204 protein-coding genes, 14 tRNA genes, 3 rRNA genes, 1 other RNA gene, 6 pseudogenes and 1 riboswitch (1 of these 229 cut by a window edge) are annotated in these 230,686 nt (G+C 40.5%); of the genes and pseudogenes, 78 read left to right on the top strand and 150 right to left on the bottom strand.

The features are described from left to right. From truD to PTRA_RS03460, 6 genes are all read right to left on the bottom strand, one after another. Positions 1-994, bottom strand: partial view of a tRNA pseudouridine(13) synthase TruD gene (truD, locus tag PTRA_RS03485; protein WP_058372704.1) — the 5' portion only. 56 nt of this gene lie to the left of the window's left edge; 994 of the gene's 1,050 nt are visible here — the first part of the coding sequence; it begins with the start codon at positions 992-994; the stop codon falls past the left edge of the window. Further along, positions 991-1,488: a 2-C-methyl-D-erythritol 2,4-cyclodiphosphate synthase gene (gene ispF / locus PTRA_RS03480; RefSeq protein ID WP_011327382.1), complete on the bottom strand. Its 498-nt coding sequence runs from the start codon at positions 1,486-1,488 to the stop codon at positions 991-993. Before ispF ends, truD begins: the two co-directional genes overlap by 4 nt. Continuing rightward, entirely contained in the window at positions 1,485-2,186 is a 702-nt protein-coding gene (gene ispD / locus PTRA_RS03475) for a 2-C-methyl-D-erythritol 4-phosphate cytidylyltransferase (protein ID WP_058372703.1), read from the bottom strand. The genes ispF and ispD overlap by 4 nt, the downstream gene beginning before the upstream one ends. A 1-nt stretch (position 2,187) precedes the next feature. After that, the gene (gene ftsB, locus PTRA_RS03470; RefSeq protein WP_058372702.1) at positions 2,188-2,466 is read right to left on the bottom strand and encodes a cell division protein FtsB; all 279 of its coding nucleotides are present in this window, start codon (positions 2,464-2,466) and stop codon (positions 2,188-2,190) included. A 49-nt stretch (positions 2,467-2,515) separates the two neighbouring features. Next, on the bottom strand, positions 2,516-3,148 hold the full coding sequence (locus tag PTRA_RS03465; protein ID WP_058372701.1) for a hypothetical protein: 633 nt from the start codon (positions 3,146-3,148) through the stop codon (positions 2,516-2,518). Between the two features lie 75 nt (positions 3,149-3,223). Next, complete coding sequence (locus PTRA_RS03460; RefSeq protein WP_058372700.1) at positions 3,224-3,703, bottom strand: DUF2947 domain-containing protein; 480 nt, start codon at positions 3,701-3,703, stop codon at positions 3,224-3,226. Positions 3,704-3,763: 60 nt separating this feature from the next. On the opposite strand from PTRA_RS03460, the gene PTRA_RS03455 reads away from it, so the two are divergent. Genes PTRA_RS03455 through PTRA_RS03445 form a run of 3 tightly spaced genes read left to right on the top strand, consistent with a single transcriptional unit; the run spans position 3,764 to position 6,100 of the window. Beyond that, positions 3,764-4,003, top strand: a complete 240-nt coding sequence (locus tag PTRA_RS03455) for a DUF1653 domain-containing protein (RefSeq protein ID WP_058372699.1) — start codon at positions 3,764-3,766, stop codon at positions 4,001-4,003. A 59-nt stretch (positions 4,004-4,062) separates the two neighbouring features. Then, on the top strand, positions 4,063-4,911 hold the full coding sequence (locus tag PTRA_RS03450) for an AAA family ATPase (RefSeq protein ID WP_058372698.1): 849 nt from the start codon (positions 4,063-4,065) through the stop codon (positions 4,909-4,911). A gap of 1 nt (position 4,912) precedes the next feature. Then, on the top strand, positions 4,913-6,100 hold the full coding sequence (locus tag PTRA_RS03445) for a vWA domain-containing protein (RefSeq protein ID WP_058372697.1): 1,188 nt from the start codon (positions 4,913-4,915) through the stop codon (positions 6,098-6,100). A gap of 204 nt (positions 6,101-6,304) precedes the next feature. Here PTRA_RS03445 and PTRA_RS03440 read toward each other — a convergent pair whose 3' ends face one another. The 4 genes from PTRA_RS03440 to ppnP all read right to left on the bottom strand — a co-directional run bounded on the left by PTRA_RS03440 (position 6,305) and on the right by ppnP (position 9,500). Further along, entirely contained in the window at positions 6,305-6,886 is a 582-nt protein-coding gene (locus tag PTRA_RS03440; protein ID WP_058372696.1) for an outer membrane beta-barrel protein, read from the bottom strand. A gap of 356 nt (positions 6,887-7,242) precedes the next feature. Next, positions 7,243-8,415: an NRAMP family divalent metal transporter gene (locus PTRA_RS03435; protein ID WP_418055005.1), complete on the bottom strand. Its 1,173-nt coding sequence runs from the start codon at positions 8,413-8,415 to the stop codon at positions 7,243-7,245. A gap of 212 nt (positions 8,416-8,627) precedes the next feature. Beyond that, on the bottom strand, positions 8,628-8,984 hold the full coding sequence (gene hpf / locus PTRA_RS03430) for a ribosome hibernation-promoting factor, HPF/YfiA family (RefSeq protein ID WP_011327370.1): 357 nt from the start codon (positions 8,982-8,984) through the stop codon (positions 8,628-8,630). 201 nt (positions 8,985-9,185) lie between these two features. Then, complete coding sequence (ppnP, locus tag PTRA_RS03425; RefSeq protein ID WP_011327369.1) at positions 9,186-9,500, bottom strand: pyrimidine/purine nucleoside phosphorylase; 315 nt, start codon at positions 9,498-9,500, stop codon at positions 9,186-9,188. 226 nt (positions 9,501-9,726) lie between these two features. Here ppnP and PTRA_RS03420 point away from each other — a divergent pair, with 226 nt between their 5' ends. Further along, a complete protein-coding gene (locus PTRA_RS03420; protein ID WP_058372694.1) occupies positions 9,727-11,058 on the top strand; it encodes an IS4 family transposase in 1,332 nt (443 codons plus the stop codon). Positions 11,059-11,120: 62 nt separating this feature from the next. Here PTRA_RS03420 and tkt read toward each other — a convergent pair whose 3' ends face one another. Further along, entirely contained in the window at positions 11,121-13,112 is a 1,992-nt protein-coding gene (gene tkt, locus PTRA_RS03415; RefSeq protein WP_058372693.1) for a transketolase, read from the bottom strand. 303 nt (positions 13,113-13,415) lie between these two features. Between tkt and metK the strand changes: the two genes are divergently transcribed. From metK to serA, 5 genes are all read left to right on the top strand, one after another. After that, positions 13,416-14,567, top strand: coding sequence for a methionine adenosyltransferase (metK, locus tag PTRA_RS03410; protein ID WP_011327367.1), 1,152 nt, complete (start codon positions 13,416-13,418; stop codon positions 14,565-14,567). 152 nt (positions 14,568-14,719) lie between these two features. After that, a complete protein-coding gene (locus PTRA_RS03405; RefSeq protein ID WP_058372692.1) occupies positions 14,720-15,271 on the top strand; it encodes a hypothetical protein in 552 nt (183 codons plus the stop codon). 20 nt (positions 15,272-15,291) lie between these two features. Further along, positions 15,292-15,888 carry a 5-formyltetrahydrofolate cyclo-ligase gene (locus PTRA_RS03400; protein ID WP_058372691.1) on the top strand — a complete coding sequence of 199 codons (597 nt, stop codon included), beginning with the start codon at positions 15,292-15,294 and terminating at the stop codon, positions 15,886-15,888. A gap of 52 nt (positions 15,889-15,940) precedes the next feature. Continuing rightward, positions 15,941-16,594 carry a ribose-5-phosphate isomerase RpiA gene (rpiA, locus tag PTRA_RS03395; protein ID WP_058374511.1) on the top strand — a complete coding sequence of 218 codons (654 nt, stop codon included), beginning with the start codon at positions 15,941-15,943 and terminating at the stop codon, positions 16,592-16,594. 9 nt (positions 16,595-16,603) lie between these two features. Then, a complete protein-coding gene (gene serA / locus PTRA_RS03390) occupies positions 16,604-17,833 on the top strand; it encodes a phosphoglycerate dehydrogenase (RefSeq protein WP_058372690.1) in 1,230 nt (409 codons plus the stop codon). Positions 17,834-18,002: 169 nt separating this feature from the next. Here serA and PTRA_RS03385 read toward each other — a convergent pair whose 3' ends face one another. Next, positions 18,003-18,935, bottom strand: coding sequence for a hypothetical protein (locus tag PTRA_RS03385; protein WP_058372689.1), 933 nt, complete (start codon positions 18,933-18,935; stop codon positions 18,003-18,005). 81 nt (positions 18,936-19,016) lie between these two features. Continuing rightward, a complete protein-coding gene (radA, locus tag PTRA_RS03380) occupies positions 19,017-20,402 on the bottom strand; it encodes a DNA repair protein RadA (RefSeq protein WP_058372688.1) in 1,386 nt (461 codons plus the stop codon). 366 nt (positions 20,403-20,768) lie between these two features. On the opposite strand from radA, the gene PTRA_RS03375 reads away from it, so the two are divergent. Continuing rightward, positions 20,769-23,246, top strand: a complete 2,478-nt coding sequence (locus tag PTRA_RS03375) for a PilZ domain-containing protein (protein ID WP_058372687.1) — start codon at positions 20,769-20,771, stop codon at positions 23,244-23,246. Here PTRA_RS03375 and serB read toward each other — a convergent pair. Continuing rightward, a complete protein-coding gene (serB, locus tag PTRA_RS03370; RefSeq protein WP_058372686.1) occupies positions 23,243-24,271 on the bottom strand; it encodes a phosphoserine phosphatase SerB in 1,029 nt (342 codons plus the stop codon). The two genes, PTRA_RS03375 and serB, sit on opposite strands and share 4 nt — an antisense overlap. Positions 24,272-24,444: 173 nt before the next feature. Here serB and PTRA_RS03365 point away from each other — a divergent pair, with 173 nt between their 5' ends. After that, a complete protein-coding gene (locus tag PTRA_RS03365) occupies positions 24,445-25,065 on the top strand; it encodes an AhpA/YtjB family protein (RefSeq protein WP_058372685.1) in 621 nt (206 codons plus the stop codon). Here PTRA_RS03365 and PTRA_RS03360 read toward each other — a convergent pair. The 4 genes from PTRA_RS03360 to prfC form a co-directional block, all read right to left on the bottom strand. Then, the gene (locus PTRA_RS03360) at positions 25,032-25,799 is read right to left on the bottom strand and encodes a TatD family hydrolase (RefSeq protein WP_058372684.1); all 768 of its coding nucleotides are present in this window, start codon (positions 25,797-25,799) and stop codon (positions 25,032-25,034) included. The genes PTRA_RS03365 and PTRA_RS03360 overlap by 34 nt on opposite strands. 42 nt (positions 25,800-25,841) lie before the next feature. Then, positions 25,842-26,480 (bottom strand): pyridoxamine 5'-phosphate oxidase, encoded by a 639-nt coding sequence (gene pdxH / locus PTRA_RS03355; RefSeq protein WP_058372683.1) that lies wholly within the window; start codon positions 26,478-26,480, stop codon positions 25,842-25,844. Positions 26,481-26,977: 497 nt separating this feature from the next. Then, entirely contained in the window at positions 26,978-28,735 is a 1,758-nt protein-coding gene (argS, locus tag PTRA_RS03350) for an arginine--tRNA ligase (protein ID WP_058372682.1), read from the bottom strand. 56 nt (positions 28,736-28,791) lie between these two features. Continuing rightward, complete coding sequence (prfC, locus tag PTRA_RS03345; protein WP_058372681.1) at positions 28,792-30,381, bottom strand: peptide chain release factor 3; 1,590 nt, start codon at positions 30,379-30,381, stop codon at positions 28,792-28,794. A 366-nt stretch (positions 30,382-30,747) separates the two neighbouring features. Here prfC and PTRA_RS03340 point away from each other — a divergent pair, with 366 nt between their 5' ends. Continuing rightward, entirely contained in the window at positions 30,748-33,414 is a 2,667-nt protein-coding gene (locus PTRA_RS03340; protein ID WP_058372680.1) for an ATP-binding protein, read from the top strand. A 38-nt stretch (positions 33,415-33,452) separates the two neighbouring features. Here the strand turns inward: PTRA_RS03340 and rimI are convergent, their stop codons facing one another. The 5 genes from rimI to guaB form a co-directional block, all read right to left on the bottom strand. Next, positions 33,453-33,917, bottom strand: a complete 465-nt coding sequence (gene rimI, locus PTRA_RS03335) for a ribosomal protein S18-alanine N-acetyltransferase (protein WP_058372679.1) — start codon at positions 33,915-33,917, stop codon at positions 33,453-33,455. Beyond that, positions 33,904-34,284, bottom strand: coding sequence for a hypothetical protein (locus PTRA_RS03330; RefSeq protein WP_058372678.1), 381 nt, complete (start codon positions 34,282-34,284; stop codon positions 33,904-33,906). Before PTRA_RS03330 ends, rimI begins: the two co-directional genes overlap by 14 nt. 65 nt (positions 34,285-34,349) lie before the next feature. Then, a tRNA-Trp gene (locus PTRA_RS03325) sits at positions 34,350-34,426 on the bottom strand. Positions 34,427-34,587: 161 nt separating this feature from the next. Beyond that, complete coding sequence (gene guaA, locus PTRA_RS03320; protein ID WP_058372677.1) at positions 34,588-36,165, bottom strand: glutamine-hydrolyzing GMP synthase; 1,578 nt, start codon at positions 36,163-36,165, stop codon at positions 34,588-34,590. Between the two features lie 106 nt (positions 36,166-36,271). Further along, positions 36,272-37,741 (bottom strand): IMP dehydrogenase, encoded by a 1,470-nt coding sequence (guaB, locus tag PTRA_RS03315; protein WP_011327346.1) that lies wholly within the window; start codon positions 37,739-37,741, stop codon positions 36,272-36,274. A 136-nt stretch (positions 37,742-37,877) separates the two neighbouring features. On the opposite strand from guaB, the gene xseA reads away from it, so the two are divergent. Beyond that, positions 37,878-39,212 carry an exodeoxyribonuclease VII large subunit gene (gene xseA, locus PTRA_RS03310; RefSeq protein WP_058372676.1) on the top strand — a complete coding sequence of 445 codons (1,335 nt, stop codon included), beginning with the start codon at positions 37,878-37,880 and terminating at the stop codon, positions 39,210-39,212. A 7-nt stretch (positions 39,213-39,219) separates the two neighbouring features. On the opposite strand, the gene PTRA_RS03305 is transcribed toward xseA, so the two are convergent. The 4 genes from PTRA_RS03305 to PTRA_RS03290 all read right to left on the bottom strand — a co-directional run bounded on the left by PTRA_RS03305 (position 39,220) and on the right by PTRA_RS03290 (position 44,565). Then, entirely contained in the window at positions 39,220-39,867 is a 648-nt protein-coding gene (locus PTRA_RS03305) for a hypothetical protein (RefSeq protein ID WP_058372675.1), read from the bottom strand. A gap of 18 nt (positions 39,868-39,885) precedes the next feature. Further along, positions 39,886-40,704, bottom strand: coding sequence for a serine O-acetyltransferase (gene cysE, locus PTRA_RS03300; protein ID WP_011327343.1), 819 nt, complete (start codon positions 40,702-40,704; stop codon positions 39,886-39,888). Between the two features lie 85 nt (positions 40,705-40,789). Beyond that, positions 40,790-41,569 carry a hypothetical protein gene (locus PTRA_RS03295; RefSeq protein ID WP_058372674.1) on the bottom strand — a complete coding sequence of 260 codons (780 nt, stop codon included), beginning with the start codon at positions 41,567-41,569 and terminating at the stop codon, positions 40,790-40,792. 116 nt (positions 41,570-41,685) lie between these two features. Beyond that, positions 41,686-44,565 carry a M16 family metallopeptidase gene (locus PTRA_RS03290; protein WP_058372673.1) on the bottom strand — a complete coding sequence of 960 codons (2,880 nt, stop codon included), beginning with the start codon at positions 44,563-44,565 and terminating at the stop codon, positions 41,686-41,688. A gap of 270 nt (positions 44,566-44,835) precedes the next feature. Here PTRA_RS03290 and PTRA_RS03285 point away from each other — a divergent pair, with 270 nt between their 5' ends. Continuing rightward, the gene (locus PTRA_RS03285; protein WP_058372672.1) at positions 44,836-45,792 is read left to right on the top strand and encodes a methylenetetrahydrofolate reductase; all 957 of its coding nucleotides are present in this window, start codon (positions 44,836-44,838) and stop codon (positions 45,790-45,792) included. A 158-nt stretch (positions 45,793-45,950) separates the two neighbouring features. Here PTRA_RS03285 and PTRA_RS03280 read toward each other — a convergent pair whose 3' ends face one another. The 3 genes from PTRA_RS03280 to PTRA_RS03270 form a co-directional block, all read right to left on the bottom strand. Beyond that, the gene (locus tag PTRA_RS03280) at positions 45,951-46,277 is read right to left on the bottom strand and encodes a hypothetical protein (protein ID WP_058372671.1); all 327 of its coding nucleotides are present in this window, start codon (positions 46,275-46,277) and stop codon (positions 45,951-45,953) included. Positions 46,278-46,512: 235 nt separating this feature from the next. Continuing rightward, a complete protein-coding gene (locus PTRA_RS03275; protein WP_058372670.1) occupies positions 46,513-47,760 on the bottom strand; it encodes a DEAD/DEAH box helicase in 1,248 nt (415 codons plus the stop codon). Positions 47,761-47,917: 157 nt separating this feature from the next. Further along, positions 47,918-48,619: a DUF3581 domain-containing protein gene (locus tag PTRA_RS03270; protein WP_011327338.1), complete on the bottom strand. Its 702-nt coding sequence runs from the start codon at positions 48,617-48,619 to the stop codon at positions 47,918-47,920. A gap of 113 nt (positions 48,620-48,732) precedes the next feature. On the opposite strand from PTRA_RS03270, the gene PTRA_RS03265 reads away from it, so the two are divergent. Together PTRA_RS03265 and PTRA_RS03260 are read left to right on the top strand one after the other, a co-directional pair. Further along, positions 48,733-49,602, top strand: a complete 870-nt coding sequence (locus PTRA_RS03265; protein ID WP_058372669.1) for a CPBP family intramembrane glutamic endopeptidase — start codon at positions 48,733-48,735, stop codon at positions 49,600-49,602. Between the two features lie 113 nt (positions 49,603-49,715). Then, the gene (locus PTRA_RS03260; RefSeq protein WP_058372668.1) at positions 49,716-50,108 is read left to right on the top strand and encodes a hypothetical protein; all 393 of its coding nucleotides are present in this window, start codon (positions 49,716-49,718) and stop codon (positions 50,106-50,108) included. Positions 50,109-50,116: 8 nt separating this feature from the next. Here the strand turns inward: PTRA_RS03260 and PTRA_RS03255 are convergent, their stop codons facing one another. From PTRA_RS03255 to proB, 4 genes are all read right to left on the bottom strand, one after another. Further along, on the bottom strand, positions 50,117-50,416 hold the full coding sequence (locus tag PTRA_RS03255) for a hypothetical protein (RefSeq protein WP_058372667.1): 300 nt from the start codon (positions 50,414-50,416) through the stop codon (positions 50,117-50,119). Between the two features lie 183 nt (positions 50,417-50,599). Then, positions 50,600-52,084 (bottom strand): glutamate--tRNA ligase, encoded by a 1,485-nt coding sequence (gene gltX / locus PTRA_RS03250; protein ID WP_058372666.1) that lies wholly within the window; start codon positions 52,082-52,084, stop codon positions 50,600-50,602. A gap of 38 nt (positions 52,085-52,122) precedes the next feature. Then, the gene (locus PTRA_RS03245) at positions 52,123-52,482 is read right to left on the bottom strand and encodes a glutaredoxin family protein (RefSeq protein WP_011327332.1); all 360 of its coding nucleotides are present in this window, start codon (positions 52,480-52,482) and stop codon (positions 52,123-52,125) included. 176 nt (positions 52,483-52,658) lie between these two features. Continuing rightward, entirely contained in the window at positions 52,659-53,762 is a 1,104-nt protein-coding gene (gene proB / locus PTRA_RS03240) for a glutamate 5-kinase (RefSeq protein ID WP_058372665.1), read from the bottom strand. A gap of 118 nt (positions 53,763-53,880) precedes the next feature. On the opposite strand from proB, the gene PTRA_RS03235 reads away from it, so the two are divergent. Then, on the top strand, positions 53,881-54,870 hold the full coding sequence (locus PTRA_RS03235) for a DMT family transporter (protein WP_058372664.1): 990 nt from the start codon (positions 53,881-53,883) through the stop codon (positions 54,868-54,870). Here the strand turns inward: PTRA_RS03235 and PTRA_RS19210 are convergent. The 3 genes and pseudogenes from PTRA_RS19210 to pdsO all read right to left on the bottom strand — a co-directional run. Continuing rightward, positions 54,870-55,292, bottom strand: a pseudogene (locus tag PTRA_RS19210) (class GN sortase); the annotation flags it as partial. The gene PTRA_RS03235 and the pseudogene PTRA_RS19210 sit on opposite strands and share 1 nt — an antisense overlap. 62 nt (positions 55,293-55,354) lie before the next feature. Continuing rightward, on the bottom strand, positions 55,355-57,349 hold the full coding sequence (locus PTRA_RS03230; protein ID WP_058372663.1) for a marine proteobacterial sortase target protein: 1,995 nt from the start codon (positions 57,347-57,349) through the stop codon (positions 55,355-55,357). Positions 57,350-57,375: 26 nt separating this feature from the next. Further along, on the bottom strand, positions 57,376-58,110 hold the full coding sequence (pdsO, locus tag PTRA_RS03225) for a sortase-associated OmpA-like protein PdsO (protein ID WP_058372662.1): 735 nt from the start codon (positions 58,108-58,110) through the stop codon (positions 57,376-57,378). A 202-nt stretch (positions 58,111-58,312) separates the two neighbouring features. Here pdsO and pdsR point away from each other — a divergent pair, with 202 nt between their 5' ends. The 3 genes from pdsR to PTRA_RS19115 all read left to right on the top strand — a co-directional run bounded on the left by pdsR (position 58,313) and on the right by PTRA_RS19115 (position 61,452). After that, positions 58,313-59,002 carry a proteobacterial dedicated sortase system response regulator gene (gene pdsR / locus PTRA_RS03220; protein ID WP_058372661.1) on the top strand — a complete coding sequence of 230 codons (690 nt, stop codon included), beginning with the start codon at positions 58,313-58,315 and terminating at the stop codon, positions 59,000-59,002. After that, positions 59,002-61,137 (top strand): proteobacterial dedicated sortase system histidine kinase, encoded by a 2,136-nt coding sequence (gene pdsS, locus PTRA_RS03215; RefSeq protein WP_058372660.1) that lies wholly within the window; start codon positions 59,002-59,004, stop codon positions 61,135-61,137. The genes pdsR and pdsS overlap by 1 nt, the downstream gene beginning before the upstream one ends. A 150-nt stretch (positions 61,138-61,287) precedes the next feature. After that, entirely contained in the window at positions 61,288-61,452 is a 165-nt protein-coding gene (locus PTRA_RS19115) for a hypothetical protein (RefSeq protein ID WP_167653567.1), read from the top strand. Between the two features lie 17 nt (positions 61,453-61,469). Here PTRA_RS19115 and PTRA_RS03210 read toward each other — a convergent pair whose 3' ends face one another. Next, entirely contained in the window at positions 61,470-62,720 is a 1,251-nt protein-coding gene (locus PTRA_RS03210) for a multifunctional CCA addition/repair protein (RefSeq protein ID WP_058372659.1), read from the bottom strand. A gap of 141 nt (positions 62,721-62,861) precedes the next feature. Here PTRA_RS03210 and PTRA_RS03205 point away from each other — a divergent pair, with 141 nt between their 5' ends. Next, positions 62,862-63,089, top strand: a complete 228-nt coding sequence (locus PTRA_RS03205; RefSeq protein WP_058372658.1) for a hypothetical protein — start codon at positions 62,862-62,864, stop codon at positions 63,087-63,089. Positions 63,090-63,104: 15 nt separating this feature from the next. Here the strand turns inward: PTRA_RS03205 and PTRA_RS03200 are convergent, their stop codons facing one another. From PTRA_RS03200 to PTRA_RS03185, 4 genes are read right to left on the bottom strand one after another with little or no spacing between them, the layout of a single operon-like run. After that, positions 63,105-63,605, bottom strand: coding sequence for a DUF1543 domain-containing protein (locus tag PTRA_RS03200; RefSeq protein WP_058372657.1), 501 nt, complete (start codon positions 63,603-63,605; stop codon positions 63,105-63,107). A gap of 24 nt (positions 63,606-63,629) precedes the next feature. Further along, positions 63,630-64,979 (bottom strand): sigma 54-interacting transcriptional regulator, encoded by a 1,350-nt coding sequence (locus tag PTRA_RS03195; protein ID WP_058372656.1) that lies wholly within the window; start codon positions 64,977-64,979, stop codon positions 63,630-63,632. 2 nt (positions 64,980-64,981) lie between these two features. Further along, complete coding sequence (locus tag PTRA_RS03190; protein ID WP_058372655.1) at positions 64,982-65,524, bottom strand: hypothetical protein; 543 nt, start codon at positions 65,522-65,524, stop codon at positions 64,982-64,984. Position 65,525: 1 nt separating this feature from the next. Next, positions 65,526-66,983 (bottom strand): HAMP domain-containing sensor histidine kinase, encoded by a 1,458-nt coding sequence (locus PTRA_RS03185; protein WP_058372654.1) that lies wholly within the window; start codon positions 66,981-66,983, stop codon positions 65,526-65,528. Positions 66,984-67,294: 311 nt separating this feature from the next. Here PTRA_RS03185 and PTRA_RS03180 point away from each other — a divergent pair, with 311 nt between their 5' ends. The 5 genes from PTRA_RS03180 to PTRA_RS03160 all read left to right on the top strand — a co-directional run bounded on the left by PTRA_RS03180 (position 67,295) and on the right by PTRA_RS03160 (position 70,216). Next, positions 67,295-67,528 carry an EF-hand domain-containing protein gene (locus tag PTRA_RS03180; RefSeq protein ID WP_011327316.1) on the top strand — a complete coding sequence of 78 codons (234 nt, stop codon included), beginning with the start codon at positions 67,295-67,297 and terminating at the stop codon, positions 67,526-67,528. A gap of 27 nt (positions 67,529-67,555) precedes the next feature. Next, positions 67,556-67,783, top strand: a complete 228-nt coding sequence (locus PTRA_RS03175) for a hypothetical protein (protein WP_058372653.1) — start codon at positions 67,556-67,558, stop codon at positions 67,781-67,783. A 155-nt stretch (positions 67,784-67,938) separates the two neighbouring features. Further along, positions 67,939-68,175 carry an EF-hand domain-containing protein gene (locus tag PTRA_RS03170; protein WP_011327314.1) on the top strand — a complete coding sequence of 79 codons (237 nt, stop codon included), beginning with the start codon at positions 67,939-67,941 and terminating at the stop codon, positions 68,173-68,175. A gap of 7 nt (positions 68,176-68,182) precedes the next feature. Continuing rightward, positions 68,183-68,419: an EF-hand domain-containing protein gene (locus tag PTRA_RS03165; RefSeq protein ID WP_058372652.1), complete on the top strand. Its 237-nt coding sequence runs from the start codon at positions 68,183-68,185 to the stop codon at positions 68,417-68,419. Between the two features lie 123 nt (positions 68,420-68,542). Beyond that, a complete protein-coding gene (locus PTRA_RS03160) occupies positions 68,543-70,216 on the top strand; it encodes an amidohydrolase (RefSeq protein ID WP_058372651.1) in 1,674 nt (557 codons plus the stop codon). A 55-nt stretch (positions 70,217-70,271) separates the two neighbouring features. Here the strand turns inward: PTRA_RS03160 and PTRA_RS03155 are convergent, their stop codons facing one another. Next, positions 70,272-70,508: a YgjV family protein gene (locus tag PTRA_RS03155; RefSeq protein WP_058372650.1), complete on the bottom strand. Its 237-nt coding sequence runs from the start codon at positions 70,506-70,508 to the stop codon at positions 70,272-70,274. Positions 70,509-70,778: 270 nt separating this feature from the next. Between PTRA_RS03155 and PTRA_RS03150 the strand changes: the two genes are divergently transcribed. Further along, entirely contained in the window at positions 70,779-71,435 is a 657-nt protein-coding gene (locus PTRA_RS03150; RefSeq protein WP_058372649.1) for a Crp/Fnr family transcriptional regulator, read from the top strand. 106 nt (positions 71,436-71,541) lie between these two features. Here PTRA_RS03150 and PTRA_RS03145 read toward each other — a convergent pair whose 3' ends face one another. The 3 genes from PTRA_RS03145 to pepB all read right to left on the bottom strand — a co-directional run bounded on the left by PTRA_RS03145 (position 71,542) and on the right by pepB (position 74,968). Beyond that, positions 71,542-72,768 carry an RNA-guided endonuclease InsQ/TnpB family protein gene (locus PTRA_RS03145; RefSeq protein ID WP_058372505.1) on the bottom strand — a complete coding sequence of 409 codons (1,227 nt, stop codon included), beginning with the start codon at positions 72,766-72,768 and terminating at the stop codon, positions 71,542-71,544. A 151-nt stretch (positions 72,769-72,919) separates the two neighbouring features. After that, positions 72,920-73,486 (bottom strand): phosphoribosyltransferase, encoded by a 567-nt coding sequence (locus PTRA_RS03140; protein ID WP_011327308.1) that lies wholly within the window; start codon positions 73,484-73,486, stop codon positions 72,920-72,922. Positions 73,487-73,672: 186 nt separating this feature from the next. Next, complete coding sequence (gene pepB, locus PTRA_RS03135) at positions 73,673-74,968, bottom strand: aminopeptidase PepB (RefSeq protein WP_058372648.1); 1,296 nt, start codon at positions 74,966-74,968, stop codon at positions 73,673-73,675. Positions 74,969-75,072: 104 nt separating this feature from the next. Between pepB and sfsA the strand changes: the two genes are divergently transcribed. The 8 genes from sfsA to PTRA_RS03095 all read left to right on the top strand — a co-directional run bounded on the left by sfsA (position 75,073) and on the right by PTRA_RS03095 (position 81,511). Continuing rightward, entirely contained in the window at positions 75,073-75,789 is a 717-nt protein-coding gene (gene sfsA / locus PTRA_RS03130; protein WP_058372647.1) for a DNA/RNA nuclease SfsA, read from the top strand. A 315-nt stretch (positions 75,790-76,104) separates the two neighbouring features. After that, positions 76,105-76,548 (top strand): RNA polymerase-binding protein DksA, encoded by a 444-nt coding sequence (gene dksA / locus PTRA_RS03125; RefSeq protein WP_058372646.1) that lies wholly within the window; start codon positions 76,105-76,107, stop codon positions 76,546-76,548. A gap of 20 nt (positions 76,549-76,568) precedes the next feature. Continuing rightward, a complete protein-coding gene (gene gluQRS / locus PTRA_RS03120) occupies positions 76,569-77,465 on the top strand; it encodes a tRNA glutamyl-Q(34) synthetase GluQRS (protein ID WP_058372645.1) in 897 nt (298 codons plus the stop codon). A gap of 193 nt (positions 77,466-77,658) precedes the next feature. Continuing rightward, positions 77,659-79,080: a polynucleotide adenylyltransferase PcnB gene (gene pcnB, locus PTRA_RS03115; RefSeq protein ID WP_080516806.1), complete on the top strand. Its 1,422-nt coding sequence runs from the start codon at positions 77,659-77,661 to the stop codon at positions 79,078-79,080. Positions 79,081-79,085: 5 nt separating this feature from the next. Further along, positions 79,086-79,571 (top strand): 2-amino-4-hydroxy-6-hydroxymethyldihydropteridine diphosphokinase, encoded by a 486-nt coding sequence (gene folK, locus PTRA_RS03110; RefSeq protein ID WP_058372644.1) that lies wholly within the window; start codon positions 79,086-79,088, stop codon positions 79,569-79,571. Between the two features lie 30 nt (positions 79,572-79,601). Next, the gene (panB, locus tag PTRA_RS03105) at positions 79,602-80,396 is read left to right on the top strand and encodes a 3-methyl-2-oxobutanoate hydroxymethyltransferase (RefSeq protein ID WP_058372643.1); all 795 of its coding nucleotides are present in this window, start codon (positions 79,602-79,604) and stop codon (positions 80,394-80,396) included. Next, entirely contained in the window at positions 80,396-81,244 is an 849-nt protein-coding gene (gene panC, locus PTRA_RS03100) for a pantoate--beta-alanine ligase (protein ID WP_058372642.1), read from the top strand. Before panB ends, panC begins: the two co-directional genes overlap by 1 nt. A 30-nt stretch (positions 81,245-81,274) precedes the next feature. Beyond that, positions 81,275-81,511 (top strand): hypothetical protein, encoded by a 237-nt coding sequence (locus tag PTRA_RS03095; protein ID WP_058372641.1) that lies wholly within the window; start codon positions 81,275-81,277, stop codon positions 81,509-81,511. A 78-nt stretch (positions 81,512-81,589) separates the two neighbouring features. On the opposite strand, the gene PTRA_RS03090 is transcribed toward PTRA_RS03095, so the two are convergent. The 11 genes from PTRA_RS03090 to PTRA_RS03040 form a co-directional block, all read right to left on the bottom strand. After that, a complete protein-coding gene (locus PTRA_RS03090; protein WP_011327298.1) occupies positions 81,590-82,558 on the bottom strand; it encodes a PstS family phosphate ABC transporter substrate-binding protein in 969 nt (322 codons plus the stop codon). Between the two features lie 90 nt (positions 82,559-82,648). Then, a complete protein-coding gene (gene phoR, locus PTRA_RS03085; RefSeq protein WP_058372640.1) occupies positions 82,649-83,980 on the bottom strand; it encodes a phosphate regulon sensor histidine kinase PhoR in 1,332 nt (443 codons plus the stop codon). A gap of 54 nt (positions 83,981-84,034) precedes the next feature. Beyond that, positions 84,035-84,724, bottom strand: a complete 690-nt coding sequence (gene phoB / locus PTRA_RS03080) for a phosphate regulon transcriptional regulator PhoB (protein ID WP_011327296.1) — start codon at positions 84,722-84,724, stop codon at positions 84,035-84,037. Positions 84,725-85,283: 559 nt separating this feature from the next. After that, entirely contained in the window at positions 85,284-86,348 is a 1,065-nt protein-coding gene (gene fba, locus PTRA_RS03075) for a class II fructose-bisphosphate aldolase (RefSeq protein WP_058374510.1), read from the bottom strand. Between the two features lie 207 nt (positions 86,349-86,555). Further along, complete coding sequence (locus PTRA_RS03070) at positions 86,556-87,731, bottom strand: phosphoglycerate kinase (RefSeq protein ID WP_058372639.1); 1,176 nt, start codon at positions 87,729-87,731, stop codon at positions 86,556-86,558. 43 nt (positions 87,732-87,774) lie between these two features. Further along, positions 87,775-88,806, bottom strand: coding sequence for an erythrose-4-phosphate dehydrogenase (gene epd, locus PTRA_RS03065; protein WP_058372638.1), 1,032 nt, complete (start codon positions 88,804-88,806; stop codon positions 87,775-87,777). Positions 88,807-89,107: 301 nt separating this feature from the next. Continuing rightward, positions 89,108-90,205, bottom strand: coding sequence for a transporter substrate-binding domain-containing protein (locus PTRA_RS03060; protein ID WP_058372637.1), 1,098 nt, complete (start codon positions 90,203-90,205; stop codon positions 89,108-89,110). A 262-nt stretch (positions 90,206-90,467) separates the two neighbouring features. Continuing rightward, positions 90,468-91,103, bottom strand: a complete 636-nt coding sequence (locus PTRA_RS03055; RefSeq protein WP_058372636.1) for a 3'-5' exonuclease — start codon at positions 91,101-91,103, stop codon at positions 90,468-90,470. A gap of 47 nt (positions 91,104-91,150) precedes the next feature. Then, positions 91,151-92,989, bottom strand: coding sequence for a putative nucleotidyltransferase substrate binding domain-containing protein (locus PTRA_RS03050; protein ID WP_058372635.1), 1,839 nt, complete (start codon positions 92,987-92,989; stop codon positions 91,151-91,153). A 115-nt stretch (positions 92,990-93,104) separates the two neighbouring features. Next, positions 93,105-94,829, bottom strand: a complete 1,725-nt coding sequence (locus tag PTRA_RS03045; protein ID WP_058372634.1) for a sodium:solute symporter family protein — start codon at positions 94,827-94,829, stop codon at positions 93,105-93,107. A 10-nt stretch (positions 94,830-94,839) separates the two neighbouring features. Next, entirely contained in the window at positions 94,840-95,103 is a 264-nt protein-coding gene (locus tag PTRA_RS03040) for a DUF4212 domain-containing protein (protein WP_011327286.1), read from the bottom strand. A gap of 402 nt (positions 95,104-95,505) precedes the next feature. Here PTRA_RS03040 and PTRA_RS03035 point away from each other — a divergent pair, with 402 nt between their 5' ends. Further along, positions 95,506-98,946, top strand: a complete 3,441-nt coding sequence (locus tag PTRA_RS03035) for a PAS domain-containing hybrid sensor histidine kinase/response regulator (protein WP_058372633.1) — start codon at positions 95,506-95,508, stop codon at positions 98,944-98,946. Between the two features lie 63 nt (positions 98,947-99,009). Here the strand turns inward: PTRA_RS03035 and PTRA_RS03030 are convergent, their stop codons facing one another. Continuing rightward, positions 99,010-101,655: a DUF2339 domain-containing protein gene (locus PTRA_RS03030; RefSeq protein ID WP_058372632.1), complete on the bottom strand. Its 2,646-nt coding sequence runs from the start codon at positions 101,653-101,655 to the stop codon at positions 99,010-99,012. A 40-nt stretch (positions 101,656-101,695) separates the two neighbouring features. Beyond that, a complete protein-coding gene (locus PTRA_RS03025) occupies positions 101,696-102,280 on the bottom strand; it encodes a YqaA family protein (protein ID WP_058372631.1) in 585 nt (194 codons plus the stop codon). Between the two features lie 193 nt (positions 102,281-102,473). Between PTRA_RS03025 and PTRA_RS03020 the strand changes: the two genes are divergently transcribed. After that, complete coding sequence (locus tag PTRA_RS03020; protein ID WP_058372630.1) at positions 102,474-103,709, top strand: TMEM143 family protein; 1,236 nt, start codon at positions 102,474-102,476, stop codon at positions 103,707-103,709. A gap of 86 nt (positions 103,710-103,795) precedes the next feature. Here the strand turns inward: PTRA_RS03020 and PTRA_RS03015 are convergent, their stop codons facing one another. The 4 genes from PTRA_RS03015 to PTRA_RS03000 form a co-directional block, all read right to left on the bottom strand. Further along, positions 103,796-106,942 carry an efflux RND transporter permease subunit gene (locus tag PTRA_RS03015; RefSeq protein ID WP_058372629.1) on the bottom strand — a complete coding sequence of 1,049 codons (3,147 nt, stop codon included), beginning with the start codon at positions 106,940-106,942 and terminating at the stop codon, positions 103,796-103,798. 8 nt (positions 106,943-106,950) lie between these two features. Next, positions 106,951-108,183 (bottom strand): efflux RND transporter periplasmic adaptor subunit, encoded by a 1,233-nt coding sequence (locus tag PTRA_RS03010; protein WP_058372628.1) that lies wholly within the window; start codon positions 108,181-108,183, stop codon positions 106,951-106,953. Beyond that, on the bottom strand, positions 108,180-109,445 hold the full coding sequence (locus tag PTRA_RS03005; RefSeq protein WP_058374509.1) for a TolC family protein: 1,266 nt from the start codon (positions 109,443-109,445) through the stop codon (positions 108,180-108,182). Before PTRA_RS03005 ends, PTRA_RS03010 begins: the two co-directional genes overlap by 4 nt. A 165-nt stretch (positions 109,446-109,610) precedes the next feature. Next, entirely contained in the window at positions 109,611-109,931 is a 321-nt protein-coding gene (locus PTRA_RS03000) for a hypothetical protein (protein WP_058372627.1), read from the bottom strand. Between the two features lie 99 nt (positions 109,932-110,030). Between PTRA_RS03000 and PTRA_RS02995 the strand changes: the two genes are divergently transcribed. Continuing rightward, positions 110,031-110,417, top strand: a complete 387-nt coding sequence (locus PTRA_RS02995) for a MerR family transcriptional regulator (protein ID WP_058372626.1) — start codon at positions 110,031-110,033, stop codon at positions 110,415-110,417. A gap of 59 nt (positions 110,418-110,476) precedes the next feature. Here the strand turns inward: PTRA_RS02995 and PTRA_RS02990 are convergent, their stop codons facing one another. Then, the gene (locus PTRA_RS02990) at positions 110,477-111,622 is read right to left on the bottom strand and encodes an iron-containing alcohol dehydrogenase (RefSeq protein ID WP_011327274.1); all 1,146 of its coding nucleotides are present in this window, start codon (positions 111,620-111,622) and stop codon (positions 110,477-110,479) included. 184 nt (positions 111,623-111,806) lie between these two features. Here PTRA_RS02990 and PTRA_RS02985 point away from each other — a divergent pair, with 184 nt between their 5' ends. Beyond that, positions 111,807-112,691 carry an AraC family transcriptional regulator gene (locus PTRA_RS02985; RefSeq protein WP_058374508.1) on the top strand — a complete coding sequence of 295 codons (885 nt, stop codon included), beginning with the start codon at positions 111,807-111,809 and terminating at the stop codon, positions 112,689-112,691. An 8-nt stretch (positions 112,692-112,699) separates the two neighbouring features. On the opposite strand, the gene PTRA_RS02980 is transcribed toward PTRA_RS02985, so the two are convergent. Then, the gene (locus PTRA_RS02980) at positions 112,700-113,500 is read right to left on the bottom strand and encodes a hypothetical protein (RefSeq protein WP_058372625.1); all 801 of its coding nucleotides are present in this window, start codon (positions 113,498-113,500) and stop codon (positions 112,700-112,702) included. A 196-nt stretch (positions 113,501-113,696) separates the two neighbouring features. Between PTRA_RS02980 and PTRA_RS02975 the strand changes: the two are divergent. Further along, positions 113,697-114,508, top strand: a pseudogene (locus PTRA_RS02975) (polysaccharide lyase family 7 protein); the annotation flags it as partial. Positions 114,509-114,724: 216 nt separating this feature from the next. On the opposite strand, the gene PTRA_RS02970 reads toward PTRA_RS02975, so the two are convergent. Further along, entirely contained in the window at positions 114,725-115,159 is a 435-nt protein-coding gene (locus PTRA_RS02970) for a VOC family protein (protein WP_058372624.1), read from the bottom strand. A gap of 259 nt (positions 115,160-115,418) precedes the next feature. On the opposite strand from PTRA_RS02970, the gene PTRA_RS02965 reads away from it, so the two are divergent. Then, positions 115,419-115,784 (top strand): hypothetical protein, encoded by a 366-nt coding sequence (locus PTRA_RS02965; RefSeq protein ID WP_208855514.1) that lies wholly within the window; start codon positions 115,419-115,421, stop codon positions 115,782-115,784. Then, positions 115,784-116,179: a hypothetical protein gene (locus PTRA_RS02960; RefSeq protein ID WP_058372623.1), complete on the top strand. Its 396-nt coding sequence runs from the start codon at positions 115,784-115,786 to the stop codon at positions 116,177-116,179. The genes PTRA_RS02965 and PTRA_RS02960 overlap by 1 nt, the downstream gene beginning before the upstream one ends. A 4-nt stretch (positions 116,180-116,183) precedes the next feature. Here the strand turns inward: PTRA_RS02960 and PTRA_RS02955 are convergent, their stop codons facing one another. Both PTRA_RS02955 and PTRA_RS02950 read right to left on the bottom strand, forming a co-directional pair. Next, complete coding sequence (locus PTRA_RS02955) at positions 116,184-116,996, bottom strand: sterol desaturase family protein (RefSeq protein ID WP_058372622.1); 813 nt, start codon at positions 116,994-116,996, stop codon at positions 116,184-116,186. Then, positions 116,993-117,436, bottom strand: a complete 444-nt coding sequence (locus PTRA_RS02950) for an SRPBCC family protein (protein WP_058374506.1) — start codon at positions 117,434-117,436, stop codon at positions 116,993-116,995. Before PTRA_RS02950 ends, PTRA_RS02955 begins: the two co-directional genes overlap by 4 nt. A gap of 96 nt (positions 117,437-117,532) precedes the next feature. Between PTRA_RS02950 and PTRA_RS02945 the strand changes: the two genes are divergently transcribed. Then, entirely contained in the window at positions 117,533-118,531 is a 999-nt protein-coding gene (locus PTRA_RS02945) for an AraC family transcriptional regulator (protein WP_058372621.1), read from the top strand. A gap of 142 nt (positions 118,532-118,673) precedes the next feature. Here PTRA_RS02945 and PTRA_RS02940 read toward each other — a convergent pair whose 3' ends face one another. The 4 genes from PTRA_RS02940 to PTRA_RS02925 are packed head-to-tail and all read right to left on the bottom strand — an operon-like array spanning position 118,674 to position 122,958. Beyond that, positions 118,674-119,840, bottom strand: coding sequence for an FAD-dependent oxidoreductase (locus PTRA_RS02940; RefSeq protein ID WP_058372620.1), 1,167 nt, complete (start codon positions 119,838-119,840; stop codon positions 118,674-118,676). Then, positions 119,837-121,027: a 2-octaprenyl-6-methoxyphenyl hydroxylase gene (ubiH, locus tag PTRA_RS02935; RefSeq protein ID WP_058372619.1), complete on the bottom strand. Its 1,191-nt coding sequence runs from the start codon at positions 121,025-121,027 to the stop codon at positions 119,837-119,839. Before ubiH ends, PTRA_RS02940 begins: the two co-directional genes overlap by 4 nt. 15 nt (positions 121,028-121,042) lie before the next feature. Then, on the bottom strand, positions 121,043-122,365 hold the full coding sequence (gene pepP, locus PTRA_RS02930; protein WP_058372618.1) for a Xaa-Pro aminopeptidase: 1,323 nt from the start codon (positions 122,363-122,365) through the stop codon (positions 121,043-121,045). Between the two features lie 29 nt (positions 122,366-122,394). Continuing rightward, the gene (locus tag PTRA_RS02925; RefSeq protein ID WP_011327261.1) at positions 122,395-122,958 is read right to left on the bottom strand and encodes a UPF0149 family protein; all 564 of its coding nucleotides are present in this window, start codon (positions 122,956-122,958) and stop codon (positions 122,395-122,397) included. Between the two features lie 289 nt (positions 122,959-123,247). Here PTRA_RS02925 and ssrS point away from each other — a divergent pair. Then, a non-coding RNA gene (ssrS, locus tag PTRA_RS18815) (6S RNA) lies at positions 123,248-123,429 on the top strand. A 194-nt stretch (positions 123,430-123,623) separates the two neighbouring features. Here ssrS and PTRA_RS02920 read toward each other — a convergent pair. The 8 genes from PTRA_RS02920 to PTRA_RS02885 form a co-directional block, all read right to left on the bottom strand. Next, on the bottom strand, positions 123,624-126,707 hold the full coding sequence (locus tag PTRA_RS02920; protein ID WP_058372617.1) for an efflux RND transporter permease subunit: 3,084 nt from the start codon (positions 126,705-126,707) through the stop codon (positions 123,624-123,626). Further along, complete coding sequence (locus tag PTRA_RS02915) at positions 126,704-128,005, bottom strand: efflux RND transporter periplasmic adaptor subunit (protein ID WP_058372616.1); 1,302 nt, start codon at positions 128,003-128,005, stop codon at positions 126,704-126,706. Before PTRA_RS02915 ends, PTRA_RS02920 begins: the two co-directional genes overlap by 4 nt. Further along, on the bottom strand, positions 127,995-129,413 hold the full coding sequence (locus PTRA_RS02910; protein ID WP_058372615.1) for a TolC family protein: 1,419 nt from the start codon (positions 129,411-129,413) through the stop codon (positions 127,995-127,997). The genes PTRA_RS02915 and PTRA_RS02910 overlap by 11 nt, the downstream gene beginning before the upstream one ends. Before the next feature lie 325 nt (positions 129,414-129,738). Further along, positions 129,739-129,814: transfer RNA gene (locus PTRA_RS02905), tRNA-Phe, on the bottom strand. Between the two features lie 67 nt (positions 129,815-129,881). Beyond that, positions 129,882-129,957, bottom strand: a tRNA-Thr gene (locus PTRA_RS02900). Between the two features lie 59 nt (positions 129,958-130,016). Then, positions 130,017-130,092 (bottom strand) — tRNA-Phe (locus PTRA_RS02895). A 67-nt stretch (positions 130,093-130,159) separates the two neighbouring features. Beyond that, positions 130,160-130,235 (bottom strand) — tRNA-Thr (locus tag PTRA_RS02890). Between the two features lie 72 nt (positions 130,236-130,307). Then, positions 130,308-130,383, bottom strand: a tRNA-Phe gene (locus PTRA_RS02885). Between the two features lie 251 nt (positions 130,384-130,634). Here PTRA_RS02885 and PTRA_RS02880 point away from each other — a divergent pair. Next, entirely contained in the window at positions 130,635-133,409 is a 2,775-nt protein-coding gene (locus tag PTRA_RS02880) for a hybrid sensor histidine kinase/response regulator (protein ID WP_058372614.1), read from the top strand. 56 nt (positions 133,410-133,465) lie between these two features. On the opposite strand, the gene PTRA_RS02875 is transcribed toward PTRA_RS02880, so the two are convergent. Next, complete coding sequence (locus tag PTRA_RS02875) at positions 133,466-133,738, bottom strand: oxidative damage protection protein (RefSeq protein WP_058372613.1); 273 nt, start codon at positions 133,736-133,738, stop codon at positions 133,466-133,468. 34 nt (positions 133,739-133,772) lie between these two features. Continuing rightward, a complete protein-coding gene (gene mutY, locus PTRA_RS02870) occupies positions 133,773-134,834 on the bottom strand; it encodes an A/G-specific adenine glycosylase (protein WP_058372612.1) in 1,062 nt (353 codons plus the stop codon). Positions 134,835-135,008: 174 nt separating this feature from the next. Here mutY and trmB point away from each other — a divergent pair, with 174 nt between their 5' ends. The 3 genes from trmB (at position 135,009) to arcA (ending at position 138,327) form a co-directional block, all read left to right on the top strand. Further along, positions 135,009-135,734 carry a tRNA (guanosine(46)-N7)-methyltransferase TrmB gene (trmB, locus tag PTRA_RS02865; RefSeq protein ID WP_058372611.1) on the top strand — a complete coding sequence of 242 codons (726 nt, stop codon included), beginning with the start codon at positions 135,009-135,011 and terminating at the stop codon, positions 135,732-135,734. 89 nt (positions 135,735-135,823) lie between these two features. Next, on the top strand, positions 135,824-136,849 hold the full coding sequence (locus PTRA_RS02860; RefSeq protein ID WP_058372610.1) for a methyltransferase: 1,026 nt from the start codon (positions 135,824-135,826) through the stop codon (positions 136,847-136,849). Between the two features lie 761 nt (positions 136,850-137,610). After that, complete coding sequence (gene arcA / locus PTRA_RS02855; protein WP_011327252.1) at positions 137,611-138,327, top strand: two-component system response regulator ArcA; 717 nt, start codon at positions 137,611-137,613, stop codon at positions 138,325-138,327. Positions 138,328-138,331: 4 nt separating this feature from the next. Here the strand turns inward: arcA and arcB are convergent, their stop codons facing one another. Continuing rightward, on the bottom strand, positions 138,332-140,650 hold the full coding sequence (gene arcB / locus PTRA_RS02850; RefSeq protein ID WP_058372609.1) for an aerobic respiration two-component sensor histidine kinase ArcB: 2,319 nt from the start codon (positions 140,648-140,650) through the stop codon (positions 138,332-138,334). A gap of 221 nt (positions 140,651-140,871) precedes the next feature. On the opposite strand from arcB, the gene folE2 reads away from it, so the two are divergent. From folE2 to PTRA_RS02830, 4 genes are all read left to right on the top strand, one after another. Beyond that, on the top strand, positions 140,872-141,792 hold the full coding sequence (folE2, locus tag PTRA_RS02845; protein ID WP_058372608.1) for a GTP cyclohydrolase FolE2: 921 nt from the start codon (positions 140,872-140,874) through the stop codon (positions 141,790-141,792). 114 nt (positions 141,793-141,906) lie between these two features. Next, positions 141,907-142,503, top strand: a complete 597-nt coding sequence (locus tag PTRA_RS02840; RefSeq protein WP_058372607.1) for a DUF2726 domain-containing protein — start codon at positions 141,907-141,909, stop codon at positions 142,501-142,503. 107 nt (positions 142,504-142,610) lie between these two features. Next, on the top strand, positions 142,611-143,318 hold the full coding sequence (gene mtnN / locus PTRA_RS02835) for a 5'-methylthioadenosine/S-adenosylhomocysteine nucleosidase (protein ID WP_011327248.1): 708 nt from the start codon (positions 142,611-142,613) through the stop codon (positions 143,316-143,318). Further along, the gene (locus PTRA_RS02830; protein ID WP_058372606.1) at positions 143,319-144,263 is read left to right on the top strand and encodes a cobalamin biosynthesis protein CobD/CbiB; all 945 of its coding nucleotides are present in this window, start codon (positions 143,319-143,321) and stop codon (positions 144,261-144,263) included. It begins immediately after the preceding gene. A 94-nt stretch (positions 144,264-144,357) separates the two neighbouring features. Here PTRA_RS02830 and tyrS read toward each other — a convergent pair whose 3' ends face one another. Beyond that, positions 144,358-145,557 (bottom strand): tyrosine--tRNA ligase, encoded by a 1,200-nt coding sequence (tyrS, locus tag PTRA_RS02825; protein ID WP_011327246.1) that lies wholly within the window; start codon positions 145,555-145,557, stop codon positions 144,358-144,360. A gap of 503 nt (positions 145,558-146,060) precedes the next feature. Between tyrS and PTRA_RS02820 the strand changes: the two genes are divergently transcribed. Further along, entirely contained in the window at positions 146,061-147,374 is a 1,314-nt protein-coding gene (locus tag PTRA_RS02820; RefSeq protein WP_011327245.1) for a peptidoglycan DD-metalloendopeptidase family protein, read from the top strand. Between the two features lie 94 nt (positions 147,375-147,468). On the opposite strand, the gene PTRA_RS19110 is transcribed toward PTRA_RS02820, so the two are convergent. The 3 genes and pseudogenes from PTRA_RS19110 to PTRA_RS02810 all read right to left on the bottom strand — a co-directional run bounded on the left by PTRA_RS19110 (position 147,469) and on the right by PTRA_RS02810 (position 149,923). Next, positions 147,469-147,645 carry a hypothetical protein gene (locus tag PTRA_RS19110; RefSeq protein ID WP_167653565.1) on the bottom strand — a complete coding sequence of 59 codons (177 nt, stop codon included), beginning with the start codon at positions 147,643-147,645 and terminating at the stop codon, positions 147,469-147,471. A 25-nt stretch (positions 147,646-147,670) separates the two neighbouring features. Next, a pseudogene (locus PTRA_RS02815) lies at positions 147,671-148,641 on the bottom strand (aldo/keto reductase). A gap of 184 nt (positions 148,642-148,825) precedes the next feature. Continuing rightward, a complete protein-coding gene (locus tag PTRA_RS02810; RefSeq protein WP_083497493.1) occupies positions 148,826-149,923 on the bottom strand; it encodes an RNA-guided endonuclease TnpB family protein in 1,098 nt (365 codons plus the stop codon). A gap of 72 nt (positions 149,924-149,995) precedes the next feature. Between PTRA_RS02810 and tnpA (PTRA_RS02805) the strand changes: the two genes are divergently transcribed. Continuing rightward, complete coding sequence (gene tnpA, locus PTRA_RS02805) at positions 149,996-150,415, top strand: IS200/IS605 family transposase (protein WP_069188182.1); 420 nt, start codon at positions 149,996-149,998, stop codon at positions 150,413-150,415. A 148-nt stretch (positions 150,416-150,563) separates the two neighbouring features. On the opposite strand, the gene PTRA_RS02800 is transcribed toward tnpA (PTRA_RS02805), so the two are convergent. The 3 genes from PTRA_RS02800 to PTRA_RS02790 are packed head-to-tail and all read right to left on the bottom strand — an operon-like array spanning position 150,564 to position 153,747. Beyond that, positions 150,564-151,694: a sodium ion-translocating decarboxylase subunit beta gene (locus PTRA_RS02800; protein WP_058372604.1), complete on the bottom strand. Its 1,131-nt coding sequence runs from the start codon at positions 151,692-151,694 to the stop codon at positions 150,564-150,566. A 13-nt stretch (positions 151,695-151,707) separates the two neighbouring features. Beyond that, positions 151,708-153,489 carry a sodium-extruding oxaloacetate decarboxylase subunit alpha gene (gene oadA / locus PTRA_RS02795; RefSeq protein WP_058372603.1) on the bottom strand — a complete coding sequence of 594 codons (1,782 nt, stop codon included), beginning with the start codon at positions 153,487-153,489 and terminating at the stop codon, positions 151,708-151,710. A gap of 12 nt (positions 153,490-153,501) precedes the next feature. Continuing rightward, the gene (locus tag PTRA_RS02790; protein ID WP_058372602.1) at positions 153,502-153,747 is read right to left on the bottom strand and encodes an OadG family protein; all 246 of its coding nucleotides are present in this window, start codon (positions 153,745-153,747) and stop codon (positions 153,502-153,504) included. 738 nt (positions 153,748-154,485) lie between these two features. Between PTRA_RS02790 and PTRA_RS18810 the strand changes: the two genes are divergently transcribed. The 3 genes from PTRA_RS18810 to PTRA_RS02780 all read left to right on the top strand — a co-directional run bounded on the left by PTRA_RS18810 (position 154,486) and on the right by PTRA_RS02780 (position 155,583). Beyond that, positions 154,486-154,656 carry a DUF1328 domain-containing protein gene (locus PTRA_RS18810; RefSeq protein ID WP_069188181.1) on the top strand — a complete coding sequence of 57 codons (171 nt, stop codon included), beginning with the start codon at positions 154,486-154,488 and terminating at the stop codon, positions 154,654-154,656. A gap of 66 nt (positions 154,657-154,722) precedes the next feature. Next, positions 154,723-154,914, top strand: coding sequence for a hypothetical protein (locus PTRA_RS02785; protein ID WP_011327238.1), 192 nt, complete (start codon positions 154,723-154,725; stop codon positions 154,912-154,914). Positions 154,915-155,115: 201 nt separating this feature from the next. Next, a complete protein-coding gene (locus PTRA_RS02780; RefSeq protein ID WP_058372601.1) occupies positions 155,116-155,583 on the top strand; it encodes a YcxB family protein in 468 nt (155 codons plus the stop codon). A 50-nt stretch (positions 155,584-155,633) separates the two neighbouring features. Here the strand turns inward: PTRA_RS02780 and csrA are convergent, their stop codons facing one another. The 6 genes from csrA to PTRA_RS02750 form a co-directional block, all read right to left on the bottom strand. Further along, on the bottom strand, positions 155,634-155,825 hold the full coding sequence (gene csrA / locus PTRA_RS02775; RefSeq protein WP_011327236.1) for a carbon storage regulator CsrA: 192 nt from the start codon (positions 155,823-155,825) through the stop codon (positions 155,634-155,636). A 90-nt stretch (positions 155,826-155,915) separates the two neighbouring features. Then, positions 155,916-157,133: an aspartate kinase gene (locus PTRA_RS02770; RefSeq protein ID WP_058372600.1), complete on the bottom strand. Its 1,218-nt coding sequence runs from the start codon at positions 157,131-157,133 to the stop codon at positions 155,916-155,918. Further along, positions 157,134-159,740, bottom strand: a complete 2,607-nt coding sequence (gene alaS, locus PTRA_RS02765) for an alanine--tRNA ligase (RefSeq protein WP_058372599.1) — start codon at positions 159,738-159,740, stop codon at positions 157,134-157,136. Between the two features lie 19 nt (positions 159,741-159,759). Beyond that, the gene (locus tag PTRA_RS02760; protein WP_011327233.1) at positions 159,760-160,212 is read right to left on the bottom strand and encodes a regulatory protein RecX; all 453 of its coding nucleotides are present in this window, start codon (positions 160,210-160,212) and stop codon (positions 159,760-159,762) included. Then, the gene (locus PTRA_RS02755; protein WP_058372598.1) at positions 160,212-161,000 is read right to left on the bottom strand and encodes a BPSS1780 family membrane protein; all 789 of its coding nucleotides are present in this window, start codon (positions 160,998-161,000) and stop codon (positions 160,212-160,214) included. Before PTRA_RS02755 ends, PTRA_RS02760 begins: the two co-directional genes overlap by 1 nt. 13 nt (positions 161,001-161,013) lie before the next feature. Beyond that, entirely contained in the window at positions 161,014-161,637 is a 624-nt protein-coding gene (locus tag PTRA_RS02750; protein WP_011327231.1) for a GTP cyclohydrolase II, read from the bottom strand. 253 nt (positions 161,638-161,890) lie between these two features. Here PTRA_RS02750 and PTRA_RS02745 point away from each other — a divergent pair, with 253 nt between their 5' ends. After that, positions 161,891-162,988 carry an energy transducer TonB gene (locus tag PTRA_RS02745; RefSeq protein WP_058372597.1) on the top strand — a complete coding sequence of 366 codons (1,098 nt, stop codon included), beginning with the start codon at positions 161,891-161,893 and terminating at the stop codon, positions 162,986-162,988. 75 nt (positions 162,989-163,063) lie between these two features. On the opposite strand, the gene PTRA_RS02740 is transcribed toward PTRA_RS02745, so the two are convergent. The 3 genes from PTRA_RS02740 to PTRA_RS02730 form a co-directional block, all read right to left on the bottom strand. Beyond that, a complete protein-coding gene (locus PTRA_RS02740; RefSeq protein ID WP_058372596.1) occupies positions 163,064-163,525 on the bottom strand; it encodes a low molecular weight protein-tyrosine-phosphatase in 462 nt (153 codons plus the stop codon). A 55-nt stretch (positions 163,526-163,580) separates the two neighbouring features. Then, positions 163,581-164,234 carry a glutathione S-transferase family protein gene (locus PTRA_RS02735; protein ID WP_058372595.1) on the bottom strand — a complete coding sequence of 218 codons (654 nt, stop codon included), beginning with the start codon at positions 164,232-164,234 and terminating at the stop codon, positions 163,581-163,583. An 84-nt stretch (positions 164,235-164,318) separates the two neighbouring features. After that, positions 164,319-164,825, bottom strand: coding sequence for a DUF3087 domain-containing protein (locus PTRA_RS02730; RefSeq protein WP_058372594.1), 507 nt, complete (start codon positions 164,823-164,825; stop codon positions 164,319-164,321). A gap of 230 nt (positions 164,826-165,055) precedes the next feature. Here PTRA_RS02730 and PTRA_RS02725 point away from each other — a divergent pair, with 230 nt between their 5' ends. Continuing rightward, positions 165,056-166,204, top strand: coding sequence for a hypothetical protein (locus PTRA_RS02725; protein ID WP_058372593.1), 1,149 nt, complete (start codon positions 165,056-165,058; stop codon positions 166,202-166,204). A gap of 115 nt (positions 166,205-166,319) precedes the next feature. On the opposite strand, the gene PTRA_RS02720 is transcribed toward PTRA_RS02725, so the two are convergent. The 15 genes and pseudogenes from PTRA_RS02720 to xerD form a co-directional block, all read right to left on the bottom strand. After that, positions 166,320-167,696: a Na+/H+ antiporter NhaC family protein gene (locus tag PTRA_RS02720; protein ID WP_041454342.1), complete on the bottom strand. Its 1,377-nt coding sequence runs from the start codon at positions 167,694-167,696 to the stop codon at positions 166,320-166,322. A gap of 135 nt (positions 167,697-167,831) precedes the next feature. Then, the gene (gene pbp4b, locus PTRA_RS02715; RefSeq protein ID WP_058374504.1) at positions 167,832-169,493 is read right to left on the bottom strand and encodes a penicillin binding protein PBP4B; all 1,662 of its coding nucleotides are present in this window, start codon (positions 169,491-169,493) and stop codon (positions 167,832-167,834) included. Positions 169,494-169,503: 10 nt separating this feature from the next. Next, a complete protein-coding gene (locus PTRA_RS02710; protein WP_058372592.1) occupies positions 169,504-170,679 on the bottom strand; it encodes an exo-beta-N-acetylmuramidase NamZ family protein in 1,176 nt (391 codons plus the stop codon). Positions 170,680-170,897: 218 nt separating this feature from the next. Then, positions 170,898-172,195 (bottom strand): annotated as a pseudogene (locus tag PTRA_RS02705) (IS4 family transposase). 488 nt (positions 172,196-172,683) lie between these two features. Then, positions 172,684-172,760, bottom strand: a tRNA-Arg gene (locus PTRA_RS02700). 114 nt (positions 172,761-172,874) lie between these two features. Then, positions 172,875-172,951, bottom strand: a tRNA-Arg gene (locus tag PTRA_RS02695). Between the two features lie 50 nt (positions 172,952-173,001). Continuing rightward, positions 173,002-173,078: transfer RNA gene (locus PTRA_RS02690), tRNA-Arg, on the bottom strand. A gap of 73 nt (positions 173,079-173,151) precedes the next feature. Continuing rightward, a tRNA-Arg gene (locus tag PTRA_RS02685) sits at positions 173,152-173,228 on the bottom strand. Positions 173,229-173,262: 34 nt separating this feature from the next. Then, positions 173,263-173,355, bottom strand: a tRNA-Ser gene (locus PTRA_RS02680). Positions 173,356-173,485: 130 nt separating this feature from the next. Next, complete coding sequence (locus tag PTRA_RS02675; protein WP_058372591.1) at positions 173,486-173,665, bottom strand: hypothetical protein; 180 nt, start codon at positions 173,663-173,665, stop codon at positions 173,486-173,488. A gap of 192 nt (positions 173,666-173,857) precedes the next feature. Further along, complete coding sequence (lysS, locus tag PTRA_RS02670) at positions 173,858-175,393, bottom strand: lysine--tRNA ligase (RefSeq protein WP_011327221.1); 1,536 nt, start codon at positions 175,391-175,393, stop codon at positions 173,858-173,860. Positions 175,394-175,419: 26 nt separating this feature from the next. Continuing rightward, a protein-coding gene (prfB, locus tag PTRA_RS02665; RefSeq protein WP_011327220.1) for a peptide chain release factor 2 occupies positions 175,420-176,518 on the bottom strand; the annotation gives its coding sequence in 2 pieces (ribosomal slippage) (positions 175,420-176,442 and positions 176,444-176,518; 1,098 coding nt in all). A gap of 145 nt (positions 176,519-176,663) precedes the next feature. After that, positions 176,664-178,385: a single-stranded-DNA-specific exonuclease RecJ gene (gene recJ, locus PTRA_RS02660; protein ID WP_058374503.1), complete on the bottom strand. Its 1,722-nt coding sequence runs from the start codon at positions 178,383-178,385 to the stop codon at positions 176,664-176,666. Positions 178,386-178,469: 84 nt separating this feature from the next. Beyond that, complete coding sequence (gene dsbC / locus PTRA_RS02655) at positions 178,470-179,198, bottom strand: bifunctional protein-disulfide isomerase/oxidoreductase DsbC (protein WP_058372590.1); 729 nt, start codon at positions 179,196-179,198, stop codon at positions 178,470-178,472. A gap of 62 nt (positions 179,199-179,260) precedes the next feature. Next, positions 179,261-180,187: a site-specific tyrosine recombinase XerD gene (xerD, locus tag PTRA_RS02650; protein ID WP_058374502.1), complete on the bottom strand. Its 927-nt coding sequence runs from the start codon at positions 180,185-180,187 to the stop codon at positions 179,261-179,263. A gap of 107 nt (positions 180,188-180,294) precedes the next feature. Between xerD and fldB the strand changes: the two genes are divergently transcribed. Beyond that, complete coding sequence (gene fldB / locus PTRA_RS02645; protein WP_058372589.1) at positions 180,295-180,816, top strand: flavodoxin FldB; 522 nt, start codon at positions 180,295-180,297, stop codon at positions 180,814-180,816. Positions 180,817-180,879: 63 nt separating this feature from the next. On the opposite strand, the gene PTRA_RS02640 is transcribed toward fldB, so the two are convergent. Together PTRA_RS02640 and PTRA_RS02635 are read right to left on the bottom strand one after the other, a co-directional pair. Further along, the gene (locus PTRA_RS02640) at positions 180,880-181,326 is read right to left on the bottom strand and encodes a DUF2147 domain-containing protein (protein ID WP_058372588.1); all 447 of its coding nucleotides are present in this window, start codon (positions 181,324-181,326) and stop codon (positions 180,880-180,882) included. Positions 181,327-181,378: 52 nt separating this feature from the next. Next, positions 181,379-182,077, bottom strand: coding sequence for a tRNA1(Val) (adenine(37)-N6)-methyltransferase (locus tag PTRA_RS02635; RefSeq protein ID WP_058372587.1), 699 nt, complete (start codon positions 182,075-182,077; stop codon positions 181,379-181,381). 75 nt (positions 182,078-182,152) lie between these two features. Here PTRA_RS02635 and srmB point away from each other — a divergent pair, with 75 nt between their 5' ends. Both srmB and PTRA_RS02625 read left to right on the top strand, forming a co-directional pair. Then, positions 182,153-183,379, top strand: coding sequence for an ATP-dependent RNA helicase SrmB (srmB, locus tag PTRA_RS02630; RefSeq protein WP_058372586.1), 1,227 nt, complete (start codon positions 182,153-182,155; stop codon positions 183,377-183,379). Between the two features lie 254 nt (positions 183,380-183,633). Then, on the top strand, positions 183,634-183,954 hold the full coding sequence (locus PTRA_RS02625) for a BON domain-containing protein (protein ID WP_011327212.1): 321 nt from the start codon (positions 183,634-183,636) through the stop codon (positions 183,952-183,954). Positions 183,955-184,093: 139 nt separating this feature from the next. Here the strand turns inward: PTRA_RS02625 and PTRA_RS02620 are convergent, their stop codons facing one another. Continuing rightward, the gene (locus tag PTRA_RS02620) at positions 184,094-186,271 is read right to left on the bottom strand and encodes a YgiQ family radical SAM protein (protein ID WP_058372585.1); all 2,178 of its coding nucleotides are present in this window, start codon (positions 186,269-186,271) and stop codon (positions 184,094-184,096) included. A 301-nt stretch (positions 186,272-186,572) separates the two neighbouring features. Here PTRA_RS02620 and PTRA_RS02615 point away from each other — a divergent pair, with 301 nt between their 5' ends. Then, positions 186,573-187,133, top strand: coding sequence for an SRPBCC family protein (locus PTRA_RS02615; RefSeq protein ID WP_011327210.1), 561 nt, complete (start codon positions 186,573-186,575; stop codon positions 187,131-187,133). Beyond that, on the top strand, positions 187,102-187,989 hold the full coding sequence (locus PTRA_RS02610; RefSeq protein ID WP_011327209.1) for a TIGR03899 family protein: 888 nt from the start codon (positions 187,102-187,104) through the stop codon (positions 187,987-187,989). The genes PTRA_RS02615 and PTRA_RS02610 overlap by 32 nt, the downstream gene beginning before the upstream one ends. Before the next feature lie 36 nt (positions 187,990-188,025). Here the strand turns inward: PTRA_RS02610 and PTRA_RS02605 are convergent, their stop codons facing one another. The 10 genes from PTRA_RS02605 to PTRA_RS02560 all read right to left on the bottom strand — a co-directional run bounded on the left by PTRA_RS02605 (position 188,026) and on the right by PTRA_RS02560 (position 198,162). Then, the gene (locus PTRA_RS02605) at positions 188,026-188,796 is read right to left on the bottom strand and encodes a TIGR04219 family outer membrane beta-barrel protein (protein WP_058372584.1); all 771 of its coding nucleotides are present in this window, start codon (positions 188,794-188,796) and stop codon (positions 188,026-188,028) included. Between the two features lie 3 nt (positions 188,797-188,799). Next, entirely contained in the window at positions 188,800-189,786 is a 987-nt protein-coding gene (locus PTRA_RS02600) for a DUF2333 family protein (protein WP_058372583.1), read from the bottom strand. Positions 189,787-189,794: 8 nt separating this feature from the next. Further along, positions 189,795-190,304 (bottom strand): copper chaperone PCu(A)C, encoded by a 510-nt coding sequence (locus PTRA_RS02595; protein WP_058374501.1) that lies wholly within the window; start codon positions 190,302-190,304, stop codon positions 189,795-189,797. Between the two features lie 78 nt (positions 190,305-190,382). Further along, on the bottom strand, positions 190,383-190,709 hold the full coding sequence (locus PTRA_RS02590) for a hypothetical protein (RefSeq protein WP_058372582.1): 327 nt from the start codon (positions 190,707-190,709) through the stop codon (positions 190,383-190,385). Between the two features lie 36 nt (positions 190,710-190,745). Next, a complete protein-coding gene (locus PTRA_RS02585) occupies positions 190,746-190,952 on the bottom strand; it encodes a PspC domain-containing protein (protein WP_058372581.1) in 207 nt (68 codons plus the stop codon). A 10-nt stretch (positions 190,953-190,962) separates the two neighbouring features. Continuing rightward, positions 190,963-191,643 (bottom strand): PspA/IM30 family protein, encoded by a 681-nt coding sequence (locus tag PTRA_RS02580; RefSeq protein WP_058372580.1) that lies wholly within the window; start codon positions 191,641-191,643, stop codon positions 190,963-190,965. 253 nt (positions 191,644-191,896) lie between these two features. Next, positions 191,897-192,865 (bottom strand): tRNA dihydrouridine(20/20a) synthase DusA, encoded by a 969-nt coding sequence (gene dusA / locus PTRA_RS02575; RefSeq protein WP_083497492.1) that lies wholly within the window; start codon positions 192,863-192,865, stop codon positions 191,897-191,899. Positions 192,866-193,175: 310 nt separating this feature from the next. Further along, positions 193,176-193,290, bottom strand: a 5S ribosomal RNA gene (gene rrf, locus PTRA_RS02570). Positions 193,291-193,438: 148 nt separating this feature from the next. After that, positions 193,439-196,327, bottom strand: a 23S ribosomal RNA gene (locus tag PTRA_RS02565). A 299-nt stretch (positions 196,328-196,626) separates the two neighbouring features. Beyond that, positions 196,627-198,162 (bottom strand): 16S ribosomal RNA (locus PTRA_RS02560). Together the 16S, 23S and 5S rRNA genes form the textbook arrangement of a ribosomal RNA operon. Positions 198,163-199,188: 1,026 nt before the next feature. On the opposite strand from PTRA_RS02560, the gene PTRA_RS02555 reads away from it, so the two are divergent. The 3 genes from PTRA_RS02555 (at position 199,189) to PTRA_RS02545 (ending at position 200,582) form a co-directional block, all read left to right on the top strand. Then, positions 199,189-199,626 carry a transcriptional repressor gene (locus PTRA_RS02555; RefSeq protein ID WP_058372579.1) on the top strand — a complete coding sequence of 146 codons (438 nt, stop codon included), beginning with the start codon at positions 199,189-199,191 and terminating at the stop codon, positions 199,624-199,626. A 63-nt stretch (positions 199,627-199,689) separates the two neighbouring features. Further along, a complete protein-coding gene (locus PTRA_RS02550; protein WP_011327200.1) occupies positions 199,690-200,157 on the top strand; it encodes a chemotaxis protein CheX in 468 nt (155 codons plus the stop codon). Further along, a complete protein-coding gene (locus PTRA_RS02545) occupies positions 200,154-200,582 on the top strand; it encodes a secondary thiamine-phosphate synthase enzyme YjbQ (RefSeq protein ID WP_058372578.1) in 429 nt (142 codons plus the stop codon). Before PTRA_RS02550 ends, PTRA_RS02545 begins: the two co-directional genes overlap by 4 nt. A gap of 290 nt (positions 200,583-200,872) precedes the next feature. On the opposite strand, the gene PTRA_RS02540 is transcribed toward PTRA_RS02545, so the two are convergent. The 4 genes from PTRA_RS02540 to orn all read right to left on the bottom strand — a co-directional run bounded on the left by PTRA_RS02540 (position 200,873) and on the right by orn (position 201,921). Further along, a tRNA-Gly gene (locus PTRA_RS02540) sits at positions 200,873-200,948 on the bottom strand. 50 nt (positions 200,949-200,998) lie between these two features. Next, positions 200,999-201,074, bottom strand: a tRNA-Gly gene (locus PTRA_RS02535). A 50-nt stretch (positions 201,075-201,124) separates the two neighbouring features. Next, positions 201,125-201,200, bottom strand: a tRNA-Gly gene (locus PTRA_RS02530). Between the two features lie 175 nt (positions 201,201-201,375). Next, positions 201,376-201,921, bottom strand: coding sequence for an oligoribonuclease (orn, locus tag PTRA_RS02525; RefSeq protein WP_058372577.1), 546 nt, complete (start codon positions 201,919-201,921; stop codon positions 201,376-201,378). Positions 201,922-202,043: 122 nt separating this feature from the next. Between orn and rsgA the strand changes: the two genes are divergently transcribed. Both rsgA and asd read left to right on the top strand, forming a co-directional pair. Beyond that, the gene (rsgA, locus tag PTRA_RS02520) at positions 202,044-203,102 is read left to right on the top strand and encodes a small ribosomal subunit biogenesis GTPase RsgA (RefSeq protein ID WP_011327196.1); all 1,059 of its coding nucleotides are present in this window, start codon (positions 202,044-202,046) and stop codon (positions 203,100-203,102) included. A 15-nt stretch (positions 203,103-203,117) separates the two neighbouring features. Then, the gene (gene asd / locus PTRA_RS02515; RefSeq protein ID WP_041454339.1) at positions 203,118-203,984 is read left to right on the top strand and encodes an archaetidylserine decarboxylase; all 867 of its coding nucleotides are present in this window, start codon (positions 203,118-203,120) and stop codon (positions 203,982-203,984) included. A gap of 170 nt (positions 203,985-204,154) precedes the next feature. Here asd and PTRA_RS02510 read toward each other — a convergent pair whose 3' ends face one another. The 8 genes from PTRA_RS02510 to PTRA_RS02475 form a co-directional block, all read right to left on the bottom strand. Next, positions 204,155-204,901, bottom strand: coding sequence for a HesA/MoeB/ThiF family protein (locus PTRA_RS02510; protein WP_099046596.1), 747 nt, complete (start codon positions 204,899-204,901; stop codon positions 204,155-204,157). A 21-nt stretch (positions 204,902-204,922) separates the two neighbouring features. Continuing rightward, on the bottom strand, positions 204,923-206,449 hold the full coding sequence (gene thiE / locus PTRA_RS02505; RefSeq protein WP_058372575.1) for a thiamine phosphate synthase: 1,527 nt from the start codon (positions 206,447-206,449) through the stop codon (positions 204,923-204,925). An 11-nt stretch (positions 206,450-206,460) separates the two neighbouring features. After that, entirely contained in the window at positions 206,461-207,252 is a 792-nt protein-coding gene (locus PTRA_RS02500; RefSeq protein ID WP_058372574.1) for a thiazole synthase, read from the bottom strand. Between the two features lie 5 nt (positions 207,253-207,257). After that, positions 207,258-207,452 (bottom strand): sulfur carrier protein ThiS, encoded by a 195-nt coding sequence (thiS, locus tag PTRA_RS02495; RefSeq protein ID WP_058372573.1) that lies wholly within the window; start codon positions 207,450-207,452, stop codon positions 207,258-207,260. 7 nt (positions 207,453-207,459) lie between these two features. Further along, positions 207,460-208,461 (bottom strand): FAD-dependent oxidoreductase, encoded by a 1,002-nt coding sequence (locus PTRA_RS02490; RefSeq protein ID WP_058372572.1) that lies wholly within the window; start codon positions 208,459-208,461, stop codon positions 207,460-207,462. Positions 208,462-208,564: 103 nt separating this feature from the next. After that, the gene (gene thiC / locus PTRA_RS02485) at positions 208,565-210,517 is read right to left on the bottom strand and encodes a phosphomethylpyrimidine synthase ThiC (RefSeq protein WP_058372571.1); all 1,953 of its coding nucleotides are present in this window, start codon (positions 210,515-210,517) and stop codon (positions 208,565-208,567) included. 172 nt (positions 210,518-210,689) lie between these two features. Next, positions 210,690-210,802, bottom strand: a riboswitch (TPP riboswitch). Positions 210,803-210,964: 162 nt separating this feature from the next. Next, entirely contained in the window at positions 210,965-211,363 is a 399-nt protein-coding gene (locus tag PTRA_RS02480) for an META domain-containing protein (RefSeq protein WP_069188180.1), read from the bottom strand. Positions 211,364-211,485: 122 nt separating this feature from the next. Further along, positions 211,486-211,887, bottom strand: a complete 402-nt coding sequence (locus tag PTRA_RS02475) for an acyl-CoA thioesterase (RefSeq protein ID WP_058372570.1) — start codon at positions 211,885-211,887, stop codon at positions 211,486-211,488. Positions 211,888-211,989: 102 nt separating this feature from the next. On the opposite strand from PTRA_RS02475, the gene PTRA_RS02470 reads away from it, so the two are divergent. Further along, entirely contained in the window at positions 211,990-214,089 is a 2,100-nt protein-coding gene (locus PTRA_RS02470; RefSeq protein WP_058374498.1) for a TonB-dependent receptor, read from the top strand. 150 nt (positions 214,090-214,239) lie between these two features. On the opposite strand, the gene epmA is transcribed toward PTRA_RS02470, so the two are convergent. Both epmA and efp read right to left on the bottom strand, forming a co-directional pair. After that, a complete protein-coding gene (gene epmA, locus PTRA_RS02465) occupies positions 214,240-215,214 on the bottom strand; it encodes an elongation factor P--(R)-beta-lysine ligase (RefSeq protein ID WP_058372569.1) in 975 nt (324 codons plus the stop codon). A gap of 59 nt (positions 215,215-215,273) precedes the next feature. Further along, positions 215,274-215,840, bottom strand: a complete 567-nt coding sequence (efp, locus tag PTRA_RS02460) for an elongation factor P (protein WP_011327184.1) — start codon at positions 215,838-215,840, stop codon at positions 215,274-215,276. 41 nt (positions 215,841-215,881) lie between these two features. Between efp and epmB the strand changes: the two genes are divergently transcribed. Further along, a complete protein-coding gene (gene epmB, locus PTRA_RS02455; protein WP_058372568.1) occupies positions 215,882-216,895 on the top strand; it encodes an EF-P beta-lysylation protein EpmB in 1,014 nt (337 codons plus the stop codon). 8 nt (positions 216,896-216,903) lie between these two features. Here epmB and PTRA_RS02450 read toward each other — a convergent pair whose 3' ends face one another. Next, positions 216,904-217,113, bottom strand: a complete 210-nt coding sequence (locus PTRA_RS02450; RefSeq protein ID WP_058372567.1) for a hypothetical protein — start codon at positions 217,111-217,113, stop codon at positions 216,904-216,906. Positions 217,114-217,281: 168 nt separating this feature from the next. Between PTRA_RS02450 and PTRA_RS02445 the strand changes: the two genes are divergently transcribed. Next, entirely contained in the window at positions 217,282-217,572 is a 291-nt protein-coding gene (locus tag PTRA_RS02445) for a hypothetical protein (RefSeq protein ID WP_011327181.1), read from the top strand. A 79-nt stretch (positions 217,573-217,651) separates the two neighbouring features. Here the strand turns inward: PTRA_RS02445 and PTRA_RS02440 are convergent, their stop codons facing one another. Beyond that, complete coding sequence (locus PTRA_RS02440) at positions 217,652-218,143, bottom strand: DUF3016 domain-containing protein (RefSeq protein WP_058372566.1); 492 nt, start codon at positions 218,141-218,143, stop codon at positions 217,652-217,654. 274 nt (positions 218,144-218,417) lie between these two features. Here PTRA_RS02440 and galE point away from each other — a divergent pair, with 274 nt between their 5' ends. Next, positions 218,418-219,431 carry a UDP-glucose 4-epimerase GalE gene (gene galE / locus PTRA_RS02435; RefSeq protein WP_058372565.1) on the top strand — a complete coding sequence of 338 codons (1,014 nt, stop codon included), beginning with the start codon at positions 218,418-218,420 and terminating at the stop codon, positions 219,429-219,431. A gap of 139 nt (positions 219,432-219,570) precedes the next feature. Here galE and zapE read toward each other — a convergent pair whose 3' ends face one another. Then, a complete protein-coding gene (zapE, locus tag PTRA_RS02430; RefSeq protein ID WP_058372564.1) occupies positions 219,571-220,680 on the bottom strand; it encodes a cell division protein ZapE in 1,110 nt (369 codons plus the stop codon). A 59-nt stretch (positions 220,681-220,739) separates the two neighbouring features. Between zapE and rsuA the strand changes: the two genes are divergently transcribed. Both rsuA and wecB read left to right on the top strand, forming a co-directional pair. After that, positions 220,740-221,438 (top strand): 16S rRNA pseudouridine(516) synthase RsuA, encoded by a 699-nt coding sequence (gene rsuA, locus PTRA_RS02425; RefSeq protein WP_058372563.1) that lies wholly within the window; start codon positions 220,740-220,742, stop codon positions 221,436-221,438. 156 nt (positions 221,439-221,594) lie between these two features. Continuing rightward, on the top strand, positions 221,595-222,710 hold the full coding sequence (gene wecB, locus PTRA_RS02420) for a non-hydrolyzing UDP-N-acetylglucosamine 2-epimerase (protein WP_058372562.1): 1,116 nt from the start codon (positions 221,595-221,597) through the stop codon (positions 222,708-222,710). Positions 222,711-222,877: 167 nt separating this feature from the next. Here wecB and PTRA_RS02415 read toward each other — a convergent pair whose 3' ends face one another. Further along, a complete protein-coding gene (locus PTRA_RS02415) occupies positions 222,878-223,651 on the bottom strand; it encodes a YggN family protein (protein WP_058372561.1) in 774 nt (257 codons plus the stop codon). A gap of 212 nt (positions 223,652-223,863) precedes the next feature. Beyond that, positions 223,864-226,293, bottom strand: coding sequence for a zinc-dependent metalloprotease (locus PTRA_RS02410; RefSeq protein WP_058372560.1), 2,430 nt, complete (start codon positions 226,291-226,293; stop codon positions 223,864-223,866). Between the two features lie 154 nt (positions 226,294-226,447). Between PTRA_RS02410 and PTRA_RS02405 the strand changes: the two genes are divergently transcribed. Continuing rightward, the gene (locus PTRA_RS02405; RefSeq protein WP_011327173.1) at positions 226,448-227,416 is read left to right on the top strand and encodes a class 1 fructose-bisphosphatase; all 969 of its coding nucleotides are present in this window, start codon (positions 226,448-226,450) and stop codon (positions 227,414-227,416) included. A 33-nt stretch (positions 227,417-227,449) separates the two neighbouring features. Here PTRA_RS02405 and PTRA_RS02400 read toward each other — a convergent pair whose 3' ends face one another. Beyond that, entirely contained in the window at positions 227,450-227,773 is a 324-nt protein-coding gene (locus tag PTRA_RS02400; protein WP_058372559.1) for a hypothetical protein, read from the bottom strand. A gap of 42 nt (positions 227,774-227,815) precedes the next feature. On the opposite strand from PTRA_RS02400, the gene PTRA_RS18850 reads away from it, so the two are divergent. After that, a complete protein-coding gene (locus tag PTRA_RS18850; RefSeq protein ID WP_083497491.1) occupies positions 227,816-228,166 on the top strand; it encodes a DUF5522 domain-containing protein in 351 nt (116 codons plus the stop codon). 145 nt (positions 228,167-228,311) lie between these two features. Here the strand turns inward: PTRA_RS18850 and PTRA_RS19205 are convergent. Both PTRA_RS19205 and PTRA_RS02385 read right to left on the bottom strand, forming a co-directional pair. Beyond that, positions 228,312-228,620: pseudogene (locus tag PTRA_RS19205) on the bottom strand (rhodanese-like domain-containing protein); the annotation flags it as partial. Between the two features lie 115 nt (positions 228,621-228,735). After that, positions 228,736-229,962 (bottom strand): RNA-guided endonuclease InsQ/TnpB family protein, encoded by a 1,227-nt coding sequence (locus PTRA_RS02385; RefSeq protein ID WP_058372557.1) that lies wholly within the window; start codon positions 229,960-229,962, stop codon positions 228,736-228,738. Between the two features lie 38 nt (positions 229,963-230,000). On the opposite strand from PTRA_RS02385, the gene tnpA (PTRA_RS02380) reads away from it, so the two are divergent. After that, a complete protein-coding gene (tnpA, locus tag PTRA_RS02380; protein WP_011327281.1) occupies positions 230,001-230,396 on the top strand; it encodes an IS200/IS605 family transposase in 396 nt (131 codons plus the stop codon). On the opposite strand, the pseudogene PTRA_RS02375 reads toward tnpA (PTRA_RS02380), so the two are convergent. Further along, a pseudogene (locus PTRA_RS02375) lies at positions 230,396-230,668 on the bottom strand (sulfurtransferase); the annotation flags it as partial. The gene tnpA (PTRA_RS02380) and the pseudogene PTRA_RS02375 overlap by 1 nt on opposite strands. Positions 230,669-230,686: the final 18 nt, after the last annotated feature.

The following is a 230,686-nucleotide window of genomic DNA, read 5'->3' as shown; positions in this document are numbered from 1 at the left end:
CATCAGTGTAATCCACCAGCTCACGTAATAATGCCGTAGCAAAACAGCCTTTTGGTAAACCAAAACTTAACTTTAAAGTGCTTTCATCTATGGTTTCTACGCTAAAATCTTGCGGGATTAAACGCAGCATTCGGCGCTCATTTTTAAGCCCTAACTCGCCTAAACCATCGCACCAAGACTGATAAGGCTCAAGCCATACTTTTTCTTGTTCGGTAAGCCCTTTTTCGCTTTTACCTACCATAGGTGCCGACATCATAATATCGCCAGAGGCTAAGCGGGCTATATTCTCATCGCTAATAGCGTCTTCAAAAAAGGCATTACTGCCGCTGAGCATAAATACTTCACGGTGCATGGTTTTAGCTAAACCATGCTCCTTTACTCGTAAACTTACGAGTTGATTAAATACATGCGAGCGCGCTGCAGAAATAATAATACCGCGTAATTTTTTATCGCGAATACGCTCACCTGCAAACATTTTTTCAGCCATTACCAGGTTATGACCATCACGGCCAAAGCGTTGCTCGCCAAAATAGTTAGGCACGCCACTGCGTACCGCATTAATACGGCACAAAATATCCAGAGGGTCGGTAACATTACGCAGCGTAATAGTAAACTTATTACCTTTATGACAGCCGGTTCTCAGCTTACGTTCGTGACGTTGCTGCGATACAACAAACACGCTTTCGCTGTTTAAATCACTAAAATCAATTGGCTTTTTAATGGGTACTTTTACACTAAACCACTGCGAACACACTCCGTGGCGATCTTTCATCCCGGCATAACTTACATCACGTGGTGACACCCCAGCTCGCTGCGCAATTAACTTTGCTACGTACTGGGTGTTTTCGCCTTTTTTTACTACTTGCAAACATACATGCTCGCCGCTACCGGTAAACTCAATCCCTAAGTCTTCATCTACCATAAAGTCTTCGGCTGTGGTTTTAAAGTCAGCTTTTGATAACGGTGCGCCGTATAAATAATTTAAATCGCTCATGCGTTTGTTTTACTCATTGACTCTTTGTTCATAATTACCACTGCATGGCTCGAAATACCTTCTTTTCGCCCTTCAAAACCGAGCTTTTCGGTGGTAGTAGCTTTAACATTTATTTGCGATAGTTCGCAGTTTAAATCGCTTGCAAGGTTGCTACGCATAGCTTGAATATGTGGCAACATTTTTGGCGCTTGTGCCACTATAGTTACATCACCATTGCCCAATACATAGCCTTGCTCTTTAGCTAAGCTAACCACATGACGCAGTAATATTCGGCTGTCGATATTTTCATATTCACTGGCCGTATCTGGAAAATGTTTACCAATGTCGCCCATTGCAAGTGCGCCTAAAATAGCATCGCACAGTGCATGAATAGCAACATCGCCATCAGAGTGTGCTAAAAAACCTTGCGGATAATCAATTTTTTCGCCGCCGATAGTTAATGGGCCAACACCGCCAAATTTATGCACGTCAAAACCATGACCAATTCGTATCATAATGCATTCTCGTTTTGTTGTTTTTGAAGTAAAAAACCAGCCAAGTCTAAATCCTCAGGAGTGGTTATTTTAATATTATCGCTACGCCCTGGTATTAATTTTACTGGCTTGCTAGCCCATTCAATGGCGCTTGCTTCGTCGGTAATAACTGCGCCGCTTGCCAGTGCATTTTGCAGCGCATTTTTAAGATCTTCGTATTTAAAAAACTGCGGGGTAAGGGCTTGCCATAAATCATCTCGGGGTACGGTTTGCTCAGCATAAATATGGCCACGTTTTATAGTGTCTTTTACTTTACTGGCTAAAATTCCGCCTTCGTCGGCGTTTATACACTCATTTATAAGTGTATTTATGTCGTCAATAGTAACTAGCGGGCGGGCAGCATCGTGCACAAGTACCCAGTCGGGCGGGTTGGCGGCTAAAAAAAGCAAACTGTTTAAAACAGAATCAGCACGCTCTTTACCGCCACAAGTACGCACAATGCGCGCATCAATCACTGGCAATTGCTCAAAGTAAGGATCGTTTTCATTTAGGGCTACAACAATTGTATTAAGCTGCGCTAAAGCAGATAATTTTGTGAGCGTATGCTCTAAAATAGTTTTACCTGCTAATTTAATATACTGTTTAGGCGCATTATGTTGCATTCTACTACCCACTCCGGCAGCAGGTATAATGGCAGCTATAGTTGGTTTATTTGTCATATTATTGTTGAGCTGGTAAAACACGTATAAATGTTTCGCCCGCTTTAATCATTCCTAATTCGTTACGTGCGCGCTCTTCTATGCCTTCATGGCCAAGCTTTAAATCTTCTATATCGGCGGTTAATACTTTATTGCGTTTAATCAATTTTTCGTTAGTGTGTAAATGAGATGCAACCGCACTTTTTAAACGTGTGTAGTCTTGTACGCCATTATGGCCAAACCACAATCTATACTGCACAAACAGTGCTAAACATAACAAGCCAACCTGAAAAAACCGCATTTAACACTCCTTATTTTTAAATTCAAATAAACTTATTTAATTAATCAAGTTACGTTTGTAGTCGTTTTACATTGCGCCAATTTATATTTCCTGCCAGTAGCATTTCGCGCAGCGATAAAACCCGTGGCAAACAGCGTTTTGAAAACTGCCATTGATGCCCGCAACACGCCGCGGTTAATGACATTTTACTCGGCGTTAATAATTGCGCGTTTGGCAGCTCAAGCCCCTGCCCCGAAAACGCAAACCAACCTAGCTCATTACAATGCACTTTATTGTCGCTTACTTGGTCTAGGCTGTCTATTCTAACGCGAATTTGCTCATCACTACGCACTAAAATAGGGATTATTAACCCGACTTTGGCATTATGTTGATAAAAAAGTTCATTTGCTTGAATGTTAATCTCTGGTGGGGTCGGTTTTTGCTTTGCAAGCCAAGAGCCATTTTGCGAATCTAGTTTGAAAGGCGAGCTTGTATTGGCAACTAATGTGGCAGCACGTTCAATGTAATAAGGTAGGCTTTTTAATTGGCGACGCAGCCTATCGCTATTAGGCTCAGCGACTAAACGCTGAACCTCACGTTGATAAAATGCATTACACAATTGTGCATATAACACTTTTTTTGCATCGGCTTGCCACATTTCAACTTGTTGTGGCGCGCCAACAGGCTCATTTTTTGCTGCCAATTGCCGTACTCAAAAACACTTAGGTAAATGTTTTATAACACAGTACTGCGTAATTTTTAAGCGCCGAGTGCTAAATTAAGCGCTTGGCTTTTCACCTAATTTAGCAATGCCCGACTCTAAAAACTGCACTACGGTATTGCGTTTTTTACCTATAAGTAAACTGCCGTCGGCTAAAAACATAAAGTTTTGCCAGTTGCGTTTAAACACATCAAAGGTGGTTTCAATAATATTGTCGCGTGCCATGCAAAAATAAACCGTGGTATTAGCTTGCCAATCTAAATGCGCTAAAATGGCTTCGGGAAGTTGTTCATCGCCGTTTTCCCATGCGCTTTCCCAGTTTACTTCTTGGCTATAACTTTCATCTTGACCACACCAATCTGTTTTATCAAAAAAATCAGGGTGATCAAACTCACGACTCACCATAGTTGTCCACAGTACAGCTGCGCGCTCAAGGCTCATTGGTTTAATGTTTGCAGCATCATCGGCTGAAACAGGCATGTCTTTATGGCGAAAAACCCATGCTTTTTTGTAATCATCTAGCGTAATATAGTTCATAGTATTGGCAAATTAGTTAGCATTAAAAGTGCAGAAACAAATTATACAAGAGATCAAAACATGACTACAGCAATAAAACCACTTTCCCTCAAATCAGGATTATACCAACACTACAAAGGGCCACAGTACAAAGTGCTTTATGTAGCCACTCACAGCGAAACCAACGAGCAACTGGTAATTTACCAAGCGCTATACGGTGAGTTTGGTATATGGGCACGCCCTTTAGAAATGTTTAGCGAAACAGTTGAAAAAGATGGCAAAACTATTCCTCGGTTTAGCTACCTTGGTGAAGCCGATTAACTATGGCATGATAGGATTATAAAAACTCATCTGACCTGTGACGAAAAGAAGGTAATAAAGTGCAATTTAATTCAACCGACAATTACATCGCCAGCTCTGCGCTTAAGCAAGCTGTAAACGCGGCTATTATGCTCGAAAAGCCACTTTTAATTAAAGGTGAGCCGGGTACAGGTAAAACCATGCTAGCTGAAGAGCTGGCAAAAAGTTTAGATACCGAACTTATTCAGTGGCACATTAAATCGACCACCAAAGCGCAGCAAGGTTTGTATGAATACGATGCAGTTTCGCGCCTGCGCGACAGCCAGTTAGGCGACGAGCGCGTACACAATATTAGTAACTACATAGTTAAAGGCAAACTGTGGCAAGCATTTACTTACGCCGACCAACACGGTAAACGCCCGGTATTATTAATAGATGAAATAGACAAAGCCGATATTGAGTTTCCAAACGATCTCCTGTTAGAACTCGATAAAATGGAGTTTCATGTTTACGAAACCAGCGAGCGAGTGGTAGCAAAAGAGCGCCCTATTGTGATCATCACCTCTAATAACGAAAAAGAGCTGCCCGACGCCTTTTTACGCCGCTGCTTTTTCCACTACATAGACTTTCCATCTGCCGATGAAATGCAGCAAATTATTGACGTGCACTACCCTAATGTTAAGCAAGATTTAGTACGTCAAGCACTCGAAGTGTTTTTTAACCTACGCGAAGCAAACGGCCTTAAAAAGAAGCCATCCACCAGCGAATTACTCGACTGGTTAAAGTTACTTATGGCAGAAGACATAGACGCAAAAACACTGCACGACAAAGCTAAAAAAGGCGGTTTAATGCCAATGTTTGGCGCATTACTTAAAAATGAGCAAGACATAAGCCTAATCGAAAAACTCGCGTTTATGAGCCGTCGCTAACATGTTAGTACAGTTTTTTTTCACGCTGCGTAAATACCGTTTACCGGTAAGCCTGCGCGAGTTGCTTGATTTAATTAACGCCTTAAAAAAGAGCGTTATATTTGCCGACGTAGACGCTTTTTACCATTTAGCACGCACCATAATGGTAAAAGACGAAACCCACTTTGATCGCTTCGACAAAGCCTTTAGCGACTACTTTAGTGGTATTGCAGACTTAGACTTACTCGAGAGTTTAAAGCAGCAGCACAACTTACCAGAAGATTGGCTGCGTAAAGAGTTTGAAAAAAATCTCAGCGATGAAGAAAAAGCCCAACTAAAAGCCATGGGTGGCCTCGATGAGCTAATGAAAACCCTTAAAGAGCGCTTAGAAGAGCAACAAAAACGCCACGCAGGCGGTAATAAATGGGTTGGCACCGGCGGCACCTCCCCTTTTGGTGCTTATGGCTACAACCCTGAAGGTGTACGCATAGGCCAAGACGGCAACCGTAACCGCCAAGCAGTAAAAGTGTGGGATAAACGCGAATATCGCAATTTAGACTCCGACCGTGAAATTGGCTCGCGTACTATTAAACTTGCCCTTAAAAAACTGCGTAAATTTGCCCGCACTGGCGCAAGCGACACGCTAGATTTAAACGAGACTATTCGCGCTACCGCAAAACAAGGCGGCATGCTTGACGTAAAAATGGCACCAGAGCGCCACAATGCGGTAAAAGTATTAATGCTATTTGATATTGGCGGCTCAATGGATGACTACATTCATACCTGCGAAGAATTATTTAGCGCCGCCCACGGCGAGTTTAAACACTTAGAGTTTTACTACTTTCATAACTGCTTGTACGAAAATGTTTGGCAAGACAACGAACGCCGCCACTCAAACGTTATCGACACCATGACGCTAATTAATAAATTTACCAGCGACTACAAAGTAATATTTGTGGGCGATGCCACCATGGGCCCGTACGAAATAGCCTACCCCGGCGGCTCGGTAGAGCACTATAACGAAGAGCCTGGCAGTGTATGGTTATCACATATAACAAACCACTTTGATAAAGTAGCGTGGCTCAACCCACAACCCGTTGAACACTGGCCGTACTATCAATCAATTGGCTTTATAAAAGAGTTAATGAACAACCGCATGTATGCGCTGAGTTTAGATGGAATAAGTAGAGCGATAAAAGAGCTGAGTTAAACAATGCGTTTGATGAAGTGTGGTCGATGTTCATACTGTTTAGCACAGTTATAGGCGTGATAATGGAGTAAATGCTACATGTTACTGTGACGGTTAGTTTTTACACAGCTTGGGTTGAGCGCAGCAAAATCAACGCAAACGAGTATGGGTTAGACACAAAAAGCGCACTTATTTAGTGCGCTTAGATAAAGCTAGTATTCAGATTTAGAAACTATATCGCACTGTTGCACTAATTAAATCCACATCATCCAATGACGTATAATTAGCACCGAATGAAAAATTCTCATTCATATGAAAGCGTGCACCTACTGAGATAGATGTCTCACTTTCATCTGCAATATCGATGTAACCCAAGCGTCCATCCAGCTCGATGCTATCACTCACCATTGAACGAACCCCAACAGATAAGCCATATCCATTTTCGTCTTCCGAAGCGCTGTTACCGCGATATGATGCTTCTGCCTCAAGGTTTTCATACGTCACCAAACCATAAAAGTCGGTGCTGGCGCTAATTGCCGTACGATACCCAATCCCTGCGCTAAGCCAATTTATATCTACATCTAAACCGTTCTCTGAATCACCAACGGTTTGATACTGACCAGATAAGAACACGTTCTCGCTTACTAGCGTACTACCATCTATTGTCCAACCATCTGCGCCTTCACCATCAATATCGCCATCTAGGTAACCGCCAGAAACAAAGTTAAAGTTAGGAGTTTTTGCGAATGCTATAGGACTCGCAACAAGAGTAGTTAATAGTAAGAGTGAAACTTTATTCATTTTCATAGTACTTCCTTTTGAGTGTATCCTTTAATAAGCTTAAGATTATACATAGCACGTAACTGATAGCAATCGCAGGATTAAAAAACCAGAATAAAGTTACACTTGCATTAATTACTGAATTGCCGTCGCTTGTTACTTTTTATTTAGCACTGTACTCAAGGTTTGAGACGACGGCTGTCAAAGCGGTAATTTTTGACTTTAAACATCATAATTATTTACTGTCAGTAATTCGCTGTTGACTATCTACTTATAAACAACGTGTTTATCTGCATCAAGTGAACTTCACAATATCTGTAACTGAAAAGTTCATATAGCTCGTTTAACTATGAACCCTCCAACCTTGCTCCTCCTGCCTAAAATCACATCATAATCCACACAACAAATGCCACAGAAAAACCAACTAAGTACAGCAGCCCCACCCAGCTTAAACTTTTAAGTAGTACGCCGTGTTTAATGCTGGGCTCGGAGCGCACTAGGCTAAAGTTAAGCCAAGCAAATATAGGGGTGGTTACAAATGACAGCGTCATGGCAAAGGTAAGCATAGGGCCTAAGGCTGATTCAAAAAATAAAATAACCGCCATACCAGCAAGTGCTTGCAGTATTAGCCATGTATTTAAGCTGTGTTTTGATTGCTTAAAACCAAGTAATTTATGCGATTCGTTTAAAGTACGCGCGTAACCATCTAGTACCGTTAATGTGGTGCCAAACATACATAAAAAAGCAATGGCTGATACTAGCGGCCTTGCCCACTCGCCAATGGTAAGTGCGTACATATCAATAAGCTGTTTGGCAAAAGCGACTCCGCCGAGTTCTATATTACTGCTTTGCCCGTATTGCACTAATACACCTAAGCTAAAAAACACCAGTGCTAAGCCTGCGGTTAACCAGTAACCCACGTTAAAGTCGAACAAGCCTTCGCGTTTAGATATTGTTTGTTGTGCTTGTTTTTCTTTTAACCACAGTGAGCTAAGTGCGGATATTTCAATGGGGGCGGGCATCCAGCCCATTAATGCTACCATAAAGCTAAGCATGGCCAACTCATACGGCGAAGGGCCTACATAGTCAGCAGGTGCCATTGGGCCATTACTAAAGGCAATAGCAAGTGCTATTAATGTTGCTAATGTAAGTAGCCCCATAATGCCTTTTGCCACGTTATCTAGCGCTTTAAAGTGCCCTAGCAAAAGTATGGTTAAGCATACGCCAAGTAAAATCCAACACAGCAGTGTTATTTCTATTGTGATAGGTAGTGCGTAATGCAGCAAGCTTGCGGTGAGTAATAATACGCCTGCGGTATTAACGATAGCGGCAACAACATTTAGGATAATGAAGCTGTAAAAATAAAATGGCCCTTTGCTTTTATAACCCTCTACTAGGCTATTTTTGGTAGCGAGTGTGTACTCCATGCCAAAGCGAAAAAATGGGTACTTTAAAACGTTTACTACTAAAATAAGCCAAAATAATTGCCAGCCAAATATGGCTCCCGCTTGAGTTGATGCCACTAAATGTGAACCACCAATTGCAGCGGTTGCCATTAGAATTCCCGGCCCCAATGCATTTAAGCGAGTTTGCCAATTTGATACTACAGAGCGCATGTGTGTACTTACTGTTTATTTATAATAATGAATAAATTACAGAGTTTTAACGCAAAATGAAAGCTGAAGAGTATTAATAAATGAGGGGGTAAAACGAAGCTAATAAATAATGGTTTTAGGCCCTAAAAGTTAGGGCCTAAACTCTAAAAACGTTAACGAAGATCCATCTCTTGGATGATTTCGTGTGCAATTTCTGGGGTTGTTATTTCTGGTTTTTCATGCAAATTAGCTTTAATTTGCCCTTTGCGATGTTTTAGTGACGTATCTAGTTTTTTTGCGGCACTACTAATTGCTGGATACAGCACTTCGTTTTCGCCCTTAACCGATATACGTGCACCTTCGTAAATAGTACTAATTTCCGCTTGAAGCTTGTTGTGAACTTTAGAAAGAATAATGTCGAGCGCGATCAAAGATGGAAAGTGATTCGCTATTTTTGAAAACTTTTCGTTTACGTGTTCTCTAATTGAATCAGTAACGTCAACATGGTGACCTGTAAGATTAATTTTCATTTTATATCCTTTTATGTGTTACTTCATAGTTAGTATTGGGGGCAATATGAATTAACACAAGGATAAATGTAACTATTTAAGCAAATATTTGTTAGTAAAGCTGATTTAGATCACTCACTGAGCATTAAACATGCAAAAGCCCGCATTATACGGGCTCCTCAAGCGGTTAAATAACACACTAAGCGCGTTAAATTTGTGCTATTAATCTGTATATGAACAGCAATAATCAGCAAAATCGCTTACTTTTACCTTAAAGCTTACGTTTGCATCAACATTAAATGATTCGCCCGCATTAAATGTTTTCCACTCGCTCTCACCCGGCAATAAAATATCCCACTGCCCTGCTAATAATTCCATGCATTCTTTTTGGTTAGTGTCGAACACAAACTCACCTGGTTGCATAAAGCCTAATGTTTTTGCTTCGCCGCTGCCTAGTAAAACGGTTCGGCTTGACACTTTGCCATCAAAATACACATTGGCTTTTTTAATAACACTAACATTTTCGAACTTTGACATATTTAGCTCCTGCTAATAATTTAAGATTTTATTTATAAATTTTATCGCACTACCTTGCCTGATAGCTTACTTTCTTGCAAGGAAAGCAGCATTACTTTGAGTGAAGTCGTTTCATATACGGGCATAAAAAAACCCGCAACATATGCTAATGCAGATCGTTTAAGCTAATTGAACGATCTTTCAGAGGCTTCATAATAGGCTACAACAAAAGTTGTGGCCTATTTTTATGTCTGAATTTATTAAAGAATTACACCTTACTACTGAGTTTTGCCAAGTTCGTGATATTGATTCGTTCACTAAGCACATTCCCCTTGAGTGGATTGAAGAAGCTGTTACCCAAACAGGAAGAGCATCAGTACGCAAACGACGCTTCCCCGCCGAGCAAGCCGCTTGGCTTGTGTTAGGAATTGGTTTATTAAGAAACCGCTCAATATCTGAAGTCTGTGACAAACTAGAGCTCGCTTTTCCTGACGCTAAAGGAGAGCTTCCACCATTGGCGACCAGCAGTATTATAAAAGGGAAAGAAAAGCTAGGCGCTGCGCCTATGAAGCACCTTTTTAAACATACAGCAACGCAGTGGGAGCAGTCGCAAACGTTTGATGACGTCTGTGGTTTAAAGCTACTAAGCGTTGACGGTACACAATTTAAAACCCAAGATACCCCGAGTAACCGTCACTTTGGATATGCTCAATCGACAACTAACTTTCCCTCAGTACTTGCTGTGACCTTGATGTCGACAAGAACGCATTTAATATCCGATGCAGCGTTTGGCCCTATCACTCAAAGTGAAATTCATTATGCTCAACAGCTTGTTGGCTCAGCACCTGAACATTCATTGACCCTATTTGATAGAGGTTTCTTTTCGGCTGAACTATTCACGAGCTGGCAAGGTGTTAGCGAAAATCATCATTGGCTTACGCCCATTAAAAGCAAAATGCGCTATGAAATAACGGGATCATTTAGTGAGTATGACCACTTAATAACAATGCCTATTTCGCCACAAGCTAAAAAATCAGCCCCTTACCTAGGTGATACATGGCAAGCAAGACTTATTCAAATTCCAACACCTAAAGGTGAAATAAAAGGGTTCATCACCTCATGCGTCTGTCCAGAAAAATACCCGCTAAAAGCGCTACTCGGTGTTTATTGGCAAAGGTGGGAAATAGAGCGAGGATATGGTGAGCTCAAGCAATATCAATTATCTAGTAAACCAGCGCTACGGAGCCTGAAACAGGAAGGTATTTATCAAGAACTATGGGGTATTCTGACGTCATACAATATCGTGAGGCTTGAAATGGCAGAGATGGCTAAAGCCCATAAAGTGGAGCCATTACGCATCAGTTTCATAAACGCATTATACCTGATACAAGACGAGTTTTTATGGTGCTCAGGTCGAAGCCCCGGGACAATCCCTAAAAAGCTGAAAGAACTACGTGAAAACGGGAAACGGCTAATATTACCGGAGAAAAGAAAGCGAAAAGCTTATCCGCGAGCGGTGCTCGCAAAGACACAAAAATATCCGGTTAGGTATAAACGAAAAAACACCACTCGTTCTTAAACGAGTGGTGTTAGCAACATATGCGGGTTTTTCAATTGCTTACTTTATTTAATCAAAGGCGATTAAAAAAGCTCGTTTGCTTTGTTTACTATGTTTTCAACAGTAAAGCCAAAGTGCTCAAACAGCTCACCAGCAGGTGCTGACTCACCAAAGGTAGTCATACCTACTACTGCGCCATTTAGGCCAACGTACTTGTACCAGTAGTCAGCAATACCTGCTTCTACTGCTACGCGGCGTGAAACCGAGGCTGGTAATACGCTTTCTTTGTATGCTGCGCTTTGCGTTTCAAAGACATCAGTACACGGCATAGATACAACACGTACCTTTTTACCTTGCTTGCGTAGTTCGCTTGCTGAATCTTGTGCTAGTTGCACTTCAGAACCCGTTGCAATGAAAATAAGCTCTGGATTGCCGTCACAGCTAAGGATGTAACCACCCTTTTTAACATCGCTTAATTGCTGTGCGTTACGTGCTTGTTGCTCAAGACCTTGGCGAGTAAAGATTAGTGATGTAGGACCGTCTTTACGCTCAATAGCTTGTTGCCATGCAATTGCCGACTCAACTTGGTCGCACGGGCGCCAGTTGTGTAAGTTAGGCGTTAAACGCATGCTGGCAATTTGCTCTACTGGTTGGTGAGTTGGACCATCTTCACCTAGACCAATTGAATCGTGCGTGTATACAAAAATACTTGGTTGCTTCATTAATGCAGCCATACGTACGGCATTTTTTGCATATTCAACAAACATTAAGAATGTAGCACCGTAAGGAATAAAGCCTTTATGCAGCGCAATACCATTCATAATTGCCGACATACCAAACTCACGTACACCGTAATAAATGTAGTTACCGCTTGCATCGTCGCGTGTTAAGCCTTTAGAGCCATCCCAAATTGTTAAGTTTGAGCCTGCTAAATCGGCAGAGCCACCCATAAATTCTGGTAATAACGGGCCAAATGCGTTTAATGCATTTTGCGACGCTTTACGCGATGCAGGGTTTGCTGGGTTTGCTTGCAGCTCTTCAATGTACGCTTGAGATTTTGCAGCCCAATCGCCAGGCAGTTCGTTGTTAATACGACGCTTGTATTGTGCTGCAAGTTCTGGGTATGCTTTTGCGTATGCTGCAAATTTTTCATCCCAACTTGATTCAAGCTGTTGACCTTTTTCTTTGCTATCCCATTGTGCATAAATGTCTGCAGGAATTTCGAAGGCATCGCCAGTCCAACCTAAAAATTCGCGAGACGCTTTAATTTCGTCCTCACCAAGTGGTGCACCATGACAGTCGTGGCTACCCGACTTATTAGGTGAACCGTAACCAATAATTGTTTTACAACAAATTAGTGATGGCTTATCGGTAACACTTTTAGCCTCTGCGATTGCAGCACTTATAGCATCGCTGTCGTGGCCATCAACACCGCTAATTACATGCCAACCGTACGCTTTAAAGCGAGCTGGCGTATCATCGGTAAACCAACCTTCTACTTCGCCATCGATAGAAATGCCGTTGTCATCCCAAAATGCAACAAGCTTACCTAGGCCTAATGTGCCTGCAAGTGAACCTGCTTCATGAGAAATGCCTTCCATTAGGCAGCCGTCGCCCATAAATGCATAGGTAAAGTGATCAACAATATCGTGACCTTCACGGTTAAACTGTGCAGCTAGCGCTTTTTCGGCAATTGCCATACCTACTGCGTTAGTGATCCCTTGACCTAACGGGCCCGTAGTAGTTTCGATACCTGGTGCATAACCGTACTCTGGGTGACCAGGTGTTTTTGAATGCATTTGACGGAAGTTTTTAATTTCGTCTAACGGTAAATCATAACCAGTTAAATGTAATAAAGAATAAATAAGCATTGAACCGTGGCCGTTCGATAATATAAAGCGATCTCGGTCAGCCCACTCTGGATTCGTCGGGTTATGTTTTAGATAATCGCGCCATAATACTTCTGCGATATCTGCCATGCCCATAGGGGCTCCAGGATGACCAGATTTGGCCTTTTGTACTGCGTCCATTGACAAGACACGAATAGCATTTGCAAGTTCTTTGCGAGATGGCATGAATTCTCCTACCTTAATATATTTTTGCGCGGGTATTTATGTATTCGATTATGCCGCCGTATAACTTGGCGACTAGTGTATAGTCCATTCTTACTTATTGTAGGGGCGGTGTGCAATTAAAAACCCATAATAATAGGTCATTATGAATATTTTTTGAGACCGAAAAGTTATTAAATATTTTATTTAGACGTCTAGGCGTAAAAACACTATGCAAGGTGTTTTGTTTTCGATAAAATACGCCCCTTAATTTTTAAGCGCTAATACCGACGTTTGTGAAGCGCAATATTTGTGAGCAGAAATACAATGGCAAAACATTTATTTACTTCTGAATCTGTTTCTGAAGGTCATCCGGATAAAATCGCCGATCAAATCTCTGATGCGGTACTTGATGCTATCCTTGAGCAAGATTCTCATGCCCGAGTTGCGTGTGAAACTTACGTGAAAACCGGTATGGTTATGGTTGGTGGTGAAATCACTACTAGCGCATGGGTTGATATCGAAGAAATTACACGTAAAACAATTCGCGACATTGGCTACACTAATTCAGATATGGGTTTTGATGCAGATTCATGTGCAATTTTAAACACTATTGGTAAACAGTCTCCTGACATTAACCAAGGTGTTGACCGTACTAGCCCAGAAGAGCAAGGCGCTGGCGACCAAGGCTTAATGTTTGGTTACGCATGTAACGAAACTGAAGTACTAATGCCTGCTCCTATTACTTACTCACACCGTTTAGTACAGCGCCAAGCACAAGTACGTAAAAGCGGTGAGCTTAACTGGTTACGCCCAGATGCAAAATCTCAAGTTACGTTTGCATACGAAAACGGCAAGCCAGTAGGTATTGATGCTGTAGTACTTTCTACGCAGCACAGCGAAGATATTTCACAAAAAGATTTAATCGAAGCGGTGATGGAAACGATCATCAAGCCGGTACTTCCTGCTGAGCTAATTACTAGCGCAACTAAGTTTTTTATTAACCCAACAGGCCGCTTTGTAATTGGCGGACCAATGGGCGATTGTGGCTTAACTGGTCGTAAAATCATTGTAGATACCTACGGCGGCATGGCTCGTCACGGTGGCGGTGCTTTCTCTGGTAAAGATCCATCAAAAGTTGACCGCTCAGCGGCGTATGCTGCACGTTATGTTGCTAAAAACATTGTTGCTGCTGGTCTTGCTGATAAGTGTGAACTACAAGTGTCGTACGCTATTGGTATTGCAGAGCCTACGTCTATAAGCGTAGAAACCTTTGGTACTAGTAAACTAGAAGAAAGCCGTTTAATTGAGCTTATTCGTGAGCACTTTGACTTGCGCCCTTACGGTTTAATTAAAATGCTTGATTTAGAGCGCCCTATTTACCTTCCAACTGCGGCTTACGGCCACTTTGGTCGTGAAGAGTTCCCTTGGGAACGTACCGATAAAGCAGAAGCACTTCGCGCTGCTGCTGGCCTTTAAGGCTAATTAATATATAAATAATAAACGGCCCTTTTAAGGGTCGTTTTTATATCTAAAGCTTATTATTCAAGCCGTGAAACATAAATCACCCTCGAATTGTTTTGCACTTTCGGTATATACTCGTTTTACTATAAAAGCTTAGGGAATAAAAAATGGCCGACAACTTTCGTGTTACCTTTGTAGGACTTGCTGAGGGCGTTGACAGCAAAGCTGTTACTGCCATGCTTGCTACTAAATTAAAAACATCAGATGAAAAAGTGTCGCTTTTTTTTAATGGTAAACCGCTATTTGTGCCAAGTAATAAAGACAAAGCCCTAAAGCAAGCCAAACTACTTGCCAGCTTAGGTATTAAAAGTAAGCTGCAGGCTGTTACCAACCCAAATCAAAGTACTCAACTGGCAAGTGCAACGAGTAGCCAGCGCGATGACAGAATTTTTGATGCGCTTGATTACATTACCAGTAGCTTAATTCGCCTTGAAGAAAAACTAGACGAGCTTGAACAGCGCTTACCCGAAGTTGAAGCCACAGCAATTACCGATGAACACATAGAATGGCAAGACGATGATCTTATGCTTGATGATGAGTTACTCACGCCACTGCAAAAACGCAGTAATGTGTTGTTATATTCACTCATAGCAACGGCGGTTACTTTGCTTGTTTTATTAGCAATATACTTAACCGTCCCTAACTTATTCTCTTTTTAATTACGGGGTGAAATCCTAAAGTGAGCAATAAACGTGCAACAATAAGAGCGTCTGTCCGCGAACTGCGTAATAATTTATCAAACAACCAACAATTAATTGCCGCCCAATCGCTAAAAATGAATTTTATTCAATACTTAAATGGCAAAAAAAGCTCTAAAAAAGAGCATATTGCTATTTATTTTAGTAACGACGGCGAATTAGATACCTCATTGTTAATTAATGAATTATGGGATAAAGGACATCACCTTTACTTACCTGTAATTCACCCCTTTAACGGGGCTAATTTACTATTTCAGCGTTATGAAAAAAACTCACCCATGAAGGCAAACCGCTATGGTATCTTGGAACCTAAGCTCAATTGTACTCAAATATGCCCGTTACCAGAGCTTGATTACCTACTTATGCCGTTAGTGGCATTTGATAACCAAGGTAATCGCTTAGGAATGGGAGGTGGGTTTTACGATCGGACATTGGCGCGGCTACACCAGCAACACTGGCAAAAACCGCAACTTATTGGTTTAGCACATGAATGCCAAAAAGTAACAGCCTTACCCATAGAATCATGGGATGTGCCACTTAAAACAATTATCACCCCAAATAAAACCTACTGCTGGTAAAGCGTTACTTTGTATACCAGTAGAAATTTTTGACATAAATGAGCATAAAACAATGACACAAGACGAATTAAAAAAAGCAGCTGCTTGGGCAGCGTTAGAGTTTGTAAAAGAGAACACTATTGTAGGTGTAGGTACAGGCTCAACGGTTAATCACTTTATTGATGCACTAGGCTCAATAAAAGACACCATTAAAGGTACGGTTTCTAGTTCAGAAGCCTCAACTGCTCGCTTAAAAGCGCTAGGCATTGAAGTATTTGAACTTAATGACGTTGATGTTTTAGATGTATACGTTGACGGCGCTGATGAAATTAACGCCCATAACGAAATGATTAAAGGCGGCGGTGCAGCCCTTACGCGTGAAAAAATAGTTGCAGCAGTAGCTAAACAATTTGTGTGTATTGTAGATGACACCAAATTAGTAGCAACATTGGGCGGTTTTCCACTGCCAGTTGAAGTTATACCCATGGCACGCAGCTACGTAGCACGCGAATTATTAAAGCTTGGCGGTGATCCTGTGTATCGCCAAGGTGTAGTTACCGATAACGGTAACGTTATTTTAGATGTACATAATTTAAAAATTACCCAAGCTAAACAACTTGAAACACAAATTAATCAAATTGTTGGCGTAGTTACCAACGGCCTATTCGCAGAGCGTGGCGCTGATAAAGTGATTATCGGCACTAAAAATGGGCCACAAATTAAATAGGATGAGGTTATGAGTAAGGTATCGTTGGCAAAAGACAAAATTAAAATTCTTTTGCTTGAAGGTGTTCACCAAAGCGCTGTTGAAACGCTAAAACGTAACGGTTATAGCAACATCGACTATGTTAAAACATCCTTACCTGAGGACGAGCTAAAAGAACGTATTAAAGACGTACACTTTGTGGGGCTTCGTTCTCGTACTCATATTAACCAATCTGTGTTAGAAGCAGCTGAAAAGCTCGTTGCGGTTGGCTGCTTTTGTATTGGCACCAACCAGGTTGACTTAAATGCGGCGCGCGAACGTGGTATTGCAGTATTTAACGCACCATTTTCTAACACCCGCTCGGTTGCAGAGCTTGTACTTGGTGAAATACTGTTGTTATTACGCGGTATTCCACAGCGTAATGCTGCAGCACACCGCGGCGGCTGGTTAAAAACCGCAAACGGCTCGTTTGAAGCTCGTGGTAAAACATTGGGTATTATTGGCTATGGCCACATTGGTACCCAGTTAGGTATTATGGCCGAAAATATTGGTATGAACGTGGAGTTTTACGATATTGAAGATAAGTTATCACTTGGCAACGCTAAGCAAGTACATAACCTGACTCAATTATTACAACGCGCTGATATTATTACCCTGCACGTGCCAGAAACCCCGCAAACTAAAAACTTAATTGGCACAGCCGAACTTGCAATAATGAAGCAAGGCGCCATTTTAATTAATGCGTCTCGCGGCACTGTGGTTGATATTGATGCATTGGCAGAAGCACTTACCGAGAAAAAACTCAGCGGCGCAGCAATCGATGTATTCCCGGTTGAGCCTAAATCTAACGATGAAGAGTTTGTATCGCCACTGCGTAATTTTGACAATGTTATTTTAACGCCGCACATTGGTGGTTCAACTCAAGAAGCACAAGAAAACATTGGTATTGAAGTAGCTGGAAAACTAGCTAAATACTCAGATAACGGCTCAACTATTACTGCAGTTAACTTCCCTGAAGTATCACTACCAGAGCTTGCTAACCGTAGTCGCTTACTGCATGTACATCACAACCGCCCTGGCGTATTAACACAAATAAACCAAGCGTTTGCGCAGCACGGCATTAACATTGCCGCGCAGTACCTACAAACTGATGAATCAATTGGTTATGTCGTTATTGATGTAGATACCGACCACTCAGAAGTTGCCCTTAAAGAGCTAAGCGCTGTTGAAGGCACGATAAGAGCACGTATTCTGCACTAAGCTATCAGTTGTTTGTCGGGTGGCGCTTTCGCTTAACCGACCTACTAGAGTGCTTTAAATAAATACAGTAATTATAATCAGGCATAAAAAAGCGCGAGTTAAACTCGCGCTTTAATTATGTGCGTCGTGCTATCATTTTTAACTGATAGCACGATTACTAGAGCTACTTTTAGTCGCCTTTAACTTCTAGATTAATATACTCTACCAGTTTTTCAGGCTGGCCTATTAGCATCATTATTTGTTGGTTAACTTCCATCATAGTTTTGCCTTCAGGTAGTTTTGCCGACACGCTAAATGAATTTAAACCTTTAACAAAGCCGCTAATCGCCTCTGCAATTTCTTCGGTTACTGGCGCTTGCTGTAGTTGCTGCTCAACCATCATTTGCATTTGCTCAACACTCATACCTTGCTTAACAAGCTCACTTTCTAGCAATGCTTTAAGCTCGCCTTGGTTATTAAGTTCAAAGTTAACACTGCGCGGCTCTAACTTACTCATGGCTTGCATTATTAGCGTTTGCTGCTGTAATTCTTGCTCATAAGTTAAAGGCTGGCTGCCCGCTGCTTGCTGCGCTTTACTAATCGCAAGCGATGCATCCATAAGTGCTTGTGTGTTTGCCAGGCCCATATTCATATTAAGGCTAACAATGTCTTTTGCATCTAACTTAACAACCACATCGCTGTCGCCCGACTTTTCATCGTAATCGAGTGATGAATGTAAGTCGTAACTGGCCGACGCTAACATAATATTTGTATCGGCTGGTAATTTAGCCACAAAGTCTTTATTAAATTGAAAGCTTTTTACGTCAAATGTGGTGTGTGGTGAAATTTTATCGGTTTCGTAGCCTGTCACTTCAATGCTTTGAATGCTGGCAACATTATCGCCTTCAGAACTAATGACTTCCATATTGCTAATTTCTACACTATTGGAAATAACACTGGCCGATAAGTCTGCATACTTAAATGTAGCGCCGGTTTGCTCGCTCACTAGTGCTAGTTGCTTATCTATTTCTGCACGTACTTCTTTAGTGGCTACGTGGTTTGCATAACTTACGCCACCAACACCGGCAGCTACAATTGCTGCAGCTATAACTAACTTTTTCATGTTATTTCCTTATTTAAGTCTTTATATAAATTGTTTCAGCTCAAGAGTAACATTGCAGAACATCACCGATAAGCGTTTTTACTAATTAATTAAACTAAGTAACTCATGCACTGTTTTTATCGGGGTGATCTTAGCGCCCAGCCCTTCCATTGATTTATGGTAATTACGAAATGGAATAAATATTTCCGTAAAGCCATGCTGCGCAGCTTCTTTAACGCGCGGTACACCACTGTCTATTGGGCGTACATCGCCGTTTAAGCTCAGCTCTCCCATAATACAAGTGGTACGTGGCACCACAAAATCATTTAAGCTGCTAAGTAGCGCAGCAACCAACGCTAAATCTATACAGGTTTCTGATTCATCAATTTTTAAACCACCCACTATATTAAAAAACGTATCGTGAAATATTTTAGTTTTCGTGTGTTTACGCAGTATGCCGGTGAGCATTTTTATTCGGTTCATGTTTAAACCAACGCAAACACGCTGCGGAAACTCCGCCTCAATTTCGGTGGTTAAACATTGAATTTCGAGCAATAAATTACGATTACCTTTACGAATACACGTAATTGCAGAGCCCGGAGAGTCTGTAGTTGAACCTGATAAAAATATTTCGCTGGGGTTATCAACGCTAAGCATGCCGCGTTCGCACATTCTAAAAATACCGACAGTATCTATATCACCAAAGCGGTTTTTATTTGCTCGTAAGGTACGAATTTGCCCATCGTTAGTATCTATATGCAGTAGTGCATCAACTATATGCACCAGCGTTTGTGGGCCAGCTATTTCGTTGTTTTTATTTACATGGGCAATAATGAACATAGTGACATCATTTTGCTTACAGTATTGCGTAAGTGCTTGCGCGGCACTTTTCACTTGTGAAGGCGAGCCTGGGCTACCGTTAGCTGTGTCGGTGACCACTGCTTGAATAGAGTCTATTACTGCAAACTTAATTTTATTTTTATCGAGTTCTTCAATGATGGTTTCAACACTGGTTTCTGAAAGTAAATAAAGCGCATCAGGGTTATAATTTAGCTTTAAACGATTCACTCTGTTTTTAAACTGCGATAAAGATTCTTCTGCGGTACAGTAAAGTGAGGGCATACGTTGTGACATTCGCGCCACTAAATCAGATAACAAGGTTGTTTTACCGGCCCCAGGATCGCCTGAAATTATATTAACTGATCCCGTTGTTACACCGCCACTTAAAACACGATCGAGCTCGCCAATTTCAGTGAGCTGTTTTTCGGTTTCTGCGGTAGCAATGTCATTAATTTTTTTAGAACCGCCACCAATTCCCCCAGCATAACCACCTACACTTACGCGTGCCGATGTTTTTTTACTTTGCCCTGCTGACGGTTTAAATTCTGCTAATGTGTTCCATGCACCGCAGCGGCATTGACCTTGCCAACGTTGGTAGTTCATGCCACATTCGGTACAAACAAACTCTACTTTTGCCGCTTTAGCCATTTATAACTTTACCTACTATTCTTTAATTTTTAAAATACTTAATGTTTAAGTGCTTATTTTACCATTTTAAACTTTCGTCTAACAATGAGTCATGCCAATGAGAAAATTTAGCGCTACTATTATTATCTATAAATGCTGTTTTCTTTTTTACTATACTTTAGGGCATACTTATTGCTTTAATAATAGTTTAAAGTAACTTGCCAATAAATTGGTATTTAACACATAATAACAAACGCTAAACTGTAGTTACTCGAATAATCGTACCTATATTAACAACAATAACACGATACGACATTTATTGAGTTTTCTAGTAAATGGATTTAATAGTATACCTACTTTTTTAATTAGACGGTGATGGTTTTATAAATGGCTGAAGACATACTGCTCAAGCACGAAGATCTTATATCTGAATTAAAACATTATTTAGGCAACCCTAAATTCGATTTAATTTTTAAGTCTAAAATAGCTGGGCTTACAAAGCCTGAACAGTTTTTAATGAAAATGGAAATGACACGTTTATCTCAGCCGATAGCGCGCTTTATTGATTTACGTGGTTTAGTGACTGGGCAGGTAAAGCCTTATGATCACAATGGCAAACAACATTTCATGGATGAAACAGCGATTGAAGTATTTGAAGCTGCGCTAAAACAACACGGTGGTTATACCCTCGCCGTTTATGAGGCTGTGATGAACACCGAAAATAATCATCGGGTGTTACAACGCAAGGCCGCCGAAAAAGTTGCAGTTCAAGCCATCGATGACTCCCTAAATACAAGCGTTATAAAATTTGCTTCTTATGAAAATCGTCGTGAAGAGCGAATGAACTATTCAATTAAAGTGACGGTTGAATACAACGACAAAAAAAGCATTGCTGCGAGTACTTCCGATATATCCCTCAGTGGTTGTAAAATAAAACTAGCCACTCGCTATGTACTAAAAAAAGGGCATTTAATTGCCATGCGTTTGGTAGGCCTAGAGCAAGACTTTGAGCTAGGTTTAAAAAATGGTATTCAGTATGAAGTTGTCGCCATAGAAAATATTTCTAAAGAGTTTAATCATATTCGTTTAAAACGCACTTTTATTGAAAATAATGAAGCGTTTGATAATTTTTTAGAAAGCTTTATCCACGGTAATAAACGTCGCTATAAAGTAAACCTTGATAATACGCTTGATGCTGTAGTTTCTAAGGGGTACGAGCAATACTATATTCCACGCGTCACCTCTTTATATGTATTTTTAAGTCAAAAAGACAATGTATTTTATCCTAGCTTAAGCCTAACTACCGAAAACAACATTTTTATTCAACGTTACTTTACCGATGAACGCCACACTCCATGTTTATACAGTGTGCTTAATGAGCAACGTATTAATGCATTACTTTTAAAACAGACTCCAGTTAAAGAAGATTATTTATATACCTTTACTCATATTTCAGCGGGTAAAATTTATTATTATTCTGCAACACGTAATGAACTTGAACAAAACCCTCAGCTAAAAAACTTATTTTTAGCTTTTGGTAGTCAAAAAGACACTTGGCAATGCTTTAAAATACAAATTATGCCAAGCCATCCAGATGACTCATTTATTCCTTTATCGTTACCAAACACTGTAAGTAAAAATATTGAAAAGCTGAATAAACCTCCTTCGCCTCGGGTAGAAGGGTTAGTTAAAAATGTAAAGTATATGGTGGTACTAACTGCGATTGGTAATAAAACTGAGCAGCAGCACTATCAGCAATTAAATTACGATAAAGCTTTGATTAATCAATTGAAGCATTTTGGCCATAGTAAAAGTAAGTCTGCCCCTTATTTAGATATTGTACCTTTAGAGTATGTAAACCTTCGCTCTGATAAGCGCTATTTATATAAAACGAATGTGTCGATTAACGTAAACGATGAAGTAGTACATGGCCTTACTCGCGACTTTTCGGTTATGGGCTTGCAGCTTGAATGCAAACAACCTGTAAGCTTTAAAAAAGGCGACATTGTTTTACTAGCTTTTCCTGATTTACAAAAAATAACCAAAACATATCAGCTTAGTGAGCTAAAGTACGAAGTGATGGCTGTAAATAAGTCGTTCACTATTATTAATTTAAAAGCCAGCCGAGTAGCCGACCTACCCCATGCTGGAGTACTGTTTTTTACGCAGTTAATTAACAGTAATAAAGATAAACTAAAAGTGTCTGAAGAAGCGCCTAAAGTGCCTGGGCTCTCTACTGCACTTAGAAATATGGTAACTAAAAGCGTTTGCCAGTTTCCACTTTATCTACATAAAGAAGGAGCGCACTTTAAAGCAGGTGCCATTGGCTTTGGCCTATACCCAAGCCCGCTACACGTGCTTTTACAAAACTTTGGCTTGTTGGGTAATAAAACCGATTTATCGAGCATTATTACTGATGAGCAAATAATTAATGTGATCACCCCGCAGATAAAAGATCTTAGCCGCCAAGATCCTCCTAGCGCATTTACACTTGTGATTAATTTTGATCCCCGTAAGGGCAGTATTTCAGAATCTATTACCAGTTATTGCATAGCAGGTGAGGATTATAATGATTTTCAGGAACAAATAAGCAAAGGCTTAAAGTCGAATCTTATTTTTGTTATGCGCTTGTATATATCACGTACTGGACGCCCCGATACCGATTATTTATCTAACGAACTAAAATATGTGAGTCAATATGCGCTGCATAAAGCAAGGGAATTAGAAGAGGCATTATGGTCTGTAGCGGGCGTCGGTGATATCGTCGATATCACCGAAGAAGCCTTAAGCCATTTAAAACTTGAACAGCAACAAGTTGACCAAATGGGTCGCCGAAAATTGCTTTGGCTAAACCGCCTGCGTTAAACAGTAGCCTCACTATTTAATGGTATAGCTAGCATATACAGCAATTGTAATAACGAGCCTTGGCAAATAGCTGCTTGGGCTTGCTCAACCACTTTTGCTTTACCATGTACTGCTACACCTAGTCCTGCTGCTGCCATCATTTTTAAATCGTTAGCGCCATCGCCAATTGCCACTGTTTGCGACTTTATTAACCCCAACTGTTGCTGTAATGACTCTAAAATAACGGCTTTTTGCTGTGCATCTACAATGGTGCCCAACACTTTACCTGTGAGCTTATTGTCTTTAAATTCAAGCACATTAGCGTGTACTTCATCTAAATTTATTAACGTTTGTACTTGCTCTGCAAACGGTACAAAACCACCCGATGCAATGGCTAAGTGCCACTGATGCTGTTTAAGTATTTGGCAGAGCATTTTAATACCAGGCATTAAGGGTAAATTATTTTTTAACTCATCTATTAAGCTTTTTTCAATTCCGCTGAGTTTAGCGACGCGCTTATTTAGGCTCTCACTAAAATCAAGCTTACCAGCCATTGCCAGTGCTGTTACCGAAGCAACCTCATCGTATACGTTAGCTAAGCGTGCAATTTCGTCTATGCATTCAATAGTAATAGCGGTTGAATCCATATCCATTACCAATAAACCTGGCTCATACAAGTTGGGTGGGCAAGCTATTTGCACTAGCTGAAAATCAAGTGTGCTGGCAAATTGTTGCAATACTAACGGGTTAATCGGCTGCTCTGATTGCTTAATATAAAAACACAGTGCCGCTGGCAAACTTAAGTCAGGCTGATACTGGCAGAGCCCTGTAACAGTTTGATTATGCTTCGCAAAAAAATCTATAATGGCTTTAATATGGGTTACAGTAAAATTGCCAGCAAAGGCAATACTAAATAAGCCTTGGTGTTTATTAGGTAGTTTTTTTAACGGTAAAAACACCTCATCCTGATAGCTAAACCATTTATTTAATACTAACTGCGTTAATGGTTGCTCAGCACCAGGCTGTGCCATGTTCGTTTGCGACATGGGTTCTCCGTGAATGTTTTTGTTATCCTGATAGCTACTTACAAAATGTTAAATATATTACTTGCGCTAAATTCGCCATCAGGTGGGGTTTAAGGTTATAGTATACCCAAACAACTTGGGTATAGCATTTGTAACATCAAATCAAAATGCTGTCAGTAGTATATACGGTGACTATGAAAAATAACCATCTTAAAAACCCTATCAATGCCTCACAAAAAAAACGCTTAGTGCGTTTATTGCTTGCTACTGCCTGCTTAGTTTTACTGAGCTGGGTGGGCATTAATAGTAGTTTTCAAAGCCATCAATTACTTTATGACAGTGCTGATAGTACTGCAAAATCGCTTACCAAATTTATGGCATTAAATGCTAAAACCCCGTTAATTGAAAAAAACAAACCGCAACTTAATGCACTATGTAACAACATAAGCAAAGATGAATTTGTACTTTCAGCCACAATTTACGACCAGCAAGGCATACTTATAGCCAGTAGCGATAATTGGCAATCGTTGCATATTAGCGGCCAGCTATCTGAATCAACTCCTGGAGTTAGCAAACTTAAAACACCATTTATAGAACCCGTTGTAAGTGACGACGACAGACCCGTTGGTTTTGTATCTATTACTTACTTAACCCGTGCGGCAGTTACATCTAGCCACAATCATTTTCATGACTTAGGCCGCCAAGTATTATTAATGTTGGTAATTGTATGTATTTTTACTTGGCAATTTGGCCGTGGCTTGAAAATATGGCAGGTTAATCGTTATATACAAAAAACATCACAGCATGAGTCGTAAAGCTCTGTAGCTAGTTGCTCTTTGTGTTGTTTGGGCTTTAACTCACACAATACATCAAATACCCGCACTATTTGCAGCGGCGTATTGATTTCCCCTTGATAACCACATAGCGGCATTGATGGCGAGTCGGTTTCAAGCACTAGGTGCGATGTATTTATATTGGCAATTACATCGCGCGTTTTAACCGCTCGCGGGTAGCTAATAACACCGCCTACACCGAGCTTAAAACCTTGCTTAATATAATAATGAGCTTGTTGAAGTGACCCCGAAAACGCATGAATTACCCCACCATATTTGGGCTTACAACGCTTAAACGACTGCGCAATTAAATCATGACTTTGCCTATGATGCACAATTAACGGTAACTCTAGCTGATTAGCCAGTGCTATTTGTTGTTCAAATAAAAAGGTTTGTTTGGGGAGGTTTTCAATACTTCGATCTAGACCGCATTCGCCAATTGCCACCAGCTGGGTTTTATTAGCTGTAGCAAATGTAAACAGCTGTTCTATGTGTGATTCTTGGTGTTGATTTAAAAAGTAAGGATGCAGCCCTGCAGCTATTTTTACGCCTGCAAAGTTAGTTTTAAATTCAAGTAATGCACACGATTGGGCCAAACTAATACCGGGCACCACAAACTGCTTAACTCCCTTTGCTGCACACTCGTTAATGAGTGTCTCGCGGTTTGAGTCAAACTCGCTAAAGTCGAGGTGGCAATGAGAGTCAATAAATTGCATTGTTACTTGCCCGTCTATTTTTATATTAGTTATATATTAGCTTTATGGATTTAAGCGAGTAACTTGCCAGCTGTTGTCTGCTTGGCGCTGATACATAAAACGGTCGTGCAGGCGGTGTGCCCCACCCTGCCAAAACTCAATTTTTTGCGGTACAACACAATAGCCACCCCAAAAGTCTGGTAAAGGAATTTCACCTTTAGCAAACTTGTTTTTCATATTGGCAAAGGTTTCCATCAACACTTTACGTGATGAAACTGGGCGACTTTGTGCTGATGCCCAGGCTGCTAGCTGGCTTTCTTTAGGGCGAGATAAAAAGTACTTAGCCACCGCAGAGGTAGGTAAAGGTCTAGCCTCGCCATACACAATTACTTGGCGTTCCATAGGGTGCCAAGGAAAATGCAGCGATATTTTATTATTACCTTTAAGCTCCTGCGCTTTGCGCGAACCAGTATTAGTAAAAAACACAAAGCCATCATTATCTAAATGCTTAAGCAGTACAATGCGCTGCGAAGGCTGCCCGGTATCATCCACTGTCGCCACTACCATAGCGGTTGGATCGGGTAAATTACTTGCTACCGCATGCTCAAGCCAGGTTTCAAACTGTTTAAACGGATCATCAAGCAAGTTATCTTCGCTTAACGCGTTTTGCAGGTATTCACGGCGGATATCTTCGAGTTTCATAATAAATCCTTTAAATAAAGCGTTAGAAAAGAGCTTAAAGTAACGGGCTTAAACAGTGATGCTGGTAACAACAAACATCAAGCTTTAGGTATATTCGATACCGGTAAACACAAAGTTTTTAGTGTATGCGATAGCAATAAACATCGAGCTTTAGGTATATTCGATAGCAATAAATACAGAGTCTCAAGTTTATGCGATAACAATAAATACAGAGTCTCAGGTGTATCGTTGGGTTTCGTTTCACTCAACCCAACCTACGGTGTAAAGCGTTACATCTGCAAGTGTAGGAGTGCTGACAAAACGGAGTGCTTTTTTATACCAAGGAGCATACATTTAGTATGTGACTTAGGCTAAATAGTTTTACCAACTCAGATAACTGCAAGTGTAGGAGTGCTGACAAGACGGAGTGCTTTTTTATGCCAAGGAGCATACATTTAGTATGTGACTTAGGCTAAAAAAGCACGACAACGCAGTCAAAGCGAACTACACGCAGCAGATTACATTTGCTCCATGACTTCAATGCCTAGTAAGTCCAATCCCGTCTCTAGTGTTTTAGAAACCAAATTACATAACACTAAACGGCTGTCACGTACGCTTGGCTCTACGCCTTCTTTAAGTACTGGGCAAGCTTCGTAGAAGGTCATGTATAAGCTTGCTAGTTCATATAAGTAACCACATAGTACGTGCGGTGTGGCTTCAGCAATCATTAAATCAAGTACTTCTTCAAGCTGCAGTAACTTAAGCGCTAGTGCTTTTTCTTGCGGCTCAACTATTCTGACATCAAAACCATGAAGAAGAAAATTAAGCGATTCAGTATCAACGTCTAATTTACGAAAAATACTGCGTATACGCGTATAAGCGTATTGTAAGTAAGGTGCTGTTGCGCCTTCAAAGCTTAGCATGCTGTCCCAGTTGAAAATATAATCACTAGTGCGGTGCTTAGAAAGGTCGGCATATTTAACTGCGCCAATACCTACTTTGCGGGCAATTTCGCTGCGCTCTTGCTCTGATAGATCAGACTCACGCTCTGCTAATTTTATTGCTGCGCGATTAATCGACTCTTCGAGTAAATCGGCAAGTTTAACTGTGCCACCGGTACGGGTTTTAAATGGTTTGTTGTCGGCGCCCATCATGGTGCCAAACGGGCAAAATTCGTAGCTAGTTTCATCGCGTAAAAAGCCGGCTTTACGCGCTGTAAGCTCTACTTGATTAAAGTGCAGGCTTTGGCGCGCATCAACAAAAATTAAGATACGATCGGCACCTAACTTATTTGAGCGGTAATCACACGCGGCTAAATCTGTAGTTGCGTATAAAAAGCCACCGCCAGATTTTTGTACGATAAACGCCGATGGTTCACCATCTTTATTGGCTAGTTCATCTAAAAATACAACTTGTGCGCCTTGCGACTCTACGGCAATATTTTTATCTTTTAATAAACTAATAATGTCATTTAGCTCAGCGTTGTATGCGCTTTCAGCCATAATATCAGCTTGTGTAAGCGTTACATTTAAGCGTTTGTATACTTCTTCAGAATGCTTAACTGAAGTGGCAATAAATAGCTTCCATAGCTTTTCACAATGCGCGTCGCCGCCTTGTAATTTAACTACATAATTACGCGCTTTGTCGGCAAAGCCTTCTTCATCGTCAAAACGTTTTTTAGCATCGCGGTAAAAGGTTTCTAAATCGGCAAGTGCTACTGTATCTAAATCTACGCCTTGGCTAATTTGATCTTCTAAATGCGCAATCAACATACCAAATTGTGTACCCCAATCACCCATGTGATTTTGACGCACAACGCTGTCGCCTCTAAATTCAAGCGCACGCACAATCGCATCACCAATAATGGTTGAGCGTAAATGGCCTACGTGCATTTCTTTAGCAAGGTTTGGCGATGAGTAATCAACAACCACTTTTTGTGGGTTAGCGTGTTCATTAACCGCTAATTTTGCATCACTGTTCGCCGCTTTAACGCTTTGTGCTAAAAATTCAGGCTTTAAATGAATATTAATAAACCCTGGGCCGGCAATTTCAGTTTTTTCGGCAATGTCGCTTACATCTAAGTTATCAATAATTTTTTGTGCAAGCTCACGTGGGTTGCTTTTCATTTTTTTAGCCGCGCCCATGGCAGCATTAATTTGGTAGTCACCAAATTGTGGACGAGTGCTTTGTGTAACTGCTGGGTTAGTATCTGCTGGTAAGCCTACAGCTGTCATAGCGGCAATGGCTTTTTCTACTAAAATAGTACGAATGTTCATATTTTTACCTTAATAAGCCCGCCAAAGCAGGCTTTTAAAATTTCACTAAGCTGGCTTTAGTTTTCGCGTGTATGGCTAAAGGTGACTTCTGGGTAGCGCTCTACTGATAAATTAAGGTTTACACGGCTTGGCGCTATGTAAGTTAAATTATCGCCGCCATCCAAGGCTAGGTTGCTTTCACATTTACGCTTAAAGTCTTCAAACTTTTTAACGTCGTCGCTACTTACCCAGCGGGCTGTATTTACGTTAACACCTTCGTAAATTGCATCTACGTTATATTCAGCTTTTAAACGCGCTACAACCACATCAAACTGAAGTACACCTACTGCGCCTACAATTAAATCATTGTTTATTAGCGGTCTAAATACCTGTACAGCACCCTCTTCTGAGAGTTGTACTAAGCCTTTTAATAACTGCTTTTGTTTGAGCGGATCACGTAAACGAATGCGGCGGAATAATTCCGGTGCAAAGTTAGGAATACCGCTAAATTTAAGCTTTTCACCTTGGGTGAAAGTATCACCTATTTGAATCGTACCGTGGTTATGTAAACCAATAATGTCGCCAGCGTATGCATCACCTGCACGCTCACGATCGCCAGCCATAAACGTAACCGCATCAGAAATACTTACTTGCTTGCCAATGCGCACATGATTCATTTTCATGCCTTGGCTGTATTTACCTGACACTATGCGCATAAAGGCAATTCGGTCGCGGTGTTTCGGGTCCATATTGGCCTGAATCTTAAATACAAAGCCAGTAAAGTTCTCTTCAGTGGCAACTACTTGGCGGTCTTCTGTTTCACGTGGTAATGGCGTTGGTGCCCATTTAGTTAAACCGTCAAGTACGTGGTCTACACCAAAGTTACCTAGTGCTGTACCAAAATAAACTGGCGATAGTTCGCCGGCTAAAAACAGCTCTAAATCAAATTCATTTGATGCACCTATAACCAGCTCTAACTCATCGCGTAATTGCGCAGCAAGATCGTCACCAATAGCATCAACCAGTTCAGGGTTATCTATCCCTTTAATAGTGCGCACGTCTTGAATTTTATGACCTTGGCCAGTTTTATATAAAACCGCTTCATCGTTATGAATATGATAAACACCTTTAAAGCCTTTACCACTACCAATCGGCCAAGTAATAGGCGCACACGCTATTTTAAGCTCGGTTTCAACTTCGTCAAGCAGCTCCATTGGGTCGCGTATATCACGGTCACATTTATTCATAAAAGTAACAATTGGCGTAGTACGCAGGCGTGTTACTTCCATTAATTTACGCGTACGGTCTTCTACACCTTTTGCCGCATCAATAACCATTAAACACGAATCGACTGCTGTTAGGGTACGGTACGTATCTTCCGAGAAATCTTCATGTCCTGGTGTGTCGAGTAGGTTAACCAAAGCATTTTTATACGGAAACTGCATTACTGAGGTAGTAACAGAAATTCCACGCTCTTTTTCCATTTCCATCCAGTCAGATTTAGCATGCTGGTTAGAGCCACGGCCTTTTACTGTACCGGCTTTTTGGATAGCTTGTCCGAATAAGAGTACTTTTTCGGTGATGGTGGTTTTACCCGCATCTGGGTGCGAAATAATCGCGAAGGTACGTCGTTTATTAATTTCACTGAGGAGATTTTGCTCTGCCATTAAAAAAGTTCTTTTAGTTTGAATACGGACATTTATGTATGCTGACGTTTCAGAGCTAATATTGCTCAACCCCGAAAGCTCAACACACCCTAGGAAGAGCCCAATTTGGCTCCTCACACGCGATCCGTTATGTTAATCGTAATTGAAGACTATTTTCGCTGATCTTCACTCTATAAACAATCAATGCTTAGTTATTAACTGATTCTTTTTTTATTAACTCTCCCAGAGCGCGTATTTACCCAATTATTCTCCTAAATTGTGCTTAGTTATAAATATTACCAGCACAATAAACAAACGCTAAGCTTGAGTAATATAGCTGTAAAACATATTATTACTAACATTACATGGAGGATGTGTTGTTTGGTAATGAAAACCAGTAAGTTAAGCATTAGGTTATTATGGTATATAACGCCGTTAGTTATACTTCCGCTGTTATTTTTAGGTGGTTTTACGCTAACTAATGTAACCAACTCAACACAAAAACAAGCTGATTTAATTATGAGCCGGTTTGTTGAACAACAACAACAAAAAGTATTTAACTATATTGATTCATTTCAATCCACGGCCAAGCTGCTATCTACCTCACCCGTATTGAACGATTTTTTAGCGAACGATTTACATGCCGATGGTGGCTACACCTATCGCCTCGGTGCGTTAATGGATGTGTTTGCCAGTTATAGCGAGGCCTATCCCGATATAATTAGCATTAACTTAATGTCGGTAAACGGCAAAAGCGATGCCTACTACTCAAGTAATTTAAGCATAGCGCCAAAATCGTATCCTTTTTTTGAAAAAATACAGCAAAGTAATTTAAGCCAACAGCAGTTTATGATGCAAAAAGCAGATGGCACCACCAGCTTGTATTTTATTCAGCGTATTTATAGCATTGACTACTACCTTAAGCGCCCGCAACAACTTGGTTTTATCGTGCTGCATATTGACCCCTCTATTCTTAATACCAGTATTTTAGAAGCCCCCTACAACAACACTCTCAACTTACTCGTTAGTAATGAGGGTAAAATATTATTTAGTTCCGACTATAATATTCGTGGCCAATACATTAGTGAATTTGAGCTCAGCCAAGTACATAACTTAGCTGACATTGGCTCTTTATCAACCATAGAACTTTCGAGTATAGATAAAATAGAGCGGATGATTTTTGCGGTACAAATGAGCGGTGGTTATTATGTATCGACTATTCCTAAAGCCGTTTTGTATCAGTCGGGTAAGGCTATTAGCTTAATTACCGGTTTAATTGTTATTATTTCGGTTATTACGCTACCAATACTTATTTTTATTGTAGTGCGTAATTTATTACTTAACCCTATTGAGCTATTAGGTGCAGCTAGCCACCGTGTAGGTGATGGCGATTTAGGTGTTTCACTACCCGCGCACACCGATGATGAAGTAGGCATATTGTTTAACGACTTTAATCACATGATTAATCAAATTAGGCATTATCAAGAGCAGTTAGAAGAATATAAACATCACCTCGAAGACAAAGTAGAAAGCCGTACCAAAGCGCTAGAAACCATGAACAGCCAGTTAGAACTTGCGATTGGCCAAGCAGAGCAAGCGAATCAACTTAAAAGCCGCTTTTTGGCTAATATGAGCCACGAAATTCGAACCCCACTCACCGCAATAATGGGCTTTACCGAACAGCTTTTACATAACGATAAAATCACCAACAATAAACAGCATTTAAGCACCATTTTACGCAACTCAAAACATTTATTAGAGTTAATAAATAACATTTTAGACTTGTCTAAAATTGAAGCCGAAAAAATTGGTGTAGAGCAAGCTCCACTAAATGTAGTGCGCTTAATGCACGACATTGAGTCAATTATTGAACCGCTGGCACAACAAAAAAAGCTAAAGCTCAGTATTAATTATCAACTCCCGTTACCACACACTATAAACAGCGACGAAACCCGCTTAAAACAAATACTGATCAACATTGCCAGCAATGCAGTTAAGTTTACCGAGCAAGGCCATGTGTCTATAACGGCTCATTACCTACCAAGCCAAGAGCTGATGTTTGTAATACAAGATAGCGGAATTGGGATGGCAGAAAATCAAATTAAGCGCTTATTTACTCCTTTTGAGCAAGCAGACGCCACCACAACCCGTCGCTTTGGCGGTACCGGGCTTGGGCTATGTATTTCAAAAAATTTAGCCCAACGTCTTGGTGGTGATATAACCGTTAAAAGTGAATTAGATGTAGGTAGCTGCTTTACTATAACCATAGCCTGCAATTTACAAACGCCATTAGCCGATAACCTGTTTTTAGAGCAACCCGATCAACTCATTCCAGAAAAAGATCCACAGCTCTCCTTCGCCAGTAATAGTTTTGATGCACATATTTTAGTAGCCGAAGATAACCCTGATAATCAATTATTAATAAAGCTGCTGTTGCAAACTTGGGGGTTAGAGCCCGACATAGCAAACAATGGCGCTGAAGCGGTAGAAATGGCGCTAGTAAACGACTACCAGTTAATTATTATGGATATGCAAATGCCGGTAATGGGTGGCCTAGAAGCGACTAAAATTTTACGCCATGCTGCATACGACGGCCCTATAATCGCACTCACTGCAAATGTAATGAACCATGACGTAGATACATATATTGCCGCAGGATGCGACAAGGCTCTGGCTAAACCTATAGATAAAGATGCGCTAGAAAGCGTACTAGTAAGTTACCTGCATCTTGAAAAAGACAATCAAAATAAATGGGACGACATACTCAAAAGTGAAAAATTTCAACAAATAAATGCAAATTACGTCGCTAACCTGCCAACTTATTTAGCTGAAATAAAAAGCTTACAATTTTCGGGTAACTTAGTCGCATTGCGCGCATTAGCACATAATATAAAAGGCAGTGCTGGGTGTTTTAACTTTGATGATATTTATCACTGTGCGGCGCGTTTAGAAGAGCATTTAAAAACCGATAGCAAAGCCGCGTTAAACGAATTAACAGCTAACTTAATTAACGTTATTGAGCAGGCTATTAGTGAGCAAAGTAAGCCGGTATAAATTATCGGCTCACTCTACGTATTCACTATAAAATATTATTAAAAGTTTAAGCCCAGTGCCATGCCCATTAAAATAGCGTCTTCAAATCCGTTTTTAGCAGGATTGTCGCTTGGGTAATAATTTTTACGCACTGACATTTCTATAAAGCCTGCATTTTCGTACAGTTTTATTGCGGGGGTATTTGATTCGCGTACTTCTAAAAATAAATTTTCAGCATTTTGCTGCTCACCATAATCAATAAACTGGCTCAGTAGCTGTTTTGCAATGCCTTTTCCTTGCTCGCTGGGTGCAACGCAAATATCCATCAAGGTAAAGTCGGGCCCGGCCTTTTCGCCAATATAAAAACCTACCATGGTATCGCCGTTAAACGCTGCTAAATTAAAATAGCGCCCACCAATACATGAACTCATGGTATTTAACGTCCACGGATGACTGTGGCATGCGGTTTCTATAGCCATTAATTGCGGTATAGCGGTTGCGTCTACTGATTTAAAGTTTATCAAGATGGTTACTCATTAAGGCCCACAAAGCGCGCTTATCGGCAGTTTTGAGCTTGGGGGTAGTTAAGCCTAATTGATCGTCGTGTAATTGCAGTGCTGCGCTTTGTACCACGCTATTAATAGCAATAGGTACTGCAGCACGTTTAATATCGGCAAGTAACTGACTGCTGAGCGTAATTGGCTCAAATTCTTTATTTATTACTGCAACATCAGTTGGCTGATTATTTAATGACTGATTATCAGATGAACTACTATCTGTTGGCTCACTCGACCTTAAACTGCTATTTTTTACACTTTGATTATATAGACTGTAGTGCTGATTTAATTCGAGGTTTTCTATACCAAAAACAGCTGCGTAACGTGAATGCATAACGACTCGATGAAATTAGTAAGTAAGGTAATATAAGAAGTAATAAATTCGATGTAAAGAAGAAATGGCAGGGGCGGAGAGATTCGAACTCCCAACCGTCGGTTTTGGAGACCGCTGTTCTACCAATTGGAACTACGCCCCTGCAATGACGACGAATTATAGAGAAGTTTCGCAAAAGGTAAAGAGAAAAATCACTCTTTTGGTTTAACTGCTTTTTAAATAAACAAAACGGTGGATTAGCATGCTAATCCACCGTTTTTTAATCACTTAACGTTAGTTAATTAAAACTAAAATTAAAATTAATTATTCCCACTCGATAGTTGCAGGTGGTTTGCCCGAAATATCATAAACAACACGCGAAATACCATCAATTTCATTAATGATACGGTTTGAAACCACACCTAAAAATTCATACGGTAAATGTGACCAGCGCGCGGTCATAAAGTCGATTGTTTCCACGCAGCGCAGTGATACAACCCAATCGTATTTACGTGCATCGCCCATAACCCCTACCGATTTTACCGGTAAAAATACAGTAAACGCTTGGCTTACTTTATGATAAAGCTCTGCTTTGTGAAGCTCTTCGATGAAAATAGCATCGGCACGACGTAGTAAATCACAGTATTCTTTTTTAATTTCGCCAAGTACACGCACACCTAAACCTGGTCCAGGGAAAGGATGACGGTAAAGCATGTCGTACGGTAAACCTAGCTCTAAACCAATCTTACGTACTTCATCTTTAAATAACTCGCGTAGCGGCTCAACTAGGCCCATTTTCATGTCAGCTGGTAATCCGCCCACATTGTGGTGCGATTTAATTACGTGTGCTTTACCGGTGGCAGATGCCGCAGATTCAATCACGTCTGGGTAAATTGTACCTTGCGCTAACCATTTTGCATTTTTAAGCTTTTTAGCTTGCTCATCAAATACATTAATAAACGTATGGCCAATGGCTTTACGCTTATCTTCTGGGTCTGACTTACCAGCAAGGTCATTTAAAAACTGCTCTTCGGCTTCAACTTTAACAATGTTTAGGCCAAATTTATTGCCAAACATGTCCATAACTTGCTGGCCTTCGTTTAAACGAAGTAAGCCGTTATCAACAAATACACAAGTTAGCCTTTCGCCAATTGCACGGTGAATAAGCATAGCCACAACCGATGAATCAACACCACCCGAAAGGCCTAAAATAACTTCGTCATCGCCAACTGTTTCTTTAATGCGCTCAATGGCATTATCGATAATTTTTGCTGCAGTCCACAATTTTTCACAACCACAAATATCAATAGCAAAACGCTCTAATAAACGCTGCCCTTGATGTGTGTGAGTTACTTCTGGGTGAAACTGTACGCCGTAAAAACGCTTTTCTTCGTTCGACATTGCCGCATGCGGACACGTAGATGTTTTAGCTGTGGTTTTAAAGCTTTGTGGAATATCCATTACTTTATCGCCATGGCTCATCCATACATCTAGTACGCCATTGCCGCCGTCGGTAATATGATCTTCTATCGCATCAAACAACGCACAATTACCCACTTTTTCTACTTGGGCGTAACCAAACTCTTTTTTGTCAGAGCTGTGTACACTGCCACCAAGCTGAGCCGCCATAGTTTGCATGCCGTAGCAAATACCAAGCACTGGTACGCCAGCATTAAATACATATTCAGGAGCGCGTGGGCTGTTTTCAAGTGTTGTCGACTCTGGGCCACCAGAGAGAATAATACCTTGTGGGTTGAACTCGCGAATTTGCTCTTCGGTCACATCCCATGCCCACAGTTCACAGTAAACACCAATTTCGCGCACACGACGGGCAATTAATTGAGTGTATTGTGAACCAAAGTCTAAAATGAGAATTCGTGAATCGTGAATGTCTTTGCTCATGGAGTATCTCGTAAAGTCAGATGCTAAATAATGCTACTAGTCTAGTGAGTAGCTATTTAAAAAGGGCTAGTAAAACTAGCCCATAAATTGATGTAATTACGGCTGATTAGCCTAAACGGTAGTTAGGTGCTTCTTTAGTGATTTGCACGTCATGTACATGCGACTCACCCATGCCTGCTGAAGTAACACGTACAAACTGTGGTTTGGTGTTTAGCTCTTCAATAGTGGCACAACCGGTTAAGCCCATTGCGCTGCGCAGGCCGCCCACTTGCTGATGGATAATCGTTGCAATAGGACCTTTGTACGCTACGCGACCTTCAATACCTTCTGGTACTAACTTGTCGGCTTCGTTTGATTTTTGGAAGTAACGATCTGATGAACCTTCTTTTTGATCCATCGCGCCTAACGAGCCCATACCACGGTATGATTTGTAGTAACGGCCTTGGTAAAGCTCTACTTCGCCAGGTGCTTCTTCAGTACCAGCAAGTAAAGAACCCACCATTACACACGATGCACCAGCAACAAGTGCTTTTACAATATCGCCAGAAAAGCGAATACCGCCATCTGCAATTACCGGAATGTCGCGGCCTTTTAAGCCATCAACAGCATCTGAAATAGCCGTAATTTGTGGCACACCACAACCTGTAACAATACGCGTAGTACAAATAGAACCTGGGCCTATTCCTACTTTAACCGCATCGGCTCCAGCGTCTGCAAGCGCAACCGCGCCTTCTGCTGTTGCTACGTTACCAGCAATAATTTGTAAATCTGGGTATTCTTTGCGGGTTTTTGCAACGCGGTCAATAACACCTTGAGAATGGCCGTGCGAAGTATCGATAAGTAATACGTCAATACCCGCTTCTACTAATGCAGCAATACGCTCATCAGTACCTGCGCCAACACTTACAGCAGCACCTACACGTAAACGACCTTGATCGTCTTTACAGGCATCTGGTTTTTCTTGTGCTTTTTGGTAATCTTTTACGGTGATCATGCCTTTTAGCTTAAACGCATCATCAACCACAAGAATTTTTTCAATGCGGTGTTCGTGCATTAAGCCTAAAATTTCTTCGCGCGCAGCACCTTCGTTCACAGTAACTAGCTTGTCTTTTTTAGTCATAACAGTAGAAACAGGCTGTTCAAGCTTAGTTTCAAAGCGCATATCACGCCCTGTTACAATACCAACAAGGTTATTATCGCTATCGGTTACCGGAAAGCCCGAAAAACCTTTTTCTTGCGACAGTTCAAGTGCATCTGCAATGGTTAAATCGGCAGTTACTGTAATAGGATAAGTAACAATACCCGCTTCATAGGTTTTAACTTTACGAACGTTTTTCGCTTGTTCTGCAATAGTCATGTTTTTATGGATAAAACCAAGACCACCTTCTTGCGCAAGGGCAATAGCTAAACGAGCTTCGGTAACAGTATCCATAGATGCTGAAACAAGCGGCAAGTTAAGTTTGATTCCACGCGTTAAGCGAGTTGAAATATTTGCCGTATGTGGCAAAACAGTAGAATGACCAGGTACTAAAAGTACGTCATCAAAGGTAAGAGCTTCTTTAGCGATTCTAAGCATTTTGGCAACTTCTCACATGGTGGATCTAAGATAAGGAATTGCGGCCAAATTTTAACAGCGTTGCAGGCACTAGTAAATCATATTTTATAAATATTTATGATAAACTTGCACTATAAATAGTTTTTGGTAGTTTTTTATGTTTTCGAAGCCTTTGCAAACGGTATACACCGTGTCACGCCTTAATAGAGAAATACGCGCCCTACTCGAGCAAGGCTTTGCCTCGCTGGTATTAACTGGCGAAATTTCGAACTTTATTACTCCGGCATCTGGGCATTGGTATTTTTCGTTAAAAGACGATAAAGCACAAATAAAAGCAGCCATGTGGCGCGGCAATAATCGTAACCAAAGCTACCGACCCATTAACGGTGCACAGGTAACGGTAAAAGCGCGCGTTTCACTTTATGAACCACGTGGCGACTATCAACTTATTGTTGAGCATATGGAACCTGCTGGCGAAGGGCAACTTAAGCAAGAATTTGACGCCCTAAAAATGCGCTTAGCCGCTGAGGGACTATTTAGCTCGGTTTATAAAAAACCTCTACCACAAAATATTAACCGTATAGGGGTAATAACCTCTGCGACTGGCGCGGCCATAAAAGATATTTTAACCGTACTAAAACGCCGCGCACCGCAGCTAGAAGTTATTATTTACCCTGCTATGGTGCAAGGTAAAGACGCGCACCTGCAGTTAATTAAACAAATAGAGCTGGCTAATATTCGCAGTGAAGTAGACGTGCTTATTTTAGGACGTGGTGGCGGCTCTTTAGAAGATTTATGGTGTTTTAACCATGAGCAACTGGCGCGCGCTATATTTAATAGCCAACTGCCTATTGTGAGCGCGGTTGGCCACGAAATCGACACTACTATTAGCGACTATGTAGCCGACGTACGTGCAGCTACGCCTTCTGCGGCGGCAGAGCTGGTAAGTCCTAATACGCAAGAGCTACATAATAAAGTAACTCAGCTAGTTAATCGTCTTGCTAATGCGTTTAAACACGATATGAGCGAAAAACGCGCTCAAGCATTACAACTACAGCACAGGTTAAATTTATGCCATCCGCGTAATCAGTTAAATCAAAAAGCGCAGCGTTTGGACGAGCTAAGCATTGCGCTACAACAAGCTATGCGTAATCGTTTATATCAACAAGAGCGTACCCTTAATAATTTAACGCCTAGATTAATGCGCCAATCACCCGACAAAAAGCTCACTCAAGCAAGTCACCAACTAGCGCAATTACAAGCTCGGCTTAACCAAGCAATACAGCAGCAATTACAGCAAGCTAACAACAGCTTAGCACTGCAGGCAAGTCGCTTAGATTCAGTAAGCCCACTTAATGTATTAGCGCGAGGCTATAGTATTACAAAAACAGAGAAGCAAAAGGTGGTTAAATCGGTAGCGGATGTAAAAGTCGGAGATACTTTAATTACTGAACTGGTTGACGGCACGCTACACTCGCAAGTGCTTAGCTAGCAGCGTTTTACTCTTTAGTGCTCACTATAAAATCTATCCGTTCATCGGTTGAATTTGACGCAGTGAGCTTAAATTGCTGCCACCATGGCATTAACGCTAACTTATCGTTAAGCTCGCGCCACTGCACATGCCCTTGCTGATTATTTTTGTCGGCAATTAGGCTAAATTTACATAGTGTTTGTTTGCACTCTAAACTAGTTAGTTGCGCGGTATTACTTAAATCGCTGGTAATTAAAAAATCGGTTAGCGCGGTTTCTACTTCGTAGCTCCACTGGCTATTTTCATCCTCAGCTATAAACTTCTCTTCTAACTGCTTAGCAAAATCAAGCTGATCTAATTGTGCTAATTTTAACGCTTGTTCAACACGCTTAAGTTGTTTGGTTTTAAGTTCAAGCTCACTGGTAAGTGTAGCAATTTTATGCGTATATGGCGCAATACTCTCAGCCTGTAAGTTACCATCGGCAGAGTTAACATGCTCGTCAGTACTATTGAGTGACTCGTTGCTAGCGTGTTTTATAACAATGCTTTTATAAGAGAACGGCTGGCTTTGTTGCGCTTGAATAGGCATAGAATGTAAAAACAAAAAGTAACCACTGGTTAATCCTACGCCTAAAATAAAACAGCACAGGCCAAATAAGTTACTTTTGTTTAGCATTTTAAATTGCCCATTACTTTATAGCATAGAGCTAGTATGCGATTCATTTTCAGGCTCAGGTTTAGCTAAAAAGTTTTGGTTCATACTTTTTGCAGGGCATTCGCAATCTGGGCGACCAATAATTTTTGCCGGTACACCTACCGCTGTCGTGTGTGGCGGTACATTACTTAGCACAACAGAGCCTGCGCCAATACGTGCGCCCGCACCCACTTCAATATTGCCCAATATTTTAGCGCCAGCACCAATAAGTACCCCGGCTCTGATTTTAGGATGACGATCACCTTGTTCATTGCCCGTGCCACCTAAAGTAACCGACTGCAATATTGATACGTTATCTTCAATTACCGCCGTTTCACCAATAACAATACCGGTTGCATGGTCAAACATTATTCCTTTACCCACTTTACAAGCAGGATGAATATCAACGCCAAACACCTCTGAGCTACGGCTTTGAATAAAGCGCGCCAACTCTTTACGGTTTTGCGTCCATAAACAATTAGCTAAACGATGCGCCTGAATAGCATGAAAACCTTTTAAATTTAATATTACCGTAAGGTAAGTTTCGGCTGCAGGGTCACGATCTTTTACCGCTTTAATATCGTGAGCAACGTGCGTTAGCATACGCTCACACCTTACAAACGACTGATCAAATAGCTCACGAATAGTAAATGCCGACACCACCGCATCTGCCAATTTATTAGCAACAATAAAACTCAGCGCCGCCCCTAAACATTCATGGTTCAAAATACACGAATAAACATGGCTCGCTAAAAGAGGTTCGCGTTTTACTACTTCATTTGCTTCGCTGCGAAGCTGTTGCCAAATTTCATGTCGCATATTACTGCCTTTGTTGATCAAAAAGAGCCTTTTGATAAGTTTAACGGATTTAGTCACTAAGGTGTTAATCCCTTAGTTATTTTATCTAGTTATTAGATATTCCATCTCTAATGGAATTTATTTTATCTTTTAACTTTTCTGGTTCTTCAAATGAAGGGAAATATCTCATATCCTCCCATTGATACTTTTTAAGGCTTTTATAATTTTCACAACATTGTTCAGCATAAACATTTATCCAAAAAGATTGCTCTTTAGTTAGATATCCTCGTAAGCGATAAAAATACTTTTCTGTAATTTCTTGAGAGTGCCTGCTTTTTTTTGCAAGCTCTATCACTTCCTCAAATAAAAGGGCAAATAATTCACTCTCTTTTTCAAATACACCTTGATACTTCTCGCTCTTAATTATTTTACTTGCTTGCTCCGAATAGAACTCATCAATATTAAATTCTATTTCACTAGGTTCTATGTCACATAATTCATCTGTAATCTTAGTAAAGTAACTTGAATCACTTTCTAGTTTTTTCTCTACACTTTTCTCTAGATCGCTAGCTAATTGAGCAAAAAGGCTATTAAATAATTGCTGCTCTACTTGTGAAACAACCTGTTGATGATGCCTTGCATTTTGACGAAGAACACTCCTATGTGCTCTTTGGTTTTTTCCATTTGTTTGAATCAAAATTATAACTGTAAAAAACGCGAGAACAGGGCTTAACATTCCACCGAAGTATGTCGCCATTACCCCCCATTCGGATTGTGTATCCCAAAAACCAAAACCAAATTTAATAATATATGGCAAACCAATTATTAGAAAAAAAGTTACTATAAAAAGATAGACATTAAGAGGTTTATTTAAAAATTTACACATACTAATTCCTTTTAACCTTATCAAAAAATACATATTACTAAAAAATTATTCAAAATATAAAAATGCCCCAATGTATGGGGCATTTAAATTATCTTAATTTATAACTATTTAAACCTTCATTGAAATACTTTATCGACTTTCATCACTGCAATATTTTTTGCCGGAATAGCTAACTTGTAATCGGCAATCACTTTATCTTCTGCAACAAGCTCGGCTGGTTTATCGGTATTATAAACCATTGGCGATGTTTGCTCAGGCGCTAAACGCTTTTGCATATCAGCGCCGTCACCGGTAATAAACACATAATGGATATTATCGGTTTGCAGATTATCTTTAATAACGCGATTTACATCCTCTACTGTTAGCGTTTTAAGTTTGTTAGTAACGTAACTTACAAAGCTGTCGGTATTGTAAAACTCGCTATCAAGCGCATAACCTAGTTGGCGGTTTTGACTTGCCACCATTTGCGGCACAAAGTTAATTAAAAAGTTACGTGTGGCTTCAAAGTCATCTTCACTCATGCCATTTTTAATTAGCTTATCAAGCTCAAACAAGGCGGTACGAGTGGCAAAATGCGCATCGTTATTAGAGCGAAGCGGACGTAACCACACTTGAAAAATTTGCTCAGAGCGCCCTAGGTTTGCATCAGGCTTGGTTTGAAACATACCGCGCGGAAAGTACTCTATGTACGCGTAATCGCCGTAGTTCATGCCACGGGTTTCACGAATGCGTTCATATAAAAAGCTGTTAGAACTACGATGCTCACCAAAGTAAGAACGTACTAACCACAGTGCAGTCCAATCCTCACTACTTCTTATTGTATCAATTGGAAAACCAAACGATACCGCTGTCGACTGCGCACTCTTTTCAACAATAGTAGCATGATGACCTTTAAGCTCAGGCGCATCTGGAATACTTAAGCGGCTTTGCTCGCCTTTAGGCAGGCCTGCTAAATCAGCTAGCATAGTGGCTTTTAGTTTTTCTGGTACTGCACCAATTAAGCCAAGCGTTAGCTTAGATTGCGTAAGTTCAGTGTTATAAAACGTTTTAACATCATCAAGCGTAAGCGCTTCTAAATCTGAAATATCACCATAGTTGTAGCTTTCATAAGGGTGGCCTTTATAAAGCGCGCTGTATAGCACTTCTTTACCTAGTTCTTCATCGTTAGATGCTTTTAAGCCTGACTTAATGCCGTCGATCATTTCTTTTTTAAGGCGTTTAAAGTCATCGTCCCTAAAACCAGGGTTGAGTAACTGATCGCTCACTAATGCATACCACTTAGCGGCGTTATCTTTATGAATACGCCCTTGAAACGACAGCATCTCTTTATCTATTTGATAACCAAAGCTACCTGCCAACGGATAAAGTGCTTGTTTAATATCTTTATAGCTTGTTGATTGTGAGCCACCTTGCGCCAGCATAGCCGCAGTTAATGCGCCAAGGCCTTTTTTACCTTGCGGATCGGCAGCAGCCCCGGTATTGAATAAAAAGTTAACGTCAATTAATGGCGAGCTGTTAGTTTTATCTAGCACTTTAAATGCAGCAGCCTGAGGTGCTTGCTCCAGTTTTGCAACCAGTGCGTTTAAATCAACCTCTTGCTCAAAGTTTGGCGCTTTATCAAGTGCCGACATAGTCACGGTAGTGCGTGCACTATCAACAAAATACTTGTTGGCAATTGCTTTAATATCTTCAGCTGTTATTTCATCTGAGGTTTTATATAGTTGGTTTATTACCCTAGGGTCACGCTCAAAATGCATGTAGCTTGCAAGGGTTGCAGCAATTGCTTGCGACGAATCTAAACCATTTATAAAGCTGTATTTAAGGTTAGATTTTAAGTCACTGAGTTTTTGGCTATCTACTAACTCAGTACGCGCTTGAGCGTAGGTACGATTGATTGCATCGCGTACTTTGGCTAAATCGTCTGCTTTTTCTACTTTTACAAATACATGCAGTAAACCCGGATCTTTGGTTTCTGGGTTATAGCTAAACATTTGGCTGGCAATTTGTTTATCTACCACTAGCTCTTGGTATAAATCTGAGTTGTTTGAAAAATAAAGCTGCGAGAGTAAATCAAGCGCAGCTCTGTCTTTTTTAGCCGGCTCCCACGCAGTACCTTTATACGACACTAATAACCAATGCCCTGGTAAACCTGGGTTTTGTTGATGACTATATTTTGGCGCTTGCTGTGTTGGCTCTGCTTTAATGTCGGCAACATAGTCACCCTTTTTCCACGCACCCCAGTGCTTTTTAACCATAGCCATAGTGGCTTTTGGGTCTACATCACCCACAATTACAAGCGATACATATTCGGGCTTATAAAATTTGGCAAAAAATTCTTTACCATAAGCCATTTGATCAGGCATGGCTTCTATGTCTTTAAAAAAGCCCATAGTGGTGTGTTTATAAGTGTGTTGCTCAAAGGCCTCTTCGCGCACTGCGCTAAGTAACTTACGCACTGGGCTGGCATTATTTTTTAAGTACTCGCCTTTTACCGTTTGCGCTTCGGTTCTAAATTGCTCTTCGGTGTAGGTTAAATTTTGAAAAATATCAGCTTCAAGCTCAAGTACTTTATCAAGATGCTGCTTTGAAAAGTTTAAATGATAGTTAGTGTAATCGTTGGTGGTGTACGCGCGGTTATCAACACCAGAGTTTTTTAAAATACTTGAATACACAGCCTCAGGAAATTTTTCAGAGCCTTTAAACATCATGTGCTCAAAAAAATGCGCAAAGCCCGTTTTACCTGCTTGCGTTTCATTACGTGATCCTACCGATACAGGAATTTGCAACGAGACTACATCTGGGTAATCGGTTTTAACCACCATAACGCGCAAGCCATTTTCAAGCTCTTCTAGTAGGTAGTCTTGTGAAAAAACGCCCTCGCCCGCAGTGCTTGTTTGTTGTTGTGTTACTGCTTGGCTCGTTTGATTTTGTTCAATAGCGCAACCCGACAGTGCCAGCGATACCGCTAAACTGGTTGCTAAAAATTTAAATTTCATTGTTTTTCCTTTTATAGCAATCAATTTTAATCGCTAAACGTTGAGCTAGTTTAATAAAATTACCATCTGATTATGCCGCAAAGCCGCCAATAATAAGAGCCTAAAGCGTTGTTATTATGTAAACAACTGTATCAAATTTACTAATTTGTAAGGACCTTGTATGAATAAACCTCACTATGATTGAAAAACTTTCATTAAATAAAGCTATCTAGCCGTCTAAATGGCTGCTATATTGATTCCATCGTAACAAACTAAGCTGGAATGAGGATTATGGCTTTATCACTTCAAGAGAAAATAGAAGATAGCAATCAAGGCGTATACCTTATTGGTACAACGCCGCCAAAAATTGGTACCGATAAAGCGCAATTAAAAACCATTGCAGAAAAGCTATTAGGTCGCCTACACGAAATTGAATACGACGGCGTAATAATTTACGACATTCAAGACGAAAGCAGCCGCACTAATCAAGCGCGTCCGTTTCCATTTAGACAAACTGTCGATCCACGTGAATATAGCAACCTATTACGTGGCTTATCGCACCTTGATGTAATTACCTATAAAAGTGTGGCGCAACGCAGTGCGAGCGAGTTTAAAGATTGGCTAAGTGAAACTAAAAACGACTACGATTTAAAAAATATTGTTTTAGTAGGTAGCCCATCATCGATAGGCGATATAAAGCTAAGCTTACCCGATGCGTATAAAACGCTGGCAGAGCAATCTGATGACTTCTTTTTAGGCGGCGTTACTATTGCCGAGCGCCATTCTAATAAACGTAATGAACACGAACGCCTAATAGAAAAAACCGCCCAAGGCTGTAAGTTCTTTATTTCGCAAGCGGTTTACGACGCACAAGCAACAATCGAGTTAATTACTAGCTATGCACGTAGTTGTAAAGCACAAGGGCTTGAGCCTAAGCGCCTTATTTTAACTTTTACTCCGTGCGGCGGCGAAAAAACCTTAGAGTTTATGCAATGGTTGGGTATCTCAGTGCCAGAAGCTACAAAATGGCGCATGCTTGATGCAGAGAATACCTTAAGCGAATCGGTACGCATTTGTCGCGAAAATCTCGACTTAATACTTAAAAGCTGTGCGCACCTAAATGTGCCGCTGGGCTTAAATATAGAAAGCTTAACTAACCGTAAAGAAGAAATTGACGCATCAATTAACTTATACCGCTTATTAAAAGCTATCATGGAATTGAACCTTGCGGAGAAACTGATAGCTTAATTGCGGGGTTCGAGGTTCGAGGTTCGAGGTTCGAGGTTCGAGGTTCGAGCAATCATGATAAATTACACAGAATAAGCAAGTTAGTATTTACACTCTTTGGCAAGCCCTATGGCTTGCCTTTTTATTTTTGTAACGTAGTTACTCAGTAAATTTTTTAATTATATTTTATTTAAATGTTTAGCATTGATTGTTTTTTTCAGCTGTTTTTTAATTAAGGTTTGCTCGCAATATAATGCAACAAGAACTCCAATAAAACTCGAAAAGATCACAATAAGCCAATAGTAAATACTATTAAAAGTGACCACCTCTGAAATAGATAGATACAAATTGAATGGAACCACAAAAATTAAAAATCCTAAGACTTTGATAAACTCTCTAAATAGCTGAGAGTCCATTTTTGCTGAGTTTATATAGTCATTAATAGTTTCGTCTGATACATTAACTGACCCAGAATATTCCTTTTTCAACCAATTAAGATAATCCATATTTACTTCCTTTTTATATTTTACGTTTTAATCATCTGATTTCATTCTCGGTAAAATAATTACACTTTATTAATTCCATGTAAACAATACAATGACTTAACTATTAAGCTGTGTGCTAAAAAGAACTAACTGGTAGAGGTAGTGAGTTAAGAATATGCAGCAAACCACGGCGCTAAATTTAACGCCGTGTTGAGCTCTTTTTTACTGACAGCTGATAGCTAAAAACTGAAAACTGTTATTTACGTCTTCTACTTGGCTCTCTTTGCCCAGTAATGCGTTTTTTATCACGGTCTTTTCGCGATTTATTGGTGTTTTTGCGGTTATCTTTTGGCTTTTTGTTAGGATCTGGCTCGTAGCCTGCTAGCCACTGTGGCGTTAAGCGGGTATCTAGCAGCACTTCTATTTCTTCAAGTAACCATTGCTCGTCAATACTTACTAACGACATTGCAAGCCCTTGCTCACCAGCGCGACCTGTACGGCCAATGCGATGTACATAATCTTCGGCTATGTATGGCAGTTCAAAGTTAATTACAAACCTAAGTGTTGGAATATCTAAACCACGTGCGGCTACATCGGTGGCAACTAATACACGGGTAATGCCTTCTTTAAAGTTTTGTAGTGCGCGGTCGCGTGCGCCTTGTGATTTATCACCATGGATAGACTCGGTTTTTAAACCGTCTTTACACATTTCTTTAGCCAGTTGGTCGGCCATTTGTTTGGTGCGGGTAAAAATAAGCACTTGGCGCCAATTTTTCATGCCAATCATGTGCGATACCAGCTCGCGCTTGCGATCCTCGTCTACCGAGTAAATTACTTGCTCAACCTCAACTGCTGCTGAATTGCGTTTATCAACTTCAACTAATTCTGGGTTTTTAAGTAGCTTTTTACTAAGCGCAAATACGCTGTCGTCAAAAGTCGCCGAAAATAACAAAGTTTGGCGATCGCCTGGAATATGGCGCAATATACGTTTAATTTCGTCAATAAAGCCCATATCAAGCATACGATCGGCTTCATCAAATACCAGTGAGTCAACACTTGAAAGCACTACGCTGCCTTTAACAATATGATCGAGTAAGCGCCCCGGGGTGGCTACTATTACTTGTGCATCTTTTAGGGCTTTTATTTGTGGGCCTATGCTTGCGCCGCCATACGCTAATGCACCTTTAATATTGGTGCCTTGGGCGTATTTTTCAAAGCTGGCAAATACTTGCTGAGCAAGCTCGCGAGTTGGCGTTAAAATTACCACGCGAGCAACACCTAGCTCATCTTTTTTAGGGGTGTTTAAAAGCTTGTGTAGTAGTGGTAGTACAAACGCTGCGGTTTTACCTGTGCCAGTTTGTGCACTGCCCATTACATCACTGCCCGCTAAAATAGGCGGGATGGTTTTAATCTGAATTGCGGTAGGTTGAGTGTAGTTATTTTGCTCAATCGCAGTTAATAATAACGGGTCGAGATTAAGTGATGAGAATGTAGTGGCAGACATAGGCTTAGCTTTAAAGTGACAAAGAGCGCTATTGTACTCACATTCACTCATGCCGTAAATTAGAGTGCTTGAGAAAACTATTTAATCGTATTTATCTGCTTTTATTTGTGCCAATAAAAAAGGCGCTAAATAGCGCCTTTTAAAATTCGTCTCGTTTTTAAGCTGGTTTTAAATTTGCTTTGCGCTCGTTGTAAAAAGCAATTAAATCGTCAACCGTAGCTTGGCAGTACTCACGAATACCCGATACCACCATGTGCTTTTCACCAAAGCCCACTTTTTTGCCGTTTTCTAGCAAATTAAAACGCAAAGTAATTTTGCCGCGTTTACCTGCGTATTCAAAACTAGGCTCTGCAAATTCAAGTGTCGGTGCACTAATTTCAACAGTATCAAGATTTATAATCATCGACTCGTAAATGATCATTGGGCGTGCAGGGTTAATCATTACCTCTTGCTTACCCATGAGCGGAATAATCACGTGCGGAAACGCCGCGCCTGAAAACTCAACATAATTTTTAATTAAGCTATTAGTAAGTGCTGGGCATTTGCTAGTTTTACCTTCGCGTTTTACCTTTAAAATTACTTTATCGCCGTTTGTTACATCAAACTCATCGGCCTCTGCTGGAAAGCTAAGTTTGGTATTTTCGTCAACCATACCCGCAAAAGTAAACTCCATACGTTCACTAATACCGTAACGGTCTAATACTAATGAAAAAAGTAAGTCTCCTGGAGCACAAAATTTCTTCGCATCTTTATCGTGAAGTGGGTTGTAATCATCAGCAATACACTTGGCGAAACGACAGCCTTGCTCACGAGAGATCGAAACATAATCAGCATGTTGCTGATAAAAAGGACTTAACATAGGGTGTTCACTACTTAAACGGCTTATAACCTAGCTATACTAACAGAAAAAATAAAATGAGAGGTCGAATCTGTTAGATTAGTAACTAAATAAAACAGAGTAATAAAAAAATAATGACTTTTTATTTATTAGCATTATCGATTATATGTATTTTTCCGTACTGTAAAGTATCAATAATACGGCAACCACTTTGGTACTACTTAATGGCTTTAAGTGTTATATGTGCGTATTTTGAGGGGTATATAAATTTATATGGACTGCTCAATACTGGGCTTTACGTTGCTTTATATCACTTTGCGCTTCATACAAAGCAAACAATAATACGCGCTATTTTTAGCACTGTTTTTATAGTTTCCTCATTGGCATTAGCGCTTCATTGGGTACCTGGTTTTAACAACCTTCCTATTGCTATAAACGAGCATATTACCAGCGATGCAATTGCTTTTACCCTTTATGCTAATTTTGATAAAGCTATGGTTGGCCTTTTTCTTTGTACTTACTTTTATTCAAATAAAAAGCCTTTAAAAGCAGAATCTAAAAAGACAATTTCACTAAATTTTAAACACCCTATTTTAATAATTATTGCTACTATTTTAGCCGCTCTTACTTTTGCTTTAATGCTTGGGCTGGTAAGTTTTAACCCTAAGATTCCTGACTTCTGGTTGGCCTTTATTGCTATAAACCTTTTATTTACCTGTGTTGCTGAAGAAGCTTTATTTAGAGGCTTATTACAAACCAAACTTAGCCAAATTATTACGCCTACCCGCTTGGCAATACTTGCCCCTGTAATTACTGCAGGTATTTTTGCTTTGGCACATTTTGCAGGGGGAGTTAACTATGTATTGGTTTCATTTATTGCAGGCTTAGGGTATGGCTATATTTTTTATAAAACGCAGCGTTTAGAGTGGGCTATTTTATGCCATTGGTTAGTCAATGTTTGTCATTTCTTTTTATTTACTTATCCTATGCTTAGTAAAACCTAGTGCATATAAAACCATTTACAAACACTAACAATTTACTCAGTAGTAAACATTGCCCACATTCGATTTTGTTAGTAATTTACTACTTCAAACAATAAATTAAAGGACTAATAAATATGCTACGTTTTATGGCAATAATAACCGTACTGGCTACTTTAAGTGGTTGCTCAAACATGACTTTTCATACAGATATAGACAACGACGTTTTATCTCAAGAAATTGGCACTTACGTTAATAAAAGAGATTTACAGCAGTTTTACAGCGACCAAGAAGCACACGAAAGTGGCGCTACACTTTTAGGCCGAATAGCAGGTGAAAGCTGTGATGGCGATGGTATGGGTAACAATAATGTAAGCTATAACCGCTCTAAATCAAATGCTATTGATTTACTTAAAGCTGATGCCATGCGCAGAGGCGCAAATGCTTTTACTATTAATTCTTGTAGCGAAACCTCTGTATCGTACTGCGACCTATCTGTTTTATGCACCGGACAGGCCTACGACTACTGATAATAACTTTATATATTAAGCGCAAAGCTAAGCAATACGCGCTTACCAGACTCGATTTTAGATACGCTGTGCTCGTACTTATCGGGTCTAAATAAATACACTCTATTAAACCAGTTAATAATACATTTTGCGCATTTAAACACCCCACCGCTTTTAGGTTTCACTAATACAAAGTTGAGTTTGTAATAGCGCCCTTGCTGCACCGGATCAATGTGGTTCATAACGCTGTGATTTGTAGGGTAAGTAACTAAATTTATAGAAAATACACGACTACTAAAAATGGCTTTGTTTTTAACAATAGCGATCATAACGCCTCCAATACTCTTTAATAAGTTATTGTATCACTGAGTAGAGCCGCATATGGTTGGCTTTACGATACCAAAGCGCACTGACATATAACTAAACAACCTGAAATATAAAAGCCGAGCTTATTACTAAGCTCGGCTTTTATATTGTTTTAACTAAAATAGTTAGTTAATTATTATCTGCAATTATGCACTTGGGTATTCGCGGTAGGCACGTTCGATATTTTTAGCCTGCTTTTTAGAAATACCTAAATGCGCCAATGCTACGCGTAAACGAGCACGCGATAGATCAGAGCCTAATATTTCCATAGCATCAAGCACAGAGGTAGATGACGTTTTACCCGTAATTGCCACAAAAATCGGCTCTAAAAAGTCTTTAATTTTAAGCTCATGGAACGTTGCTACTTCTTTTGCAATGGCAAAAATAGCTGGCTTATCAAAGCTACGTAGGCCTTCTAACTGCCATACAAAAAATTGCAGTGCTTGGCGAATAACGTTTTCGTCGGCTTTACCCGCTGTTAATAGCGCCGGATCGTAAGTTGGTATACCGCCTACAAAGTGCCCTGCTAATTCAACCATATCAGAAAGCGTATTAATACGCGTTTTAGCTTCTGGTAATATTTTAGCCAACATTTCGCCGTTAAACTTCCAATCAACAAAGCGCTGTACTAGCTCTTCATCTGTTAAATTTTCACGGATCCATGTACCGTTTAACCAGCTTAGTTTATCAATATCAAATACTGGGCCACCAAGCGATACACGCTTCATGTCGAAGTTTTCAATCATTTCGTTAAGAGTGAATTTTTCACGCTCATCTGGCATTGACCAACCCATACGGCCTAAATAGTTAAGCACAGCTTCTGGCAGGTAACCCATTTCTTTATAGTAATTAATAGAGGTTGGGTTTTTACGCTTAGACAGTTTTGACTTATCTGGGTTACGCAGTAGCGGTAAATGCCCAAGTACTGGTGCTTCCCAACCAAAATCTTCGTAAAGTTTTAATAGCTTAGGCGCTGAGTTAATCCATTCTTCGCCACGGAAAATATGGCTAATTTGCATGTGGTGGTCGTCAACTACGTTCGCTAAAAAGTAAGTTGGGAAGCCATCAGCTTTTAATAACACTTGCATGTCGACGTTTTCCCACGGGATCTCAATTTCGTCGCGTAGGTAGTCGTTAAATTTAAAAGTACCTTCGCTAGGGATTTTCATACGTATAACGTAAGGTTTACCCGCTGCTAGGTTTGCTTTAATTTCGTCGTCTGTGTGGTTTAAGCCACGGCCGTCGTATTTAGGGCGCAGACCTTCTGCCATTTGCTCTTCGCGCATTTTATCCAGCTCTTCGCTTGTTGCAAAACAGTAAAATGCTTTGCCGTCGTCAACGAGTTGGTGTGCATATTTTTTGTATAAATCGCTACGCTCAGACTGGCGGTACGGGCCAAACTCACCGCCCACATCTGGGCCATGATCCCACTCGAGCCCTAACCAACGCAAACTATCCATAATTGCTTGCTCTGACTCGGCAGTGCTACGTACTTGGTCGGTATCTTCAATGCGAAGTACAAATTCCCCACCTTGCTGTTTAGCAAAACAGTAATTAAATAAGGCGATATAAGCGGTGCCAAGATGCGGGTCGCCAGTTGGCGACGGGGCAACACGGGTGCGAATTGTCATGGTAATGTCTCTTTTAATAAGTGAGATGGTAAAGTTATTTATGCTGCTACTTTGTTTATATAAGCAATAATATCGTTTGATTCGTATAGCCAAGTTACTTGGCCATTTTGCTCGATGCGCAGACAAGGCACTTTAACTTTTCCGCCTTGTTCTAACAGTTCTTGACGATATTGCTCATTGCTTTTTGCATCACGCGTTTCTATTTTAAGGCCTTCGCGCTTAATAGCACGGCGCACTTTTACACAAAACGGGCATGCTTTAAATTGATAAAGCTTAAATTGTGCGGTTTGCTGATCAAGCTGCTGTTGCACTTCTGGAGCACGTTTTTTACTACGTGGCGTAAATACAAAATTAAAGAATAAAATTATACTTCCTAATAACCAACGAACTAATTTCATTAACTGCACTCTATTTACAACAAATTTAAGGTGCCAGATTTTAACACAAAAATAGCAGCAAAAAAGCTCAAATATACTCTGTCAGTATATTTGAGCTTTGTAAGCTCAGCCTTGGGTCAGGTTAATTATTTAGCTGTTATAAAGTGAGCTTGTTTATTCAGCTATACTGCTTTTTATTATAGTAAAATTAAGTCATCGCGATGCAGTACTTCAGCCCCGCCATCGTAATCAAGTAATTCACCTATTTGCTTAGAGTGCGCGCCTTTAATTTTATTAACTTCGCTGCTGCTAAAGCGGGTTAACCCGCGAGCAATGAGTTGCTTGTCGCTATTTATTACACTTATTAGATCGCCGCGCTCAAATGTTCCCAGCGCATTAGTCACGCCTTTAGCAAGTAAGCTTGCACCTTTAGTTTGCAGCGCGGTTATTGCACCGGCATCTATAACAATTTGTCCGCTACTTTTAGGCCCAGCGAGTAACCACTTTTTACGCCCTTCTTTTGGCGCAGTGAGCTTTAAAAAACGTGTGCCGGGCAGTTGCTCGCTCATACATTTTAAAATGACATTTTTATCCGCACCTTTGGCAATTATAACCTCAACCCCAGCACGCCTTGCAATGTCGGCTGCTTGCAGTTTAGTTGCCATACCGCCGGTGCCTAAATTTGTGCCACTACCACCAGCAAGCTGGCGCAATTCGTCGTTAATGTGGGTCACTTCACCAATTAATGTGGCATCGGCATTAGTGCGCGGATCGCTGGTAAATAACCCTTCTTGATCGGTAAGCAATAACAGCTTATTGGCATTAGCTAAAATAGCCACCAGCGCTGATAAGTTATCGTTATCGCCAACTTTTATTTCACTAGTAGCAACCGCATCATTTTCGTTAATGATGGGCACTACATCGTAGCTTAATAATGCATTTAGCGTATCGCGGGCATTTAAATAGCGCTCTCGGTCGTTAACATCGGCGCGGGTTAACAGCATTTGCCCTACGTTTACACCATACAAAGCAAACAAGCTTTGCCAAATATGAATGAGCTGGCCTTGACCAACCGCTGCTAGCATTTGCTTATCTATTACGCTGCGGCCACAGGGTTTTAGTAATTGCTCTCGTCCGGCCGCCACGGCTCCGCTCGAAACTAAAATAACGTGATGCCCTTGCTTTTTAAGCTCACAACATTGGCGCACTAGCTCAACCATATGCGCTTTATCTAGCTTATCGGTGCCGCCAGTCAGTACGCTTGTACCTAGCTTTACAACGATTACCTGATCCCTTTGCATTTATTTTTACTACTGAATAATTAAAGATGAATTTATTTATACCAGCTGGGTATTTTTCAACAAGTAAAATATATTCATGCTAGGATCTGATTTTATTCAATTGTGTAAATTACCTGCTATGCCTGCCAGTTTATGTTTAATTATTGCCACCTTTTTATGGGGTAGTTCCTTTATTGCACTTAAATATGCCATTGCTATTTACGACCCCGCTTTGGTGATATTTTTACGCATGCTAACCACAGTATTTTTATCGCTGTGCTTATGGCGCTATGTAATACGCTTTGAATACAGAGTTGGTGACTGGAAGTATTTAATTGCTATGTCGCTGGCTGAGCCGTGCTTGTACTTTTTATTTGAAGGCCACGCAATGGAATATACCTCGGCATCGCAGGCGGGGGTAATTGTGTCGTGCTTGCCTATTATTATTGCTGTACTGGCTTTTTTTATGCTTAAAGAATACATCAGTAAATCTATTATTATTGGCTTTACTTTTTGTATTGGTGGCAGCATTTTACTCACTGTGCTTTCACCAAACTCCGAGCAAGCACCTAACCCATTATTAGGTAATTTTTTAGAACTTATGGCCATGGTATGCGCGGCGTTTTATACCGTTTGTATTAAACACTTAGCGAGTCGTTATTCACCGTTAACGCTTATAGCGCTGCAAGGTATTAGTGGCAGTTTGTTTTTTGCACCGTTTTTGCTTTTTATCGACCTACCAAGTGAAAATCAGCACAATATAACCGCTTTATTAAGCATTTTATATTTAGGCTCGTTTGTTACTTTAGGCGGTTATGGTATGTATAACTACGCTATTAGTAAGGTCTCGGTATTAACCGCAGCGGCTTATTCAAATTTAATTCCTATATTTACGCTGATTCTTTCGGCCATCATTTTAAATGAAGTGCTTAACTTGTGGCAGTGGCTGAGTATATTTGTGGTATTTGTTGGCGTAATGATCAGCCAACGTCATCAAGAATTAGTGGTTGATATCCCCAGCGCCGAGTCGGGCGAGGATATTTCCACCGACCTGACAATCTCCGATATCATTTCAGCCGAAACCAATAGCCTAAATTCGGTTCCCGATGCTAACGCGTCAAAAGGGTAGCACGTTAATAAATACAATTGTGCAGTGTGTAAAAATGTGTTTTCTGACTCATGAATGACCTCGCTGCCGGTGACTTTATAATGCTGTAAGGTGCCATTTTGTAATTGCAGGGTAAACTGCTCTCCCACTTTAACGTGCTGTATAAAAGCAAAGTGAGTGTCGTTATGCCCTGCAATGAGTGCCCCAGCTTGTTTACTGCCAAGCTCTGCTGCGGGTAAAAAGTGGCTGGGCGCAAAAGCTAAATTACGCCCGCTAGCACCTGCTAATACAGTGAGCTTTTCATTATGCGCCGGCCAATTTAATTGTGCGGTTACATAACTATCGGCGTAAAACCATGGCTTAACTTTTGCCTCAGGCGTTTTAAGGGCCTGTTGCCAGGCCTGTTCAATTAGTAATTGCGCCAGCCATGCTTTGCCTTGCATGTAAGCGCCATGCCCAAAAAACCCCAAACCAAGTATTAATAGCCCCGCGCTTAGCCACTTTTTCATTTAAAACGCCTTACTAGCACAAACCCACTTAACAATAAAATTCCTAATATTATATGTACTTTGCTTTGCCCGTCGGTTTGCGGCAAACGCATGGCCATACCTTGAGGTATTGCATTAGTGGCATTAGCTGTTTGTTCTGCTATTGGATTGATTTGTGTTTGCTCTATTGCTATAAAAGCCGTAAATGGGCTGAGTAATTGATGAGTAAGCGCCAATTGTTGCACTTCGTCTTTAACTGCATTTTGTGAGTTATAGAGCAGCAACGACTTAATTTTTTGACGAGCCCACAGCTTAGCAATTCCTTTCGCATTTGAGCCTGCTTGTGTGTTTAGGTTAATACTAATAGGCCCTTGTGCAGTTTGCCCGTTTAATATTACATTACTGGCATTATTGAGCTTTATAGCTACCATTATTGGCTCATTAAAATAGAGGTCTGGCAGTGGTGACGGCCAAAAGTCTAAGCTATTGCCCTTTTCATCGCTTAGCGCTAAATTAGTAATTGCAGGGTGTGCGAGCTTATCAAATAACTGCTGCATTTTAGGTTGCACCTCGCTAGTGCTGCCTATAAAAGTAAACGAGCCCTTACCTACATCTGCCGCACGGCGCATAAAAAAGCTATTGGGGGCACTGCCAATACCAACTGTAAATAAGCGGCTATCGCCTAATTTGGCTTGAATACTTTTAAACAGTGCATCTTCGTTGCTTACGCTACCATCGGTTAAAAATATTACTTGGCGTACAAAACCATCAAACTGCGACCCATCTAACACGGAATCAAGTGCGCCTTGTATTTCTGTGCCGCCGTCGGCTTGTAATCCATATATAAAACGCTCTGCACGGCGTAAATTAAAGCCACTTGCAACTAAAGGTTTATCGCTCATTGGGGTTACTACATTATCAAACCCTACAATATTAAAACTGTCGTTACTGTCTAACAGCGATAGCGCATAAAACAGTGCGTTTTTAGCTTGCTCCATAGACTGCCCATGCATAGAGCCCGAAGTATCGACTACAAATACCGTTTCGCGGGCTAATCGCTGCGTTGCTATAAAGTTATCTGCAGGCGGCATTAGCATAGCGAGCCCGTAGCGTTCACCATTTTCAAACTGCTCGGTAAAAAATGCAGCTTGAGCTTGCTCTTTTTGCAGTGGTTTAAACTCCAGTACAAAGTCGCGGTTTAGCGCATTTTGCTCATTTAACTCTATTGTGTATTGCCCAAATGCAGTGTTTTGAATATTTACATTATGAAATTTAGAATTTATATCTACCAGCTCTAAACCTACGTCTATATCTAAGTTTAAATTAAACTGGCTGCTTAGCTGTTCGTCATTTTTTTGCGTGCTATAAACTGGGCTTAGCCAACCATGTGGTAGCGAGTTAGTTGGTTTTTGGCTTTCTTTATTTATGTCAATTTCACCTTGGGTTACATGATAACGCGGTGTGATTGTGCCCGGAAAGCGCACTGTAAAAGTGCCGCTGCTGTAATCAATTATTTCTTGATATTCCAGCTCAATAACAACCTGCTCCCCAGGGGCTATATTAGCTACGTTTGTAATAAACATATTTGCGCGTTGCTGGCGTACTAGTGCTGCTTGCTTGCCTGCCTGTTTGGCTTCTGCATATTTTTTTTCGGCCGCCACTTTTTTATCAATTTGGCCCTTAATTACTCGCTCGCCAATACGCATGGTCATAGCATGTACTGCGCTTTCATCGGGCAGCGGAAACACATAACGCGCATTAACAGCAAACGGGTTTTGGTTTTGATAAGTTTGCTTAACTACAACATGATTAATAAGTCCGGTTAATGTCATATTTGCATCACTTTTTAATATTATTGCAGGGCCTGCTTGCGCGCCGCTGCTATCAAAAAGTTCTAACTTGGGAGATTGTGCGTGGCTTTTAAAGCTCGTTAACATCACCAGTATACCCAGTGTAAAAAGGCTTACCCATTTAAGGGTAAGCACTTTGCTTGGTTTACTCAAAAAATACATAAAATCACTCCATCGAAGGCTTAAATTTAATTACTTGCTGTTTGGCTATTTACAGAGTTTATTAAACGAGTAGTAAGGGTTACCCGCCGATCAAACGTGTTGTCTTCTACTGTGTTAGTTTTAGCGAGTGTTTGCTGCTCACCAAATGCTTGCGTGCTTAAGCGCGTGTGGCTTACGCCCTGTTTTATTAAATAGCTTTGCACCGCATTTACACGTGCCTTTGAAAGTAAAAGATTGGCTTGTTCATCACCGCGTTGATCGGCAAACCCACTTAAATCGAGCGCTAACTGTGGCTGGTTTTTTAAAAGCGTGACGAGTTGATCTAACTGCAATGCAAAATGTGGCGCAATAACACGTGAGCCAGTTTTAAACTGTACTGTCATGGCAAGTAAATTATTAATTTGCGATTGTGTTAACTGCTCATTTTGATTAGCAAGCACTTCGATTTGTTGCTCTAACTGGCTGTTATGGCTAAGTAGGTGTTGGTAGTCGTTGGTTTTTTCTGTCATTACAGTTATTGCACGCTGTTGCTCGGCAATTTTGTTATCAGCAACTTTTGCATCGCCTATTAAACCACCAGCAAATGCTCCCACAAAAGCACCAATTGGGCCGCCTACTACACCACCTATAATAGCGCCCGCTCCTAAGCCTATTGCGGTTTCGGTGTGCGCTTCTTTTGTAGCCGTATTATTAGAGGTTGATGCCAATGCGGGGCCGCAAAAAACGCCCGCTAGGGTTAGCGCTATTAATGTCTTCTTCATGATTGATCCTTAAACTTACTTTTTAATTTGTGATGTTTTGTTTTGATGGGTGTATTAAAACAAGCTCAAGTGGCAACAAAGGGGATCAAAAATGGCAAACCACTGAGCAATTGTGGCAAAAAAAAGGCAATTGCCTTTTTAAGCGTACTTAGCTTAAAAACTTCGTTATAGTGCGTTGGTAATAAAGAGGATAAACCCAGAAATGAAAAAAATAGCCATCATTGAAGATGAACCCGCCATTCGCGAAAACTACACTGAAATGCTCAGCGCACAAGGTTATCAGGTAACGGGGTATGCAAACCGTAGTAGCGCAGAAGCGGCGTTTAAAAATGTACTGCCCGATTTAGCCATTGTTGATATTGGCTTAGGTAATGAAATAGATGGTGGTTTTTTACTGTGCCAAACTTTGCGCTCACTGTCTAAAACGCTGCCTATTATTTTTTTAACCGCTCGCGATAGCGAAATAGACACAGTGTGTGGCCTACGCATGGGCGCCGACGACTACCTCACAAAAGATATTAGTTTGGCTCATTTAGCGGCGCGTATTGGTGCGCTATTTCGTCGTATGGAAGCACTTAAACAACCTGCCGACGAAAATGCACTTATAACTCGCGGGCCATTAACGCTCGACACGCAGCGTATGCAGGTGTTTTGGCAACAACTATTAGTTGATTTAACAGTAACCGAATTTTGGATGTTGCACTCCCTCGCACAGCGCCCCGGACACGTTAAAAGCCGTAATGAATTAATGAGTGATGCAAAAATTTATGTAGACGACAGCACCATAACTTCACACGTAAAACGTATTCGTAAAAAGTTTATAGCACTCGATAGTAACTTTGACTGCATAGACACAGTGTATGGCATGGGCTATAGGTGGGAGCAAATTTAATGTTGCGATTTGGCCTACGTAGTAAGTTTATTTTACTTTCTTGCTTTTTATTTTTATTGCCCTGGTTGGGCTACGAATATGTGTGGGAAATGGAAAAGTTTTTACGCCAAGGTCAAGAAAAAACCTTAGTAGGCACTACCCGTGCGCTAGCCACAGCCCTGCATGAACGCCCTGCATTATTTGATCAGCAAACTAGTTTTTTAGATCAGGTTGTAAAGGGCCGCGATCTATACGCGTACAACCTTAAAAATCCTATTCAACTCGATGGTAAGCTCACAGATTGGGAGAGCTATCAGGCATTATTTTGGCAATACGACAAACGCTACTTACAAAAAACCGACAACAAGCATCAAGCCAGCGATCTGTCGTTTGAGCACATGGTAGGAAAGTTTGATAATTACCTTTATGCACTGTTTAAAGTAACAGATAACCAACTCGTTTATCGGCCAAAAAACAGTTTAAGTATTACTAATAACGACCATTTAAAAATTGGCTTAAAAACACCTGATGGGCAGTTTAACCGCTACATTATTGCCCCGCGGCAAGATGGCTGGGTAAACGCTTTTAATGCAGATAGCAAAGCACCCTTTACAAAAATTCAGGGCTATTTTAGCAGTACAGCGGCTGGCTACAATATTGAGCTGCGTTTTCCTATTAGCATGCTTGGCAATAAACTTGGCTTTGCCATTGTTGATGTAGATAACAAAGAGTCCTTGTTTGAGCCTAAAGTAATGTCGACCTCAAACTTAAATAACCCCAGCGATTTAGGTTCAGTACTTGTGCCCTCTCCCGAAATTAATCGTATTTTAAAAGGCATGGGCCACAGTGGCAGCCGTATTTGGGTGGTCGATAAGCATCATAGAGTATTAGCACAATCGGGCTCGATTCATCATGCCGATGGAGTATGGGCTGACGGCCTTGCCAATCAAGCTCCTGAAACTTGGTGGCAACAGTTTGAGCAAAACTACTTGCATCCCCTTTATTATAAAATTTTAACACGCCCCGAAAACGAATTTTTAGATACTCTGCACGACGTAGCAGCTATGCAAGGTAGTCATTTAGCTAAAGCATTAAAAGGCCAGCCGGCATCATCGTGGCGATTAACCCCCGACAGTAAAGCCGTAATTTTATCGGCTGCTTACCCTATTTGGATCCAAGAAAAAGTAATTGGCGCAGTAATAGCCGAGGAAACCACCAATGGCGTACGTACGCTGCGTAATAAATCGCTCGAAAAATTGTTTAACGTTATTTTAGCCGTAATGCTTATTGGCACTGTAACGTTATTCTTTTTTGCCTCTCGAATATCGAGCCGTATTAGGCGTTTGCGCGATACTGCAGAGCAAGCTATAGATGCACAAGGGCGAGTTACTGGCAGTATTAATTACAGCGATGCTAATGACGAAATTGGCGATCTATCACGCAGTTTTGCTAATATAGTCAGTCGCCTTGGTGGCTATACTAACTATTTAGAAAATATGTCGTCGCGGTTATCGCACGAGCTGCGTACGCCTGTTGCAGTAGTACGCTCATCGCTCGAAAATCTGCAAATGCAACCACAAAGCGAGCTGAGTCAAAAGTACTTAGATCGCGCCAGTGAAGGCGTTGAACGCTTAGGTAAAATTATTACCACCATGAGCGAAGCCACTCGCTTAGAGCAAAGTATTCAAAGCAATGAGCCTGAGCCATTCGACTTACAAAAAGTAATAAATGGCTGCATGCAGGGCTACCAGCTTACTTACCCTAAGCAGCTGTTTACACTTGATATATGCCAAACTGCGCTTCCTATGCAAGGCGCACCAGAGTTTATAGCGCAATTGCTCGATAAGTTAATTAATAATGCAATTGAATTTAGCCACGCAGAAAAGCCAATTAATGTTAGCTTAAAACAAAACGACAGCGTAGCAGTTTTAACCGTAGGCAATTATGGTCCATTATTACCTGCTGGTTTAACTGAGCATATTTTTGATTCTATGGTGTCGGTGCGTAGCCAGCAAATGCAGCAACAGCCACATTTAGGATTAGGACTCTATATTGTAAGGCTGGTGTGCGACTACCATAATGCCAGTGTAACTGCTAAAAATAACCAACAGGACAATGGCGTAGTGTTTACTGTAAGCCTGCCATTAGTTAAGTAAAAGTGGATTGCAATTTACTTAACGAATACTCGCCACTGGGTTGGCTTTTTTTGGGTTACAATTTAGTAAGAGTTAAAATGTAACTGTTCATTTTTAATTCAGTGGCAAAACCCTAACCTAGCGTTAATAACACTAAGCTAAGGTTTAATCATGCACCCATTATTAGAGCAAGAAGAGTTAGATTTTATATTTGAATTATATAGGCCAACAACAAGCACTAAACCTGCATCCGAGCAGAGCCAAAACCGCAACTATAAAAAAGTAACGCAGCACCAGTGCAATAAAAATAACAGCACATCAAGTTACTTAATTTAATTACTTTTAATGCCCTACTACTGTGCTTGTTTTTCTCGTGTTAAAAATGCTTTTACACAGTTTATTTCCGCTTGTTTCACTTCCTCGCCTATTTCTGGGCCTTTTTTGCCGCTGTTAAGTGCAGCTTGTACGACTTGTTTTTTATCTAGCTTTAATAGTTCTGCTTGAATAGCACGCAGCTTAGCTGCTTGCGGGTAGGGTTTATTTACGAGTGTTTCGCCGCGCCCTTGTGCATCGCATTGGCATGCTTGAGTAAAAGCAATAAAACGTTGTGGATGAACCAAGGCGTTTAAATTAGTCACTATTAACTTATGAACCGTTTCGGGCCTTAATTGCTCTAATGTATGACAAAGAGTGTGATTATCGCTAGTAAGTACGCCTATATCGCGAAAGCAATTAGGTATTTTTAAACGTTCACAAAACTGTTCAACTACAGCAACCCCATCTCGTTCATGCCCACGTAAATTACCGCGTTTTTTAAAACTGATCGCCTTACCAAAGTCGTGAGTTAATGCAGCAAAACGCGTTGCTAGATCAAAATTTAAGTCGGCTGCACGCCTGAGCACTAACATAGTATGCACAAACACATCGCCCTCGGGGTGATGTTGTTTAGGTTGCGGCACATTAACCATTTGTTCAAGCTCGGGAAATAGACCTAAGCCTTGCAGCGCTTGAAAATAAAGTTCGGGATGCTTTTCACCCAGGGCTTTTTCGGTCTCTAACCATACTCGCTCTGGCACTAAATGATTAAGCTCACCTTGCTGCTTAAGCTGTTGCATTAGCGCATAAGTGCTCGGATGTATACGCCACTCGCTGCCAAAACGGGCTAAAAACCGAGCTATACGCAACACCCGCACAGGGTCTTCTACAAATGCATCTGTTGTATGGCGCAGTATTTTATCTTTAAGATCTTGTTGGCCGTTAAATGGGTCAATTATATTGTCGTTAGCATCGAGCGCCATAGAGTTTATGGTTAAATCACGTCTGGCTAAGTCTTCCTCTAGAGTCACATCTGGACTGGCATCAACCACAAAACCGGTATAGCCTTTACCACTTTTTCGCTCAGTGCGCCCAAGTGCATATTCTTCTTTGGTTTTTGGGTGTAAGTAAACCGGAAAATCGCTACCTATTGGCACAAAGCCTAGCGCTTCCATTGCTTGTGGCGTTTCGCCAATAACAACATAATCGTTGTCATTTGATGCTCTTTTTAGCAGTAAATCACGCACGGCACCACCAACTAGGTAAACCTGCTCCAATGCTTTATCCACTTAACCTCCAAAAACAAATACCAAAACTGCAATTAATGGTCTAATTATACCCAAAACCATATTAAAAGTCTGAGTAGTTTGACCTACCGCTAACTTGCTCATTACAATAGCGCTTTATTTTTAGCTAAAGTCATAACAACAATGAAAAACCATTCTGCAAAAAAAGAACTCATGCTACTGCCTATATTACTGGTGGTTATTTTAATGTGTGTGGTGGGACACTTTTTTATGCAAGCAGATTATCAAGACAGTAACATGATTGAATACATGTTAGCAGCGCTGCCATTTGCAATGTTTGGCTTAGTGGTTGTAGCATTTAAAATGGCGGCTAAAAGCGAAAAAGAAGAACAAAACGAGCAGGATTCTTAACCCTGCGTTATGTGTTTAAAGTACATGATAACCAAACCAATCTGGTTTGATTTTTTGTGCTTGCCCACTTGGGGTCAGTTTTATACTAAGCTGGCTGTCGAGTAAATCTATTGCAAAACAATCATCTACGTCGTGTAAATCATCTTTATGAATATGGCTAAGGCCAGCGAGTAAATCGTTTTTAGCACGCTGTTTGGCCTCTTGACTACTGCTTGCCACATACAGTGCAAAGTCGTGTTGCTCGGCCATTAAGTCGCTTCTGTAGGCGCCTAAATTAACAAAATAAAGCTGTTTAGTTTGCTCAACAGGCGTGTCGCATACTGTAACCTGATAACCATCTATGTGGTTAATTGCCATGTAGCTATCCATATGCACGCTGTTTTTGTCGCCCACCCATTGGCTTTTTAATTTAGTATAGGTTTGCTCAATGTTTTGCCCTACTACAAAACGAATGTCGTGCATTTCTATATGGCAGCCTTGAATTCGCCCACCTAAATACACCATAAATAACTGCATGTTTAGTTCCTATAAATTGGTTATTTAAGCTAAATTATCAACATCTATATTGTGCTTTTTAATCAGTTTATAAAAATCTGAACGGTTACGTTTAGCTAGTTTTGCGCCTTCGGCGACATTTCCACCAGCCATTTTAAGGGTGTTTATTACGTAGTCGCGTTCAAACTCTTTTTTAGCATCGTTTAACGATAATGGCTCTACATTTTTTTCGTTGCTATTTAATGCACTTAGCACTAAATGCTCTGAAATAACCTCACTTGGGGTAAGTGCTACAACTTGCTCTACCACGTTTTGAAGTTGGCGAATATTACCTGGCCAGTCGTAACGCACGAGTGCATGCATAGCGTCGTTGGCAAAGTGTTTTTCGCTTTGCTTCATTCGCTTTGCAATACTGGCGCTAAAGTATTGTGCAAGTAGACTTATATCTTCGCGACGCTCGCACAAAGGGGGGAGTTTTAAATTAACCACGTTTAAACGGTAGTATAAATCCTCTCTAAACTGCTGGTTTATAATCGCCTCAGGGAGGTTTTTATGGGTTGCCGATACAATGCGAACATCTATGGCTATTTCTTCTTGAAAGCCGACTGGACGTATAGTTTTTTCTTGCAGTACGCGCAGTAACTTTACTTGTAAATTAAGCGGCATATCACCTATTTCATCTAAAAATAAGGTGCCCCCCTCTGCTTGTTGAAACAATCCTTGGTGATCTTTTATTGCGCCGGTAAACGAGCCTTTTTTATGACCAAACAATTCTGACTCTAGCAGTTCACCCGGTACTGCGCCGCAGTTTATCGCTACAAATGGGCCTTTACTTACATGGCTATGCTGATGAATAGCTTGAGCTAATAATTCTTTACCTGTGCCGCTGGCTCCCGATATTAATACGTTAACTTGCGTTGGCCCTAACAGTTTAACTTGCTCTAGCAAATGTAGCATAGCGCCGCTACGGGTAACTATATTGCTAGTGGGTATTATTTCATCGGCATTTACGCCGTGTATTTCTATCGCTTTTGCTAAGCTGTCGAATAACTCGTCTTTATCTATTGGTTTAGTAATAAATGCAAAAATGCCTTGTTTAGTAGCCTCTACCGCATCAGGAATAGAGCCATGCGCTGTCATCATTATAACGGGCAATGCCGGATAGCGGCTTTGTAATTGGCGATGCAGTGCCATGCCATCCATTTCGTCCATGCGCAGGTCGGTTACTACGGCATCGAACACTTGGCTTTTTAATATTTGTAACGCAGTTAGGCCGCTCTCACAGGTGGTAACCTCGTAGCCTTTTGATTCGATACGAATAGCGAGCAATTTTAATAAGCTGGCATCGTCATCCACTAATAATACTTTTGCACCTTGCGGTTTTATTGCTGGCATAACTACTGCTCCTTAGTTTCTTCGCGTAATAACAGTTGCTGCTCTATGGTTGCTAATGACGAGAGCGTTTGTTGCATTTTATTATTAAGTGCTTGCTGCTCTTTTTTAGCGTTTATTTGTAAGGTTACTTGTTGTTTTTGTAGCCATAAATACTGTTTTATATCGTCTGGCCAATAGTAAGCTTGGTCAAGTTTAAGTAACTTACTCATTACCGTATTAGGATCGCTACTGGTGTTTAAACACATAAATTGAAAAAAGCTTTTTAGTTCTTTTTCACCAACAAAATCTTTGTTATCTGGGGTTAACTTAAAACCACCACATTTATTAGCATGCCAGGCTATTACTTGCTCCGCAGGGGGATACATAGGATCACTTTTAGGCCGAGGCTTTGGGCTTGGCTGGCTGTTTTTATCGCTCATTACTTTAGTTTGAGTTTGCGCCACAGGGCTAGCAACCACTTGCTGTTGGGCGTTATTAGTTTTGCACCCCGATAAAATGATGGCACTGCCACACACACATAAAATAGCCATTAAACGCGAGGTCATGCTAGTTAACTCCTTGATTTGTTGTTATGGGAAGCGTAATTAAAAATCGACAACCTTGGGGTTCATTCTGCTCTATTAATAATTGTCCGTTTAATTGCTCTACTGACTCTTTAACAATAGTTAAGCCTAAGCCACTGCCTTGTAGCGTAACATTTTTACTATGCTTTCCTTGATAAAATGCGCTAAAAACATGTGCTTTTTCATGCTCTTTAATACCGCATCCCTCGTCGCTTATCGCCATTTTTAGCTTACTGTGCTCAAGGGTTAACGCTATAGATACTGCCTGCCCGTGTTGTGAAAACTTTAAGCCATTAGAAATTAATTGCACTAAAATCATTTCAATTAACTCCCCAGGTAATGCAAGCGCCTTATTAGATAAATTGTTATGCCAAATAAGGGTTTGCTCTCGAGCTGTTAGGCGGTGCTCAAAATGACTATTAATTTTATTAATTAAATGATTAAACTCAACCTCACTTACGCTGTCTTTACTGGTACGAATCGCGTTATAACTAAGTAAGCTGTCAATCATAGTACGAAGGCGCACCATAGACTGGCTAATGAGCTCAAGTACAGCGCGTTGCTCTTTAGTTATAGGGCCAACTATTTCATCGCTGAGTAGGTCGGTGCCCTCGACCATTGAGGCTAGAGGTGTTTTAAGTTCGTGGGTAACGTGGCGTAAAAAGGTGTCTTTTTGCTGCTCCAGTATATGTAACTGAGCTTGCACCCATTGTAATTTATTACCTAATTCAACTAGCTCTGCTGAGCCTTGTACGGCTATTTTTTGCTGCCAGTCACCTTGCCCTAATTTACCAATAATTTTAGTTAGGCTTTTTAAGCGGCCACTTATACGCCACAAAAACCCGCCTCCTACCAACAGTGTTAGCGGAATTAACGCCACCAGCCAGTTAATAAATGAAGCTTGTAACTGCGCTATTTCTTTTTGGTTATTAGTAATTTGGGTTTCGCTTTTATCGCGTAACCATAAGGTAAGTTCGGCGAGTAAATCGCTAATAGGTAAAAACAAGGCTACCTGTTGTTGCTTTTGCTCAACAAGTTGAGTGTGTGCTAGTTGCAGAGTATTAGTTAAACGCTGCCATTGTGCGGTGTGGCTTTTACTGGGCGCTATACGTGTAAGATCTTCAATACTTTGTAGCGATGCTTGCCACTTATCAACTATGAGCGTATCGAGTGACTCACTTTTTAGTACCCAATTTTGCCGAGTAGCGCGCTCTAAACTATTGAGTTCTTGTTTTAAAATATTAAACGATTTAGTTACTTGGTAGTTATTACTAACAACTTGCTGAGTTACAGCTAACTGCTTATTAAGCGCATTTAAAAACACAATAACCACTAACGATAAGGGTAATAACGACAGCAGCATACTCATTACAAACTGGCTAATTAAATTAGGCCGCCAATTAAGTATTGCTTTGTATTTTTCAGCCATCACTGCTGGCATTGCATCCTTCCTTTAGTAACTTTAAACAGCCTATTATTAAGCGTTTAAGTTATACACTAGCTGAATCAATTTATATATCTGTTATTCGTACTGCAAAGCCGCATGTTGCCAAACAGCAACAACTCAACTGTTTGATTTGTATTGCTTCTTTATTTATAAGCCAAATTACGTTGCAAAAAGCACACAGATATCTGTAAAACTTGCTTAACCTACAACACCAAAAACCATAAGCACCTGAATTTAAAAAATAAAAATTGTTGGCATCGTTTTTGTAATAGTTAAACTTAAGTTTATCTTATAAGGAAATGATCATGAGTAATCGCTTTTTAATTATTATGCCAATCGTTGCGCTAGGCTTTTTGAGCGCTAACGCGCTGGCAATGGATGTACAAGCTACTTTTAATGAACTTGATAAAGACAGTAACGGTACTCTCAGCGAAGCTGAAGCCGGTGAAGATGCCGTACTTCATGAAAACTTTTCACAAATAGATACTGATCAAAATGGTCAGTTGTCGCTAGATGAGTTTAAACAGTTTATTAAGTAACTAATTTAGTAACTAAAGGAATGTTTTATGAAACAGCTTATAGCCGCATTTTCGTTACTGTTTTTAGTTATTAGTGCTACTGCACTGGCTTCATCATTTAATGCTCGTTTTGCTTTTTTAGATAAAAATATGGATGGAAAAATATCTATAACCGAAGCAAAAAAAGATAAAGAAGTAATGAAACAGTTTTCTGATTTAGATGTAAATAACGATGAAATGATCTCTAAAAAAGAGTTTGAGGCGTTTAAGCCTTAAGTTTAAATTCAAGTTTAGTCTTGTAAAATTAACTAAAAGTATTTGCTATAACCCCTGAGGGAGTGTGTAAATGGATTTAATGTTGGGCGTTAAATTATGGCAAGTACTTTATTTTACTACTAGTTATATTAAAATGAGCTTTGCGAAGGAGCACCATGAAGATACGCGCTTGTTTAGTTAGTTGCTTATTATTACTAAGCTTTAATTCATTAGCACTTGATGTAAAGCAACGCTTTGATCACCTTGATACAGATCAAAGCGGCTATTTAATTCACCATGAGCTAGAGGCTCAACCGCACTTACTAAACAATTTTAGCAAATGGGATAAAAACCAAGATAATAAAATTTCATTGGTTGAATTTAAAAATTATCTTACGAATAACCTCTACTGAGTAATTTATGAAAAATATAAGCTATATAGCGTTCGTTGCGCTTAGTATTTGTAGCATATCAAGCTTTGCCAGCAGCAATAACATTGCCAAGCAATTTGAAAAATTTGATCGTAACCAAAACGGCTTATTAAGCCGAGCAGAAACAGCCAGCGACCCTGCTCTATGGTCACGCTTTGCCAGTTACGATAAAGACAAAGACGGCCACCTTTCTTTAAGCGAATTTACGCTTTATGCGAGCCAGTAGTTAATTTACCAATAAATTAACTGGATTAGTCTGCACTAATATTAAACCAACCACCTCAAGTAGTTGGTATTATAAAAGTGAGTTTGTTATGTTAAAGCCATTAACAATAAAAATAAGCTCACTATGCCACTCAAAAAAACAATCAAACCTTTGCTACTCGCTTGCCTTTGCGCTGGCTCAAGCCTTGCAGTTGCGCAAACTAAAGTTATTTACAACGCCAACGGCTATACGCCTTTGTACAAAGGCGAAGTTCAGCAATTTTCTACGTTAGTTATAAAAAACGGTAAAGTAGTTAAACTTGGCGGCGATACGCTGAAAAATAGCTTTCCTGATGCCAAACTTATTGACGCCCATGGTAATACCCTATTACCAGGTTTAATTGACGCACACGGCCACATTATTGGTTTAGGTAATAACTTGTCTCAATTAGATTTACGCGGTGCGCTTTCTATTGATGAAGTTACTAATAAACTCAAAGTATTTGCAAATAACAAACAAGGTTGGATTATTGGCCGTGGCTGGAATCAAGAGCTGTGGCAAAAAAAGCAATTTCCAACCGCTGCCGATTTAGACAAAGTAGTGAGCGATCGCCCTATTGTACTGTCGAGAATTGATGGCCACGCTATTTGGGTAAATAGTAAAGCGCTAGAGCTTGCGGGTATTACTACAAAAACCCAATCGCCTGAAGGCGGCGAAATTATTAAAGACGAATTAGGTAACCCTACTGGTGTATTTGTAGATAAAGCAGAATCGTTAATTAAACAATTTATGCCAAAACCATCTAAACAAACCATTAGTGACTCTTTAGATGCTGCCGGTAATCACTTATTAAGTTTAGGGATTACCTCAACCCATGATGCGGGTATAGATAAAACCACTTGGGAATTATACAAAGAACGCGGTGAGCTAGGTAATTTACCGCTGCGTATTGTGGCTATGCTCAGCGGCGCGAGTCCTGATTTAAAAACCATGTTAAAAGCAGGTCGATACCAAGATGCCAACGACTTTATGTCTATTCGCAGCGTTAAGGTTTATGCTGATGGCGCATTAGGTTCGCGTGGCGCCGCGCTAATTGAGGATTATGCCGACAGAAAAAACCACCATGGCCTAATGCTCGAAACCCAGCAAAAACTAGAAGAGTTATTTACGCTTAGTTTTAAAAGCGGTTTTAGCGCCAACACCCATGCAATTGGCGACAAAGCTAACCACGTTGTACTAGATGCGTATAAAAATGTGTTTAAAGCAACCGGCGGAATTTTACTGCGCAACCGTATGGAGCATGCACAAATAGTAACGCTTGATGATATTAAGCGCTTTAAAACATTAAAAATTATCCCTTCAATGCAACCAGTGCATGCCACCTCTGATATGCACATGGCAGAGCAACGCTTAAGCGAAAAACAATTAGCGGGTGCTTATGCATGGCAAACCTTTTTAAAACAAGGATCAGTGATTGCAGCAGGATCTGACTACCCAATAGAACTGGCAAATCCTTTTGATGGCTTGTATGCAACAATTACTCGTATGGATCATAACCAACAGCCAACCCAGGGCTGGCGCGCTAGCGAAGTATTAAGCCGTGAAGACGCACTACGTGCTTTTACCCTAGGCGGTGCTTATGCAGCGCATCAAGAGTTTAAAGTGGGTAGTTTAGAGCAAGGAAAGTGGGCCGACTTTATTTTAATAGATAAAGATTATTTTAAAGCACCGGTTGATGAGCTATATAAAATAAACGTATTACAAACATGGATTGCAGGCAAACTTCGCTACGAAAAAGAGGCTGTAACTGCGCAATAATATTAATTGATAAACTATATTCAATACGAGTAAACCTAAAAAGGATTAGCTTAGGCTAATCCTTTTTAGTTTCTGGCTGTTTATTACGGTATAATTTAATAATATGATACGCGTTTACAAACGCGAGTAAGCCGTTAGTAAACGCAACGGGTACTGCACCAATAGCTAAGCCATAAATAGTAAAGGCGATACACCCAAATAAATTATACCAACGCAGCTTTACCACGTCGGTCATTGTTAACGATGCAACCAGTAAAGCGGATGCTATATAACCTAAATATTCCCAACTCAATTGTTCTCTCCTAGGCTTTAGGTTAGCATTGCACTTTAGTACATTGAATCTGTACAGCAACGTAACAGCTAAATAAAAGTTAACCTATAAATGGCTTAAAATTCTGTTGGTTATCAGCAGCTATACTGCTTAAATAATTAATCCAACAGTGCCAGCCCATTATATTAGTAGCACCTGATATGTTAATTAAGTTAACATAATTTCTTAGAGCTTTGATGCTATCGCCATTAAGGTGCAATAAATAGGACAATTGTCCGAAGAGTATGATTGATGTTTCAATACCATTTTTCCAGTTATCTTGTTAATCAGCTACTTACCTTTGCCGGTAGTAGTTATCAGCAATCAAAAAAAGAAATATTAATACAACAAGACCAACCTTTAACTAAGTTGGTACTTGTGCGCAGCGGAACTGTGTCGTTTAGTTACGATGTAGGTAACGGACGACGCCTGCTGCTTGGTCAACTCGATTGCAATAACACCCTCATTGGTGAAATAGAAGCGCTCAATAATAACCCCTGCATTTATACAGTAACTTGTTTTAGCGATGTAACTTATAATTTAATTGAGTTGAAGCATTGGCGTGCGTTATTACTTGAAAAACCTGAATTGAGTTTATACACAGCGCAAACTATAGCGGCTAAATTTCAAGAAAATCAAAAAATAAACCTAGATAAATTATTGCTGCCACTGAGCTATAACATAGCTAAAGACTGCCTACTAAGAGCCGAGAACAACAACCCTACACTGCTGCGTGCGTACCCTACGGTAAATGCCGAAGCAGAACGTTTTGCAACCACTGAGCGCGCTTACAGACGTGTTGTAACAGAACTCGTAGAAAAAGGCTTAGTACAAAGAAGTACCCAAGGTTTATTAGCAGTAGATATACCGCGCCTAAGCCAATATGTAGATAGCTTTGCGCAACTGTAATTTATTACATCAGGTTACATAGGTTGAAACGTTAAGTTTTATCCTTGACATCCTCCACCACCTCGCCAAGCGCCTGAACAAGTTCAGGAAAGGAGGGGGATTCCGATTAGTTTAAAACCATCGGGGCCTTGTGATCACTCATAAGGCAAGTTCCTGCTTCAACAAGCTGACTAATGTCAATCTCTCCACAGGCTAGAACGCGATGACCTCGCGCTAAAATATTTAATGCGCCAACATGATCCGCATTATCTTGATAACCGCACTTCGCACATTCAAACTTAGACTGCGTTAATCGGTTATCTTTTGATTGATGACCACACGCCGGACACGTTTGACTGGTATGTTTCGGATCAACAAAAATAACCTGACCGCCGAGCCAATCCTGCTTATATTTCAGCATTTCTTTAAACATTCCCCATCCTTGATTGAGAATGACGCGGTTTAAGCCAGATTTTTGTTTCACCATTTTTCCATGCTGCTCACTGTTGCCTTTGCTGTTTTTCGTCATATTTCTAATTTTAAGATCTTCTAGCACGATGATTGCGTGGCTTTTGCTCAACTGTGTTGAGATCTTATGTAATTTGTCATGACGAATATTGGCAACTTTCGTATGAAATGTTGTGATCTTTGCTTTTAATTTTTTCCAGTTACTTGAAAATTTCACTTTTCTAGCAAGTTGCTTCTGTAATCGTTTGATCCTGATTGTCTGTTTACTGGTATCTATCGGCTCCACAAAACTGCCATCTGAAAGGGTAATTAGGCGTTTCACGCCTAAATCTCCCCCAATCATGGCGTTTGATGGGTGCTTAGGTGGTGCTACTTCTTGTTCAACTTGGATTGAAACAAACCAGTGCTTTCCTTTTTGTGAAACAGTGACGTTTTTAGCTTTTCCTAAAATAGCTTGGCTTTTTCTAACATTAACCCAACCGATTTTAGGTAAAAAAATACGTTTCCCATTCTTGTCGATTTTAAAGCCTTGAGGAAAACTAAAGCTATTCACCTCTCCTTTTTTCTTAAAAGTAGGCATCCGTTTGAGTGGTTGGTTTTTATCGAATGCGTCTTTAAAGGCGCGTTCAAGCTGTTTTAATGTTTGTTGGATAGTTTGTGCGGGCGATAGTGTTAAAAAGCCATACTCCTCGCTTTTTTTCCAAAGTTTAGAAAAGAAATCCAACTCTTGGTAGTAGCAAATTTTTTGTTTATTCTGTAACTTAAATAAGTTAATCGCTAAGGCTTTATTCCACAAGAATCGACAATTTCCCGCATATTGCGCCATTTTAGCGTTAATATCGGGTGTTGTTTTTAAACGAAATTTATAAGCTTTGCGAATAATCATACTGTTATTATATACAGTCAATCAAAAAGGAACAACCCACTTAGTCGCTTCGCGACTATTGCCTTATATCACCGACCTAAAGGAACGGTGTTTTACGGCAAAAGTTGATAAAAAAAGGCCTTAATGGCCTTTTTTTATTTATGCAGGTTGATTATTTTTCTAGCAAAATGTCATGTATTTTTGCTAGATCTGATTTGCCAGCAATAATTTCATCCGGTGTTAAACCCGATAACTCATGCGGAAACACTAACCATTCTTCAGATTCATGAATATAGTAATCTGGCTTCATGTCTACTTTAGAGTTTTTAGGCTTGTAGTAAGGACATGCAATGCGAATATCACGCGGTAAGTTTAAACGCATTAGCTCTGAAAGCTTTTCTTTTAATGCAAAAATACTGCGGCCAGAGTCAAACACATCATCAACAATGAGTAATGAGTCACCTGCATTAGCATTTTCTACAATGTAGTGTAAACCATGTACTTTTATCTCTTTAGATTGCTTACCAATGCCATAATAAGACGATGTACGTACCGCAATGTGGTCGGTTTCAATGCCTTTGTAATCGTAAAATTCCTGCACTGCAATACCTATGGGTGCACCACCTCGCCAAATACCAATAATGAAATCTGGACGAAAGCCATCATTATACACTTGCGCTGCTACGCGAAATGAATCTTCAAGTAATTGTTGAGCCGTGATATAGCACTTATCTGACATAGTTAGGATCCCAGTGGTGAGTACAACATTTGAGCGCAGCTTAGATTAAAGCTGTAAATGAAACGTTCAAACATCTAAGGCGAGGGATTTTACCGTAATTTAAATCAAAATGCTTGTTTGCAGCACAAAAAAATAGGCACCAAACGGTGCCCATTATAATTTTTTAATAAACTAACGCTGCAAATATTACGCTTTTTCTAACAAGGTGCGAGCAACAGTACGCATGCCTTGTGTGGTAGCGCCAGCAGCCCACTGGTTAGTGCTGCTCATATTAAATGCAGCTGCTAGGTCAATATGCACCCAGCCTTTGCCATCATTTGCTACAAAGCGCGATAAGAAACCAGCCGCATTTGATGCACCACCATAACCACCGCCTTTTTGCGCACGGCTGTTAGCTGTATCGGCATAAGCCGATGGGCAGTTTTGCTGATGCCACTTTTCAAGTGGTAATGGCCACGCTGCTTCCATTTCTTGAGAAGCAAAGTCTTCAACTTCACGTACTAGCTCTTTATCAAGGGCAAACAAAGCATTGTACTCTTGGCCAACAGCAACTAGCGCAGCGCCAGTTAGTGTTGCAGCATCAATAATTAATGGCGCACCAGTCTCTCCTGCAGCCATTAAGCCATCAGCTAATACTAAACGCCCTTCAGCATCAGTATTTACAATTTCAACTGTAGTACCATTTTTATACGTTAAAATGTCACCTAATTTATAAGCATGGCCAGAAATTAAGTTTTCTGCACAGCATAAAAACAGCTTAATACGTTTTTCAATACCGCGGTTAATAGCCAGTGCTAAACCAGCCGTTACTGTAGCAGCACCGCCCATATCGCACTTCATGCCTAGCATACCTTCGCTCGACTTAATTGAGTAACCGCCTGAGTCAAAGGTTATACCTTTACCTACAAGCGCAGCGCTTACTGGCGCATTGGCGTCGCCTGTTGGGTTATAATCAAGTTCAAGTAATACTGGCGGGCGAACACTACCACGGCCAACAGCATGAATACCGATCCACTGTTGCTCTAATAATGCATCGCCTTTAATAATTTGATAGCTCACATGCTCAGGCGCTAACGATTGAATAAATTCAGCGGCTTTTTCAGCAAGGCTTTCTGGATAAATGTCATCGGCAGTACCGTTAACCATTTCGCGAGCCCAAATAGCTGAAGTTTTTAAGTTACCTAGCTCTTTAATATCTGACTGTGCGTTATCAACAAAGGTAACGCCATTTAACGATTTAGGCGTTACAAACCCTTGATAAAACGCCCACTGGCTTTCGGTACACCAGGTATCGCCAGCTAGTTCAACCGCTTTTACGCCTTGAATAGCAATAGTACGCGCTGCTTTTTGAACATTTTTTAATGTTTCTTGCTCAGATAAATGAACGGTTGCCCCGTGTTCATTAAAAGATAACGACGCGTTTTCGCCCCAATGGCTTGGTGCTGACTGCTCGCTTAGTTGAACAACAAATTTTTCACTCATGTTAGAATATCCTTGCACTTAAATGTGCCACCGAGTTTACTATAGAGCGCTTGAGTTCCCAACAGCTTGAGATAAATAACATAAATTACGCTACGGAAGTTATTATGAAGTACCAACCGGCCCTGCAATCAGCCACCTTATTAAAACGCTATAAACGCTTTTTAGCTGATTTACAGCTCAGTGATGGCTCAGAGTTTACCGCCCATTGTGCCAATACGGGTAAAATGACTGGCTGCGCCGAACCCGGTTTTAATGCTTTTTACTCCACCAGTACTAATAGCAAACGCAAATACCCGCAATCGTTAGAGCTCACCCAAAATAGCTTATCGCAACTTATTTGCGTTAATACCGCAGTGGCAAATAAAGTGGTTGCTGAAGCTATAAATGCCAATGTTATTAGTGAACTTAGCAATTATCAGCAATTACAAAGCGAAGTTAAATATGGTAACGAAAACAGCCGTATCGACTTTTTACTAACCAGCGATGGGCGCCCTCATTGCTACGTTGAAGTAAAATCGGTAACGCTCCTAAGCCAAGATAACCCCCGCAGTGGCCAAGGTTACTTTCCCGATGCACCAACCCTGCGCGGGCAAAAGCATATTCGCGAATTAATAGAGATGGTGGAGCAAGGTCATCGTGCAGTATTGCTTTTTGCTGTACTGCACCAAGGAATAAATCAGGTAAGCGCAGCTGCTTATATAGACAATAAATACGCACAGTTACTAAATGAGGCAATTAACCAAGGCGTTGAGGTATTAGCATATAAAGCAGATATTTCTACCAACGAAATTATCTTAAAAGAAAAGCTCCCTTTTATATAATCATCATTTAATACAAAGTGTTGTAATTAGGTTTTGGTAAATACAAATATAAAGCAGCAGTACTCGGCTGAATAAATAAAGTAAACTTTAAGTAACAGCTTGTTTTTTAACTTTTAGCCCACATATATAGGCAAGTTTAGAAACCGATAGTGCGATTAAAAAAAGTACAAATATTACTTATCATACTTTTAAATCAATAAACGTGGTTACAGCTAATTCGATTAATTAAAAATAAATTTGCCTAGGGTATAAGATTCTGTTATTTATACCGCCGGCTAATGCTGAGGCATTAAATTAAGGATTTAGGAGAGAGTTATGCCAAACCAAAATAGATTAGGATTATTGGCTCAAGCCGGTTTAGAACCATACCAAGAAAAACCAGGTGAAGAATATATGAATGAAGCACAACGTCTTCATTTTAAAACAATTTTAGAAACTTGGCGTAACGATTTACGCAACGAAGTTGATCGTACTAAATCGTATATGCAAGATGAAGCTGCTAACTTTCCTGATCCAGTTGACCGTGCTGCGCAAGAAGAAGAGTTCTCTTTAGAACTGCGTACTCGTGACCGCGAACGCAAACTGATCAAAAAAATTGAAAAAACAATCAACTTAATTAAAGAAGATGATTTTGGTTTTTGTGATTCTTGCGGAATCGAAATTGGTATTCGCCGCTTAGAAGCGCGCCCGACTGCTGATTTATGCGTAGACTGTAAAACACTTGCAGAAATTAAAGAAAAGCAATCTGGACGTGGCTAATTAACTTATATTAATTAGTTATGTTTACTACAGCCGTTATTACGCCAACGCGTAAATACTGCGGTCGATTTGCACCGTCTCCTTCTGGGCCATTACATTTTGGCTCATTAGTAGCGGCTGTAGGTAGCTATCTTGATGCTAAAGCTAACCAAGGAAAATGGTTAGTTCGCATCGAAGATATAGACACCACTCGCGTTGTAAAAGGCGCCGACACCGATATTCTAAATACCTTACAAGCCTATTCTCTGCACTGGGATGAAAACGTCGTTTATCAAACACAACGTTTAGATTTATACCAAGATGTTGTTAACTCTTTACACAATAAAAACCTTGTTTATGCCTGTAGTTGCTCGCGCAAACAAATTAAAGCTATTGGCGGAATTTACCAAGGTCATTGTAAAAACCTGCACCAAGATATAACCCACAATGCCCTGCGCCTTAGCCAAAGCTTTGCCACCAACCAATTTAACGATTTAATTCAAGGCGACATAAACGTTAATAACGCCTTTGCTGCTGAAGATTACATAATAAAGCGCAGCGATGGTTTATTTGCCTACCAGCTTGTGGTGGTAATTGACGATATAGACCAAGGGATCACGCGTATTGTTAGAGGAGCTGACCTAATTGAGCCTACCGTTCGACAGATCAGTTTGTTTAAACAACTTAATAGCTCAGTACCCCAATTTGCTCATTTACCCTTAGCGGTTGCAAAGCCCGGCTTTAAGCTCTCAAAGCAAAATTATGCGCCAGCAATTTGTAAGCAAAATCCTAAACCGGCACTTATCGATGTGTTCGCGTTTTTAGGCCTAGCAGTACATAATCAGCTTATGGACTTAAATATTGAGCAACTGCTTGCATGGGGGGTAAATAACTTTAGCTTAAACCAAGTCCCAAACCTTGCTGAAATTCAAATTTAGCAGCCCACAACTCCCCGCGCGCAATAATTTAGACCTTTAAGTAAATAAAAATCGCTAAAAATGGCTTAATTTCAGTGCAGCAACTTAATTTTTAAACCTTGCTGGTATATGATAGCCGCCTAAATATATGCTATTTACATTAATCAGCCAGTAATAGGTTATAACACCTACATTTGCTGTAATTTTGATTGCAATGGCAAGTCAATCAACACCTTCTAGGAGACAGACTATTATTTCCAAGCTTTTTCAATTTTGTCGACAAATAATCGGCCCAAATGCCAGTGCCGAAAACACGGCAATAAGCAGCGAACCGCTAGTGATCTCACGAGGTGAACATGGTATTTCTCGTAAACAATTTAGCCCAAATGCAATCAAAGTTTTATACCGTTTAAAAGACGGTGGTTTTGACGCCTACCTAGTTGGTGGTTGTATTCGCGATGTATTGTTAGGTCAACAACCAAAAGATTTTGACGTGGTAACAAATGCCACGCCAGAACAAGTTAAAAAGTTATTTAGAAACTGTCGCTTAATTGGCCGCCGCTTTCGTTTAGCTCACATTGTATTTGGTCGTGAAATAATAGAAGTAGCTACCATGCGCGGGCACCACGAAGCGCCTGAAGATAAAAACCAAATAAGCCAATCGAGTGAGCAAGGACAATTGCTACGCGACAACGTATTTGGCAGCATTGAAGAGGACGCAGAACGCCGTGACTTTTCAATCAATGCACTTTATTACTCAATTAACGATTTTTGTATTTACGATTACGCCAATGGTTTAGCCGCAATAAAAGCTAAACAAATTGAGCTGATTGGCGATCCAGAAACGCGCTACCGTGAAGATCCGGTGCGCATGCTACGTGCGGTACGCTTTGCCACTAAGCTAGATATGAAAATTGCGCCAAACAGCGAAAAACCGATGACTGCTTTAGCAAGTTTGCTAGATAATATTCCACCGGCGCGTTTGTTTGAAGAAATACTCAAACTGTTTTTAAACGGCAAAGCACAAGCTAACTACTTAATGCTGCGCAAATACGGCCTATTTAACTCACTGTTTCCAGAGCTAAACCGTATTTTAGATAATAATCCTGGCGGGCTTGAAGCCACTTTTATTGAAAACATGTTTAAAAATACAGACGATCGTATTAACGCAGATAAAAAAGTAACGCCTGCGTATGTATTTGCTGCACTGCTTTGGTTTCCGCTATTAGAGCGCACCAAAACAGTACAAAATGAAGAGCAGCTCTCTGAATACGATGCATTTTCGCAAGCAATTAATAGTGTACTTAGCGATAACGCCCAGCACATTGCTGTTCCTAAACGCTTTACTTTAGGTGCACGCGATATTTGGCATATACAGCATCGTTTAGATAAACGTGCCGGCCAACGTGCATACAGATTAACGCAGCAGCCTCGCTTTAAAGCCGCATACGACTTTTTATTAATGCGTGTAGAGGCCGGCGAAACACAACATAGCGAGCTTGCTCAGTGGTGGACACAATATTTGAGCCTGGATATTAATGGCCAAAAAGAAATGGTAAGAACCTTGGGTCAGCCTGCGGGGCCAAAACCACGCAGACGCGCTCGCCGCCGTACACCTAAAAAGCCAACAGAGTAACTTCTATGCACTGTGTTTATTTAGGTTTAGGTGCCAATTTAAACTCACCAAAAAAGCAGCTTGATAACGCTATTGCCGCGCTTAAAAAGCTGCCAGATTGTGAATTTATAAGTGTTTCGCATTACTATGCGAGTAAACCCATGGGCCCGCAAGACCAACCCGACTATATTAACGCCGTTGCCTGCATAAACACCACGCTTAGCCCTGAAAAGCTGCTTGATTTAACCCAAGCAATTGAGCTTGAGCATGGCCGTGTTAGAAAAGCAGAGCGTTGGGGCCCACGTACTTTAGATATAGATATGTTATTGTTTGACGCACAAACAATTAATACCGAGCGCCTTACAGTGCCTCATTATGGTTTAACTGAACGTGAGTTTGTTGTGTATCCACTGCTAGAACTTGCGCCAAAACTTATTTTACCCAGCGGCATTGCACTACACACTATTGCAAATAAATTACCGCTTAACAATTTACAACAATTACCACAGTAATTAACTAAGGCTTATGCCGGTGAGAAAATTATGTCTAAAATAACAGTTTCAACTTTAAATAAAATGAAAGCAGAAAAAAATAAAATTACTGCTTTAACAGCTTATGATGCCAGTTTTGCTAAGTTATTTCATGATAACGGCGTTGAAGTTATTTTAGTTGGCGACTCTTTGGGTATGGTATTACAAGGCGGCGACGATACACTTGGCGTAACTAATCAAGACATTGCCTATCACACTCGTTGCGTACGTGCGGGTAGCCGTGAGTTGTTTGTAATTGCTGATATGCCGTTTATGACTTATTCGAGCCCCAACGACACCTGTAAAAATGCCGCTGAGTTAATGCGTGCTGGTGCTAACATGGTTAAGTTAGAAGGGGGAGAATGGCTTTTTGAGAGCATTGCAGCCCTAACTCAACAAGGTATTCCTGTGTGTGGCCATTTAGGCCTTACGCCGCAGTCGGTACATGTGTTTGGTGGTTTTAAAGTACAAGGGCGTGCAGAAGAGCAAGCACTAAAAATAATTGCCGATGCAAAAGCCCTTGAAGCGGCTGGCGCGCAATTATTAGTACTGGAATGTATTCCAAGCGCACTGGCAAAACGCGTTACCGACGCATTAACTATTCCTACTATTGGCATTGGCGCGGGTAATACTACCGATGGTCAAATATTAGTAATGCACGACTTAGTAGGTATTTCTGCTGGGTTTATTCCTAAATTTTCGAAAAACTTTTTACTCGAAACAGGCAATATGCCTGAAGCCGTTAAAAAGTATTGTACCGATGTAAAAAGCGGTGCCTTTCCAAGTGCCGAACACGAGTTTAAATAATGCAGTCAATTACTGAAATTAAATCATTACGTAGCCAAATTAAAGCATGGCGCCAAGCCGGATTAAGCATTGCCTTAGTACCTACTATGGGCAACTTGCACTTAGGCCACTTTTCGTTAGTCGAAAAAGCAAAAATGATGGCCGATAAGGTCGTAGTAAGCATTTTTGTTAACCCAATGCAATTTGGCGCTAATGAAGACTTAGATAACTACCCTCGCACCCTTGATGAAGACAAGCGCGGTTTAGCCGATCTTGAAACTGATATTGTATTTACGCCAAGTGTAGAGACCATTTATCCTAATGGTTTAGCTGCACAAAGCTTTGTAGATGTACCGGATATTTCATTAGGTTATTGTGGTGGTTCACGCCCAGGGCACTTTAGAGGTGTGGCAACAGTTGTTACTAAGCTATTTAATTTAGTGCAGCCAGATTACGCTTGTTTTGGCGAAAAAGACTTTCAGCAGCTACAAGTAATTAAAACCATGGCTCGCGACTTATCGATTCCGGTTGAAGTTATTGGTGTACCGACTATGCGTGAAGTCTCTGGGCTTGCTATGAGTTCGCGTAATGGTTACTTATCGAATGAGCAAAAAGACAGTGCAACCGTATTGTTTAAAGTGCTAAATAACTGCGCTGAGCAACTTAAAAGTGGCAATACAGACTTTGCTACGCTGGAAGAAACAGCCAAACAAAGTTTACAGCAAGCAGGATTAAAGCCAGACTATTTTTCGATAGCTCAACGAGATACGTTAAAAGCTGCTACACTCGATGATAACAAATTTGTTATTTTAGCCGCGGCCTATTTAGGCAGTGTTAGATTAATCGATAACCTTCAGGTTGAAGTTTAATATAACCGCGACTTTCACTTAAGGATAAGCATGCATACTTTAATAAAAATGAGCGCAGTAGCCCTTGCATTTATGCTATTAGCAGGTTGTCAGAATAACGCTGGTAACCCAGAGTTAAATCAATGTGCGCAACAAAACTATCAATGCGAAAGTAGTTGTGAGCAACAATCAACTGGCGAAGGTTTAAAGCAGCAAGTATGCTCAGCTAAGTGTGTTGAAAGCTATAATCAGTGTAAAGCACAAGCCGAAAACTTAGGTAACATATAAGTATTAAGCTTTAGCCTAAAAAGTAAGTATAAAAAAACCGCTCAATGAGCGGTTTTTTATTGCGTATAATTTAGTGACTTAATTTAAGCCTAACTTTTTAAGCTCAACTTCAGCTAACTTGGCTGAAAGCGGTACATAACCGTCTTTTTCTACAATTTTTTGGCCGTCTTTCGACAATACCATTTTTAAAAATTCAGCTTCAATTGGTGCTAATGGTTTATTAGGGTGCTTGTTCACGTAAAGGTATAAAAAGCGCGACAGCGGATACTTACCTTGTGCTACATTTTCAAGCGTTGCATCAACAAAGTGGCTGCCTTTTTTGGCCAGTGGTACTGTACGCACACCTGAGGTTTTATAACCAATTCCTGAGTAACCAATCGCGTTCAATGAAGATGAAATAGACTGTACTACAGATGCTGAACCCGGTTGCTCATTTACGTTATTGCGAAAGTCGCCTTTACACAGTGCTTTCTTTTTAAAGTAGCCATACGTGCCAGATACCGAGTTACGCCCATACAATTGAATATCTTTAGCAGCCCATTCTCCAGTTAAACCTACGTCACTCCAGCGGTTAACTTGCTGCGTTGCACCGCACTTACGGGTAGATGAGAAAATAGCATCTATTTCATCAATACGTAGCCCTTCTATCGGGTTATCTTTGTGTACAAATACCGCAAGTGCATCAATGGCAACCCGTACTTCTGTGGGTTTATAACCATGTCGCTTTTCGAATGCTTCAACTTCTTTTGATTTCATTTTACGGCTCATTGGCCCTAAATTTGCTGTACCTTCGGTTAATGCCGGTGGCGCAGTTGATGAGCCTGCTGCTTGTATTTGAATATTTATATTTGGATAAATACGTTTATATTCTTCAGCCCAAAATGTCATCATGTTCGCTAATGTGTCTGAACCTACCGATGAAAAATTCCCTGAAACACCACTAATTTTTTGATACTCAGGTAGTGCGTTATCCAAAGCGACTGCTTGTGCAGATACAAACGTTGTAACAGCCACACCCATTGCGGCAACTAAGTTTTTAAATTTCATGTGGGGTTCTCCAATTTGTTCGTCCCATTTTTTAACTGTGTTCACTGTAAATTGTGTAGATGACAGTGATATTACCCTTAAATGACACTTTTATGACTTGCCACTTGTTTGTACTGTGTTGCTCATAGGTACTATTTTATTACTTGAAAAATCAAAAGAAAAACACGACCCTTGGCCCAAAACACTACTAATATTTAATTGGCTATTGTGGCGAGTTAATACGTGCTTGGTAATTGCGAGCCCAAGGCCTGAGCCACCTGTAGTACGACTGCGTGCTTTATCTACCCGGTAAAAGCGCTCCGTTAAACGATTTATATGCTCAGGCGCAATACCATCACCATTATCGGTTACGCTAAAATAAGCTCGATCGTTTTTACGCTGCCAACATATTGTTATTTTTCCGCCTGGTTTAGTGTAGTGAATGGCGTTAAAAACTAAATTAGAGAATGCACTGCGCAGTTCATCTGCTGATCCGCTAATATCTAAGGTAGTATCAATATTAAAAATAAGCTGATGCTTTTTTTGCTGATTAATTGAGTGCGCTTCGGTTTGAATATAGTTAAGTAGTAAGGGTACATTAACCGCTTTGTCGCTATTTTGCTTACGCGCACCTTCTATACGCGATAGTGATAGCAGCTGAGTAACTAAACTGTCCATGCGTTTGCATTGCTCAAGCATAGTATTTTGGGCTTTATTCCACATTGCGGGCGGTGGCATCATGTCGCTATCCATCATCTCAAGATAGCCTGTAACCACTGTGAGCGGGGTTCGTAGTTCATGCGATACATTGGCAACAAAGTCTTTGCGCATTTGTTCTAGTTGCTTTAAGCGAGTTACATCGCGTACTACTACCATTAACTGTGTGCTGGCATAGGGCATAACTCTAAACTCAAGTATTTTCTCTATGTTATGACCACTTTCAAGCTCCAGTGGCTCAGTAAAATGGCCACGGTGCATATACTTAGCAAATTTAGGTTCACGAATTAAGTTATCCAGACGCTGCCCTTGATCTGTAGGCCACTGCAACCCTAATACTTTTAATGCCAGTTGATTGCACCAATAAATGCTTAAATCATTTTGCAGCACTATCACCGCATCAGGAATGGCTTCGGCACCATCACGAAAGCGATGAATTAATGCCGATAGTTCATTACGCTTTTTACGATTACGATGTTGCAGCTGGTAAATACCTTCGAATACCTGCTCCCATGCGCCCTCTCCTTCGGGCGGGTTAAAGCTTTGTTGATTAAGTAACCAATCACTTAAACGATAAAGTTGGTAATAGTGCCAAATAAGCAGCGAAAATGAGCCTAAAAATAACAATAAAAAAGGGGCACCTACTAACAGCCCTATTAGCAGCAAAGGTATAAAATAGATAAACAGCCGTTTAACTAAGGTGCGTTTATTAATAACTCTATACATACACTGTTACCTTAAAGTCGCTATCCATTGGTACTTAGTTAAGCTGCAAGCACATTATAATTTACTTGAAAAGCGATAACCTGCTCCGCGTACCGTTTGCACTAAGCGGTCATGCCCTAAGGGTGAAATAGCTTTACGTAAGCGGCGAATATGTACATCAACCGTACGGTCTTCAACATATACGTTAGTACCCCAAACTTGATCAAGTAATTGCTCGCGGCTATATACGCGCTCGGTGTGGGTCATAAAAAAGTGTAGTAATCTAAATTCGGTGGGCCCCATATCAAGCTCACTGCCACCTGAAGTAACACGATGCGAAATAGGATCAAGGCGCAGGCCATGTACGTCAATTGCTTCTTCTAATGAGGTGGGCGACACACGGCGTATAACCGCTTTAATACGGGCCATGAGTTCTTTTGGAGAAAATGGCTTAGTAACATAGTCATCGGCACCTACTTCTAGGCCACGAACTTTGTCTTCTTCTTCGCCACGAGCGGTGAGCATAATTATAGGAATAGCGCGCGTGTATTCATTTTGTTTAAACTTTTTAGCAATTTGGATTCCGCTACCGCCAGGTAACATCCAATCGAGTAATACCATATCTGGGTATGGCTCTACCATTGCCGCAATAGCAGAGTCGTAATCTTCTGCTTCAATTGCCTGAAATCCATTTTGTTCTAAAACAAAAACCAACATTTCTCTGATCGGTGCTTCGTCATCAACGACTAATACTTTACGTGACATTCCATTTATCTCTTAGCTATCGAATTTGTTTTCATTATTATGACTAAGTATGACACTTTTATGAAAACCTAGCGCGTAAGTTAATATAACAGTAAAAAAATACAAAATAGTGACAAAATAAATATTTACACGCAATTATAGCGATAAAGCAAAGCGTATAGCAGGATCATTATTTTACTAACATTGCATATTAAAGCAGCCAACTTTGCTCACTTAAATAGCATGCGCTAACCTAGCAATACAATTATGATCAGCATTGTGATGATCTTAAATTAAAAGATCAGATTTTTATTAAGTAGATCCATTTTGGGATCAGTATTATACCTAGTTAAACGGCTAAGCTGATGATTGTTTGTACTATTCTTTTATTTAATAATGAATTTAAGCGCCAACAAGGGCTAAAACAGCCGTTTACTTAGTAAAGTAATGATCTCAAACTGATCACGTTAGTAATTCAGTGATCCTAAACACCTGCTGTTAGTAAGATATTGATCCCTAAACGGCATAAAAAAAGCCAGTGCAATGCAACTGGCTTAGTAAACTAATCTAAAATGATCAATTATTTAATGCGTGGGTTTAACTCGCCGCTTAAATACTTAAGATGCATTTCATCTAATGAAATTGGTTTAATTTTGCTAGCTTGGCCTGCTGTACCAAACGACTCATAACGCGAAATACAAATATCGGTCATGGCTTGAGTTGCTGCAGCTAAAAATTTACGCGGATCGAAGTTTGCCGGGTTAAGCGCTAAGTGGCGACGCACCGCACCGGTAGACGCTAAACGTAAGTCAGTATCAATATTAACTTTACGTACGCCAAACTTAATCCCTTCAATAATTTGCTCTACTGGCACACCGTAAGTTTCTGGAATTTCGCCACCGTATTGATTAATTATTTCTAACCATTCTTGTGGAACCGATGATGAGCCATGCATTACTAAGTGAGTATTTGGAATACGAGCATGAATTGCTTTAATACGATCAATCGCTAAAATATCATCCGTTGGTGGACGAGTAAATTTATACGCACCGTGCGATGTACCACAAGCGATTGCCAGCGCATCAACATGGGTTTTATTTACAAAGTCAGCCGCTTCTTCTGGATTAGTTAGCATTTGCTCAGTGGTTAATTTACCCTCTGCGCCAATACCATCTTCTTCGCCTGCTTCACCTGTTTCAAGCGACCCTAAAACACCCAGTTCGCCTTCAACAGAAACACCACACGCATGTGCCATTTCTACAGTTTTACGGGTTACTTCTACGTTGTATTCGTAGCTTGAAGGTGTTTTACCATCGCTCAATAATGAGCCGTCCATCATTACTGATGAAAATCCAAGTTGAATTGAACGCTGACATACACCCGGTGATGTACCGTGATCTTGATGCATAACCACTGGAATATGTGGCCACTCTTCAACCGCTGCTAAAATCATATGACGAATAAATGGGGCACCAGCATAAGCACGTGCGCCTGCAGAACCTTGCACAATTACAGGGCTATTGGTTTTGTCAGCCGCTTCCATTATTGCGCGCATTTGCTCTTGATTGTTAACGTTAAAAGCAGGTACGCCATAACCATGCTCAGCGGCATGATCCAGAAGTTGTCGCATACTGATTAAAGCCATTGGGTTTTCTCCAATTTTTTGATAGCAGTTCTCTGCCATCTAGTTTGAACGGATGTGTTAGTTTGGCGCAATCACTGCGCCACGAATTAGTACTGATAAACAGTAACTAACGCGTAAAATTAATTATTAAATTAAGGTGAGAGGTATTTAATAATTAATTGTTGCGGATGAAGTAACCTCCATCCGCTTACGCCTAAATAAAATAAATTACTTAGCGCGCGATTCTAGCATTTCAACTGCTGGTAGTTTTTTGCCTTCTAAAAACTCTAAAAACGCACCACCACCAGTAGAAATATACGATATTTTATCGCTAATGCCGTATTTATCAATTGCCGCTAAAGTGTCGCCACCGCCAGCAATCGAAAACGCATTTGAGTTAGCAATAGCTTGGGCAATAGCACGAGTACCGTTACCGAATTGGTCAAACTCAAACACACCAACAGGGCCATTCCATACTACAGTACCTGCATTAGCAATTATTTTTGCCAGCTTGTTTGCTGTATCTGGGCCAATATCAAAAATCATATCGTCGCTGGTAACTTCACTTACATCTTTCAGTGTTGCTACTGCTGAGTCTGAAAACTCATTCCCCACAACAACGTCAGTCGGTACTGGAATTTCACCATTGTTAGCAACAGCCGCTGCGCATAAGCGATTCGCTTCATCCATTAAATCAGCCTCGTAAAGCGATTTACCAACAGGATAACCCGCCGCCGCAATAAAGGTATTAGCAATACCGCCACCGGTTACTAGCTGATCAACAATTTTTGATAGTGAATCAAGCACAGTTAATTTAGTCGACACTTTAGAACCACCCACTATGGCCACTAATGGGCGAGCTGGGTTATCAAGTGCTTTGCCAAGTGCTTCAAGCTCTGCCGATAACAATGGACCTGCACACGCAACATCTGCAAATAAACCTACGCCATGGGTAGAGGCTTGTGCGCGGTGCGCCGTACCAAATGCATCCATTACGTAAACATCACATAATGCAGCAAGTTGTTTAGATAGCGCTTCGTCGTTATTTTTTTCGCCTTTATTAAAGCGTACGTTCTCAAATACCACCACTTCGTTATCAGCAATTTCAACACCGTTTAGGTAATCTTTTTCTAAACGTACTGTTTGCTCTAGGGCATCGTTTAAGTAATTAACGACAGGAGCAAGAGAAAACTCTTCGTCATATTCCCCTTCCGTAGGGCGGCCAAGGTGTGACATAACCATTACTTTTGCGCCTTTTTCAAGGGCTAATTTAATTGTTGGTAGCGCCGCACGAATACGCGCATCTGACGTCACTTTACCTGCTTTAACGGGTACATTTAAATCTTCACGAATTAATACACGCTTGCCGTTTAAATCTAAATCTGCCATTTTTATGACCGACATGAACATCTCCTTAGTTAACGATACTAAACCCAATAAAAGGCGGTTATTTTATATTAGTTATTTTTTCTAACGCGACCATTGCACGCGCAGTGTCGAGCATTCGATTAGCAAAACCCCACTCGTTATCGCACCAAACTAGTAATTTTATCAGTCGTTTATGACTAACTCGTGTTTGGGTACCATCTATAATACAAGAATGTGGATCATGATTAAAATCAATCGATACTAGCGGCTCTGCGGTGTAACTTAAAATGCCTTCAAGGCGATCTTTAGCTTGTGCTTTAAGCGCACTATTTACTGCATTTAAATCTACATCGGTATTAACCGTTACACTTAAATCCATAGCCGTTACGTTAATAGTAGGCACGCGTACAGCAATGGCTTCAAAGCGGCCTTTAAATTTAGGTAAAATGCGGTCTATACCGCGGGCTAGTTTTGTATCAACTGGAATTATAGATTGGCTGGCTGCGCGTGTACGGCGTAAATCGTGGTGGTAGGCATCAATTACCGGCTGATCGTTCATCGAGGCATGTATTGTGGTAATAGCCCCCGATTCAATACCAAACGCATCATCTAACACTTTAATAACCGGCACTACACAGTTAGTAGTACACGAACCATTAGAGACGATAGTGTGCTCTGGTTTTAGCTCATCGTCGTTAATACCATAAACAATAGTGGCATCAACATCGTTATCGGCCGGATGCGAAAACAACACTTTTTTAGCGCCTGCGGTTAAATGCAGCTGTGCATGTTCGCGCGAGTGATAAACCCCAGTACATTCAAGTACTACGTCTACACCTAAGGTTTTCCAAGGTAATTCCGCCGGATTTGGCTCACAGAAAAGAGCAATAGCATCGCCTGCTACGCTAATGGTGTCCTCACCAAGCTTTACAGGAAAAGAAAAACGACCATGAGAGGTGTCGTATTTTAATAAGTGAGCAATAGCTTCAGGGTCAGCAAGTTCGTTAATCGCAACAATTTTTATCTCGTCGCTCAAACCTGATTCGTATAACGCGCGGACAATATTTCGACCAATACGACCAAAACCATTAATTGCAAGTTTGATTGCCATGAAATATAAAATCCACTCTTTTTGCGTGCAGATAAAGGCAATGTGCCTTTTAGATGGCGGTATTGTAATCGACCTTGAGCTTTATTATAAGAGGGGGCGATTAGAAACTTTAAATAAATGATAAGTTAAAAATTAAATACTAACTTATAAGCTGCTAGAGGCTCGGCTATATTTCAGGTAATAATCTCAGGTAATAACCTTAGCTATAGCCGAAGCAGTTATATTTTATGTAGTGTTACTCTAATTAATAGCTACACCCTAGCAGCTAAAACTTGATTATTACCATAGTCCTTTATTAAAGTTATTTTTCACCTAAATACTCTGCCATTATGTTCTCAATTTTTTGATCTTCTGCAAGCTTTAATAAAACCAAGTTAACGTCGTTAACTAACTTACTGTCGGCTCTAAATGCGAAGCCGTAACCTTGCTTATAATACTCTGCATTTGGAATATGAATATTCTCTGCTTTATGTTTATTTTTATAAAACAACAATTGTGGGCGATCAAAAACAACACCATCAACACTTTTATCTTTTAGTCTTTCCATGGCTTGGCTTAGATTATTTACCAATACTTTTTGCCCTTGATGTTCTTCAATAAAGCCTATGGCTGGCGAGCCTGCTGATGCTGCAATTTTTTTACCTGGAAATTGTTCAACTTGTGTAATAGTTGAACTACTAAAGCTTGATACGGTAAGAGTACTGGCAATACCTGCAATCATTGATGTAGCAAAAATTAATGAAATAATCATCCAGCAACCAGCTATAACTCGTCCTTTTAAGCTCACCGGTGCCATGTCGCCATAACCTGTAGTACTCATGGTTACTATGGCTAGCCACATGCCGTTGGCTATCCCTCTTTTTGGATCTGCAGGAAACTGCTCTGGAGAATGTTTGCGCTCAGCAAGCCAAAATAGCAGCCCGACAATGGCCAGCAGAGATAAAAATATGGCAATAGCGATTAGCAATTGCATACTAAAAAATGGTTTTATTTTCCCCCAAATACTGGCATTTTCATCGCGAGAGGCAATCGTTAGACTCGATTGGTAATAAGGCTGAGAAAACAGAAACTTCTCCACTCGCTCCGAGGTGATACTAATCGGCCCAGCAAGTAAATCAACTTCGCCTTGCTGCAAAGCGGTAAGCGCCTCATCAACCGTAGTAAAATATTTATATTGGTATTCCCAATTTTTTTTATCGGCTATATTTTCCCAAATTGTAAGTGAAATCCCCTCTAACGAATTATTTTGGGGATTGTGTATAACAAAGGGAGCATCCCCCGCTACACCAACGGTTAAACCTGTCTCTGGCAAAGCATTTTGAGCATGCACCGATAAGGTTAAAATTGCCATAAGGCTTAAAATGCATACACGTAATGAATTTAATATTTTTGTTAGCATAAAAACTCAATTGTTTGGGGTGATGTGAATAGCTTATAAACTCACAAACATATTAGTAGAATATGTATAAGGTTACGAAAGTGTAAAATAGTTTCAAGCTAAGGTCAAAAGTAGGTTGGTTAAGAGCTTGATTTTCAGATGGTAGCCCTAGCTTTCAGATAAAAATAAAAGCCAAGTTCGGTGTTTAAAATATATAAACACTATTTATAAAGAGGTTAAGAGCTCATGTAGTGATTTAAATCGTAGCAAATAGAGCTTACAGCTAAACAAGCTCCCTCACTTTTAATCCTCTGCCGCTACTTATTTGATGGCACTGCGCCAAAAATAACTCTGCTGTTGCTTGTGCGTCGGTAAGTGCGTGGTGGCAATGATAACTAGGCAGTTCGTAGCGATTACGACATTCGTTTAACGTTAAATCATCTTGCTTTATTTCGACGCCTTGATGTTGCAGGCGCTTTTTTTCTATTTGTAAGGTGCAGAGTATTAGTTTTGGCCGCGTAGTAATATTGGCATTTTTAAGCGCTGGTTTTAAAAAACTCCAGTCGAGCATGGCATTATGAAACACTAAAATACAGTCATTAAAGTGCTCACTAAGGTGCTCACTAAGGTGCTCTAAAATACTATGTAAACTTTGCCCTGCAGCTACATTATCATTATTAATGCCGTGATAAACTGGGCTTTGCGCTAAGTTTTTAACCTCTTTATTAATTAAATGCTGCGACTGACTCATTTTTATACATTGGTTTTCTATAACCACCCAAGCTAGCGACACTATTTCGTGCTGCTTGGCGTCAAGCCCCGTTAGCTCTAAGTCAATCACTAGGTAGCGCTGCTTTAAAGCAGCGTGTGCCAGTAGCTGTCGCCTTTTAAAATAACGGGTAATTAAGCGCTTAACCATAATGTTTATTACTCGCTTTGTGCGCCGCTTTTTTATAAACAGCCATGCTATAAGCTACCACGGGCAAATTTAAACACAGCGGCTTGCTGCGCTTGTTTTACCAGATAAAATGCTTCTTTGAGTTGGTGGCGCTCTAAAGAGTTTAATTGGTCAGGGTTAATACAATTACTGGGCAGCCCTTCTTGATTTATTTGCGTGCTTAATCGCAGCTGGGTTAAAAAACGCCAGCAATCTTTTAGGTTATAAATATCTTCTTTGCTGAGTAAAGTGTGTTTTAACAATGCGTCTAAACGCTCTTGGGTATTGGCGCGGCGAATCCCCGCTCTTAATGCATATAAACGCACTATGTCGTTAATTATTACTACGCCACGTTTTTTTAAGTCGATATATTTATAGTTTTTTTCTGTTTTTTCGGTTTTAAAATTATTAAACAAGCCTATAGGCACGCTATTTGAGTCAATGTCGTTGGCCATGGCGGCGTAAAATAATTCGTTGCGTGACATGTGCGTAAGTTGCTCATAAAACTTACTATAAAGTGTGTGTGAGCCTTCGATAAAGCGTAAATCAAAAAATATTTTACAGTTGAGCATGGCTTGAGGGGTTGGGCTGCTTATCCATTTAAAAAAGCGCTCGCGCCAGTCACTAATACTCATTCGGCACAACTCGCTACTGGCCATTATATTGCCAGGGCAGCGTCTAATGCCGCACTCTACTAAGTTTTCGCAAACATATTCACCCATGCCTTTAAAGTAGGCTAGCTCATCGTCATTTAATCCATCGGGTAATAATAAGCCATTGTCTTGATCTGAATGTAGGGTTTGTTCTTCACGGGCTTGCGAGCCAAAACAAATAAAACTAAAACTACTTGGTGCTACTCCATGTTCTTGTTGATACAAGTAAATTAGCCGCGAGGTAAGTGCATCGGTTAAGCCACTGAGTAATTTGCCAATTAGCGATATGTCGTCAATATTGTACGAAAAGCCGCGCAGCAACTCTGGGATCTCTTTGGCGTAGCGTTTTAAATCGACAATAGCACGTGCTTTATAAATACGACCTATAAGTTGTACAGGGTCGCTTTTTTGCTGGCGTAATAAATCGGTACTGGTGATCATTCCCAAAGGTTTGTGATTTTCGTCAAGTACCGGAATATGATGAATATTATGTTTAAGCATTAAGTGCAGCGCTGAAAACACCCGATTATTTTCAAAAATAAACTTGGGTTTTGCTGTCATTATGCTGCTTACGCTTTGCTGAGGATCAACTTCATCTGCCAGTACCCGATTACGCAAGTCGCGGTCGGTTACTACCCCAACCAAATGTGCATCTTGGGTGATCATAATAGATGACACACCATACTCTTGCATTTGTTTTGCCGCGTGACGAATACTCGAATCTGGCGTTAAAGTAATGGCTTTTCGGGTCATTAACTCTGATATTTTTCTCTCCGACCAGCTTTCTGTTTTACTTTTATAATGTGATGAGAGTAAGCGGTTTGCATGAGCGCGAACAAAATATTGCTCAAACGGTTTATATTCACGGCGCAAATAATCAAACGACTCCTGAGGCAGCATATACACTATGCCCTCTTTTTGTACTTCCAACCTGTTTTGCATCGCCTCACCCGTTAATAACGATGGAAAACCAAAATAATCACCTTGTGCTAAACGCGTAACTATATCGCCTTTACTATCCACTAAATCGTATAAGCCTGAGCGAATTAAAAATAACTTAGGGTGATCACTTTTCAGCCATTGTGCTTGGTTTTCACGGTTGAGGTAAGCAATATCAAGGTGCTTTACAAAATAGCTGCAAGCACTCGCCTCAAGCATGCTAAACGGGGCCTGCATTGTTACAAATTGGGTTATATCTTGCTGCTCTGCACTCATAGTTACGCTCGTTAAGTGATTTATATAAGGTTTAATGTAATCATTTATTAAACAAATAAAAAGCCCGACTTAAGTCGGGCTTTTGGTACTTTTATTGCCTGTTAAGCAAATAGATTTAGTGATCGTGAGCTTCACTAGATCCTTTAGGATTACGAATACCTTCAACCAACTGCTGAATTTCCAGTGGTGTCGGTTTAGTAAATTTAAGTACTATTGCAGCAACTGCAAAGTTAATTATCATACCTACTAAGCCAATACCTTCAGGCGAAATACCTAAAAACCAATGCTCGGCACTATTAAGCTCTGGGCTAACAAACTTAAAGTAAATAATATAACCGGCGGTAAAACTAATACCCGTTACCATGCCAGCAATTGCGCCTTCTCTGTTCATTGCTTTAGAGAATATACCCATAATAATAGCTGGGAAGAAACTCGCTGCCGCTAAGCCGAAGGCAAATGCGACCACCGATGCCACAAACCCTGGCGGGTTAATCCCAAAGTAGGCGGATATAACAATAGCGACCATGGCAGCTAACCTCGCTGCGAGTAATTCTTGCTTATCGCTAATATTGGGCTTAAGGGTTCGCTTGAGTAAATCGTGCGATACGGAGGTAGAAATAACTAACAGTAAACCTGCGGTTGTTGATAATGCAGCTGCAATACCACCGGCAGCAACTAGGGCAATAACCCATGCTGGTAAGTTAGCAATTTCTGGATTAGCAAGTACCATAATGTCGCGATCAACATCTACTTCATTAGCACTGTTTGGATCGTTGATGCTGCCTGAAGTGTAAAACATTTTGCCATCACCATTTTTATCATTAAAAGTAATTAAGCCGGTACGTTCCCAGTTTTTGATCCACGTTGGTGCTTGTGCATACTCTGTACCGCTACCATCTTTACCGTTAATAGTATCAACCATGTTTACGCGAGCAAATGCAGCAACCGCTGGTGCTGTAGTATAAACAATAGCAATAAACACTAAGGTCCATGCCGCTGATATACGCGTATCTTTAACGCGAGGTACAGTGAAAAAGCGAACAATTACATGTGGTAAACCTGCAGTACCCACCATTAATGCACCGGTAATAGCAAATACATCAATCATGCTCTTAGAGCCTTCGGTATACTGAGAAAAGCCCAATTGCGAACTTATGCCATCTAGCTTATCAAGTACATAAGCACCTTCTCCGCCAATTAATGTGGCACCAAAACCAGTTTGTGGCAAAAAGTGACCTGTCATCATCATAGAGATAAAAATGGCCGGTACTAAGTAAGCAAATACCAGCACACAATACTGTGCAACCTGCGTATAAGTAATACCTTTCATACCACCTAAAACAGCATAAAAGAATACAATAACCATACCTATGTATACACCGGTTTCAATTTCTACTTCTAAAAAGCGAGAAAAAACCACGCCTACACCACGCATTTGCCCTGCAATGTAGGTAAAACAAATGAATATGGCACATACAATTGCCACTAAACGTGCGGTACGTGAATAGTAACGGTCGCCAATAAAGTCTGGCACAGTAAACTTGCCGAATTTACGTAAGTAAGGCGCTAAACACATGGCAAGTAACACATAACCACCTGTCCACCCCATTAAGTAAACGCCGCCGTCGTAACCCGCGAACGAAATAATACCCGCCATTGAAATAAACGACGCCGCGCTCATCCAATCGGCTGCGGTTGCCATACCATTAGCTAAAGGAGGTACGCCGCCACCCGCTACATAAAACTCTTTAGTTGAACCCGCTCTGGCCCAAATTGCAATGCCGATATAAAGCGCGAAGCTTAAACCAACAATTAAAAACGTGAGTGTTTGAACATCCATTGCTTAGCTCCTATTCGTCTACGCCATATTTTTTATCTAACGTATTCATTTTGACTACGTACACAAAAATCAAAGCCACAAAGGTATAAATTGAACCTTGCTGGGAGAACCAGAAGCCAAGTTTAAACCCAAAAAAACGTACTTCATTAAGTACATCAACCAGTAATATGCCAAAACCAAATGACACGACAAACCACACTGCTAATAATTTAAATAACAGTGAAATATTTTCCGCCCAATAAGCTTTTGCTTGTTCTTCATCTTTAAAAGCCATTTTTATTTTCCCCTTTAAGCATCACTAAAAAGTAATGAGTGGTTTATTTTTCATCTACCAATTTAGCAACGCAATGCAAATATTGAATTGCGACCATAGTCGTAACAGCCTGTTAACCTTTAAGCAAAAAACCAGTATTTAGCTGATATTAAAATTAAAAAGTATTATTTTTCAGTTATTTAAAAATTCACTTAGAGAGAGTTTGTTAATATTTTGCAAGGATTTAGATTACATGCGACATTAGTCTTATACTGTATTACTATAATTTAATGTTTATGAATAACATTTAAAAACAACAGCTTAAACTTATAAATAAATATCGCACCCATACTTAATTCAAGCTCTGGTATTGTGTATAGTCCATGCTAGTTGAGTGCATATTCAAAAAGGTTTAATAAATACATGACTGCCGTACTAATTTTTGTTGCTTTGAGCTATATAGGGGTGCTGTTTTGGCTCGCAAGTTGGGGCGATAAAACCACGCCTTTGGCTAAGCGTATTAGTCATCACCCTTTTGTGTACGCATTTTCACTGGGCATTTATTGTACATCTTGGACCTACTACGGCTCGGTAGGAACTGCTGCCACAAGTAGTTGGAGTTTTTTACCCATATTACTAGGCCCCGCATTATTGTTTTTTTTCGGCCAAGGCTTTTTACGTAAATTAGTTTTAGTGAGTAAAAAGCAAAATATTACTACCATTGCCGACTTTATTTCTGCCCGTTATGGCAAGCGCCAAACCACCGCTATTATGGTGACTTTAATCGCGCTATTAGCGACTATTCCGTATATTGCGCTGCAATTAAAAGCGCTCAGTTCGAGCTTTTTACTGCTGCAAACAAGTAATAAAGTATCTGGAGATATAGTCGCCTTGTCGGCAACCTTAATTATGGCGTTATTTGCGATATTTTTTGGCACTCGAAAAGTTGATGTCACCGAATACCGCTCAGGGTTAATGCTTGCTGTAGCGTTTGAATCTCTCATAAAATTAATTGCACTCATGGCGGTAGCTGGACTGGCTGTGTATTCTTTATTTAACTTACCTGAGTCTTATGCTAACCAAGTAGACGAGCCTTTGTGGACACACTGGGCCGACTTTGACTTTTTTAGTTTTAACTTTATTGGCCAATCATTAATGGCTGCGGCGGCTATTATTTGCCTACCGCGTCAGTTTCATGTCACCGTGGTCGACAATCAAGACAAGCGTCATTTATTTACCGCGCGCTGGGCGTTTCCACTGTACTTATTACTTACCGCAGCAATGATTTTCCCAATAGCAACCGCCGCTATTCACCCAGAAATAGGCCGTAGCTTTTCGCCCGACAGCTTTGTGTTAGCCCTACCTATGCTGCACTATAATGCCTTTTTAACCACCTTCGTTTTTATTGGTGGCTTGTCGGCCGCCACCGCTATGATAGTGGTAGCAACACTCACTTTAAGTACTATGATTTCAAACGATGTAGTACTGCCCCTAATACTACGTCGCAAATTTAAACGTAACTTAATAACCACCAGCTATAGATCGAGAATACTATTAGTACGACGCTTTGCTATTGCCGGTATTTTAACCTTGGCTTACTTTTATCAGCACTGGTTTGGTCACGGAAGTGCATTAGCTAGCATGGGCTTGGTTGCATTTTCGTTAGTAACCCAGTTATTACCCGCTATTGTAGGTGGTTTATATTGGCGAAAAGGCCATGCTTATGGCGTTTATGCAGGCTTACTTGCAGGCTTTATATGCTGGGTGCTGTTTTTAATGCTGCCTATTTTAGATGCTGGTAATACGCTAAATACCGATCTACAACAAACCCTTATGACTCGCGGCACGCTGATTGCGTTATTTGCTAATATTGGCTGTTATATTAGCTTTTCGTTAGGGGCTGAGGAGCGATTAATTGATAAAATTCAGGCTGCTGCATTTGTTAACCCAAAAGATCAGACTATTTTATCAAAGCGTTTAAATAAAGATGTAAAAGCCACAGTATACGACTTTAAAATACTGCTACAGACCTTTTTAGGCATTCAGCGCAGCCAGCAAGTATTAGCCAATTATGCCCTAGCCCATCATTTAAGTGACAACAACGCGCATCCCAAACCTGAGTTTATTGCCTATTGCGAACGTGCGTTAACCGGTGTACTTGGTGCATCGTCGGCTCAAGCATTAGTGCACACAGTCTCATCTGGTAAGCGCATGGCATTTGAAGAGGTGGTTAACTTTTTTGATGAAACCACCCAAGCACTGCAATTTAACCAAAACTTATTATTTACCTCACTTGAAAACTTAAGCCATGGCCTTTCTGTGGTCGACAAAGATTTAAAACTTGTTGCCTGGAATAAACGCTATAGCGAAATGTTTAATTACCCTGAAGGTTTTTTAGAGGTGGCCCAACCGGTAGAAGACATAATACGTTATAACGCAGAGCGTGGTGAATGTGGCCCAGGCGAAATAGAGCGCCATGTTGAAAAACGGGTTCGCCATTTAAAAAATGGCACCTCGCATCACTTTATTCGCCACCGCCGCAACGGCCAAGTGTACGAAATGATAGGTAATCCTTTGCCTGATGGCGGCTTTGTTACCAGCTTTTCAGACATAACAGCGCATATTAATACCCAAAATGCGCTGGAAGAAATTAATATCGATTTAGAAAACCGCATCGAGGCGCGTACTCAAGAAGTACAAACCATTAATAAAGACCTACAAGCGCAAATAGATAGCCGAGTTCAAACTGAGCAAGCGCTAACTTTAGCCAAGCGGGAGGCCGAAAAAGCCAACGATAGTAAAACCCGCTTTTTAGCACTGGCGAGCCATGATATTTTACAGCCACTAAATGCCGCGCGTTTATACCTTGCCGCCATTGACGAAAAGCAGCTCAATAGCACTAATCAAAATAATCTGGATAAACTAGGAGACAGCCTAGACTCTACCGTGCATTTAATGTCGGCACTGCTTGAAATAGCCAAGTTAGAACAAGGCGCAATGGCGCCTACGCCACGGCACTTTTGTATTGACGATATTTTGCAACCGCTTAAAAGCGAGTCAAGTATTTTACTCAGTGTAAAAGGGTTGTCGTTCAAAGTGCTTTCTAACCAACAAATAGTGCACAGCGATATTACTTATTTACGACGTATTATCCAAAACCTGCTCTCTAATGCAATTAAGTACACACAAAGCGGTAAAGTTTTAATTGCCTGTAGAAACCGTAAACATAGCCTGCGCATAGAAGTATGGGATACAGGGCAAGGGATCAGTGAAGCAGAGCAAGCTAAAATTTTTAATGACTTTTACCGAGTTGAGGCTGGCGACAATAAAGGCATAGGCTTAGGTTTAGGAGTAGTAAAAAGAATGGCTGACTTACTCAGCTTACCGCTTGATGTATGCTCAGTGCCCAATAAAGGCAGCCGCTTTAGTATTGAGGTACCTTATGGTGATGCAAAATTTGTACAGCATAAAAGTATTGCTAATAGTGTAATGGAAAACCGCGCCGCCATTAATATTATTGCCGTTGACGACGATCCTGCCAACCTAGCTGCCATGGCAAGCTTACTCAACAAATGGCAAGCCAATTACACCTTATTTGATAACGTTGAACAGGTGCTTGCGCACGCTAATAAGCACAGCGCACCCGATGTGATTTTAATGGATTACCAACTAGGTAATGATTGCGACGGCATAACACTTATAAAAACCCTGAGAGATATTTGGCAACACCAAGTCCCTGCTATTTTAATAACAGCGGTGCGCGATGAAGAGCTAAAACTAGAAACTAAAGCGGCTAATATTCATTATCTTAGTAAGCCTATTAAACCGGGCAAACTAAAAGCGCTGCTGAATCACAGCACTTAAAAGTTATACCCGGCCTGTGAGTAATAGCGGGCTGGTTTTTTCTTTACGTTAGTTTATAAAGGCTTAAGCCAGATTAGCGCGGCTTCTCAGCTTTTGAAACAACCAGCTCAGCCCGACTAAAGATAGCCCTAATCCAATAAACGATACCGCTTTTAGTAAACCTGTTAAGTTTGCCATATCGATTAAAAATACTTTTAAAATAACCGCGGCCAATAAGCCTAAACCTACTTTTTGTATTAGTAGCTGATTTTTAAGATGGCCCACAATAACGGTACTCGCTCCCAGTACCAGCCAAATAATAGAATAGCTATAAAGCTCAGCGTTACCTACCCCCTTAGATAAGTAAATATACGCCCCTTGCCAATATTGACGAATTAAACTGTTAATTGCTAAAAAGGTAAATGCCCCCGCAATTGCGAGAACTATCGCAATTATCTTAGTATTTATAGCTTTGCTATTTATAGTTTTAAGTAACCTTGCTAACCATAAAGTTAACCCTGCAGGTACTAACCATAATAACAATAACCAGTTAAATATTGGCGTTGTACCAATATCTATCGCACTCAATAACGGGTTGTCGTCAACTAAGGTTTTTAGTGCAAACACACCAGCTAAGCCCGCCAATGCAAAGCCGCCAAAGCGATACAGTTTTGCTAAACTCCCTGCTATTCGCGCGCGATATAAATACACACAACCTAACCCAAGCCAGTTACAAACCAGTAGTACTTGCTCGTAAAAACTCAATGAATCAAATTGTGGATAATGCCCTACTAGCTGATAACTGGTTTCGGTGGTAATAAATAATGCCAAGCAATGCAGCGCCGCACCTGCTAGCCATAACTGCATTTTTGATGTGTTAAAACATCTTGCTGCAACATAAAATAGCGCCGTACACAGCGGGTACACCACTATGCTCCAGTGCAAACCAAAAATAGTAAGTGCTTCGTAACTTGGTGTCCAAGGTGCGAAAGTTAGTCGCAATAATAATGCTGCCACCAGCGCTTTAATAGGCCAGTGTGGCATAGGTATACTGTGGCGTTTGATCAGTAAGCTAATCAATAACACTTGAATAGCCAGCGCTATGGTTAAGCCACTGTCGTTTAATAGCATAGTAATCGCGAGCGTAATATTAGCATTTGCTGCTATCCAGTAGGTAAAACGCTGATACAAACTAGCACTGTACAGCGCGCTTTTTATTAAAACAGCACTGCCAACAAGTAATATAACTGCCCAAAGCGGATACGCTGTACTTAACGCTGAATTAGGAATTAGTGCGTATAAAGTGGCTATCATTAAAAATAAACTAAATGCACCGGTAATATGAAATGCCAAGCGCTTAGGAAACTTACGACCAAAATAAAGGCCATAAGCAGTCAAGGCAAAACCTAGCACTAAGCCTAGTCCATATTCTTGTTTAAATATAAACAAGGCATCATCATAATCAAAAGTTTGCTGAGTACTGACTAAAACGATAAAGGCTATTACTAAACACACAGCTTGCCATAAATCCCAGCGGCTATTTTTTAGTACTAAAAACAGCATTAACACTAAAGTTATTAAGCTAAATATCTGAAACTGCACGTCAAACCTATGCAATAGCATCATCAAAATAAACGGTACGGTAAACACTAACATTAACGGGTGATCGGGCAGTACGCTAATTAAACGCTTTAAGCTGTGCGGTCGAAACTCAATTAGCGCAAACCTTACCCCTAACCGAGGGATAGCTATGAGGCCAATAATACTGGCAACTGCATAAACACCCAGTAGCCAAATGGTGCTGCTTTCAAGTAAAACAAAACCCGCTAAGTACCAAAAAACATGCCCAGCCCAAAGTAAATACCACAGCCAAATACGCTGTACTTGGTGCGCCACTATGGCGGCAAATAAACTAACAAAGCCAACATACATAAATAAAGAAAATAAATTAACACTATTACTACTAACCCAAATAGGCACGCTGTAGGCACCAATAATGCCCAAAACAGCAAGTAAAGGACCAAACTTAATTGCCATAACGCTTGCACATAAAGCAATAATCGCCAACAGCACAAATGCAACTGTGGAGCTAAGCATGGCGTAGTTACTGTAAGCAAGTAAGGCTAACGCAAAGCAGGTAATAAAGCCGCCACTAGCAAGGGCTGCCGGAATATAGTTATTAAACCCTTCAAATATAATGCGTTTATAATGTAAATACCCAGCGGCTGCTATTAAACCAAGGCCAAATAGTGCACCTAAACTCAACCGCATAACGGGCGAAAGTAACCCAGCTTCTAAGCTGTATTTTGCTAAAAAAATACCGCCAAACGCAAGCGCTATCGCGCCTATCCAGGTCATCCAGTTTTCTTCAAACCCTGCACCAAATTTATTAAATAATGTATTTAAAACGCTAGGCTTTTTAGGGAAGGTATTTGTTTTAGCTGTTTTTGTAACTGCAGCTTCATTGCTGCTTATAACCGCGGTTTTTACTTGCGCTGAAACGGGTGCTGGTGTGCTTACTTGTGATTGTAGTTGCGCTTGTGATGGCGCTTGCTTACTAGCAAGCGGTGTTAATTGCTCTTGTTGCTGGAGTAAACTATTTACTTTAGCTGTTAGCTGTACAACTTGTTGCCTTAAGCTTTTAAGCTGTGTAAGTGCAATAAACCCGCAAATAGCGCCTGCTATTATCGCTAATATAAATAGCCCAGCTAACCCAATCAACTCATCCATGGCATGCTCTTATTATTTTATTTAAGGTAAATTAGCGGTATTAAATTACCGTCGTTAACCACCATATACCGATTACAAAAACAGTTAAAGTAATCATGGCTTTAGTTTTATGTTTGCTAATAAGTTGCTCAGCTTTATTACCGGCATAATAAACTACTACCGCTAAAGCGAAATATCGAATAGCGCGCGAAATTGCGCTGGCTAATAAAAATAACCCGAGGGAATATTTAGTCGCCCCCGCTGCCAGCATAGCTATTTGAAATGGAATAGGCACTATGCCTAGCGTTATTACAAACCAAAAGCCTTGATTGTGCATTTGTTGTTTAACATTTTCAAACTGCTCGGGGCTTGAGAAACTATTAATGATCCAATCGCCAACGGCATCAAATAAGTAATAACCCAGCGCATAACCAAATAACGCCCCCACAATACATCCCAAAGTGGCCATTAAAGCAATAAGCCATAATTTTTCGCGACGTGCTTGCATTAAGGGTACTAAAACAGCTTCAAGCGGAATAGGTACTATGGTCGACTCTAAAAACGACGCCACGGTAATGCCACTGAGCATATGTTTAGATTCAATAAAATTACGTGTTTTTTGTTTAAGCTTTTGTTGAATCGCCATAATAACTCCCTTTCATTGTGAATAAAACGCGATTTCAGATGCTTTATCATTACATACTTAAGTTAATCTAGACTGAAAATATACACCGTTAGTTATAAAACACTTTAATTATTAACAAATTGGTAATAGCTACGGCGATCTTTTATTATTGAGTTATATCATTGAATTTACTTATTACAGTAGTTATTAATTTATGCAAAGTGCGCGTTTTATTCCCTTTAGAAAGCAAGATATTGTTGATATGTGTAGCGAAGAGCTCAATAACAACACGCAACAAACATCGTTTAAACAGTTTTGTGATTTATTAGCCAGCCTTATTCATTACGATTACCACGCAACACTTGAGTCACTTAAAAATAACTATGCGCCGTTTGATCCCAATAGCGACACACGATCTTTAGCCCCGGTATCGGCAGAACAAAAAGCACAGTGCCAACGTGATTTTGCTAAAGATTTTGCCAAGGTACTTAACGCCGCTAATTTTGAAGTGATCACCAATGAAGACTTACAAGATGCATTAAACGAAGAGTCACTATTTAAAGTGCGCCTTGAAGTTGAATTTGATGACTTTGAAGAAGTGGTTTTTTATCGCCGTGGCGAGTCGCAACTTAGTGAAACTATTACCAGCTTTTGGGGCCTTCGTAAAAAGCCGTTGCACTTTACTAATTACGACCGTGTTGCGGTGTTTATTCGCTTTAAAGATAGCGCTTATTTTAAAGCTAAAAATAAAACGCCTCTGGGGTTTGAGCCAAGTTCAACCATAGTAAAGCTATTTCAAAATGTGCCAAAGGCGGATCTTGAAATGCTATTTCCTAATAGCGAAGTGCGCATGCGCCCTATCGATAAGGTCATTATTGGTTCATCCGCTTTAGTTGGCGGTGCGGTGGTACTTATCACTAAATTGGGCGCATCAATCGTATTATTACTTGCTCTGTTTGCTTTTTGGGGTGGTTTTAGAAATGAAGCCGTAGAAATGACTCAACAGCATTTTATTACCTTTGCCATTGGTATGGGGGTTTTTGGCAGCTTTATTTTTAAAGAATGGAGTAAGTTTAAAAACCGCAAAATAAAATTTATGAAAGCCCTAAGCGATAACCTCTACTTTAAAAATCTCGATAACAACGCGGGCGTATTTCACACGCTTATAGATGCCGCCGAAGAAGAAGACATAAAAGAAGCCCTGCTTGCGTATACCTTTTTACTAAAATCAGAAAGTGGCTTAAGCGCACAAATGCTTGATGAGCAAATAGAGCTTTGGTTTAAAAGCAAATACCAGTGCGATCTCGATTTTGAAATTACTGACGCGCTTGAAAAACTGGTGCGTATGCGCTTAGTAACGTGCATTAATGGTGTGTATAGCGCAATAAATTTAGATCACGCAAAAACCATACTGGATGAGCGCTGGGATAATCTTTTTCAATATAATTAATCTAGTATTTTTGCTAAATAATACCCAAATAAAAAAAGCAGCTGTAACTACAGCTGCTTTTTTTATTAGCTTTAAATCGATAATATTTAGATTAACTCAGCCTCTTTTTGCTTATTAAACTTTGCATGCACTAATTTATAAAGTGCGGGCAAAATTAACAGCGTGAGTAAAGTGGATGAAATAATTCCGCCAACCACTACTGTTGCTAAAGGTTTTTGCACTTCAGACCCCGTCCCCGTATTAAGTGCCATGGGTATAAAGCCTAAGCTCGCCACTAGTGCTGTCATCAATACTGGGCGCAGGCGCTGTAATGCGCCGCTGTGTATTGCTTCAAACAAACTCAAACCGTCGCTTCGTAATTGCTTAATAAACGAAAGCATAACCACGCCATTTAATACGGCTACGCCACTTAGGGCTATAAAGCCAACACCTGCTGAAATTGAAAGCGGCATATCGCGCAGCAATAATGCAAACACACCACCAGTCAACGCCAAAGGCACGCCACTAAATATAATTAACGAATCTCGCAACGATCCAAAGGCGCTATAAAGTAAGCCAAATATAAGCAATAAAGTGACCGGCACAACCAAGGATAACCGCTTACTTGCCGATTGCAATTGCTCAAATGTGCCACCGTATTCAAGCCAATAGCCACTTGGTAAGTTAAGATCTGTATTCATACTTGCTTGCGCATCACTTACAAAACTTGCTAAATCGCGCCCTTCTACATTGGCAGTTACCACTACGTTGCGCTTACCACTTTCGCGGTTTATTTGGTTAGGACCTTTTTCAATGCTGATAGTCGCCACTTCACCTAGCGGTACAAACGCAAGTTCCGGGTTGCTCTCTTTAGGTAAAGCAACTGGCAAACGGGCAAGTGCTGATACATCGCTAGACCAACGCTTATCAAGGCGCACTAATAACGAAAAGCGTTTATCACCCTCGTAAATTAGCCCGGTTTGCACACCACCAACAGCGGCGGCAAGTGTTTGTTGAATGTCGTTTACACTTAAGCCTAATAACGCCATGTGGTCGCGCATTGGTGTTACCGAAAGTGTTGGCAACCCTTCCATTTGCTCCAAACGTACATCGGTAGCGCCTGCAATATTACGCATTAAGCCTGTCGCTTTTTCGCCAAACGCTTTAAGTACGCTTAAGTCATCACCGTAAATACGCAGTGCTACATCGGCGCGCACACCGGCAATTAACTCGTTAAAGCGCATTTCTATTGGTTGTGTGAATTCGTAATTATTACCAGGCACATCGTTAACACGAGTACGAATTTGTTTAATCAACTCTTCTTTAGTGAGTGCTGGATTTGGCCATTGCTCTTGAGGTTTTAACATTAAAAAAGTATCGGCTACGTTTGGCGGCATAGGATCGCTTGCCACGTCAGCAGTACCAATTTTTGAAAAAACGTTAGCGACTTCGGGTTGCTTTAAAATGGCTTGTTCAAGCTCTTTTTGCATTTGTACCGATTGCTCAATACCGGTGCCAGTAATGCGCAGCGCATGCATAGCAATATCGCCCTCATCAAGCTGCGGTAAAAATTCTGCCCCCATATTTTTAACTTTAAAACCAAGCACCAATACTAATGCAGTAGCAATACCCACCATAAGCCACGGTAATTTGAGCGATATACCAAGTAATGGTTTATATACTTTTTTAACGCCGCGCATGACTGCGTTTTCGGTTTCATTAACCTTACCGCGAACAAATACCGCAATAGCAGCAGGTACAAAGGTAACGCCAAAAATAAGCGCGCCTATTAATGCAGCAACTACAGTAAACGCCATTGGCTGAAACATTTTTCCTTCAACGCCGCTTAGTGCAAATAAAGGTAAATAAACCAGCATAATAATAACAATACCAAATACAGCCGGTGTAAATACCTCTTTGGTGGCTGCAGTCACTACATTTAAACGCTCGTTTAACGTAAGTAGCCTGCCATGTTTATGTTGCGCCACACCGAGTTGGCGCAGGCAGTTTTCGACTACAATTACAGCACCATCAACAATTAAACCAAAGTCGATTGCACCTAGGCTCATTAAGTTACCCGATACGCGATTACCCACCATACCTGTAATGGCAAACAACATACTGAGCGGAATAACCATTGCAGTAATAAGCGCGCCCGTTACATTACCCAGTAGTAATAGCAAAATTACTATCACTAAAACGGCGCCTTCAAACAGATTGGTTTGCACCGTTGCTATGGTTTTATCAACAAGAGTAGTACGATCGTAAACCGCTTCAACAATTACGCCAGCGGGTAAGCTTTTTTGCACATCAACTAACTTATCAGCCATGGCTTTTGCAACTACGCGGCTGTTTTCGCCAATGAGCATCATGGCAGTACCAAGCACGGTTTCCTCGCCATTATAAGTCGCCGCGCCTGTTCTAAGCTCTTTGCCTAAATGCACGTTAGCCACATCTTTAATGCGTACAGGTGCATCATCGCGCTTAGCAATAACGGTATTGGCTATATCTTCTAGCGTTTTAAGTTGCCCTGGCGAGCGTACTAAATATTGCCCATCATAGCGCTCAATATAACCTGCCCCTCGGTTACTGTTATTAACCTCAAGTGCACTAATTACATCGCTAATAGTAAGCTTATAGGCAATCAATTTTTCGGGCACTGGTGCTACTTGGTACTGGCGCTCAAAACCACCTTGGCTGTTTATTTCGGTTACGCCTTTTACTTTTAAAAGCTGCGGACGAATAACCCAATCTTGCAAAGTACGTAAGTCTTCGGCGTTGTAAGCGGTGCCATCGTCTTTTAACGCATTGGGCTGTGTATGCACACTATAAGTAAATATTTCGCCTAAACCACTGGCAATAGGACCCAAGTTTGGCTCTACGTTACTAGGTAAGTCGGAGCGAATACTTTGAATACGCTCACCAATTTGCTGACGCGCCCAATAAATATCTGTGCCTTCATTAAAAATAACCGTTACTTGCGAAAGCCCATAACGCGAAAGCGAACGAGTGTAGTCAAGCTTAGGTATGCCCGCCATGGCGGTTTCGATTAAATAGGTAATGCGTTGCTCTACCTCTAATGGCGTAAAGCCCTGTGCTTTGGTATTAATTTGCACTTGTACGTTGGTTATATCGGGTACTGCGTCTACCGCTAAATTTTGAATGTTGTATACACCAAACCCAGCAAATAAAAATGTAAGCGCAAGCACCAGCATGCGGCGTTTAACCGCAAAAGAAACTATCCAATTAATCATGGTGCCTCCTAGTGAGCGTGGCTTGCGCCGCTTTTTAAAATATCGGCTTTAATTACATAACTATTGTCTGTTACGTATTCACTACCCGCGTTTAAGCCTGTAAGTACTTCTACCCATTCGCTATTTTTTGCACCTAAGGTAACGGGACGCACTTCAAACACATTATTTTTACGAACAAACACACTTGGTTGACCGTTAAACTCTTGAATTGCTTGTGGCTTTACCCGCACGCTGGCATTTATTTTAGCCACACTTACATCGCTATTTATATGCATGCCTGGGCGCCAGTGCCCGTCTGGGTTATTAAGCTCTATACGGGCACGGGCTATGTGCCCTCCAGTCATCATTGGGGCTATAAAAAACACTTTCCCTTGTGTATTTAAATGATGATGTAGGTCGTACACTTTAGCGCTTTGCCCAATGGCTAGCTTTTCAATATTTTCGGGAAAAGCCGACAGCTCAACCCATACATTATCAAGGTTAACTACTTGCATAAGTGCGCTGGTGCTTGCAAGCTCACCACGTTTTAAATATTGCTCAGTTACAACGCCACTAATAGGGCTTTTAATGGTGTAGTTTTGCAGTGTTTCGCGGTTAGTGATACTTACAAGCGCCTCGCCTTTTTTAACGCTTTGGCCAATGCTTACAAAAATATCACTGATCAATCCCGTATACGGCGCCATTACTTCTACTGTGCCGTGCTGGGTTGGCGCTATAACACCAAAAAGCGTATCGGTAATATCTACCTCACCACTTTGCGCTACCTCGGTTTTAATGCCTGCGCGTTCAATAGCTCGCTCTGTTAGCGTGGTTCGCCCTTCGTGTTGCTCGTACTCATAGCTAATACTCTCGCCTTTATAATTAGCAGTAACGGCAAGTACAAATGAATGCGGTTCGTTAATTGATTGCGTACTTACGAGGTAGTCGCCCTCCGTTGTGAACTGTATATTTTGCGGCGCTTCAACTAATCGTTTTAAACTCATTGTTATGTTTAAATCTCTTATATTAATTGGCTTATTTTGCTTGTAAGCGTATATACGCAGCTCAACATTACCGGCAAATTCTTGTAATTTAAGCTCAAGAGTTAACTTAGGATCAGCTAATAAAAAACCACCGTGTGGACCTTGCTTTTGCTCTTGTTGCTCAGTTTCTCCATGCTCGGCAGATGCAAGTACACTGGTGCTTAACACGCTGCCAGCAAGTAAAAGTGATACTAATAATACAATTATATTTTTATTCATGATTGGTAAGTCTCAATTAAAGATTGGCCAGTTAAACGCTCAAGGGTAAGTAGCACTTGGTACAGCTCTGCGTGGGTTGCAATGAGTGCGCGTTTAGAGTCAAAGTGTGCTTGCTGAGCATCGAGCAACTGCAGCACCGAAATTTGCCCGCGTTGATAGCTGTTTAAGCTTTGCTCTATCAATGTTTGTGTCTGAGGAATTATTTGCTTATTTAATAACGTGGCTTGATTTGCTACCCCTTGATAATAAGCATACAGAGTACGTACTTGCTGGCGTAACTGAACTCGCAACAGCCCTTGCTGCTGGTTTAAAAGCGCAAGCTCACTTGCTGCTGCAGCAATATTACCGCTATTAGCATTACTGATTTGCAGTGGCATAGAAAACGAAAACAACAATGAACTCGAATCACTTTGTTGGTTGTAACGCACACCACCACCAATATTTATATCACTTTGCCCATTGGCTTTTTGCAGCGCTAAGTTAGCCGTTTGCTGTATATATTGCTGCTGAAGTAAGGCAAATTCAGGTGCTAAATTTACCGCATCTAAAAGCGCTTGCTGTGATTTAAGCGGCGTGATGACGTTAATATTTCCCGCTAAAAAAGCACTACTTTGCTCATCAATCCAAAGCTCATTAAGTAATAAACGCGCGCGCTCAAACTCACTTGTTAGCTTTACTTGCTCAAGCTCTACTTGGCTAAGTGCATACCGCATACGACTTACATCGGCTTGCGATACAGCCCCGGCATTTGCTCTTTGCTCAATTGTTTTGAGCGCCCGTGTTACAACGCTTTTTCGCTCAACATTTAATGCTAATAAGGTTTGAAATTTAAGTGCGCTATAGTAACGCTCTGCGGTGGTAGCTAATAACGCTAAACGCGTATTTTGATACTGTATAGCCTGCGCTTTAATATTTGCAGTAGCAAAACTTACTCTACTTTGGCGTTTATCTCCCAGCTCAATAAGTTGGCTAAGCCCGAGCGTTATTTCAGCGCCTTTTACGCCACGCGCATCATTAGTACCTAACACATTTTCAACTGCAACACTAAGCACAGGGTTTGGCGAAAGTGTGGCTTGAGATTTAAGCGCGCTCAATATTTTTTGATGATAGGGGTAGCGTTTTAATATCGGATTTTGTTGCTCGGTATTACTCAGCGCTTGCTTAAGCGTGAGTATATTTTCACTCGCACTAATATTAGCCAGCGCATTATATACCGGCAGCACGCAAAGTAGTGCCACCAGCATAATTGGTTTTTTATTCATATAGCTTGTCCATTTTTTAACAAACAGGGTTAACTTACAAAATAATTTAAAATTAAAAAGCGCAATGTAAATTTGTAAGCAACCTAAATATGCATATAACACAGCCTATATAGCGTCTAAACGCAGGCAGTAAAATGCACCATATTTTATTAAGGTAAATTAAAACTAGCTAAGTGAAATAGGAGGGCGCGACATAGGTGGATAAATTAATCCACAATAGCGTACAGGTAACGCAGGGTTACTCTGCTCAGGGTTGATTGAGTGGTTTACTGTGCTGTAATAGCCACTATGACAATGTTGGTGAGCATGAATTTCGGCAGAGGCTTGAGCCTCATTTTGGCTACCATCGGCAGTTATGTTACTTTGTAACTGCGCGCTGGTTATGTGATCTACGTCTTCTTGTAAATGATACGCAGCACCATCACAGCTAATAAAGCTATGTACAAGTACTAAAAGTATCACTATTAAAAAACGTTTTGAATGCATTGTCTGCCTATAAAATTCAAAAAGTTACATCTCTTTAAATAACTTGAGTATAACGAGAACAAAACCCATAATAAACCTTCTAGTTACTGGAAGGTCAATATGCAAATCAAGCAACTTGCTCACTTAGTTAATATTAATGCAAAAACAATTCGCTATTATGAGCAAATACACCTTATTCCAGCTCCAAAACGTGCTAGCAATGGCTATAGAACCTACACCCAAGCAGACACAGAGCGTCTGATTTTTATTCGACGTTGTCGCGATTTACAAATTCCGATAGACGATATTAAAGCGCTGTTAGCGGCGCAAATACTTGGTGACGGCCCGTGTGTAAAAGTTGATAACATTATTGAAAACCAATTAATTAAAGTACGAGCCGCACAAAAAGAACTTAAAAAGCTCGAGCTGTCGCTTGCCAGCTTATTAACTAACTGCAACGCAAGTACTATAAACGACTGCCAAATAATAAAAGAATTAAATAGTTAATACGCATAAAAAAACCGCTAACCTATAGGGCTAGCGGTTTTAATTAATAACACTTTAAATTAAGCGACTGCTTGTTCTAAAATTTCACGACTTTCTTTTAACGTGATTGCTTGGTTTTCACCAAGGGCAAGCATGCCATGCGCTTCAAGTTTGCCAATAATATTGTCAATCGCTGCTGCTTTATCTTCACCATGTTCAGTAAGCTGCGTAGCTACATCAAGGCTATGGTAAAACGCTTCAATTGCTTGAATTGTTAGCTCTGCTAAATCGTCTGATTGTGCAAGGCCAAATACGTTTTTGCCCATTTGCTCAAGTTTTGCTTTTTTAACTGCAAATTGATTGCGTAGTAAAGAAGGCTGAACTATTGCAAGCGAACGTGCATGATCAACACCGTATGCAGCTGTAAGCTCGTGACCAATCATGTGGGTTGCCCAATCTTGCGATACGCCAGAACCAATCAAACCGTTTAATGCTTGATTCGCTGACCACATAAGATTTGCACGCCATGCGTCATCTTGGTTTTCAAAGTTATCGCCAAGTACTTTAAGTGCTTTAAGTAATGCTTCTGCGTAACCATCTTGTACTAATGCACCTTCAGGGAACGTTAAGTACTGCTCACAGGTATGCACCCATGCGTCTACTAAACCATTTACAAGTTGACGCTGTGGTAATGTTTTCATTACATCAGGGTCCATAATCGCAAATTTAGGTTGTACTGCTGGTGACATAAACGGGAGTTTTTGTTTTGTAGCAGCTTTGCTTACTACTGAGCCTTGGTTAGACTCTGAACCTGTAGCTGGTAATGTAAGTACTGCACCAATTGGTAATGCGCTAGTTACTTTATGCTTACCAGTAGGAATATCCCAACCTTCGCCATCGTATACTGCTGAAGCTGCAATGTATTTAACGCCGTCAATAACTGAGCCGCCGCCAACACCTAGTACAAAGTCGATGTCTTGTTCTTTACATATTTTTACTGCTTGATCTAGTACTTCAATTGTTGGATTAGCGCCAACGCCCGAAAACTCTACCCAATCAAAACCTTCAAGTGCTGCTGCTACTTGGTCGTATACGCCGTTCTTTTTAATTGATCCGCCGCCGTACACAACTAGTACTTTTTGATCTTTTGCGATCAAATCAGTTAGTGAGGCTATTTGTTGTTGCCCAAATTGAATTAGTGTTGGATTTACGTAGCTAAATTTCATTATTTTATCCTAGGGTGACGATTAAATATGGTTCAACTTACTTAGTAGCTCACTAAGTAAAGCTTCAATGAGTGCATATTACTGGCAAAACAAACATAAAAAAAGCCCAATAACGCGCAAAAGCTTGCCTAAAACTATCAACATTGTTATTTTACGTAAAAATCAGCCATGTAAAGATGCTTTTATGCCCACCATTGCCAATATGCTGCAGCAGTACGCAGAGCACAACCAGTTACACAATTTTGAAGGCACGATGGAAACCATTATTACTGGAGTCTATTTTCATCGCGCCAGTAAAAGCTCGCCGCGACAGCCGCTTATTTATAACTCTGGGATTATTGTGGTCGGGCAAGGGCATAAAGTAATTCATTTTACAGATCATAAAATACAATATGGTGCGGGGGATTATTTAGTATTGGGCGTTCCTGTACCGTTAGAATGCGAAGCCTTTACTGATGGTGACCTACCAGTACTTGGGATTGCTATTGATATTAACCCTGCGTTATTGCACAAACTCGTTAACCAAATGACTGAGCATAAACAATTTGCTCTACCACCAACATGCGGGCAAATGAGTGGCGTGCAATCGGCTAAACTCGATAACGCAATGGAACGGGTAACTAAGCGTTTATTAACTGTGTTAAATAACCCACTTGAAGCACAAGTATTTGGCGAAGATATAGTTAAAGAATTAGTATATCGTGTACTTTGCGGCCCCCAAGGACATACCTTGTTTGGCCTTGCTATGCACGACGGCCACTACGCACGTATAGCGCGCACACTGTCTATTATGCATAGCAATTATGCAAACCCCATCACAGTAGAGGGGTTAGCAGAGGACGTAAATATGAGTATTTCGTCGTTTCATCGCGCCTTTAAACAAGTGACTTTTGAGTCGCCGTTGCAGTATTTAAAAAAGTTGCGTTTAGCTAAAGCAAAAGCACTTATAACCGCCAATGGCAGCAAAGCCAACGAAGCCGCATTAAAAGTAGGCTATACCAGCCCATCGCAATTTAGCCGAGAATTTAAACGCCACTTTAATAAAACACCAAAAGAAATGTTACTGTAAACAAACCGCTAAAGCTGCGTTTTAGCGGTACTAAAAGCAACAGGATTAACATATTTACGGTTTATAAAATGGCTAAAAATAAGCGTAAACAATACCGAGCTAATAGTCGCCACTGTATAAACTTGCCAAATTAAAATATCGTATTTTAATAGCAATGCAATAACTGCAAAAAATATACATCCACCTAATGAGCCAATAATACCGCCGTTTAGTATTTTAAGCGCTGAGTCTTTTTTATCACTGATATACGCTATGCTGCCCATTACCGCTAAAATAACCGGAAAAGTAGAAAGCAATCCACTCCATGCCGAACCAATATGCTCAGAAATAAAGGTAACCAACATAATAAAACTGGTTACTAACACTATTTTTATTGGCAGCTCCCATTTTGAATTTAAAGGCTTTGCATCTATCGCTACTTTTAATTTTGTAGTTGCAAAAGTTAAAGCCAATAAAGTACTAATAGAGAACAAGCATGCTACAAAAATATTAACCGGTAAAAATAATGTCAATATGCTAAATAAACACCACACACTCAGCGCTGTTAACAACGACTTTACTAAGCCACACTTATACGAAACCGCCATATACACAAAGCAAAATAAACCAATACCACTCATGCCATATAAAGCGCCCACCGCGGAGTTAGCTGCAAACAGTTTTCCTTGCTCTATAGCAATAAAATATGAAATAGGCCCAGAGGTGATTGGCAAGCCGGGAATAATACCGCTTATAAAACTACCAAACTTTTTTTGCGCGTAAGAAATAAAGAGCAGTAATAGCGGAGCAACCATTAATTTAACTAACATGAGTAGTAATAATAAAAGGTGAGTAATGGCGCAAATTCTACTTACTTAGTTAATACAGTCAATCAATATTGAGTTGAATTTAAATCATCTCATCAGGGCATATTTATCTTTTTACGACTAATTTATAGCTATTTTTTAATAACTTAAAATTATTTTCTCAATTGAGAATAAATTGGCATTACTATTAAGCAACTAAAAAGCACTCACGAGTGCCAATTCTACCAATACACGCAGTGAATTTAGGCAAATGCTCCGCGGAGCAAATACAAAAATAAAAACCAAAAGTCTTAAAAACAATTTTGCTCTTGCTGTACACCCACTATCGAATCAATTTGGCTCTATTGGTGGCAAAATGGAAGCAATGCTAAAAGTAGATCATGTTGCATTACGTGCTACTGATCCAAGTAAAAATGCAGCCTACTCTGTTGTTGCGGGGCAAATTCACGCAGGTAAAGTTCAGGCGCTTATTGACACTAAGCTTGGCTATAGCTGGGGCAACGAGCCACTAAAATATATTATAAAAAGTGGCCTGGACATAAAACGGGATCGGTTTTTTGGAACTACGAGCGTAACCTACCAAAAGCAGATCCTAACCGTACTGATATAGCTTATCCTGTTTGGGGTAACACATGGGAAAACCCTAACGAGCCAGGCAATGCTGGTATCGCATTAGGTAAAGAATTTAGTTACACAGTAAACGTGTATAAAAATGTGATGCACCTAACATTTAGCACAGCAGGCAAAAACGATGTTAGCTACTCTATTAACTTAGGTAATAACGTAGATGCGTATGGCAACGTAGACGAAAAAGAGCACCCGCATGGGTATGCGGCTGATTGGCACTACTTTAAAGCCGGCGCGTATAACCAATGTAGTACCAAAAATGCTAAAGGCATTTGGTATCCGGGCTGTTTAGGTACGGGCGACTGGGCTACAGATAAACAAAACGGTGACTATGCACAAGTGAGCTTTAGTAAACTTGTATTAAGCCCTGCTAGTCCACAATAAAGGTAACTGAATTATTACTGCCCCGCTTGTTTGCCTTATTTAATAAAGTAAACAAGCGGACAATATAAGGGTCTGTTGATCTTTCAAGGTTGAATTTGCAGCAGTGTGTTTGGTATTTAGGCAAGGCAGAGCCTATGTGGTGTGGTTATTCCCCATAAATAGGCGATAAAATAGCATTAATGCCAAACATGCGCTGCCCGAAGCGTTCTGCCTAGGTCAGCAGACCCTAACTTTACTTTTCTTAAATAAAACCTCAGGGTTAACCATGGTTTTCATTTCGAGTACGTTACCGTTTGGATCTTCTATAAAAAATGTTTCTTGTTCAAACTCATCTCCTATAAAACGGCGATATGGCTTATCTAAATACTCTAAGCCCGCGTTTTCAATACGTTGTTTTAACGCATTAAATTCGTTTTCAGATAAATGAATACCAAAATGTGGTACGGCAACTGCGCCCATATCAACATCATGGCGAACTGTAGGTAGGCGCTCAACACTTTGGTGCAGTGTTAACTCGTTACCCCAAAAATCAATATCTATCCAGCGTCCTTGCTCGCTATTTCCGGTTTTACAGCCAAGTACATCGCAATAAAAAGTTTTAGCTATATTTAAATCACCAGCCGGAATAGCCAGATGTAAACAGTTAGACATAAATTACCCTTGATAATAGCTTTTAATAAATTAAACAGTCAGCATTATACATGCTTTGTAATTTATAGAACATTAACGAGTATATTTTAGCATTTACAACCCTTACTGCTATTGGGCTAATAAAATGATTAAATTCTGACACTTACTATTTTTGGCAATTAGCTATTATTAGTTATGCTATAAAATTCTAGCTTTGTGCTATCAAACATTAAAGTGTTACTTTATTATACGCACGCTATAAGGTACTAATTTGCGCGCTATGATTAAATTTTTATTATTAAAGTCCATCACATTTTTTGCCGGCTGTATGTCGTGCTTTGTAATGCACACAACCTTTGCATTACCGCTTGTTATATCTGCAGCATTAACCGGGCTAGTTGGCTCGTTTGTTCCTTTTCCTAAGCTTTATCAAAACCACCCTTATGCGGCCATATATGCAGGTAGCTTTGCCGGTATGTGCTCAACTAGCTTAATTACTAGCTATTGGGAAGTAGCGATAATCTCAATTATTGGCGCAACGCTGTACACCCTTACCTTAAATGCATTTGCTGGTTTTGGTGGCCGATTAGGCAGTGTAGCCTTTGCAAGTGTTGCTTTGTATTCTTTAGCTAAAGGCTTAGTGTAATGAGTATTGAATATTCTATATTAGCTTTGATAGGCGCTTTTTTAACATTTTATTTAGCCAAGCATAGTCGTTTTGATGGTATTAGAGCTTCTGCGGCCTTATCTATAGTTACTTACTTAATTTTTTACTGGCTTAACCTTGATCCTGAGTTATACAGCGTTGTGTTTTTTGGTGGTACTTTTATTGGTATGAGCGCCCCACACCGCTTTGGCATATATACGCTTGCCAGCTCCGCTATTATATTTTCGTTATTATTTGAATACTTAGTACCCATACTCGACGGCTACGGCGGTGCTTTAGGTGTGAGTGCATTTTTGTCGGTATGTATTTGTCACTTATTCATTATATTAGGCGCACCACGCAGTAAAAATATCGCTATACGACGCGCTAAATAAGCAGTTAATTGGAACTTGTAGGGTAGCCAAATATTACTTTTAGTTTTGCCGTTACCCCTTTTGCTTTAAATGCACTTTTTACTAAGTAAGCCCATTGATGAAAAGTTATGGTCAGTGGGTTGTTACTATTTAACTGCCCCACAATACCGTACTTACACGGTTTATCGGCTTTTTCCTCAGCGTAAGTGCCAAATAACTTATCCCAAATAATGAGTACACCGGCAAAGTTTTTATCTAAGTAGCCGGGGTTAATAGCATGATGTACTCGATGATGCGATGGGGTGTTAAATATCTTTTCAAACCAGCCTAGTGTACTTACCGTTTGGGTATGCACAAAAAACTGATAGGCCAAATTAAGCGCCACCACGGTAAATACACTCAGCGGATCAAAGCCGATTAATATCATTGGCAACCAAAATAACCACATACCCGCAAGCGGATACATTAAGCTTTGCCTAAATGCGGTTGAAAAGTTCATTTTTGTTGAACTGTGATGCACCACATGGGCAGCCCATAACCAATGAATATGGTGCGATGCTTTATGAAACCAATAATACAAAAAGTCTTGTAGTAAAAAGGCGCCAAATATCGTCAGCACCGACAGTTCAATATCAAATAATCTATATTGATGCAGCCAATAAAAAAATGGCATTAGCACAATTAAAGCAATTGCATCGGCGCCTTGGTGCATAAGCGCCAGTGCTGTATTCGCCAAGCTGTCTTTTATGTCGTAATAGCGCCGATATTTAATAAATTCATAACTTACAAAAATAATAAATACAGGGCTAAGGGCAAGTAAAATGATTTCTATGCTCATGATATGTTGCCCTTAAAGTTGGCTTTTAGTTTATTAAGCGCTTGTGCTATATCTTTTTTAATAAAAAACTTAACCACAAAGCTTGGCAGCCACCATGGTATTTTACAGCGTATGTTATAGGTAACTTCGGTGCTTGTTGGGGCATTATCGCTAACGCAAAAATAAATATCGCCACGGTGCTCTGCAACTGGTTTATTGCCTATTATTTGATAACTAATATGATTGCTGTCGGCGCTAATTATACGCTCTTCAAAGCGAATCCCTGCCATTATAACTTGCCTAATAGCACCTTTACCGCCAACTATTTCGCCTTCATTTTGCTTTTTTAGCAGAACAAATTTAGCATTAAAAAAACGTTCTAATTGCGCATGATTAAGCAATGCGTCTCTAACTTGTAGAGGCGTTGCTGCAATCTTTTGTTTTAAGGTTATTTGTATCATTTTTATATAATAAGTATTTTCATAATGCCCTACCATATAAAATTTTTTCGTGGCAAACTTGCTGTTACACGACCATTTTTTAGCTTTAGGCGACAAATGAGCACGCTTGCCGATCATTATTTTTCAAGCTGTATTGATTACCTTGAAACACTTGGACTTAATAGCCAAGCTGTTTTGTCGGCTATTAGCTTTAATGAATACAGTAATAAGCAGGCTCAGCAACTCGCGCCACGCATTAGCTTAAACAGTTACAATGCACTGCTAAACTATGCTCAGCAAACCCTAAGCGAGCCTTTGTTTGGCTTTAAGCTTGGTCAGCAAATTCGTACTGCCGACTTTGGGGTATTGGGTTACTTAATTGAATCGAGTAATAACTTAGCCAGCGCTATTACCGCACTACTTAACTACGACAGTTTAGTTGCAGATATTGGTAAGGCAGAGTTTGAGCTGCAAGGTGAGTTGGCAATTATTCGTTGGCTACCTAATGCTAACTGCAGCCCACAGGTTATTTTACGTAATATGACCGCTTGGGTAAGTGTTATTCGGCAACTATTAAACCCACAGCTATCGCCCAGTACTATTTATTTTACCCAAGCTTTTACCAGCAATGAAAAAACAACACTCGCAAGCTGGTTTAACTGCCCTGTTAAAACTAACGCGCAGTATAACCAAGTGGTATTTCCGAGCAGTTATTTAGCACTGCCATTTAAAACCGACAATACGCAAATTAACTTAGTGCTTAAACAGGTTTCTGAGCAGCAACTTTCGCGCTTTAAAAGCCAGCAGTTACTAACCGAAAAAATTAGCCAGTTATTTATGGCTAAAAATGACTTAATCGACTGCAGTTTAATACGTACAGCAGGCGCACTAAACATGACCCCGCGCACCTTACAACGTCATTTAAAGCGCGAACAAATATCGTTTGCCGACTTACTTGAGCAAGAGCGTAAAAGGCGCGTAATACTGTGTATTGGCAAAGAGCCATTAAGTAACATAGCAATTAAACTTGGCTTTAATGACCAAAGTTCATTTAATCGTGCTTTTAAACGCTGGTATAACTGCACCCCACTGCAATATCTAAAAAGTATTACTTAAAAATATTATCTAAAACATTGGCTAAAAAATTAAATGTTACTTAATTCTTTAATTCTAGATAGATAATAAAAAGCCGCGGTTAAAATAACCACGGCTTTTTATTCGCTTACTAATACGCTTACTAATACGCTTACTAATACGCTTACTTTCCTATCGCTTCTTTAGCAAACAAATGCTTTATTGGGCCTAAGTTATCAACCATTGAAAGCCCAACTCCACGAATTAGTTTTTTAATTGGGTTAGCACCGGCAAATAACTCTTTTAAAGAGTACATCATGGCAATGTGTTTTTGCGCATCGAGTTTACGGGTACGCTCGTAATCACGTAAAGTACGCGTGCTGGCAAATTCTTTATTATCACTTGTTAGTAACTCAATTAAATAAGCGGCATCTTTTAACCCTAGGTTCATCCCCAAGCCTGCAAGCGGATGAATCGTATGTGCAGCATCGCCAATTAATACGACTTTACCTGCAACCCATTGCTGGGCATAACGCATTTTAAGTGGAAATGCAGCGCGTACACTTTGCACTTCACACAAACCACATTGGCCGTCTATCGCCGCCATAATGGCTTTGTTAAACTGGTTGTCGTCCATTGCTAACAGCTCTTCACAATGCGTTGGGTTTGTAGACCACACAATTGAATGGGTGTTGGCATCGCTCAACGGTAAAAATGCTAATGGCCCGCTTGGTAAAAACACTTGGCGTGCGGTATTGGCGTGTGGCTCTTGAGTTTTAACTGTAGCCACCAATGCATGGTGGTCGTAGTCTTTAAAGCTCAGCGCCATATTAAATTGCTTTCGAATTGCCGAATTAGCACCATCGGCGGCCACCAGCAGCTTTGCAATGATTGGCTCACCACTTTTTAAAGTAACAAATACATCCGATTCGCTTTGGTGTATTTGCTGATAACAAGTGTCGAACATCAGCGTAGCATTTGCCTGCTGCTCCAGCTCCTTTATAAGCGCGTAGCAAATAATATCGTTTTCAACTATATGACCTAAATGATCAAGCTCTAGTTGCTCACTATTAAAAGCTATTTTGCCAAAGCTGTCGGCATCGCGCACATCCATATGGGTATAGGCACTAGCACGCAAGGCAACTATGTGTGGCCATACGTTTAATTGTTCAAGCAAGGTTTGACTTGCAATACTCAGCGCACTTACGCGCATGCCGTACTCGTCAGTTGGCGGTGTTTGCTTTGGCGCAGCGTCAAGCACGACTACGCTTATACCCGCTTTTGCCAACCCAAGCGCTAAGGTAAGCCCTACGCTGCCACCACCTACAATACATACCTGTGCTTGTTTCATAAACCTTGACCTTGTTTAACTTGCCCCATTAACTGCTTAGCCAATGGCGCTTTTAAAGAGGGGAATAAATCCATCGAAAACAACCCAATACTACGGCCAAGTGCCAGTATGCGTGATGAATTTGAAAAAAGCCTTACTAAACCATCTGTTAAGGTCATCACGTTATTTATATCAGCGCTGCGCTGCTGTGCATACTCGCGAGTAAATGCATAACTGCCTAAGTCATTTGGGCTCTGTGCAATTAAGTTACTAAGTACTTGTACATCTCGCAGGCCTAAATTAAACCCTTGTCCTGCAATGGGATGAATTGCATGTGCAGCATTGCCTATTACTACCGTGCGGTGCGCAATAAGCGATTCTACTTGGCCATACACTAAGGGGTAATTAGCACGCATACCCACTTTAGTAAATTGACCACCGCGATAACCAAAGGCACTTTGTAGTGCGCTTATAAAGTCGTCTTCACTTTGTGCCATGTGCTGCTCAACGTGCTGTTGCTGCATACACCACACTAGTGAATAGCGGTTGTTGCTCATAGGTAATAGCGCCATGGGGCCATGTTGCGTAAATCGCTCAAAAGCATGGTTATTATGCCCGCCTGCTACCTCTATATTGGCAATAATAGCCCCTTGCTCATAAGCTTGAGTGTTAAACTTAAGCCCAAATAAGCTGCGAGTTGGCGACTGTGCACCGTCGGCAATAACTAACAGCTTAGCGGCTATTTGCTCGCCACTTTGCAAAGTAACTATATTATTATGTAATTGCTGCTCAATGGCATTTACGCTATCAGGACAATATAAACTGATATTTATTTGAGCGTTTAATAATTGATGTAACGAGCGGCCAAACGGGTTTACTTCAACCACATAACCAAGGGCATCTTTAGCAAACTCTTCACAGTTAATATCTGCTTTTCCAAAGTGGTGACGATCAGACACACTTACTTTTTTAATTGCTGTAGCGTACGGTGAATTTAACGCAAATAAATTTAAGCCTTGTAAGTACTCTACCGACTGCTGAGCAAGTGCTATGCTTCTATCATCAAAGCTAGGGTGATAGTTATTACTTACTTCATTAGCCTCAACAACAGCAATACTAAGCGAGGGATTTATTTTAGCCACACTTAACGCACAGCTAGCACCGGCTAAACCGCCACCAATAACAACAACATCAAACTGCTTAGGCACTTTTTTCTCCTAGTCTTATGCGCTTTTATTGCTTTGCATAAGTGCTTCTATATCGCTTATGGTTTTTGGCGCACTTAGGGTGAGGTTTTCATAACCACTTGGGGTTACTAATAGGTTATCTTCAATACGAATACCAATACCTCGGTATTTTTGCGGTGCATTTGAATCTTCGCTGATATAAAGCCCAGGCTCTATGGTCAGCACCATACCCGGCTCAAATGCACGCTCAGCGTTATTTACTTTGTAGTCACCTACATCATGTACGTCTAGGCCTAACCAATGCCCCAAACCATGCATGTAATATTCTTTACAGGCTTGTTTTGCCATTAACTCATCAAAGTTGCCAGTTAAAATACCCAAATCCAGTAGGCCTTGGGTCATTACTGCCATTGCTAAGGCATTAGCATGCGACATGTAACCGCCGGGTTTAATTTCTGCAAACGCCACTTCTTGCGCTTTAAGAACAATATTATATAACGCAGCTTGCTCGGGGCTAAATTTACCATTCACTGGAAAAGTGCGTGTAATATCAGCAGCGTAGCCTTGTAGCTCGCAACCTGAATCTATTAACACTAGGTCGCCATTTTTAAGGGCGTCGCTGTTTTGGGTGTAATGTAAAATATTAGCATTGTCGCCACTGCCTACAATAGTGCCGTACGCAGGGTGCCGCGCACCATGCATTGCATAATGATGATGTAGCTCTGCCTCTAATTGATACTCGGTTGCACCGCTATGGGCAAAACACATTGCCCTAACATGGCCCTGCGCGCTAATTTCGCAGCCTGTGCGCATAATATTTATCTCACTTGGTGATTTAAATAAACGCATTTCGTGAATTAACAAACGAATATCTTTAATGGTACTTGGCGCTATGTCACCTTTTTTAGGAGCGCTGCGCAGAGTGTTAAGCAAAGAGAAAACACGCCCATCAAAAGCCGAATATGCACCTTGCGCATAATATAAAACTGCTTTGCCATTGAGCAAATTAAATAACTGTTCGCTCAAATCACTTAATCCATGGGTTGCATCAAACAAATATTCGTTTTTTGCTTTTTCAAAGCCAATTCTGCGCCCATGCCATACTTCGGCTAGTTTATCTTTATTAAGGCAAAATAATATACTGGGGGTGTCGCTATTTGGAGCAAGTACGAGTACGGCATCGGGCTCATTAAAACCAGTTAAGTAAAAAAAGTCACTGTCTTGTCTAAATGCATAGTGAGTGTCGCGGCTGCGCGTAACTTCGCTCGCTGCTGGTATAATTGCCACACTGTTACTATCCATTTTTGCAAGCAGACGCTCACGACGTGCTTTAAACTCTGACTTTTGTATTTCAACCATGTGCAACAAACCCGTTTAACTTTAAACTATTAATGAAGTGTTTTTTTAGTGCTAGCAGTACTTTGATCTTTACCTAACTCTGCAAAGCAAAGTAATGCCGACACACGCACATACTCAATCACTTCATGTAGTGCTTGGCTGTCTTCTTCAGTTTCTTCAAAGGTAGTATCAAGGCGAGTAATTTCGCTAAAATCGGTAATAACTTCTTTTACATCGGCTGATAATTTACCGTAATCTTTTTGCTTTAAGCCAAAGCCAAGCATAAAACCTGCAACCCAAGAAACCAAACCATTAGCCTGATCTATAAGTGTTTCATCGTCGCTGGGTAAAAACAAATCAAACGCAAATTCTTCATCATTAAAGCTAGCAACTACCTGCTTATAAATGCTGCCAAAAAACTGTTTTAAATTATTACTAAACGAGTCACCATCGTTAAACACATCACTTAACAGCCCTAGGTATTCTTTGTCGTCAATCGTTAACCCACAGGCTAATAAACCACTAATTACACCGTGCGCTTCAGCGGGTGATACAAATATTTCGTTTTTTTCTAATAATAATTGGGCTTCTTCGTAATCTGGTAAATCGCTCATTGTTATATCTTCATTTTGCTAGTTAAGGCAATGCTACCACTCGATAAAAAGCAACTCCAATAAATTCTATAATCAAACCGCTTAAGGGGCACTATTAAACACTTTAATAGCGGCAGCTATTTATTGCTGTGGTATGACTTTATTAAGCTCAGTATATAATAAACATATTTATGGCTAAAAAGCACACTCACAAGTAAATAAGCAGTTACATGTGCACAATAACCACGCAAACAAAATAATATTTTGCTTTTGGGGTTTAAGCTTTCGATTATGTCTTATATACTGGATTTGTTCCCTGGGGTGCTGGAGCTTGGTTAAGTCCCTGAGCCGATAAATTTTATACCAGGGTTTCTGTTCGTATACTATTGTGCAAGCTCGGCATGTACCGAGAAGCCTACGGTAAACCGCAGATTCCCGCCCTGAGACCTTATGGTTTCAGGACTGACACCAACACCACACTTTGGGGAACACCTTCTTTTAGGCTCTATGTTGTTATAATCAAATCTCTAGCCAAACTCGCCCTAATATTTAATCTTTCGCTTTTAATTTTTCGTCTTTAATTTTTCACCTTAAAATACATCGAACTGCGTCTTCACAGCCCGATGTTTAATGTTGTGTATTTAATTACCTAGCACTTAATACCTTTACCTTCCTAAAACCAACACTTATTTAAACCAGCCCTGAAAACGCTCCATAAGCATATAGTTTACCGGTACCAGCAATAAGGTAATGAAGGTGGCGAATATAATTCCAAAACCTAAGCTCACAGCCATAGGGATTAAAAATTGCGCTTGAGTCGCTTTTTCAAATAATAACGGCATTAACCCTATAAAGGTGGTTAAGCTAGTTAGCATAACTGGGCGAAAACGTGACGCGCCGGCAAGTTTAACGACCTCAATTAATTCAAGCCCTTCGGTGCGTTTTTTATTAATATAGTCAACTAATACCAGTGAGTCATTAACCACTACACCAATTAACGCTAGCATGCCAAGCAAGCTCATAATGGTTAATTCCATCCCCATGATCCAATGCCCTACTACAGCGCCTATCATGCCAAAGGGTATAACACTCATTACTATTAATGGCTGTAAGTACGATTTAAACGGTATCGCTAGTAGCGCATAAATAATAAAAAATACAAATACTAACGCCCAAGCAAGTGAGCCAAACGACTCTCTTTGCTCTTTTGCTTCACCTTCTAATGCATAATCTACTCCTGGGTATTGCTGCATTAGCTCATCTAAATACTGGGATAAATCAGCTTGGAGTATGGTCATGTTAGTGTTGCTTTTTTCTATATCGGCGGTCACGTTTAAAGTACGGTAGCGATCGATCCGATTGATAGTAGACGGGCTTTGCCCTGTAATTAAAATAGCCACATGCGATAAAGGCACTGAGCCACCGGCTGGTGTGTTTATGAGTATATTTTGCAAGTCGGCCACCGAGCGTCTTTCGTCAATAGGCAAACGTACCATTACCCGCACATCGTCTCGCCCGCGTTGGATCCTTTGCACTTGCGAGCCAAAAAACGAGTTACGCACTTGCCCTGCTACATTAACTCGGTTTAAGCCCAGCGCTAAGCCTTGTTCAGTAAGCTCTATTTGCAGCTCTTCTTTACCATCAGACATACTATCGGCAATATCGAATACGGTTGGGTAAGTCGATAAACGCGTTTTAATATGATCTGCCACATCTTGTAAAACCTTTAACGATGTACCGCTAAGCTGCACATCTATTGGATCTGAACTACGACCAATTTCGGCTCTAAAGGTGAGGCTTTCAGCACCAGGAATAACGCCAATTAATTCGCGCCATTCACTGGCAAGTTCGCGTGAACCAATATCTGAATCGCGTTTTTCAGCTGGGGTAATTTCAAAGCGTACTGCGCCCGAGTTAGATACTCCGCCGCGCCCGCCAGTCGTTGCTAAAATATTTAAAATAACGCTTTCACCCGTATCAGGATCGCGGTATTTGTCTTGTAATTGCTGCGCTTTTTGCGACATATCAATCACATATTTATTAGTTACTTCAAACGGTGTACCAGCCGGCAGGGTTAAGTTTACCCGTACGGTTTCGCTGGGAATACGTGGAAAAAATACAAACTTAGTCCAACCACTGGTGATCATAGTTAAAATAATTAAAAATACGCCAACAAATAAGCTCACCGTTGCCAGTTTATGACGCAGAGCTAAATTAAGAATAGGCTGATAATATTTTAAAATGGCACTTTCAAAGCCATCAGCAAAACGTTGCTGTAGCAGATCAAATTTTGACTGCTTACCTTTTTGATGACGTAGCTTTATGTATTTTAAATGTGCAGGTAAAACAAATTTAGACTCAATTAAAGAAAACAATAATACCGGAATAACCACCACAGGAATTTGTGCAAATAATGCCCCGCGCGCACCTTCAATAAAGGCTAATGGTAAAAAGGCTGCTACCGTAGTTAATACACCAAAAGTGACTGGCGTTGCTACTTCTTGGGTGCCTAATATGGCAGCTTGTTCGCCCGATTCAGCTGTTTTTAAATGGGTGTAAACGTTCTCACCTGTGACTATGGCATCATCAACCACAATACCGAGTACCAAAATAAAGCCAAATAAACTCATTACATTAAGGGTCACGCCAAAAATAGGCATAGCAATAAATGCCCCCATAAACGACACCGGAATACCAATAAACACCCAAAATGCGATAGCTGGGCGTAAAAATAAGGTTAGCAGTGCCAGCACTAAAATACCGCCTTGTAAGGCGTTAGTGGTAAGCGTGGCAATACGGCTTTTAACTAGCTCTGAGTCGTCATCCCAATAACTTAATGCAAAACCTTGCGGCAATGAAGATTGCTGGGCATTTATATAGGCTTTTACTTCATCGGCAACTGTAATTGCGCTTTGTGGGCCGATTCGGTATACGTCGATAAAAGCGGCTTGTTTTCCGTTAAAACGGGTACGCACTGGGGTTTCTTCAAAGTCATCATTAATTGTGGCTATATCACCTAAGCGAATAATAGTACCGTCACTTTGGTTTTTAACCACTATGCTGGCAAATTCGTCTTTTCGGTATGCTTGCCCTTTTGAGCTAATAAGTACATCACCACCTTGGGTTTTTAAGTTACCCGCAGAAATGTCTGAGCTTGAGTTAGCAACCGCATTAGAAATTTGCGCCAGTGTTAAGTCATATTGGCGCAAGGTATCTTGGCTTACTTCAATAGCCAGTTCGTAGTCGCGCACGCCACTTAACTCAACCTGCGTTACACTGGGTAAACGTAATATTTGATCGCGTACTTGCTCTGCGTACTCACGAGTTTCTTTTTCGCCATAATCGCTAGATACAGTTACCGCTATAACCTCTCGTTTTCGCTCAGCTAGAGCAACGATGGGTTTTTCTGCATCTCCAGGAAAGGTATTAATAGCATCAACACGGCTTTTTATATCAGCGAGTAACTCTCGAGGATCGTAACCGCTCTCCACCTCAACAGTCACAGAGCCCGAACCTTCAGATGAGCGGCTAAATATTTGCTTTATGCCTTCTAAATCTTGTACAGACTCTTCTATACGTATAGTGACACCTTGCTCAACATCCTCTGGCGTCGCACCACGTAAACTAACCCGAATACTGATCATATCGGTTTCAAAAGAAGGAAATACTTCGATCGGTATTTTTGTCGATAAGCTAAACAGTCCCGACAGCAACAACGTTACTAACAATAAATTGGCAGCAACATGGTTTTTGGTAAACCAAGCAATCATGGCTTATCTCCTTGCTTTGCTGCGCGACGTTTTTTTACTAGCTCTGCAACACTAATGCCTTGCTCTTTTGCTTGTTGTGCTAATTGCTCTGCTGTTGGGCGCTGCTTCACGCCTTGTGGTTTAGTCGCTTTGTTATCTTCGCCTAAAATACTCACTTGTGTGCCCGAACTAACTTGCCCTAGTGGCGTAACAACCAGTTTATCACCTGCTTTTAAGCCGGTTTTTATCATTGCAAAAGCGGCACTTTGCCATGCAAGCGTTATATCTTTACGCTTTAATACTCCCTGCTCAACAATATAAACGTAAGATCCCTGATAAATCGTGCTATTTGCAATAATAAGCGCGTCAGAAACTGTTTTTCCGGTGATCTGCGCTTTAACGTACTGCCCTATTTTTATTGGGTATTGATTACTTTGTGTTGCTTTATAAGGGTCATTAATTTTAGCAACCACGTAGAGTTGCTGGGCACTTTCATCAATAGCACCTTCAGTACGCGCCAACTGCCCTTGCCACGTTTGCTCGCCAACTAGATCAGAGCTAAATTTAATCACAGATCCGGTCTGATTTTTAGCACCATCGCGGTACTGCTCAGGTAAATTAATGAAAGGTAGGTCTTTGTTTTTTATTGGCAACCGAACTTCTACGCTGTCTATCGCGTAAATAGTAGCAAGCTGGGTGTTGTTGCTAACAACTTGGCCTAAATCTACATTACGACTAAGTACTCGCCCTGCAAATGGCGCTATTATTTGGGTACGCTCTAAGTTTAACTTGGCTTTTTCAAGTGTTGCTTGCGCCGATAATACTTGTGCTTGTGCTGCAGCTAATTGTGGCTCACGTAGCACTAAGCTACTTGCAGGTTTATCATTACCTAAACGCTGCCAATCTGTAATAGCCTGCTGCCCGCGGGCTTGCTCTTCTAAAAGGCCTTGCTTTGCTGTTAGTAAGTTAGCCTGTGCCGATTTAACTTCTGCTTGATAGTCTCTATCGTCGAGTTGGATTAATACCGCACCTTTTTTAAAAAAACCGCCTTCTCTAAAGTCATCGCTTATATTTATAATTAAACCCGATGCTTGAGCAACTAATAAGCTTTGTGTACGTGGTTTTACTGTGCCGTAGCTGTCTACCATCACTTGATAGTTTTGCGGCTGCAGCATTTGAACTGCTACGTTAATTGACGCTTTTGGTGGTGCACCAAAGCGATTAGCTTCTGGCGGGTTACCTTTGATAAACATGACGATTAAAATAGTGGCAATAATAACCGCGGCTGGAATAATAATTTTTGCTGTTTTAGTTTTCATTGTTATTACTCTGTAGTTCGGTTGAAGTGTTTGCAAAGTCGCCACCAAGGGCAAGGTGTAAATTAACTCGGTTTGCTATTAATTGATTTTTAATACTAATTAAGGAGCTTTGAGCATCGAACGAGCGTCCTTGTGCGTCAAGCACTGTGGTGTAGCTAACCAAGCCACTTTGATATTGCTCAAACGATAGTTGTTCGGCAGCAAGGGCATTTTCTTGTGCTTCTAGCGTGCTTGCATACTGCGCCTTAAGTGATTGCTGTAGCGTAATCGCATTTTCTACGTCGCTAAAAGCATCGTAAAGTGCTTGTAAATACTGCTGCTCTTGTTTTTGGCTATTTAAACGCGCAATTTCTTCATTCGCTTTTAACCGGCCACCATTAAAAATAGGCGCTGAAATACTGCCAAGTAACGACCATGCTAGGCTAGATGGCGAAAACAGATCACTCACTCTATCTGTCGCATCACTTAAACTTGCCGTTAAATTTAAACTTGGAAAGCGTTGCTTATGGGCGTAAGCCAAGTTCGCATCACTTGCTAAAAGCTGATACCAATTTGCACGTAATGTTGGCTTTCGGGTAATTAACTCTGAGGGTAAACCGAGTGGAATGTTAGTATTGATAACTGGCAGGTCATTATTTGCCGAGATAATTCCTTTCGGATAATCTCCCAATAAACGCTCAAGTACTCTTGCTGTCGTTAATAAGCTTGCTTGCTGAGTAGCAATACGTGAACGCTCGTTATTTAGCTCGTTACGGGCCAAGTAAACATCGAGAGCTTCGTTTAACCCTTGACGATAACCTGACTCTATAATATCAAGATTTTGCAAAGCATTGGCTTCACGGCGCTTGTATAAATCAAGTAATTGCTTTGCGGTTACTACATCAAACCAGCTCTTTACTACATCGGCAACTAGCTGTTGCCTTGCTTGTTCAAAGCGCGCCTGTTGCGCTAAGTAGTTTAAATTAGCTTGGCGATTAGAATCTGACAGCTTGCCCCATAAATCAACTTCGTAACCTAAATTCAAGCTCACTGAACTTGCATTATTATAACTAACTGGGCGGTTATTTTTACTGCGACTAGTACGCGCAGATAAGTCCAAGGTTGGCCACAACGCTGCGCCCGACACAATTAACTCCTGCTTTTGGAGCGCTACATCGTAACTACTCTGTAAAAGCTGCTGGTTATTTTTAAGTGCCTGCTCCACAAGTTGATTTAACTGTGGATTTTGTAATTGATTAAGCCATTGCTGTTGTACGTGCAATATCGGCGCAGAGATTTTTTGTTGCCATTGCTGCGGTACATTATTAGGTGCTTGTTCGCGCTGCTGTGAATTTATATTGCTCGCACAGCCGCTGAGCAGCACAATACTGAGTACCAATAAAGTTGGCTGGTATTGTTGCCAAATCATAATTAAACCTGAATTACTGCTATTTATAATGTAATTCAAGCACTTTGAACTAAAACGCTCAACTTACTTTACATAACATTACATAATTAGCCATAAACTATCGGATAACTATTTATACTCTATTTCGGTATTAATGAGCACTAAGTTCATTAACTGTAAAGTTGAAAGTAACTATAAGCAGGTTTATATAATTAAGGGGTTAGTAAGTAGTGTACTGATGAGCTTAAAATTTTCTGGAACAATTTTAAGCTGTATAGAATGGCCTGCAGGGAAAAATAATATCGTAAAAACAAAAAAACCTCACAAGAGTGAGGTTTTTAATAAATGGTGCCTCGACGCGGAATCGAACCACGGACACGAGGATTTTCAATCCTCTGCTCTACCGACTGAGCTATCGAGGCACATAAACTGTGCTAGTTAACTAAATATTCTAAGTTAACTTTTTAGTAAAATAATTTAGTAAATAAATGGTGCCGACTAACCGAGTCGAACGGTTGACCTACTGATTACAAGTCAGTTGCTCTACCAGCTGAGCTAAGTCGGCACACAAAACTGTGTGCTAAGGCACTTTATCAATTTTAAAGATTGATAACTTTTAATAAATGGTGCCTCGACGCGGAATCGAACCACGGACACGAGGATTTTCAATCCTCTGCTCTACCGACTGAGCTATCGAGGCACATAAACTGTGCTAGTTAACTAAATATTCTAAGTTAACTTTTTAGTAAAATAATTTAGTAAATAAATGGTGCCGACTAACCGAGTCGAACGGTTGACCTACTGATTACAAGTCAGTTGCTCTACCAGCTGAGCTAAGTCGGCACACAAAACTGTGTGCTAAGGCACGCATAATACTGTTTAATATCTTTGATTTCAAACACTATTATTTAATAATGGTGCCCAGACGCGGAATCGAACCACGGACACGAGGATTTTCAATCCTCTGCTCTACCGACTGAGCTATCTGGGCGTGCGGCGTATTAAACGAGTTTTGCCGTTACAAGTCAACTTTTTTTTCATTCTTAATAACTGTTTGCACGGTTTTTATGCAACTCGGGGCTTTTTTAATTAACACTGCTCATTTATACTACAAACCAGCAAAAAGTAGCATCATAACTTTAACTTAAACTATGCTAATATTATTGTGTATTTTTTACATCGTTCTATTCAAAGTACGGTAAAGGCTTACCGTGTTATTAATATACCAATTAGGAAAAATCCATGCAGAGTAAGTTCTCTTCAGTGATAAAAGGTTTGTTACCTCTTTTTTTATTAAGTAATGTAATTATAACCATACTATTTATAATTGCCTTTTCACTTTATTCTCAAAGTGAAGCAAGTACTAAAAAAAGCACACCGCTTATTGATATTACTTCACTGGCTAACAAGCTAGAAGCCCCTCTAGTCGACGCTTTAACTATTTACGGGCAAGGTAAAGTGCAAGAGTTGCTTGAGCTTACCTCTGTGTTTAGTGACAACTTTGAATACACGCTATATCGCTTTAGCGCTACATCACAAACGGAGCTGGTATATAGCACTAACAAACCTGCAATTGCTGCTATTAAACTAAATGAGCACTTAGTTGAGCAAGGTGTTTTACATAAGGTTTTAACGCTTAACGACCAACCTATTGGCGAGCTTATTTTAAAGCAAAAAAAATCCTCACCTACTTTAACTAAACAAACGTCATTATTGAGCGCCTATTTTGTGGCTTGTATTGCGGTTATTACATTATTTGTATTAGCGCTGCTATTAAATCAATATATTAATAATCGTTTACGTAAAAGTACTGGCTTGCTCAGCGAAGAACTACAGGCTGTAACTGATAGCAGTAATTTTAACAGCACTGTAAATGAGCAGCTAGGCAATGGCTTGAATGTGATTGCACTTAATATTAATTTTTTATTAAAAAAAGTACAAGCGGCTTTATCTGAGAATGAAAAAACTCAAAAAGAATTACAAAAACTGCAAAACAATCTCGAAATTGAAGTGCAAACTCGAACCCTTGCACTTGAAAAAGAAACATTAAATGCGCAAAAAGCGAGTGAAACTAAAACAACCTTTTTAGCGACTATGAGCCATGAAATTAGAACCCCTATGAATGGCGTTATAGGGACTATAGATTTACTGCGCCAAACAAATTTAGATGGCTCACAACATCGCCTTAGTACAATTATTCGCGAATCTGCTTTTTCTTTACTGAGTATTTTGGACGACATTTTAGATTTTTCTAAAATTGAAGCAGGCAAACTTAATATTGACCCTATCCCATTTTCTGTCACCGATACGATTGAAGAGGTGGTGCGCGTACTTTCTTCTATAGCCAAGCACCGCGATCTCGATTTAAACCTATCAATTGCTCCTGATATCCCTATTAACCTTATTGGTGATAACACTCGAGTACGCCAGATACTATATAACCTATGCAGCAATGCGATTAAGTTTACTAGTACGAGTGAGTCGCATAAGGGGCAGGTTAATATTTCTGTAGAGGTAGCTCACAACACTGCAGAACACTTCACTTTACGTTTTTGTGTTACCGATAACGGTAAAGGTATGAGCCAAGCACAATTAAGAGAGATATTTAATCCATTTATTCAAGCAGAAAGCTCAATAACCAGAGAATACGGCGGAACCGGCCTTGGCTTGTCAATTTGTAAAAGTTTAACCGAGTTAATGCTGGGTACTATATCGGTTAATAGTAATATTGGCATAGGTAGTGAGTTCACTGTAGAACTGCCATTTAGTACCTCAGGAAAAATTAAGTTCGCACATAAAAACAGCTTAGATGGCAGGCATATTGTTGTAGTAAGTAATAATGTTGAACGTGAAAAAGTAATCTATCGTTATTTATCATTTATGGGCGCTAAAATAACCTATGTGCATAACGAGCAAGAAATTGAGTCTTTGCACGACGCTAAAGATATCATTTGGGTTGTTGATGGCATTGATAATATGGACAGCATAAATGCATTTTTAAGACGTTTGCTTTACTCTTTAGAGGATAATAATCAGCAAGTTGTCGTTTTAAGCAAGCTAGATGATGCCGCTATTAATCATAAAAATATTTTTTATATTAATGCAACGCCATTATGTAAGTCTAACTTTATGCTATCAATACTTGTAGCTGCAGGTTTGCATCAGCCTAAGCACATAAAAAAATCCATAGCATACGATAACCATTTAACTACAGAGCAAGCTTTAGCAGCAAACAAACTTATTTTATTAGTTGAAGATAATATTTTGAATCAACAAGTTATAACTGATCAGCTGCACATCTTAGGTTACGGAGTTGAAGTAGCTAATAACGGTGAGGAAGGGATTAATATGTGGCGAAAAGGTAACTACTCGCTCATTTTAACCGATTTACACATGCCGATAATGTCTGGCTACGATATGGTCGAAAAAATCCGCAGTGAGGCCGAAATGCTAGGTTCGATTGTATCGCAACCTTATATAATTGCCGTGACAGCCAACTCTTTAAAAGGTGAAAAAGAACGCTGCTTAGCTGTTGGTATTAACGACTTTATTACTAAACCGGTTGAGCTTAACGTTTTAGAAAGCACACTAATTCGCTGGAATGAAAAACATAATCACAAGAGCATAGACACACCACATCAAAAGCCAGCAATGCCAATAGATATGGATTCAGTAGCTAAATACATTAATGGCGATGACGCGAAAAAAATCCGTTTTTTTAAAATGTATTTGGAGCAAAGCCAAGAACTAATAAAGTCGATTAACTTTGGTGTTATGCAAAGTAACGTTAGTGATATTCTTGAGGGTTGCCATCAATTAAAGTCAATATCTAAAACCATTGGGGCGCATCGCGTAGCTGAGCTAGCAATAGTGTTTGAAGAGCAATGTAAAACAGATGAACTAAACAGCGATAAATTAATTGATTTAAGAGATCAATTAGAAATTGAATACTCTAAAGCAGCTCAATTTTTAAAAGAGCAGATTAAAAATGCCGAGCAGCAAGAGCAGCTGAGTTAATTAATTTAAGTAATAAAAAAGGGCTATTTAGCCCTTTTTTTTATACCACATAACAATTATTTTTCTGGTGGTTTGTAGCCTTCAATTTCTACTTCTTTGTTTTCAAACAAAAAACCAACCATTTGCTGCTCTAAAAAACTACGATGCTCTGGGTCCATCATATTTAAATGCTTTTCGTTAATCAGCATCGTTTGCTTGTGCTGCCACTGCGCCCAAGCCTCTTTAGAGATATTGTTAAAGATTCTTTCGCCTATTTCGCCAGGATATAATTGAAATCCAAGCCCTTCAGCTTCTTTTTGTAACTTTTGACAAAATACTGTACGTGCCATAATTAATTCTCTTTAGCGATAGTTATAAACAAGTTTAACCTATTGGTGCAATTTGTTTAACCAACTTTTTGGTTGGTGCGGCTAAACCCACTTCAATTGACTGATCTAATGGGTACCAAACTAATTGTCGGTCGTTAATTACATCCGGAACTTGTACTACATTTAGCACATGTGGATTAATAGTAAGTTCAAAGTGCGAAAATATATGAGTAAAGGGTTCAAGCACCACTAAATCAGCTGTTAGCCCTTGCTGCGCTATAAACACCTCTAGTTCACTCAATTCATTAAACTCAAAAAAACCAAACAACCCGCCCCATATTCCTGAGTTAGGCCGCTTTTCCATGAGCACTTTATCTTCATGTTTAATAATTAACTGATGGCAGCTTTTTTTCGGCACTGCTTTTTTAGGCTTTGAGTGTGGGAATGTTTTTACCTGCTGCGTTTTAAATGCGCCACAGCGACTACTTAACGGACATGCAGGGCAATCAAAACGACTACGCGAACACAAACTCGAACCTAAATCCATCATAGCTTGGTTAAACTCAGTTACGTTATTTTTAGGCGTTAGCTGCTCGCTCAAATGCCAAAGTTGGCTTTCGACTTTTTTAACACCATACCAGCCTTCAACCATAAAAAAACGGGCCAATACTCGTTTAACATTACCATCGAGTATGGGGTGATGCTGCCCAAGTGAAAGTGATAACACAGCACCGGCTGTAGAGCGCCCTATTCCAGGTAAATCAACAACCTCTTCAAGCGTTGTAGGAAACTGCCCCTGATACTTGTCACGAACTATTTTAGCGGTTTTATGTAAGTTACGTGCTCTTGCGTAATACCCTAAACCAGTCCAGTGATGCAGCACCTGATCTTCATCGGCGTTAGCTAAAGCAATAATATCGGGGAAGCTTTGCATAAACCTTTCAAAATAAGGGATAACTGTCACTACTTGAGTTTGTTGTAACATCACTTCAGACACCCATACTTTATAGGGTGTTTTTGCTAACTGCCACGGCAGCGTTTTTCTACCATGAAGATGATACCAATCAACCACTTGGTTAGAAAACCAATCAGACTGCTGTTTATTTAAATCCAAAATAGTTTACTTTTTACTTATGCTCAATGGCGGCTCAGTTTATTGCAGTTAGTGAAAAGATCAAGCTATAGCGCCTCTATACACCTAGTAAAATCAGCTAGAGCTTGTTATCCATGGCTTGGTCAGGGATAATACGCAACCATTTTTTAAACCAGTTATTTTTGTCAGGCCAATAATATGAGTGAATCAAGTAACACTAATCTTGAGCAAGCAAAGCAAGAAGGTAAGTATATCCGCACTATTCGTAGTTTTGTAAAACGCGAAGGTCGTTTAACCAAAGGCCAAGCTGCCGCTATCGAAAAATGCTGGCCAATAATGGGCTTAGAGCATAAAAATGGCATGCTTGATTTAAGCGAAGTTTTTGGCAATAACAATGATGTAGTGCTAGAAATTGGTTTTGGTATGGGCAAATCACTGGTTGAAATGGCAAAAAATGCCCCGCATTTAAACTTTATTGGTATAGAAGTACACCGCCCAGGCGTTGGTGCTTGTTTAATGGATGCTGATGAAGCGGGTATTGCTAATCTGCGTATTTTTGAACACGATGCGGTTGAAGTTTTAGCCGATTGTATAGCAGATGAAAGTTTAACAACCTTACAATTATTTTTTCCTGATCCTTGGCATAAAAAGCGTCACCATAAACGCCGTATAGTACAAGGCGAGTTTGTTGAAAAGTTACGTTCACAGTTAAAAATGGGCGGCGTTTTTCATATGGCTACCGACTGGGAAAATTACGCTGAGCATATGCTCGAAGTAATGCAAGCTGCGCCTGGTTTTAAAAACCAGTCTGCAACAAACGACTACGTACCACGTCCTGATTTACGCCCGCTAACCAAATTTGAACAACGCGGCCATCGTTTAGGTCATGGTGTGTGGGACTTGATGTTTGAGCGCACTAAGTAGTCTGTATTTCGGATAATAAATACCTTAACCAACATTTAGGTTAAGGACATAACTCTGTAAATTATATAATCTGTAAGGTAAAGCCATTTATGAGCGTATTAACCAATCCAAGCCTACTGTTACTTCGCAACAGCGAAAAGTTAGTTGGGAAATCTATATTGGTGGTCAACTTTGTTCAAGATGGCTTTTTAGCCGAGCTTAAAAAACGCAACCCAGAGAGTAAAGTAACTGCTTTTAGCTACAATCACGCTAATGGCGAATTTGCCAAAAACACACCCGGCGTTGATATATGTGTAAATCACTGTATTAGCAGTAACGACTTTGATTTAGTGATTCTTTACTATCCAAAATCAAAGCCTGAAGTGCTTATGGCGCTTGATAATATACGCGCAGTAATTACAGCAGATGCTGAGTTACTGGTGGTTGGCGAAAATAAGAGTGGTGTTAAATCAATAGAAAAACAGCTTACTGATAAAGCTAATTTTAGTAATAAAATAGACTCAGCAAAGCACTGTGTTTTATATTCATTTGCAGAGCTTAAACAACTTAGTCAGTTTAATATTAGCGATTATCATAAGCCATTTACGGTCAGTGTGGCCGATAGCGAATTTACCGCTATCAGTATTCCTGGGGTATTTAATCACGGTAATTTAGATGCTGGTACTAAAATATTACTCGAAAACGCTCCGCTTATTAAGCAAGGTACTGTACTCGACTTTGGTTGTGGCGCGGGCTTAATTGCAACTTACTTAGGGCTAAAAAATCCGGCATTAAGCTTTGTTTGTAGTGATGTGAGCGCTTTGGCAATCTATGCAACAACGCAAACCCTTAAGCTTAATAACATTAAAGGCGAAGCCATCTTAAGTGATGGGCTTACTAACATTACAGGTAAGTTCGATCTAATTATTAGTAACCCGCCATTTCACACCGGTATTGCTACCGACTACACAGTAGCAGAAACCTTTTTAGCAAATGCTAAACTGCATCTAACTAAAGCCGGTAAGTTAAATATTGTTGCTAATAGCTTTTTAAAATACCCGCCGATATTAGAAACACAATTTGATAACTATCACACAGTGTTTAAAAATAATAAGTTTGCCGTTTACAGCAGCTAATAATGCTTATGTTTGAGCACCTCACGTGCTCAAACATATTTATAAAATTAATTTCCCTTCTGAATTTTTTATCGCTTAGTAATAATAGTCAGAATATTGAGGGTAATAGTAAAATAAAGTATTTGACTTTTTTATAACAAATAAATAAGGATAAGGTACGAGAACTATTTCAAGTCGACTATCTGCTGGCAAACCTGTTAAGTAATATCCAAGTAAGCTCTGAGCGTAAAACAGCTTTTATTGGCAAAGTAAAAACGACACTCACCAAACATACTGCAGCTTAAATAATGTACTGATTAATTATAGGCATGCTCTTGAATTTTAACTTTATGACCTCATTAATAGAGCATTCGTTATTCAACTATCTTATTTAGTGAATTAACTGCTTAAAGTTAAATATTTTCTGAACTTTAATGCTTTTAAGATATCACATACATTGATGAAAGGTTGGAAAGTGATATAATTTCGTTTTGAATTAGTCTGATTATTTTAAGTATCTTTACCTGATTGATGGATGTATCAATTACTAAAGGGAAATGGCTTTGACTTTAATAATTCAAAATATGCATCCAATTTTAAAGATCAATTAAACAGTAGCTTTACTCTAAACCTTTTAAGTAGGCTGTGCGGATCCTGCTGTTTTTCTCTAATTGTTTTTACTTGTTAACAATTAGATATAATCCTATACTCTTTTAGTAATCGGTTTATAAAACTATACCGGTTTTTTTTATAAATAAAACACACCAAAAGGTTAATTAAAAATGCAAACGCCAGTCATTCTGATTGTAGAGGATGAAGACGTAACTAGACTAAACCTCGTTAGTTTATTTGAAGCTGAAGGTTACAAAGTTATTGAAGCCATTGATGGCGATGACATGCATGATAAGCTTACAAATAATGACGACGTCAATCTTGTAGTTATGGATATCAATCTACCAGGTAAAAACGGGCTAATTTTAGCACGTGAGTTACGCCAAAAACGCAAAGTCGGTCTTATTTTCTTAACAGGCCGTGACAATGATGTAGATCGTATTTTAGGCCTAGAAATTGGTGCTGATGACTATATTACTAAACCGTTTAATCCTCGCGAATTAACTATTCGTGCGCGTAATTTAATTACTCGTACTGCCCTAGGTGGTGAAGAGTCTGCACTTGAAACAAATGGTGTAATTACGTTTAACGGTTGGGAACTTGACGAAAACAGTCGCTGTCTTACTTCTCCAGGTGGAGACGCAAAACGTCTACCTAAAGGCGAATACAGAGCACTGCGTTTAATGCTTGACTCTCCAGGTCGTATTTTTAGCCGTGAGCAACTAATTAAACACATGACTGGCCGTGAGCTACGTGCAAACGATAGAACAGTTGATGTTACAATTCGTCGTATTCGTAAGCACTTTGAAAGCGACAACTCAACAACTGAGTTGATCAGCACCATTCATGGTGAAGGTTATCGCTTCATTGGTAAAATAGACAGCTAATTAGTTACTCTAATTGCTGTAAGAATAAATGAAGGGCATGTTGTCCTTCATTTATTTTGTCTGCTAAAACATCTAACCACTGCTTTAATACCTCGTCAGATTCATCCAATGCACCATACTCCATCACTTTTGCATGCAATTGCACATCATTTAAGCCTACAGATCCCGCAGCACCTTTAAGCTTATGTGCAACTGATTTATATTCTTCTCTGTCGCCTGAGTTTAACGAGGTCAGTAACTCTTGCTGATATTGGGGATTGAGTTTTTCAAATAACTGACTACTGCGTTTAAATACCACCAAGCCCATTGAATTTACAAAGTCTTCTATGGTTTCAACATCAAGTAAATGCGCATTAATATCAGCAAGCGCTGCTGCACTTACTTTTAATTGTGGCTCATTACTTCTTGTTTGTTTTATACCAAATAAATCAGCTAATATTTTATCTAGTTTTACCGTATTGATAGGTTTAGCGAGCGCCCCTTGTATTGATATTCCCTCTAGCTCTTGCTCTGCGCTGCGCACATTTGCGGTAAGCGCTACAATAGGTAATTTATCAAAATGACTATCGGCTCTTATTTGCCTTGCTACTTCATCCCCGTTTATATCGGGTAACTGCATATCAAGTAAGATCAAATCTAAATCGTCTTCAGTTTCTACAAAAGACAATGCATCTTCGCCGGTCTCAGCCCAAATAACTTCATGACCACGCTGCTCAAGTAAGTTAGTCGCAATTTCGGCATTTAACGGCACATCTTCTACTAACAGTATATTTAAGCTGCGTCCTACATAACTATTCTCAGTGGGTGCGCTGCATAAACTTAGCGGGATTTCTACTATAAAGCAGCTCCCCTCACCTTCGATACTATTAACCGAAATAACCCCCTGCATTGCATCAACTAAGGCTTTGGTTACTGCTAAGCCAATGCCAGAACCAATAGCATTGGTGCCTTTAAGATCTGGCGCTTTATAATACATATCAAAAATACGAGAGAGCTGTTCAGCTGGTATGCCCTCTCCGGTGTCTGATATTTTCATGGTAAGCCAAGGGCCATCATCTCGGTTTTCACGAATACAAGTGAGGGTTACACTGCCCTTATGAGTAAATTTAACCGCATTATTTATTAAGTTCCAAACAACTTGGCGAAGTCGGGTTGGATCTAGTTGCGCATAAATATCTAGCATGCCTAAGCGTTTAATATCAAAAGAAAGATCTTTTTGTTCAGCAATTAAGCCTGCAAAGTTAACCACATCATTTATAAAGTCAGATACGTTTATAGCATTAGTTGCAATATCTAACTGCTCTCTGTCTATTTTGTCTAAATCTATAATGTCGTTAAATATATTACCCAGTGTTTCAGCACTCGAAAACACCGTATTACACCAACTACGCTGCTGTTTATTAAGCTCTGTATCTAGCAACATACGTGTTAAACCAACAATGCCATTAAGTGGTGTACGCAATTCATGGCTCAAAGTGGCAATAAACTTCCCTTTATCTTTGTAGGCTGTTTCGAGCGCTTCTGCAGCCTCTTTACGACTCGTAATATCACGGCCAAACGCAAGTAAACCTATGTACTTACCTTTATCGTTAATAAATGGCAATTTACGCAATTCAAACCAACGCGTTTCGCCGCCCACATCGTATTGAACATCTATAGTTAATGCTTGGTGAGTTTGCTCTACCTGTTTATCGGTTTTTAAAACTTCAGATAAAAAATGATTAGGAAATATTTGTTCAGCACTCTTACCGATTAATTCGTCACTGGTTTTGCCCATTACTTCTTCAAACATTTTATTACAGCCCGCAAACACGCCATTGTCGTCGCGGTAATAAAATAAATCGGGGGAGGAGTCTACTATTGAGCGTTGTAGCATACTTTGCTGGGCAAGCTCTTGTTGCGTTTTTTTACGCTCAGCAATTTCTTTTCTTAGCTCTTCTATTGCGCGGTGCTTGGCATGAAACGCCATTTTACGCTCATCAATTTCTACATTTAAGCGGTTTATATTATCTTTTAATGTTTGGTTGAGTAGTTTTTCTTGTTTTGTCGCACTGTCTAAATATGCATAGGAAGCATCTAGTTGCCTAATTGAATTTATTAGCACGCTTATAACCAGCGGCGATACCACAGCGGTAAAAAAAATCACTGCCAATATATCAACAAGATTAACTTCACCAACGGCAACATAATAAAACATACTTGATAAAACAAGCGAAACTGCCAATAACAAAGCATAGCAAATGGCTGCAGTTTTAAACTCACCAAACCGAGTTATTAAACTAGAAAGAACTCGAGCCCAAGGGCTCAAAGAGGAATCGGTCATATATCAGTGTTTCTCTTAGCTAAATGCTTAATTACAAAAAAGGTTTAAATTGCATGTTATGGTTAATTTTAGCATTTTCTATCAGCTATTTTCAGGTTGTGCGATAAAAACTCTAATATTTATTGTTTGAATCATTAGCTGGCTAAAACTCATCATTCCAGCAATAAATTATTTAGTGTAAAATGCAGCGCTTTATTATTGCTAATAACGAGTAACACACCATGCAAACTAATATGCCCGATATAGCTAACACGGCTCCCGCCTTACAAACTGGTACATTAGACTGGGTGGGAATGGGTGAAATTGAACTGCCATTTATTTTTGAGTCACATGGCATAACGCCTGTTACTGTTAATGCTAAAGCACGCGCTTTTGTAAACTTACACAAAGAAGATGCAAAAGGCATTCATATGTCGCGCTTATTTTTAGCCCTCGACACGCTCTCTACTGAGCAGCAAGTTAACCCTCAAACATTGGCTCAAGCGCTCGATTTTTTTATTAGTAGCCACGAAGGCTTAAGTGATAAAGCACTTATAGAGTTTAAATTTGAATTACCACTGCGCCGTAAATCGTTATTAAGCGGTAAAGCTGGCTGGAAAAGCTATCCTGTTATATTAACCAGCACAATTGAACAAGGTGTTATTAGTTACGAGCTAAGTGTTGATGTAACCTATTCATCAACTTGCCCGTGTTCAGCGGCACTGGCGCGTCAGCTGATACAAAATGCATTTGCCGAAAAATTCAATCAAGAAACCCTCAGTCAAAAAGAAGCACTAGAATGGCTAGGTACTACACAAGGTATTGTAGCCACCCCACACTCGCAGCGCTCAATTGCTAATGTAAAAGTAAAACTCAACAGTAATATTACTCAATTTGACGTGGTTAATTTAATTAACACGATTGAAGATGAATTAAAAACGCCAGTACAAGCCGCAGTAAAACGTGAAGATGAGCAAGAGTTTGCCCGTCTAAATGGTCAAAATTTAATGTTTTGTGAAGATGCTGCTCGTAAAATTAAAGCGCTACTAGAAACACAGCAATACAGTGATTACTGGTTACAAATAAATCATTACGAATCGCTGCATGCACACGATGCACTCGCTATTGCAGTTAAAGGCGTTGCTGGCGGTTATAAAGCTTAAGTGCATATTTTGCGGTGATCAATATCCATACGGAAATATACTACTAACCAACTAATTTAGGCACGTTAATTGCTTTATTTAAGCAGTGTCAATTTGTTGTTATGGAGTTACCGTATGGAATTCGCTTTATTATCAATTTTAGTATTAGTTGTTGGGGCCTCTGTTGTTGCGTCAAAGTTTAACGATGATGGCGGAAACCCTTATCCTTTTACCCGCAAGCAAAATGTATTTACCCAAGTAGAAAGTGCTTTTTTAAATTTATTAGAGCGCGCAGTGGGCGATCAGTATAAAATTGTTAGTCGTGTAAAACTAATCGACGTGATTGATTGCAAACAAGGTTTATCGGCAAAGTCTAAGCGTGCCGCAATGGCTAAAGCTAAAAATAAACAGCTTGATTTTGTGCTAGTCGATAAAGAAAAAATGACCATAGTGGCAGCCGTAGACTTAGTAAACAATGCCAATAAAGATGGCCATAAAGCACAACGCGACTGGTTTGTTAATGGCGCATTAGAGGCCGCTGGCATCCCGCATATTCGTATGAAAGTAAAATCAGGCTATCGCCCAAGTGAAGTTCGCGACGCTATTATGTTTAAACTCGGTAAACCTGCGGCTGCGCAAACAGCTCGCCCTATTCGTACCCGAGTTCAAAAACCAGCGGTACTATCACCTTCTCAAGCTAAAGCGCACTCTACAGCACTAGCCGAAATTTAACGTAAATAACATAATAAAAAGCGAGCAAAGTAAAACTGCTCGCTTTTTTGTTTTTTAGCGCTAACTTCACGTATAATCAGCGCATTCAAACTCAGGAACTTAACACTATGAATGTTGGTATTATTGGCGCAATGGAGCCAGAAGTTAAAATTTTGCGCGAAGCAATGCAAAACCCACAAACTTTAACTAAAGCTGGTTTTACTTTTTATACCGGTGAATTAGCGGGTAACACAGTAACATTGGTTCAATCTGGTATTGGTAAAGTAGCATCAACTATTGCAACTACATTACTTATTGACAACTTTGCCCCTGATTGCGTAATTAACACTGGCTCTGCAGGCGGCTTTGATCCGTCATTAAATGTGGGCGATGTAGTTATTTCGTCAGAAGTTCGTCATCATGATGTTGATGTAACTGCTTTTGGTTACGAAATAGGTCAAGTACCACAAATGCCAGCAGGTTTTGCAGCACACCCTAAATTAGTGGCTGCCGCAGAGCAAACTATTGCGCAAATTAGCGACGTAAAAACCTTAGTTGGTTTAATTTGTACCGGCGACATATTTATGTGTGACCCAATACGTATTGAAAAAGCTCGTAGCGACTTTCCCACAATGCTTGCAGTAGAAATGGAAGGCGCATCAATTGCGCAAACCTGTCATACACTTAATACGCCGTTTGTGGTTATTCGCTCTATGTCAGATATTGCCGGCAAAGAGTCGCCGCAGTCGTTTGAAGAATACCTAGAAACAGCATCAATCAATTCATCTAAAATGGTAGTGGCGTTACTTGAAAAGCTAACGGCAGTTTCACTGTAAATGCTCAGCAATATGGTTCAAAATCACTTGGACTTTATTGTATTTATAATTGCGCTCCTTGCTGAGCGCTTTTTACCACTTGTTAGTTGGTATCATCCGAATACCGCTTTAACGGCTATTTTTAGCGCTATTGGTAAGCGTATTTATAAAGCAGCAGAACCTAATAGCTATCAATATTTAGCCGCAACCCTTGCCAGTACACTTATTTTAAGTGTGATACTTATTATTATTGTATTGCTACTAGAATTTGCATTTTACCCTGAATTACTCGCCGGGCTTATTTTATATTTATGCCTTGAGAGTAAAGCTATTGATAAAAAAGCACTACGTATTGCAAAGCTTACCAAACAAAATCAAAAATCTGCCGCCCGCGAGCTATTAAAGCCATTAGTAGCCCGAGACGTTACTAAACTCTCTGCCGCAGGCATAATTAAAGCCTTAATAGAGAGCCTAATATTACGTACTGCGCGATATTACTTTGTGGTGATATTTGTTTTTTTAGTACTTGGCCCTATAGCAGCGCTTGCCTATCGATTACTTACTTTAATTGAGCAGGCATGGCGCAGTAATATTAAACCCAACAGTCCTTTTTTAAAGCCGCTTAAAATTACCTTGTTTATTATTGAATTTATTCCTATGCGCTTATTGGCACTGACTATTGCAGCCAGTAAAGCGAGCAAGCTAAGCATGCATTATATAAAGCATTACGGCCGACACTTTTATCAAACTAATACAGGATGGCTTTTAAGCACTTGCTCTGCATCATTAGGCGTACAGCTAGGCGGGCCTGCAGTGTATTTTGGCGAACGTTTTAACAAAATGCGTATTGGCACCGAACGCCTTCCTATTGCTGAGGACGTGCCGGTTATTATTAATAGACTAAATCAAGCGCGGGTATTTTGGTTACTGGTCGTTGTTTGCATAGAAATACTAAAAAGCATTTAGCTAAGGGCGAGTTACACACCTATTATTGTGAACACTAAAATATAAGCACAAAAAAACCAGCCGTGGCTGGTTTTTAGTATTTTACTGTTTAGCTTTACGCTACAGTAATATTTGCAAACTTACGCTTACCTACTTGGTAAATAGCCGTACTGCCTTTTGCTATTTCAAGTTTAGTGTCTGTAATTTTATCTTCGCCGTTGAGCTTAACTGCACCTTGCTTAATCATACGCATTGCTTCTGATGTACTTGCAACTAAGTTAGCTTCTTTAAGTAAGTTAGCAATTAAAATGCTGTCTTGCTCAATCGTTACTGTGAGTTCAGGTATTTCATCTGGCAGGGCTTTTTTCTGAAAGCGCTGAATAAAGTCATCATGAGCTGCTTGTGCATCAGCTTCACTATGAAAGCGCGCAATAAGCTCTTTTGCTAACTCAATTTTAATATCACGCGGGTTTGTGCCTTGCTCTACACGCTCTTTTTGCGCGTTAATACCTGCAATCGAAAGCCCACTTAATAAGTCGTAGTAACGCCACATTAGCACATCGCTAATCGACATTATTTTACCAAACATATCGTTAGGCGCATCGGTAATACCTATATAGTTACCCAACGATTTAGACATTTTTTGCACCCCATCGGTGCCCTCTAATAACGGCGTCATTATGACTGTTTGTGGTTTTTGACCTTCGTCTTTTTGCAGCTCACGACCCATTAGCAGGTTAAAGCGTTGATCAGTACCACCGAGCTCTACATCAGCCTCAAGTGCAACCGAATCCCAACCTTGTACTAACGGATATAAAAACTCATGAATAGCAATAGACTGACCACTAGCGTAACGCTTTTTAAAATCATCGCGCTCTAACATACGCGCAACTGTTTGGCGTGCTGCAAGTTTGATCATTCCAGCTGCGCCTAAATTTTCCATCCAGGTAGAATTAAATGCGACCGTGGTTTTTGCCGGATCAAGAATTTTAAATACTTGCTCTTTATAAGTCTCAGCATTAGCAAGCACGTCTTCGCGAGTAAGCGGCTTACGTGTTACATTTTTACCCGTTGGGTCGCCAATCATGCCGGTAAAGTCACCAATTAAAAATACAACCTCATGACCTAAGTCCTGAAAGGTTTTCATTTTATTAATAAGTACCGTGTGACCTAAGTGTAAATCAGGCGCGGTTGGATCAAAGCCCGCTTTAATTTTTAGTTTTTTTCCAGATTTTAATTTTTCAACTAACTCATCTTCAATTAATATCTCTTCTGTACCGCGTTTTATCTCTGCAAGAGCGGTTTGTAAATCCACTGTGTGTTACTCCAAAAAATTCTGTTAACGAAGGGGTTAATTATTAATATGCTCGCGGCTTATTACTAGATAAGTAGCACTTTTAGAGTCAATAAACCTATGTAACTAAGATAGCAAATTATTACCTAATTAAAACAACTTTTTAAACGATAGCGTCACTAAATAAGGCAAAGCAGCTTAAGTTGTATAAACGAGTAAGGATAACTGTTTGCAACACATTTAAAACAACACAAACAGCTGCAGCTTTGGTTTTTAAATTACTAACGTTGATGATGCATCATTGTTTTATTATTTTGCTTAAAAATACCGCTGTTCAACACTAGTTCTAGATTAATAAAACATCTAGATCATAAGCTACTTTAATACTAAGATGCCTATAAGCCCTGTGATTTTAGCTTAATTTAGCATTAGTTTAAATCTACAAAATACTAGTATTCGTACATTATTCGTTATATCCTGCAAGATAATCGATTAATTTTCTTGACAGCAGAAAAAGGCACGTTATGGTTCACGTGGTTCACACGCTCCCCAAAAAACACAAATTGCTTATTTTAGGCTTAGTTTCTGCTATTGCTGGCTTAGCTTTTCTTCCTTCTGAAAAAGCCACTGCATCCAAAGACAATAGTGAAAACACTCTAGAAATTGGCAAGCGCTATGAGTTACAAGTTAAAGTTGATGACAACGAAAAGTTAACAGCGTTAAACTCAGAGCAAGCAGCAGACAAGCTGCCAGAATACGATTTTGTTGATCACCAAGTAAAAAATGGTGATAACTTAGCTATTATTTTTAAACGTGCTGGTTTTTCAGCTCAAACGTTACATAAATTAATTAATACTAACGCAGAAACTCGCAAACTTACTAAAATTCACCCGGGTGAAACACTGAGCTTTGCCACCGCAAAAGATGGTGATTTAGCACAACTGCGTTACGTTATTTCAAAGACAGATACTTTATTTGTTACCTTAAACGATGAAGGACAATACGATACTTCAATCGATAGTAAAGAAATAGAAACCCTAACCAAAACAGTAGGCGGCGAAATTTCTAGTAGCTTTTGGACTTCAGCCATAGCTGCAGGTTTAAGCGAACGCCAAATAATGAACTTTGCCGACATATTTGGTTGGGATGTAGATTTTGCTAACGATATTCGCAAAGGCGATGGGTTTGGTTTAATTTATGAATCTCACTATGTAGATGGTGAGTTTATTGGTACTGGTAAAATTATTGCTGCTGAATTTGTTAACCAAGGCCAGCGCTATGCTGCGATTCGCCACACTGACGGTAGTTTTTATACTCCTGAAGGGCGCAGCATGAAAAAAGCATTTTTACGTGCACCAGTTAGCTTTAAATATATAAGCTCAAGCTTTAACCCACGACGTTTGCACCCAGTGACGGGGCAAGTTAGAGCACATCGGGGTATAGACTTTGCGGCGCGAACTGGTACGCCGGTAGTTGCCTCTGGTAACGGTAAAGTTATTAAATCGGGTTACAGTAAATATAATGGTAACTATGTATTTATTAGCCATGGCACACAGTACGTAACTAAGTACTTACACCTTAATAAACGCCTAGTGAAAACAGGGCAAAAAATTAAGCAAGGTGAGCAACTCGGTACTGTTGGCTCTACTGGTCGTGTTACCGGTGCACACTTACACTATGAATTTTTAGTTAATGGTGTTCATCGTAATCCTAAAACCGTTAAGTTACCTAAGTCAGAGCCGCTGCCACGTGCAGAGCTTGCCAAGTTTAAGCCTATTGCTGATAACTTTATTGCCCAGTTAGAGCGTAACCGCGAGCTACAGTTAGCACTTAAGTAATATTAAATCATTATTAAAAAAGCCTTTGCTAGGTAACTTGCAAAGGCTTTTTTGTGCCTATAATTTTTTTGCCTATGAACAATAAGCAGGCAAACTAATTCATTAACACATAAATTAGCTGCACCACTAACGATAACATTACCAGTGGCCATATATACTTACTGTATTTTTTAGCGCCATCTAAGCCTATTTTACTTTGATATTTTTCTAATAACGGAATTAATATTAACAAAGCGACAAACAAGCTAACTAAAATAACGAATATATTCATAGTAATACCTTAAGTGGGATCTGAATTAGGGTAACTCGTGCCCTTTGGCGCTGACATATAATGCATACCAATGCTCTCGGGTTAATTCTATATTTACAGCGCTGCACGATGCAGCAAGTCGCTTAGCATTCGTTGTGCCTATTACCGGTTGAATTAATGCCGGATGGCGCAGTAACCAAGCCAATACAATGGCCTCGGCAGACGTGCTATAAAGTGCCGCTAACTTATTAACTAATATAGCGGTATTAATATCTGCTGGAGATGCATTTTGCAGCTGTTTTCCTGAATATAATCCTTGGCATAAGCTACCCCAGCTTTGAATTTGTATTTCCTGCTCGGTGCAATATTCTATAAAGCCGGGAGTAAAGTTAATGTCTTTGCCATCGCGGTTACCGACATATACCCCCTCATCAACCCAGGCTGATTGCTTTAAGCTTGCTTCAATTTGGTTGGCAACTATGGGCATATCAAGGGCTGTTTGTAAAAACTGTATTTGTTGCTGCGACATATTAGACACCGCAAAATGACGTACTTTGCCACTTTCTTTTAAGCGACTAAATACCTGAGCTACTTCTTCAACTTGTATCAAAGGGTCGGGTCTGTGCAGCATAAGTACATCTAAATAATCAGTATTTAACCGCTTAAGAGAGCCCTCTACTGATTGCTCAATCCATTGCTTTGATAAGTCGTAGCGCTTTGGCCCTTGCTCATCGGCAAAACGAATTCCACACTTTGACTGAATATAAATTTGCTCTCTCAGCTCTGGGCGCTGCTTAAGGACTTGGCCAAACACCTGCTCAGCTTTACCAAATGTATAAATATCGGCGTGATCAAAAAAATTAATGCCACCGGCTATTGCTGTATCTATACAAGCATGGGCCTGCTGGGTATGAGATTAGTTAAGGGGTCTTTATTCCAGCCTCCCCCAAGTCCCATACAACCAAATATGAGCTTGCTAACATTAGGTAAATATTTTGCCAAAGGAGTGTCATGCATGCCGGCTATCCTTACTTAATTACAAGTAGCTTACTGTAACAAAAACAGTCATTGAAGTACCCCTAGATAAATCAGGGGATTCTTGTCGTCAACGGTTTAAGCATTGTGATATTAGATCACTTTAGACTTCTAAAACCTCTTACAAGCATTTAATGTGTCGGTACTACCTACCGCCACAAATTATTTAAGCTATTAGCCTTAACCCCTCATTATGGATATTAATAGCAGCATTATGATCTCTATCGTGAATAGCTCCACATTCACAAGACCACGTTCTTATAGCTAATGACCATTTACCAGAATACAGCGAACCGCACTCATTACACATTTTACTTGATGGAAACCACTGGCTAATAGCTGACACTTTACGGCCATACCAATCGGCTTTATATTCTAACTGTCTTACTATTTCACCAAAATTAGCATCGTGGATATGCTTAGATAGCTTACGGTTCTTAACCATGTTTTTGACTTTCAATGACTCGATCCCTATCACTTGGTTTTCGTTTACAAGTTTCGTTGTCATTTTTTGGGTAAAGTCTTTGCGTGAGTTTGCTATCTTTTCGTGAATTCGAGCAACAACACGTTTTTGCTTGTTGAAGTTGTTGGAGCCTTTTTTCTTCTTGGCTAGTTTACGTTGTGCTTTGGCTAGCTTGCTAGCGTACTTGTTTGTTAATCGTGGATTATTGAACTTAGTGCCATCCGAACAGATAGCAAGATCTTTAATGCCAACGTCTACGCCTACCGTTTTATTAGCTACTGGTAGTTTTTTAATATCTTCTTTAACTAAGATACTAATGAAGTACTTACCTGATTTAGTTTTAGATACAGTCAGCGAACTAGGCTTACCAGTAAATGAGCGTGACCACTTGATTTTTAATGGCTGCTTCATCTTAGCAAGTGTTAACGATTGCTTATCAGCCTCCCACTTAAAGCCGTTACTCATATAGCTTACTGATTGATTACCATGTTTATTTTTAAACTTAGGGTAGCCAAAGCCTGACTTAAAGAATGATTTAAAGCCTTTATCTAGGTGCTTTAATGCTTGCTGCAATGGCACACTTGAAACATCTTTCAACCATGCAAAATCAGGGTTCTTTTTAAGCTGAGTGAGGTTTTTACTCCAATCGTTATAATTGGTTTTATTACCTAAGTCGTATTGCCCTTTAGAGTAACCAAGTGCTGAATTATAAGCGAAACGAACACAGCCAAATGTATGAGTAAGCATTAGCGCCTGTTCATTATTTGGGTAAACTCTGTATTTGTATGCTATTAAAATCACTTGGTCTTACTCCTTGCTTTCTCTTATTATATATACCTAAGTATGACAATCAACTATTGGTCTATTATAATTATGACGCATAAGAATGAGGCAGAAGTAAGAAAAGGTCGGCACTGTGTTAGCGCATTACATGCACATTTAGTATTCGTGACAAAATACAGGCGCAAGGTGTTTAATGATGTAATTTTAAATCGGCTAGAGGCGATACTATTAGATGTGTGTAAAGATTTTGAAGTTGATTTAGTCGAATTTAACGGTGAGCAAGATCACGTTCATTTGTTAATTGAATACCCTCCTAAAGTACAATTAAGTAAATTAATTAATTCGCTTAAAGGTGTTAGCTCAAGACTAATGAGGAAAGAGTTTACAGAAATACACCGCTACTTATGGAACGGTGCGCTTTGGTCGCCTAGCTACTTTGCTGGATCTTGCGGTGGCGCGTCATTGGACGTATTAACAGCCTATATAGAACAACAAAATAGACCTAAGTAATGTTAATGCTACGTATTAAAGACTTACATCCCCAACATAAATTTATGACGGGGTTTTTCATCAGGAACAATAAAAACCTATCCCTATAAATTAAGCATAAAAAAAAGCGCAGTAAACTGCGCTAATCGGTTGGATTTAAAAATTAATGTTAGCCAACAAGTGCTAATAAAATACCTGCTGCAACTGCGCTGCCTAGGACTCCGGCAACATTTGGCCCCATTGCATGCATAAGTAAAAAGTTATGCGGATTGCTCTCAAGGCCTACTTTATTTACTACCCGCGCCGCCATGGGTACAGCCGATACTCCTGCAGCACCTATGAGTGGATTAATCGGCGTTTTAGATATTTTATTTAACCCTTTAGCCATGAACACGCCCGAGGCTGTACCTATAGCAAAAGCGAGTGCACCAAGTACTAAAATACCTATGGTCTCTAATGTTAAAAACTTATCGGCTGCAAGCTTTGAGCCCACAGCTAGGCCTAAAAATATGGTCGTAATATTTATAATTTCGTTTTGGGCACTGTTACTTAAGCGGTCAACAACACCCGACTCTCGCATTAAGTTACCTAAACAAAACATACCAACCAGAGGTATCGCCGCAGGTAAAAACATTGCTGTTAAACTAAGTACCATTAACGGAAAAATAATTTTCTCTTTTTTAGATACTTTGCGCAGCTCTGGCATTTTTATTTGACGCTCTTCAACCGTGGTTAATGCGCGCATGATTGGCGGCTGAATAATTGGCACTAATGCCATATACGAATAAGCAGCTACCGCAATTGCACCTAACAAGTCCGGGGCTAATTTAGAGGCTAAAAATATAGCGGTTGGGCCATCGGCTCCACCAATTATCGCAATTGCCGACGCATCTTGCAGGCTAAATTCAAAACCCGGTACATAGTTAAGTAAAATAGCGCCAAACAAAGTAGCAAAAATACCAAACTGTGCAGCCGCACCTAATAGCAACATACGAGGATTAGCAATTAGCGCACTAAAATCAGTTAACGCGCCTACTCCCATAAATATTAATAGTGGAAAAATACCCGTATCAATACCTACGTAATACACATAATGCAGTAACCCGCCGGGGTCGGATAAACCAGCCACTGGAATATTAGTTAATATTGCACCAAAGCCGATAGGTAATAATAATAGGGGTTCAAATTTTTTGGCTATTGCCAAAAACAATAATAAACAGCCTACCGCAATCATAATCAACGCTGGAAATGTAAAGTTAGCAATGCCTGTAGCATGCCAGAGGTTTAAAATACCATCCATCCTCTATTTACTCCTAAGCTAATGCAATCATAGCGTCGCCGGTAGTTACAGCATCGCCTTCACCAACTAACACTTCAGCAATTGTTCCTGTATGCGTAGCGCGTATTTCAGTTTCCATTTTCATGGCTTCCATAATAATCACTACATCACCTTCATTAACAACTTGCCCTGCTTTTACCTTTATCTTAAAAATATTACCGGCTAAAGGCGCGTTAAGTGTTTCGCCTGATGCAACCGAAGCAGACTGAGGAATGTGTTCTGAGTCTTTTAATGTAACTTCTTTAAGCTCGCCGCCTTGCGCTACTACAACGTCGTAAACTTTACCGTCTACTTTTACGCTGTACTGCTCAGCTTTAACGCTGTTATTATTTGAAGCTGATTTAGAGGGTACTTTATTGCTTTTATCTTCAATAGAAGGTACTGGCTCAAATGCATCTGGATTGTTACGGTTTTTAATAAATTTCAAACCAACCTGTGGGAATAATGCATACGTTAGTACGTCATCAATTTGCTCATCAGCAAGAGTTAAACCTTGCTCTTGTACTTCTTTTAATAACTCAGCCTCAAGCGTTGCAAGCTCAGGTGCAATATTATCTGCAGGACGACACGTAATTACCTCGGCCCCATCAAGCACACGCTCTTGTAGTTCTTTATTCATTGGTGCTGGTGTTAGGCCATATTCACCTTTTAATACGCCAGCTGTTTCTTTCGTAATTGTTTTATAGCGCTCACCCGTTAGTACATTAAGTACCGCTTGAGTGCCTACAATTTGCGACGTTGGTGTAACAAGTGGTAAAAAGCCTAAATCTTCACGTACACGTGGGATCTCAAGTAAAACTTCATTAAGCTTATCTGCTGCGCCTTGCTCTTTAAGCTGGTTTTCCATGTTAGTTAACATGCCACCAGGTACTTGCGCGAGTAAAATACGACCATCAACCCCTTTTAAGCTACCTTCAAATGCCGCATATTTTTTACGTACATCTCTAAAGTAAGCAGCAATTTCTTCAAGGTGATTTAAATCAAGGTCAGTATCACGCTCAGTTCCTTCAACTATCGATACAATCGTTTCTGTTGCGGTGTGTCCGTAAGTCATACTCATAGATGAAATCGCGGTATCAAGCATATCAATGCCTGCATCAATCGCTTTTTGATAAGTAGCAGTACTTAACCCTGTTGTGGCGTGGCACTGCATTGCAATTGGAATAGATACAGTTTCTTTTAGTGCTTTAATTAGTTTTTCAGCATCGTACGGCTTTAATAAACCCGCCATATCTTTAATACAAATTGAATGACAGCCTAAATCTTCCAGCTGCTTAGCTAGCGTTAACCACATATCTAGCGTATGAACTGGGCTTACTGTATAAGAAATAGTCCCTTGGGCATGTGCGCCTACTTTTATAGCCGCTTTAATTGCCGTTTCAAGATTACGCACATCGTTCATTGCATCGAATATACGAAATACATCAACGCCATTTTTATGGGCGCGCTCTACAAATTTTTCTACCACATCGTCAGCATAATGGCGGTAACCTAATAAATTTTGACCGCGTAATAGCATTTGCTGTTTAGTATTTGGCATCGCTTTTTTTAGTGCGCGAATACGCTCCCAAGGATCTTCACCTAAATAACGAATACACGAATCAAACGTAGCCCCGCCCCACGACTCAATAGACCAATAACCTGCATCATCAAGCTTTTTTGCAATCGGTAGCATATCATCAAGGCGCATACGAGTTGCTAACAATGATTGATGCGCGTCACGTAGTACCAGTTCTGTTAATTTTAATTTAGCCATTTAAGTGCTCCTTTAATTATTGTTTGTTTTGTACTGAGCAATGGCAGCACTAATTGCGGCGATGTGCTCATTAGGCACACCTTGTGATTTAAAAGACGGTGTTCTGGCAGGTGTTGCAAGCTCAGGCTCTGCAAAGCGAGATACCAGCCTAGACATAACCGTAACGCAGGTAATTAATAATGACAGAAACACAAACACCCCCACCATACCGGTTAGCATTAAGTTGCTTGCTGTTGTAAGTAAAGCAGCGATATCCATTTTCCTCTCCTATAAAAACATACCGAAATCAAAATAAAAAATCGTTTTACGTAAATAATTATTCACCAAATAATAACAAAAAACAGTACTTTGTCTATAGCCTGTAAATTGGTAAAACCAATTTAAACAAAACTAACATGCTATTAATTAACTTAACACTACAAAAAGGACTAGATACACGCTATTACATAGACAATAAAAATAGTGAATATAAATAAAAGTTATATAGGAGACCTAAAATCCGTTAATAAAGCACTTAAAGTAAAGTGCTAACAATCACATTAATATGAAGCAATTTGACCAATGTCAATTGGTCATACCAAGTGAACTTGTTAATTATTCAATCATTTAAATAGCCACCGTTATTTTTATTACTTATATAGCTGTAAATAATCCCTATTAGTAAAGTTCACAAGCGCTACTAAACTTTACTTATCACTACACAAATAACGCAGTTGTTATTAAGCCCACTATGCTTGCAAATCAAGCGCTGCAATTAAATAGCCCCTAAACTCAGCTCACAAAGGTCAATATGCGTTAACTTCTCTTATAAAAAACTAACATCCATAGTCACTTATATCAGTATGAATAAATTACACAGCAAAGCGTAAAACTTACCATTGAGTGCGCGCCAAAAAAAACAAATAAAAACAAACCATTGATTTAAAAGCAAAAAAACAATGGCACGTAACTCGCATTATATTCATTGAGCAAATTTGATAAACCAAGGAGAATACAATGTTACGCTGGACAATCACTTTTTTAGTAATTGCTTTAATTGCTGCAGTGTTAGGTTTTGGTGGTATAGCAGGCGCCGCAGCGGGTATTGCAAAAATTATATTTTTTATATTTTTAGTACTTTTAGTTATATCTTTAGTATCGGGTGCCCTACGTGGCAAAAAGCCCTAGGTAACAAACTAAAGCTTTAAAACTAATTAAAAATCATTTAAATCAAAATTTACAAGGAATTACATTATGAATTCGACAACTTTAAGAGCAGCACTAATTGGCCTATTCGCAAGTTTATTTATTATGGGTTGTGAAGATAACCATGCAGAAGATGCTGGTGAACGTATTGACGAAGCAGTAACTGACGTGCAAAACAAAGTTGAAGATGCATGTGAAGAAGTAAAAGAAGGTGTAAATGCAGAAGAAACTAACTGTTAATTCTTCTAATTTATTAAAAAAACGGCTCTAAAATGAGCCGTTTTTTTATGCGTGTAATAAAATAACATCTAAACTTAAGATTGGATCAGATAAATAATAAACGCCAAAATCTTTATCTATTATACAGTTATTTATTATATAACTGCGCATTTACTGGTTAGCTTGTTAAAATGCCTATAATTATGTTTTAAGAACTCCTATATGACACTTACAACAACCTATACGCTTGATAAGCCTTATTTTTATGAGTGCTTTGACGAATCAGTTGCACATAGCAAGCGCGCGCAACCAAAATACTTTTTATTGGCACTATTAATAGCTCTCGGATTATTTGGGATTTATGGTTTAGACGATCATTACCTAGGATCTTTTCTGATCATGGTTGCGGTGCTTGAATGTATTGCCTTTTATTATCGCCGACCTTGGTGGGTTACTAGACAAATGCTAAGCAAAGCCTCGGGATCTGAGGTCACCCTTACCTTTGACGAAGAAGGGATTAAATCAAGCAACTTTTATAAAAATACCCAACTACTGTGGTCAGATATTAACGAAGTTATCACCACAGAGCGCGGCATGCTATTAAAAAACAAAAAAGGCATGCAGTATATATCCAAGCATATATTAACTGCCGAAATGCTTAATTTTATACACAAAAAAGCCACTCAGTGAGTGGCTTTTGGCAATAACTCAGTATGTAACTAAGTTATGTACATTGCTGATTAAGCATTGCCAGGTTCAGGGTTAGACTTTTCAGCTTGAATACGCATGTAAATCTCTTCACGATGCACTGAAACGTCTTTTGGTGCGTTAACACCGATTCGAACTTGATTCCCTTTTACACCTAGAACAGTAACGGTTACTTCGTCACCGATCATTAGGGTTTCACCTACTCTACGAGTTAGTATTAGCATTCTTTTGCTCCCTTGTTCCAATAAAATTATAAGATTCCGCTAAAACATTTTAATGAAAATTAGACTAAAAAGTAAGTAAAACCTATCAATCTATTCATTTTCTGTTAAAAATATCTTATGTAATGCACGAACAGCCAACTCTAGGTATTTTTCATCTATTAAAACCGATATTTTAATTTCTGATGTAGACACTAAAATAACGTTAATATTTTCTGCAGCTAATGCATCAAAAAATAAACTAGCAACACCCGAATGTGACTTCATACCCATACCAACAGCAGATACTTTAGCTACTGTTGTTAACCCAAAAATATTTTGTGCTGTTAACTGAGCTTGCTGCTCTGTTAAAACGTCTAATGCGTGTAAATAATCATTTGTGTGTACAGTAAAAGCATAGTCTACTTTGTCAACATTATGATTAACTTGATTAATCATATCTATTTCGATGCCGTTATCTGCAAAAAGTTTCAAAATCTTTGCAAGATATTGTGTACCACTCAGTACACCCTCTACATTTATCAAACATTCATCACGATTAAACGCAATACCCGAAACGACATTGCCAGGCATATCACTCTCCTCAAAACTAATCAATGTACCAGCATCAGGGTAAAAACTTGATAGCACCCTAAGTGGCACATTGTGTTTTCCTGCTGCTTCAACTGAACGAATATGCAATACTTTGGCCCCTAAACTCGCTAACTCTAGCATTTCAGCAAAGGTGACTTGGCTCATTCGTCGTGCATTAGGTTCAACACGAGGGTCTGTAGTATATACGCCGTTAACGTCGGTATAGATCTGACATTCGTCAGCTTTTATTGCTCCGGCAATTTCAACCGCCGAAGTATCGGTACCGCCACGCCCTAATGTAGTTACATTTCCTTCAATGTCACGGCCCTGAAAACCCGTAATAATTGCAATTCGGTTATGCTCAAGCTCATGTTTTAAACGCGTTGCTGCTACATCTGTAATACGGGCTTTACCAAACATATTATCGGTTAAAATATTAACCTGATCGGCTAATAAACTCACAGCAGAATGACCGCGCTTAATAATAGCCATAGCTAATAAAGCCACCGAAACCTGCTCGCCGGTGCTAAGTAATACGTCAAGTTCACGGCTACTTGGCCGAGTATCTATTTGTTTGGCGAGATTAATTAAGCGGTTGGTTTCTCCCGACATAGCCGAGAGCACCACAACCACTTGATGGCCTTGTTGTTTAGTTTTAACAACGAGGTCGGCAACCGCTTCAATTCGCTCTATTGAGCCAACCGAAGTGCCACCGAATTTTTGAACAATAAGTGCCACTTAAGCTTGTGTTTTCTCAGTAAACCAAGCTGTTACACTGTCTAATGCTGCAGTTAGGTTTTCTGGCTCAGAGCCACCTGCTTGTGCCATATCTGGGCGGCCGCCACCTTTACCACCTACTTGGCTGGCCATATGGTTAACTAGCTCACCAGCTTTAACTCTACCGGTTAAATCTTTAGTTACACCTGCAATTAAGCTCACTTTATCATCGCTTGCAACACCTAGTGCAATAACACCCGAGCCAATTTTGTTTTTAAGGTCGTCAACCATACCACGTAGCGCTTTTGACTCAGTGCCCTTAACGTTGGCTATTAATAGCTTAATACCGTTAATTTCTACTACTGAATCAAGTAATGATGCACCCGCAGCACTTGCTAGCTTATCGTTAAGTTGCGCAATTTGTTTTTCTAGCTGTTTTGACTTATCAAGCAACGCTGTTACTTTTTCAAGTACTGACGCGCTGTCGGCTTTAACAACAGCAGCTACATCGTTTAGCTTTTGCTCTTGCTCACTCACGTAGGCAATCGCGTCAGCACCGGTTACCGCTTCAATACGGCGAACACCCGCAGCAATACCGCTTTCAGATACTATTTTGAATAAACCAATATCACCTGCGCGTTCAACATGTGTACCACCACAAAGCTCAATAGAGTAGTCTCCAATAGTAACGACACGTACTTCGTCATCGTATTTTTCGCCAAATAACGCCATTGCACCTTTTGCTTTAGCGTCATCTATTGCCATAAGCTCGGTACTTAACGCAAAGTTACAACGAATTTCATCGTTTACTACACGTTCAATTTCGCGTAATTCATCTTTGGTAACAGCTTCAAAATGTGAAAAGTCAAAACGCAAACGCTCTGCTTGAACTAGCGAGCCTTTTTGACCTACATGTTCGCCTAATAATTGGCGCAGTGTTTCGTGTAATATATGCGTAGCAGTATGGTTTTTCTTGATGCGTTCACGGCGTGCGTCATCAATTGTTGCTTCTACTTTATCGTTAAGACCAATACGGCCTTGTACTATACCGTGGTGTGCAAATGCATTACCTAATTTAGTCGTGTTAGTTACTGTAAACTCGCCACCAGCAACGCTAATTACACCTGTATCACCAACTTGGCCGCCCGACTCTGCATAAAATGGCGTACGGTCTAGTATTACAATGCCTTTTTGGCCATCTTCTAGTAATGAAACCGACTCACTGCCGGTAAACACTTCAACCACAGTCGCACTATGGCTAGTGGTGGTGTAGCCTTTGTAAGTTGTTTGTTTGTCTGACTTTAATTGATCGTTGTAATCGGCACCAAATTTACCGGCCTGCTGCGCAGTTTTACGTTGCACCGCCATGCACTCTTCAAAGCCTTTATTATCAATCGTCATTTGACGCTCACGCGCCACATCTGCAGTTAAATCCGCAGGAAAGCCATAAGTATCGTAAAGTTTAAATACTAAGTCGCCAGGAATTACATCACCTTTAAGGTCGCTTAAGCTTTCTTCTAAAATAGCTAAACCACGCTCTAGTGTTTTACCAAACTGCTCTTCTTCAATGCGTAATACTTTTTCAATAATTTCTTGTTGCTTTGCAAGCTCTGGGTACGCTTGGCCCATTTGCTCAATAAGTGCAGCTACTAATTTATAGAAAAAGGCACCTTGCGCACCTAACTTATTACCATGGCGAACAGCGCGGCGAATAATACGACGTAGTACATAACCACGGCCTTCGTTAGATGGCATAACTCCATCAGAGATTAAAAATGCACACGAACGAATATGGTCCGCCACTACGCGTAGTGATTTGTCGTCCATGTCTTGTGCATTAGTAACACTCGCAGCAGCGGCAATTAAGCCTTTAAATAAGTCAATTTCATAGTTTGAATGCACACCTTGTAAAATAGCAGCAATACGCTCAAGCCCCATACCTGTATCGACCGATTGCTTAGGTAGTGGTAGCATAGTTCCGTCGTTTTGACGGTTGTACTGCATAAATACTAGGTTCCAAATTTCGATAAAGCGATCGCCATCTTCCTCAGGTGATCCAGGAGGACCGCCCCAAATATGATCGCCATGGTCGTAAAATATTTCAGAACACGGGCCACACGGACCGGTATCACCCATTGACCAAAAGTTATCTGCAGTGGCAATTCTAATAATACGATCTGCAGGTAAACCTATATCGTTAGACCAATAGTTAAACGCTTCTTCATCGTCATGGTAAATAGTAACTAACAGCTTTTCTTTAGGTAGCTTTACTTCCTCTGTTAAAAACTGCCACGCAAATTTAATCGCGTCTTGCTTAAAGTAATCACCAAAACTAAAGTTACCTAACATTTCAAAAAATGTATGGTGACGCGCAGTATAACCAACATTTTCTAAATCGTTATGCTTACCGCCAGCACGTACACAGCGCTGCGAGCTAGTCGCACGCGTATAAGGGCGGCTTTCTGCGCCTAAAAATACATCTTTAAATTGCACCATACCGGCATTGTTAAATAACAAAGTGGCATCGTTACCCGGTATAAGCGAGCTTGAAGGAACAACTTGATGTTGTTTGCTGGCAAAAAAGTCTAAAAACTGTTGTCTAATTTGTGCGGTAGTCATGTGCTGCATGTGAAAGTCTCACCCGTATTTACTGTGCTTGCATTGCAAAATCGATTTCATCGTAGCTAAAGCCTCTATACATTAGGTAGCGCACGCGCTTGGCCTTGTCTTTGTACTCGAGGTCTGCCGGTGTATTTGAATATTTTTTATTGTACGCATCCTGCGCCAGCTCAAACCAATCTACTTCAAGCTCTTCAATTACTTTTTCAAGTAATGAACGGTCAATCCCTTTGCCCATAGCTTCGCTTTGAATGCGCCTTAAGCCATGGCATTTAAATATGTGTTTTCTAACAAAGCCTTCACAGTAACGTTGCTCGTTTACAAAATTGTGCTTCTCGCACCAATCAAGCAAGGTTTCGATAAACTCATCTGTGGCTTCTTTTTTCTGCAATTTGAACGTTAATTCTCGGCGTGAATATTCTTGCCTTGATAACAACCAAAGTACATAGTTTTTTAATTTCTGCTTTAACTTATCATCCATTAAGCGTCAAAACGCCCACTAGATTCACTACTTAATGGCGTAATATTGCTATCGTCACTTGGTGGTACAACCGGCATAAAAATAGCTTGATAAGATACAAAAAAGCTAATGTAGCAAATAGGCATTAAAACCAACAAGGGTAAAAACGATAAAAACATCGAAAGCACAATAAATAACCCGCAAATAATAGCATAAACGCTTAGCGGTAAAATATTATAATAAAACACCATAAAGGAGTTTTTAAGAGCGCTAAAAATGCGCTGTTCTTTATTAAAGTAAACTAAAGGAACCGCGTAAGCGAATGCAGTTAAATAAACCGACAACGCTAATAAAAATAGCACCACGCTTGCCATAGAAATACTTTCTAACATTTGGCTAATTGCCATATTAGGATCTAAATCTGGCTGCGCCATAACCGCAATTGCATCGGCAAATAAACCGTTTGCTAATAATGCCATTAAAATACCCGCACCCATTTGGTACAAAGCCAAACGCAGTAAACCTAAACGATTACCTTTAGTGGTAATGGGCTTGAGAATATCAGCGAGCATAATTTTACCGCCCTGCTGCTTAGTAAGCACAGCCTGATAAAATCCTGCGGTTAAAAATGGCGTGGCTAAAGCCGCTACCACTTGTAATAGCGGTAAAAATAACGACAACAGGCCAACAATACCAATAAATAAATGCATAAAAATAAAAGTAAGTGGCTGGGTTTTAAAAATAAGCCAGCCTGCTTTAAACCACTTTAGGGCAGCATCGGCCTTAAAAACTCGTAATTGTGTAGACATAGTTACTCTTAATTTAAGGTTTTTTAATTTTTTTGATATCTAACATGTGCGCGCCATGTTTAATTTTGGTTTCTAAATACGCTTTATTACCCGCAACACCGGCTTTAATGTGTGCGTGCGTACCCACAACCGAATCAACCGTAATACCAGCATCTCTTAGTGCATTAAGCTTTTTAGGGTTATTGGTCATTAATTTAACATGGGGTAAATTAAGCGCATTTAGCATTAGTACCGCATCCGAAAAATCACGTAAATCATCGGCAAAACCTAAATGATTATTTGCCTCATAAGTGTTCATACCTTGCGACTGCAACACGTAAGCATCTATTTTATTATATAAACCAATGCCACGGCCTTCTTGGCGTAAATATAATAAGATACCACCTTGTTCGTGCATCATTTCAATACACTCATTTAACTGCTCACCGCAATCACAACGCGACGAGTAAAATACATCACCCGTTAAACACTCTGAATGCATACGAATAAGCGGCACATCTTGCTCTGTATCTGCGTTGTTAAACACCATAGCAATATGTTCTTTGCCATCTTTTAAATCAGTAAACGAGATAATTTCAGCGGGAATATCACTGTTCTTGCCAACATTAAGCTGAACTCTTGCTCTTACTTGCGCCACGACAAATCCAAATATTTAAATAACTACGACACGATAATGAAGTGATATTATCACAAAAGAATACAAAAAGATCGAAATCCAAGGGTATTTATTGCAATTATATGGCGACGAGAAGCTTAATTTTCAATGCATAATTACAATATATAATTCTCACTAAAGCCCTGCTGTTTACCTTTATTTACACCAATTCATGACTAATTATAAGTAAATTGTTAATGTGTTAAAAAGTATAATAATTATAATATGGAACATTATGAAACCACATAAACTCACCTTACTGCTTAGCCTTAACTTTTCAGTTATTACTGCATCGGCTTTTGCAAGCGAAGCTACAAATGCAAACACTGCATTTTCTCAAGCGTACCAAAATTACCTAAGCGCCGTAGATACCAACGAAAACATACAACAAGCCGCCAAACTAGCTTACTCTTTAGGTGCTAAAGTATATGGTGATAACGCAGATAACACCGCAAATTTAGCCATTAATTACGCTAAAGCTATCAGCGGATTTAACCAGGAAGACGAAGCTAAACGCTACGAACTGTATAAACAGGCGTACAATATTTTAGTTAACAATCATGGTGAAAGCTCAGTCGAGACAATAGACGCCTTGCTAGGTATGGCAAGTAATACTAAATCAGCACGTCAAGCCGATAGCCAATTGGAACGTATAGTTGATATAGCAAAGGAGCTTAAAAAACCAAGATTTGTAGCCGACATGCAATTTGCTGCAGCCTCTTTGTTAGTTAAAAAGTTTGTTCCTGAAAAGTACCGCTCTGCTAAACACTACGCCGAAGAAGCTGACGAGTATTACCAAGCAAACTTACCTGAAAACGCTGTAGAGCGTATTAAATCAGATTTTTTAATGGCCTCGTTTGATGAAGGTCGTAAAAAGTACGACGCAGCAATTACAAGGTTAAACCGCATAGTCACCGTATTTGATAATAACTTAAGCTACGATCACAGCGCCGAGCTAAGCGCTCACTCTAAGCTTATTGCACTATACGAAAAGCAAGGCGAAAGTGAGCAAGCAACTAAGCACTGCTTAGCTATTGCTAAAATGGTGCCTTGGGAAGAAAGCCAAGAACAAACCCCGCTTTATCGTGTTAACCCTGACTACCCTATGGGCAAAGCACGCCAAGGTAAAGATGGCAGTGTAGTTATGGAATTTGAAGTAGACACCGCAGGCTTTGTTAAAAACGTGAGTGTGCTTGATTCAAATGGCGGCGTAACGTTTGAGCACTCGGCAAAAAAAGCGGTAGAGCAATGGCGCTATGCTCCTAAATTTGAAGATGGCATACCTGTAACAGCAAAAACCCAAGTACAGCTCGACTTCAAAATTAACCGATAACTTAATAAATTATCTAATAAATAAAGGCGCAATTTAGCGCCTTTATTTATTCACTGTAACGCACAAGGCTATTACTTAAATATTGGCTGTTAATTTAGCTAATATTTTATCACTTGCTGCTTCAATTAAATCTAGCACCTTTTCAAAACCATCTTCTCCACCATAATAAGGATCGGGAATAGCACTTACAGCCTGCTCACCAAACTCTAAAAACAGGGCAAGTTTATACTGTAAATGTGCTGGGCAACGCTGAGTTAAATCGGCTAAGTTTTGTTTGTCGGCGGCTAGAATTAAATCGAATTCAGTAAAATCACTGCTGCGAACTTTACGCGAATAAATCCCTTTGAAGCTATAACCTCGTTTTTCGCCCGCCTGCATAGAGCGGCTATCTGGTGAATTGCCTTCGTGATGACCTATAGTACCGGCCGAATCGACTTTAACGGCAATACCTAACTGCTCAGCACGTTTTTTTAACACCGCTTCAGCTGTGGGCGAGCGACAAATATTACCTAAACACACAACCAGTATTTTTTTCATAGAGCCTCCCTCTAAACTAAACGCTATTAATTACTGAACTAAATAACCTTAAATACTATTGCATTGACGCAAGCATAACCTGCTCATTTTGTAATAAAGTTTGCATTGCTGGTAATGCTTTTACACGTTCAAAAAGTGCTGCTAAATTTGGCCAGCGCTGTGCATTAATCTGCTCGCCCGCATGCTGCATATTTACCATTTGCGACGCAAACGCTATATCTGCAAGGGTTAACGCGTTCCCTACAAAGTAATTATTATGGGCTAGCACACCTTCAAGGTAGTCAAAATGCGGTGGTAATTGCTCATTCATAGCCAGCTTTACTAAACTTTCATCACATGTTTTTTGCATACCTAAATTAATCACTCGCTGCTGAAACACTGTAAACGTAGTTAACGGCGCAAGTTCATAATCTGCGTATTTTTCTAACCAGCGTACCTGAGCAGCTTGCTCGGCAGTATCGCCAAGTAATGCAGTATCCCCTGTGTACTTATCATCAAGGTATTGGCAAATAACACTCGAATCAGCCAGTACTAAATCACCATCTTTAAGCGCAGGTATACGTCCTAATGGGTTGAGTTCTAAAAACCACGACGGTTGATTAAATGGCAACACAATTTCTAACTTATAATCTAACTGCTTTGCAGCCAAACACAGACACACCTTGCGTACATAAGGCGAAAGAGGTACGCCATAAACAATTAAACTCATGTTAAACCCTTACCAGAAGAAAAAAGCGCAACTAATACGCTAATTAAAAAGCTATTTAATACTTAAAATCGTTTTAAAATTGTTTTAAAAGTTCTTTAAAATATTTGCATCATAGTCATTGGCATCAAGTGTTAAATTATACTTAGCCGCCACACTATCCAGCTCAGCTTGCTTAATTGCTAAGTCATCCATAGTGATTGTATTGTCATCGAGCTGCCATAACAACTTAGAGCCCGCGTAACTGTAATGAATAGCCAATAGCGCATCACTATTACCTTCACGCCCTGCTGCCTTTAGTTTTGCCATTTTACGCGTTATTTTATTAAGCGCTTGTTTAAGCTCCCACACATACACCACTTCAATCATAAATGGATGCGTGCGGTATTTGTTAAGTAACCACACAAGCCCTAATGCGCTAATAACAACGCCCGTTACGTTCCAATGAAAGTGAGTGCCGCTCTCATCAGGAAACAAAGCAATCAGCGTTTGCGATATAGCTAAACTACCCACAGCCAAACCCACAGCACAACCGGCAATAACACGGTTTAAATGCTTACGATAACGCGCTTTATTTATTTCAATGAGTTGCATAACAGCCTAAAAATTAAGTGAACAAAATATAACTGCCACCATTGTAACTAAACAATCCACTTATCGAAAAATCTATTTGCGTTCTTTTTGATTTAACAACAGCATTAGTGCTATTAGCCCTCTGTAACGTTAGTAGCTGTTGGTAAATGGTTAGCCAACGAATTAATTTGCACTGCGCCTAGATGCGTAGGATAGTAGCCAGATAATCGCTGTAACTGTATAGGACTATCATGCTTAAACTACTATTTGCTTCAAGTTTAATTTTTTCTTCTTGCTCGGTTTTGAGTAACAATTTAACAACCGAAGAGCTACGAATTGAAGCCGCCACCCACGCCATGCCCCAGGTGCTAACGGCCTTTGCTGATGAGGTGAGTCAATTTGAACAGCAATGGAAAAGTCTTAACAACTTTAAGCATGCAACAGACTTAATAACTGATTATTCAAACCAACTGTGGTTAAACGCCAAACAGCGTATTACCACCACTAAAAATTACGACGATCGCGAGCTTTACTGGGCACGATTGCTTTCAAGTAAAATAATTCGCTCTGTTAAGCCAAAATTTACCCTCTCAGTTGCTGAGCAAAATAGCCTTTTAACTCAGTTAGAAAAAGGCAGTCGCGGTCATAACGACCTCAGCTTTACTAAAGGCAGCACTAAAAAAATTATCCTTACCGGCTTTGACCCCTTTTTATTAGATAAAAACATAAATCAAAGTAACCCATCTGGGGTTGCAGCCCTATTGCTAGATGGTCAAGTAATTAACTACCAAGGCATTAGCGCTGAAATTAACACCGTTATGGTGCCTGTTCGTTATGCCGACTTTGACCAAGGCATAATCGAAGCACTCCTCGCCCCCTATTACGCCCTGAATAATGTCGATATGATCGTTACTGTAAGCATGGGGCGCAAAGACTTTGATTTAGAAAGATTTCCCGGTAAGCGCCGCAGCGTAACGACCCCAGACAATGCCAATATTATATTTGGCGGAACACAAACAGCTCCCTTGCTCCCAAGTTTAAATAACCAGCCACTGCCAGGTAACGAATTTGTACAATTTAGCCTTCCAGTGGCAAACATGCAGCAAGCAAAAGGGTCGTATAAGGTTATTGATAATCATAAAATCACGACCTTAAAAAAAACCTACGAGCCCGCAACACTTGCCGAGCTGCAAAATAGCATTGCCGTAAATGGCTCAGGCGGTGGGTACCTGTCTAACGAAATTTCGTATCGCAGTATACGCCTTCGTAATCAACTTAATTCAACCATTCCAACAGGGCATATTCACACACCCAGAATCCAACAGTTTGAGCCTGAAACGGAAGCTAAAATAGTAAAGCAAATTACCGCAATGCTAGAGCACAGCTTAAGCGCGTTGTAATTAGCTGACCTGTCGGATGGCGCGGCTGCGCCGCTTATCCGACCTACGTATAAACCAAAAAGCCTGCAAATTTGCAGGCTTTTTATCATTCAAAGTGAGCAATCATAAAATATGTTTATAAAACAATTATGCTCGTCACTAAGTAGGCTATTAGTGTCAAGCCACCAGCAAACAAGGCGTAGGGTAGCTGGGTTTTAACGTGAGTAAGTAAGTCGCACCCCGATGCAATTGCCGATACTGCGCTGGTGTCGGATATGGGCGAGCAGTGATCGCCAAATATACCGCCACCTAAAATAGCGCCTAATACCAGCGACGGCGGCAAACCCAATGCTTGAATAAGCGGCACGCCAATAGGAATTAAAATAGCAAAGGTGCCCCACGATGTCCCCGTAGTAAACGACATAACCGCACCGGTTAAAAACAGTGCCGGTACCACTAAGTAAATAGGGAGGTAGTCGCCTACTAAAGATGCCACAAACACGCCAGTCCCCAACTCTTTTAAGCTTGCTCCTAAAGTTAACGATAACAATACAATGCCTACTAGCGGCAGTAGTTCGCCCATGCCTTTAAAGCCGGTTTCAACTAGCTTATGGTGGCTAAATTGGCGTGACGCTAGCATTAAAAAGTAAGCTACAACTATGGCTAAAACGGTTGCATACAATACCGACTTTGAGCCACTACCTTCTGCCAATACACCGTTACCTGTGTAAAACATAAAGCCTACCATGCTAACAATCAGCGTAATAAGGGGCACTAACATAAAGCGCGCTTTAGAGCCTTTTACTTCTTCTTTTAAGTCAGTTGTTTGTAGCTCTAGCTTTTGCTCAGCTTGTTTCATTGGGCCATGTACTTTATCAAACGCAATGGTGTAAAAAACAATAACAAGCGTAATTATGGCGTAAAAGTTATAGCCTACGCTGCCCCAAAGTACCGATACAGCCGATTCACCTAACTCGTAGTTACTTAATAGCCCTAGTACAAATGCGCCCCAGCCATTTAGTAATATTAAAATACATACCGGCGCACTGGTGCTATCGATAATATAAGCTAAGCGGGCGCGGCTCATTTTAAATTTATCAAATAATCCACGCGATAAAATACCCGCAGTAAGTACACTCAGGTTCGACTCTATAAACACGGCAATGCCAGTAAACATAGTTAAAAAGCCAACTTGGCGCTTACTTTTCGCTATACCTTTGTTCATTAACATATTAACGGTAGCGGCTACCCCACCCGACTCGCGAATGTAGGCAAGTAAAGCACCAATCAAAATACTAAAAATTAAAATGCGGGTATTGCCGGGCGAACTTGCTACGCTAACAATACGTTCAATAGTATTTAAAAAGGTATTAAATACACTACTGCCCTCACCCTGTAATGCGAGTAAAAACTCTGACGAAGCCACTGCAAGCAACAGCGCCATAATCACCTCTTTGCGCCAAAATACGACAGCAATGGCGATTAACGGCGGTAAAATAGAATACCAAGACATAAATTAACCTTTGTTTTAGTGTGTTTATTTACGGGGTAAATATTTTACACTTTGTTATCTAGCTTAAGTTTTACAGTCAAAACTCATTTAAGTAAACCACTAAGCTCAATGATATACGCTATTTATACTGCCAGTTTATTGATTTAATAACGCTTCGTATATTAATGAAACAACCGATCCATATTGTGCAGTTTCATAATTTTTACCACTAAATTGATAACTTTTTTGCGAGCCTGTAATTGGCGTATGCCGCGCATTAGTTAATAAAACAATGGCTAAGTCGTAAACGGGATCAATTACCGTTACTGTCCCAGTCCAACCTGTATGCCCATAGGCCTGTGCGCTTGCGTAAGGGCCAAAGTGCCAACGCCTTGCTTGGTTATTACCAGCAAGCCTAAAGCCCAGTCCGTAGGTTTCATCGCTACTTTGTGGAGTTAAAAACTGCGCCAAAGCACTTGCACTAAAAAGCTGCTTATCGCCGTAACCACCATTATTTAATAGTAGCTGACAAAGAATGGCTAAATCTGGGGCATTACTAAATAACCCCGCGTGCCCTGCTACGCCACCAAGAGAATAGTACGCACGCTCGTCATGCACTTGACCTTGTAAAACATGGGTGCGAATATTATCAAATTTGACTCGTCCGTCCCGCGTGTTACCACCAAGCTCAGTGGCGGCAAATTGCTGAGCATTAAAGCCTTTTTTAAGGGGATTGAATACCGTGTTATGCAATCTTAATGGCGCATATACTTGTTGTTCTAGGTAATCGTCAAGTGAAAGGCCAGTAATACGCTCAACCAATACTCCTAAAATCATGTAATCAATGTCTGAATAAACATGCTGCCCGAGTGATTTTGTGCTAAGTGGCACACTGGTAAGTAAGAGCTTTTTTGTAGTATGGCTATTTTGTGAGTAAAACACATCGCCATTGCTACTGTCTTTACGATGAAAATCAAACACCGGTGGATAACCTGCGCTATGCGTGAGTAAATCTTTTACGCGTCGCTGCTCTCGTCCATCACCTTGATATTCTGGTAAATATAATTGCACTGGCTTATTAATATTTAATAGGCCTTCGCTTACTAACTTCATTAATGCAAAGTTGGTAGCAAATATTTTGGTATTAGAGGCTAAGTCAAATAAGGTATCGGTTTGCATTGGCTCTGGGCGTAATAGCATTAAATCATTTTGTTGATACTGTTTTGCATCGCCATAAGCAGTTAATTTAATTAACTCACCATTTTTTACTACCGCTAAAACAGCACCAGGAAAACCCGCTTTAATGTCACGTTCTATTAATGCATCTACCTCACTAAAATTAGCCTGTTGATGCGATGCTTTATTTAAAGTAGGAAACGCAAAGCGCAGCGTTAAGCTTGCCCCAGCAGGTTGAATGTTTGCAACTTTAAAGGTGTTAACCCCGTTATGCGTTAGCTTAGCCAAACTATATTGGTACACAGTATTAGCGCCGAGCAACTGTTTAATGTTAAGCAGTTGATTGTTTATATAAATATCGGCACTTTTAGCACTATGGTTTTGTATTAACAGCTGACCATGGCCTTTATAAGCTTTAAACGTGCCACGATTATTTACATACTCACGGCTACTGGGGTTTGGCTCAGGAAAGGTAACAATCACTTGCGCATTAGGCAACTCAACAAGTTTACTTTGCGTTAATAGCGCCTTGGGTTCGAGCGGCTCTACAGAAGAACTGCATGCACCCAGCATAAAACTTAAAGCCACTATTAATAGCTTATTTATACTGTAATAATTTTTATTTTTTAAATATAAGTACATAAGCTGCCTTTTACTCATATAACAAATAAGGTGCTCTTTGCTGTTTAAATTGCATCAACCCCGCCTGCCAAGTTTGCTTTATTTGTTGTACCGATTGTCCCGCCTCAATAGCTAAGCGCAGCTTATCGGTACCTGCTAACTTATCCATAAAGTCAGCGCGCTCAAAAAACGTAATATCATTGTTATTAAGCTGCTTATAAGCACTTATTAAGTAGCTTAAATCTAACCCTTTCGTGGTGGCTTGGCGTAAGTCTAGCCCCTGCACTGCTTGGTTTTTAAATTTAGGGTTTAGGGCCGCGCCTTTAATAGCACGCGGGGTAAAACTAAACTCCCCTAAAGCAACCGGTGAATACCCTATAACCTGAAACGCAAAGTCGGTGCCTCTGCCAATACTAATTGGCGTGGCTTCAAAAAAGCACAATGACGGATAAAGCGAAATAGCAGTATCATTTGGTAAATTAGGGCTTGGCTTTATCGGTAAACTATAGCTAGTTGCGCGCGTATAACCAGTAACGGGGATCACGTTAAGCTCTAAAACAGTAGCTTGATTGATCCAGCCTTCACCTTTGATCATGTTTGCAAGCTCGCCCACAGTCATACCATGAACGATAGGAATGGGGTGCATACCTACAAATGACTTAAATTGTGGCTCTAATATGGGCCCATCAACATAGGCTATATTTGGGTTTGGCCTGTCTAGTACAATAAACTCTACCCCTTGCTCGGCAGCTGCTTCCATCATGTAATGCATAGAGCTTATATAAGTATAAAAGCGCACTCCCACATCTTGAATATCAAAAATTATTACATCAACATCAGCTAAAACTTCGGCGCTTGGTTTTTTATTGTTGCCGTAAATGGAAATAAGCGGAATACCCGTTTTACTATCAACGGCATTTTTTACGTGTGCCCCTGCATCGTGATCGCCACGAAAGCCATGCTCAGGTGCAAATATTTTAGTTATGTTTACGTTTTTTGCCAGTAGGCTATCTACTAAATGGGTTTTCCCTACTGTTGATGTTTGATTAACCACCAGCCCTACGCGTTTATTTTTTAACTGCGGTAAATATTTAGCATATTGCTGCGCACCCACAACAATTGAACCTTTAGCTTCATCAGCTTGTACGCTAAGTATTAAAGTAGCGCTTAAAATAAAAAATAACGTAATAAATAGGGTTTTAAACATACTGCAATATCCTTTTAAACAAGGCGTTTAAAGTAACATAGGTAGTGATAAAGAGCAGCTTTAGAAAGGGGTTAAGTGGGCTTGAGCAGGCTTTGAATTGATATAGTGATTAGGCTCTGCGTCTACGACGAATAAATAAACTCGGTATCTACTGGGTAGCAACCTACATTTCACTTTATTTCAGGCATAAAAAAACCGACTCAAATGTCTAATGCCAGTCAGTTAACACTGACTGGCTTTTTTTTATACGGATATTTAGATGGTTTCTTTTTCACACATCGTGGAAAGCTGCGCTCATGACGCCTTGTCGGTAACTGAAATAGCGTCAGCGTTTCTAATAAATGCTCATAGTGTTTTGGTAAATTTCCCGGACTTGTCAGTGGGATAGTTAACAGAAATACGTTGATATGCCTTGAACAATGAGAAAAACTCAGTTGATTTGGCCATACTTCCAGTAACTCTGCCGCCTCACGCATGGCTATTCTTATAATATTGTAGGCAATTAGTAACCCCCACAATTCTTGCCTTATCATATCCGGCCTTTTTGAGCGTAGGATATAGTTTGAGTGCAGCATCGTTTGTTTTATTTCTCGATATCCTATTTCTATTTCCCAGCGATGCATGTACAAATCAGCTATTTCTTTTGATGGGTAACGCATTACATCAAGCATTGATGTAAGAATCTGATACTGCTTATTATTATGCGTGTAGGTAAGCAGCCGAGCTTCTATAAACTCTGGCAAGTCAGTAAACTTTTTTCGCGCTTGTGGCGATGTTTTAAGACGCACTAACTGGTCATTTTTACTCATTTTCTTTATGGTATCATCCAGTGTCTTTCAGTCCCTGCTTGATGCCAACGATGCAAAAGCCCTAATGAATAATAACCGCGATCAAATAAGGTTAATGAGTTATCCGGTGTGCCTTCAATGAGTTCTTCAGCGAGTGTCATCTCCCCTTGATGCTGCCCGTTAAAAGCACAATTAATGAGTTGATGACTCGTTAGCTCCATGTGGCATACCATCCGAATTTGCGGATAGGTATTTTCACCATACTGGGTTGAGCCACATCCAAATACGTCTTTATTCTCTGGCGTATCATGTGTACGAAAGACAACCCCATCAACAGCTAATAGATTTAAGCCACAAAATGTATCAAAGTGGGCATGATTATAATGCCGTGACGCCATCATCTTGAAGACCTGCTCGACAGCACCTTCACCTAAGCGTTGTCTCGCTTGAACCATGGCACTAGGGGCAACTAGTTTCCCTTTACCTGGTAAGGCGATGTCCATTTTAGAGGCTATATCCCAAACAGATTCATGACGAAATAAACTCATACCAATCACAGACCAAACGACAGCATCGAGTGGTAAACGACGTTTACGAACGGTGGCGACACCCGATTTTTCAAAAGCTTGGTTAAGTAATTCGGGATCTAATATGCCAGGTAAGTTATCAAGCGCTGTAAATTCCTCGGCAGATGAGAATGTGGTCGAAAGAGCTGTTTGAATATCCATAAAAAATCCGTAATTAGCGAAACTAATTACGGATTATTCACGATCATTTAGATCGGTCAACCGATCAATTAACCTTAACTGATCGGCATTAGACTCAAATGTCGGTTAATATATGAAAGTGGTGGGCGTAGGACGTATCTTGTAAGAGTGAACCTACGAGTGCTTGGTTCTCAGCCACACAATAATTTCACTTTATTTCAGGCATAAAAAAACCGACTCAAGTGTCGGTTAATATATGAAAGTGGTGGGCGCGGGACGTATCTTGTAAGAGTGAACCTCCGACCGCACGGTTCTCAGCCACACAATAATTTCACTTTATTTCAGGCATAAAAAAACCGACTCAAGTGTCGGTTAATATATGAAAGTGGTGGGCGCAGGACGTATCTTGTAAGAGTGAACCTCCGACCGCACGGTTCTCAGCCACACAATAATTTCACTTTATTTCAGACATAAAAAAACCGACTCAAGTGTCGGTTAATATATGAAAGTGGTGGGCGCAGGAGGATTCGAACCTCCGACCGCTCGGTTCGTAGCCGAGTACTCTATCCAGCTGAGCTATGCACCCACTTTCATTGTTTGCTTATTTAAACTCTAAGCAGAGTATATAACTTTAAAATAAAAAAACCGATTTTCATCGGCTTATTTTTCTTACACTTAAAAGTGTATGAAAATATGAAAGTGGTGGGCGCAGGAGGATTCGAACCTCCGACCGCTCGGTTCGTAGCCGAGTACTCTATCCAGCTGAGCTATGCACCCACTTTCATTTTTACTTTACTTGTTTTTACTCTAAGTGAGAGTCTATAAAGTGGTGGGCGCAGGAGGATTCGAACCTCCGACCGCTCGGTTCGTAGCCGAGTACTCTATCCAGCTGAGCTATGCACCCACTTTATAGTTTACTTATTTTAACTCTAAGCAGAGCTTTTGCTTATTTAGACTCTAAGCGAGTTATTAAAGTATGGTGGGCGCAGGAGGATTCGAACCTCCGACCGCTCGGTTCGTAGCCGAGTACTCTATCCAGCTGAGCTATGCACCCATACTTTAAAACTTACAAAACACGCCATTAAAAATGGTGGAGAGGGAGGGATTCGAACCCTCGATAGAGCTACAAACTCTATACTCCCTTAGCAGGGGAGCTCCTTCGGCCACTCGGACACCTCTCCGTCTTGTGGGGCGTATAATAAAGAGTTCAGAAAATATGTCAAACACTTTTCTACCAAATGTGTCTATATGGTTATAGATTGTGCATCTAGTTAGTTTTAATGTGTAATTAGTTTGAAATTCAAACAACTTTTAACTTTTTTCTGGTGGATTAACGCCTAACACAGGCACTAAATCATCATTTAACTCTGCAAGATACTGCTCTTGATAACCTAACTTTTGAAACTCTGCAATACAAGCTCGGTAATAGGCTTGTCTTGCATCTTCGGTTTCGCAGTTATTGATTGGGTTTTCAATATGTTTATTTTTCATATTATTATTTATAAATCCATTTAATCTTTTTATTTAGAGCCTTAAATCAATCCTCTAAATTTCCGTCGTAGTGTAGCGAATAACTTTACACAAATGCAACAGTGCGTTTAAAAAACACTCAGATTAAAAAGTTATAACCCAGACACAAAAACGCCGCATTTAAGCGGCGTTTATTACTCTACATTATTAAGCTTAGTCGGCTTGCGGGCGCATATGCGGGAACAAAATAACGTCTTTAATGGTTGGAGAATCAGTAAACAACATTACTAAACGGTCAATACCAATACCTTCACCTGCAGTTGGCGGTAAGCCATACTCTAGTGCGCGTATGTAGTCTTCGTCGTAATGCATTGCTTCATCATCACCTGCGTCTTTCTCTTCAACTTGACGAGTAAAGCGCTCTGCTTGGTCTTGTGCATCGTTAAGCTCCGAGAAACCATTAGCCAGCTCACGTCCGCCAACAAAAAACTCAAAGCGGTCTGTAACAAATGAGTTTTCGTCGTTACGACGTGCAAGTGGTGATACTTCCCATGGGTAGCCGGTAATAAACGTAGGTTGAATAAGCATGTGCTCTGCTGTTTCTTCAAATATTTCACACAAAAATTTACCTGGGCCCCAAACACAGTTTTCAGGAATTTTAACGTGTACTTGCTTAGCGTACGCTTTTAATTGTTCAAAATGGTTTTCTGGGTCGTTAAATACTGCCGCATCAAACTCAGGGTTATATTTTAAAATAGCGTCGCTCATGCTTAAGCGCGTAAACGGTTGGCCAAAGTCGTACTCAACTGAGTCAATTACTTCGCCGTTTTCGTCTTTAGTTGTGTTAACCACAACTGCACTACCAAGTACGTTTTCTGCAACTGTACGTAGCATGTCTTCGGTAATGTTCATCAGATCGATGTAATCAGCGTATGCTTGGTAAAATTCAATCATAGTGAATTCTGGATTATGACGCGTAGATAATCCTTCGTTACGAAAGTTACGGTTAATTTCGAATACGCGATCAAAACCACCTACCACTAAACGCTTTAAGTACAACTCTGGCGCTATACGTAGGTACATGTCTATATCAAGTGCATTATGGTGCGTTACAAACGGGCGTGCCGATGCACCGCCAGGAATAACCTGTAGCATGGGGGTTTCTACTTCCATAAAGTCACGGTCTGCTAAAAAGCGACGAATGCCTTCAACTACTTGTGAGCGAATGCGGAATGTTTCACGCGTTGCTTCGTTAGTAATTAAATCAACGTAACGTTGGCGGTACTTAGTTTCTTGATCTGATAAGCCATGGAATTTTTCAGGCAACGGGCGAAGTGACTTAGTTAAGAGTTGGTACTCTGTCATCTCTACGTATAAATCGCCTTTACCCGATTTATTAAGCGCGCCTTTAACACCAATAATATCGCCAGTATCTAGTTGGCCATATTTTTCTTTTAAATCTTTTTGCACATCTTTAGACGCATATGATTGTACGCGGCCTTTCATGTCTTGAATTACAAAAAAAGGTCCGCGCTTTGCTAAAATACGTCCAGCAATAGACACTACTTGTTGTAACTCTACTAATTCTTCTTTGCTCTTATCACCAAACTGGGCTTGCAAATCAGCCGTGTAATGCTCACGACGGAATTGGTTTGGATGACCGTTGGCTGGGCAATTTTGGCGTATAGCATCTAATTTGCCACGACGCTCAGCGATTAACTTGTTTTCGTCTTGGATTTGATCAGTCATTTTTTAGCTCTTTATTAGCTTGGTGGTTATAAACCAGATTTTAAGCTGGCTTCTATAAATTTGTCTAAGTTGCCGTCAAGTACCGATTGGGTATTACGGCTTTCAACGCCTGTACGTAAATCTTTAATGCGGGCGTCATCGAGTACGTATGAACGAATTTGACTGCCCCAACCAATATCCGACTTTGAGTCTTCTTGGGTTTGTTTTTCAGCATTTTGCTGTTGTAACTCTAGCTCAAACAGTTTTGCTTTTAACTGTTTCATTGCTTGGGCTTTATTTTTATGTTGTGAGCGCTCATTTTGGCACTGCACTACGGTATTTGTTGGTACGTGCGTAATACGAACCGCTGATTCGGTGGTGTTAACGTGCTGACCACCTGCACCCGAGGCACGGTAAACGTCAATACGTAAGTCAGACGGGTTCATATCAATTTCAATATTGTCGTCAACTTCTGGGTAAACAAACGCAGAGGCAAACGAAGTATGACGACGTCCACTTGAGTCAAATGGGCTTTTTCGCACTAAACGATGCACGCCAGTTTCGGTACGTAACCAACCATACGCGTATTCGCCAACAAAGCGAACTGTTGCGCCTTTAATTCCTGCAACATCGCCGCCAGTAGCTTCTACTAATTCAACTTTAAAGCCTTTAGCTTCGCCCCAGCGTAAATACATGCGCAGCAAAATATTACACCAGTCTTGTGCTTCAGTGCCGCCAGAACCAGATTGTAAATCAAGGTAAGCGTCGTTTGAGTCATGAGGACCGCTAAACATACGACGAAACTCTAACGCTTCTAGCTGCTCGTTCAAGTCTGCTAGTTCGCTTTGTGCTTCATCAAAGGTTTCTTGATCTTCGGCTTCTACAGCAAGCTCAAGTAAGCCTTCAACGTCGTCAGTACCCGTCACTAAGGTATCGATAGTTTCAACAACAGCTTCTAGTGCCGACTTTTCACGGCCGAGAGCTTGTGCGCGTTCAGGTTCATTCCATACGGCTGAATCTTCAAGTTCGGCGTTAACTTCTTCTAAGCGTTCTTGTTTAAGAGCATAGTCAAAGGTACCCCCGAAGCAACTCAGTACGTTCGCGAATTTCCTTGATTTGGTTAATCACAGGATTCACTTCAAACATGGTCATTACTCCAAAATGGCTAGGTTATTACGCTCCTTAAAAAGGAATTAACGCAATATATTATCGTCAAATGATAAAAACGCCCGATTTTAACAAAAAACCGTGCGCTTTATTAGCACTTTATGCGATCTATTCTAGATATTTTTTAGCTGGCTTTTTCTAGCTCTCGGATAATTAATTGCAGGGTGAACTTGCCTCTAAACTCATTTATATCGAGCTGATACGCTGCTTTAACAAATTGTGCGTTGTTATCTGGCCATTCTTTTACATCAATGCCAAAAGCAATGGCATCAACTAAGCGTCCTGATTGATGCTTTAATACCAATTTCAAATGCTTTTCGCCCACTATACGCTGCTGAATCAACTCAAATGTGTGCTCAAATACCGGTTCAGGAAATTGCTGTCCCCAAGGGCCTGCTTGTTTTAATTGCTGGGCAAAATCCATGGTAAAACACTCATTTGGCAGCTCACCATCGGTAAATACAATGCAGCGTTTACTTTCTTCACTAAGCTGGGCGCTAACGGCAGTATCAAAGGCGTGTTTAAATTCGCTAAACTGCTGCTCGTTAATACTTAAACCGGCCGCCATGGCATGGCCACCAAACTTACTAATTAAGTGCGGATCGGCGGTACTTAGCCCTTCGAGTAAATCGCGTATGTGTAGCCCTTCAATTGAGCGGCATGACCCTTTTATCTCACCGTTTTCGCCACCCGCAAATATAACGGTCGGGCGGTGATACTTTTCTTTTAAACGCCCGGCTAAAATACCAATAACACCTTGATGCCAATCCTCTTGGTATAAACAAATAGCGTCGGGAATATTGTCATCATTGAATGCTAACTTATCAAGCACAGCTTGCGCTTCATGCTGCATGCCTTGCTCTATTTCGCGGCGTGCAAAGTTTAAGCTATCTAGTTCACTGGCAATGCGTCTGGCTTGGTTTATATCGGTACTGAGTAAGCAGGCTATGCCTAAACTCATGTCATCTAAGCGCCCTGCGGCATTTAAGCGCGGAGCAAGCGAAAAACCAAAGTCGCTGGCACTCAATCTTGAGGCGTTGCGATTAGCAACCTCAATGAGGGCAGTAATGCCTGGGCGAGTTTTACCACTGCGAATACGCGCAAGCCCTTGGTGTACCAAAGTACGGTTATTGGCATCAAGCGCCACTACATCGGCTACAGTGCCAAGCGCAACTATGTCGAGCAGGTCGGCTAAGTTAGGCATAGGCTGCTGCGCAAAATGATTTTGCTCACGCAGGGTGCTTCTAAGGGCAATAAGTAAGTAAAAAGCCACACCAACACCGGCAATCGATTTAGACGGAAAGCTGCAGTCGTGCCTGTTCGGGTTTACTATGGCATCGGCATTAGGGAGTGTTTCGCCCTGTAGGTGATGGTCGGTAACCAGCACTTTAATATTGGCGGCTTTTACAATATCAATACCCGCAATACAGGAAATACCGTTATCAACTGTAATTACTAAATCGGGTTTAAGTTGTACTATTTGCGCAGCTAACGCCGGGCTTAAGCCATAGCCTAAGCTAAACCGATCAGGTACTAAGTAATCTAAATGAGCAAAGCCAAGCATCGCCAAGCCTTGCATTAATGTGGCAGTACTGGTTGCACCATCGGCATCAAAATCGCCAACAATTAAAATATGGCTTTGGGCATGTAGCGCCTCAATTAACAAGTCGCAGGCTTTGTCCATATCTTTAAATAACTTAAAGTCGTGTAATGTGGCGGCGCTGTTATTTAGCTCATCGGCATGGGAAACATTTCGCGTGGCATAAATTTGCTTAATTACAGGGTGTAAATGACTCGGTAAATGTGAATCATCGACGTTTTCGCGCGTTTGGATCGTTTTTTTCATGCAGATTTTTAACTTATTTGGTTCATCATAAATATACAAAAAAAGGCCTTTCGGCCTTTTTCATGCGCACCGTAAATTTAATTACTATGGGGCTTTACTAGCGTTAAGCGCAGCGCTTAATGCGGCGGCTGGCTGGTAACCTGGGATCATGGTGCCATCTTCTAAAATAATAGCAGGCGTACCGGTAACACCAAAGCTTTGACCTAGCTGATAATGCTCTGCAACTGGCGCACTACAACCTTTAACTGCAGCAGTATTTGAGCCACTTTTAGCTTCGGTTAGTGCCTCTTGTTGATCTTTAGCACACCATACGTTCATTAAGTCATTATAACCTGACCCTTGCAGGCCACCGCGCGGAAACGCTAAATACTTAACGGTAATACCCGCTTCAAGCAAATCATCTAGCTCGCGGTGTAATTTACGACAATAGCCACAGCTAATGTCGGTAAATACGGTAATGCTGTGTTTTTCGTTAGGTGCTTTGTACACTATCATCGAATCTTCGTATTCTTTTAACCCAGCTTGGCGTACGCCGTTTAGTGCTTTTTCGGTTAAATTACTACGATTATTTAAGTCTATAAGTGTCCCTTGCATTAAAAACTGTCCATCTGGGCTTGCATAAAGCACACCTTGATTAGTGATCAGTTCTTTTAAACCCGCTACTGGGCTTGGGTTTATTTGCTTAACGGTAACGCCAAGCGCGGCAAATTTAATAACAATAGGATCATTAGCGTTAGGGGCTACTGCCACATCATTCGCTACGGCACTTAAACTAGTGCATAACATGGCACCTGCTAACATTAATTTTTTCATAATTCTTCTCTATTTTTATAAATACATATCAATTGACCGGCTTAGTGATAATAAATTTCATATTAAGCACGTGGGTGATGCTGCGCATGTACCGATTTTAATCGCTCATTTGCAACATGCGTATATATTTGGGTGGTTGATAAATCACTGTGTCCTAACATCATTTGAACCACACGTAAGTCAGCCCCATGATTTAATAAGTGGGTTGCAAATGCATGACGCAATGTATGCGGTGACAATGACGACTCAATTGATGCCAAAATAGCATAGTGCTTCACTCTATGCCAAAAAGTTTGTCGGGTCATGCCAACCCCTCGCTTTGAGGGAAACACAAAGTCGGTGGCGTGTTTAATCATTTGCGCCCGTCCCACCTTTAAAAACTGCTCAAGCCAATACATGGCCTCTTCGCCCAGCGGTACTAAACGCTCTTTGTTCCCTTTACCTTTTACAAACACCACTGCTTGGCGCAAATTAATTTGTTCAATCCGCAGCCCTACTAGCTCACTAACCCGCAAACCAGTTGCATATAGTAACTCAAGCATAGCTTTATCGCGCAGCCCCATTGGCTCATCGGTATTGGGGGCACTCAGTAGTGCCTCTACTTCAGCCTCCGAAAGCGTTTTAGGCAAAGACTGCCCTGCTTTAGGTTGCGCAATATTGAGCATTGGCGAGTCGCTAATTAACTTTTCGCGCACAAAGTACTGATAAAAACGCTTAAGCGCACTAATACTACGTGCAGTACTACGCGGCTTTAAGCCTAGATCAACTCTATGGGCTAAATAGCTTTCAACGTCTAGGCCGGTTACAGTCATTAAATTTTTGCCTTTTAAAAACTGGCAAAACTTATCTAAATCGCTGCGATACGCCGATAGTGTATTTTCACTCACCCCTTGCTCTAAATACAAACAATCTAAAAAGGTTTCTAGGTAGTCGTTATTGTTTTTGGGTGCCGTGCTTGGTTCTGAAAAGTCGTCAGCTAGCGTTGTCACTTTTGTGCTCTCATTTTTGTTATAGCCATTGCCTAAGGTATCAATTAAAAACACCTTACGGTAAACTTGAGCTTATCATATCAGGCAATTACACAGTGATAAATACGATGCAAATTGGTTTATTTTTTGGCTCTACTACCTGCTACACCGAAATGGCAGCAGAAAAAATTCGCGACATTATTGGTGCCGATATCGTTACCTTGCATAATATTAAAGACGAACCACTAAAAAATGCAGAGCAATACGACTTCATTATTTTTGGCATTTCAACCTGGGATTTTGGTGAAATACAGGAAGACTGGGAATCAAAGTGGGACGACATAGCAGACGTAAACTTAAATGGTAAAACCATTGCGTTATTTGGCATGGGTGATCAACAAGGTTACGGCCAGTGGTTTCAAGATGCGCTTGGCATGCTACACGACGAAATAAGTCCGCAAATATTTACCCAGTTAGGTTTTTGGCAAAACGACAATAGTTACGAGTTTGAAGCATCTAAAGCACTCACCGAAGACGGTACACACTTTGTTGGTTTAGCCCTTGATGAAGACAGCCAGTACGAGCTAAGCGACGAGCGTATTGCCACTTGGGTGGAACAGGTAATGACCGAGTACAGCGAAACCCTGTAATACTGTTTATTATTGTTATACTTGTAAAGCGCAGCCACACTGCGCTTTAATTTTATTAGCTAACTACTCTACTCTTAGCCAATATTGGTTACGATAAAAAAAGCCAATATAACCACGCACTTCTAATTTTTCACCAGCATCTTGAGTCGTTAAACGTACTGTGTAGCTTTTACCGTTATTTGGGTCGAGTATTTGACCATCTTCCCAACTGCCATCACCGCTATTAATCACATTATCAATAATGGTCATGCCTAATATGGGCTGATCTTTTTTATCGCCCGAGCACTGCGAGCACACTGCATCTTGCTTATCTTTATTTAATAAGGTTTCAATGGTGCCGCTTAAAACCCCGTTATTTTCAACAATACGGACATACGACTTAGCTTCATTAGTGTCTTCATCAATGGTTTTCCAAAGCCCAACAGGCGTCATACTGGCAAGTACGCTCTGCGTTGTAAAAAATGTAGCGGCTAAGGCGCTTAACAATACTGATTTAGTTCGTTTTTTCATTATGAGTTACCTTTATACATATAAACTCATCATACCAGCACTTTTTACAACTTTACATCTTCAAATAAAATGCTTTGCACAGCGTAATATAATCTTCGCTATAGTTGTTTTCATTATCTTTTATACACAAAGCTGATTCCACAATGCTCTGGTTTATATAGCTAAAGGTCATTAGGCTTCGGCTAATCGCTTTATTTGGCGTCGCCTTTACTTGGCAATGAGTATTTAAAAAAAGCCCGTTTTGAATAGCAAGCTCAATAAACACCGCAGCCTCTGTAGTGGGTAAAATTAAGCTAAAGGTTGAGCCTGCATGACTGAGCTTTTTAAAAGCACTAATTAGCTCAGCAAAACTTAAACCATCTGTATGGCGCGCAATATTACGCGCCTCATTATTACCTTTTAAACTGTGATTAAAATACGGCGGATTGGCTATCACTACATCAAACGGCTGCGCGCTGTTAAAAGTTTGAATGCTTTGCTGGTGCACCTCTATATTTGGCCACGGGCTAGCGGCAATATTTTGCAACGCTTGTTGGTAAGCATTTTTATCAACTTCTACCGCCGTTATAGTTAACTGGGGGCTGCGCTGTTTGCACATAAGCGCCAGCAATCCCGTGCCTGTACCTATATCGAGCAAGCTGTTGGCATTACTTAAATTAGCCCATGCGCCAAGCAAAATACCATCGGTTGATACCTTCATTGCACACTGTTCGTGCGCAACTTTAAATTGTTTAAATGCAAAACCAGACATTTTTTCACCTTTTCATTCACCAAGCAGGCGTAACCGAGTATAATTAGTGCCATTGTCCTTTATTTTTGACACTCTATGCAATTTTCTGAATTTGATCTTGATAACAAGCTACTCGACGCCATTAATAAAATGGGTTACGAAACGCCAACCAGCATTCAACAACAAGCTATTCCTGAAGCACTTCAGGGGCGTGATATTTTAGCATCTGCGCCTACAGGTACAGGTAAAACAGCCGCCTTTTTAATTCCGGCTATTCAATACTTATTGGATTTTCCGCGTCGTGACCCTGGTTTTGCGCGCGTATTAGTAATGACGCCAACTCGTGAGCTAGCTTATCAAATTCATGAACAATGCGAACTACTTGCTAAACGTACTAACCTTAAAATTGGGGTAGTAACTGGCGGTATTAACTATGGTACGCATAAAGAAATTTTTGAAAAAAATAATGACATTTTAATCGCCACCCCAGGGCGTTTAATGGAGTATTTAGAAACCGAAAACTTTCATGCTGAACACGTAGAAATGCTTATTATTGATGAAGCCGACCGCATGCTAGACATGGGCTTTAAAAAAGAAATGAGCCGTATTTGTGACGAAGCTAAAAATCGTCGTCAGTGCTTTTTATTCTCAGCAACCCTTGAAGGCGACAGTGTTGAAAGATTTGCTGAAACAACGCTAAACGATCCAGCATTGCTTGAAGCCGAATCGTCACGCAAAGAAAAGGCTAAAATTCACCAGTGGGTACATTTAGCCGACGACTATCATCATAAACTTGAGCTGTTAGTTAATACCCTTAATGGCCCAGACGTAACTAAAGCCATAGTGTTTGTTAAAACCCGTGAGCGCCTTGAAACACTAATTGGTGAACTAACAACTAACGACGTTAAAGCAGCCTGGTTACGCGGCGAAATGCCGCAAGACAAACGCATGAAAGCGATGGAAAACTTCCATAGCGGCAAAACCCGTATATTAGTTGCTACCGATGTAGCGGCGCGCGGTATCGACGTGGCTGATATTAGCCATGTAATAAACTTTGACCTACCACGCACAGCCGATATATACGTACACCGTATTGGCCGTACAGGCCGCGCTGGTAAAAAAGGCATCGCTCTTTCACTGGTTGAAGCGCACGATATTGGCATTCTTTATAAAATAGAGCGCTATATTGAGCAAAAGCTTAAACGCCGTGTTATTAAAGGCTTAGAGCCAAAGCATAAGGAAGCTAAGCCTCCGGCTAAAAAGCGTAAAGATCCGGTTAAAATGAAAGCGAAGAAAAAAGCTAAAGTTAAAAAGAAAAAGTAACTTAAGCGCATACTGTAATTAGTATTATATTAGCCGACAAAAATGTCGGCTTTTTAATGCCTGATCCCCCATAACTGCATGGTTTAGGGCTATGTAATCTCTACTTAGTTTTATGTAACAATTGCCCACCTGAATTCCCACTTAATAAAATAGCCTTTATTTTCAGTACATTAAATATGGAACGATAATTGTAACTATCATGGTAACTCTGCCTAATTTGGCTACCCGATTAATTGCAATGTAAGGATATGATTATGAGCCGTTTAAAATTAACTATCGCTTTAGTATCATTTTGTTGTTTGTTTTTATTAGCATGCGCTACAAAAGTGAGTGCTACAACAAATATGGTTGTCGTTAGCAGCCTGGCAACCCAACCTAACTTACAGCAATCGATTACCCACACTTTGCGTACCAACCCTAATTTAGCGCTAAGCGATATTCGCGTGCAAGTTAAAAATGGCGAAGTAGATTTATACGGTAAAGCGCAAACAGGTTTTGAGCGTGCGTTGGCACAAAAGTTTTTAGAAAATATGGATGGGGTAAAAATCATTCGTAACAAAATTGATATTATTTAAGTTTTACTTAAATAACTTACATAAAAAAATGCCGCTTATTGCAAAATAAGCGGCATTTTTTTCAGTGCTCATGTATTTAGTAATCAACCCAAGCTTAGTAATAAGCCAAACAGGATAACTACTTTTTAAGCTATGAGCTCTATTTAGCTCTTTGGCGATTACTCGCTACTTTTGGTTTTGTATTAGCCTTATGAAACTGGCTAAACCCAGTATGGCGCGTTAATGCTGGGCGCCCACCTCGACTACTTCCTTTTGCAGCTCTTTCATCACGCCCTTCTTCTGGCACTAAGCAATTTGGCGCTTTACCTATTAGGTTAGCTTTGCCCATTTTGCGCAGTGCTTCGCGGATCATTGGCCAGCCCGCTGGATCGTGATAGCGTAAAATTGCTTTATGTAAACGACGCTGGCGCGCACCTTTAGGCACAGGTACTACTTCGGTATTATTTTTAATATTACGCAGTGAGTTCATCTCGGTATGATAAATAGTGGTCGCATTTGCCATAGGAGATGGGTAAAAATTTTGTACCTGATCAAGCTTAAAGTCGTTCGACTTAAGCCACAAAGCCATGTTTACCATGTCTTCGTCTTTAGTACCCGGGTGCGCCGAAATAAAGTATGGAATTAAATACTGTTTTTTACCCGCTTCTTTTGAGTACTTATCAAATAACGCTTTAAACTGATCGTACGCTCCCATACCTGGCTTCATCATTTTTGATAATGGCCCATCTTCGGTATGCTCTGGCGCTATTTTTAAATATCCACCTACATGGTGAGTAACTAATTCTTTAACGTAACGTGGATCTTGCACGGCTAAATCGTAGCGTACACCCGAAGCGATTAATATTTTTTTAATGCCTTTAACTTCACGGGCTTTTTTATACAGTTCAATTGTTGGCGTATGATCGGTATCCATATGCTTACATATTTCAGGGTATACACACGATAAACGTCGACAGGTACTCTCTGCTTTTTTGCTAGTACAACCCAATTTATACATGTTGGCTGTTGGGCCACCTAAGTCAGAAATAACCCCGGTAAACCCGGGTACTTTATCTCTAATTTGCTCAATTTCTTCAATTATTGATTCTTGCGAACGGCTTTGAATAATCCGCCCTTCATGTTCAGTAATCGAACAGAAGGAGCAACCACCAAAACAGCCTCGCATAATATTCACTGACGTTTTAATCATGTCGTAAGCTGGTATTTTTGCATCCCCGTAGCTAGGATGAGGAATACGTTGATACGGCAAACCAAATACGGCGTCCATTTCATGTGTTTCTAATGGATATGCTGGCGGATTAACCCAAATAGAACGATCGCCGTGGCGCTGAAAAATAGCACGGGCACAACCTGGGTTGGTTTCTTGATGCACAATACGCGAAGCATGTGCATACAATGGCTTATTCACACTTACTTGCTCAAACGCAGGTAATTTAACGTAGGTTTTTTCCCATGGCTTAGGGCGCGCTGGCTGAATAGTAATAACCTTGGCGGCTTCGGCTTTTAAGTCTATACCTGCTTGTTTAAATTCTGATTTGCTACAGCCAACATCATCTGCGCCATACGGGTTTGGAATGGGATCAATTTTACCTATTTTATCAATAGCGGTAGAATCACTGCCACGCCAACCTGGTAGCGGCTCTTTACGAATAACCGCAGTCCCTCGTACATCTTGAATGGTATCGGTACTTTCGCCCGCTGCAATGCGATGAGCAACCTCAACCAGTGGGCGCTCCGCATTACCGTATATTAAAATATCGGCTTTAGCGTCAAACAAAATACTACGACGCACTTTTTCTTGCCAATAATCGTAATGAGCAACACGGCGTAAACTTGCTTCAATGCCACCTAAAATAAGTGGTACATCTTTATACGCTTCGCGGCAACGTTGTGAGTAAATGATTACCGCACGATCAGGGCGTTTACCACCAATGTTGTCTGGCGTATAGGCATCATCATGGCGCATGCGTTTTTCAGCAGTATAACGGTTAATCATCGAGTCCATGTTGCCAGCGGTTACACCAAAAAATAAATTGGGTTTACCCAGCGCCATAAAAGCTTCTTTAGAGTCCCATTCTGGTTGAGCAATAATACCCACTCTAAAACCTTGCGCCTCAAGTACACGGCCAATTACTGCCATCCCAAAACTAGGATGATCTACATAAGCATCGCCACTAATAATAATTATATCGCAGCTATCCCAGCCAAGTGCATCCATTTCTTCGCGTGTAGTAGGTAAAAATGGTGCTGTGCCATAACACTCAGCCCAATACTTTGGGTATGAGAATAATGCGCGCTTAGCTTTAAGTGTGCTCATAAAATTGACCGTTTAATAACAAAAGGCGCAAATTATACCCTATACCAATCTACCTTGATAGAGCACTACTTTGCTGTGCCGCGCGGTTTTAAAGTGAAGTTTCGTTATTTTTTAGCACTCATACACCTCAATTAACTATTACTTTTTATAGGTTGTGGCTAAGTATCTAGTTAAATTAAAAAATAGCTGCTATAAAATTAACCTCGAAAGTTAAGCACACCCGAGTTAATATGCTAAATTAATAATAAGTTATGAGTTTGTAACCTAATTTATCTGAGGGTTTTTTATTAAAATATTAAAAATGTTAGTGCAACTTTTATTAGTTTTACTCTTACTTTTTATCGTTATTGGCCTATTACTACCCCAGAGCTATAACGTCACAAAGAGTATTAACATTAATGCCAATACGCACATAGTAAAACCCTTAATCACTGACTTTTCGCAGTGGCATAAATGGTCGCCTTGGAAGAAGCTGGATCCCTCTGTGGAATTTTCCTTAGGTGAGCCAAGCACAGGGGTTGGTGCTCATCAATCATGGCAAAGTAAATGGGGCGCAGGTGAAATGACCACCACAGCGTTAAGTGCAAACAAAATGGTGTTGAATATTTTATTTGCTCAAGAACATATTATTGCCGCTAATGTAATATTTACGCAAAATGCAAAAACGGTCACGGTTACTTTTCAAATTACGGGGCAAGCTACGCTGCCTTTAGTTTCTGGGTATGTGGCTGTGCTTAGTGAGCACATTTTAAGTAACGCGGTATCACTGGGGCTCAATAATTTAAAAACAGTAGCGCAGCTAAGTGATGCACAAACAATAATGGAAAGTCATGGCAGTCAAAACCGCACAAGCAAGAATTAATCTCGCTAATACCATAGAGTCGTTACTGGGCTATCCTATTATTAAAGTAGGCAATAATGAGGCATCCCATAATAATGAACAAAGTTATGGCCCCCAAGGCAAAGTTAAACCGCTATATCGCATTAATAGCGACAATACCGTTTTAGCTAGAGCACAAAAAAGACAAGACTTACTGCTCATTAAGCAACAGCAAAATATAGAAACAATTTTAGCTATGGCAATGGATTTTTGTCCTGACGTAGCCAGTAGTAAACAACCCGATGCCGATTGGGTAGAACACTTTGTAGCGCTATGTGGTGATACCTCGAATCAATCTATGCAGTCACTTTGGGCAAAAATACTCACCGGTGAAACGCTTAACCCGGGTACTTTCTCAATAAAAAGTTTGCAAACACTTAAGCATATGACCCAGCGCGAAGCTGACTCTCTACAAAAGTGTGTATCCCTCTCTGGTTATAATGAAAAAGACGATAGCCACTTCATTTTACTGGGGTTTTATAAAAAACCATCACTATTTGATTTGCTACGTAAGGGCAATAAAGTATCTTTAAATCTAGGAAAAACAGGGATTAGCTTCCCTGATATATTAACTTTAATGGATTTAAATTTACTATATCGAAAAGAGATAGAGTCTGCGGTACTAAAAACGGGGCAAGAACTTACGTTATCGTTTTTATCACAAAAAGTAACGTTAAAAGCAAAAAATAGCGATTTAGTATTGAGTTATTATAAGTTTACGCAAACAGGTGATGAGCTATCTAAACTCATTAACTACCCGGTAAATAAGGTGTATAAGCAGTTACTTAATAGTGCACTTGAGAGTGAATTTGAACTAGCGTGGCATACTACTAAGTAGCAAAGCCACGCTATATACTATTAATTAGCAGTGTAATTAAAAGTGTACTTGAATGCCCGCAAATGGACCCGATGCATCAATATTAGTGTTAATATCATCAACATCGTCTAGCTCTAATGTCATTGAGCGGTAACCTGCTTTAACAGCAACATCTATTGCTAGATTATCAATAAATTCCCACGCAATGCCCATTTGGTAATCTTGAACTTTGCTATCGTCAATTGCTACAAAGCTGCCCTCAAAAAACACGCTTAAACCGGTAAAAGGTAAGCCTGCTTCAGCGCGGCCGTAAACCAATGGTACAAAGCCTGAAAACTCAACAGTTTCAGTATAATCAACGCCACCTTGTTGCGTAGTACCTTTAACTAAAATCTCACCATCAAACTGCTTAGCGTTAACACCTAAATCGATAGAGATTAAGTCGTTATCAAAGATTTCGTAATAAAATGTGTAATCAATGTGAGTTAAGTCACTTACTGAATTAACCGTAGTACCTACAACGTAATCTGAACCATTAAAAGAAAATGTTTTATCCAGACGTGTAGAGCCGGTAAGCTCAAGCTCTGTGTATCTTAATTTAATATTAGGTACTAATGGCACTGGATGCTCAAGTGCAGCGTAGTAGCTTACGAAGGTTTCATCGTCAAAATTAAAATCTTGTGGTGCATTTCCTTTATAAGAAAAGCTTCCTTCGTTATCCGCTTTCCAACCATCAACACCTACATACAAGCCTAATAAGGTATCAGCTTGCGCTGCAGGTGCTAAACATGCCATTGAAAGGGCTGCTGCTAAACAATACTTTTTCATTTTCTATCCTTGGGTCAATAATTCGCTAAGTTCAATAAGAGCCGCGTTGGCTCTAGATATATAATTTGCCATAACCAGTGAATGGTTTGCTACATAACCAAAACCATTCCCATTTAATATCATTGGGCTCCATACTGTTTCTTGAGTTGCCTCAAGCTCTCGTATAATTTGCTGCACACTTACGCGTGCATTCTTTTTCTCAAGCACATCGGCAAAGTCATATTCTACCGCTTGTAAGAAATGCAATAAAGCCCAAGTAGCACCGCGCGATTCATAAAATACATCATCAATGTCTAACCATGGCGTTTTAGCTTGCTGTTGTAATGGAGAAAAAGTTGCTTGTGTATTTGATGTATTACCCGCTAAATCAGTGTTTACTTTATCTTGGCCTACACTAGCGCTTAAACGCTGACTCAAGCTACCTAAACGCTTTTCAGCTTCTTTTAACCAGCTACGCAAGTTATCGGCGCGAGCATAAAATTGACTGTCACGCTCATGGTCATTCGCTATTTGAGTACGATATACCAATAAGTAATCAATGCCTTTTTGATATTCACCTTCAGCGCTTGGCCACGCCCACGCTTCAGAGCTAATATTAAACTGCGGCTGTGCTTTTTTTAGAGCTTCGTGTTCAGTCGATTGCGATTGCGAACGGCTAAAATCTTTACGCATAGAAAGGGCTAAATCACGCACCATTTCGAGTGCGCCATATTCCCACGCAGGCATATCGTCCATTATTATACTTGGCGGCAAAACATCATTTGATAAATAACCGCCAGGTTTTTCGAGTAACGTACTTGCTACCGTCATTAATGTTGATGTTGTTGTATAACCAATAACAAATTGCTCATTACGTTGTTGCGCTTGCTGCTTTGCTTTTTCTACCACATTAAAACGAGCAGGCTCCGTACTCCAATAAACAGCTATTGCGTAAAAAATAATTAGTAATATAGCTAATGCAGCAACTATTTTCCCTTTATGTTGTGACATTGATCCCCCTAATGATGAGTATGTTGTTTTGATGCTTGTGATTGTTCTGCTTGTGATGCAAGCGATACCACCTCAGCATTCGTAAATACACGGTTGCCATCACTAAAATATAGTGTGAGTTTGCGTTGTTGGCCTACTTTTAACGGTTCTTGTGGTTCAAAAATCATTAAATGATAGCCACCAGGCTTAAAATCGATTTGTTGATGGGCGTTAATTATTAACGATTCAACTTTTTGCATTTTCATCATGCCATCTACGTGCGAGTGTTCATGAATTTCAACGCGGCCTAAGCCGTCAATAGTTGCTTTAGTCAACGTAGCCACAGTATCACTATGATTTATAATACTTAAATAACCTACACTTGAAGTTGTGGCAGGTAAAAACTCCCTTATTTGTGCATTACTGACCTTAATAATAGCAACATCCGCATCGTGATCATGCCCTGAATGTGCCATCAATGATGATGAAAAAAGACTCAAAACCGACAACAAAGCAATTGAAATACATTGTTTAATCACCACTCTAATCCTTGTTAAAACATAATGCTAAGTATCAAATTTAACATAGTTCAGTTGCAATAGTCAGTTAATTTAGAGTTAAGATGCTACTTTTTTGTTATCAGCTACTAACCAGCAAAGTACCGCGATAAATAGTAACGGCCAAGCAATCATCAGTGATCCAAATAAAAATGCCAAAACAGTTCCTACTAATGCAACTACTGCTGCGCCAACTAATCCTATCGTTATGAGTACTGCAACAGCTACAAAAATAATAATAGCCGCTAAAGCTCCTATTAGCTCAAGCCCAGTCCAACTTGTATCTGCAATCCAAAGCGGTAGTTGCCAAGTATCAAAGTGCACCACAGAGACAATATCAGTAAAAAATAGTAAATAAACAACTATGCATACGGCTAACGCTTTCATTTAGCGCTCCTTAATCCAATCTAAATGTAAATTAGCTTAAATTACTTTTTCTTCTAGGCAGCAATGCGCAATCAAATAACCTAGCGCAATTGCAAACGGAAAACTCAAAAATAATAAAATAGTGACAAGTCGTGTTGACCACACAGGCAAATCTAATCGCTGCGCTAAACCACTACACACACCCGATATTTTTTTATTCTGTGGATCTTTGTACCAATCACGTTTGCTGTTAAAGCTATTCATAATAATCTCCTTAAGCACTCTGTTTTAAGTTAGTTTTCAATTCAGCTTTTAAGCGAGCTAACTCTGTATCTACTTGTTCATTTTTCACCAAAGCGTCTATTTGTGCAGCTATAGTATTTTCTGAATCAGTAAGCTCGTACGCTTCTACCTGTGCTTCAATACCTTCTACGCGCTGCTCTATTTTCTCAAATCGAGAAAGTGCATGTGCAACTTTTTCACTTTGTAATTGGCTATTTATTCGTCCTCTTGCAGCCACTATATTGTGTCGCTGTACTAACTGTGTTTGCTTGGCTTTAGCCTCAGCTATTTTTTGTTGCAAATGCTGACAATCTGCAGTCACTTTAGTTATTGATTGCTGCAGCGTTTCTAGTTGCAGCTGCTTTGCTACAACTGTGTTACTAATGGCTTGTTTTTCAAGCAAAGCTGATTTTGCTAAATCATCTCGACCTCTCTCTATTGCTAGCTCAGCTTTATCCTGCCAATATACTAAATTATTATTTTTATTTTCAATTTGACGTTTAAGTGTTTTTTCTTCGCACAACAAAGCCGCTGTCGTAATACGACACTCAGTAAGTGCATCTTGCATCTCGCTGAGCATTAAATTAAGTAATTTTTCTGGATCTTCTGCCTTGTCTAATATCGACACTATATTTGCCTGAACAATATCGGTTACGCGATTAAATATTCCCATGAGATTCTCCTGTTAACTTTTTAAGTGATTACACAGATTAGATTCCAAGAGTTATGCCAAGTAATAACAAAAACAGTAAAACACATTAAATTCAGCATCTTAAACTTATAATTCATAAATTAAAGTGACTTTTAGCTGAATGAAATTAAGTGTAATTAACCAATAAACTAAACTTTTGACTATTTTTTAGGATCAAAAAAGCCATCCGAAGATGGCTGTATTTATTCATTTATTAAATTATTCACTTAGCTGATTATTCAGGTACAAAACTCAAAGCTTTGTCCATTACTGATAAGTCGGCTTGTTTGCCATGGCCATTTTCAGACAGATGACGCCTAAACCCGCGGGCACCAGGCTGCCCCTGAAAAATCCCCAACATATGACGAGCAACATGCCAAAAGTTAGCCCCTAAGCGCATTTCGTCTTCAATATAGCTATACATAGAGCGCACGACATCATGACGAGATTGCGTGTTAGCGATGTCACCGTAAATTTTTTCGTCTACTTCATTAAGTATAAATGGATTGCTATACGCTTCTCTGCCAATCATCACACCATCAATATGCTGTAAATGCTCTAAACTTTGTTCAATTGTTTTAACACCGCCATTAAGACTTAAATCGAGTTGTGGATAATCTTTTTTCAACTGATAAACGCGTGGATAATCAAGCGGCGGTACCTCACGGTTTTCTTTAGGGCTCAACCCCTTTAACCAAGCTTTACGAGCATGAATAATAAAATCATCACAACCAACATTATGCGACGCTTCTATAAGTGCACACAAAAACTCATACGAGTCTTGCTCATCAATACCAATGCGCGTTTTAACCGTAACAGGTATATTTACTTCTGCCTTCATTGCCGCCACACAGTCAGCAACTAATTGCGGCTCGCCCATTAAACAGGCACCAAAACGACCATTCTGCACGCGATCTGACGGACAACCTACGTTTAGGTTAATTTCGTTATAACCACGCTCACCCGCAAGCTTTGCACATTGTGCAAGAGCCTGTGGATCAGAGCCACCCAGCTGCAATGCAACCGGCCCTTCGTGTTGATTAAAGTGCAGGTAGTCGCCTCGGCCAAACAAAATAGCACCCGTGGTGATCATTTCCGTGTACAACACTGTGTGTTTAGTCATTTTGCGATGAAAAGTACGACAATGGCGATCAGTCCAATCGAGCATTGGTGCTACAGAAAAGCGTCTATCGAGTGGTTTCATTGGTACACCGTGCTATATAAGTTTAAGTACATTTCGTTCAATTTAAATATCTCTTTTTTGCTTATTTACACACATTTAGATCTATTATTAAAAATAACTACACCGTAGGGAACAATCAAAAGGGGTGTCTTAGAATATAAAATCAGGTGTATCTGCGCTAAATTCAAGCATTATTATATCAGAATAAGCAAAAAATATAGATAGCATTTATATTGAAAACGTCAGCGTTCAAAGTTCAGCTACTCATTTTCACTTTTTTGCAGACGTAAAAAAGCCCGAATTGTTAGATTCGGGCTTTCTACAATTTGGAGCCTGGCAATGTCCTACTTTCACATAGCAAATGCTACACTATCATCGGCGCTGTTTCGTTTCACTACTGAGTTCGGCATGGGGTCAGGTGGGTCCAAAACGCTATTGTTACCAAGCAAATTAGGGCGTTAATTCGTATTACTACAAATTAACTGAATTTGGAAAATATCTGATAATATTTTTTAAGTCTTTCTGTCAGTAATATCTACTTTAGTTATATTAACTTCTTGCTTGAACTGTCGCATAAAACGCGTTTGGCGTTGTATGGTTAAGCCTCACGGGTAATTAGTACAAGTTAGCTTAATGCCTCACAGCACTTCCACATCTTGCCTATCAACGTTGTAGTCTCCAACGGCCCTTCAGAGAGCTTATAGCTCTAGTGAGAAATCATCTCGAGGCCTGCTTCGCGCTTAGATGCTTTCAGCGCTTATCAGTTCCGAACGTAGCTACCGGGCAATGCCATTGGCATGACAACCCGAACACCAGCGGTTCGTTCACTCCGGTCCTCTCGTACTAGGAGCAACCCCTCTCAATTCTCAAACGCCCACGGCAGATAGGGACCGAACTGTCTCACGACGTTCTAAACCCAGCTCGCGTACCACTTTAAATGGCGAACAGCCATACCCTTGGGACCGACTTCAGCCCCAGGATGTGATGAGCCGACATCGAGGTGCCAAACACCGCCGTCGATATGAACTCTTGGGCGGTATCAGCCTGTTATCCCCGGAGTACCTTTTATCCGTTGAGCGATGGCCCTTCCATTCAGAACCACCGGATCACTATGACCTACTTTCGTACCTGCTCGACGTGTCTGTCTCGCAGTTAAGCTGGCTTCTACCATTACACTAACCGTACGATGTCCGACCGTACTTAGCCAACCTTCGTGCTCCTCCGTTACTCTTTAGGAGGAGACCGCCCCAGTCAAACTACCCACCAGGCACTGTCCGTAACCCCGATTCAGGGGCCAACGTTAGAACATCAAAACTACAAGGGTGGTATTTCAAGGTTGACTCCAACAAAACTAGCGTCTCATCTTCAAAGTCTCCCACCTATCCTACACATGTAGGTTCAATGTTCAGTGCCAAGCTGTAGTAAAGGTTCACGGGGTCTTTCCGTCTAGCCGCGGGTACACAGCATCTTCACTGCGATTTCAATTTCACTGAGTCTCGGGTGGAGACAGCGTGGCCATGGTTACACCATTCGTGCAGGTCGGAACTTACCCGACAAGGAATTTCGCTACCTTAGGACCGTTATAGTTACGGCCGCCGTTTACCGGGGCTTCGATCAAGAGCTTCTCCCTAAGGATAACCCCATCAATTAACCTTCCGGCACCGGGCAGGTGTCACACCGTATACGTCATCTTGCGATTTTGCACAGTGCTGTGTTTTTAATAAACAGTCCCAGCCACCTGGTCACTGCGGCTCCCGTCCGCTTAGAGAGCAAGTCTCATCACAGATAGGAGCGTACCTTCTCCCGAAGTTACGGTACGATTTTGCCTAGTTCCTTCACCCGAGTTCTCTCAAGCGCCTTAGTATTCTCTACCTGACCACCTGTGTCGGTTTGGGGTACGATTCCATATAATCTGAAGCTTAGAGGCTTTTCCTGGAAGTATGGCATCAGCAACTTCATCACCTTAGTGACTCGTCTCGTGTCTCAGGTTTAATGTTCGTCCGGATTTACCTAAACAAACGCCCTACTCACTTTCACATGGACTACCAACGCCATGCTTGCTTAGCCTGCTCCGTCCCCCCATCGCAATTATATCGAGTACAGAAATATTAATCTGTTTCCCATCGACTACGCCTTTCGGCCTCGCCTTAGGGGTCGACTTACCCTACCCTGATTAACATGGGATAGGAACCCTTGGTCTTCCGGCGTGGGAGTTTTTCACTCCCATTATCGTTACTCATGTCAGCATTCGCACTTCTGATACCTCCAGCATACCTCCCGGTACACCTTCAACGGCTTACAGAACGCTCCCCTACCACTCATCCTAAGATGAATCCGCAGCTTCGGTGCATAGTTTAGCCCCGTTACATCTTCCGCGCAGACCGACTCGACCAGTGAGCTATTACGCTTTCTTTAAAGGATGGCTGCTTCTAAGCCAACCTCCTGGCTGTCTGGGCCTTTCCACATCGTTTCCCACTTAACTATGACTTTGGGACCTTAGCTGGCGGTCTGGGTTGTTTCCCTCTTCACGACGGACGTTAGCACCCGCCGTGTGTCTCCCGGATATTACTTTACGGTATTCGGAGTTTGCAAAGGGTTGGTAAGTCGGGATGACCCCCTAGCCTTAACAGTGCTCTACCCCCGTAAGTATTCGTCCGAGGCTCTACCTAAATAGATTTCGGGGAGAACCAGCTATCTCCCGGTTTGATTAGCCTTTCACTCCTAACCACAAGTCATCCCCTAACTTTTCAACGTTAGTGGGTTCGGTCCTCCAGTTGATGTTACTCAACCTTCAACCTGCTCATGGCTAGATCACCGGGTTTCGGGTCTATACCTTGCAACTATTCGCCCAGTTAAGACTCGGTTTCCCTACGGCTACCCTAATCGGTTAACCTCGCTACAAAATATAAGTCGCTGACCCATTATACAAAAGGTACGCAGTCACCCAACAAGTGGGCTCCTACTGCTTGTACGTACACGGTTTCAGGTTCTATTTCACTCCCCTCACAGGGGTTCTTTTCGCCTTTCCCTCACGGTACTGGTTCACTATCGGTCAGTTGGGAGTATTTAGCCTTAGATGATGGTCCACCTATATTCAGTCAAAGTTTCACGTGCTCCGACCTACTCGATTTCACTTAAAATGTCTTTTCATGTACGGGACTATCACCCTGTATCGTGGCGCTTTCCAGCAGCCTTCCATTAACACATAATAAGCTTAAGGGCTGTTCCGATTTCGCTCGCCGCTACTTTCGGAATCTCGGTTGATTTCTTTTCCTACGGGTACTTAGATGTTTCAGTTCTCCGCGTTCGCCTCGTTAACCTATGTATTCAGTTAACGATACCTGCAAGCAGGTGGGTTTCCCCATTCGGAAATCCTAGTCTCAAGTGCTTTTTACTAGCTTGACTAGGCTTATCGCAAGTTAATACGTCCTTCATCGCCTCCAACTGCCAAGGCATCCACCGTGTACGCTTAGTCACTTAACCATACAACCCAAACGGGTCTTTGTTGTGTGACAGTTTAACTTCGCCAGAAGTCAATATTGAATACTAAAGTAGATACCAATCAATCAACTCATAAGAGTTAACTAAATGGCACTGAATGGTACTGCTACCATTCTTTTTTTTACTTTTGAAAACTCTTGATAAATACAATGTATCTATCAGAATTTTATTATCAGCTTTTCCAAATTTTTAAAGAGCATATTAATTAGTTATCCCGAAGGACAAGCACTAATTAACAATCATCTGTGTGGACACTACGAACAAATAAGTTCTAAATCGTATAAGGAGGTGATCCAGCCCCAGGTTCCCCTAGGGCTACCTTGTTACGACTTCACCCCAGTCATGAATCACTCCGTGGTAAACGTCCTCCCGAGGGTTAGACTATCTACTTCTGGAGCAACCCACTCCCATGGTGTGACGGGCGGTGTGTACAAGGCCCGGGAACGTATTCACCGCGTCATTCTGATACGCGATTACTAGCGATTCCGACTTCATGGAGTCGAGTTGCAGACTCCAATCCGGACTACGACGCACTTTAAGTGATTCGCTTACCTTCGCAGGTTCGCAGCACTCTGTATGCGCCATTGTAGCACGTGTGTAGCCCTACACGTAAGGGCCATGATGACTTGACGTCGTCCCCACCTTCCTCCGGTTTATCACCGGCAGTCTCCTTAGAGTTCTCAGCATTACCTGCTAGCAACTAAGGATAGGGGTTGCGCTCGTTGCGGGACTTAACCCAACATCTCACAACACGAGCTGACGACAGCCATGCAGCACCTGTATCAGAGTTCCCGAAGGCACCAAACCATCTCTGGTAAGTTCTCTGTATGTCAAGTGTAGGTAAGGTTCTTCGCGTTGCATCGAATTAAACCACATGCTCCACCGCTTGTGCGGGCCCCCGTCAATTCATTTGAGTTTTAACCTTGCGGCCGTACTCCCCAGGCGGTCTACTTAATGCGTTAGCTTTGAAAAACAGAACCGAGGCTCCGAGCTTCTAGTAGACATCGTTTACGGCGTGGACTACCGGGGTATCTAATCCCGTTTGCTCCCCACGCTTTCGTACATGAGCGTCAGTGTTGACCCAGGTGGCTGCCTTCGCCATCGGTATTCCTTCAGATCTCTACGCATTTCACCGCTACACCTGAAATTCTACCACCCTCTATCACACTCTAGTTTGCCAGTTCGAAATGCAGTTCCCAGGTTGAGCCCGGGGCTTTCACATCTCGCTTAACAAACCGCCTGCGTACGCTTTACGCCCAGTAATTCCGATTAACGCTCGCACCCTCCGTATTACCGCGGCTGCTGGCACGGAGTTAGCCGGTGCTTCTTCTGTCAGTAACGTCACAGCTAACGGGTATTAACCGTTAACCTTTCCTCCTGACTGAAAGTGCTTTACAACCCGAAGGCCTTCTTCACACACGCGGCATGGCTGCATCAGGCTTGCGCCCATTGTGCAATATTCCCCACTGCTGCCTCCCGTAGGAGTCTGGGCCGTGTCTCAGTCCCAGTGTGGCTGATCATCCTCTCAAACCAGCTAGGGATCGTCGCCTTGGTGAGCCATTACCTCACCAACTAGCTAATCCCACTTGGGCCAATCTAAAGGCGAGAGCCGAAGCCCCCTTTGGTCCGTAGACATTATGCGGTATTAGCAGTCGTTTCCAACTGTTGTCCCCCACCTCAAGGCATGTTCCCAAGCATTACTCACCCGTCCGCCGCTCGTCAGCAAAGAAGCAAGCTTCTCTCTGTTACCGCTCGACTTGCATGTGTTAGGCCTGCCGCCAGCGTTCAATCTGAGCCATGATCAAACTCTTCAATTAAAAAGTTTTATGTCTTTCGACAGCTCAATGAATTCTGAATTTATTTTAATATCTTTCGATATTGAATTGACTGTGCCGAAGCAACTTATAAATAAGTTACTTCTGTTGGTCACTCAGTTTTCAATTGAGACTCTAATTTGTTTGCCTCGCTACCTAAGTAGTTTGGCTGTTAGAACTCAATCTGTACGAGTGCCCACACAGATGATTGCTTTATATTGTTAAAGAACGTTTTGAGTCGCTTTAGCGTCTCAAGGGATGCGTATAGTACATCCTTTATTTTTCGAGTCAACACTTTGTTTTAAACTTTCTTTTTGGAAGATTTAAAACCGAAGTTTTATTTAACTCTCTAAGTAGTTCGTGCCTTGCTATGCGTTGGCGTTTCCCTTCTCAGTGGGGTCGCATTATAGGGAGATCCGAAAACAGATCAACTGTTTTTTAAAGAAAACTTGAAATAAACTGCTGTTCGTTTGATATTTAAACCAAACGATTAAAAACAATACTAAACCATCAATACTTTGGGTAACACGGCTTGTTTTTATATTCTAAGCTGGTACTAAGTAGTGCATTATTTTAAGCACTACTCTAATTGCTCTGGGTAATATAAGGTGTACCTATTACACTACGCACATTAAACATGTACAAATAGTAAACAAAACTAAAAGTAGTGAGTTGTTTGTAGCTAATAACCTACATATTGAAGAGTTAGAAAAAGCCAACGTACTTTTAATGCAGTTTAAAACTAATGACCTTCATTATTTTACCATATAGCACTGAGGCTATTATTATAGGTATTATTTACTTGCTCATTTACTACAAGCAAATATCCAAACAAGCGTTACCACCTATCAATGTAGAATAACCACACTTATAAACGCGCTCTCTTTAAAATTAAACGTGCTACTACATATTCAACCTCGAAAGATAAACACGCCTTAGTGAATAGCTTTAACAAACGCGTTTAATTTAAACACTGCAACTTAAATACAGTGTGATATTATATCAAGGTAGCATAAGGATAAGAGAACGATGAATATAGAATCACTCGTAAGTAAAGCAAAACAAGTATGTGACAACCGTGGTGCGCGATTTACACCTATCCGTGAAAAGGTATTTCGTTTACTTGCAAGTGCGCAAGGTGGTGTGGGCGCGTATGATTTGCTCGAGCAATTAAAAGTAACAGAAACTGGCGCTAAACCTGCCACGATATACCGTGCATTAGATTTTTTGGCTGAGCTTGGTTTTATTCATAAAATTGAAAGCACCAATGCATTTATGTTGTGCCATCATTTTGATCATATTCATCCTGTACAGTTATTAATTTGCGATACCTGTGGTTTTGTTAAAGAACTGCATTCAACCGTTATTTCGCATGAGCTAAATAGTTTAGCTGCGGAAGGTGGGTTTGTTGTATCGGCGCAAACAATAGAAGTACATGGAAGGTGTGAGTCTTGTAGAGCAGCCTAGTCTTATTAGCTATATAAACATTTTATATAGCTATTTTTTAGCACCAATTTAAGAGTAATTTATATGAATGTAGAGTTCATCAACCCTTTTTTATCTTCTTTGATCAATGTATTAAGTACAATGGCTCAAACACAATTAAAGCCAGGTAAGCCACGCATAAAAACTGATGAGAAAGCCTGTGGCGATGTATCAGGCCTGATCGGAATGGTTGGTCCGCAAACACGAGGCTCTTTTTCAATAACTTTTGATGAGCAGTTAGCACTAACTATCATGGAGCGTATGCTTGGCGAACGTCCGGATAGTATAAATGAAGAAGTGACCGACATGGTAGGCGAAATTACTAATATGGTTACAGGTGGCGCTAAAAACTTATTGGGTCAAAAAGGTTTCGACTTTGATATGGCAACCCCAATAGTTGTATCTGGTAAAGACCATACTATTACCCATAAAAGCCAAGGTAAAAAAATACTCATGCCATTTACCTGCGATGCGGGTAACGCCAATATTGAAGTGAGTTTCGATAAGTTATGAGTTGGCAACAAAAAGTCATTACTTTAAAACCTCGTATCCGAGGTTTTCATTTAATTGATAACGAAATACTCATTCAAATCCCCGAACTCACAAATTACAAGGTGGGTTTACTGCACTTATTTATTCAACACACTTCAGCTAGCCTGACCATTAATGAAAATGCCGATCCTACTGTACGTATGGATATGGAGAGCCACTTTAATGAATTTGTTCCACAGTGCCAACCCTATTATCGTCACGATTATGAAGGTGACGACGACATGCCAGCCCATATAAAAACCAGTATTTTAGGCTGTGAGTTAAGCATTCCTATTACAAATGGCTATTTAGCTCTAGGTATATGGCAAGGTATTTATTTAGGTGAACATCGAGACAGCGGTGGTTCTAGGCGGATTGTAGCAACTATTCAAGGCGAGTTGTTTTAACAAGTCGCCTCATCCACTCTTACACTTAACTCCCGCCGCACGCCCATTAATTACCACAGTAAAAACACATCACTTTATTGGTAAAGAACTTGCTCTTCGCGAGTAACTATCGTTGCTAATTACTAAAGGCTTTAACGCAATTTTTATCGAATGCATAGCGAGAAAACCTAGTGTTCTTCAGTCGCTGGATAGTTCACTGCATATGAAATCAGATAGAGAAAGATTGTATTTAAAATAAGAATTTTTTTATGGCTTTTTATTTAGGGATATTTTTAATAGATATAAAAGATTGGAGCGGTACACGAGGCTCGAACTCGTGACCTCGACCTTGGCAAGGTCGCGCTCTACCAACTGAGCTAGTACCGCATTTTTACTTCTAGTTATATAAATAACTTCAATTTCTTTTGGTCAGAAATTGGAGCGGTACACGAGGCTCGAACTCGTGACCTCGACCTTGGCAAGGTCGCGCTCTACCAACTGAGCTAGTACCGCATTTTTACTTCTAGTTATATAAATAACTTCAATTTCTTTTGGTTAGAAATTGGAGCGGCACACGAGGCTCGAACTCGTGACCTCGACCTTGGCAAGGTCGCGCTCTACCAACTGAGCTAGTGCCGCATTATAAAGTAGTCAGTAATTCGTCCGTTGCTGCGCGACAAGTCGCGTTCAACATTCTAGCAACTGAGCTAGTATTGCTTTATATTTAAACAACTCAAACACACTAACCCCGCGTGGGTTATCGTCTTGAGCGGGGCAGGATTCTACAATAATACAGTGTGTTTGCAAGTGTTTTTTATAAATTAAAGAATTTTTCTCTATAGACCTTTAATTCCATAATCGAATCTTTAATGTCGTCTAGCGCAAGATGTGAGCCTTTTTTATTCACTTGTGCAAGTACCTCTGGTTTCCAGCGACGCGCGAGCTCTTTAATTGTGCTTACATCTAGATTACGATAGTGAAAAAAGTCTTCCAATTCGCGCATATATTTATTCATAAAGCGACGATCTTGCCCTATGGAGTTACCACACATCGGTGATGCACCTGCAGGTACCCATTGTTTTAAAAAGGCTATTGTTTGCTCAACCGCATAGGCTTCGTCGTAAGTACTTGCCTTGCAGCGTGCTGTTAAACCCGATTTTCCATGCTGAGTGGTACACCACTCATCCATACTATCAAGTAACTCATTACTTTGATGAATGGCAATAGTTGGTCCTTCAGCTAATATATTCAAATCAGCATCAGTGACAACGGTCGCAATTTCGAGTATTTTATCGGTCTCTGGTTCGAGTCCGGTCATTTCAAGATCGAGCCAAATTAAGTTTGATTTATTAATATTCATAATTACCTAAGCGGTGCTTTCCTTTAGATCCAGCGCATTTCGATATATCATATTAGCATCATACGTCGAGCTAAAGCATTTTTTAGCTAAGTCGACATTTAAACTAAGGTTATAGGCCTCCTGTGGCAAAACAAAAAAAATTAAGTAAAGGCCAGTCTCGTCAGATCAAGGCTAATCATCAAAAGCGTATAAGCAGTGCTGATGCAAGGCCTGCTAAAAAAGGTGCGCAAGAATGGCAAACCGATAATTTAGGCCAAGTAGAAAGCGCTATTGTGATCAGTCGTTTTGGTCAACATGCCGATGTGGAAGTTGAAAGCGGCGAAGTACTACGCTGTAATATACGCCGTACTGTGTCTAATTTAGTGTGTGGGGATGAAGTACTGTTTCGCCGCGCTAAAGTAAGCGAAGGGGATTTAGCTGGTGTAATTGAAGCCACGCAAGAGCGTCGCTCACAACTTACTCGCCCTGATTTTTACGACGGTGTAAAAGTAATAGCCGCTAATATTGACCAAATATTAATGGTGTCAGCAGTACTACCCGAATTTACCCCAAGTATTATCGACCGTTATTTAATAGCCTGCGAAGATATGGGTATAGAGCCTATTTTAGTACTAAATAAAATAGATTTAATAGATGCGCAAGGTCTTAGTGAAATACAAAAAGTACTCGATGTATACCGCAAGCTCGACTACAAAGTTTTATTGGTTAGTAATATAAGTACCGATGGCATTGACGAATTAAAAGATGTACTCGTTGGAAAAAACAATATTTTTGTTGGTCAAAGTGGCGTAGGTAAATCTACTTTAGTTAATACCGTACTTCCAGATGCTGAAATTCTAACTAAAGAAGTTTCTGAAAACAGTGGTTTAGGCCAACATACCACCACGGTATCTCGCCTACATCATTTACCAAGCGGCGGTAACTTAATAGATTCACCAGGTATACGTGAATTTGGTTTATGGCACTTAGAAGTTGATCGTGTAACTTGGTGCTTTAAAGAATTTAGAGAATTTATAGGCGGGTGTCGATTTAGAGACTGTAAACATTTAAACGATCCGGGCTGTATAATTAAAGAAGCCGTAGCTGATGGCAAAATTTCGCAATTGCGCTTTGACAGCTACCACAGAATTTTAGAAACAATGGCCGATGGCCGTGCAGGCTCTCGCGCGCCTCGCGTATAATTTAGGAAACAACCAGTGAGTTTAGATAAATTTAAAATCGCAATGCAGTACGCAATGCCAAAACACTTTATTTCACGCGTAGTAGGAAAACTAGCCGCTGCTAAAGCGGGTGTGTTAACAACCACGTTAATTAAACTGTTTATTAAGCAATACAAAGTAGATATGAGTGAAGCTAAACACCCAGATCCTGCTCATTATGAAAGCTTTAACGAGTTTTTCACCCGTCCGTTAAAAGATGGCGCACGCCCAATAGTTGCAGACAGCGACATTATTATTCATCCAGTAGATGGCGCAATTAGCCAATTAGGCGATATTGTTGACGGCCAACTAATTCAAGCTAAAGGTCACGATTACAGCCTACAAGCACTACTTGGTGGTAATAAAGACGATACAACCCCATTTTTAGGCGGTAAGTTTGCAACTATTTATTTAGCGCCAAAAGACTACCACCGTATTCATATGCCAATTGATGGCACATTAAGTAAAATGATTTACGTACCAGGCGATTTATTTTCAGTAAATCCGCTGACTGCGCAAAACGTGCCTAACTTGTTTGCACGTAACGAACGTGTGGTTGCTATTTTTGAAACTGAAATAGGCCCACTTGCTATGGTACTGGTTGGCGCAACTATTGTTGCCAGCATTGAAACTATTTGGGCGGGTACAGTAACACCACCAGCTGGTAGCGATGTATTTAGCTGGAACTACCCAACCAAGGGCGAAAACGCTATTAGCCTTAAAAAAGGTGAAGAAATGGGCCGCTTTAAACTTGGCTCTACCGTGGTACTTGCCTGGGGCGACGACAAAGCAGATATTCTTGATGATCAACTTCCTGAAACAGTAACCCGTTTAGGCACCCCGTTTGCCAAAATTGATGATTAAGATATAGATATAAGGTAAAACCCCGCGTTTATGGTAATAAACGCGGGGTTTTTATTTTTCAGTGAGTTTGTGAATTCAGTATGCGCGGTGGAAAATCACTCGCCTATAGCTAACTTAAACACCGAGTTTGACTGATATCTGCCTGATACCTAACACCTGAAACCCTGGTTTTACCTACATTCCTTACAGTCGATATCTTTCACCACTTTAAATTGTTGCTGCTGCAAAGTGAGTGCATTAATACTCATAAACACACAATCGCTAGAATGACCTAATAACATATTGAGTGTCAGCTGCGCCTGCATTGAGCCGATAATACCTAACAGCGGACTAATTACTCCGGCGTTATCACAATTAATAAGCGGCGCAATATCGCTTTGTGGAAAAATACAGCCATAACATGGGCTATTAGCATTTCTTAAGTCTAAGCTAATCAGCTGCCCTTTTGTTGCCAGTGCCGCACCCGAAATTAACGGGGTTTTATGCTGTACACAAAAGCGATTAACACTGTAGCGAGTGGTAAAGTTATCACTGCAATCCAACACAATATCCGCATTATTGAGTAGTGCTGCGCTATTATCTTGAGTCAGTTTTTCAGCGTGAGTAATTACAGTAATTTGGTTATTAAGACTTGCGAGCACTTTACCTGCCGCAACCACCTTTTTTTGCCCTAAGTGATTCACTTTATACAGCACCTGACGCTGTAAGTTCGAAAGCTCAACCGCATCATCATCAATTAAAATGAGCTTACCAATACCCGCAGCGGCTAAATACAGCAATGCGGGGCTGCCTAAACCGCCCGCACCTACTACTGCAACACTTGCCGACTTAAGCTTTAACTGCCCTGCAAGTCCCACTTCTTTAAGCAATATATGGCGACTATAGCGCAGCATTTCTTTATCGCTAAGTTCATTCATTTGGCTATTAACCTGGCCCATTTAATTTATTGCCGCTTGCAACGCACTTATTGCCTGCACATAATCATCAGCTTCGCTAATTGCACGTACCACAGCCACACTACCAACGCCTGTTTTGGCAACTTGGCTGGCACGCTTTAAATCTATACCGCCAATTGCCACTGTTGGGTAGCTTTGCATTAAGGGGACAAATTTAAATAACTTTTCTAGTCCCTGTATTTGCCCTGTCATATCTTTGGTAGTGGTAGGATAAATAGCGCCAAAGGCCAAATAACTTGGGCGGTAATTATGTGCGCGGAGCATTTCATAGAAGCCATGAGTAGAAAGCCCCAGCCTAAGCCCTGCATTTTTAATCGCCGCTAAATTAGTGTTTTCTAGATCTTGTTGGCCTAAATGCACACCATATGCACCATGCTTAATTGCAAGTTGCCAATAGTCGTTTATAAATACCTGCGCATTATATTGCTCCCCCAGTGCCACCGCTTTTGCCACTAATTCGTCAAGTTGTGCATCGTCTTTATTTTTAACTCGTAACTGCACAGTTTTAACGCCTTGTTGTAAGCACTTTTCTAGCCAGTCAACACTATCAACCACTGCGTATAAACCTAATGATTTACTTTCGCAGGGTGCAAAATCTGCAGCCATATTAAAATCAAGCGGAACGTCAAAATCGAGTTCATCGCCTAACCAACTGCCCGCTTCTATTACTTGTGGGTAATCAGCTAAGTTGGTTGGAAATGAGGTTTGTGCTACTGGGCCAATTCCTTCTCCGTAGCGCACCGCTACTTTCAATCCTTGATTAATATAAGCTTTAGCTAAAATAAACGCATCTTTTAACGGGTAGTCTTTTGCTAAGCAAGCAGCAATAACCGAGGCCATACTACAGCCTGTACCATGACTATGTGGCGTTTGAATTTTTTCATTTCCCAACCAATATTCTTCGCCTTTTTGAGTGAAATTATTTATGCAGTAATCTATACAGTAGCCGCTTGGATAATCCCAATGCCCGCCTTTTATAACCACGGCTTTTGCGCCCCAGCTTAATAACTTATTGGCGGCTTCTTTTATTGCCGCAGGACCAATTAAGTACACGCCAGTTAATAACTGGGTTTCGTGCGTATTTGGGGTTATTACATCCACCAGCGGCAATAAGCATTCTTTAATAGCACTTACTGTGTCTTCCTCTGTTAATAAATCGCCGCTAGTAGCAATAGCTACTGGGTCGTAAACAATAACAGGGGGCACTGGCCATTTAGCTTTGTAATGGCTTATATGTTCACTGATCAATTGAATTTGCTGCACATTTGCCAGCATGCCTATTTTAATTACTTTGGCTTTCATGTCTTTTTCGAGCGCTAAAAGCTGCGATTCAATAATATCGGTAGATACGGCATTAATTGCCTCAACACCTAAACTATTTTGCGCAGTCAGTGCTGTAATAGCAGTGCATCCATGCACACCAAAACTTTGCATTGCTTTTATATCGGCTTGAATACCTGCGCCACCGCCCGAGTCTGAGCCGGCAATTGTCCATACTACGTTATTCATATTCGTCTCACTTATTCTTGATGCCAAAATGGCATACCCATAGTCGGGGTTGAAGGGGCTGCTACGTCTTTTTCAGGCATTGCTTTGGCTTTATATGCAAAACGTCCAGCCTCTACCGCGGCTTTAAATGCTCGGCTCATGGTTATAGGGCAACCCGCACCAGCAATTGCCGAATTTAATAATACTGCATCATACCCTAGTTCAAGTGCTTGGCAGGCATGCGAGGGCAAACCTAAACCAGCATCCACTATTAACGTCGCCTCAGGTAAGCGCTCTCTGATTGTTTTTAAATTATAACTGTTTAACAAGCCTTTACCTGTACCAATGGGTGCACCCCATGGCATTAATACTTCACAGCCTAAAGCATTTAAACGCTGGCACAGCACTAAATCGTCTGTGCAATATGGCAGTACTTTAAAACCATCATCAATCAGTATTTTAGTTGCTTCTAGCAGTGCAAACGGATCGGGCTGCAAGTTATAATCGTCCCCTATCAGTTCAAGCTTAATCCAATCGGTAGCAAACACTTCACGGCACATTTTAGCAAGCGTAATGGCCTCTTTAACACTATGACACCCTGCTGTATTAGGTAGTATTTTAAGTCCTGTGTTTTTTATTAACTGCCAAAAATCATCACCCGCAGCCGCACTTTGCTGACGCCTAAGCGACACCGTGACTATTTCAGCGCCCGATGCAACAATCGATTCATTCATCACTGCTGGCGACGGGTAAAGCGCCGATCCTATTAGTAATCGGCTTTTTATTTGCTCACCATAAATAGTTAAATAGTCATTGTTTGACATAGCTATTATCCGCCCTGAATCGGCGAGAGCAGCTCAATACTATCACCCTCAGCTAATTGATAATCGCTATGCTGACTTTGCGGTATAAACTCACCATTAATCGCCACCGCAAATGGTGCAACACCACCAAAATCCTGCAAACAGTTAATGAGCTTATTACTGCTAATAGCTATTAACTCACCATTAATTGTTATGTTCATTTAATTTTCACTCTATGCATAAAAGGGCATTTGCCACTAAACTTGGCGCCAACATGTAACCATGGCGATATAAGCCATTAATACTAATGACTCGCCCAACGTGTGTTACTTGTGGGCGGTTATCGCTAAATGCCGGGCGCAACCCTGTTTGAATATTTAATAGCCGCGCTTCGGCAAAACCGCTGTGCACTGTATAAGCTGCCGAAAGTAACTCTAAAGCAGAGCGCACTGTGGCTGGGCCTGTATCTTGCGACTCTATTTCAGTCGCGCCAATTACGTATTCATTATTGGGTTTAGGCGCTATATAAATGGGGTAACGCGGATGCATTAAGCGCACGGGCCGCGTTAAACTCACCTCTGGCGCGTATAATCTAGCTACTTCTCCACGTACGCCCCGCAGAGGCTTATCATCTTTTGCGCCAAGCCCTCGGCAATCAATAATATAATCAAACTCTCGGTTATTAATTTTATTATCGTTAATCGTTATCCGTTGATTAAATACAAACTTTACTTTGCGCTTATTAAGTTGTGTAAAGCTGGCTTGATAAAATGCCTGATTATCTATTTGCCCGTCGCAGGGTAAAAATAATCCCTGACTAAAACGATTAGCAAGCTCAGGCTCTAACATTTCAATTTGCTGGGAGTTCACCGACTCCCCGGTATAATTAGCTAACGGCTTTAGTCGCTGAGCAAAGCTTTTTAAATCGCCTTTATCTTGCTGATGCGCGACGACTAATGTGCCCTGCTGCTGAAAAAAAACCTCGCTATCAAGCTCATCAATAATCCCAGGCCAACGCTTTATAGAATCAAGTCCCATTAAAGCTAAATCAGCCTCGCACAATACCGACTCAGCAAGAGGAGCAAGCATAGCCGCAGCCACCTTGCCCGCACTGTTTTGGGTATGTTCATTATCAGCCTCAAATACAGTAACTCGGTGTTGCTTACTCAACTCAAGCGCCGCCAACCTACCGGCTAAACCAAACCCCACCACTGCAATATTGTAAAACATAAAAGTTCCTTTTAGCTGCGAGCCCTTACTACGAGCAGCAAGGTATTAAGCTCCCCCTCGCTGCTCGCTGCTCGCTGCTCGCTGCCCAATACCTTAAGCTGATTTATATCGCTTTATGATATATTTCTGATCCGGTTTTTTTAAACTCGTCCGATTTAGCTTTCATTTGTGCTTCTACATCAATCATTTTTATTGTAATCGTATCTGCAGCATTAGCAGGGTCAATGCCACGCGCTTCTAAATCTTTTGCATATTCGCGTACTTCTTGACTGATTTTCATTGAGCAAAACTTAGGGCCACACATAGAGCAAAAATGCGCTACTTTACCCGACTCTTGCGGGAGTGTTTCATCGTGATATTCGCGGGCACGTTCTGGGTCTAAACCAATATTAAATTGGTCATGCCATCTAAACTCAAAGCGCGCTTTTGACAGCGCATTATCACGCTCTTGCGCACCGGGATGGCCTTTAGCTAAATCGGCGGCATGGGCGGCAATTTTATAAGTAATTAAACCTTCTTTTACGTCTTCCTTATTTGGCAAACCTAAATGCTCTTTAGGTGTTACGTAACACAGCATTGCACAGCCATACCACGCTATTTGAGCCGCACCAATACCCGAGGTAATATGATCATACCCAGGTGCTATATCGGTAGTTAACGGGCCTAAAGTATAAAATGGTGCTTCGTCGCAATGTTTAAGCTGCTCATCCATATTGGCCTTAATCATGTGCATTGGCACATGCCCTGGGCCTTCTATAAATACTTGTACATCGTGTTTCCAGGCTAACTTTGTCAGCTCACCTAGAGTGCGTAGCTCGCTAAATTGAGCTTCGTCGTTGGCATCAGCAATCGAGCCTGGGCGCAGGCCATCGCCAAGCGAAAAACAAATATCGTATTGTTTTAAAATTTCGCAAATGTCTTCAAAGTGGGTATATAAAAAGTTTTCTTTATGATGCGCTAAACACCACTTTGCCATAATAGAGCCACCGCGCGATACAATACCGGTTACTCGTTTTGCGGTCATTGGTACGTAACGCAGTAGCACACCGGCATGAATAGTAAAATAATCGACGCCTTGTTCGGCTTGCTCTATTAACGTATCGCGAAAAATCTCCCAGGTTAAGTCCTCCGCTACACCGTTTACTTTTTCCAGCGCTTGATAAATAGGAACTGTGCCAATAGGTACAGGCGAGTTACGTACTACCCATTCGCGAGTTTCATGAATATAACGCCCGGTTGATAAATCCATAACGGTATCGGCCCCCCAGCGGGTAGACCACACCATTTTTTCTACTTCTTCTTCAATCGATGAGCTTACCGATGAATTACCAATATTAGCGTTTACTTTTACCAGAAAGTTACGCCCTACAATCATAGGTTCGGTTTCGGGGTGGTTAATATTGTTGGGTAATATAGCGCGGCCACGCGCAATTTCGTCGCGTACAAATTCAGGCGTAATAAAATCAGGAATACTGGCCCCAAACGACTCGCCTTTATGCTGCGCGGCTAATAATTCAGCATGAATTTTTTTGCGGCCCATGTTTTCGCGTATCGCTACGTATTCCATTTCAGGGGTAATAATGCCTTGGCGAGCGTAATGCATTTGCGTGACATTTTTACCCGCTTTACCCCGGCGTATCTTTGGTAAATGTTCAAAACGAAGATGATCAAGTCCTTCATCAGCCATACGTTGTTGCGTAAAGCGTGAAGTAACTGATTCAAGTAATTCGGTATCACCGCGACTTTCAATCCATTGTTCACGAAACTTTGCTAAGCCTTGGCGTACATCAAGCTCAAAGTTTGGATCGGTATACGGGCCTGATGTGTCGTAAACACGTAGCGGCTCGTTTGGCTCATACACTGGGTTTTCATCACTGCCGCCAATATAAGTATCGCTCAGAGTTATTTCACGCATTCCTACACGGATGTTGTTTTGCGTACCCTCAACATACACTTTGTGCGAATTAGGAAACGGTTGTCCCGTTAAGTTATAAATATATTCAGATGCAGCGGCTCGCGTTTCACGACGCGATGATTTTTTTGCAGTATTCGACATGACTTACCTCATAGCTTATGGGTTGTCTTGTGCGAAGAATTGAGAAGGCAAAATGCCTCATTGGATCGTAGATTGGTTAAGCAGTTAACTGTCACAGCCAATCTTGGCAGCCAACAGAACTTAATACCGGATGGTATAACTTGTGCGCATAAAAAAAGACGCACAAGCGTCCTATTTTAGGCAGCTTGTTCCCTACGCAGGTATTAGCCCGATCAGGTTCACGGATCCCGCTTTCGCGATCTCAGCCTTAACTAATTATTTAGTTAGGCACTCCGACAAGTATTAATACCAATTATTAAATATACCTTTGCCACTTATAACTGCAGCTGCAATGCTAAGTTGCTTGGGTATCAAATTGGTATTTGTAATTTATTAATTTGCGAATAATATCTAGCAAATCAGCGTTGAGTGTACGCCAGTTAAAAATCGCCTGCAAGAGGGCGTTTTTTATTTAGCAATAAATACAAATGTTTTCTCGCCCTGCATCACCAATTGTTGATCTTGCATTTTAAGCTGCGCACCTTGTTGCAGTGCTTGTAGTAACTGCTGCTCAAACTTATCAAGTTGTTGGCCACACGACTTACGGGTCATACCTATTTTGTTAACTGTTAAGCTGCTATCGTCCAGCTCACCTTCGCCAAAAAATTTATTGCAGCCAGCAAAACCATTGACTTGCAGTGCTTCAATAAAACCCACCGACGCATTAAACGAAGGCGGAATAGCTAAGCCGTCAATACGTGATAACTGCCATTGAGTATGTTTAAGCTGCTCTGAGGTAACCGTTTGCGTTGATGCACAACCAACACATAAACCGATTATAAGCATGGGTATTGCTGCTAATTTCATATTATTACTAATTATTTGTCTAATTATTGTAATAATAACAATTTTCAACAAGTTAATCCGTTAAAAATACATGTTTAAAGTGTAAATTTTATTCTGATATCGTTTGATAATCATGCGATTTTTTATGCAGAATCCGTTTTAAATAAATTATCTATTTGCGCTGGTAAAAATGGCCGACCTTTTTCATTTAAAGCTGTGCCGATTACCAATGCATTAAGCATTATTTTCTCATCCTGTTTACGGATCAGGGTTTGCTTAAAAGCGAATTTAAGTCGGCTAATACGTTGTGGCTCTACGGCTACATAAAATTCATCGCCCGGTAATAATGACTGTTTATAATCCATTTCACTGCGCATCACGACCAAGTTAATTTTATCTTTGGCAAGCTGAGCAAAATCAACCCCATGTGCATGCAAAAATTCATGGCGCGCATGCTCTAAGTAATTAAAATACACACTATTATTTACAATGCCTTGTAGGTCGCATTCGTAGTCTCGCACTTTAAAGTCTACTGTAAAGGTCATATTCGTAATCCAAATTATTTAACGTATAATTGCCGCGTTTATAGCACATGTACTGAAATAATTGCTACCATGCAAGTCCCTAAAATGGAGTTAAGTAACCTAATGAACTTACGTTTGTCTTTAATTACCGCCGCATTATTACCACTGTTTGGTGCATCAGTTACCGCCAACGCTGACGATACAGATCTAGAACGCATTGTTGTTACTGGTGATTTTCAACGAGAAAGCATTCAAACCTTAAGTGCTAGCGCCAGCTTATTTAGCGAAGATGAAGTTAATTTACGAGGTGCAACCTACCTAGACGAAATGCTTGGTAGTACTGCCAATATTAATTTTGCTTCTGGGGCTTCTCGCGGTCGTTATATTCAAATTCGTGGCGTAGGACTGCGTTCACAGTTTGTTGATCCTATTAATCCTTCGGTTGGTTTAGTTATTGATGGCATTAACTACTCAGGCCTTGGTGGCAGTGCATTATTATTTGATATTGACCAAGTAGAAATTTACCGTGGCCCACAAGGTACACGCTTTGGTGCCGACGGTATGGCCGGTATGATCCAAATGCAATCGGCGCAAGCAACAAGTGATCCTAGCTTAAAACTACAAGTCGGTGCAGGCACTTACAACAGCCGCGAAGCTGGTCTTGCTGCAAGTACAGGTTTAACCGACGATACCAGCGCTCGTGTTAGCTACTTTCGTAGAAAATCAGATGGCTATGTAGATAACCTATACCTAAATAAGCCAACTCAAGGGCAAGACGAGCAAGTAGCTCGCTTTAAATTAAACAGCCAAGTGACTGCCAATTTACGCACAGAATTAAATCTACACTATATTGATATTAACAACGGTTACGATACCTTCGCACTTGATAACGGCCGTAACAGTGTTGCCGATGAACCCGGTGAAGATAACCAATTAAGTTACGCTATTGGTCTAAATAACACGTATACGGGCTTTGATTTATTTGACGTAAACTTAAGCTTATCGGCAATCGACAGTGAATTATTTTATAGCTTTGATGAAGATTGGGTATGTAACGATCCGAGTAAACCACAGCTTTGCGCCGCTGGTTTGCACCCTGATGGTTACAGTTCGACCGATGTTTACAGCCGCGATCGCGATGATCAAGGGGTCGATTTACAATTTAAAAGTAAAACCGGCAACTGGGTTGCAGGTATTTACTATCAAAACCGTGACGTAGATTTAGAACGCCAATATACCTGGTTAGCTAGCCCATTTAACTCAACGTATGAAACCAATAACGTGGCAGTATACGGCCAATTAGCGACTCCTATTGGACCTAAAACCACCTTAATTACCGGCCTACGTGTTGAGCAATACCAAGGTGATTACGCCGATAATAACGGCTTTATTGAAGATACCGACGACATTATGATTGGCGGAAAAATAGCGCTTGAGTACCAAGTAATTGATCGCACCATGATCTACACCAGTATTACCCGTGGTTATAAAGCCGGCGGTATTAACTCGGAAGCGCTCGCTAAAGCCAAAGATGAAGGCTTAAATCTTGATGCGGAATTTTTTAAACAGCACACCAGTTTTGATCCAGAATACTTATGGAGCGGTGAGTTTGGTGTTAAGGGATCATCCCTTGATGACAAATTTATTCTGCGTTTAGCTGCGTTTTACATGCACCGCGACAACATTCAGTTAAAGTCATGGCAAGTACAAGATCAGAAGTTTACAGGTTATGTAGATAACGCGAGCTCTGGCAGTAACTATGGCCTTGAACTTGAAGGGAGCTACCAGCTAACCGACGATTTACTTATTAGCGGTAGCGCTGGTTATTTAAATACTAAAATAAACAAATTTGTAACTAAAGCGGGTTTAAACCAAGACGGTCGCGACCAAGCACAGTCACCTAAATATCAATACGCACTAAGTGCCCGTTACAACCTTACCAACGAGCTTTATGCCATGGTAGGCGTTGAAGGCAAAGACGATTATTACTTCTCAGATAGCCATAATGCACAAGCACCAAACAGTAATTTAGTGAATATAAGCTTAGGTTATGAAGCCGATAGCTGGGCTGTACGCGCTTGGGCACGTAACGTGTTTGACGAAACAGTGCCTACTCGCGGTTTTGAGTTTGGTAATAACCCACTTGATGGTTACGCTGATCACACCTACACCCAACTAGGTGAGCCACGTGTAGCTGGCGTTACCTTTACACTGAATTTATAAAGTAAAGCTGACAGCTTTTCGGTCTTAGTACTCAGTTAAAAAAACCGCGATTATTTTAATAAACGCGGTTTTTTTATATCCGGTAGTCGTAGAGCCTGCTCATGCGAGAGGTTAATTACTAACTAACAGCCCCCTGCATGTTAAGTTGCTTTAAGCCCTTGTCACATCAAACGCAATAACTTCTTTTATATTACTCTTTTGCGTGGCTAACATTACTAGCCTGTCTATGCCCAGCGCTACCCCTGCACAAGGCGCTAGTCCATGTTCAAGCGCAGCAATTAAATGTTTATCCATTGGTACTTGCTTTAAGCCATTTTGTTTACGGTATTCATTATCGTCATTAAAACGCTTAGCTTGCTCTGTCGCATTAGTTAGCTCGTTAAAGCCATTAGCTAATTCCATATTTTTATAATACAGCTCAAACCGCCCTGCTACGCGGTTATCATGCTCGCAAATTTGTGCCAGTGCCGCTTGCGATGCCGGAAAGTGATACACAAAACACGGCTTATGTTGGCCAATTGTTGGCTCTACTTTCATACAAAATAAAAGCTGCAGTAAGGTATCTTTATGCGTCTCATTTTTAGCTATATCAGCAAACCCTTGCTCGCAAGCAAGCTGTTGTAATTGCTCTAAACTAGCAGTGAGTGGATCAAGCCCAAGCACTTGTTCAAATGCGTGCTGGTAAGTTAACCGCTCACTCGGTGCAACATTTAAAATAAGCTGCATTAGCTCATCTATTTCAGCCATTAATGCAAATTCGTCAAACCCCGGTCTATACCATTCCAACATGGTAAATTCTGGATTATGATGGCTGCCTGCTTCTTCGTTTCTAAATGCTTTACACAACTGAAATATAGGCCCTGAGCCCGCTGCTAACAAGCGCTTCATTGCAAACTCTGGAGAGGTTTGTAAATATAGCTCAAGGCCGCTGGCGTGCCCTGGGCCTACAAATCGAGTGTTAAAACTCACTAAGTGTATATCGGTTACACTGGCTCCGCTTAAACTGGGGGTTTCTACTTCCATTACATTGCGAGCATAAAAGAACTCGCGAATACTGCGTAAAATAACAGCTCGCTGCTTAAGTGTTGCAATACTTGCACTGGGAGCCCAAAGATTTACTGACATATTTTCTCCAAAAAAAATCCCAGCTTTTAAGCTAGGATTTTATAAAGCGACGCTTAAAATTATTTAACGCGGCTTACGTATTCACCGTTACGGGTGTCTACTTTAATAACTTCGCCTATTTGTACAAATAGTGGAACACGTACCACAGCACCTGTACTTAATGTTGCAGGTTTACCGCCAGTTCCGGCTGTATCACCTTTAAGGCCCGGATCAGTTTCAGTGATCTCCAGCTCAACAAAGTTAGGTGGTGTTACTACAATCGGATTACCGTTCCATAATGTAATTGTACATACGTCATTTTCAACTAACCATTTACCCGCATCGCCTAACGCTTTTTCGTCAGCGGCAATTTGCTCAAATGTTTCGTTATTCATGAAATGCCAAAATTCGCCGTCTGTGTATAAATACGCTAAATCAGTATCCATTACATCAGCACCTTCAACAGATTCACCCGATTTAAAGGTTTTTTCAAGTACCTTACCTGAAATAAGTTTACGGATACGAACACGGTTAAACGCTTGGCCTTTACCAGGTTTCACCATTTCATTTTCTATGATACTACTAGGCTCGCCATCCATCATAATTTTTAGGCCGCCCTTGAACTCGTTGGTGCTATAATTCGCCATCGTTTCCTCTATTTATATTTTTTCGAGTAATCTACGTGCCAATGATACAAAGAAATGAAGCAAATTTGCATAAAAACTGGCAAAAAGAATTAGCAAATGTAGTTACCTGTCCAAAAGTGTTGCTAGAAATGGTCGGTTTATCGAGCCAAGTCCATGATAACGACATAAAAGCTCGTAGCTTGTTCCCAGTTCGTGTGCCAATACCATTTATAAAAAAAATGCGTAAAGGCGATGCAAACGATCCATTATTATTACAAGTGATGCCGCGCCATCAAGAATTTTTAACTAAAAGCGGTTTTAATAAAGATCCCCTGCTTGAACAGAGCAATCAACATCCGGGACTATTACACAAATATAAATCGCGTGTTTTAGTGATGTTTAAAACCGGTTGTGCAATAAATTGCCGTTACTGTTTTCGCAGACATTTTCCGTATCAAGAAAACCAACTTAATAAAAAAAGTCTACTCGATGCGCTTAGCTATATAAAATCCGACAATAATATAAATGAAGTGATTTTAAGTGGTGGCGATCCGCTCATGGCCAAAGACGATGCCATTAGTTGGTTTTTAGATGAGCTTGAGCAACTACCACAAATTAAACGCATGCGAATTCATACCCGTCTGCCGGTAGTTATTCCGGCGCGCATTACCGATGAATTATGCGAACGACTTGCAAGATCGCCATTAAAAATTGTGTTTGTTAATCATATAAACCATGCCAACGAAATAGACGACGACTTTAAAGCCGCAATGCAAAAACTTAAACAAGCGGGTGTAGTGCTATTTAATCAAGCGGTTATTTTAAAAGATGTGAACGATACAACTGCAGCACAAGTAAATTTAAGTGAAGCGTTATTTGATGCCGATGTATTACCCTATTATCTACATTTGCTAGATAAGGTAGAAGGGGCAAGCCACTTTGACATTAGTGAGGAGCAAGCAATAAAAATAATGGCAGAGCTGTTAGAAGCCCTACCTGGGTTTTTAGTACCTAAATTGGTCAGAGAGATTGGCGGTGAAAAAAGTAAAACGCCAATCGATCTCAAGTTAATTTAAAGCCGTATTTAAACGTAAATGTTTACGTTATTACCCAGTGTTGCAGTCGCCGACTTAGTCGGTGTTTGCGCGCTGGATGACTGCGCAGCACCCTCAATCAGTGCTAATGCAGCTGCGCCATCAGCTAGTTGCTGTTTTTTAGACAATGCAGCGCTCAACACCTCGCCGCCTTGGCTTGAGCTTGGCATTACCGGTAAATTTCCACCTGCTATATTCATAAAATTAATCCACCTTTAATCAGTGTTTATTGTGCAATTATTTAAAAGGACTTGAACAAGGCACAGTGCTAAAAACCTGACTTTTAAATATAATCCAAGTAACATATGCAGTATACGCATGCTACATAATAAATTATCGGCAACTCAATACAAAGCTTTAGGAAAACCATGGATTCTATTATTGAACAACTCAACGCTAACTTAAAAATTGTTTACCGACAGGCGCTTGATGCTGACAAAAAACTCGACGAGTTACAACAGCAAGGTCACGGAAAATTTAAAGCACTCTTTACAGCTGACTCAGGTTTTACCTTTGAAGCTAAACGCTTTAAGCCATATGTGCTTGATGTAGCAGCCGACGTAGAAAGCTTATCTAGTGACGGTTTTAATGAAGAAAAACTTAAAACCACCGTTATTAAGTTACAGCAATTACTTACTTTGTTGGCTACCTTTAAGTAACGTAAACTTTAGTTAAAAAGTTTATTATTCTACAAGCATTAAAAACGCCGCTATTTAGCGGCGTTTTTGTAAAGCTCAGTTAATCTAATTTCGGTAATATTTCCTCACCAAACCACTCTGTAAGTAAGCGTTTTTCGTAATTAAAAGGTCCATCTCGGCCCATTTTAATTTTATCCATAAAGCCCATATCTTTAAGCTTTACATCACTTGCTGCACTTATTACCTCACCTTTATCATTGGTAAGTGAATAATTAAGTTTGAGTTGCGGAAAATAAATAGGCTTAACCACCCTAATTTCATTAATACCGCCATAGCGTACATCGCCAGCTAAATCGACATCAGTAATCTCTAGGCTAAGTTTGTAGTCTTTTGGCAGTTGCTCTGCAAGTTTAGCAACATGCTCTTCAATGCTGCTCGCTATATGCTTATGGTACGAAGCTTTACCTTGATTGGATTCGCGTACATCACGATAGTCTTTAAAATCATGCCATTTAATAGCCGACTCACCCGCCTGGGCAAGTGCTGGTAGTGCAAAGCACATTAACATTGCGATTTTGTTTACTGAATTCATATCACTCTCCAAAAAGGTGCGCCAAATATTACATTATTGCAATTAGGGCATGCTCAGTATTAACACCTAAATAACTGAGTTCATTTTAACAGCTGTTTATTAACTATAACTTAATTTTGTGGCATAAGTGTTACTTAAAGCGTACAAAATGTAATCAAATATATAAATCTAGCTTTTTTAAAATAACAGCGTATTTAAAGCAGATAATGCATGTAAAATATCGCAATTTATGGTGCAATCAACATTATTGATAAAAGGTATCCACGGAGCATTCATGACTATTTTAGTAACCGGTGGCGCAGGCTATATTGGCTCGCACACTGTTTTAGAACTTTTACAACAAAACAGTAATGTTGTTGTTATTGATAATTTAAGCAATTCATCATCAGAGTCACTTACACGCGTTAAAAAAATTACCGGTAAAGAAGTAACTTTTTACCAAGGTGATATTCTCGATAAAGCATTTTTAGACTCAGTATTTGCTAAGCATACTATTGATAGCGTAATTCACTTTGCTGGCTTAAAAGCGGTAGGTGAATCGGTTGTAAAACCAATTGAGTATTATCAAAATAACGTACAAGGTACATTAACACTAGTTGATGCGATGCGCGATGCGGGTGTATTTAAGTTAGTATTTAGCTCATCAGCAACCGTTTATGGCGACCCAGCAAGCCTACCTATTAAAGAAGACTTCCCTGTTGGTGGCACCACCAACCCTTATGGTACATCAAAGTTAATGGTTGAAATGATGTTGCAAGATATCGCAAAATCAGACGAGCGCTTTGCCTTTGCTATTTTGCGCTACTTTAACCCAGTAGGCGCGCATGAATCGGGGTTAATTGGTGAAGATCCAAACGGGATCCCTAATAATTTATTACCGTATATTTCACAAGTCGCTGTGGGCAAGCTCAAGCAACTAGCCGTATTTGGCGATGATTACGACACTGTAGATGGCACCGGCGTGCGCGACTACATTCACGTAGTCGACTTAGCTTTAGGGCATTTAAAAGCACTGAATAAAATTGCCACAAACACCGGCGCATTGGTTTATAACCTAGGTACAGGCAACGGTTATTCAGTACTGCAAATGGTGAACGCCTTTATTAAGGCCAGTGATCAAGCAGTACCATATCAAGTGTCACCACGTCGCCCTGGCGATATAGCCGCTTGTTACGCAGCTCCTGAAAAAGCCCTGAATGAATTAGGCTGGCAAGCGATGCGCGGTATAGATACTATGATGCAAGACACCTGGCGCTGGCAGTCAAATAACCCAAATGGGTATAAGTAAAAAACCATATACCTATAATTAATATGTCCCTATTTTTATAGGGATATGTTAATTATGATTGGAACACGTATATTTAATTCAATTAAAATATACGTGTTCAAATTTAAACTCAGAGTTTAGTCTAGAACCGATTATGATTTTACCAATTTTGCATTTCGACTATGCGCGATTGCGTTCGTGCATATTCAAAGCTTAGTTTTTTACCTTGATACAAGGTGTCTATATCAGCCTGTGCATTTATAACCAGTAACTTATGGCAGTCATAAAACTCATCGACTAAAGCAATAAAACGTCGTGCTTCATCATCAAAAAAGTGCTCGTCTAGAGTTTGTTTTTCACGCTGGTAGCTGTCCTCTATACCGTGCACTATTACTTTACCGGTTGCGCCTACACCCATTTTTGGCACATTTGCCACGTATAACACAGAAAATTGCTGAGCTAAAAACATGTAATCGTTAGCACTACGTGGGCCAGAGCACAGCGCCATAAAATCAATCATTATGGCACTAGCTGTTTTTAATAAATAAGGCAACGCTCTACCATGCACCGTGATCTCGCCACTTTGCGATGCTTGCGGATACTGCGTTAAAAATTTAGCTTTAAAGTCATCGCTGGGTAAATTAATAAAGTAATGACTACTATTTTTACCATAGCGGAAACGATGATCCTCCTCCCCCGCTACATTAACTATCTCGCAATAATTATTAATTAAGTCTATGGTAGGTAAAAATCGTGCTCGCTGCAGGCCATTGTAATAAAGCTGCTCTGGTTTTGCGTTTGAAGTAGCCACCAACACTACACCTTGTTTAAGTAATGCATCAAACAGCCGAGCCATAATCATAGCGTCGCCAATATCGCTAACAAAAAACTCATCAAAACATAGCACCCGAATATTTTTGGCCCAATTTTTAGCTATGATTATTAACGGATCTTTTTGCCCTTGTAACAGCCCCAACTGCTGATGTACCTGCGCTATAAAGTGATGAAAATGCAGCCGCTGTTTTTTACTTATAGCCACATTATTATAAAATAAATCCATTAGCATGGATTTACCACGCCCTACCGGCCCATACAAATACACACCTTTTATGAGTGGCGACTTTTGCCACCAGCTATACTGTATTTGTAATTGTTCACTAAGCGAATTAAGTGCCTGTACGGCATTATTTTGCGCAGCATCGAAGCTAAGCTCGCCCGATGCAACCTTGGCTTGGTAAAGACTTATTATTTGTGAGTCCTGCACTGTCATGGTATTTCACTATCCGTTATAATCGCGTCCATTGTAGCCGACTCAAAATGTGAACCCCAATGAAATTCCCTTGCCGCCTAGATAAATTTATTAGTCATTTAGCAGAGCTGCCACGCTCAAAAGCCAGAGCCAGCATTAAACGCCAAGCAGCACTCGTCAATGGTGAAATAGTCACAGCTTTCGATTTTCAAATTAAGCAGCAAGACAAAGTGGTTTTTCAAGGTGAACAACTCGTATTTTTAGGTAAACGCTACTTCATGTTAAACAAACCCGTTGGTTATGTAAGTGCCAATAGTGATGAGCTGCACAAAACGGTATTCGATTTAATTGACGAGCCAAATATGAGCGACTTTCACGTAGCAGGCCGCCTCGATATAGATACCACTGGCTTAGTTATTTTAACCAACGATGGCGACTGGTCACATAAAATAACGTCTCCTAAAAACAATAAATTTAAAACCTACTTAGTAGAAACCCAAGAGCCCATTACCGACGAATCGTTAGAGGCACTGCGCAAAGGGGTACAATTACATAACGAAAAAGATCTAACCCGTCCGGCAAAAGCAGAGCGCCTCGCTAACTACGGCTTACGTTTATCTATTTGTGAAGGTAAATACCACCAAGTGAAGCGCATGTTAGCCGCAGTAGACAACAAAGTGGTTGAATTGCACCGCGAACAAATTGGTAATATTAAACTAGATGAAAACCTAGCGGCGGGTGAATACCGTTTGTTAACCGTTGAAGAGATTAAACTCTAAGGAGTTTTCAGGCTTAATCAAGTATTAGTAATGAAAGATAAGGCAGCCTAAAAACGCGCAGCTTATTGCGTGGGAGCTTAACCCACACAGCACTTTTAACACAGATAACGAGCATAACAGAGCTTCGAGACTCTAATTTATTAAAAGGATATAACAGTGAAAGTATTAACCGTATTTGGCACCCGTCCAGAAGCGATAAAAATGGCGCCGCTAGTACATGCATTAACTAACGATAGTCGCTTTGAAGCTAAAGTGTGTGTAACAGCGCAGCATCGTGAAATGCTAGACCAAGTACTTGAGCTGTTTAAAATAACCCCTGACTATGATTTGAACTTGATGAAAGCGGGCCAAACATTACCAGAAGTAACCAGCCGTATTTTGCTAGAGTTAACGCCTGTACTTAAAGAGTTTAAACCCGATGTAGTGCTTGTTCATGGCGATACAGCGACTACTTTTGCAGCAAGTCTGGCGGCTTATTATGAGCAAATCGCAGTAGGTCATGTCGAGGCAGGATTGCGTACAGGTAATATTTACTCACCGTGGCCAGAAGAAGGTAATCGTAAATTAACCGGCTCACTTACAAAGTACCATTTAGCACCCACCGAAAATTCAAAAACTAACTTACTAAAAGAAAACTACGCGGCTGAAAACATATCTGTAACGGGTAATACAGTAATTGATGCGTTATTAATGGTTAAACAGCAAATTGAAAATGATGCTGAATTAAGTAATACACTCGCATCGCAATTCCCAATGCTTGATGGAAATAAAAAGCTTATCTTGGTTACAGGCCATCGCCGTGAAAGTTTTGGTGGTGGGTTTGAGCGAATTTGCGAAGCATTAGCGCAAACCGCAAAAACTCATCCAAATACGCAAATACTTTACCCTGTGCATTTAAACCCGAACGTACAAGAGCCAGTAAAGCGCATTTTAAAAGATGTTGATAACGTACATTTAATTGAGCCACAACAATACCTGCCATTTGTATACTTAATGAATCGTGCTCATATTATTTTAACTGACTCAGGTGGCATTCAAGAAGAAGCACCAAGTTTAGGTAAACCTGTATTAGTTATGCGTGATACCACAGAGCGCCCAGAGGCAGTTGAAGCAGGTACTGTGAAATTAGTTGGTACCGATGTAGCTAAGATCACCGCAGCATTAAATGAGTTGCTAACTGATGATGCTGCATACAAAACAATGAGTCGCGCTCATAATCCTTATGGTGACGGCAATGCATGCCAACGTATATGTGATATTTTAGCGCGTTAAAAGTTGAAGACGCTAGGCACTAGGTTCTAAGCAATTTATCAATAACTTGGCGAGAAAACCCAGTGATTTTTAGTCGCTAGGTAGTTCACAACTACGAGGCCTAATTGTAAATGCGTGCTTGGCTAATTACTTACTGACACCTGAAACCTAATGCCAGCTCTTAATTTTTAAGACTTTATTTGCACTAAGTCAAAGCTCACCATGCCAGGGACTATGGCCTGAAGGCGGGATTCGGTCACATCAAGGGCGTTTAAACATTCGCAGTATTCTGCGGCTTTTAGTTCGAGTTGGCGGGCTTTTTCTTGAAGTGATTTATCTATTTCTGATGAAATAATATCCATGCGTTGACTCATGTCGTTCATTCGATCTTCGATATTACCTTCGCGCGATTTAAATGCATCGCCTAACGACATTAAAATAGCCCCGAGGGAGCCATGCACTGCTGAGTGAATTTTTTTGCTAATGTCTTTAGTAAAAAAGTCGTCTATTTTGGAAAGTGATTGCGGAGCAATAAAGAAAAAATCATCGCCGCGTTTAAACTTATCCATTAACGCGCGTTCAACGTATTTTAATTGCGTTTTAAGCACTTCTGATTCTTTATCTGTCATGCCTTCAACAACATGCTCAATTGCACTGAGCCCTAAATTCACGCCATCGGTGGCTAAGTTAACGAGCTCGGGAACAGTTTGACGAATACCGCTGCTAAACTGCTCAAGTACTTTACTTTCGTCATCACTTAAGTCAATCCAATAGCCACGGATAAACAATTGATTATTATTATTAATTTGTACGCGGGTTTGGCCTTTATCAACAATGCGAATAATATCATCAGTAATGATTAAACCGTGACGAAGCTCAACATCACACTGTTTTTGCGCAAATACGTTATTGCTTAAAAGTGCTACAGACAACGCCAATATCGAACGAGATAAAAACGCCATAAACACCTCAAAATAGCCACAACAGAAGGCGGGTAGATTAACAAAAAAACAACTTTATGCAAGCAAAAGTAACACAATAACAAAGACAGCCCTGTGTATTTAACCTATGCAATGAGCAACACAAAAAAACACCGCGTTTAAATTAAGCGCGGTGTTTATTTAATTTTTAGCTAAAAGCTGCCTGCTGTGCTTTATTGCTAAAAACGGTCCTGTTAAATTGGCGAACCTGGCGGGATTGGCAATGCTTTAAAGTTATCTGGCCAGCTACCGGTGGTTAAAAACTGATTAACTTGTTCGGCTAAATATTGTTTAAACGCGCTTTCACCTATACTGGTGTTGCTTAGCAATGAATTTTGTTCAAAGTCGTCTTTTAGCTTAGTTAAATAGTAATGCAGTTGTGCTTGCACTTCTGGGCTTACGTTATCGCTGGCCACTAGTTCAGCCATTGTTTTAGCACTTAAATATTGCACTCGTTGAGTGATCTTTGCCACCATGTTATTTGACGGCAATGCCACAAAAACCTGCTTATAAAACTGTAAAAGTAGCTCATCTAAACTGTAAAAATCATCACTGCGCGCTTGTTGTTGCGCAAGGCGATTTAAACGCTGTGCATTTAGTAATAACGATAAGCTATGCTGCACCGCAACTTCAGGTAGCGCCATAGCATCAAGGGTTAAACCAGTGCGCCCCACTATACTTTCACGCGTTCTAGACTCGCCATACGCTTTTGGCGGAATAAGTGCGAGTATCGACTCTGGCAACACTAAATTACTGCCCTCTAGAGTGGTTAAAATAGCTTTAACCGCCTGTTGTTGCGTTTGCTTAGCAACTACTTGCGCGCCTTTTACAGGTTTATCACCACGTACTTCGTACTCGTAATTTATCCCTGCGATTAGTTTAGCCACCGCCTCTACTTGGTAACGGTGAAATAAATACAAAGGCACTAGTTTTTCTTCTAATTGCGATAACGCCTCACCCGTTTTTATATTATGAATACCAAATTGTGCGAGTGCTTGCTTACGCACTTCTAGTACTCTTAATAGCTCTTCGCTTGGTGCTGCGCCGTTATCCCACAAATGAGCTGTTGGATGTGCACCACCGGCAGCACGGGCGTCGTTATCAGATATGAACTCGAGCCCTTTTGTGTTGTTTTCTTTTAAAATAGCCGCCAATGCTGCTGCTTCGTTTTGATTAGTAAAGTCGCTGTAGCCGTATTTAATAACTTGTGTATCCCACACGCCCATACCCGTAGCATAACCGCGTGACACATCAAGCTTGCCTTGATCATCAAAGCTAAGCAGTGGATGCGGATAATCCATTACCGAGGCTCTATCGCCTACAGAGGCGGCAAAGTTATGAGAAATACCTAAAGTGTGCCCAATTTCGTGGGCACTTAGCTGCCTGATACGATCAAGTGCCATGGCTTGTAGTGTTTTTGCTATTTCATTGCCGTTTAAATAAGGCGCAGCCAGCGCTTCTGCAATTAAAATATCTTGGCGTACGCGCAGTGAGCCAAGCGTTACATGACCTTTTATAATTTCGCCGGTACGCGGATCAATTACCGAACTGCCATACGACCAACCACGAGTAGCACGATGCACCCATTGCACTACGTTATAGCGAATATCCATAGGGTCTGCGTTTGTTGGTAGTACTTTTATTATAAATGCATTTTTATAACCCGCGGCACTAAACGCTTCATCCCACCACTGTGCACCTTCAAGCAATGCACTTTTTACAGGCTCTGGCACCCCAGGATCAAGGTAATAAACAATCGGCTCAATAGGGTCGCTAATAGGTAAATTCGGATCTTTTTTAGTTAAGCGATGACGTGGTATATATCGCACATACATAGACTCACCAAGTGCTGCAGCATAGTTTTTATGCTCAATACTCCAAAAACCCGATTGCGGATGGAAGTTGCGCGGGGTGTAGTTATCGTCTGGTAATTTAATCAATGAATGGTGCATATGCACCGTTAACGAATAGGCGTCAGGGCTTATTTCGCGCACAAACTTACCCGGTTTAGTACCGGCAAAGGTAAGTACGGCTTCAAGCTCTGTATTATTAATAAATGCTTTAGAGCGGCCCATATAAACTGCACTACGCGATTCGTCTAGATTAAAGTTACCTTGTTTAGTCGCAGCCAGGGTACGATTTACACCGTGTACATCGCTAAGTAAATACGGGGTGTAATCGATTAATAGCGCCCGCTTATTTTGCGCAACCACTTTAAAGCCCGCTAATATGCTTGATGCAAACGCTTCATTAATACTTTGCTGCTCAGCTTTATTACTAGTATTTGCGCGATAGTAAGTATTTACAGCGCGTAGCATTACTTTGTCGCCAAAGCGCTCAAATTGCACTAAGTGTGTATTACCAAGCTGCCCTCTATCAAGCCCTATATCGTTAGAGCCCAAGCCATTTGGCAAACTTTGCTGTAGCAAAAATTGTTGCTCTAGTTTATCTACTTTTAAATAAACCTTGCCGTTTTCTGTATCGTAAAAAAATGAAAAATATCCCGGAAAATGATTCATCTTTCCAGTAAATTCATCAATAGACTTAATTGCTGCGTGCGCTTGAGTTATCATAGTGAGCAACACAGTAAAGAGAATGTAACCTAGTAGTTTTATTTTTTGCATAATCTTATCTTTGTTATTGGCGTTTTAAGTACGATTAGGTAACCCCATTATAGGGGGGAATTTAAACAATACAGTTATTTAAGACGAATTTCAGCGCTCCAAACTAATCCCTCTCACATTATGATTAGTTTAATCACGTTATCAGGAAAATAGAATGCGTAGACTTCCTCCAGTATTACTTGAAGATGGTTGCCCAAGAGAATTAATCTCTTTGATCAGAACTATTTTAGCCGCATGTAAAGAAATTTCATTTCGTGTTGGCCAAGGCGAATTATCGGGTGTATTAGGCTCAACACTTGACGAGAATATTCAAGGCGAAACTCAAAAGAAGCTTGATGTTTTAACCAACCAACTACTTAAAGATATATTATTGGAATCAGGCTACGTAAAAGCCATCGCCTCTGAAGAAGAAGACTACACAGTTGCTGGTAATCCTGATGCAGAATATATTGTAGCGTTTGACCCACTTGATGGCTCATCAAACACCGACATAAACTCGTTAGTAGGTACTATTTTTTCAGTAATGAAAGCGCCTGAAGGCGCAGATCCTGCTGACCAAAGTATTTTTATGCAACCGGGCATTAATCAAGTAGCGGCAGGTTATGTATTGTATGGCCCATCGACTATATTGGCGCTAACGACAGGTAAAGGCACCCGCTTTTTCACCCTAGATAAAACGCATGGCACCTTTTTATTAACTCAAGATTTTGCAAAAATACCAGCAGATACCAACGAATATGCTATTAATGCGTCAAACCAACGCCATTGGCAACCGGCTATGCAAAACTACATTAACGACCTTGTAGCTGGCGACACTGGCCCACGCGCTCGAAACTTTAATATGCGCTGGATTGCTGCAATGGTAGGCGATGTACACCGCGTATTGAGCCGTGGCGGGTTATTTACCTACCCAACAGATACCAAAAACCCAAGCCAACCAAATAAACTACGTCTGCTTTACGAAGCAAACCCTATGGCCATGCTAGTAGAGCAAGCTGGCGGGATTGCCTCAACTGGCACCGAGCGCATTATGGACATACAACCTAATGCTATTCACCAGCGCGTAGCTGTAATTTTAGGCTCAAAAAACGAAGTAGAAACTTGCTTGGGATATCATAAGTAAAGCGCTAGGCTTTACTAAAAATTAGCTATGCTTTTACTCTTGTAAAAGCGTGGCTAATTTTGCGAGCTTTTCATGATTAAGCTCGCCCATTTGTTCACTGTTACTAAGTGCATAAATAACGCCTTCACACTCAGCGCAATCTATATCATCTCGCGCTTCAATCACATTCGCCCACAGTTCCAAATCATCAAGTGCTATTTCATTATGTAAACAACGCTCAAACACATTTAGCATGATTGACGTACTTAGGGTAAATAATGGCTGTTTTGCTGCTGCCGCAGATACAATGACAGCAATAGCCTCGTCTTTTTCTGAGCCGAAGGTAATAAACTGCGCTAATGCTTTTTGTATATTCATAATATTGTTATTCTGCGCTCACCGTGATTTAAAAGTAAAATAATGACCCAAATTAACTGCACCCAATGTAATACTGCTCTTACCTGTAATGTGACTGACATATCAGCATGTTGGTGCAACGAGTTACCCGCTATTTTACCGTTAGATCTTAACGCTACAAGCTGTTTATGCCGTAACTGTACGCTGGCTAAAATAAACACTTACTTACAAAGCCTTTACTCTCAGCCGATTAAAATACAGCTCGCGTTTGCTAAGCAATTTAAAAATAATGGAGAGCTGATTGAAGGGCTCGATTACACTATGCAAAACAGCTACATGGTATTTAGTAAGTGGTTTTTTTTAAAGCGTGGTACATGCTGTAAGAATGGCTGCAAAAATTGCCCGTACAAGTAATAGCGGTTAAAGAAGCTCGTTAAATAACAGTTTTTAATTTGGGGCTGTTAGTAAAGGAATAAACAAGCGCGGTGTTTAGTTTGCTACAGGTATGCTAGTTTTCTCTTACTGAACGCGGATAACTTACTGCGGTCCTGTCTGCTCTTTATTTCTTTCCCCATTCACTCCATGAACCGTCGTAAACACTTAAGTTAGCGTAACCGCACTCATCAGCAAATAACGCTAATATGCAGGCGGTTATACCCGCGCCACATGTAAATTGTAGTTTTTCTGCATTACCGACTAGGGCTTAAAATTGCTGCTGTATTTCGTTAAGTGGCTTAGCCTCACCACTGCACAGTAATTCGCTATAAGGTAATGAAAGACTATTAGGAATATGGCCGCTGCGCATATCAGCACGGGGTTCAGGGTCTTCGCCTGTAAAGCGTTTATGTGCACGCGCATCGAGTAATACTATGGTTTAGCATCCACCATGCCCTAGCTGCGCTAAACAAACCCTCATCCTCGTGAACTACCCATCGACGCCACTCCGTGTCGATCAATGGACTTCTACAGCCTTGACTTAGAGACTAGGCTGCTTCTTTTTTCTCAGTTCCAACAGCAAACTTCGATAGCTCGAAGACTTTCGTTTTAATGGCTGATTTCTGCTGAGATGTGGGGGGAACCCTTGCGACGATCCCAGCCGCAATCAAATCTAATTCACCTGTTTTTGCTATGCTTTTAGCCGCTGACAAGTCTCGGCTTTGGTAAGTTTCACAAGCCGTACATGTGAAATATCTGTCGTTCAATGTTAAAACATGATGTTGGCCGCATTCAGAACAAACCCCAGTGGATTTTTCAAACCTGCCAATCTCGTGATAGAGTTTACCTTCAAGCTCAGTTTTGTATTTTGAAAGCTGAGTAATTAAGCCCATCACATTGTCGGCAACCATGCTGCCATTGAACTTTTGCATCCCTTTTACGTTTAAATCTTCGAACACTAAAATGTCATTTTCATTGGTTATCTGGCGTGAAATTTTGTGTGCAAAGTCGAGCCTTTGCCGTGAGATTTTGCCGTGTAATTTGTTGATGCGTTGTTTGGTTTTTTGCCAGCGATTTGAACCTTTAGTTCGGCGTGCAAGCTGGCGTTGCAATTGATTTAACTTTGTTTTTGACTGCTTTAAAAACTTGGGGTTATCGACCACAAAACCATCTGAGCCAACAACAGTTTGCTTTGAGTTAATGTCAAAACCTGTGATTGTTTTTAAAACTTGTTTAGCTGTTTTGCACTCAACTTCCTGAGTGATGCTGCATCCCCATTTTCCGTGGTGATACTGGATAGTTACAGTCTTGATTTTACTTGCTAGTTTGCGATGCAAGATAATGGGTATCTTGCCTACCTTTGGGATACTGATAGCGCCATTTTCAATGCGGATACAGTTCGAGTTATTGACCGCTCGAAAACTATCGTTGTGAAGTTTTTTCTTTTTATATGAGATCTTGTGCTTTGGAAAGCGTTGCAAGCGACCTTTAGTAAAAACATTCTTGAGCGCTAATTCCAGGTCGCGGGCAACTTGTTGAGCTGCCGCAGAATCGAATGTTTTGATCCAGTTAAACTCTTCGAACGTCTTGATATCTTTAAGTAGTAAGGCCATGTCTTTGTAAAACAAAAACGTTTTATCGTGCTCGTATCGACGCATATTCTCAGACAACAATAAGTTCCAAATGCCACGCGCTGTCGCGCCAAACTCAACGAGTTTAGCTTCTTGCTCTGGCGTAGGATTTAGCCTGTAGTTGTATCTAAGCGTCTTTTTCATGCACTGTATAGACTACTGTATGGAAATGAGTTGTCAAGATAGAATATGAAACTAAATCTCACTGTAAATATTTAATAGCGCTACATTTAATACTTGTGGTTAAATATAGAAAACAATTGTTAAAAGGTGATGTAGGTGATTTTGTAAAACAAAAAATCACTGAAATTGCAGAGCGCTCAGAATTTAATATCGAAGAGATCGAGGTGGACAAAGATCATATACACATATTGCTAACGATCTCTCCCAATATCAGCGTTGCGAGTTACGTTAGGAGAATTAAACAATCTACAACGCAAAGTCTATGGTCGAGATTTAAATGGTTTAAAAAGCAATTCTGGGTTAAAAAAACATTTTGGTCTGACGGATATTTTGTTTGCTCTGTTGGAAATGCGGCTGCTGATACAATTCGAAAATACATTCAAGAGCAGGGCTAACTATTCCGATAAATAACAATGTACGAATCGTGGTTAACGCCTGCCTTTTGCATTACTTGAGTAAATTGCGTTTCGCTACACAAAGTATTAGGTAATGGGTTAGAGCGATCTGCTAGTTCATTTTTAATATCAAAGCGCTGCGCGTTAGGCAGTACCACTTTAGCAACATAGTTACCAGTTAAACCTGGGCGTAGCATACCCGCGTCAAATAATATTAATGTAGGATCATTTAATTGCGTATATAGCTGCTCATTGGTAATTATATTTTTCATTTATCTATCCCTATGTTT

It is taken from the genome of Pseudoalteromonas translucida KMM 520, assembly GCF_001465295.1.
Classification (GTDB): Bacteria; Pseudomonadota; Gammaproteobacteria; order Enterobacterales; family Alteromonadaceae; genus Pseudoalteromonas; species Pseudoalteromonas translucida.
The sequence above is the reverse complement of the archived record's forward strand: the minus strand, read 5'-3'. Positions and strand labels throughout refer to the sequence as shown.

Bases quoted from the DNA above. Each gene is read 5' to 3' on its own strand.
- ispF (WP_011327382.1), bottom strand. From the start codon at position 1,488: ATGATACGAATTGGTCATGGTTTTGACGTGCATAAATTTGGCGGTGTT.
- ispD (WP_058372703.1), bottom strand. From the start codon at position 2,186: ATGACAAATAAACCAACTATAGCTGCCATTATACCTGCTGCCGGAGTG.
- ftsB (WP_058372702.1), bottom strand. From the start codon at position 2,466: ATGCGGTTTTTTCAGGTTGGCTTGTTATGTTTAGCACTGTTTGTGCAG.
- PTRA_RS03460 (WP_058372700.1), bottom strand. From the start codon at position 3,703: ATGAACTATATTACGCTAGATGATTACAAAAAAGCATGGGTTTTTCGC.
- PTRA_RS03455 (WP_058372699.1), top strand. From the start codon at position 3,764: ATGACTACAGCAATAAAACCACTTTCCCTCAAATCAGGATTATACCAA.
- PTRA_RS03445 (WP_058372697.1), top strand. From the start codon at position 4,913: ATGTTAGTACAGTTTTTTTTCACGCTGCGTAAATACCGTTTACCGGTA.
- PTRA_RS03440 (WP_058372696.1), bottom strand. From the start codon at position 6,886: ATGAAAATGAATAAAGTTTCACTCTTACTATTAACTACTCTTGTTGCG.
- PTRA_RS03435 (WP_418055005.1), bottom strand. From the start codon at position 8,415: ATGGCAACCGCTGCAATTGGTGGTTCACATTTAGTGGCATCAACTCAA.
- hpf (WP_011327370.1), bottom strand. From the start codon at position 8,984: ATGAAAATTAATCTTACAGGTCACCATGTTGACGTTACTGATTCAATT.
- ppnP (WP_011327369.1), bottom strand. From the start codon at position 9,500: ATGTCAAAGTTCGAAAATGTTAGTGTTATTAAAAAAGCCAATGTGTAT.
- PTRA_RS03420 (WP_058372694.1), top strand. From the start codon at position 9,727: ATGTCTGAATTTATTAAAGAATTACACCTTACTACTGAGTTTTGCCAA.
- tkt (WP_058372693.1), bottom strand. From the start codon at position 13,112: ATGCCATCTCGCAAAGAACTTGCAAATGCTATTCGTGTCTTGTCAATG.
- metK (WP_011327367.1), top strand. From the start codon at position 13,416: ATGGCAAAACATTTATTTACTTCTGAATCTGTTTCTGAAGGTCATCCG.
- PTRA_RS03405 (WP_058372692.1), top strand. From the start codon at position 14,720: ATGGCCGACAACTTTCGTGTTACCTTTGTAGGACTTGCTGAGGGCGTT.
- rpiA (WP_058374511.1), top strand. From the start codon at position 15,941: ATGACACAAGACGAATTAAAAAAAGCAGCTGCTTGGGCAGCGTTAGAG.
- serA (WP_058372690.1), top strand. From the start codon at position 16,604: ATGAGTAAGGTATCGTTGGCAAAAGACAAAATTAAAATTCTTTTGCTT.
- PTRA_RS03385 (WP_058372689.1), bottom strand. From the start codon at position 18,935: ATGAAAAAGTTAGTTATAGCTGCAGCAATTGTAGCTGCCGGTGTTGGT.
- radA (WP_058372688.1), bottom strand. From the start codon at position 20,402: ATGGCTAAAGCGGCAAAAGTAGAGTTTGTTTGTACCGAATGTGGCATG.
- PTRA_RS03375 (WP_058372687.1), top strand. From the start codon at position 20,769: ATGGCTGAAGACATACTGCTCAAGCACGAAGATCTTATATCTGAATTA.
- serB (WP_058372686.1), bottom strand. From the start codon at position 24,271: ATGTCGCAAACGAACATGGCACAGCCTGGTGCTGAGCAACCATTAACG.
- PTRA_RS03365 (WP_058372685.1), top strand. From the start codon at position 24,445: ATGAAAAATAACCATCTTAAAAACCCTATCAATGCCTCACAAAAAAAA.
- PTRA_RS03360 (WP_058372684.1), bottom strand. From the start codon at position 25,799: ATGCAATTTATTGACTCTCATTGCCACCTCGACTTTAGCGAGTTTGAC.
- pdxH (WP_058372683.1), bottom strand. From the start codon at position 26,480: ATGAAACTCGAAGATATCCGCCGTGAATACCTGCAAAACGCGTTAAGC.
- argS (WP_058372682.1), bottom strand. From the start codon at position 28,735: ATGAACATTCGTACTATTTTAGTAGAAAAAGCCATTGCCGCTATGACA.
- prfC (WP_058372681.1), bottom strand. From the start codon at position 30,381: ATGGCAGAGCAAAATCTCCTCAGTGAAATTAATAAACGACGTACCTTC.
- PTRA_RS03340 (WP_058372680.1), top strand. From the start codon at position 30,748: ATGAAAACCAGTAAGTTAAGCATTAGGTTATTATGGTATATAACGCCG.
- PTRA_RS03330 (WP_058372678.1), bottom strand. From the start codon at position 34,284: ATGCATTCACGTTACGCAGCTGTTTTTGGTATAGAAAACCTCGAATTA.
- guaA (WP_058372677.1), bottom strand. From the start codon at position 36,165: ATGAGCAAAGACATTCACGATTCACGAATTCTCATTTTAGACTTTGGT.
- guaB (WP_011327346.1), bottom strand. From the start codon at position 37,741: ATGCTTAGAATCGCTAAAGAAGCTCTTACCTTTGATGACGTACTTTTA.
- xseA (WP_058372676.1), top strand. From the start codon at position 37,878: ATGTTTTCGAAGCCTTTGCAAACGGTATACACCGTGTCACGCCTTAAT.
- PTRA_RS03305 (WP_058372675.1), bottom strand. From the start codon at position 39,867: ATGCTAAACAAAAGTAACTTATTTGGCCTGTGCTGTTTTATTTTAGGC.
- cysE (WP_011327343.1), bottom strand. From the start codon at position 40,704: ATGCGACATGAAATTTGGCAACAGCTTCGCAGCGAAGCAAATGAAGTA.
- PTRA_RS03295 (WP_058372674.1), bottom strand. From the start codon at position 41,569: ATGTGTAAATTTTTAAATAAACCTCTTAATGTCTATCTTTTTATAGTA.
- PTRA_RS03290 (WP_058372673.1), bottom strand. From the start codon at position 44,565: ATGAAATTTAAATTTTTAGCAACCAGTTTAGCGGTATCGCTGGCACTG.
- PTRA_RS03285 (WP_058372672.1), top strand. From the start codon at position 44,836: ATGGCTTTATCACTTCAAGAGAAAATAGAAGATAGCAATCAAGGCGTA.
- PTRA_RS03280 (WP_058372671.1), bottom strand. From the start codon at position 46,277: ATGGATTATCTTAATTGGTTGAAAAAGGAATATTCTGGGTCAGTTAAT.
- PTRA_RS03275 (WP_058372670.1), bottom strand. From the start codon at position 47,760: ATGTCTGCCACTACATTCTCATCACTTAATCTCGACCCGTTATTATTA.
- PTRA_RS03270 (WP_011327338.1), bottom strand. From the start codon at position 48,619: ATGTTAAGTCCTTTTTATCAGCAACATGCTGATTATGTTTCGATCTCT.
- PTRA_RS03265 (WP_058372669.1), top strand. From the start codon at position 48,733: ATGACTTTTTATTTATTAGCATTATCGATTATATGTATTTTTCCGTAC.
- PTRA_RS03260 (WP_058372668.1), top strand. From the start codon at position 49,716: ATGCTACGTTTTATGGCAATAATAACCGTACTGGCTACTTTAAGTGGT.
- PTRA_RS03255 (WP_058372667.1), bottom strand. From the start codon at position 50,416: ATGATCGCTATTGTTAAAAACAAAGCCATTTTTAGTAGTCGTGTATTT.
- gltX (WP_058372666.1), bottom strand. From the start codon at position 52,084: ATGACAATTCGCACCCGTGTTGCCCCGTCGCCAACTGGCGACCCGCAT.
- PTRA_RS03245 (WP_011327332.1), bottom strand. From the start codon at position 52,482: ATGAAATTAGTTCGTTGGTTATTAGGAAGTATAATTTTATTCTTTAAT.
- proB (WP_058372665.1), bottom strand. From the start codon at position 53,762: ATGCAAAGGGATCAGGTAATCGTTGTAAAGCTAGGTACAAGCGTACTG.
- PTRA_RS03235 (WP_058372664.1), top strand. From the start codon at position 53,881: ATGCCTGCCAGTTTATGTTTAATTATTGCCACCTTTTTATGGGGTAGT.
- PTRA_RS03230 (WP_058372663.1), bottom strand. From the start codon at position 57,349: ATGTATTTTTTGAGTAAACCAAGCAAAGTGCTTACCCTTAAATGGGTA.
- pdsO (WP_058372662.1), bottom strand. From the start codon at position 58,110: ATGAAGAAGACATTAATAGCGCTAACCCTAGCGGGCGTTTTTTGCGGC.
- pdsR (WP_058372661.1), top strand. From the start codon at position 58,313: ATGAAAAAAATAGCCATCATTGAAGATGAACCCGCCATTCGCGAAAAC.
- pdsS (WP_058372660.1), top strand. From the start codon at position 59,002: ATGTTGCGATTTGGCCTACGTAGTAAGTTTATTTTACTTTCTTGCTTT.
- PTRA_RS19115 (WP_167653567.1), top strand. From the start codon at position 61,288: ATGCACCCATTATTAGAGCAAGAAGAGTTAGATTTTATATTTGAATTA.
- PTRA_RS03205 (WP_058372658.1), top strand. From the start codon at position 62,862: ATGAAAAACCATTCTGCAAAAAAAGAACTCATGCTACTGCCTATATTA.
- PTRA_RS03200 (WP_058372657.1), bottom strand. From the start codon at position 63,605: ATGCAGTTATTTATGGTGTATTTAGGTGGGCGAATTCAAGGCTGCCAT.
- PTRA_RS03195 (WP_058372656.1), bottom strand. From the start codon at position 64,979: ATGCCAGCAATAAAACCGCAAGGTGCAAAAGTATTATTAGTGGATGAC.
- PTRA_RS03190 (WP_058372655.1), bottom strand. From the start codon at position 65,524: ATGACCTCGCGTTTAATGGCTATTTTATGTGTGTGTGGCAGTGCCATC.
- PTRA_RS03185 (WP_058372654.1), bottom strand. From the start codon at position 66,983: ATGCCAGCAGTGATGGCTGAAAAATACAAAGCAATACTTAATTGGCGG.
- PTRA_RS03180 (WP_011327316.1), top strand. From the start codon at position 67,295: ATGAGTAATCGCTTTTTAATTATTATGCCAATCGTTGCGCTAGGCTTT.
- PTRA_RS03175 (WP_058372653.1), top strand. From the start codon at position 67,556: ATGAAACAGCTTATAGCCGCATTTTCGTTACTGTTTTTAGTTATTAGT.
- PTRA_RS03170 (WP_011327314.1), top strand. From the start codon at position 67,939: ATGAAGATACGCGCTTGTTTAGTTAGTTGCTTATTATTACTAAGCTTT.
- PTRA_RS03165 (WP_058372652.1), top strand. From the start codon at position 68,183: ATGAAAAATATAAGCTATATAGCGTTCGTTGCGCTTAGTATTTGTAGC.
- PTRA_RS03160 (WP_058372651.1), top strand. From the start codon at position 68,543: ATGCCACTCAAAAAAACAATCAAACCTTTGCTACTCGCTTGCCTTTGC.
- PTRA_RS03150 (WP_058372649.1), top strand. From the start codon at position 70,779: ATGTTTCAATACCATTTTTCCAGTTATCTTGTTAATCAGCTACTTACC.
- PTRA_RS03145 (WP_058372505.1), bottom strand. From the start codon at position 72,768: ATGATTATTCGCAAAGCTTATAAATTTCGTTTAAAAACAACACCCGAT.
- PTRA_RS03140 (WP_011327308.1), bottom strand. From the start codon at position 73,486: ATGTCAGATAAGTGCTATATCACGGCTCAACAATTACTTGAAGATTCA.
- pepB (WP_058372648.1), bottom strand. From the start codon at position 74,968: ATGAGTGAAAAATTTGTTGTTCAACTAAGCGAGCAGTCAGCACCAAGC.
- sfsA (WP_058372647.1), top strand. From the start codon at position 75,073: ATGAAGTACCAACCGGCCCTGCAATCAGCCACCTTATTAAAACGCTAT.
- dksA (WP_058372646.1), top strand. From the start codon at position 76,105: ATGCCAAACCAAAATAGATTAGGATTATTGGCTCAAGCCGGTTTAGAA.
- gluQRS (WP_058372645.1), top strand. From the start codon at position 76,569: ATGTTTACTACAGCCGTTATTACGCCAACGCGTAAATACTGCGGTCGA.
- pcnB (WP_080516806.1), top strand. From the start codon at position 77,659: ATGGCAAGTCAATCAACACCTTCTAGGAGACAGACTATTATTTCCAAG.
- folK (WP_058372644.1), top strand. From the start codon at position 79,086: ATGCACTGTGTTTATTTAGGTTTAGGTGCCAATTTAAACTCACCAAAA.
- panB (WP_058372643.1), top strand. From the start codon at position 79,602: ATGTCTAAAATAACAGTTTCAACTTTAAATAAAATGAAAGCAGAAAAA.
- panC (WP_058372642.1), top strand. From the start codon at position 80,396: ATGCAGTCAATTACTGAAATTAAATCATTACGTAGCCAAATTAAAGCA.
- PTRA_RS03095 (WP_058372641.1), top strand. From the start codon at position 81,275: ATGCATACTTTAATAAAAATGAGCGCAGTAGCCCTTGCATTTATGCTA.
- PTRA_RS03090 (WP_011327298.1), bottom strand. From the start codon at position 82,558: ATGAAATTTAAAAACTTAGTTGCCGCAATGGGTGTGGCTGTTACAACG.
- phoR (WP_058372640.1), bottom strand. From the start codon at position 83,980: ATGTATAGAGTTATTAATAAACGCACCTTAGTTAAACGGCTGTTTATC.
- phoB (WP_011327296.1), bottom strand. From the start codon at position 84,724: ATGTCACGTAAAGTATTAGTCGTTGATGACGAAGCACCGATCAGAGAA.
- fba (WP_058374510.1), bottom strand. From the start codon at position 86,348: ATGGCTTTAATCAGTATGCGACAACTTCTGGATCATGCCGCTGAGCAT.
- PTRA_RS03070 (WP_058372639.1), bottom strand. From the start codon at position 87,731: ATGTCGGTCATAAAAATGGCAGATTTAGATTTAAACGGCAAGCGTGTA.
- epd (WP_058372638.1), bottom strand. From the start codon at position 88,806: ATGGCAATCAAACTTGCAATTAATGGTTTTGGTCGTATTGGTCGAAAT.
- PTRA_RS03060 (WP_058372637.1), bottom strand. From the start codon at position 90,205: ATGCTAACAAAAATATTAAATTCATTACGTGTATGCATTTTAAGCCTT.
- PTRA_RS03055 (WP_058372636.1), bottom strand. From the start codon at position 91,103: ATGGTTAAGCGCTTAATTACCCGTTATTTTAAAAGGCGACAGCTACTG.
- PTRA_RS03050 (WP_058372635.1), bottom strand. From the start codon at position 92,989: ATGAGTGCAGAGCAGCAAGATATAACCCAATTTGTAACAATGCAGGCC.
- PTRA_RS03045 (WP_058372634.1), bottom strand. From the start codon at position 94,829: ATGGATGTTCAAACACTCACGTTTTTAATTGTTGGTTTAAGCTTCGCG.
- PTRA_RS03040 (WP_011327286.1), bottom strand. From the start codon at position 95,103: ATGGCTTTTAAAGATGAAGAACAAGCAAAAGCTTATTGGGCGGAAAAT.
- PTRA_RS03035 (WP_058372633.1), top strand. From the start codon at position 95,506: ATGACTGCCGTACTAATTTTTGTTGCTTTGAGCTATATAGGGGTGCTG.
- PTRA_RS03030 (WP_058372632.1), bottom strand. From the start codon at position 101,655: ATGGATGAGTTGATTGGGTTAGCTGGGCTATTTATATTAGCGATAATA.
- PTRA_RS03025 (WP_058372631.1), bottom strand. From the start codon at position 102,280: ATGGCGATTCAACAAAAGCTTAAACAAAAAACACGTAATTTTATTGAA.
- PTRA_RS03020 (WP_058372630.1), top strand. From the start codon at position 102,474: ATGCAAAGTGCGCGTTTTATTCCCTTTAGAAAGCAAGATATTGTTGAT.
- PTRA_RS03015 (WP_058372629.1), bottom strand. From the start codon at position 106,942: ATGATTAATTGGATAGTTTCTTTTGCGGTTAAACGCCGCATGCTGGTG.
- PTRA_RS03010 (WP_058372628.1), bottom strand. From the start codon at position 108,183: ATGAATAAAAATATAATTGTATTATTAGTATCACTTTTACTTGCTGGC.
- PTRA_RS03005 (WP_058374509.1), bottom strand. From the start codon at position 109,445: ATGAATAAAAAACCAATTATGCTGGTGGCACTACTTTGCGTGCTGCCG.
- PTRA_RS03000 (WP_058372627.1), bottom strand. From the start codon at position 109,931: ATGCATTCAAAACGTTTTTTAATAGTGATACTTTTAGTACTTGTACAT.
- PTRA_RS02995 (WP_058372626.1), top strand. From the start codon at position 110,031: ATGCAAATCAAGCAACTTGCTCACTTAGTTAATATTAATGCAAAAACA.
- PTRA_RS02990 (WP_011327274.1), bottom strand. From the start codon at position 111,622: ATGAAATTTAGCTACGTAAATCCAACACTAATTCAATTTGGGCAACAA.
- PTRA_RS02985 (WP_058374508.1), top strand. From the start codon at position 111,807: ATGCCCACCATTGCCAATATGCTGCAGCAGTACGCAGAGCACAACCAG.
- PTRA_RS02980 (WP_058372625.1), bottom strand. From the start codon at position 113,500: ATGTTAGTTAAATTAATGGTTGCTCCGCTATTACTGCTCTTTATTTCT.
- PTRA_RS02970 (WP_058372624.1), bottom strand. From the start codon at position 115,159: ATGTCTAACTGTTTACATCTGGCTATTCCGGCTGGTGATTTAAATATA.
- PTRA_RS02965 (WP_208855514.1), top strand. From the start codon at position 115,419: ATGATTAAATTTTTATTATTAAAGTCCATCACATTTTTTGCCGGCTGT.
- PTRA_RS02960 (WP_058372623.1), top strand. From the start codon at position 115,784: ATGAGTATTGAATATTCTATATTAGCTTTGATAGGCGCTTTTTTAACA.
- PTRA_RS02955 (WP_058372622.1), bottom strand. From the start codon at position 116,996: ATGAGCATAGAAATCATTTTACTTGCCCTTAGCCCTGTATTTATTATT.
- PTRA_RS02950 (WP_058374506.1), bottom strand. From the start codon at position 117,436: ATGATACAAATAACCTTAAAACAAAAGATTGCAGCAACGCCTCTACAA.
- PTRA_RS02945 (WP_058372621.1), top strand. From the start codon at position 117,533: ATGAGCACGCTTGCCGATCATTATTTTTCAAGCTGTATTGATTACCTT.
- PTRA_RS02940 (WP_058372620.1), bottom strand. From the start codon at position 119,840: ATGAAACAAGCACAGGTATGTATTGTAGGTGGTGGCAGCGTAGGGCTT.
- pepP (WP_058372618.1), bottom strand. From the start codon at position 122,365: ATGGTTGAAATACAAAAGTCAGAGTTTAAAGCACGTCGTGAGCGTCTG.
- PTRA_RS02925 (WP_011327261.1), bottom strand. From the start codon at position 122,958: ATGAGCGATTTACCAGATTACGAAGAAGCCCAATTATTATTAGAAAAA.
- PTRA_RS02920 (WP_058372617.1), bottom strand. From the start codon at position 126,707: ATGATTGCTTGGTTTACCAAAAACCATGTTGCTGCCAATTTATTGTTA.
- PTRA_RS02915 (WP_058372616.1), bottom strand. From the start codon at position 128,005: ATGAAAACTAAAACAGCAAAAATTATTATTCCAGCCGCGGTTATTATT.
- PTRA_RS02910 (WP_058372615.1), bottom strand. From the start codon at position 129,413: ATGATTTGGCAACAATACCAGCCAACTTTATTGGTACTCAGTATTGTG.
- PTRA_RS02880 (WP_058372614.1), top strand. From the start codon at position 130,635: ATGCAGAGTAAGTTCTCTTCAGTGATAAAAGGTTTGTTACCTCTTTTT.
- PTRA_RS02875 (WP_058372613.1), bottom strand. From the start codon at position 133,738: ATGGCACGTACAGTATTTTGTCAAAAGTTACAAAAAGAAGCTGAAGGG.
- trmB (WP_058372611.1), top strand. From the start codon at position 135,009: ATGAGTGAATCAAGTAACACTAATCTTGAGCAAGCAAAGCAAGAAGGT.
- PTRA_RS02860 (WP_058372610.1), top strand. From the start codon at position 135,824: ATGAGCGTATTAACCAATCCAAGCCTACTGTTACTTCGCAACAGCGAA.
- arcA (WP_011327252.1), top strand. From the start codon at position 137,611: ATGCAAACGCCAGTCATTCTGATTGTAGAGGATGAAGACGTAACTAGA.
- arcB (WP_058372609.1), bottom strand. From the start codon at position 140,650: ATGACCGATTCCTCTTTGAGCCCTTGGGCTCGAGTTCTTTCTAGTTTA.
- folE2 (WP_058372608.1), top strand. From the start codon at position 140,872: ATGCAAACTAATATGCCCGATATAGCTAACACGGCTCCCGCCTTACAA.
- PTRA_RS02840 (WP_058372607.1), top strand. From the start codon at position 141,907: ATGGAATTCGCTTTATTATCAATTTTAGTATTAGTTGTTGGGGCCTCT.
- mtnN (WP_011327248.1), top strand. From the start codon at position 142,611: ATGAATGTTGGTATTATTGGCGCAATGGAGCCAGAAGTTAAAATTTTG.
- PTRA_RS02830 (WP_058372606.1), top strand. From the start codon at position 143,319: ATGCTCAGCAATATGGTTCAAAATCACTTGGACTTTATTGTATTTATA.
- PTRA_RS02820 (WP_011327245.1), top strand. From the start codon at position 146,061: ATGGTTCACGTGGTTCACACGCTCCCCAAAAAACACAAATTGCTTATT.
- PTRA_RS19110 (WP_167653565.1), bottom strand. From the start codon at position 147,645: ATGAATATATTCGTTATTTTAGTTAGCTTGTTTGTCGCTTTGTTAATA.
- tnpA (WP_069188182.1), top strand. From the start codon at position 149,996: ATGACGCATAAGAATGAGGCAGAAGTAAGAAAAGGTCGGCACTGTGTT.
- PTRA_RS02800 (WP_058372604.1), bottom strand. From the start codon at position 151,694: ATGGATGGTATTTTAAACCTCTGGCATGCTACAGGCATTGCTAACTTT.
- oadA (WP_058372603.1), bottom strand. From the start codon at position 153,489: ATGGCTAAATTAAAATTAACAGAACTGGTACTACGTGACGCGCATCAA.
- PTRA_RS02790 (WP_058372602.1), bottom strand. From the start codon at position 153,747: ATGGATATCGCTGCTTTACTTACAACAGCAAGCAACTTAATGCTAACC.
- PTRA_RS18810 (WP_069188181.1), top strand. From the start codon at position 154,486: ATGTTACGCTGGACAATCACTTTTTTAGTAATTGCTTTAATTGCTGCA.
- PTRA_RS02785 (WP_011327238.1), top strand. From the start codon at position 154,723: ATGAATTCGACAACTTTAAGAGCAGCACTAATTGGCCTATTCGCAAGT.
- PTRA_RS02780 (WP_058372601.1), top strand. From the start codon at position 155,116: ATGACACTTACAACAACCTATACGCTTGATAAGCCTTATTTTTATGAG.
- csrA (WP_011327236.1), bottom strand. From the start codon at position 155,825: ATGCTAATACTAACTCGTAGAGTAGGTGAAACCCTAATGATCGGTGAC.
- alaS (WP_058372599.1), bottom strand. From the start codon at position 159,740: ATGCAGCACATGACTACCGCACAAATTAGACAACAGTTTTTAGACTTT.
- PTRA_RS02760 (WP_011327233.1), bottom strand. From the start codon at position 160,212: ATGGATGATAAGTTAAAGCAGAAATTAAAAAACTATGTACTTTGGTTG.
- PTRA_RS02755 (WP_058372598.1), bottom strand. From the start codon at position 161,000: ATGTCTACACAATTACGAGTTTTTAAGGCCGATGCTGCCCTAAAGTGG.
- PTRA_RS02745 (WP_058372597.1), top strand. From the start codon at position 161,891: ATGAAACCACATAAACTCACCTTACTGCTTAGCCTTAACTTTTCAGTT.
- PTRA_RS02740 (WP_058372596.1), bottom strand. From the start codon at position 163,525: ATGAAAAAAATACTGGTTGTGTGTTTAGGTAATATTTGTCGCTCGCCC.
- PTRA_RS02735 (WP_058372595.1), bottom strand. From the start codon at position 164,234: ATGAGTTTAATTGTTTATGGCGTACCTCTTTCGCCTTATGTACGCAAG.
- PTRA_RS02730 (WP_058372594.1), bottom strand. From the start codon at position 164,825: ATGCAACTCATTGAAATAAATAAAGCGCGTTATCGTAAGCATTTAAAC.
- PTRA_RS02725 (WP_058372593.1), top strand. From the start codon at position 165,056: ATGCTTAAACTACTATTTGCTTCAAGTTTAATTTTTTCTTCTTGCTCG.
- PTRA_RS02720 (WP_041454342.1), bottom strand. From the start codon at position 167,696: ATGTCTTGGTATTCTATTTTACCGCCGTTAATCGCCATTGCTGTCGTA.
- pbp4b (WP_058374504.1), bottom strand. From the start codon at position 169,493: ATGTACTTATATTTAAAAAATAAAAATTATTACAGTATAAATAAGCTA.
- PTRA_RS02710 (WP_058372592.1), bottom strand. From the start codon at position 170,679: ATGTTTAAAACCCTATTTATTACGTTATTTTTTATTTTAAGCGCTACT.
- PTRA_RS02675 (WP_058372591.1), bottom strand. From the start codon at position 173,665: ATGAAAAATAAACATATTGAAAACCCAATCAATAACTGCGAAACCGAA.
- lysS (WP_011327221.1), bottom strand. From the start codon at position 175,393: ATGACTGATCAAATCCAAGACGAAAACAAGTTAATCGCTGAGCGTCGT.
- recJ (WP_058374503.1), bottom strand. From the start codon at position 178,385: ATGAAAAAAACGATCCAAACGCGCGAAAACGTCGATGATTCACATTTA.
- dsbC (WP_058372590.1), bottom strand. From the start codon at position 179,198: ATGAAAAAATTAATGTTAGCAGGTGCCATGTTATGCACTAGTTTAAGT.
- fldB (WP_058372589.1), top strand. From the start codon at position 180,295: ATGCAAATTGGTTTATTTTTTGGCTCTACTACCTGCTACACCGAAATG.
- PTRA_RS02640 (WP_058372588.1), bottom strand. From the start codon at position 181,326: ATGAAAAAACGAACTAAATCAGTATTGTTAAGCGCCTTAGCCGCTACA.
- PTRA_RS02635 (WP_058372587.1), bottom strand. From the start codon at position 182,077: ATGTCTGGTTTTGCATTTAAACAATTTAAAGTTGCGCACGAACAGTGT.
- srmB (WP_058372586.1), top strand. From the start codon at position 182,153: ATGCAATTTTCTGAATTTGATCTTGATAACAAGCTACTCGACGCCATT.
- PTRA_RS02625 (WP_011327212.1), top strand. From the start codon at position 183,634: ATGAGCCGTTTAAAATTAACTATCGCTTTAGTATCATTTTGTTGTTTG.
- PTRA_RS02620 (WP_058372585.1), bottom strand. From the start codon at position 186,271: ATGAGCACACTTAAAGCTAAGCGCGCATTATTCTCATACCCAAAGTAT.
- PTRA_RS02615 (WP_011327210.1), top strand. From the start codon at position 186,573: ATGTTAGTGCAACTTTTATTAGTTTTACTCTTACTTTTTATCGTTATT.
- PTRA_RS02610 (WP_011327209.1), top strand. From the start codon at position 187,102: ATGGCAGTCAAAACCGCACAAGCAAGAATTAATCTCGCTAATACCATA.
- PTRA_RS02605 (WP_058372584.1), bottom strand. From the start codon at position 188,796: ATGAAAAAGTATTGTTTAGCAGCAGCCCTTTCAATGGCATGTTTAGCA.
- PTRA_RS02600 (WP_058372583.1), bottom strand. From the start codon at position 189,786: ATGTCACAACATAAAGGGAAAATAGTTGCTGCATTAGCTATATTACTA.
- PTRA_RS02590 (WP_058372582.1), bottom strand. From the start codon at position 190,709: ATGAAAGCGTTAGCCGTATGCATAGTTGTTTATTTACTATTTTTTACT.
- PTRA_RS02585 (WP_058372581.1), bottom strand. From the start codon at position 190,952: ATGAATAGCTTTAACAGCAAACGTGATTGGTACAAAGATCCACAGAAT.
- PTRA_RS02580 (WP_058372580.1), bottom strand. From the start codon at position 191,643: ATGGGAATATTTAATCGCGTAACCGATATTGTTCAGGCAAATATAGTG.
- dusA (WP_083497492.1), bottom strand. From the start codon at position 192,865: ATGAAACCACTCGATAGACGCTTTTCTGTAGCACCAATGCTCGATTGG.
- PTRA_RS02555 (WP_058372579.1), top strand. From the start codon at position 199,189: ATGAATATAGAATCACTCGTAAGTAAAGCAAAACAAGTATGTGACAAC.
- PTRA_RS02550 (WP_011327200.1), top strand. From the start codon at position 199,690: ATGAATGTAGAGTTCATCAACCCTTTTTTATCTTCTTTGATCAATGTA.
- PTRA_RS02545 (WP_058372578.1), top strand. From the start codon at position 200,154: ATGAGTTGGCAACAAAAAGTCATTACTTTAAAACCTCGTATCCGAGGT.
- orn (WP_058372577.1), bottom strand. From the start codon at position 201,921: ATGAATATTAATAAATCAAACTTAATTTGGCTCGATCTTGAAATGACC.
- PTRA_RS02510 (WP_099046596.1), bottom strand. From the start codon at position 204,901: ATGAATGAACTTAGCGATAAAGAAATGCTGCGCTATAGTCGCCATATA.
- thiE (WP_058372575.1), bottom strand. From the start codon at position 206,449: ATGAATAACGTAGTATGGACAATTGCCGGCTCAGACTCGGGCGGTGGC.
- PTRA_RS02500 (WP_058372574.1), bottom strand. From the start codon at position 207,252: ATGTCAAACAATGACTATTTAACTATTTATGGTGAGCAAATAAAAAGC.
- thiS (WP_058372573.1), bottom strand. From the start codon at position 207,452: ATGAACATAACAATTAATGGTGAGTTAATAGCTATTAGCAGTAATAAG.
- PTRA_RS02490 (WP_058372572.1), bottom strand. From the start codon at position 208,461: ATGTTTTACAATATTGCAGTGGTGGGGTTTGGTTTAGCCGGTAGGTTG.
- thiC (WP_058372571.1), bottom strand. From the start codon at position 210,517: ATGTCGAATACTGCAAAAAAATCATCGCGTCGTGAAACGCGAGCCGCT.
- PTRA_RS02480 (WP_069188180.1), bottom strand. From the start codon at position 211,363: ATGAAATTAGCAGCAATACCCATGCTTATAATCGGTTTATGTGTTGGT.
- PTRA_RS02475 (WP_058372570.1), bottom strand. From the start codon at position 211,887: ATGACCTTTACAGTAGACTTTAAAGTGCGAGACTACGAATGCGACCTA.
- PTRA_RS02470 (WP_058374498.1), top strand. From the start codon at position 211,990: ATGAACTTACGTTTGTCTTTAATTACCGCCGCATTATTACCACTGTTT.
- epmA (WP_058372569.1), bottom strand. From the start codon at position 215,214: ATGTCAGTAAATCTTTGGGCTCCCAGTGCAAGTATTGCAACACTTAAG.
- efp (WP_011327184.1), bottom strand. From the start codon at position 215,840: ATGGCGAATTATAGCACCAACGAGTTCAAGGGCGGCCTAAAAATTATG.
- epmB (WP_058372568.1), top strand. From the start codon at position 215,882: ATGATACAAAGAAATGAAGCAAATTTGCATAAAAACTGGCAAAAAGAA.
- PTRA_RS02450 (WP_058372567.1), bottom strand. From the start codon at position 217,113: ATGAATATAGCAGGTGGAAATTTACCGGTAATGCCAAGCTCAAGCCAA.
- PTRA_RS02445 (WP_011327181.1), top strand. From the start codon at position 217,282: ATGGATTCTATTATTGAACAACTCAACGCTAACTTAAAAATTGTTTAC.
- PTRA_RS02440 (WP_058372566.1), bottom strand. From the start codon at position 218,143: ATGAATTCAGTAAACAAAATCGCAATGTTAATGTGCTTTGCACTACCA.
- galE (WP_058372565.1), top strand. From the start codon at position 218,418: ATGACTATTTTAGTAACCGGTGGCGCAGGCTATATTGGCTCGCACACT.
- zapE (WP_058372564.1), bottom strand. From the start codon at position 220,680: ATGACAGTGCAGGACTCACAAATAATAAGTCTTTACCAAGCCAAGGTT.
- rsuA (WP_058372563.1), top strand. From the start codon at position 220,740: ATGAAATTCCCTTGCCGCCTAGATAAATTTATTAGTCATTTAGCAGAG.
- PTRA_RS02415 (WP_058372561.1), bottom strand. From the start codon at position 223,651: ATGGCGTTTTTATCTCGTTCGATATTGGCGTTGTCTGTAGCACTTTTA.
- PTRA_RS02410 (WP_058372560.1), bottom strand. From the start codon at position 226,293: ATGCAAAAAATAAAACTACTAGGTTACATTCTCTTTACTGTGTTGCTC.
- PTRA_RS02405 (WP_011327173.1), top strand. From the start codon at position 226,448: ATGCGTAGACTTCCTCCAGTATTACTTGAAGATGGTTGCCCAAGAGAA.
- PTRA_RS02400 (WP_058372559.1), bottom strand. From the start codon at position 227,773: ATGAATATACAAAAAGCATTAGCGCAGTTTATTACCTTCGGCTCAGAA.
- PTRA_RS18850 (WP_083497491.1), top strand. From the start codon at position 227,816: ATGACCCAAATTAACTGCACCCAATGTAATACTGCTCTTACCTGTAAT.
- PTRA_RS02385 (WP_058372557.1), bottom strand. From the start codon at position 229,962: ATGAAAAAGACGCTTAGATACAACTACAGGCTAAATCCTACGCCAGAG.